The 226,046-nt window shown below is 56.6% G+C and carries 209 protein-coding genes, 2 tRNA genes, 1 other RNA gene and 1 riboswitch (2 of these 213 only partly in view); of the genes, 139 read left to right on the forward strand and 73 right to left on the reverse strand.

Translation table 11 applies throughout. From position 1 onward, the window contains the following. The 3 genes from AC2Q8J_RS12265 to AC2Q8J_RS12275 form a co-directional block, all read left to right on the forward strand. On the forward strand, positions 1-1,630 hold the 3' portion of the coding sequence (locus tag AC2Q8J_RS12265) for a long-chain fatty acid--CoA ligase (RefSeq protein WP_486451418.1). The gene continues 2 nt to the left of window position 1, outside the view; only the last 1,630 of its 1,632 coding nucleotides appear in the window; its start codon straddles the left edge of the window (only 1 of its three bases is visible, at position 1); its stop codon occupies positions 1,628-1,630. A gap of 147 nt (positions 1,631-1,777) precedes the next feature. Further along, a complete protein-coding gene (locus AC2Q8J_RS12270; RefSeq protein ID WP_288362974.1) occupies positions 1,778-2,968 on the forward strand; it encodes an MFS transporter in 1,191 nt (396 codons plus the stop codon). Between the two features lie 59 nt (positions 2,969-3,027). After that, positions 3,028-4,086, forward strand: a complete 1,059-nt coding sequence (locus tag AC2Q8J_RS12275) for a permease (RefSeq protein ID WP_486451419.1) — start codon at positions 3,028-3,030, stop codon at positions 4,084-4,086. Here AC2Q8J_RS12275 and AC2Q8J_RS12280 read toward each other — a convergent pair. Further along, entirely contained in the window at positions 4,083-6,347 is a 2,265-nt protein-coding gene (locus tag AC2Q8J_RS12280) for a mechanosensitive ion channel domain-containing protein (RefSeq protein ID WP_486452619.1), read from the reverse strand. The genes AC2Q8J_RS12275 and AC2Q8J_RS12280 overlap by 4 nt on opposite strands. 511 nt (positions 6,348-6,858) lie before the next feature. Between AC2Q8J_RS12280 and nhaD the strand changes: the two genes are divergently transcribed. Then, on the forward strand, positions 6,859-8,256 hold the full coding sequence (nhaD, locus tag AC2Q8J_RS12285; RefSeq protein ID WP_486451420.1) for a sodium:proton antiporter NhaD: 1,398 nt from the start codon (positions 6,859-6,861) through the stop codon (positions 8,254-8,256). Positions 8,257-8,310: 54 nt separating this feature from the next. Here the strand turns inward: nhaD and ssrA are convergent. Together ssrA and ppx are read right to left on the reverse strand one after the other, a co-directional pair. Continuing rightward, positions 8,311-8,668, reverse strand: a transfer-messenger RNA (tmRNA) gene (ssrA, locus tag AC2Q8J_RS12290). 53 nt (positions 8,669-8,721) lie between these two features. Beyond that, positions 8,722-10,230, reverse strand: coding sequence for an exopolyphosphatase (gene ppx / locus AC2Q8J_RS12295; RefSeq protein WP_486451421.1), 1,509 nt, complete (start codon positions 10,228-10,230; stop codon positions 8,722-8,724). Positions 10,231-10,371: 141 nt separating this feature from the next. Between ppx and ppk1 the strand changes: the two genes are divergently transcribed. Then, entirely contained in the window at positions 10,372-12,498 is a 2,127-nt protein-coding gene (gene ppk1, locus AC2Q8J_RS12300; RefSeq protein ID WP_486451422.1) for a polyphosphate kinase 1, read from the forward strand. Positions 12,499-12,501: 3 nt separating this feature from the next. Here the strand turns inward: ppk1 and AC2Q8J_RS12305 are convergent, their stop codons facing one another. From AC2Q8J_RS12305 to smpB, 3 genes are read right to left on the reverse strand one after another with little or no spacing between them, the layout of a single operon-like run. Next, positions 12,502-13,125, reverse strand: coding sequence for a class I SAM-dependent methyltransferase (locus AC2Q8J_RS12305; protein WP_036256392.1), 624 nt, complete (start codon positions 13,123-13,125; stop codon positions 12,502-12,504). A gap of 27 nt (positions 13,126-13,152) precedes the next feature. Then, positions 13,153-13,650, reverse strand: a complete 498-nt coding sequence (locus tag AC2Q8J_RS12310) for a SixA phosphatase family protein (RefSeq protein ID WP_027874174.1) — start codon at positions 13,648-13,650, stop codon at positions 13,153-13,155. Positions 13,651-13,669: 19 nt separating this feature from the next. Next, positions 13,670-14,149 (reverse strand): SsrA-binding protein SmpB, encoded by a 480-nt coding sequence (smpB, locus tag AC2Q8J_RS12315; protein ID WP_204996135.1) that lies wholly within the window; start codon positions 14,147-14,149, stop codon positions 13,670-13,672. An 86-nt stretch (positions 14,150-14,235) separates the two neighbouring features. On the opposite strand from smpB, the gene AC2Q8J_RS12320 reads away from it, so the two are divergent. The 3 genes from AC2Q8J_RS12320 to AC2Q8J_RS12330 are packed head-to-tail and all read left to right on the forward strand — an operon-like array spanning position 14,236 to position 16,364. Continuing rightward, entirely contained in the window at positions 14,236-15,606 is a 1,371-nt protein-coding gene (locus AC2Q8J_RS12320) for an SLC5/6 family protein (protein ID WP_204996136.1), read from the forward strand. A gap of 22 nt (positions 15,607-15,628) precedes the next feature. After that, the gene (locus AC2Q8J_RS12325; protein WP_027874171.1) at positions 15,629-16,060 is read left to right on the forward strand and encodes a type II toxin-antitoxin system RatA family toxin; all 432 of its coding nucleotides are present in this window, start codon (positions 15,629-15,631) and stop codon (positions 16,058-16,060) included. Further along, positions 16,053-16,364 (forward strand): RnfH family protein, encoded by a 312-nt coding sequence (locus AC2Q8J_RS12330; RefSeq protein WP_204996137.1) that lies wholly within the window; start codon positions 16,053-16,055, stop codon positions 16,362-16,364. Before AC2Q8J_RS12325 ends, AC2Q8J_RS12330 begins: the two co-directional genes overlap by 8 nt. Positions 16,365-16,369: 5 nt before the next feature. Here the strand turns inward: AC2Q8J_RS12330 and AC2Q8J_RS12335 are convergent, their stop codons facing one another. Continuing rightward, the gene (locus AC2Q8J_RS12335; RefSeq protein ID WP_239547741.1) at positions 16,370-16,753 is read right to left on the reverse strand and encodes an outer membrane protein assembly factor BamE; all 384 of its coding nucleotides are present in this window, start codon (positions 16,751-16,753) and stop codon (positions 16,370-16,372) included. 74 nt (positions 16,754-16,827) lie between these two features. On the opposite strand from AC2Q8J_RS12335, the gene fur reads away from it, so the two are divergent. Next, a complete protein-coding gene (gene fur, locus AC2Q8J_RS12340) occupies positions 16,828-17,241 on the forward strand; it encodes a ferric iron uptake transcriptional regulator (protein ID WP_027874169.1) in 414 nt (137 codons plus the stop codon). A 33-nt stretch (positions 17,242-17,274) separates the two neighbouring features. Here fur and recN read toward each other — a convergent pair whose 3' ends face one another. Continuing rightward, complete coding sequence (gene recN, locus AC2Q8J_RS12345; protein WP_204996138.1) at positions 17,275-18,942, reverse strand: DNA repair protein RecN; 1,668 nt, start codon at positions 18,940-18,942, stop codon at positions 17,275-17,277. 204 nt (positions 18,943-19,146) lie between these two features. On the opposite strand from recN, the gene grpE reads away from it, so the two are divergent. The 9 genes from grpE (at position 19,147) to greA (ending at position 30,947) form a co-directional block, all read left to right on the forward strand. Next, entirely contained in the window at positions 19,147-19,716 is a 570-nt protein-coding gene (gene grpE / locus AC2Q8J_RS12350; protein WP_286836828.1) for a nucleotide exchange factor GrpE, read from the forward strand. A gap of 134 nt (positions 19,717-19,850) precedes the next feature. Then, entirely contained in the window at positions 19,851-21,776 is a 1,926-nt protein-coding gene (gene dnaK, locus AC2Q8J_RS12355; protein ID WP_204996140.1) for a molecular chaperone DnaK, read from the forward strand. A gap of 173 nt (positions 21,777-21,949) precedes the next feature. After that, complete coding sequence (gene dnaJ, locus AC2Q8J_RS12360) at positions 21,950-23,080, forward strand: molecular chaperone DnaJ (RefSeq protein WP_027874165.1); 1,131 nt, start codon at positions 21,950-21,952, stop codon at positions 23,078-23,080. A gap of 87 nt (positions 23,081-23,167) precedes the next feature. Further along, a complete protein-coding gene (locus AC2Q8J_RS12365) occupies positions 23,168-24,547 on the forward strand; it encodes a YhjD/YihY/BrkB family envelope integrity protein (RefSeq protein ID WP_204996141.1) in 1,380 nt (459 codons plus the stop codon). After that, positions 24,544-25,356, forward strand: a complete 813-nt coding sequence (dapB, locus tag AC2Q8J_RS12370) for a 4-hydroxy-tetrahydrodipicolinate reductase (protein ID WP_286836831.1) — start codon at positions 24,544-24,546, stop codon at positions 25,354-25,356. Before AC2Q8J_RS12365 ends, dapB begins: the two co-directional genes overlap by 4 nt. Before the next feature lie 4 nt (positions 25,357-25,360). After that, positions 25,361-25,789, forward strand: coding sequence for an acyl-CoA thioesterase (locus AC2Q8J_RS12375; protein ID WP_486451423.1), 429 nt, complete (start codon positions 25,361-25,363; stop codon positions 25,787-25,789). A 233-nt stretch (positions 25,790-26,022) separates the two neighbouring features. Further along, on the forward strand, positions 26,023-27,171 hold the full coding sequence (gene carA / locus AC2Q8J_RS12380) for a glutamine-hydrolyzing carbamoyl-phosphate synthase small subunit (protein WP_204996145.1): 1,149 nt from the start codon (positions 26,023-26,025) through the stop codon (positions 27,169-27,171). A 72-nt stretch (positions 27,172-27,243) separates the two neighbouring features. Beyond that, positions 27,244-30,465 (forward strand): carbamoyl-phosphate synthase large subunit, encoded by a 3,222-nt coding sequence (gene carB / locus AC2Q8J_RS12385; RefSeq protein WP_486451424.1) that lies wholly within the window; start codon positions 27,244-27,246, stop codon positions 30,463-30,465. Continuing rightward, positions 30,462-30,947 (forward strand): transcription elongation factor GreA, encoded by a 486-nt coding sequence (gene greA, locus AC2Q8J_RS12390; RefSeq protein ID WP_204996147.1) that lies wholly within the window; start codon positions 30,462-30,464, stop codon positions 30,945-30,947. The genes carB and greA overlap by 4 nt, the downstream gene beginning before the upstream one ends. A 19-nt stretch (positions 30,948-30,966) precedes the next feature. Here the strand turns inward: greA and yhbY are convergent, their stop codons facing one another. After that, a complete protein-coding gene (gene yhbY, locus AC2Q8J_RS12395; RefSeq protein WP_027874158.1) occupies positions 30,967-31,275 on the reverse strand; it encodes a ribosome assembly RNA-binding protein YhbY in 309 nt (102 codons plus the stop codon). A gap of 112 nt (positions 31,276-31,387) precedes the next feature. Here yhbY and rlmE point away from each other — a divergent pair, with 112 nt between their 5' ends. The 17 genes from rlmE to AC2Q8J_RS12480 all read left to right on the forward strand — a co-directional run bounded on the left by rlmE (position 31,388) and on the right by AC2Q8J_RS12480 (position 50,070). Further along, positions 31,388-32,011 (forward strand): 23S rRNA (uridine(2552)-2'-O)-methyltransferase RlmE, encoded by a 624-nt coding sequence (gene rlmE / locus AC2Q8J_RS12400; RefSeq protein ID WP_204996149.1) that lies wholly within the window; start codon positions 31,388-31,390, stop codon positions 32,009-32,011. 123 nt (positions 32,012-32,134) lie between these two features. Next, complete coding sequence (gene ftsH, locus AC2Q8J_RS12405) at positions 32,135-34,087, forward strand: ATP-dependent zinc metalloprotease FtsH (RefSeq protein ID WP_486451425.1); 1,953 nt, start codon at positions 32,135-32,137, stop codon at positions 34,085-34,087. A gap of 5 nt (positions 34,088-34,092) precedes the next feature. Beyond that, positions 34,093-34,962 (forward strand): dihydropteroate synthase, encoded by an 870-nt coding sequence (gene folP / locus AC2Q8J_RS12410; RefSeq protein ID WP_486451426.1) that lies wholly within the window; start codon positions 34,093-34,095, stop codon positions 34,960-34,962. Between the two features lie 2 nt (positions 34,963-34,964). Continuing rightward, positions 34,965-36,299: a phosphoglucosamine mutase gene (gene glmM, locus AC2Q8J_RS12415; protein ID WP_486451427.1), complete on the forward strand. Its 1,335-nt coding sequence runs from the start codon at positions 34,965-34,967 to the stop codon at positions 36,297-36,299. A gap of 61 nt (positions 36,300-36,360) precedes the next feature. Continuing rightward, positions 36,361-37,116 (forward strand): triose-phosphate isomerase, encoded by a 756-nt coding sequence (gene tpiA / locus AC2Q8J_RS12420; protein WP_486451428.1) that lies wholly within the window; start codon positions 36,361-36,363, stop codon positions 37,114-37,116. Beyond that, positions 37,117-37,491, forward strand: coding sequence for a preprotein translocase subunit SecG (gene secG / locus AC2Q8J_RS12425; protein ID WP_204996153.1), 375 nt, complete (start codon positions 37,117-37,119; stop codon positions 37,489-37,491). A gap of 11 nt (positions 37,492-37,502) precedes the next feature. Next, a tRNA-Leu gene (locus AC2Q8J_RS12430) sits at positions 37,503-37,588 on the forward strand. A 329-nt stretch (positions 37,589-37,917) separates the two neighbouring features. Beyond that, positions 37,918-38,373: a ribosome maturation factor RimP gene (gene rimP / locus AC2Q8J_RS12435; RefSeq protein WP_486451429.1), complete on the forward strand. Its 456-nt coding sequence runs from the start codon at positions 37,918-37,920 to the stop codon at positions 38,371-38,373. 44 nt (positions 38,374-38,417) lie between these two features. Continuing rightward, positions 38,418-39,920: a transcription termination factor NusA gene (gene nusA, locus AC2Q8J_RS12440; protein ID WP_486451430.1), complete on the forward strand. Its 1,503-nt coding sequence runs from the start codon at positions 38,418-38,420 to the stop codon at positions 39,918-39,920. 29 nt (positions 39,921-39,949) lie between these two features. Next, positions 39,950-42,733, forward strand: coding sequence for a translation initiation factor IF-2 (gene infB, locus AC2Q8J_RS12445; RefSeq protein WP_486451431.1), 2,784 nt, complete (start codon positions 39,950-39,952; stop codon positions 42,731-42,733). A 27-nt stretch (positions 42,734-42,760) separates the two neighbouring features. Beyond that, positions 42,761-43,150: a 30S ribosome-binding factor RbfA gene (rbfA, locus tag AC2Q8J_RS12450; protein ID WP_036256379.1), complete on the forward strand. Its 390-nt coding sequence runs from the start codon at positions 42,761-42,763 to the stop codon at positions 43,148-43,150. A gap of 2 nt (positions 43,151-43,152) precedes the next feature. Then, entirely contained in the window at positions 43,153-44,088 is a 936-nt protein-coding gene (gene truB, locus AC2Q8J_RS12455) for a tRNA pseudouridine(55) synthase TruB (protein ID WP_486451432.1), read from the forward strand. A 139-nt stretch (positions 44,089-44,227) separates the two neighbouring features. Continuing rightward, positions 44,228-44,497 (forward strand): 30S ribosomal protein S15, encoded by a 270-nt coding sequence (gene rpsO, locus AC2Q8J_RS12460; RefSeq protein WP_027874146.1) that lies wholly within the window; start codon positions 44,228-44,230, stop codon positions 44,495-44,497. A 72-nt stretch (positions 44,498-44,569) separates the two neighbouring features. Continuing rightward, positions 44,570-46,684, forward strand: a complete 2,115-nt coding sequence (pnp, locus tag AC2Q8J_RS12465; protein WP_486451433.1) for a polyribonucleotide nucleotidyltransferase — start codon at positions 44,570-44,572, stop codon at positions 46,682-46,684. A 170-nt stretch (positions 46,685-46,854) separates the two neighbouring features. Beyond that, positions 46,855-47,337, forward strand: coding sequence for a DUF3015 domain-containing protein (locus tag AC2Q8J_RS12470; protein ID WP_027874144.1), 483 nt, complete (start codon positions 46,855-46,857; stop codon positions 47,335-47,337). A gap of 67 nt (positions 47,338-47,404) precedes the next feature. Next, a complete protein-coding gene (locus tag AC2Q8J_RS12475) occupies positions 47,405-49,252 on the forward strand; it encodes an Lnb N-terminal periplasmic domain-containing protein (RefSeq protein WP_486451434.1) in 1,848 nt (615 codons plus the stop codon). Continuing rightward, entirely contained in the window at positions 49,234-50,070 is an 837-nt protein-coding gene (locus AC2Q8J_RS12480; protein ID WP_486451435.1) for an alpha/beta hydrolase, read from the forward strand. The genes AC2Q8J_RS12475 and AC2Q8J_RS12480 overlap by 19 nt, the downstream gene beginning before the upstream one ends. 19 nt (positions 50,071-50,089) lie before the next feature. On the opposite strand, the gene AC2Q8J_RS12485 is transcribed toward AC2Q8J_RS12480, so the two are convergent. Beyond that, a complete protein-coding gene (locus AC2Q8J_RS12485; RefSeq protein ID WP_286836704.1) occupies positions 50,090-50,572 on the reverse strand; it encodes an FKBP-type peptidyl-prolyl cis-trans isomerase in 483 nt (160 codons plus the stop codon). A gap of 106 nt (positions 50,573-50,678) precedes the next feature. Between AC2Q8J_RS12485 and AC2Q8J_RS12490 the strand changes: the two genes are divergently transcribed. Further along, positions 50,679-50,855 (forward strand): hypothetical protein, encoded by a 177-nt coding sequence (locus AC2Q8J_RS12490; protein ID WP_027874142.1) that lies wholly within the window; start codon positions 50,679-50,681, stop codon positions 50,853-50,855. An 11-nt stretch (positions 50,856-50,866) separates the two neighbouring features. On the opposite strand, the gene AC2Q8J_RS12495 is transcribed toward AC2Q8J_RS12490, so the two are convergent. Further along, positions 50,867-51,121, reverse strand: a complete 255-nt coding sequence (locus AC2Q8J_RS12495; protein WP_027874141.1) for a hypothetical protein — start codon at positions 51,119-51,121, stop codon at positions 50,867-50,869. 120 nt (positions 51,122-51,241) lie between these two features. Here AC2Q8J_RS12495 and parC point away from each other — a divergent pair, with 120 nt between their 5' ends. After that, positions 51,242-53,503, forward strand: coding sequence for a DNA topoisomerase IV subunit A (parC, locus tag AC2Q8J_RS12500; RefSeq protein WP_204996164.1), 2,262 nt, complete (start codon positions 51,242-51,244; stop codon positions 53,501-53,503). Here the strand turns inward: parC and AC2Q8J_RS12505 are convergent. Continuing rightward, a complete protein-coding gene (locus AC2Q8J_RS12505; protein ID WP_288363590.1) occupies positions 53,487-54,695 on the reverse strand; it encodes a hypothetical protein in 1,209 nt (402 codons plus the stop codon). The genes parC and AC2Q8J_RS12505 overlap by 17 nt on opposite strands. A 179-nt stretch (positions 54,696-54,874) precedes the next feature. Between AC2Q8J_RS12505 and serB the strand changes: the two genes are divergently transcribed. After that, on the forward strand, positions 54,875-56,116 hold the full coding sequence (serB, locus tag AC2Q8J_RS12510; protein WP_486451436.1) for a phosphoserine phosphatase SerB: 1,242 nt from the start codon (positions 54,875-54,877) through the stop codon (positions 56,114-56,116). Here the strand turns inward: serB and AC2Q8J_RS12515 are convergent. The 3 genes from AC2Q8J_RS12515 to epmB form a co-directional block, all read right to left on the reverse strand. After that, positions 56,092-58,098, reverse strand: coding sequence for a sensor domain-containing phosphodiesterase (locus AC2Q8J_RS12515; protein WP_286693944.1), 2,007 nt, complete (start codon positions 58,096-58,098; stop codon positions 56,092-56,094). The genes serB and AC2Q8J_RS12515 overlap by 25 nt on opposite strands. 34 nt (positions 58,099-58,132) lie before the next feature. Then, entirely contained in the window at positions 58,133-59,932 is a 1,800-nt protein-coding gene (locus AC2Q8J_RS12520) for a hypothetical protein (protein ID WP_486451437.1), read from the reverse strand. Between the two features lie 70 nt (positions 59,933-60,002). Beyond that, positions 60,003-61,016, reverse strand: a complete 1,014-nt coding sequence (gene epmB / locus AC2Q8J_RS12525) for an EF-P beta-lysylation protein EpmB (RefSeq protein WP_486451438.1) — start codon at positions 61,014-61,016, stop codon at positions 60,003-60,005. Positions 61,017-61,062: 46 nt separating this feature from the next. On the opposite strand from epmB, the gene efp reads away from it, so the two are divergent. Both efp and epmA read left to right on the forward strand, forming a co-directional pair. Further along, the gene (gene efp / locus AC2Q8J_RS12530; protein WP_027874134.1) at positions 61,063-61,632 is read left to right on the forward strand and encodes an elongation factor P; all 570 of its coding nucleotides are present in this window, start codon (positions 61,063-61,065) and stop codon (positions 61,630-61,632) included. After that, the gene (gene epmA / locus AC2Q8J_RS12535; protein WP_486451439.1) at positions 61,633-62,592 is read left to right on the forward strand and encodes an EF-P lysine aminoacylase EpmA; all 960 of its coding nucleotides are present in this window, start codon (positions 61,633-61,635) and stop codon (positions 62,590-62,592) included. It begins immediately after the preceding gene. Positions 62,593-62,648: 56 nt separating this feature from the next. Here epmA and asd read toward each other — a convergent pair whose 3' ends face one another. The 3 genes from asd to rsgA all read right to left on the reverse strand — a co-directional run bounded on the left by asd (position 62,649) and on the right by rsgA (position 65,465). After that, a complete protein-coding gene (gene asd, locus AC2Q8J_RS12540; protein WP_286836693.1) occupies positions 62,649-63,500 on the reverse strand; it encodes an archaetidylserine decarboxylase in 852 nt (283 codons plus the stop codon). A gap of 38 nt (positions 63,501-63,538) precedes the next feature. Further along, positions 63,539-64,363 (reverse strand): sulfurtransferase, encoded by an 825-nt coding sequence (locus AC2Q8J_RS12545; protein ID WP_286836691.1) that lies wholly within the window; start codon positions 64,361-64,363, stop codon positions 63,539-63,541. 91 nt (positions 64,364-64,454) lie between these two features. Then, a complete protein-coding gene (gene rsgA, locus AC2Q8J_RS12550) occupies positions 64,455-65,465 on the reverse strand; it encodes a small ribosomal subunit biogenesis GTPase RsgA (protein WP_204996171.1) in 1,011 nt (336 codons plus the stop codon). Positions 65,466-65,566: 101 nt separating this feature from the next. On the opposite strand from rsgA, the gene orn reads away from it, so the two are divergent. Together orn and AC2Q8J_RS12560 are read left to right on the forward strand one after the other, a co-directional pair. Continuing rightward, complete coding sequence (orn, locus tag AC2Q8J_RS12555) at positions 65,567-66,112, forward strand: oligoribonuclease (RefSeq protein WP_204996172.1); 546 nt, start codon at positions 65,567-65,569, stop codon at positions 66,110-66,112. Between the two features lie 204 nt (positions 66,113-66,316). Next, the gene (locus AC2Q8J_RS12560) at positions 66,317-68,161 is read left to right on the forward strand and encodes an autotransporter domain-containing protein (protein WP_286693950.1); all 1,845 of its coding nucleotides are present in this window, start codon (positions 66,317-66,319) and stop codon (positions 68,159-68,161) included. Between the two features lie 2 nt (positions 68,162-68,163). On the opposite strand, the gene queG is transcribed toward AC2Q8J_RS12560, so the two are convergent. Beyond that, the gene (gene queG, locus AC2Q8J_RS12565) at positions 68,164-69,243 is read right to left on the reverse strand and encodes a tRNA epoxyqueuosine(34) reductase QueG (protein WP_486451440.1); all 1,080 of its coding nucleotides are present in this window, start codon (positions 69,241-69,243) and stop codon (positions 68,164-68,166) included. A 64-nt stretch (positions 69,244-69,307) separates the two neighbouring features. On the opposite strand from queG, the gene AC2Q8J_RS12570 reads away from it, so the two are divergent. The 12 genes from AC2Q8J_RS12570 to AC2Q8J_RS12625 all read left to right on the forward strand — a co-directional run bounded on the left by AC2Q8J_RS12570 (position 69,308) and on the right by AC2Q8J_RS12625 (position 82,057). After that, positions 69,308-70,822, forward strand: a complete 1,515-nt coding sequence (locus AC2Q8J_RS12570) for an NAD(P)H-hydrate dehydratase (protein ID WP_486451441.1) — start codon at positions 69,308-69,310, stop codon at positions 70,820-70,822. Beyond that, the gene (tsaE, locus tag AC2Q8J_RS12575) at positions 70,812-71,273 is read left to right on the forward strand and encodes a tRNA (adenosine(37)-N6)-threonylcarbamoyltransferase complex ATPase subunit type 1 TsaE (RefSeq protein ID WP_486451442.1); all 462 of its coding nucleotides are present in this window, start codon (positions 70,812-70,814) and stop codon (positions 71,271-71,273) included. Before AC2Q8J_RS12570 ends, tsaE begins: the two co-directional genes overlap by 11 nt. Further along, positions 71,270-72,595 (forward strand): N-acetylmuramoyl-L-alanine amidase, encoded by a 1,326-nt coding sequence (locus tag AC2Q8J_RS12580; protein WP_486451443.1) that lies wholly within the window; start codon positions 71,270-71,272, stop codon positions 72,593-72,595. Before tsaE ends, AC2Q8J_RS12580 begins: the two co-directional genes overlap by 4 nt. Further along, the gene (mutL, locus tag AC2Q8J_RS12585) at positions 72,592-74,427 is read left to right on the forward strand and encodes a DNA mismatch repair endonuclease MutL (RefSeq protein ID WP_204996178.1); all 1,836 of its coding nucleotides are present in this window, start codon (positions 72,592-72,594) and stop codon (positions 74,425-74,427) included. Before AC2Q8J_RS12580 ends, mutL begins: the two co-directional genes overlap by 4 nt. 25 nt (positions 74,428-74,452) lie before the next feature. After that, positions 74,453-75,367 (forward strand): tRNA (adenosine(37)-N6)-dimethylallyltransferase MiaA, encoded by a 915-nt coding sequence (gene miaA, locus AC2Q8J_RS12590; RefSeq protein ID WP_239547763.1) that lies wholly within the window; start codon positions 74,453-74,455, stop codon positions 75,365-75,367. A gap of 119 nt (positions 75,368-75,486) precedes the next feature. Further along, positions 75,487-75,741, forward strand: a complete 255-nt coding sequence (gene hfq / locus AC2Q8J_RS12595) for an RNA chaperone Hfq (RefSeq protein WP_027874122.1) — start codon at positions 75,487-75,489, stop codon at positions 75,739-75,741. Positions 75,742-75,768: 27 nt separating this feature from the next. Further along, complete coding sequence (gene hflX, locus AC2Q8J_RS12600) at positions 75,769-77,088, forward strand: ribosome rescue GTPase HflX (RefSeq protein ID WP_486451444.1); 1,320 nt, start codon at positions 75,769-75,771, stop codon at positions 77,086-77,088. A gap of 110 nt (positions 77,089-77,198) precedes the next feature. Continuing rightward, positions 77,199-78,338 carry an FtsH protease activity modulator HflK gene (gene hflK, locus AC2Q8J_RS12605; RefSeq protein ID WP_486451445.1) on the forward strand — a complete coding sequence of 380 codons (1,140 nt, stop codon included), beginning with the start codon at positions 77,199-77,201 and terminating at the stop codon, positions 78,336-78,338. 2 nt (positions 78,339-78,340) lie between these two features. Continuing rightward, positions 78,341-79,213, forward strand: coding sequence for a protease modulator HflC (hflC, locus tag AC2Q8J_RS12610; RefSeq protein ID WP_204996182.1), 873 nt, complete (start codon positions 78,341-78,343; stop codon positions 79,211-79,213). 164 nt (positions 79,214-79,377) lie between these two features. Beyond that, entirely contained in the window at positions 79,378-79,545 is a 168-nt protein-coding gene (locus AC2Q8J_RS12615; RefSeq protein ID WP_338061844.1) for a DUF2065 domain-containing protein, read from the forward strand. Between the two features lie 20 nt (positions 79,546-79,565). Continuing rightward, complete coding sequence (locus AC2Q8J_RS12620; protein ID WP_486451446.1) at positions 79,566-80,735, forward strand: ATP phosphoribosyltransferase regulatory subunit; 1,170 nt, start codon at positions 79,566-79,568, stop codon at positions 80,733-80,735. Positions 80,736-80,764: 29 nt separating this feature from the next. Continuing rightward, positions 80,765-82,057: an adenylosuccinate synthase gene (locus AC2Q8J_RS12625; RefSeq protein WP_486451447.1), complete on the forward strand. Its 1,293-nt coding sequence runs from the start codon at positions 80,765-80,767 to the stop codon at positions 82,055-82,057. Positions 82,058-82,154: 97 nt separating this feature from the next. Here AC2Q8J_RS12625 and AC2Q8J_RS12630 read toward each other — a convergent pair whose 3' ends face one another. Continuing rightward, the gene (locus AC2Q8J_RS12630; protein ID WP_286693960.1) at positions 82,155-83,501 is read right to left on the reverse strand and encodes an OprO/OprP family phosphate-selective porin; all 1,347 of its coding nucleotides are present in this window, start codon (positions 83,499-83,501) and stop codon (positions 82,155-82,157) included. 335 nt (positions 83,502-83,836) lie between these two features. Here AC2Q8J_RS12630 and AC2Q8J_RS12635 point away from each other — a divergent pair, with 335 nt between their 5' ends. Further along, positions 83,837-85,513: a serine/threonine protein kinase gene (locus AC2Q8J_RS12635; RefSeq protein WP_486451448.1), complete on the forward strand. Its 1,677-nt coding sequence runs from the start codon at positions 83,837-83,839 to the stop codon at positions 85,511-85,513. Between the two features lie 96 nt (positions 85,514-85,609). Beyond that, positions 85,610-88,318 (forward strand): TonB-dependent receptor domain-containing protein, encoded by a 2,709-nt coding sequence (locus AC2Q8J_RS12640; RefSeq protein ID WP_204996188.1) that lies wholly within the window; start codon positions 85,610-85,612, stop codon positions 88,316-88,318. 95 nt (positions 88,319-88,413) lie between these two features. Here AC2Q8J_RS12640 and AC2Q8J_RS12645 read toward each other — a convergent pair whose 3' ends face one another. Both AC2Q8J_RS12645 and AC2Q8J_RS12650 read right to left on the reverse strand, forming a co-directional pair. Beyond that, entirely contained in the window at positions 88,414-89,541 is a 1,128-nt protein-coding gene (locus AC2Q8J_RS12645) for a tetratricopeptide repeat protein (RefSeq protein ID WP_486451449.1), read from the reverse strand. Between the two features lie 86 nt (positions 89,542-89,627). Then, entirely contained in the window at positions 89,628-89,948 is a 321-nt protein-coding gene (locus AC2Q8J_RS12650; RefSeq protein ID WP_486451450.1) for a 2Fe-2S iron-sulfur cluster-binding protein, read from the reverse strand. 88 nt (positions 89,949-90,036) lie between these two features. Between AC2Q8J_RS12650 and AC2Q8J_RS12655 the strand changes: the two genes are divergently transcribed. The 3 genes from AC2Q8J_RS12655 (at position 90,037) to AC2Q8J_RS12665 (ending at position 92,815) form a co-directional block, all read left to right on the forward strand. Then, entirely contained in the window at positions 90,037-90,564 is a 528-nt protein-coding gene (locus AC2Q8J_RS12655; RefSeq protein WP_486451451.1) for a nuclear transport factor 2 family protein, read from the forward strand. Between the two features lies 1 nt (position 90,565). Continuing rightward, positions 90,566-91,438, forward strand: a complete 873-nt coding sequence (locus AC2Q8J_RS12660) for an SDR family NAD(P)-dependent oxidoreductase (RefSeq protein ID WP_486451452.1) — start codon at positions 90,566-90,568, stop codon at positions 91,436-91,438. Between the two features lie 264 nt (positions 91,439-91,702). Beyond that, the gene (locus AC2Q8J_RS12665) at positions 91,703-92,815 is read left to right on the forward strand and encodes a helix-turn-helix transcriptional regulator (RefSeq protein ID WP_486451453.1); all 1,113 of its coding nucleotides are present in this window, start codon (positions 91,703-91,705) and stop codon (positions 92,813-92,815) included. A 52-nt stretch (positions 92,816-92,867) separates the two neighbouring features. On the opposite strand, the gene AC2Q8J_RS12670 is transcribed toward AC2Q8J_RS12665, so the two are convergent. From AC2Q8J_RS12670 to AC2Q8J_RS12680, 3 genes are all read right to left on the reverse strand, one after another. Beyond that, positions 92,868-94,517, reverse strand: a complete 1,650-nt coding sequence (locus AC2Q8J_RS12670) for a hypothetical protein (protein ID WP_486451454.1) — start codon at positions 94,515-94,517, stop codon at positions 92,868-92,870. Positions 94,518-94,715: 198 nt separating this feature from the next. Beyond that, positions 94,716-95,921 carry an ISL3 family transposase gene (locus AC2Q8J_RS12675; protein ID WP_486451191.1) on the reverse strand — a complete coding sequence of 402 codons (1,206 nt, stop codon included), beginning with the start codon at positions 95,919-95,921 and terminating at the stop codon, positions 94,716-94,718. 139 nt (positions 95,922-96,060) lie between these two features. Continuing rightward, positions 96,061-96,147 (reverse strand) — tRNA-Leu (locus AC2Q8J_RS12680). A gap of 122 nt (positions 96,148-96,269) precedes the next feature. On the opposite strand from AC2Q8J_RS12680, the gene rnr reads away from it, so the two are divergent. From rnr to dnaB, 7 genes are all read left to right on the forward strand, one after another. Further along, a complete protein-coding gene (rnr, locus tag AC2Q8J_RS12685; protein ID WP_486451455.1) occupies positions 96,270-98,681 on the forward strand; it encodes a ribonuclease R in 2,412 nt (803 codons plus the stop codon). Positions 98,682-98,736: 55 nt separating this feature from the next. Beyond that, positions 98,737-99,468, forward strand: a complete 732-nt coding sequence (rlmB, locus tag AC2Q8J_RS12690) for a 23S rRNA (guanosine(2251)-2'-O)-methyltransferase RlmB (protein WP_486451456.1) — start codon at positions 98,737-98,739, stop codon at positions 99,466-99,468. A 157-nt stretch (positions 99,469-99,625) separates the two neighbouring features. After that, the gene (gene rpsF, locus AC2Q8J_RS12695; RefSeq protein WP_204996199.1) at positions 99,626-100,069 is read left to right on the forward strand and encodes a 30S ribosomal protein S6; all 444 of its coding nucleotides are present in this window, start codon (positions 99,626-99,628) and stop codon (positions 100,067-100,069) included. Positions 100,070-100,095: 26 nt separating this feature from the next. Then, the gene (rpsR, locus tag AC2Q8J_RS12700; protein WP_027874105.1) at positions 100,096-100,323 is read left to right on the forward strand and encodes a 30S ribosomal protein S18; all 228 of its coding nucleotides are present in this window, start codon (positions 100,096-100,098) and stop codon (positions 100,321-100,323) included. A gap of 39 nt (positions 100,324-100,362) precedes the next feature. Beyond that, complete coding sequence (locus AC2Q8J_RS12705; protein ID WP_486451457.1) at positions 100,363-101,181, forward strand: hypothetical protein; 819 nt, start codon at positions 100,363-100,365, stop codon at positions 101,179-101,181. 35 nt (positions 101,182-101,216) lie between these two features. After that, entirely contained in the window at positions 101,217-101,663 is a 447-nt protein-coding gene (rplI, locus tag AC2Q8J_RS12710; RefSeq protein WP_204996201.1) for a 50S ribosomal protein L9, read from the forward strand. Between the two features lie 150 nt (positions 101,664-101,813). Beyond that, entirely contained in the window at positions 101,814-103,232 is a 1,419-nt protein-coding gene (gene dnaB, locus AC2Q8J_RS12715; protein ID WP_286693973.1) for a replicative DNA helicase, read from the forward strand. Between the two features lie 42 nt (positions 103,233-103,274). On the opposite strand, the gene tatC is transcribed toward dnaB, so the two are convergent. From tatC to AC2Q8J_RS12765, 10 genes are all read right to left on the reverse strand, one after another. Beyond that, positions 103,275-104,042, reverse strand: a complete 768-nt coding sequence (gene tatC, locus AC2Q8J_RS12720) for a twin-arginine translocase subunit TatC (protein ID WP_486451458.1) — start codon at positions 104,040-104,042, stop codon at positions 103,275-103,277. Further along, positions 104,039-104,491: a Sec-independent protein translocase protein TatB gene (gene tatB, locus AC2Q8J_RS12725; protein ID WP_486451459.1), complete on the reverse strand. Its 453-nt coding sequence runs from the start codon at positions 104,489-104,491 to the stop codon at positions 104,039-104,041. The genes tatC and tatB overlap by 4 nt, the downstream gene beginning before the upstream one ends. Positions 104,492-104,494: 3 nt before the next feature. After that, positions 104,495-104,734 (reverse strand): Sec-independent protein translocase subunit TatA, encoded by a 240-nt coding sequence (gene tatA / locus AC2Q8J_RS12730; protein WP_204996204.1) that lies wholly within the window; start codon positions 104,732-104,734, stop codon positions 104,495-104,497. A gap of 15 nt (positions 104,735-104,749) precedes the next feature. Then, positions 104,750-105,112: a phosphoribosyl-ATP diphosphatase gene (locus AC2Q8J_RS12735; protein WP_486451460.1), complete on the reverse strand. Its 363-nt coding sequence runs from the start codon at positions 105,110-105,112 to the stop codon at positions 104,750-104,752. After that, positions 105,102-105,509 carry a phosphoribosyl-AMP cyclohydrolase gene (hisI, locus tag AC2Q8J_RS12740; protein WP_483373721.1) on the reverse strand — a complete coding sequence of 136 codons (408 nt, stop codon included), beginning with the start codon at positions 105,507-105,509 and terminating at the stop codon, positions 105,102-105,104. The genes AC2Q8J_RS12735 and hisI overlap by 11 nt, the downstream gene beginning before the upstream one ends. A 34-nt stretch (positions 105,510-105,543) precedes the next feature. Continuing rightward, a complete protein-coding gene (gene ubiB, locus AC2Q8J_RS12745) occupies positions 105,544-107,175 on the reverse strand; it encodes a ubiquinone biosynthesis regulatory protein kinase UbiB (protein WP_286693977.1) in 1,632 nt (543 codons plus the stop codon). Positions 107,176-107,189: 14 nt separating this feature from the next. Then, a complete protein-coding gene (locus AC2Q8J_RS12750; protein WP_036256368.1) occupies positions 107,190-107,804 on the reverse strand; it encodes a ubiquinone biosynthesis accessory factor UbiJ in 615 nt (204 codons plus the stop codon). Between the two features lie 8 nt (positions 107,805-107,812). Continuing rightward, positions 107,813-108,562 (reverse strand): bifunctional demethylmenaquinone methyltransferase/2-methoxy-6-polyprenyl-1,4-benzoquinol methylase UbiE, encoded by a 750-nt coding sequence (gene ubiE / locus AC2Q8J_RS12755; RefSeq protein WP_204996208.1) that lies wholly within the window; start codon positions 108,560-108,562, stop codon positions 107,813-107,815. 86 nt (positions 108,563-108,648) lie between these two features. Then, a complete protein-coding gene (locus tag AC2Q8J_RS12760; protein WP_286693978.1) occupies positions 108,649-109,317 on the reverse strand; it encodes a replication protein P in 669 nt (222 codons plus the stop codon). Continuing rightward, complete coding sequence (locus AC2Q8J_RS12765) at positions 109,226-110,368, reverse strand: DnaT-like ssDNA-binding domain-containing protein (RefSeq protein WP_424142617.1); 1,143 nt, start codon at positions 110,366-110,368, stop codon at positions 109,226-109,228. The genes AC2Q8J_RS12760 and AC2Q8J_RS12765 overlap by 92 nt, the downstream gene beginning before the upstream one ends. Positions 110,369-110,445: 77 nt before the next feature. Here AC2Q8J_RS12765 and radA point away from each other — a divergent pair, with 77 nt between their 5' ends. Next, positions 110,446-111,807 carry a DNA repair protein RadA gene (radA, locus tag AC2Q8J_RS12770; protein WP_286693980.1) on the forward strand — a complete coding sequence of 454 codons (1,362 nt, stop codon included), beginning with the start codon at positions 110,446-110,448 and terminating at the stop codon, positions 111,805-111,807. 21 nt (positions 111,808-111,828) lie between these two features. Here the strand turns inward: radA and AC2Q8J_RS12775 are convergent, their stop codons facing one another. Then, positions 111,829-114,294, reverse strand: a complete 2,466-nt coding sequence (locus AC2Q8J_RS12775) for a penicillin-binding protein 1A (protein ID WP_486451461.1) — start codon at positions 114,292-114,294, stop codon at positions 111,829-111,831. A gap of 170 nt (positions 114,295-114,464) precedes the next feature. Between AC2Q8J_RS12775 and AC2Q8J_RS12780 the strand changes: the two genes are divergently transcribed. The 10 genes from AC2Q8J_RS12780 to hemE all read left to right on the forward strand — a co-directional run bounded on the left by AC2Q8J_RS12780 (position 114,465) and on the right by hemE (position 128,337). Then, complete coding sequence (locus tag AC2Q8J_RS12780) at positions 114,465-115,532, forward strand: pilus assembly protein PilM (RefSeq protein WP_286693982.1); 1,068 nt, start codon at positions 114,465-114,467, stop codon at positions 115,530-115,532. Further along, positions 115,532-116,092, forward strand: a complete 561-nt coding sequence (locus tag AC2Q8J_RS12785) for a PilN domain-containing protein (RefSeq protein WP_204996212.1) — start codon at positions 115,532-115,534, stop codon at positions 116,090-116,092. The genes AC2Q8J_RS12780 and AC2Q8J_RS12785 overlap by 1 nt, the downstream gene beginning before the upstream one ends. A 3-nt stretch (positions 116,093-116,095) precedes the next feature. Then, a complete protein-coding gene (locus AC2Q8J_RS12790; protein ID WP_204996213.1) occupies positions 116,096-116,719 on the forward strand; it encodes a type IV pilus inner membrane component PilO in 624 nt (207 codons plus the stop codon). Next, complete coding sequence (locus AC2Q8J_RS12795; protein WP_286693984.1) at positions 116,719-117,246, forward strand: pilus assembly protein PilP; 528 nt, start codon at positions 116,719-116,721, stop codon at positions 117,244-117,246. Before AC2Q8J_RS12790 ends, AC2Q8J_RS12795 begins: the two co-directional genes overlap by 1 nt. Positions 117,247-117,269: 23 nt before the next feature. Further along, positions 117,270-119,450, forward strand: coding sequence for a type IV pilus secretin PilQ (locus AC2Q8J_RS12800; protein ID WP_286693985.1), 2,181 nt, complete (start codon positions 117,270-117,272; stop codon positions 119,448-119,450). Positions 119,451-119,457: 7 nt separating this feature from the next. Next, positions 119,458-119,988, forward strand: coding sequence for a shikimate kinase AroK (gene aroK, locus AC2Q8J_RS12805; protein ID WP_204996216.1), 531 nt, complete (start codon positions 119,458-119,460; stop codon positions 119,986-119,988). A 53-nt stretch (positions 119,989-120,041) separates the two neighbouring features. Continuing rightward, positions 120,042-121,130 (forward strand): 3-dehydroquinate synthase, encoded by a 1,089-nt coding sequence (gene aroB / locus AC2Q8J_RS12810; RefSeq protein WP_204996217.1) that lies wholly within the window; start codon positions 120,042-120,044, stop codon positions 121,128-121,130. A gap of 158 nt (positions 121,131-121,288) precedes the next feature. Beyond that, entirely contained in the window at positions 121,289-125,737 is a 4,449-nt protein-coding gene (gene gltB, locus AC2Q8J_RS12815; protein ID WP_486451462.1) for a glutamate synthase large subunit, read from the forward strand. 28 nt (positions 125,738-125,765) lie between these two features. Then, positions 125,766-127,184 carry an FAD-dependent oxidoreductase gene (locus AC2Q8J_RS12820; RefSeq protein ID WP_204996219.1) on the forward strand — a complete coding sequence of 473 codons (1,419 nt, stop codon included), beginning with the start codon at positions 125,766-125,768 and terminating at the stop codon, positions 127,182-127,184. A gap of 88 nt (positions 127,185-127,272) precedes the next feature. Then, positions 127,273-128,337, forward strand: a complete 1,065-nt coding sequence (gene hemE / locus AC2Q8J_RS12825; RefSeq protein WP_486451463.1) for a uroporphyrinogen decarboxylase — start codon at positions 127,273-127,275, stop codon at positions 128,335-128,337. Positions 128,338-128,394: 57 nt separating this feature from the next. Here hemE and AC2Q8J_RS12830 read toward each other — a convergent pair whose 3' ends face one another. Next, positions 128,395-128,949, reverse strand: coding sequence for an NAD/FAD-utilizing enzyme (locus AC2Q8J_RS12830; protein ID WP_204996221.1), 555 nt, complete (start codon positions 128,947-128,949; stop codon positions 128,395-128,397). A gap of 224 nt (positions 128,950-129,173) precedes the next feature. On the opposite strand from AC2Q8J_RS12830, the gene AC2Q8J_RS12835 reads away from it, so the two are divergent. Beyond that, positions 129,174-129,737 carry a DUF1415 domain-containing protein gene (locus tag AC2Q8J_RS12835; RefSeq protein ID WP_204996222.1) on the forward strand — a complete coding sequence of 188 codons (564 nt, stop codon included), beginning with the start codon at positions 129,174-129,176 and terminating at the stop codon, positions 129,735-129,737. 10 nt (positions 129,738-129,747) lie between these two features. On the opposite strand, the gene AC2Q8J_RS12840 is transcribed toward AC2Q8J_RS12835, so the two are convergent. Both AC2Q8J_RS12840 and AC2Q8J_RS12845 read right to left on the reverse strand, forming a co-directional pair. Then, positions 129,748-130,293 (reverse strand): DUF4136 domain-containing protein, encoded by a 546-nt coding sequence (locus tag AC2Q8J_RS12840; RefSeq protein WP_486451464.1) that lies wholly within the window; start codon positions 130,291-130,293, stop codon positions 129,748-129,750. 88 nt (positions 130,294-130,381) lie between these two features. Continuing rightward, positions 130,382-130,954: a DNA-3-methyladenine glycosylase I gene (locus tag AC2Q8J_RS12845; protein WP_424144692.1), complete on the reverse strand. Its 573-nt coding sequence runs from the start codon at positions 130,952-130,954 to the stop codon at positions 130,382-130,384. A 103-nt stretch (positions 130,955-131,057) separates the two neighbouring features. Here AC2Q8J_RS12845 and AC2Q8J_RS12850 point away from each other — a divergent pair, with 103 nt between their 5' ends. Continuing rightward, a complete protein-coding gene (locus AC2Q8J_RS12850) occupies positions 131,058-131,849 on the forward strand; it encodes a M48 family metallopeptidase (RefSeq protein WP_486451465.1) in 792 nt (263 codons plus the stop codon). Positions 131,850-131,933: 84 nt separating this feature from the next. On the opposite strand, the gene cysE (AC2Q8J_RS12855) is transcribed toward AC2Q8J_RS12850, so the two are convergent. Beyond that, a complete protein-coding gene (cysE, locus tag AC2Q8J_RS12855) occupies positions 131,934-132,752 on the reverse strand; it encodes a serine O-acetyltransferase (RefSeq protein ID WP_486451466.1) in 819 nt (272 codons plus the stop codon). Positions 132,753-132,800: 48 nt separating this feature from the next. Then, positions 132,801-133,475: a tRNA (guanine(46)-N(7))-methyltransferase TrmB gene (gene trmB, locus AC2Q8J_RS12860; RefSeq protein ID WP_486451467.1), complete on the reverse strand. Its 675-nt coding sequence runs from the start codon at positions 133,473-133,475 to the stop codon at positions 132,801-132,803. 80 nt (positions 133,476-133,555) lie between these two features. Here trmB and AC2Q8J_RS12865 point away from each other — a divergent pair, with 80 nt between their 5' ends. After that, positions 133,556-134,278 (forward strand): acyltransferase, encoded by a 723-nt coding sequence (locus AC2Q8J_RS12865; protein ID WP_486451468.1) that lies wholly within the window; start codon positions 133,556-133,558, stop codon positions 134,276-134,278. Positions 134,279-134,327: 49 nt separating this feature from the next. Beyond that, on the forward strand, positions 134,328-134,711 hold the full coding sequence (locus AC2Q8J_RS12870; protein WP_486451469.1) for an MAPEG family protein: 384 nt from the start codon (positions 134,328-134,330) through the stop codon (positions 134,709-134,711). 47 nt (positions 134,712-134,758) lie between these two features. Here AC2Q8J_RS12870 and AC2Q8J_RS12875 read toward each other — a convergent pair whose 3' ends face one another. From AC2Q8J_RS12875 to AC2Q8J_RS12890, 4 genes are read right to left on the reverse strand one after another with little or no spacing between them, the layout of a single operon-like run. Continuing rightward, complete coding sequence (locus tag AC2Q8J_RS12875) at positions 134,759-135,148, reverse strand: nuclear transport factor 2 family protein (RefSeq protein WP_486451470.1); 390 nt, start codon at positions 135,146-135,148, stop codon at positions 134,759-134,761. Positions 135,149-135,185: 37 nt separating this feature from the next. Then, the gene (locus tag AC2Q8J_RS12880; protein WP_486451471.1) at positions 135,186-136,088 is read right to left on the reverse strand and encodes a hypothetical protein; all 903 of its coding nucleotides are present in this window, start codon (positions 136,086-136,088) and stop codon (positions 135,186-135,188) included. A gap of 33 nt (positions 136,089-136,121) precedes the next feature. Beyond that, positions 136,122-137,213 (reverse strand): MBL fold metallo-hydrolase, encoded by a 1,092-nt coding sequence (locus AC2Q8J_RS12885; RefSeq protein WP_486451472.1) that lies wholly within the window; start codon positions 137,211-137,213, stop codon positions 136,122-136,124. A gap of 52 nt (positions 137,214-137,265) precedes the next feature. Further along, positions 137,266-139,281 (reverse strand): oxidoreductase, encoded by a 2,016-nt coding sequence (locus AC2Q8J_RS12890; protein ID WP_486451473.1) that lies wholly within the window; start codon positions 139,279-139,281, stop codon positions 137,266-137,268. A 75-nt stretch (positions 139,282-139,356) separates the two neighbouring features. Between AC2Q8J_RS12890 and AC2Q8J_RS12895 the strand changes: the two genes are divergently transcribed. From AC2Q8J_RS12895 to AC2Q8J_RS12905, 3 genes are all read left to right on the forward strand, one after another. Beyond that, positions 139,357-140,034, forward strand: a complete 678-nt coding sequence (locus tag AC2Q8J_RS12895; RefSeq protein WP_239547748.1) for a TetR/AcrR family transcriptional regulator — start codon at positions 139,357-139,359, stop codon at positions 140,032-140,034. 208 nt (positions 140,035-140,242) lie between these two features. Further along, positions 140,243-141,199 carry an ABC transporter ATP-binding protein gene (locus AC2Q8J_RS12900; protein ID WP_204996232.1) on the forward strand — a complete coding sequence of 319 codons (957 nt, stop codon included), beginning with the start codon at positions 140,243-140,245 and terminating at the stop codon, positions 141,197-141,199. Beyond that, positions 141,196-141,957 carry an ABC transporter permease gene (locus AC2Q8J_RS12905; RefSeq protein ID WP_286837829.1) on the forward strand — a complete coding sequence of 254 codons (762 nt, stop codon included), beginning with the start codon at positions 141,196-141,198 and terminating at the stop codon, positions 141,955-141,957. The genes AC2Q8J_RS12900 and AC2Q8J_RS12905 overlap by 4 nt, the downstream gene beginning before the upstream one ends. 50 nt (positions 141,958-142,007) lie before the next feature. On the opposite strand, the gene AC2Q8J_RS12910 is transcribed toward AC2Q8J_RS12905, so the two are convergent. From AC2Q8J_RS12910 to AC2Q8J_RS12930, 5 genes are all read right to left on the reverse strand, one after another. Further along, positions 142,008-142,544: a hypothetical protein gene (locus tag AC2Q8J_RS12910; protein ID WP_204996233.1), complete on the reverse strand. Its 537-nt coding sequence runs from the start codon at positions 142,542-142,544 to the stop codon at positions 142,008-142,010. 13 nt (positions 142,545-142,557) lie between these two features. Continuing rightward, positions 142,558-144,786, reverse strand: coding sequence for a xanthine dehydrogenase family protein molybdopterin-binding subunit (locus AC2Q8J_RS12915; protein ID WP_204996234.1), 2,229 nt, complete (start codon positions 144,784-144,786; stop codon positions 142,558-142,560). A gap of 10 nt (positions 144,787-144,796) precedes the next feature. After that, entirely contained in the window at positions 144,797-145,255 is a 459-nt protein-coding gene (locus AC2Q8J_RS12920; RefSeq protein WP_204996235.1) for a (2Fe-2S)-binding protein, read from the reverse strand. 168 nt (positions 145,256-145,423) lie between these two features. Then, complete coding sequence (locus AC2Q8J_RS12925; RefSeq protein WP_486451474.1) at positions 145,424-146,425, reverse strand: serine/threonine protein kinase; 1,002 nt, start codon at positions 146,423-146,425, stop codon at positions 145,424-145,426. Between the two features lie 18 nt (positions 146,426-146,443). Next, a complete protein-coding gene (locus AC2Q8J_RS12930; RefSeq protein ID WP_486451475.1) occupies positions 146,444-147,163 on the reverse strand; it encodes a ComF family protein in 720 nt (239 codons plus the stop codon). A gap of 79 nt (positions 147,164-147,242) precedes the next feature. Between AC2Q8J_RS12930 and bioB the strand changes: the two genes are divergently transcribed. The 4 genes from bioB to bioD are packed head-to-tail and all read left to right on the forward strand — an operon-like array spanning position 147,243 to position 151,782. Beyond that, positions 147,243-148,301 (forward strand): biotin synthase BioB, encoded by a 1,059-nt coding sequence (gene bioB / locus AC2Q8J_RS12935; protein WP_286837833.1) that lies wholly within the window; start codon positions 147,243-147,245, stop codon positions 148,299-148,301. 20 nt (positions 148,302-148,321) lie between these two features. Next, positions 148,322-149,512, forward strand: coding sequence for an 8-amino-7-oxononanoate synthase (gene bioF, locus AC2Q8J_RS12940; protein WP_286837842.1), 1,191 nt, complete (start codon positions 148,322-148,324; stop codon positions 149,510-149,512). Next, entirely contained in the window at positions 149,509-151,074 is a 1,566-nt protein-coding gene (bioC, locus tag AC2Q8J_RS12945) for a malonyl-ACP O-methyltransferase BioC (RefSeq protein WP_486451476.1), read from the forward strand. The genes bioF and bioC overlap by 4 nt, the downstream gene beginning before the upstream one ends. Positions 151,075-151,086: 12 nt before the next feature. Beyond that, positions 151,087-151,782: a dethiobiotin synthase gene (gene bioD / locus AC2Q8J_RS12950; protein ID WP_288363073.1), complete on the forward strand. Its 696-nt coding sequence runs from the start codon at positions 151,087-151,089 to the stop codon at positions 151,780-151,782. On the opposite strand, the gene AC2Q8J_RS12955 is transcribed toward bioD, so the two are convergent. Further along, positions 151,759-152,178, reverse strand: a complete 420-nt coding sequence (locus AC2Q8J_RS12955) for a hypothetical protein (protein WP_486451477.1) — start codon at positions 152,176-152,178, stop codon at positions 151,759-151,761. The two genes, bioD and AC2Q8J_RS12955, sit on opposite strands and share 24 nt — an antisense overlap. Positions 152,179-152,437: 259 nt before the next feature. Between AC2Q8J_RS12955 and AC2Q8J_RS12960 the strand changes: the two genes are divergently transcribed. From AC2Q8J_RS12960 to AC2Q8J_RS12970, 3 genes are all read left to right on the forward strand, one after another. Continuing rightward, a complete protein-coding gene (locus tag AC2Q8J_RS12960) occupies positions 152,438-154,225 on the forward strand; it encodes an acyl-CoA dehydrogenase C-terminal domain-containing protein (protein WP_204996242.1) in 1,788 nt (595 codons plus the stop codon). Between the two features lie 103 nt (positions 154,226-154,328). Then, positions 154,329-156,116 (forward strand): acyl-CoA dehydrogenase C-terminal domain-containing protein, encoded by a 1,788-nt coding sequence (locus tag AC2Q8J_RS12965; protein WP_372879004.1) that lies wholly within the window; start codon positions 154,329-154,331, stop codon positions 156,114-156,116. A 121-nt stretch (positions 156,117-156,237) separates the two neighbouring features. Then, positions 156,238-156,426: a DUF3094 family protein gene (locus AC2Q8J_RS12970; protein ID WP_204996244.1), complete on the forward strand. Its 189-nt coding sequence runs from the start codon at positions 156,238-156,240 to the stop codon at positions 156,424-156,426. A gap of 47 nt (positions 156,427-156,473) precedes the next feature. Here the strand turns inward: AC2Q8J_RS12970 and AC2Q8J_RS12975 are convergent, their stop codons facing one another. Beyond that, a complete protein-coding gene (locus AC2Q8J_RS12975; protein ID WP_486451478.1) occupies positions 156,474-158,240 on the reverse strand; it encodes an alpha/beta hydrolase in 1,767 nt (588 codons plus the stop codon). Positions 158,241-158,373: 133 nt separating this feature from the next. On the opposite strand from AC2Q8J_RS12975, the gene AC2Q8J_RS12980 reads away from it, so the two are divergent. From AC2Q8J_RS12980 to AC2Q8J_RS12990, 3 genes are read left to right on the forward strand one after another with little or no spacing between them, the layout of a single operon-like run. Further along, positions 158,374-158,877 carry a GNAT family N-acetyltransferase gene (locus AC2Q8J_RS12980; protein ID WP_486451479.1) on the forward strand — a complete coding sequence of 168 codons (504 nt, stop codon included), beginning with the start codon at positions 158,374-158,376 and terminating at the stop codon, positions 158,875-158,877. Further along, positions 158,870-159,595 (forward strand): Sir2 family NAD+-dependent deacetylase, encoded by a 726-nt coding sequence (cobB, locus tag AC2Q8J_RS12985; protein WP_486451480.1) that lies wholly within the window; start codon positions 158,870-158,872, stop codon positions 159,593-159,595. The genes AC2Q8J_RS12980 and cobB overlap by 8 nt, the downstream gene beginning before the upstream one ends. A gap of 22 nt (positions 159,596-159,617) precedes the next feature. Then, the gene (locus tag AC2Q8J_RS12990; RefSeq protein WP_486451481.1) at positions 159,618-160,400 is read left to right on the forward strand and encodes a PhzF family phenazine biosynthesis protein; all 783 of its coding nucleotides are present in this window, start codon (positions 159,618-159,620) and stop codon (positions 160,398-160,400) included. Here AC2Q8J_RS12990 and AC2Q8J_RS12995 read toward each other — a convergent pair. Next, positions 160,397-161,287: a helix-turn-helix domain-containing protein gene (locus AC2Q8J_RS12995; protein ID WP_486451482.1), complete on the reverse strand. Its 891-nt coding sequence runs from the start codon at positions 161,285-161,287 to the stop codon at positions 160,397-160,399. The two genes, AC2Q8J_RS12990 and AC2Q8J_RS12995, sit on opposite strands and share 4 nt — an antisense overlap. A gap of 163 nt (positions 161,288-161,450) precedes the next feature. Here AC2Q8J_RS12995 and AC2Q8J_RS13000 point away from each other — a divergent pair, with 163 nt between their 5' ends. From AC2Q8J_RS13000 to AC2Q8J_RS13040, 9 genes are all read left to right on the forward strand, one after another. Further along, positions 161,451-162,890 carry an aldehyde dehydrogenase family protein gene (locus tag AC2Q8J_RS13000; RefSeq protein WP_486451483.1) on the forward strand — a complete coding sequence of 480 codons (1,440 nt, stop codon included), beginning with the start codon at positions 161,451-161,453 and terminating at the stop codon, positions 162,888-162,890. 27 nt (positions 162,891-162,917) lie between these two features. Further along, entirely contained in the window at positions 162,918-164,078 is a 1,161-nt protein-coding gene (locus AC2Q8J_RS13005) for an acyl-CoA dehydrogenase family protein (RefSeq protein ID WP_486451484.1), read from the forward strand. Next, on the forward strand, positions 164,075-164,863 hold the full coding sequence (locus AC2Q8J_RS13010) for an enoyl-CoA hydratase (protein ID WP_286694677.1): 789 nt from the start codon (positions 164,075-164,077) through the stop codon (positions 164,861-164,863). Before AC2Q8J_RS13005 ends, AC2Q8J_RS13010 begins: the two co-directional genes overlap by 4 nt. Then, positions 164,863-165,978 carry an enoyl-CoA hydratase/isomerase family protein gene (locus tag AC2Q8J_RS13015; RefSeq protein WP_486451485.1) on the forward strand — a complete coding sequence of 372 codons (1,116 nt, stop codon included), beginning with the start codon at positions 164,863-164,865 and terminating at the stop codon, positions 165,976-165,978. The genes AC2Q8J_RS13010 and AC2Q8J_RS13015 overlap by 1 nt, the downstream gene beginning before the upstream one ends. 43 nt (positions 165,979-166,021) lie before the next feature. After that, positions 166,022-166,909, forward strand: coding sequence for a 3-hydroxyisobutyrate dehydrogenase (gene mmsB / locus AC2Q8J_RS13020; RefSeq protein WP_486451486.1), 888 nt, complete (start codon positions 166,022-166,024; stop codon positions 166,907-166,909). A 451-nt stretch (positions 166,910-167,360) separates the two neighbouring features. Next, positions 167,361-167,780: a J517_1871 family lipoprotein gene (locus AC2Q8J_RS13025; RefSeq protein ID WP_486451487.1), complete on the forward strand. Its 420-nt coding sequence runs from the start codon at positions 167,361-167,363 to the stop codon at positions 167,778-167,780. A 313-nt stretch (positions 167,781-168,093) separates the two neighbouring features. Then, positions 168,094-168,351 carry a type II toxin-antitoxin system Phd/YefM family antitoxin gene (locus AC2Q8J_RS13030; protein WP_204996256.1) on the forward strand — a complete coding sequence of 86 codons (258 nt, stop codon included), beginning with the start codon at positions 168,094-168,096 and terminating at the stop codon, positions 168,349-168,351. After that, the gene (locus AC2Q8J_RS13035) at positions 168,339-168,656 is read left to right on the forward strand and encodes a type II toxin-antitoxin system RelE/ParE family toxin (protein WP_486451488.1); all 318 of its coding nucleotides are present in this window, start codon (positions 168,339-168,341) and stop codon (positions 168,654-168,656) included. The genes AC2Q8J_RS13030 and AC2Q8J_RS13035 overlap by 13 nt, the downstream gene beginning before the upstream one ends. 157 nt (positions 168,657-168,813) lie before the next feature. Beyond that, positions 168,814-169,320 (forward strand): GNAT family N-acetyltransferase, encoded by a 507-nt coding sequence (locus AC2Q8J_RS13040; RefSeq protein ID WP_486451489.1) that lies wholly within the window; start codon positions 168,814-168,816, stop codon positions 169,318-169,320. 274 nt (positions 169,321-169,594) lie between these two features. Here the strand turns inward: AC2Q8J_RS13040 and AC2Q8J_RS13045 are convergent, their stop codons facing one another. From AC2Q8J_RS13045 to AC2Q8J_RS13055, 3 genes are all read right to left on the reverse strand, one after another. Beyond that, entirely contained in the window at positions 169,595-169,780 is a 186-nt protein-coding gene (locus AC2Q8J_RS13045; protein WP_486451490.1) for a DUF6435 family protein, read from the reverse strand. A 158-nt stretch (positions 169,781-169,938) separates the two neighbouring features. Then, on the reverse strand, positions 169,939-170,841 hold the full coding sequence (locus tag AC2Q8J_RS13050; protein WP_486451491.1) for an NAD-dependent epimerase/dehydratase family protein: 903 nt from the start codon (positions 170,839-170,841) through the stop codon (positions 169,939-169,941). Positions 170,842-170,876: 35 nt separating this feature from the next. Beyond that, on the reverse strand, positions 170,877-171,287 hold the full coding sequence (locus tag AC2Q8J_RS13055) for a nuclear transport factor 2 family protein (RefSeq protein ID WP_486451492.1): 411 nt from the start codon (positions 171,285-171,287) through the stop codon (positions 170,877-170,879). Between the two features lie 100 nt (positions 171,288-171,387). Between AC2Q8J_RS13055 and AC2Q8J_RS13060 the strand changes: the two genes are divergently transcribed. Both AC2Q8J_RS13060 and AC2Q8J_RS13065 read left to right on the forward strand, forming a co-directional pair. Further along, entirely contained in the window at positions 171,388-172,245 is an 858-nt protein-coding gene (locus AC2Q8J_RS13060) for a LysR family transcriptional regulator (RefSeq protein WP_486451493.1), read from the forward strand. 148 nt (positions 172,246-172,393) lie between these two features. Next, positions 172,394-172,858 carry a DUF4442 domain-containing protein gene (locus AC2Q8J_RS13065; RefSeq protein ID WP_486451494.1) on the forward strand — a complete coding sequence of 155 codons (465 nt, stop codon included), beginning with the start codon at positions 172,394-172,396 and terminating at the stop codon, positions 172,856-172,858. A 30-nt stretch (positions 172,859-172,888) separates the two neighbouring features. Here AC2Q8J_RS13065 and AC2Q8J_RS13070 read toward each other — a convergent pair whose 3' ends face one another. From AC2Q8J_RS13070 to AC2Q8J_RS13085, 4 genes are all read right to left on the reverse strand, one after another. After that, positions 172,889-173,191, reverse strand: coding sequence for a hypothetical protein (locus AC2Q8J_RS13070; RefSeq protein ID WP_486451495.1), 303 nt, complete (start codon positions 173,189-173,191; stop codon positions 172,889-172,891). A gap of 180 nt (positions 173,192-173,371) precedes the next feature. Continuing rightward, positions 173,372-173,671, reverse strand: coding sequence for a ComEA family DNA-binding protein (locus AC2Q8J_RS13075; RefSeq protein WP_486451496.1), 300 nt, complete (start codon positions 173,669-173,671; stop codon positions 173,372-173,374). A 110-nt stretch (positions 173,672-173,781) separates the two neighbouring features. Then, entirely contained in the window at positions 173,782-175,677 is a 1,896-nt protein-coding gene (locus AC2Q8J_RS13080) for an N-acyl-D-amino-acid deacylase family protein (RefSeq protein ID WP_486451497.1), read from the reverse strand. A gap of 21 nt (positions 175,678-175,698) precedes the next feature. After that, entirely contained in the window at positions 175,699-176,289 is a 591-nt protein-coding gene (locus tag AC2Q8J_RS13085) for a TetR/AcrR family transcriptional regulator (RefSeq protein ID WP_374972592.1), read from the reverse strand. A 120-nt stretch (positions 176,290-176,409) separates the two neighbouring features. Here AC2Q8J_RS13085 and AC2Q8J_RS13090 point away from each other — a divergent pair, with 120 nt between their 5' ends. The 3 genes from AC2Q8J_RS13090 to AC2Q8J_RS13100 all read left to right on the forward strand — a co-directional run bounded on the left by AC2Q8J_RS13090 (position 176,410) and on the right by AC2Q8J_RS13100 (position 181,800). Beyond that, complete coding sequence (locus AC2Q8J_RS13090) at positions 176,410-177,327, forward strand: alpha/beta fold hydrolase (RefSeq protein WP_486451498.1); 918 nt, start codon at positions 176,410-176,412, stop codon at positions 177,325-177,327. Between the two features lie 186 nt (positions 177,328-177,513). Then, complete coding sequence (locus AC2Q8J_RS13095) at positions 177,514-178,734, forward strand: argininosuccinate synthase (protein WP_204996275.1); 1,221 nt, start codon at positions 177,514-177,516, stop codon at positions 178,732-178,734. Between the two features lie 123 nt (positions 178,735-178,857). Beyond that, positions 178,858-181,800 (forward strand): choice-of-anchor I family protein, encoded by a 2,943-nt coding sequence (locus AC2Q8J_RS13100; protein WP_486451499.1) that lies wholly within the window; start codon positions 178,858-178,860, stop codon positions 181,798-181,800. Between the two features lie 71 nt (positions 181,801-181,871). Here the strand turns inward: AC2Q8J_RS13100 and AC2Q8J_RS13105 are convergent, their stop codons facing one another. Both AC2Q8J_RS13105 and AC2Q8J_RS13110 read right to left on the reverse strand, forming a co-directional pair. Continuing rightward, positions 181,872-182,411: a response regulator transcription factor gene (locus AC2Q8J_RS13105; protein WP_204996277.1), complete on the reverse strand. Its 540-nt coding sequence runs from the start codon at positions 182,409-182,411 to the stop codon at positions 181,872-181,874. An 11-nt stretch (positions 182,412-182,422) separates the two neighbouring features. Then, positions 182,423-183,682, reverse strand: a complete 1,260-nt coding sequence (locus AC2Q8J_RS13110) for an ATP-binding protein (protein ID WP_286694647.1) — start codon at positions 183,680-183,682, stop codon at positions 182,423-182,425. 142 nt (positions 183,683-183,824) lie between these two features. Between AC2Q8J_RS13110 and AC2Q8J_RS13115 the strand changes: the two genes are divergently transcribed. The 4 genes from AC2Q8J_RS13115 to AC2Q8J_RS13130 all read left to right on the forward strand — a co-directional run bounded on the left by AC2Q8J_RS13115 (position 183,825) and on the right by AC2Q8J_RS13130 (position 189,359). Further along, positions 183,825-184,868, forward strand: coding sequence for a transporter (locus tag AC2Q8J_RS13115; protein WP_424144820.1), 1,044 nt, complete (start codon positions 183,825-183,827; stop codon positions 184,866-184,868). A gap of 86 nt (positions 184,869-184,954) precedes the next feature. After that, positions 184,955-185,494 (forward strand): hypothetical protein, encoded by a 540-nt coding sequence (locus AC2Q8J_RS13120; protein WP_424144821.1) that lies wholly within the window; start codon positions 184,955-184,957, stop codon positions 185,492-185,494. Between the two features lie 30 nt (positions 185,495-185,524). Beyond that, positions 185,525-185,680: riboswitch (cobalamin riboswitch) on the forward strand. 110 nt (positions 185,681-185,790) lie between these two features. After that, the gene (locus AC2Q8J_RS13125; protein ID WP_424144822.1) at positions 185,791-187,878 is read left to right on the forward strand and encodes a TonB-dependent receptor; all 2,088 of its coding nucleotides are present in this window, start codon (positions 185,791-185,793) and stop codon (positions 187,876-187,878) included. Positions 187,879-187,889: 11 nt separating this feature from the next. Beyond that, positions 187,890-189,359 (forward strand): PepSY domain-containing protein, encoded by a 1,470-nt coding sequence (locus tag AC2Q8J_RS13130; RefSeq protein ID WP_424144823.1) that lies wholly within the window; start codon positions 187,890-187,892, stop codon positions 189,357-189,359. Positions 189,360-189,364: 5 nt separating this feature from the next. Here AC2Q8J_RS13130 and AC2Q8J_RS13135 read toward each other — a convergent pair whose 3' ends face one another. Then, positions 189,365-189,643, reverse strand: coding sequence for a peptidylprolyl isomerase (locus tag AC2Q8J_RS13135; protein WP_286694642.1), 279 nt, complete (start codon positions 189,641-189,643; stop codon positions 189,365-189,367). Positions 189,644-189,724: 81 nt separating this feature from the next. On the opposite strand from AC2Q8J_RS13135, the gene AC2Q8J_RS13140 reads away from it, so the two are divergent. From AC2Q8J_RS13140 to AC2Q8J_RS13220, 17 genes are all read left to right on the forward strand, one after another. Then, on the forward strand, positions 189,725-190,477 hold the full coding sequence (locus AC2Q8J_RS13140) for a hypothetical protein (protein WP_486451500.1): 753 nt from the start codon (positions 189,725-189,727) through the stop codon (positions 190,475-190,477). 27 nt (positions 190,478-190,504) lie between these two features. Then, positions 190,505-191,188, forward strand: coding sequence for an NAD(P)-dependent oxidoreductase (locus AC2Q8J_RS13145; RefSeq protein WP_286694640.1), 684 nt, complete (start codon positions 190,505-190,507; stop codon positions 191,186-191,188). Between the two features lie 220 nt (positions 191,189-191,408). Further along, complete coding sequence (locus AC2Q8J_RS13150) at positions 191,409-191,615, forward strand: cold-shock protein (protein WP_168448358.1); 207 nt, start codon at positions 191,409-191,411, stop codon at positions 191,613-191,615. A gap of 161 nt (positions 191,616-191,776) precedes the next feature. Next, on the forward strand, positions 191,777-193,162 hold the full coding sequence (dbpA, locus tag AC2Q8J_RS13155) for an ATP-dependent RNA helicase DbpA (protein ID WP_424144825.1): 1,386 nt from the start codon (positions 191,777-191,779) through the stop codon (positions 193,160-193,162). After that, a complete protein-coding gene (locus tag AC2Q8J_RS13160) occupies positions 193,162-193,461 on the forward strand; it encodes a hypothetical protein (RefSeq protein ID WP_424144826.1) in 300 nt (99 codons plus the stop codon). The genes dbpA and AC2Q8J_RS13160 overlap by 1 nt, the downstream gene beginning before the upstream one ends. A gap of 66 nt (positions 193,462-193,527) precedes the next feature. Next, positions 193,528-194,217: a YoaK family protein gene (locus AC2Q8J_RS13165; RefSeq protein WP_424144827.1), complete on the forward strand. Its 690-nt coding sequence runs from the start codon at positions 193,528-193,530 to the stop codon at positions 194,215-194,217. Then, on the forward strand, positions 194,210-194,587 hold the full coding sequence (locus AC2Q8J_RS13170) for a nuclear transport factor 2 family protein (protein WP_286694637.1): 378 nt from the start codon (positions 194,210-194,212) through the stop codon (positions 194,585-194,587). The genes AC2Q8J_RS13165 and AC2Q8J_RS13170 overlap by 8 nt, the downstream gene beginning before the upstream one ends. Continuing rightward, positions 194,587-195,669, forward strand: a complete 1,083-nt coding sequence (locus tag AC2Q8J_RS13175; RefSeq protein WP_424144828.1) for an endonuclease/exonuclease/phosphatase family protein — start codon at positions 194,587-194,589, stop codon at positions 195,667-195,669. Before AC2Q8J_RS13170 ends, AC2Q8J_RS13175 begins: the two co-directional genes overlap by 1 nt. A 134-nt stretch (positions 195,670-195,803) precedes the next feature. Beyond that, entirely contained in the window at positions 195,804-196,433 is a 630-nt protein-coding gene (locus AC2Q8J_RS13180; protein ID WP_204996290.1) for a class I SAM-dependent DNA methyltransferase, read from the forward strand. A 30-nt stretch (positions 196,434-196,463) separates the two neighbouring features. Continuing rightward, positions 196,464-197,609 (forward strand): hypothetical protein, encoded by a 1,146-nt coding sequence (locus AC2Q8J_RS13185; RefSeq protein ID WP_424144829.1) that lies wholly within the window; start codon positions 196,464-196,466, stop codon positions 197,607-197,609. Between the two features lie 33 nt (positions 197,610-197,642). After that, positions 197,643-198,038, forward strand: a complete 396-nt coding sequence (locus AC2Q8J_RS13190) for a hypothetical protein (RefSeq protein WP_424144830.1) — start codon at positions 197,643-197,645, stop codon at positions 198,036-198,038. A gap of 90 nt (positions 198,039-198,128) precedes the next feature. Further along, the gene (locus AC2Q8J_RS13195) at positions 198,129-198,866 is read left to right on the forward strand and encodes a sulfite exporter TauE/SafE family protein (protein ID WP_424144831.1); all 738 of its coding nucleotides are present in this window, start codon (positions 198,129-198,131) and stop codon (positions 198,864-198,866) included. 75 nt (positions 198,867-198,941) lie between these two features. Next, on the forward strand, positions 198,942-200,123 hold the full coding sequence (locus tag AC2Q8J_RS13200) for an acetyl-CoA C-acyltransferase (protein WP_424144832.1): 1,182 nt from the start codon (positions 198,942-198,944) through the stop codon (positions 200,121-200,123). 48 nt (positions 200,124-200,171) lie between these two features. After that, on the forward strand, positions 200,172-200,603 hold the full coding sequence (locus AC2Q8J_RS13205; protein WP_204996295.1) for a group II truncated hemoglobin: 432 nt from the start codon (positions 200,172-200,174) through the stop codon (positions 200,601-200,603). Between the two features lie 54 nt (positions 200,604-200,657). Continuing rightward, on the forward strand, positions 200,658-201,704 hold the full coding sequence (locus AC2Q8J_RS13210; protein WP_424144833.1) for a hypothetical protein: 1,047 nt from the start codon (positions 200,658-200,660) through the stop codon (positions 201,702-201,704). A 69-nt stretch (positions 201,705-201,773) separates the two neighbouring features. After that, positions 201,774-203,858 (forward strand): TonB-dependent siderophore receptor, encoded by a 2,085-nt coding sequence (locus tag AC2Q8J_RS13215; RefSeq protein ID WP_424144834.1) that lies wholly within the window; start codon positions 201,774-201,776, stop codon positions 203,856-203,858. Position 203,859: 1 nt separating this feature from the next. Continuing rightward, the gene (locus tag AC2Q8J_RS13220) at positions 203,860-205,005 is read left to right on the forward strand and encodes a PepSY-associated TM helix domain-containing protein (RefSeq protein ID WP_424144835.1); all 1,146 of its coding nucleotides are present in this window, start codon (positions 203,860-203,862) and stop codon (positions 205,003-205,005) included. On the opposite strand, the gene AC2Q8J_RS13225 is transcribed toward AC2Q8J_RS13220, so the two are convergent. Further along, complete coding sequence (locus tag AC2Q8J_RS13225) at positions 205,002-206,312, reverse strand: DEAD/DEAH box helicase (RefSeq protein WP_424144836.1); 1,311 nt, start codon at positions 206,310-206,312, stop codon at positions 205,002-205,004. The two genes, AC2Q8J_RS13220 and AC2Q8J_RS13225, sit on opposite strands and share 4 nt — an antisense overlap. Before the next feature lie 248 nt (positions 206,313-206,560). Here AC2Q8J_RS13225 and AC2Q8J_RS13230 point away from each other — a divergent pair, with 248 nt between their 5' ends. Next, entirely contained in the window at positions 206,561-208,147 is a 1,587-nt protein-coding gene (locus AC2Q8J_RS13230; protein ID WP_424144837.1) for a peptide chain release factor 3, read from the forward strand. On the opposite strand, the gene AC2Q8J_RS13235 is transcribed toward AC2Q8J_RS13230, so the two are convergent. Continuing rightward, positions 208,144-208,458, reverse strand: coding sequence for a hypothetical protein (locus AC2Q8J_RS13235; RefSeq protein WP_286694623.1), 315 nt, complete (start codon positions 208,456-208,458; stop codon positions 208,144-208,146). The two genes, AC2Q8J_RS13230 and AC2Q8J_RS13235, sit on opposite strands and share 4 nt — an antisense overlap. Positions 208,459-208,834: 376 nt before the next feature. Between AC2Q8J_RS13235 and AC2Q8J_RS13240 the strand changes: the two genes are divergently transcribed. The 3 genes from AC2Q8J_RS13240 to AC2Q8J_RS13250 all read left to right on the forward strand — a co-directional run bounded on the left by AC2Q8J_RS13240 (position 208,835) and on the right by AC2Q8J_RS13250 (position 211,154). Then, positions 208,835-209,293, forward strand: a complete 459-nt coding sequence (locus AC2Q8J_RS13240; RefSeq protein ID WP_424144838.1) for a hypothetical protein — start codon at positions 208,835-208,837, stop codon at positions 209,291-209,293. A 102-nt stretch (positions 209,294-209,395) separates the two neighbouring features. Further along, entirely contained in the window at positions 209,396-210,118 is a 723-nt protein-coding gene (gene rsuA / locus AC2Q8J_RS13245; protein WP_374973859.1) for a 16S rRNA pseudouridine(516) synthase RsuA, read from the forward strand. After that, positions 210,111-211,154 carry a class I SAM-dependent methyltransferase gene (locus AC2Q8J_RS13250; protein ID WP_424144840.1) on the forward strand — a complete coding sequence of 348 codons (1,044 nt, stop codon included), beginning with the start codon at positions 210,111-210,113 and terminating at the stop codon, positions 211,152-211,154. The genes rsuA and AC2Q8J_RS13250 overlap by 8 nt, the downstream gene beginning before the upstream one ends. A 22-nt stretch (positions 211,155-211,176) precedes the next feature. Here the strand turns inward: AC2Q8J_RS13250 and AC2Q8J_RS13255 are convergent, their stop codons facing one another. Then, positions 211,177-213,834: an AsmA family protein gene (locus AC2Q8J_RS13255; protein ID WP_424144841.1), complete on the reverse strand. Its 2,658-nt coding sequence runs from the start codon at positions 213,832-213,834 to the stop codon at positions 211,177-211,179. A gap of 114 nt (positions 213,835-213,948) precedes the next feature. Between AC2Q8J_RS13255 and sfsA the strand changes: the two genes are divergently transcribed. Continuing rightward, positions 213,949-214,647 (forward strand): DNA/RNA nuclease SfsA, encoded by a 699-nt coding sequence (gene sfsA, locus AC2Q8J_RS13260; RefSeq protein WP_424143117.1) that lies wholly within the window; start codon positions 213,949-213,951, stop codon positions 214,645-214,647. Here the strand turns inward: sfsA and AC2Q8J_RS13265 are convergent. Both AC2Q8J_RS13265 and AC2Q8J_RS13270 read right to left on the reverse strand, forming a co-directional pair. Beyond that, on the reverse strand, positions 214,644-214,982 hold the full coding sequence (locus AC2Q8J_RS13265) for a Rieske (2Fe-2S) protein (protein ID WP_286839220.1): 339 nt from the start codon (positions 214,980-214,982) through the stop codon (positions 214,644-214,646). The genes sfsA and AC2Q8J_RS13265 overlap by 4 nt on opposite strands. Continuing rightward, on the reverse strand, positions 214,979-216,049 hold the full coding sequence (locus AC2Q8J_RS13270) for a patatin-like phospholipase family protein (RefSeq protein WP_286839218.1): 1,071 nt from the start codon (positions 216,047-216,049) through the stop codon (positions 214,979-214,981). Before AC2Q8J_RS13270 ends, AC2Q8J_RS13265 begins: the two co-directional genes overlap by 4 nt. A 64-nt stretch (positions 216,050-216,113) precedes the next feature. On the opposite strand from AC2Q8J_RS13270, the gene AC2Q8J_RS13275 reads away from it, so the two are divergent. The 3 genes from AC2Q8J_RS13275 (at position 216,114) to AC2Q8J_RS13285 (ending at position 218,336) form a co-directional block, all read left to right on the forward strand. After that, entirely contained in the window at positions 216,114-216,878 is a 765-nt protein-coding gene (locus tag AC2Q8J_RS13275; protein WP_286694615.1) for a M15 family metallopeptidase, read from the forward strand. 29 nt (positions 216,879-216,907) lie between these two features. Further along, positions 216,908-217,666 (forward strand): serine O-acetyltransferase, encoded by a 759-nt coding sequence (cysE, locus tag AC2Q8J_RS13280; protein ID WP_204996345.1) that lies wholly within the window; start codon positions 216,908-216,910, stop codon positions 217,664-217,666. Between the two features lie 190 nt (positions 217,667-217,856). Continuing rightward, positions 217,857-218,336 (forward strand): hypothetical protein, encoded by a 480-nt coding sequence (locus tag AC2Q8J_RS13285; RefSeq protein ID WP_027873981.1) that lies wholly within the window; start codon positions 217,857-217,859, stop codon positions 218,334-218,336. Here AC2Q8J_RS13285 and AC2Q8J_RS13290 read toward each other — a convergent pair. The 5 genes from AC2Q8J_RS13290 to nirB form a co-directional block, all read right to left on the reverse strand. Beyond that, positions 218,333-219,349: an SO_0444 family Cu/Zn efflux transporter gene (locus AC2Q8J_RS13290; RefSeq protein WP_486451501.1), complete on the reverse strand. Its 1,017-nt coding sequence runs from the start codon at positions 219,347-219,349 to the stop codon at positions 218,333-218,335. The genes AC2Q8J_RS13285 and AC2Q8J_RS13290 overlap by 4 nt on opposite strands. After that, entirely contained in the window at positions 219,346-219,780 is a 435-nt protein-coding gene (gene zntR, locus AC2Q8J_RS13295; RefSeq protein WP_286694613.1) for a Zn(2+)-responsive transcriptional regulator, read from the reverse strand. Before zntR ends, AC2Q8J_RS13290 begins: the two co-directional genes overlap by 4 nt. Before the next feature lie 159 nt (positions 219,781-219,939). Further along, entirely contained in the window at positions 219,940-220,467 is a 528-nt protein-coding gene (gene ppa, locus AC2Q8J_RS13300; RefSeq protein WP_027873978.1) for an inorganic diphosphatase, read from the reverse strand. Between the two features lie 255 nt (positions 220,468-220,722). Then, positions 220,723-221,040, reverse strand: a complete 318-nt coding sequence (nirD, locus tag AC2Q8J_RS13305; protein WP_204996310.1) for a nitrite reductase small subunit NirD — start codon at positions 221,038-221,040, stop codon at positions 220,723-220,725. A 68-nt stretch (positions 221,041-221,108) separates the two neighbouring features. After that, positions 221,109-223,658 carry a nitrite reductase large subunit NirB gene (gene nirB, locus AC2Q8J_RS13310; RefSeq protein ID WP_486451502.1) on the reverse strand — a complete coding sequence of 850 codons (2,550 nt, stop codon included), beginning with the start codon at positions 223,656-223,658 and terminating at the stop codon, positions 221,109-221,111. Positions 223,659-224,070: 412 nt separating this feature from the next. Between nirB and AC2Q8J_RS13315 the strand changes: the two genes are divergently transcribed. Further along, on the forward strand, positions 224,071-225,543 hold the full coding sequence (locus AC2Q8J_RS13315) for a NarK family nitrate/nitrite MFS transporter (protein ID WP_286839209.1): 1,473 nt from the start codon (positions 224,071-224,073) through the stop codon (positions 225,541-225,543). Positions 225,544-225,599: 56 nt separating this feature from the next. Then, a protein-coding gene (locus AC2Q8J_RS13320) for a bifunctional protein-serine/threonine kinase/phosphatase (RefSeq protein ID WP_486451503.1) crosses the window boundary here: on the forward strand, positions 225,600-226,046 show its beginning. 1,248 nt of this gene lie beyond the right edge of the window; the window shows 447 of its 1,695 coding nt (coding positions 1-447); its start codon is at positions 225,600-225,602; its stop codon lies off the right edge, out of view.

Below are 226,046 nucleotides of genomic sequence, written 5' to 3' on the forward strand. Positions count from 1 at the left end.
GACCCCAATGATGATGAGCGAACTCACCATTACGTCAATTATGAAGCACGCCGAGCGTGTGAATGGCGCGACCGAGATTGTTTCGGTCACCGCCGATAATCCACGTCACCGCTATACTTACAAAGATGCATTCAAGCGTGTTCGCCAGCTTGCCAATGCCCTGCAAACGTTAGGAGCGCAGCCCGGCGATACCCTCGCCACGCTGGCATGGAACGACTACCGCCACCTGGAAATATACTACGCGCTATCTTGCAGTGGCATGATCTGCCACACCATCAATCCGCGACTTTTCCCTGAGCAAATCGATTACATCGTTAACCACGCCAAGGATAAGTGGGTGTTTGTTGACGCCACGTTGGTGAAAGTTCTGGAACCCTTGCAAGACAAACTGCCTGCAGTAAAGGGATATATCGTGCTGAGCGATGAAGGACATATGCCCGACACCAGCCTGAACAATGTGCATTGTTATGAACAATTAATCGCTGCTGAGAAGGACGAGTTCGACTGGCCGGAGCTGGAAGAAACCACGCCATCAGCCTTGTGTTATACCTCCGGTACCACGGGTAATCCAAAGGGTGTGATGTACACTCACCGCTCTACGGTTTTGCATAGCCTGGCCAGCATTGCACCGGATGTATTCAGTTTGTCGGTGCGCGATATCGTGATGCCCATTGTGCCGATGTTCCATGTAAATGGCTGGGGCTTGGTATACAGCTGCCCGATGGTTGGTGCGAAGCTGGTGATGCCGGGCCCTAAAATGGGCGACGGTGAAACACTGTGTGCATTGATCAATGAAGAGCAAGTTACGTGCTCGGCGGGTGTGCCCACCGTGTGGCTGGCCCTGCTGGATTATCTGGCCAAAGCCAATAAATCGGTCGATAGCCTGAATCGCGTCACCGTTGGCGGTGCCGCTTGCCCTGAAATGATTATGGAGCAATTCCAAAACCAGTACGGGGTGGATGTTCAGCAAGCCTGGGGCATGACGGAAATGAACCCGCTGGGAACCTTCAACGGTGGTATTCCTCCGCTGCTTGACGGTATCAGTGATGAACAGCGTAAGAAGCTTCGCCTAAAACAGGGACGGCCCTCTTTTGGTGTGGATATCAAAGTTGTGGACGCAGACAACAATGAGCTGCCGTGGGATGGCGAGAGTTCAGGTGCCGTCAAGGTGCGGGGCCCGTGGATCGTCAACGACTATTACGGCTACGACGGTAAAACCCTCGACGACGATGGCTGGTTTGAAACCGGCGATGTCGCCTGCTTCGACGAATACGGCTACATGCAAATCACCGATCGCCTGAAGGACGTTATCAAGTCCGGTGGTGAATGGATCAGCTCAATAGAGCTGGAGAATTGCGCCGTTAACCACCCCAAAGTTGCCGAGGCCGCCGTGGTGGGTATTCCTCACCCGAAATGGACAGAGCGTCCACTGCTGTTAGTGATATTGAAAGACGGCGAGCAAATGGAGAAGGCAGAAATGCTCGCTTGGTTCGAAGACAAAGTCGCCAAGTGGTGGATTCCGGGAGACTGCGTATTCGTTGACTCTCTGCCGCACACGGCAACCGGCAAGCTGAGTAAGAAGGACATTCGCGAGGACTACAAAGACTTCCGCTGGCAGGATGAGAGCTAGCGATCCCTCCAGGAGATAAAGGCTGCTGGCGCGGTCTTTATCTCATTTTCCCTCTCGGAGTGAGAAAGGCGTCCTGCCCTTTCGTTGATAATCCGATACCATCTCCCCGCCTGTTCTTACCGTTTCTAATTTACCAAGGGCTCCGTTATGGAAAACCCCGCGTCCGCTGTGTCACCTGTCAGGGCCTTCAGCCTTGCGCCGTTGATGTTTCAAAACTTTAGCTGCACCTTGGCGATCATGGCTTTTGTTGCCCTGGTGGGCCCCGTGGCGCGTATTTTGTCGCTTGAGCCCTGGCATATTGGCGCCGCCATGACGATGGGGGGATTCACTTGGATCCTGTGCGCGCGCTGGTGGGGCGGCCTGAGTGACCGCCATGGCCGCAGGCCGATTATGTTGATCGGGCTAACAGGCTTTACGGTGAGTTATTTTGGCCTGTGCTTGTTTATCGACCTGTCACTGCGCCACCAATTATTGCCGATGCTGGCCTTTCTCGGTCTGGTTGTCGGGCGGGTGGTGGTGGGCCTGTTCTACGCCGCGGTGCCGGCCACAGCGGCCGCTACGGTTGCAGACAATGTCGAGCCGGATAAGCGCGCCGGAGCTATGGCCCTGCTCGGCGCAGCCAGTGGCGCGGGCATGGTGATCGGGCCGGGCTTCGTCGGCCTATTGGCGCCCTACGGGCTGGGTTTTCCCATGTACGTGACCGCCGTTCTTCCCGTCTTGGCGCTGGTGTTGGTGTGGTGGCGTATTCCTCGGCAACCGCCTCAGGCTGCTCCGGTAACGCGCGCCCCCAAGCTGCAGGATAGTCGCCTGCGACGCCCCATTGTGGTGGCCTTCTCTGCGGCATTTTCTGTCTCTATTGCTCAGGTCACGGTGGGCTTTTTTGCCCTGGATCAGCTCGGGCTTCCCGCGCCCGAGGCCGCTCAGGTAGCTGGTATTGCGCTAACGGTGGTGGGCGTGGCGTTAATTATTTCGCAGAGTATTTTGCGCAAATTATCCCAGCCGCCGGCGCGGCTAATTCGCATCGGGGCACTGGTGTCGGCCTGTGGTTTTATGGTCAGCGTGTGGGTTGAATCCGTGTGGGGCTTGTGGGCGTGTTTTGGTTTGGCGGCTGCCGGGATGGGCTGGGTATATCCCTCGGTGTCGGCGCTGGCGGCAAACTCGGTTTCTTCAGAGGAGCAGGGCGCTGCTGCCGGTACGGTCACCGCGGCGCAGGGCGTCGGCGTGGTCGTCGGGCCTATGTTAGGCACGTTTATTTATGCTTTTCATGCCACCGCGCCGTATGTGATGGTCGCGGTATTACTGCTGGCGATCAGCCTCTGGGTTGAACAAAACGACTAGCATTGCAGAGCCTTCGGGGTTTTGATTCACTGTGAGCGAGCAGTGAATTGGAGCGCCGAATGTCTACTTGTGATACCTCCCACCACAATAATTCACCCTCTTGCCACAGCAAGCAGTCCTTTGATGTGTTGCTGTGGGGCTCTATGGCAATTGTCGCCGTACTGTACGCGCTGGCGCTGGTGGCCAGCGACGCCCTGCCCACTTGGCTGCACACCGCAGCGGAGGCCACCGAAAACCTGGTGAATACCATGTGGTGGGGCATGGCTCTGGGGGTAGTGATGCTCTCGTTGTTAACGCGCATACCGCGGGAGTTTGTAATAAGCGTATTGGGCGCCGGTGGCGGCTTCACAGGCATTGTTCGGGCCACCGCGGCAGGCGTGCTGCTCGACCTGTGTAATCACGGCATATTAATGGTGGGTGCCAAACTCTACGAGCGCGGCGCCAGCCTTGGGCAAGTGATGGCCTTTCTTATCGCCAGCCCCTGGAATTCCTTTTCCCTCACCTTGATATTGGTCGCCCTGATCGGGCTGAAGTGGACGGTGGTGTTCATTCTTGCATCGGTGCTAATTGCCGTGATTAGCGGCTGCTTGTTTGATGCATTGGTGCGGCGCGGCGTATTGCCCGCTAACCCCAACACGCTTGCGCTGCCAGAAAATTTCGACTTTTGGTCGCAGGCAAATGCTGGCTTGCGAGACATGCGTTTTGATAAACGCTTTGTATTCAGCATGTTTGTCGATGGCATAAAAGAGTCACGCATGGTGATGCGCTGGGTGTTGTTTGGCATTGTGCTTGCCGTTGCCCTAAAGAGCTTTGTGCCGGCGGATATCTTTTCCAGTTATTTCGGGCCGAGCTTATTGGGCCTGGGGGCAACGATTGTGGCGGCCACGATTATCGAAGTGTGTTCCGAAGGCTCCACGCCGATTGCGGCAGACCTGTTAACCAGAGCGAATGCCCCCGGAAACAGTTTTGCGTTTTTAATGACGGGCGCAAGCACCGACTACACCGAAATTTTGGTGATGAAGGAGCGCACCGCCAGCTGGAAGGCGGCGTTATTTTTGCCGTTGCTGACGGTGCCACAAATTGTGCTGGTCGCCTTGGTGATGAATGCCGGCGGCTAGCGCGCCGAATCCTGGCTGGCCACAACATCACCATCGCTACTGGCTAAGCGCACATTCGCGGCTGGTGCGTCGCCGTTCTTGTCCTCGCCAAAATACAAGGTGGTATGCGGGAAGGGGATTTCAATACCGGCGTCGTCAAAGTGCATCTTCACCAAGCGATTGTAGGCGCGGCCAACGGCCCACTGCATACCGGGCGCGGTTTTGATCAACACGCGAATGTTTACCGAGCTGTCGGCCAGTGCCGACACGCCCGCCACTTGCATTGGTTCGAGAATGTCTTGCTTGTGCTCACCGCTTGCCAACTCCTCAAAGGCCGCCTGCAAGTGCTCAATGGCTTTGTCGATATTCTCGCGATAGGCGATGCCGTATTCGCCAAGGTGGTAAGCAAAGTCGCGCGTATAGTTCGACACCGCATCCACCGACGAGAAGGGCACAATATGGTAGGTGCCGAACAGGTCGCGCAAGGCAACCGAGCGAATGCCCACGCGTTCAACTGTGCCTTCATGGCCGCCAGCGTGCACGTAGTCGCCGGTGTTCATGGCATTTTCCAGTTGTATAAATATGCCGTTGATCACGTCCTGCACAAGTTTTTGCGCGCCAAAGCCAACCGCAAGACCGAGCACCCCGGCGCCCGCGATCAGTGGGCCGATGTCCACGCCAATTTCCGACAGCACGATCATGGTTGTCATCACAATAATGACCGCAGCAAGGGAGGTGTGGAACAGGCCAAGTAGCGTCTCTGCGCGGGCAGCGCGTGCGGCATTGGCCATGCCCGTGGGGGAAAGGCGGTGTTCGATAAAGCTGGCCAGTGCAATCCACAAGCCTGCGGCCAGGGCGAGAATGAGCAGAATATCAACCAGCGACGACACCGTGCTGCGGCCGACTTCCGTGGCATACCACTGGCCCAGGTCAAACACCGACCAGGCGTCGAGTGACCACACAACAATTGCGGCGGTCACCAGCCCTCGCAGTATTCGTAAACCGGTGGGGATGTAGGTATTCAGGCGTTTTTGAAGGTGGGGCAGTTGCTCATTGATCGACTCAGAAAGCCGCAGCTCCCTGCCGATCAACTGGCGAAGAACAACGAGCAGCAATGCACCCAGGCCGGCATAAGTGGCAGCCTGCAAGGTAGCGAGCGCCACAAAGGGCAGGGCGCTTTCGGGCCGCAGCAAACTGGTAAAGACCACCACCAGTGCGTAGGCCAGCGCCAGTAAATGCCAGCTGCGTGCCAGCAGACGCAGGGCAATGCGGCGGCTGCCCTGGTAGTTGGCAGCCCTGCCGAATAGCTGGTCTCGCAAGCGTTTTCGGTTTAGTAAAACGGTGGCGGTGTAGTACAGCGCAGCGAGCAGCACAATGCTGGTGCTCAGCGCGCTGCCGAGCGCCTCCGAGGCATTGGCGTTCACAATCGGCACCAGCACCATAATGCCGTAGCCGGTAAAGCCTGTGATGTGGGCGAAAAACCGATTGCAGTACTTTGCTTGCCGTTGGTTAAGCGGTAACAACCGCAGAGCCGGAAAACGACTGGCAAACAGCGCCCGCAGCACCAGTTTTATTCCCTCAACGATCAAAAACGCATTGAGAAACAGCGCGAGGCGAGTGCTATCGGCGTCGGCCTCGGCAGACAACTGCGAGGCAATCACGTGACCCGACGCATAGGCCAGCAACACCGTCGCTAAATCCACCAGCCCGGCGGCGCTTACCGCGGCCACGGTTCTCAGCATGGCGAATTTGCGGGACCCGCTCACCGCCCAATCATTAATGCCAGCAAACAGCGACTTGGCGGCGCGATACAGAATAAAAAACAGCGCAAATGTTGCGAATGCCAGCAGGGCCAGGTGGCTTGCGGCGCGAACAATAGCGGCCAAATCGACGCGGTGTTTGTCGTCGCTGTCAGCCAGCGCCTCGACGCTTGTTGCCAGCGTAGCCAGCTGCTGTTTGAAATTCTCGCCAGCGGCAGCGGTTAGTGTTGCAAGCTGGCGGGCGAGTGAGTCTTTACTATCGCTAGCCTCGCTGTTTGAGGGCGATTTATCATCCTCTGACGATGCTTGCTCTTTGTCGGGGGCGTCGCTGGTATTTACTGCCTTGGACGGGTTGCGCAACTGCTCAATCAACGCGTTGCGGGCGCCCTCGTTCTCAAGTAACTCTGCGAGGACCGACGAGCTATCACTGGTCGTCGGCGGTGCTGCGTGAAGGGTATGCCCGGAAAAGAGGAGTGGAATGAATAGAAGGGCGATCAAGCGCGTTGCTGGTCGCAGTGACATCACGATTATTCTCCTTATCGCTGGCGATTTTTTGTGGATACCTGCCTCCCAAGTAACGAACAATATGTTGGTGCTATTGGGGCTGTGTCAGCGGGGCGCTGAGAAAGTTCCATTGAGCAGCGCATCCGCATCTGCGCATTGTGGTTACTGTATTGAGTCGGATTTCGCGCCGGATCTTGCGCTAGATCAATGCGTAGCCCGCTAAAGCTGCTACCTTCCGCGCCAAGTTTTTCAGCCGTAACAGTGCAGTTTGTCGCAGCAGTCCTTCGCCTTGTACAAAAGTCGAATAGTGCGTCCGCCACAGTAGGCGTATAGTCCCGGCGATTGTCGCCGGTTCAACCTGAGTTGTGTCCTTTCGTGCCCCTATTCGACTCGCACACGCCGTGTCGCTGAGTCACGTCCACCTTGTTACCGGCGAGCGAACGCCCCGTCATCTCGACATACCCGATCGCGCATTTTCGGTCGACGGCCCGTTCCAAGCAGAATTTTTACACCATATGGGAGAACCTTAATGAAACGAGGAATAGTGTTTGCTATTGCCTGGCTAACGGCTATTGCGGCGCAGGCGTCAGAGGCGCATACCACCGCAATGGATCTTACCCAGCACTGGGTGGGCTTTGTTGCCATTGCAGTATTTGTCGCCGCGTATGTGCTGGTGATCCTGGAAGAGCAAATACATCTGCGCAAATCCAAACCCGTGCTGCTCGCCGCAGGTATTATTTGGATGCTCATTGCCGTGGTTTACAACGGCAACGGGCGGCCCCACGAAGTGGAGGTGGCAATTCGCCACAACTTCCTGGAATACGCCGAGCTATTCTTCTTTCTGCTGGTAGCAATGACCTACATAAACGCCATGCTGGAGCGCGGCGTATTTGAGGCGCTGCGCAACTGGCTGGTGGCGCGGGGCTTTAGTTACCGCGCGCTGTTTTGGCTAACGGGTATTCTGGCCTTCTTTATTTCGCCCATTGCCGACAACCTCACCACGGCATTAATTATGTGTGCGGTGGTGTTGGCGGTAGGCGTTGGCCAGCCCAAGTTCGTGGCCATTGCCTGTATTAACATTGTGGTGGGCGCCAATGCGGGCGGCGCGTTCAGCCCCTTTGGCGACATCACCACACTGATGGTGTGGCAAAAAGACGTTATTGAATTTAAAGAATTCTTTGTGCTGTTTGTCCCCAGTGCAGTGAACTTCCTGTTGCCTGCCGTCATCATGCAATTTGCCCTGCCCAGCGGCACGCCCCCGGCATCGGGCGGCAGCCAGGTGCAAATGAAATATGGCGGTTTGGTGATTGTTGGTCTGTTCCTGCTGACTATCGTTACTGCTATCAGTTTCCACAACTTCCTGCACATCCCCCCGGTATTCGGCATGATGACCGGCCTGGCCTACCTCAAGTTTTACGGCTATTACCTTCGCCAAAAATCGAAAAACTGGAATCAGGGAACAGAGAACCCGCCGGGCTCGTCCGACGACCCCTACAACTTCGACGTGTTTGCCAAAATCGCTCACGCCGAATGGGACACCTTGTTCTTCTTCTACGGCGTTATTCTGGCCGTGGGCGGCTTGGGTTTTATCGGCTACCTCAGCGTCGCGTCCGACCTGGTATACGGCGGCTTGGGCAATACCGGCGCTAATATTATGGTGGGTATCATGTCGGCCATCGTCGACAACATCCCGGTTATGTTCGCCGTACTCACCATGAGCCCCGATATGCCGCACTCACAGTGGCTGCTGGTTACCCTGACTGCCGGGGTGGGTGGTAGCTTGCTCTCTATCGGCTCAGCCGCTGGTGTTGCCCTAATGGGCCAGGCAAGAGGCCAATACACCTTCTTCAGCCACCTGAAATGGACGCCAGTCATCGCGCTGGGCTATGGCGCCAGTATTTGGGTTCACTTGCTGATGAATGGTTAAGTTGAACGGACGGTAAAACAAAAAGGCCAACCCAGATGGGTTGGCCTTTTTAGTTGGTGGAGCCGGGGGGATTTGAACCCCCGTCCGCCAGTCCGCCGCTCGGGGCTCTACATGCTTAGCTTCCGTTTATTGATTTAGCCGCTTACAGCCCAACGGTCAGGACGTAGTTGGCGATTCTGATTAAAGGTTTCGCTGATCGGTCTCAGACAAACGTCACAGCTAGCTTGTTCTATCTGACGGTTGCGTCCCGTTTACAAGCATCCGGTAGCAACCGCTAACGGGGTTTAGGCCGCTAGAGCGTAGTTGTCGTCGTTGGCAACTATAAGTTAACAGCTTTGGATTTACGTGATTCGCTGTCCTCACGGCATGCACCACAGAGTTTTGTAACCGGCGTCGAATCCAAATCGGCCCCGAAATCTGCAATAGCGTATCGTACCACTTCGACTACAGCGGCACTAGCAAAGTTCATTGCTTGGGGTTTTGGGGCTGAATTTTTAGCTGGATGTTCACGCTTTTGGCAAGCAGCTCGGCTTCGTCGCAGAGGTCGGCGGCGGTGAGTGGGTTGGCGTCCAGCCAGCTTTGGGGCACGTTTAGCTCGATAAGGTCGGGCTCGGGGCTCTGCAGGGTGATGTCGTGGGTGAGTTCGAAGGCCTGGCGGCGTCGGTAAAACAGGCAGGCCAGGCGCAGCAGGCTGATCATTACCCAGTCGGGCGTGACGCCGTATTCGGCAATACCCAGGCTTTTGGGTTTGCGGCGGTGGTTGAGTACCAGCATGCTGAGCCGCGCTTGCTCTTGTCTGGAAAAGCCCGACAAGTCGGCATTCTTCAGTATGTAGGCGCCGTGTTTGTGGTAGCCGCCGTGGGCAATGGCCAAGCCGAGTTCATGCAATTGTGCGGCCCAGACCAGCAGTTTTTCCGCCTCCTGGTAGTCGCTGTTCATGCGTGGCTCCAGCGCGGGTAGCCAGCGTTTGCACAGTTGGGCGACGCGGTCACCCTGGAGGGGGTCGATGTGGTACTGCTCGATGAGTTGGCGAATGGTTTCGTCGCGGCGGTCTTTGTGGTGCAGCCGGCCGGCCAGGTCGTAAATAATGCCTTCGCGCACGGCGTAGCTGGAGATATGCAGCTCGGGTATGTCCATTTCTTTGAATAGGGCATAGAGCACGGCAAAGCCGCCGGGGATAACGTCGCGGCGGTCGTCGCTGAGTCCGGGCAGTTGCAGTTCGCTGGTGTGGCTGGCTTTTAGCAGTTGTTGTTTGATGGCTTGCATGGCGTCGCGGGTAATTTGTCCGGTGTCGCACAGCGCCATTTCGGCGGCAATTTTACTGATGGCGCGTATGGTGCCGGAGGAGCCGACCACTTCCTGCCATTGGTTTTTGTACTGTTCTACATAGGGGGAAATGAGCTGGCGGGCGGCGTTGACGGCGCGCTTAAAGGCCTTCTCGCTAATGTCGCCGTTGTTGAAAAAGCGCATGCTGTAGCTCACGCAGCCCATCGGCAGGCTTTCCAGCAGCTTGGGGTTTTGCTTGCCGGCAACAAGTTCGGTGGAGCCGCCGCCAATATCGATAACCAGGCGTTTTTGTTTTTCTACCGCGAGGTCATTGGCCACGCCAAGGTACACCAGCCGGGCCTCTTCTGTACCCGAGATAATGTTGATGGGCAGGCCGAGTATGGCTTCGGCGCGCTGCATAAAGTCGCCGGCGTTGCTGGCGGCGCGCAGGGTATTGGTGCCGACTATTCTCACTTGGCTGCGCGGCACGCCGCGAAGGCGGTTGGCGACTTTGGCCAGGCTGTCGAGGGCGCGCTGTTGGGCGTCTTCGCTCAGTACACCGTCGTCGTTTAGGCCCGCGGCAAGGCGCACCATATCTTTGTGGCGGTCGATAATGCGAAGTTTGTCGTCTTGAAAACTGGCAATCAGAAGGTGAAAGCTGTTTGAGCCGAGGTCCAGCGCAGCGTAAGAATCGGAGTTTTGTGCCATGTATTAATTCCCAATGCGAAGGCTGAGTGTAAGGCCTGTGCAAGGTAATTGCGACCGTCGTACACTGTAATACTGCTGACATGTATAACAACTAAGCTCGCGCGCGACGTTGTGTTTTATTGAAGGGTAAGGGTTGCTGATATGGCGGAGTCGAACACCGATAAAGCGTGGATAGCCAAGGAGCTGAGCTGGCTGTCGTTTAATGATCGCGTGTTGCAGGAAGCGGCCGATCCGTCGGTGCCAATTATTCAGCGCATTCGCTACCTCGGTATTTTTTCCAACAACCTGGATGAGTTCTTTCGTGTTCGTGTTGCCGATGTGCGTCGTCTGGCCGCGTTCTCCACGCCCTCTAAGCAAGAAGAATACAAGCAGTTGTTGGAAGAGATTCGCCAGAAGGTGCTGAAGCTGCAACATCGCTTTGAGTCGACTTATAACGCCAATCTTAAAGAACTGCGCCGCCGCAAGATTTACGTTATCAACGAAAAGCAGCTCGACGATTCCCAGATTGAGTATGTGCGCAATTATTTCCATGCCCACATTCAGCAAGAGCTGGTGCCGATCGTTTTGGACGAAGCCAACCCAATGCCGGAGTTGAATGACGCGTCGATCTATTTGGCGATTAAGCTGAGCTATCAGGGGCAGACGCGCTTTGCCTTGCTTGAAGTGCCCACCACGCGGATCGAACGATTCGTGCGCATTCCCGGGCGCAACGGTAAAAAAGGTAAGGTGCTAATTGCCCTGGAGAATATGATTCGCGTGTGCCTGCCGCAGGTTTTTCGTGGCGTGTTCCCGCTGGACTCGGCAGAGGCCTATACCATTAAGCTAACGCGCGATGCAGAGCTGGAGCTTGGCGAGGAAGTGACGCAAACCTTTGTGGAGAAAATGACACAAAGTTTGAAGCGTCGTCGCAAAGGCGATCCGGTACGTTTTGTTTACGATGCGCAAATGCCCAATGACATGTTGGAGTACCTTGTGCGCCGCCTGGGGCTGGGCCGTTTGGACTCCATGATTCCCGGCGGGCGGTACCACAACTCCAAAGACTTTATGCGCTTTCCCAACCTGGGGCCGGCCTACCTCGATAGCAAGTCGCTGCCGAAAATCCGCGTACCGGAGATTGATGCGGCGGACAATATTCTCAGCTGCATGCGCGAGCGCGACCTTCTGCTGTTCTATCCGTATCACAGCTTTGACTACCTGACCGATTTGCTGAAGACCGCCGCCATCGACCCGGCGGTTAAGTCTATTCGCATCAGTTTGTACCGGGTTGCCTCCAACTCGCACGTTGTGGATGCGCTGCTCAATGCGGTGGCCAACCACAAGGAAGTTACGGTGGTGGTTGAATTGCAGGCGCGCTTTGATGAGGAAGCGAATATCGCGCTGTCGCAGCGCCTGACCGACGGTGGTGTTAACGTTATTTTGGGTGTGCCGGGCTTGAAGGTGCACAGCAAGTTGATCTCTATAAGCCGCCAGGAAGGCAGCGTTCAGAAATATTACAGCCACGTGGGAACCGGTAACTTTAACGAGAAGACCGCCGAGGTATATACCGACTTCAGCCTGCTTACCTACGACCAAGCCATTGGTGATGAGGTGGCGAAGGTCTTTGACTTTATTGCCTACACCTACAAGCGCCACAACTTCCAGCACCTTGCAGTTTCGCCGCTGAATAGCCGCGATAGAGTGATTGAAAATGTTCAGGCAGAGATCGATGCGGCCAAGCGCGGCGACGAGTGCGGCATAACGCTTAAGTGCAATAATCTGGTTGATCGGGAGCTGGTCGACAAGCTGTATGAGGCGAGCCAGGCCGGTGTGCCGATACGCCTGATTGTGCGGGGTATGTGCTCCTTGGTGCCGGGCGTGAAGGGCTTGAGTGAAAATATAGAAGCCATCAGTATTGTCGACGGCTTTTTGGAGCACCCTCGGGTGTATATATTCCGCAATAGCGGCAAGCCTCGTTACTTTATTTCATCGGCTGACTTAATGACGCGCAATATCGACTTCCGCGTTGAGGTCACTTGCCCGATATACAGCCCCGAGCTTCAGCAGCGCATTCAGAGCATTATCGATATTCAGTGGGCGGATAATGTAAAGGCGAGGCTGGTTGATCCCAGCCAGACTAACGCCTTTCGCCCGCGCAAGAAGAGTGCGCCGAAGGTGCGCTCTCAGTTGCAGATTCATAGCTATCTGGAATCGGGCAAGTTACCGCGTCTGGCCAAGCTGGACTATAAGGCGCGCAATAAGAGCAAAAAAACCAAGAAGAAGCGCGGCTAAGCCTCAGGCTTTAATAATAAGCAATTCGCCACTCTGCTTTTTGGGGTGGCTCACTTCCCAGTCGATCAGTTCGGCGCCAAACGCCTTTTCGCATTTGCGTGCGAGCTTGTGGAAAGGCGGCCTGCCGGGGTCGGCGATAATAATGGTTTTCACGCCGGCAGCGAGAGCCGTTTCAATGGCATTGAAAAGCGGCTGTACCAGCTTTGGCCAAAAGCAAATATCGCCGCCCAGCACCATTTTTTGGCCCTTCATATCGTTGGCGGTGAGTTCTTCATAGCGGGCCACGCGCTGGGTGATGCTGACATCATTGAGCAGGGCGTGGGCGTCCAGGTAGGGGAAGACGTGCTCGTCGGCGTCTATCGCGGTCACTTTAGACTTGAACTGCTGCGCGCAGAAAATACCCAGTATTCCCCAGCCGCAGCCGATTTCCATCACCTTACTGCCGCGGCGGGGAGGGTGTTGTAGCAGGTAGTCCATGATCAAAAACGATGAGCCCCACACCTGGTAGCCGTGAATCTCTGGCTGGGCCAGTGCGCGCTGCATACGGCGAATAAGCTTGTGGCTTTTCTTGAGGATGAGAACATCGTGAACGATGCGAATATTCTTGAGAACTTCTGGCTCGCTCATGCGGCAATGGCTTCCTGGTGCAGCGGCTTAGCGCAGCTGTTTGGGGCGTATTAGGTCTTGCAGCTTGGCGCTGTCGGGACGCAGTTGGTCCCAGTACTCAACGTTGATTTCCAGCTCGACAAAGGTGCAAGTGCCGAGCTGGTCCAGTTCGCCGTCGTAGAGGTAATTCACTAAGTCGAGCAGCGCTGGGTTGTGGCCGATAATCAGGGCGTTGTCGTACTGGTTGCCCAGCTCTTTGAGCCAGGTGAGCAGCTGCTGCATGTCGAAGGTGTAGAGGTCTTCGGTGGTATGTATCTCGGCGTGGTCGAAAACATCTGATTCGGTGCGGAAGCGCTGAAGGGTTTCCTGGCAGCGATTGGCGGAGCTGCAAAATACCTGCGGAAACTTTTTATGGTTGCGCTCTAATTGGTGGGCGACCAAGCCGCAGTCTCGTTTCCCGCGGCGGGTCAGCGGGCGTTCGGCATCGTTGAGCTGGTCGTCATCCCAGCTGGATTTGGCATGCCTTAACAAGTAGAGAGTTTTCATCGGCTCGGGCGTGTGTCACTCACGAATTGTGTTGGCGCAGTATGCGCTGTTTCTGGCGGTCCCAGTCGCGATTCTTTTCAGTTTCGCGCTTGTCGTGGTCTTTCTTACCCTTGGCCAGGGCGATCTCCGCCTTTATCAAATGCTTTTTCCAGTACAGGGCGGTACACACGCAGGTGTAGCCCTTTTGCTGCGTCGCTTCCTCCAGTCTGCGCAGTTCTCTGCTGTGAAGCAATAGCTTGCGCGTGCGACCGGGGTCGGTCACAAAATGGGTGGAGGCACTGAGCAGTGGGGTAATGTTGCCGCCGAGCAGAAACGCTTCACCGTCTTTTAGCAGCACATAGGTGTCGGTGATCTGCACCTTGCCCTGGCGCAGACTTTTCACTTCCCAGCCTTGCAGCGACAAGCCCGCCTCAAATTTTTCTGTGAGGTGGTAGTCGTGCTTCGCCTTCTTATTCAGGGCGATCGTGCTGCTGGTGTTCTTGGGTTTCTTTTTGCTCATGGCGGCGATTATAGAGTGACTCGCTGGCAAAACCTATGGCGCTCAGGTAAAAATAGCGCTGCTTTGATGACTTTCGCCGGCGGTTTATGGCCCTCAAGAAGAATAAAGTTCAGGGTATCTGGTCAAGTCGCTGGACATTTCTAGCGGCGGCGACCGGCCTTGTTGTGAGTTTGGGTAACTTTTGGAAGGCTCCCCAACAGCTCGCCGCTAATGGTGGCGCGGTATACCTAGTGGCTTACCTCGTCTTCTTGTTGCTGGTGGTGTTGCCGGTGGCTATCGCTGAAGTGCGTATCGCCGTGCGCGCCCGCGCCAACCCCATTCACGCGGTGGACCAAATCGCCCATTTCTCCGGCGCGTTTCGCCACTGGTCGCTGGTTACCCAGCTGGCGGCACTAACGGCGCTGTTGCTGGCGGCAAACCTGGGGGTTGTTGCCAGCTGGCTGCTGACCTACATAATGAAAATGTCGTCGGGGGTAATGGAGGCGGCGAGCCTCGATACCATTGCTGGCGAATTCCAGCGGCTGCTGACCAGCCCTGAGGAAACGCGCGGCGCGCACGGCTTTTTTGTGGTGCTGGCGGTATTGCTGTCGTCGATCAGCGTAAACCGTGGCATGGCCATGGTGTTGCGCATTCTGTTGCCGGTGCTGTTGCTGGTCATGCTCAGCTTGCTGTACTTCAGTTATGAGCTGGGTGATTACGGCGCAGCGTGGCGCGCGTTGTTTGATTTCCGCCCGGGAGACTTTTCCTGGCAGGCGCTGCTGTCTGCGCTGCAGCAGGCATTTTATGCCCTCGGTTTAGGCACGGCGGCACTCATGGCTTATGGGGCGTATTTCCCGTCCGGGCGCTCCATTACCCGCCAGTTGTTGGCCTTGGCTGTTATCGACACCTTGGCGATGCTGCTCGGCGGGTTGATCTTAATCGCCCTGGTCAGTGACCAGCATATTGTGGCGGGCCAGGGGCCGGCGCTGCTGTTTATTAGCCTGCCTTACAGCTTTGGCAACTTGGCCTTTGGTGATATTGCCGGTACCGGCTTGTATGTGTTGTTGAGCATTTTGGTGCTGACGACGGTTGTCGCGCTATTTGAGCCCGTGGTGGCCTATTTGGTTGAGCGCTGGGCGTTGCCGCGCTGGGTGGCGGCGGTTGCGGTGGGTTTGTCGGTGTTCGCGGTGGGTGAGGTTTCCCTGGCATCGCTGCAGGTGGCGTCACCGCTGCAGTGGTTCTCGCGAACGGCAATGGAGTGGCTGGATATCGCGGTCGCGAATATTCTGCTGCCGATGTGCGCGCTGTGTTTTGTGCTATTTGCGGCGTGGCGGGTACCCAAGAATGTGTACGGTGGCCGGGATCACTGGCTGGAGCAGGGCTTTTTTTGGCTTTGGTTGCGTATGTTGCGGTATATTGCGCCGCCAGCGCTGCTTTGCCTGCTTTCAATAGGCTTGTATCAGCGCTTACAGCTATAACCCAGTACCGGAAGCCCTCCGCATGAACGATATTCGCCGCAGCGCGCTATTGCCATACTCAGCAGAATTGATATATCAGCTTATTAACGATGTTGAAGCTTATCCGCAGTATATGGATGGCTGCGTTGGCGCTGAGGTGCTGCTGGCGGATGAGTCGATGATGGAGGCGAGGCTGGATTTGTCGCGAGCGGGGATCAAAATGAGCTTTAGCACGCGAAATCAGCTTACGCCGCCGCGCCGCATTGTGCTGGAGCTGCTCGACGGCCCCTTTGAAAAGCTGCGCGGCGAATGGGAGCTATTGGCGCTGGGTGACAAAGCCTGCAAGGTGAGCCTGCATCTGCGATTTGCGTTGAGCAATGCGCTGGCGGGTGCGGCGACGCGTCAATTATTTAATTCTGTGGCCAATAATTTGGTCGATGCCCTGGTTAAACGTGCGAAAGAGCAATATGGATAACAATCAAACAGTACATGTTGAAGTCGCCTATGCACTCGCGGATAAGCAGCGCATTGTGGCGTTAGAGTTGCCCGCTGGGTCGACAGTTCGCGATGCGGTAATGCAGTCGGGGCTGGACAGCCAGTTTCCCGAGCTGGATTTGTCCAGTGCGGATGTGGGGATTTTTGGCAAGGTGGTGAGCAAGCCTGATGCGCAGGCGCTCAACGACGGCGAGCGCGTGGAGATCTACCGGCCGCTGATCGCCGACCCGAAAGAGGTTCGCAAACAGCGGGCGGCTAAAGCCAAGGCTCGCAAGCAGGCTTGACCTGCTTATTCGCTGGCGGCTTGGGCGTCGGCCTCGGCGCTGCTGCTGCTAATTTTCCCCTCGGCTGAGGGTTTAACGTCGGTAACAATGCGCACCAGTTTGTCGCCTTGGAAGTACGCGCTGAGCTGGTGGCGCTCGGCGGGCTTGCCTTCTTTATTCAACGTGTACACATAATCCCAGCGGTCGGGGCTGAAGCTGTCGCGAATCAGCGGCGTGCCCATAACGTATTCAACCTGGCTGCGGCTCATGCCGATTTCAAGCTGATCTACCATTTCCTGGGTGATGATGTTGCCCTGATCGATGGGCAGGCGGTAAACGCCGGGAAACTCCAGAGAGCTGCAGGCGCCAAGCAAAATTACCAGGCTGGCGGTAGCAATACGCAAAAACATAGTCAGGGTTCCAATCACTCGCAGAGGCAGGGATAATAGCGCAAACCTAAACACAACGCTAAGGTCAGTGGTTTATGTCAAGCGAAAATCAAGAGCTCCGCAAAGCTGGGCTTAAAGTCACCCTACCTCGGGTAAAAATTCTACAACTGCTTGAGCAGGCCGAAGCTGAAAATCAGCACTTCAGTGCGGAAGATGTCTACCGTTCGCTGATGGAGTCTGGTGAAGATGTGGGCCTGGCGACCGTTTACCGTGTTCTCACTCAGTTTGAGGCCGCCGGCTTGGTGGTGCGCCACAACTTTGAGGCCGGGCATTCCGTTTTCGAATTGGCCAAGGGCGAGCACCACGACCATATCGTGTGTATGGAGAGTGGTGAGGTAATTGAGTTTTACGATGACGTGATCGAGGAGCGCCAACATAAACTGGTGGAAGAGCGCGGCTTTGAACTCGTCGATCACAGCTTGGTGTTATACGTTCGTCCCAAGAAGTAACGCTTATCTTGCGGGCGGCGCTGCCGCCCGCGTTCAGTGGCGTATGCCGAGCATTTCTCTGGCGTGTGCCAAGGTGTTCTCGGTTATCGCTATCCCGCCCAGCATTCGGGCAATTTCCTCGATTTTTTGATCTTCTGCCAGCGGCTCCAGCTCGGTTCGCAAGGCCGTCTTGTTGCCGGTTTTCTTAACGCGAATATGGTGGTCGCCCTGGCTGGCCACCTGTGCCTGGTGGGTGACGCACAGCACTTGGCTGCGTTTGCCCAGGTCGTTGAGTAGCTGGCCGACAATTTCTGCGGTCGCCCCGCCAATGCCCACGTCCACCTCGTCGAAGACGATTGTCGGGACGGCGGCAACCTGAGCGGTGACGACTTGTATGGCCAGGCTGATACGCGACAATTCGCCGCCCGAGGCAATTTTATGCAGCGGGCCCATCGCGGCGTTGGGGTTGCTGCGAATGCGAATTTCGATGTCTTCGGCGCCGTGGCTGTGCGGCTCATCGTCAGCAAGAGGAATAATGGCAAACTCCACTTCGCAGTGTTTCATTGCCAGTTCGCCCAGTTTGCCCTCAATGCGTTTTTTCATTTTTAACGCGGCGGCGCTGCGCAGCTTGCTCAGCTTCTTGGCTTTGCTCTGGTAGTTGCTGAGCGCCTGCTGTTGCTCCTGGCGCATGGCATCGAGCTTTTCATCGGTTGCGTCGAGCTGCTCGAGCTGGTGTTGCAGCGATTGTTGCAGCTCGGGAAGTTCTTCGGGTTGAATCTTGTGTTTGCGCGCGGTTTGGTAGATGGCGTCAAGCCGTTGTTCAACGTCTTGCAGGCGCTGGGGGTCCAGTTCCGTTTCGTCGGTGACGCGCTGCAGTTCGCTGGCGGCCTCTTCGATCTGAATGCGCGCGCTCTCAATCAGACTGATGGCGGCTTCTTGCGCTGGGTGGCCGTGCTGGCAGCCGCTCAGTGACGAGAGCGCTTGATGCAAAATACCCATCGCGTTGACTTCGCCTTCGCGGCACAGTGCCAGGCTGTGGTGGTTGGCGGCCAGAATTTGCTCGGCATTGGCGAGCTGCTTTTGTTGGATCTCCAGTTCTTCAATTTCGCCGGGCTGAATATCGAGGCGCTCTAGTTCGTCGAGTTGGTAGCGCAGCAGTTGTTCCTGGGCGTTTTGCTCATCGAGGTGGCTTTCGAGTTCGTTGAGGCGCTTGCTAATGCGCTGATAGCGCAGGCAGTCTTCCCCGAGTGAACTGCACAGTTCGCTGGCGCCGGCAAAGGCGTCGAGCAGCTGTCGTTGATAGGGCTTTTTAAGCAGGGACTGATGGGCGTGCTGGCTGTGAATATCAATAAGCAGGCCGCCGAGCTCTTTGGTGTCGTTTACGGTGGCGGGCTGGCCGTTGATATAGGCGCGCGACCGACCCTCTTTGGTGATTACTCGTCGCAGTCGGCATTCGTTGCCCGCTAGCAGTTCTCGCTCCTGCAGCCATTGGCGGGCCAGGGGAATATCGCTGATATCGAATTCGGCGTGGATGTCGGCGCGCTCGGCGCCCGCCCGCACGACGCCGCTGTCTGCGCGGTCGCCCAGTGTCAGGCCGAGTGCGTCGAGCATAATCGATTTGCCGGCGCCGGTCTCGCCTGTTAATACCGTCATTCCCGGCTGTAGCTCGATTTCCAGGGCTTGGGTGATGGCGAAATTGCTGACGCTTAAATGAACCAGCATGGTGGCGGCTCCAAAATGAAGATGTATGGTTATTTATACAGTAGTTGGCTGTGCCCGCTCAAGCCCTGGTTGCGTTCCGGGAATTAAAAATACCGGCGGCCTTGAAAAAACAGGCAGAGCCCCCATACACGGGGAAGCTCACCCTCGGGGTGCGGAAGTTATTGGGCGGCTGGGCCGTCCGGCGAAATGAAGGAGGCTGCTAAGGTGGCAGAGGAACAAGATAAAACAGCCGCGGCTGAAGAGCTGGCAGCGGAGCAGGCAGAATCGGTTGAGCAGGTTGCTGAAGAGCAGGGCGCCGATGCGGGAGATGATCTTCAGGCGCAGCTGGACGCCGCGCGTGAAGAGGCGGCCAATGCCAAAGAGCAGGCGTTGCGCGCTGTAGCAGAGGCGCAGAACGTGCGTCGCCGCGCCGAGAAAGACGCCGAGAACGCGCGCAAGTTTGCGCTGGAGAAGTTCGCCGGGGATATGTTGAGCGTGGCGGACAATCTGGATCGCGCGCTTGCGGCTGCCGATACCGAAGACGAGGCGCTGAAGCCGATTCTTGAAGGTGTGGAGTTGACGCGCAAATCATTGCTGGATGCGCTGGCGCGCCACAATGTTGAACAGATCGATCCAACCGGTCAGCCATTTGACCCGGAATTCCACGAGGCGATGGCGATGGTGCCTAACCCGAGTGCGGAGCCGAACTCGGTGATTGATGTGATGCAAAAGGGCTACACCCTGAACGGGCGCCTGCTGCGTGCGGCGATGGTTGTGGTCGCGAAGGCGGAGTAACTGCCAAATATTCACACCTGAGATGTTGATGGCCGGCTTGAAATTGAGAAAAACGGACCAATATCTACAGCAAGAACAGAGTTTAACGGGGCCTGGGTGCCTCGCGCAGTAAACAGCGAATGCGGAGAAAAGTTATGGGTAAAATTATTGGTATCGACCTTGGCACCACCAACTCCTGTGTGGCGGTAATGGATGGCGACAAGGTAAAGGTTATTGAGAATGCCGAGGGTGGTCGCACCACGCCTTCTATTGTTGCTTACACTGACGACAATGAAATTCTGGTTGGTCAGAGCGCCAAACGTCAGGCGGTGACGAACCCGGACAACACCCTGTATGCGGTTAAGCGCCTGATCGGTCGCCGCTTTGAGGACGATGTTGTTCAAAAAGACATCAAGATGGTGCCTTACACCATCAGCAAAGCCGACAACGGCGATGCCTGGGTTGAAGTAAAGGGTGAAAAGCTGGCACCCCCGCAGATCTCTGCGGAAGTACTGAAGAAAATGAAGAAAACCGCTGAAGACTACCTGGGTGAAAAAATCACCGAGGCGGTTATCACGGTTCCTGCTTACTTCAACGACTCTCAGCGTCAGGCGACTAAAGATGCCGGCCGTATCGCTGGTCTGGAAGTGAAGCGGATTATCAACGAGCCGACGGCGGCTGCACTGGCCTACGGTATGGACAAGGCCAAGGGCGATCGCACCGTAGCCGTGTACGACCTGGGTGGTGGTACCTTCGATATCTCGATCATCGAAATTGCCGAGGTGGATGGCGAGCATCAATTCGAAGTGCTGGCGACCAACGGTGACACCTTCCTGGGTGGTGAGGATTTTGACCTGCGCCTGATTGATTACCTGGCGGAAGAGTTCAAGAAAGAAAACGGTATTGACCTGAAAGGTGACTCGCTGGCAGTTCAGCGCCTGAAAGAAGCGGCTGAAAAAGCGAAGATCGAATTGTCATCCAGTCAGCAAACCGAGGTTAATCTGCCTTACATCACGGCAGATGCCACCGGTCCTAAGCACTTGGTTGTTAAATTGAGCCGTGCCAAGTTGGAGTCGCTGGTTGAGGATTTGGTGAAGCGTTCGCTGGAGCCAATGAAAACGGCGCTGCAAGATGCCGGTTTGTCTGCCTCTGAGGTTGACGAAGTGATTCTGGTTGGTGGTCAGACGCGTATGCCGCTGGTGCAGTCTAAAGTGACTGAATTCTTCGGCAAAGAGCCGCGTCGTGACGTGAACCCGGATGAGGCCGTTGCGATGGGTGCTGCCCTGCAAGGTGCGGTACTGTCGGGTGATGTAAAAGATGTACTGCTGCTCGACGTCACCCCGCTGAGCCTGGGTATTGAAACCATGGGTGGTGTGGCAACACCGCTGATCGAGAAGAACACGACTATCCCAACGAAGAAGTCGCAGGTGTTCTCGACCGCGGAAGACAACCAGACTGCTGTAACCATTCACGTGGTTCAGGGTGAGCGTAAGCAGGCGTCGGCGAACAAGTCACTCGGCCGTTTCGACCTTGCAGACATTCCGCCGGCACCGCGCGGCCTGCCGCAGATCGAAGTGACCTTCGACATCGATGCCAACGGTATTTTGCATGTATCGGCCAAAGACAAGGCAACTGGCAAGGAGCAGTCTATTCGCATCACTGCTTCCAGCGGCCTGAACGAGGACGAGATCGAGCAAATGGTGCGCGATGCCGAGGCGAATGCCGAAGCTGATAAGAAATTTGAGGCGCTGGTCACTGCGCGCAACAACGCCGAAGGTCTGGCTAACGCGACTCGCAAAACGCTGGAAGAAGCGGGCGATAAGGCGAGTGACGAAGAGAAGTCAGCCATTGAAGCAGCGCTGGTGAAGGTTGACGAGGCCGTTAAAGGCGACGACGTCGAGGCTATCGAAGCGGCTGCCAAAGAGCTTAGCGAAGCCTCTGCTGGCCTGGCGCAAAAGATGTACGCCGAGCAAGCGGCAGAAGCGGAAGCGGCAGGCGGTGAGCAGCCTGAAGCCTCAGCGGCCGGCGACGACGTTGTCGATGCGGAGTTTGAAGAAGTCAAAGACGACGACAAGAAGTAAGCGGCGGGCGGGGCTCTGCCCCGCGTTGCTGGCGTGAACGGGAGAAGGGAGGCGCTAAAACCTTAGGGTTTTGCAGGGCGTTTGGCCCGCTCCCGTTTCGCGTGTGATGAGAGATTGAATTTTTACTGGGCTTGCGGGGTTTGTCTGCGCCCAACACAGCGTGAAGCGAGACGATGTCAAAACGCGATTACTACGAAATACTGGGCGTGTCCCGAGATTCGGACGAGAAGGAAATTAAAAAAGCCTATCGCCGTATCGCCATGAAGAATCACCCGGACCGCAACCCGGATGACCCCAAGGCGGAAGATATTTTCAAAGAGGCGACAGAGGCCTACGAGGTGCTGTCGGATTCTGAGAAACGCTCAGCGTATGACCGCTTTGGTCACGACGCGGTAGGTGGCGGTGCCGGAGGTTTCGGTGGCGGCGCAGGTGGCGCTGGCTTCAGCGACATCTTTGGCGATGTTTTTGGCGATATCTTTGGCGGCGGTGGCGGGGGGCGTCAGCGTGGCCCGCAGCGCGGCGCGGATCTGCGCTACACGCTTGAGATCGATCTTGAGCAAGCGGTGCGCGGAACAACGGCGAAAATCCGTATTCCGACTCTGGTGTCGTGTAAAACCTGTGACGGTAGCGGTGCCAAGAAAGGCTCGACGCCGCTTACCTGCGGAACCTGTAATGGCGTGGGTCAGGTGCGCATGCAGCAGGGCTTCTTTGCTGTGCAGCAAACCTGCCCCAATTGCCGGGGTAGCGGGACGATTATTTCCGACCCGTGTAATGACTGCCATGGCCAGGGTCGGGTAGAGGAAACCAAGACGCTGTCGGTGAAAGTGCCGCCCGGCGTTGATACTGGCGACCGCATTCGCCTGAGTGGCGAGGGCGAGGCTAGCCCCGACGGCGGCCCCGCTGGCGATTTGTATGTGCAAATGTCGGTGCGCCCGCACCCCATTTTCAAGCGCGATGGCAAGCACCTTCACTGCGAAGTGCCCATTGGTTTTGCCGACGCGGCGCTCGGTGGCGAGCTGGACGTGCCCACCCTTGATGGCCGAGTAAAACTGAAGATTCCCGCCGAGACGCAAACGGGTAAGTCTTTCCGCCTGCGCGGCAAGGGGATTACGCCGGTTCGTGGTGGCAGCACTGGTGACTTGATCTGTAAGGTGGTTGTTGAAACGCCGGTATCGCTGAGCAAGCGCCAAAAGGAGCTGCTGCAAGAGTTTCAGTCAACGCTGGATGGCGATGACAAGCAGTCGCCGCGCAAGAAAAGCTGGTTTGACGGCGTTAAAGACTTCTTTGACGACATGAAGCTGTAAATAGTTGAGGGGAGGGTTGCCTCCCCTCGACTTGCCTCACATTTTTCTCCATCCTGAGACCCTGGTATCCGGGTTGGACGACACACTATGGAAAAAACCCTTAATCGCTTTGTTGCTGAGTCGCTTTGGTCGCCGGAGGTTGCCAATTACAGCCCTTGGCGGCGCCGGTGCGTGCATATCTTGCGCTACGTGTATGTGGTGCTGGATGACCTGGCCAAAGGCGAGCTCACGCTGCGGGCGATGAGTTTGGTGTATACCACGCTGCTTTCTCTGGTGCCGATGCTGGCGGTGAGCTTTTCTGTGTTGAAGGCCTTTGGCATGCACAACAAGCAGCTTGAGCCGATCATGCTGCAGTTCCTGGCGCCGATGGGTGAGCAGGGTGTGGAGATCACTCAAAAGATCATTGGTTTTATCGACAATGTGAAGATCGGCGTGCTGGGAACCTTCGGTATCGCGCTGCTGTTTTACACCGCGATCTCGCTGATTCAAAAGATTGAGGGAACGTTTAACTATATCTGGCGCCTGGAGCAGCACCGCAGTATTGGTCGACGCTTTGCTGACTATGGCAGTGTCATGCTGATTGGCCCTTTGTTGGTATTTTCGGCGATCGGTCTGTCTGCCAGTGTATTGAGTGGCCGCGCGGTGCAGGAGGCGAGTGAATACCTGCCCTTTGTGACCCACGTGGTATCACTGCTCACCACGGCGGCGCCGTATATCATGATTATCGCCGCGTTTACCTTCTTTTATATGTTTATTCCCAACACGCGAGTGACATTCCGCGCGGGCGCGATGGCGGGGTTGGTGTCGGGGGTGTTGTTCCAGAGTCTGGGGTGGGGCTTTGGTAGCGTGGTGGTGTCGGCGAGCGACAGCGGTACCTATGCGATCTACTCCGGCTTTGCGATATTGATCCTGTTTATGATGTGGATGTACATCAGTTGGCTGATCCTGCTGGTGGGCAGCAGTGTTGCTTTTTATGTGCAACATCCTGAATATGTCGTCCCTTCCAAGCGTAGCGGCGATATGAGTATTCGCCAGCAGGAAGATTTGGCGTTAAATATTATGGCGGTGCTGGCGCAGCGCTATTATGAAGGGCGTCGGCCGATGTCGGCCTCGGACTATGTGCTGCGGTTGCGGGTGCAGATTCAGGGCGTAACGCGGGTGCTTCGCGCATTGACCCGGGCTGGCCTTATCACTGAAAACAGCGATGATCCGCCGCGCTACCTGCCCAATGCGCCCCTGGAAAAAGTGCGCCTGCAAGAAGTGCTGGAGGCGGTGCGCAATGAGGGGGGCGAGGGTTTCGTCTCCGCTGCGCGACCGCGCAGAGCGGTTACCGGGGTAGAGGCAGTGCGCAAAAATATTGATGATGCGGTGTCGTCGGTACTGGCCGAGACAAGTGTAAAAGATATGGCTTTGGCAGAGGCGTCGCCAGAGTTAGAAGAATCAAGTAATCAACTGGGTAAATCATGACTGTAAAAATTGCTGTGACGGGCGCTGCGGGGCGCATGGGCAAAACCTTGATAGAGGCGATAAGCGTGGCCGAGGGCTGCGAGCTGAGTGCCGCATTGGAGCGCCCGGAAAGCAGCTTGATTGGTGCCGACGCCGGTGAGCTGGCGGGCTTGGGTAAGTGCGGCGTGCTGGTGGGCGCCGATATTGCTGCAGTTGTTGACGATTTTGATGTGCTGATCGACTTCACCGCGCCACTGGCTACCCTGGCTAATGCCGAGGTGTGTGCAAAGGCAGGCAAGGGCATGGTGATTGGCACAACCGGCTTTGATGCCGGGCAAAAAGCCGAGTTAGAGCGCCTTATTGCGCCGATAGCGGTGTGCCAGGCTTCCAACTTCAGTACCGGGGTGAACCTCTGTTTCAAGCTATTGGATATGGCGGCCCGCGTGCTGGGTGACGATGTTGATATCGAGGTTTACGAGGCTCATCACCGCCACAAAGTTGATGCGCCCTCCGGTACCGCGCTGAGCATGGGGCAGGTGGTTGCCGATGCCCTGGGTCGCGACCTTGATAAGGTCGCTGTATATGGCCGGGAGGGGCAAACCGGGGCTCGCGAGCGCGAGACCATTGGCTTTGCCACGGTGCGTGCCGGCGATATTGTTGGCGATCACACGGTGATGTTTTGCGCCGAAGGCGAGCGCGTTGAAATTACGCACAAGGCCAGCTCCAGAATGTCATTCGCGCGCGGTGCCGTGCGGGCGGCGGCGTGGCTGAAGGCGCAGGCCGCCGGCCGCTACGATATGCAGGATGTGCTCGGCCTGAAAGCGGATTAAATCGATGGCAAAGCTAGAGTTTGCGGTGCCCGAGACCTTCCCGTTCAGCACCGATATTGCTTTGTTGCGCAGCCATATTAACGCTGGCAATCACCTGGGTAACGATGCCTTGGTGAGTTTGCTCAACGAGGCGCGCGGGCGCTTCCTGGCAAGCCGCGGCGTTCGCGAGGGTGGTCGTGACGATGGCCTGGGTATGGTGAATGCAGATATGGCGGTGCGCTACATAAGCGAGGCGCATTACGGTGAGGTATTGCGCTTTGATGTTGCCGCCAGCGACTTTCATCGCTGCGGTTTTGATATCGCCTACCGAGTCAGCGATGTGAGCTCTGGCCGCGCGGTGGCGGTGGCGAAAACGGCCCATCTGATGGTTTCTCCCGAGCTGGGGCGTGCTGTCGATGCGCCCGCGGAGATGGTCGCGGCTCTCAAAGGGTAATAGTTACACCGTGAGCGTGTCGGTCGCGGTGGATTCTGCTGCCAACTTCGCGTAAAATTTCTTTTCAGATTTGGGCGCCGGGTTTAATCACCCGAGACCCCGTAAAAAAGCGAGATGGGGATTCACCGCATCTCGCTTTTTTGCACGCGTATTTTCCTCTGTGGTTCCCTGGTTATCGTTCCGACGGCTGTCGGCGGTGACTCTCGGCCGCAAGTCTGATCCAGGAGGTTATCTTGACGGTTACAGCCATACTCGCCCTAGAAGACGGCAGTATTTTTCGGGGTGTTGCAATCGGTGCGCACGGGCACTCGGTTGGGGAGGTGGTGTTCAATACCGCCATGACGGGTTATCAGGAGATTCTCACCGATCCCTCCTACGCGCGTCAGATCGTGACGCTGACCTATCCCCATATCGGCAATACCGGCGTTAACTCAGAAGACGAAGAAGCTGCAGAAATTTGGTCTGCGGGCCTGGTTATTCGCGATTTGCCCATGTTGGCGAGCAGTTTCCGCAGCGAGCAAAGCCTGTCTGACTATCTGCGCGCGCGCAATATAGTCGGCATCGCCGAGATAGATACCCGCCGCCTGACGCGTATTCTGCGCGACAAGGGTGCTCAGGGTGGCTGTCTGCTGGCCGGTGATGACCTCGGCGCGGAAGATGAAGCCAAAGCACTGGAATTGGCAAAGGGCTTTGCAGGCCTGAAAGGCATGGATCTGGCGAAAGAAGTGACTACTGCCGAGCGCTATGAGTGGCGCGAAAGCACATGGCAGCTGGGCGAGGGTCATAAAGTCCTGGGCGATGACGACTTGCCTCACCATGTTGTTGCCTATGACTTCGGCGTAAAGCGCAACATTTTGCGTATGCTGGCCGACCGCGGCTGTCGCCTCACCGTGGTGCCTGCAACCACGCCAGCAGCTGATGTACTGGCGATGAATCCCGATGGGGTCTTCCTGTCCAATGGCCCGGGCGATCCAGAGCCCTGTGACTACGCCATCGCTGCGATCAAAGACATTCTCGACGCCGACTTGCCGGTCTTCGGAATTTGCCTGGGGCACCAGCTGCTATCGTTGGCATCAGGTGCAAAGACCATGAAGATGAAGTTCGGCCACCACGGCGCCAACCATCCGGTTCAGGACTTAAAAACCAAGGTGGTACACATCACCAGTCAGAACCACGGCTTTGCCGTTGATGAAGACAGCTTGCCGGCGACCATGACGGTGACCCACAAGTCGCTGTTTGATGGCTCCTTGCAGGGGGTTGAGCGCAATGACAAACCTGCGTTTGGCTTCCAGGGACACCCAGAAGCTAGCCCGGGGCCGCATGATATTGCGCCCTTGTTTGACCACTTTATTGAGTTAATCCAGGCCAAGAAGGCCGGTTGAGACTATCGGATTGCGTCCTGCGCAACCGGGGGCGGCAGTAGCCGCTCTCGCTGAGCGTAAAGCGGAGACAACATGCCCAAAAGAACCGACATAGAATCCATTTTGATCCTGGGTGCCGGCCCGATTGTCATCGGCCAGGCCTGTGAGTTTGACTACTCCGGTGCGCAAGCCTGTAAGGCGCTGCGCGAAGAGGGTTACCGCGTTATTCTGGTGAACTCCAACCCGGCTACCATCATGACCGACCCGGCAATGGCTGATGCCACCTACATTGAGCCGATTGCCTGGCAGACTGTTGAAAAAATCATCGAGAAAGAGCGCCCCGATGTACTGCTGCCAACAATGGGTGGGCAGACAGCGTTGAACTGTGCGCTGGACCTGGATCGCGAAGGCGTACTGGAGAAATACGGCGTAGAGATGATCGGCGCCAAGAAAGACGCCATCGACATGGCCGAAGATCGCCAGTTGTTCGATCAAGCGATGAAGCGTATCGGCCTGGAAACGCCGCGCTCTGCGATTGCACACAGCATGGAAGAGGCGCTGCAAGTTCTCGACTCCATCGGTTTCCCGGCGATTATTCGTCCGTCGTTCACAATGGGCGGCAGCGGCGGTGGTATTGCCTATAACAAAGAAGAGTACGTGGAGATTTGTACCCGCGGATTGGATTTGTCGCCCACCAACGAGCTGTTGATCGATGAAAGCCTGATCGGCTGGAAAGAGTTTGAAATGGAGGTGGTGCGTGATCGCAATGACAACTGCATCATCATTTGTGCCATCGAAAACTTCGACCCGATGGGTGTGCACACCGGTGACTCGATTACCGTCGCTCCCGCGCAAACTCTGACTGATAAAGAATATCAAATCATGCGGAATGCCTCTTGCGCGGTGCTGCGTGAGATCGGTGTTGAAACGGGCGGTTCGAATGTCCAGTTTGGTATGAACCCGAAAGACGGTCGCCTGGTGGTGATTGAGATGAACCCGCGGGTGTCCCGTTCATCGGCATTGGCCTCGAAGGCCACTGGCTTCCCAATTGCTAAAGTCGCTGCCAAGTTGGCGGTGGGTTACACCCTCGATGAGCTGCAAAACGACATTACCGGCGGCGCAACGCCAGCGTCATTTGAGCCGAGCATCGACTATGTCGTGACCAAGATTCCGCGCTTTACCTTTGAAAAGTTCGGCGAAGCACAGACCAAGCTGCATACGCAGATGAAGTCGGTCGGAGAGGTGATGGCGATTGGCCGCACCTTCCAGGAGTCCGTGCAAAAGGCACTGCGTGGTCTGGAAGTAGGCTCTGCCGGCTTTGAACACAAGATTGATGTCGATCGCGACGATGCTCGCGATGTGTTGATTGCCGAGCTGACCAACCCCGGCCCTGAGCGCATTTGGTATGTGGCTGATGCTTTCCGTGCTGGCATGTCGGTGGAAGAGGTGTACGAGCACTCGTGGATCGACCCCTGGTTCCTGGTGCAGATTGAAGACATTGTTAAGTCTGAAAACGCCCTGAAGAAGGTGGCGCTGTCGGATATTGACGAAGCGCTTATGCGTCGCCTCAAGCGCAAAGGTTTCAGCGATCAGCGCTTGTCCGTGCTGCTGGCAGTGAGCGAGCGGCAGTTGCGCGCCCGCCGTCACGCACTGGGCGTATTGCCGGTGTACAAACGGGTGGATACCTGTGCGGCAGAGTTCGCTACGTCCACGGCGTATATGTACTCAACCTACGAGGAAGAGTGCGAAGCCCAGCCAAGCGAGCGCGAAAAAATTCTGGTTATCGGTGGCGGTCCAAACCGCATCGGTCAGGGCATCGAATTTGACTATTGCTGCGTGCACGCGGCATTGGCCATGCGCGAAGACGGTTACGAAACCATTATGGTGAACTGTAACCCCGAGACGGTTTCTACCGACTACGATATTTCCGACCGCCTGTATTTCGAGCCAGTAACGCTTGAAGATGTGCTGGAGATTGTGGCGAAAGAAAAGCCCAAGGGCGTGATCGTGCAATTTGGTGGGCAGACTCCACTCAAGCTGGCCCGCGACCTCGAGGCTGCCGGCGTGCCGATTATTGGTACCAGCCCTGAGGCGATTGACCGCGCTGAAGACCGTGAACGCTTCCAGCAAATGATTGAGCGCCTGAACCTCAAACAGCCGCCCAACACCACAGTGCGCTCTGAAGAGGCGGCATTGGCCGCTGCGCAGAAAATTGGCTATCCATTGGTTGTTCGCCCATCGTATGTATTGGGTGGTCGCGCCATGGAGATTGTCTACAAAGAGGAAGAACTGGAGCGCTACATGCGCGAAGCAGTGAAGGTGTCCAACGAGTCGCCGGTACTGCTGGATCACTTCCTTAATGCGGCAGTAGAGGTCGACCTCGATGCCGTGTCAGACGGCAAGCAGGTGGTGATTGGCGCCATTATGCAGCACATCGAGCAGGCGGGTGTTCACTCGGGTGACTCGGCGTGTTCGCTGCCGCCGTATTCGCTCGATGCCGAAACGCAGGACAAAATGCGCGAAATGGTCAAGCGCATGGCCCTGGAGCTTGGCGTTGTCGGCCTGATGAACGTGCAGCTGGCAGTGCAGGATGGCGAGATCTACGTGATTGAGGTCAACCCGCGCGCTTCGCGTACCGTGCCCTTCGTCTCTAAGTGTATTGGCCTGTCCTTGGCCAAGGTGGCCGCGCGCTGTATGGCGGGTACCAGCCTTGCCGAGCAAAACTTTACCGCCGAGCGTGTGCCCGATTACTACTCGGTGAAAGAGGCGGTTTTCCCCTTCAATAAATTCCCCGGTGTCGACCCGATTCTCGGGCCCGAAATGAAGTCGACGGGCGAGGTTATGGGCTTGGGCGAAAGCTTCGCAGAGGCCTTCTCCAAGGCGGCTCGCGGTGCTGGCGAGGTTTTCCCAACCGAAGGTCGTGCCTTTATCTCGGTGCGTGACCCAGATAAAGCGGGTGTGGTGTCTGTGGCGAAGCAGTTGCTGGAGTTGGGATTTGAGCTGTGCGCGACTCGCGGAACCCACAAAGTCCTGGCTGATGCGGGCCTGGCTTGCCAGCGCGTGAACAAGGTAATGGAAGGGCGTCCGCATATTGTCGATATGGTCAAAAATGGCGATATTGATCTGATTATCAATACCACTGAAGGTAAGCAGGCGATTGCCGATTCATCGCTGATTCGCCGCTCTGCTCTGCAGAATAAGGTGAGCTACACCACAACGCTGGCGGGGGCGGAAGCCATTTGCCAGGCGCTGGTATTCGGCGCTGAGCGCACGGTGCGTCGCCTGCAAGATGTGCATGAGGAGTTGGTAAAATGAGTCAGCAAACCCCGATGACGGTAGCCGGTGAGCAGGCGTTGCGCGATGAGCTCAAGCGCCTGAAAACGGTTGATCGCCCTCGCATTACTCAGGCAATTGCCGAGGCCCGTGAGCACGGCGACTTGAAAGAAAATGCCGAATACCATGCTGCGCGTGAGCAGCAGGGTTTCTGCGAGGGTCGTATTCAGGAAATTGAAGGCAAGCTATCCAATGTGCGGGTGATTGATATCACCACAATTCCCTGTACCGGTAAGGTGATTTTTGGCACCACCGTGTCGTTGATCAATTGCGATACCGACGAAGAGGTAACCTACCGCATTGTTGGTGAAGATGAGGCCGACGTGAAGGCGGGTAAGATCTCTGTCACGTCGCCGATTGCGCGTGCCTTGATCGGTAAGGAAGAGGGTGATGTGGCGGTAGTTGCTGCTCCCGGTGGCGACATCGAATACGAAATCGACCAGGTGCAACACCTCGCAGAATAGCGCCGTACAGCGCGCCGATTTAGGCGCGCAGCAAGTTTGACAGGCGCGGGTTGGGCTTTTTCGCGGCGCGGTAGACCAGCGCTATTTTACCGATAGCCTGTACCAGCTGTGCGCGGCTCCCCTTGCACAGTTGGTCGATCAATTCGCGCCGCTCGCCTGGGTCGGCAACATTGACTTTGACCTTGATCAGTTCGTGGTCCTCCAGGGCCCGCTCCAGTTCCTGCTCCACACCTTCACTCAAGCCTCGGTCGCCAATCATCACAACAGGGTTGAGTTTGTGGCCAATGCTGCGCAGATGTTTTTTGTCGCTGGCGGTGAGTGATTCCATAGGTATCTAGCTGTGTTGGTTTACGGGAGCGTTATTGTACGGGAAAGGTATACTGTTAGCGATACGCCCGTTTTGGGGCTTGGCCCGTTTACTTACAAAAAAGGGAAATGCGGTGGCAAAACGATCTTCTTCTAGTGGTGCGTGGCTTAAAGAGCACTTTGATGACCACTACGTGAAGCGCTCCCAGAAGGAGGGCTATCGCTCGCGCGCCTGTTATAAGTTACTGGAAATTCAAGAAAAAGACCGCCTAATAAAGCCTGGGATGTGTGTTGTTGATCTGGGTTGCGCGCCGGGTGGCTGGTCCCAGGTTGCGGCAGAGCTGGTGGGCGACCGAGGGCGCGTGTTGGCCTCAGACATTCTGCCGATGGATACACTGGCTGGCGTTGAGTTTATTCAGGGTGATTTTACCGAAGAGTCGGTGTTCAACGAGCTGCTTGCCGCGCTGGGCGATCAGCGGGCCGACCTTGTAATTTCCGATATGGCCCCCAATATGAGTGGAGTGAAGGACGTGGATCAGCCTCGCTCTATGTATTTATGTGAGCTGGCCCTTGATATGGCGGCCCATGTGCTCCGCCCTGGAGGCGATTTCGTAACAAAGATATTCCAGGGCGAAGGCTTCGAGGCGTATTTTCGAGACATGCGCAGCCGTTTTGATAAGGTGATAACGCGCAAGCCTGCGGCATCGCGGCCGCGCTCGCGTGAAGTTTATTTGCTGGGGCGTGGCCTCAAGGCCTAATGGTGCTGCGGCCATTTGTTCGTAGAGAGCGTGGAATTTCTGTAGTAGAGTGGGGTCTAGGTCTGTGCGCCTGGCCAACTGGCTTAGCGCAGCGTGCGATATGAGGATCGGTTTTTGAACGACATGGCTAAAAATTTATTATTGTGGCTGGTTATCGCCGCAGTGTTGCTGACAGTATTTAATAACTTCAGCGTGCAATCGCCTACTGAGCAGCTCAATTACTCCCAGTTTATTACTGAAGTGCAAAATGAGCGTGTGCAAAAGGTGGTGATCGACGGCTTGGTCATTAGCGGCCAGCGTAACGACAATAGCCGGTTTGAAACCGTTCGCCCCTTGCTTGATGATCCCAAGCTGATTGACGACCTGCTGGAGCACAATGTTGTTGTAGAAGGGCGCAAGCCTGAACAGCAAAGCCTGTGGACGCAGTTGCTGGTTGCCAGCTTCCCAATTTTAATTATTCTCGCGATCTTTATGTTCTTCATGCGCCAGATGCAAGGTGGCGCAGGTGGCGGCAAAGGCGGCCCGATGGCATTTGGGAAAAGTAAGGCCAGACTGCTGAGTGAAGACCAGATTAAAACCACTTTTGCTGACGTTGCCGGTGTTGATGAGGCGAAGGAAGACGTACAGGAGTTGGTTGAGTTCCTGCGCGACCCCGGAAAATTCCAGCGCTTGGGCGGCCGTATCCCTCGCGGCGTATTGATGGTTGGCCCCCCGGGAACGGGTAAAACCCTGCTTGCCAAGGCGATTGCCGGTGAGGCGAAAGTCCCTTTCTTCTCGATTTCCGGTTCAGACTTTGTCGAGATGTTTGTTGGTGTGGGTGCTTCGCGAGTGCGGGACATGTTTGAGCAGGCCAAAAAACAAGCACCCTGCATTATCTTTATCGATGAGATCGACGCCGTCGGCCGCCACCGAGGCGCCGGTATGGGCGGTGGTCACGATGAGCGTGAGCAAACCCTGAACCAGCTGCTGGTCGAGATGGACGGTTTTGAAGTTAATGACGGCGTTATTGTTATTGCCGCGACGAACCGCCCCGATGTGCTTGATCCAGCGCTGTTGCGCCCCGGGCGTTTTGACCGCCAGGTCGTGGTTGGCTTGCCCGATATTCGCGGGCGTGAACAAATTCTGAAAGTACATATGCGCAAATTACCGGTCGGTGACGACGTGGATGCCGCCGTTATTGCTCGCGGTACGCCGGGTTTCTCGGGTGCTGATCTGGCGAACCTGGCAAACGAGGCGGCGCTGTTTGCCGCGCGGGCCAACTCGCGCTTGGTAAGTATGGAGCAGTTTGATCTGGCCAAAGACAAGATCATGATGGGCGCCGAGCGCAAATCGATGGTGATGTCGGAGAAGGAAAAGCTCAATACCGCTTACCACGAAGCCGGGCATGCCATTGTTGGCCGCGTTGTGCCTGAGCACGATCCCGTTTACAAGGTGAGTATTATTCCGCGTGGGCGTGCCCTGGGTGTGACCATGTTCTTGCCAGAGGAAGATCGTTACAGCCTGAGCCGTCGCCACATTATCAGCCAGATATGCTCGCTGTTTGGCGGTCGTATCGCTGAGGAGATGACGCTGGGTGCCGACGGCGTTACTACCGGGGCGTCGAACGATATTCAGCGCGCCACCGACATCGCGCGCAAAATGGTAACGAAGTGGGGCCTGTCAGAAAAAATGGGCCCACTGATGTACGACGATGCTGACGAAGAAGTCTTTTTGGGTCGCTCTGCCGCTCAGCCTGGCAAGGGTGTCTCCGGCGAGACAGCCAGACAGATCGATGAGGAAGTACGACGCATCATCGATGAGTGCTATGCCAAGGCGCAGAGCATTTTGGAAGAAAATCGCAGTAAGCTGGATATGATGGCTGAAGCATTGATGATGTACGAAACCATCGATGCCAAGCAGATCGACGACATTATGGCGGGGCGCAAGCCACGCAGCCCAGCGGGCTGGGACGACGACCAGAATCGTCGCGGCGGCCAACAGCGCCCGGTGGTGGATGACGAAGCGGAAGAAGACGCCGAGCAGCCACGCAAGCGCGGCCCCGAAGACCCCTTTGTTGATTCGGTAAGCGATCACTGATCCCGATGGCTTTATCGAAGATTCCCGAATCGCCACAGCTGAGCTGTGGCGATCGCGTTTTAGACCTCTCGAAACCGCAGTTAATGGCGGTAATCAATGTCACTCCCGACTCGTTCTCCGATGGCGGGCGCTATTTCCGTGATGGCGGTTTGCACCTCGATACCCTGCTGAACCAGGTTGATGCGGCGCTGCGCGCCGGTGCCAGCATGATTGATATTGGTGGTGAATCAACGCGCCCTGGCGCGGCGCCGATCTCAGAGGCTGAGGAGATGGCGCGGGTGCTGCCTGCGGTAGAAGCGGTTGCGCGGCGGTTTGATGTGGTGATTTCGGTGGATACCAGCACGGCTTCTGTGATCGCCGAATCCGCTTCGGCGGGGGCTGGGTTGATCAATGATGTGCGGGCTTTGCGTCGCGAGGGGGCGCTGGCGGCTGCTGCCGACTCCGGCCTGCCGGTTTGTTTGATGCATATGCGCGGCGAACCGGGGGATATGCAGCGTCAACCGCAGTACGAGGATGTCGTCACTGAGGTAGAGGCCTTCTTGCGTGAACGCGTAGCCGCCTGCGCCGAAGCGGGAATACCAGCGGAGCGCTTACTGCTGGATCCCGGTTTTGGCTTTGGTAAGACGCTAGCCCACAACCTGGCCTTGTTCCGCCGCCTGCCGGAATTGTGCGCCTGGGGTTATCCGGTGTTGGTGGGAGTGTCGCGCAAGTCTATGGTGGGCGATATTACCGGACGAGCAGTTGCTGATCGCATGCCCGGTAGTATCACCCTGGCTGCTCTCGCTGCCGAGCGCGGCGCGGCCATCATTCGTGCCCACGATATCGCTGAAACGGCCGATGCCTTAGCCGTCGCCGCAGCGCTAAAAGGATTCTGATAATGACAAGAAAGTATTTCGGCACTGATGGTGTGCGCGGTCGAGTGGGGGAGTTTCCCATCACTCCCGAGTTTGTTCTGAAGCTCGGCTGGGCGGTTGGCCAGGTGTTTGCAAAAGAAGGCCGCAGCCGAGTGTTAATTGGTAAGGACACGCGGATTTCGGGGTATATGTTTGAGTCTGCGCTGGAAGCGGGCTTGGTGGCGGCAGGTGTAGATGTGCGTTTGTTGGGGCCAATGCCAACGCCGGCGATTGCCTATCTGACCCGTACCTTTAAGGGGCGCGCAGGGATTGTTATTAGTGCCAGCCACAATCCGTATTACGACAACGGTATCAAGTTCTTTTCGGCTGAAGGCAGTAAGTTGCCCGATGCGCTTGAAAGTGCAATCGAAGCGGCGATGGACCTGCCGATGACCACCGTCGACTCGTCGGCGCTGGGCAAGGTCAAGCGCATAGATGATGCAGCGGGCCGCTATATTGAATACTGCAAATCGACGGTCGGCTCCGACCTTTCCCTGAGCGGCCTTAAACTGGTTTTGGATTGCGCCCACGGCGCGACCTATCATGTGGCGCCAGCGGTGTTTGCCGAGCTGGGGGCCGAACTCGTAGTTATTGGTGCGGCGCCGGATGGCTTAAATATTAACGCCGGATATGGCTCGACCGACCCCAAAGCGCTGTGCGAGCGCGTGGTGGCAGAGAAGGCCGACTTGGGTATTGCCTTTGATGGCGATGGCGATCGCGTATTGTTTGTCGACAGCAAAGGCGAGCTAGTCGATGGCGATGAATTGCTGTACATCATTGCCGCGGATCAACACCGTCGCACGGGTCGCTGTGATGGTGTGGCGGGAACACTTATGTCCAACCTGGGCTTGGAGCTCGCGCTTGGCGAGCTTGGTATTCCCTTTGAGCGCGCCAACGTCGGCGATCGTTACGTGAAGGCATTAATGAATGAGCGAGGCTTCTCGCTGGGTGGTGAAAATTCGGGGCATATTATTTGCTCGGATGTGAGTACCACCGGCGATGGCGTAGTGGCTGCGCTGCAAGTACTGAAAGCCATGCAGACACAATCCGCTTCGCTCTCCACCTTGCGCGCGCCACTGCAGATGTTGCCGCAAGTGATGATAAACGTTCGTACAGCGGGTGCCTTCGACCTGAGTGACGCCGCGTTGCAGGCGGCAGTTGCTGATGTGGAGGCAGAGCTGGGTGATCGAGGGCGGGTATTGCTGCGTGCCTCGGGCACCGAGCCGTTGATTCGCGTCATGGTTGAAGGACATGACGAGCAGCAGGTACAGCGGCTCTGCAAGCAGTTGGCGCAGCGCGTCGAAAGCTTGGCAAGCTGATGTTGTATGTGTGTATAAGTTTATGTAAGATTGGCGCCCATTTTGCGCTAAGGGAAGTGCTATGCGGAGCAAACTGGTAGCAGGTAATTGGAAAATGCACGGAGATCGTGCGGCTATCGGTGAGTTGCTGACTGCCCTAAAAGCTGAATTACCCTCTGAGCCAAGAGTTGATATCGCCGTTTTCCCCAGCGCGGTTTATATCAACGACGCGATTAAGGTGCTCAAGGGAAGTCCGGTTGCCGTTGGTGCCCAAAATGTCTGTGAATACGCCGGTGAAGGTGCATACACGGGTGAGGTGTCGGCAGCCATGTTGGCCGATGTCGGTTGTCGCTATGTGATTGCCGGGCACTCTGAGCGCAGGGCGCTTTATGGTGAAAGTGACGCGCTTGTCGTCACAAAGGTTAAGCGCGCTCTCGATGTAGGCTTAACGCCAGTGCTGTGTGTGGGGGAGTCGGAGTCTGAGCGCGAAGCCGGGCAAACCCTAGAAGTGGTTGCGCGCCAGCTTAATGCGCTGTGGGATCAGCTGTCAGTGGCAGACTTGGGTTCCTTAATAGTGGCTTACGAGCCGGTGTGGGCAATTGGTACAGGTAAGACCGCCACCCCGGAGCAGGCGCAACAAGTGCACGCGTTTATTCGCAGCGTGTTTGCCGAAAAAGATGCCAATCTCTCAAGTGAGATGAGAATTCTTTATGGCGGCAGTGTAAAAGCGGCGAATGCTGCTGAGTTATTTAGCCAGGCTGATATCGATGGTGGCTTGGTCGGTGGCGCATCGTTGAATGCGCAGGAATTTTCCGCAATATGTCGGGCGGCGGAGTAAATGGAACAAATTATATTAGTTGTACATGTTTTGGCTGCGCTGGCCATTATCGGTTTGATCCTTGTTCAGCAGGGTAAGGGTGCCGATATGGGGGCGTCTTTTGGTGCGGGTGCATCGCAGACGTTGTTTGGCAGCGATGGTAGTGGTAATGTGCTGACCCGCGCGACCGCGATCCTGGCAACACTGTTCTTTGTAACCAGTTTGTCGTTGGCTTATGTGGCCAAGCAGCGCAGTGTCGTTGGTGAAGATATCATCGATGTACCTGTTCTGGAGGAGAGTCGCGAAGTGGCTCCAGTGCCTGAGGGTGACCTCCCTGAGGCGGCTGCGTCGGACATGCCGGCGATGAGCGACAGCGACATGCCCCAGGGGCAGTAAGTAGTAATAAAGCCGAAGTGGTGGAATTGGTAGACACGCTATCTTGAGGGGGTAGTGAGCATAGCTCGTGCGGGTTCAAGTCCCGCCTTCGGCACCAAATACCGAAAAGGGAGTTGCAAGGCAGCTCCCTTTTTTTATGCCCCGTTGTCGCCATGACTGTGCGTCTGTATGTGGGTATTTGCCTGTGTTTATCTTGACCTGGTTCGGGTGACTGTCTATAATTTCGCCTCCTTGGAGCAGGTCAGTTCTGGTGGTGGTGAGAGTTTCCGTCATCGGGTGCGTAGGGCGACTCATCTGCTTTTATAGAAGTTTTTAAAAGCCCCTTACGTAGGGGCTTTTTCGTATCGTCGCGGTGTAGTTTGCGATGGTCGACAGGAAATTTCGATGGTGGGCCTAGGGCCCATTTTTTATTGGTGGGTAATTAATTTGTCAGCACAGCGCGACAAGCTAGAAGAATTGCTAAGGCCGGGTATTGAAGCCTTGGGCTTTGAGTTGTGGGGAGTCGAATACCAGTCCCACGCAAAGCGCAGCATGCTTCGCATTTATATTGATACAGAGGCCGGTATTTCTGTTGATGATTGCGCCAAAGTCAGTCATCAGGTGAGCGGTGTTTTGGATGTCGAGGATCCGATTACTGGTGAGTACACGCTTGAAGTGTCTTCGCCGGGTATGGATCGCCCCTTGTATCGCTTGGAGCAGTACGCTGAGTATATTGGCAGTGATATTAATATTCGCTTGCGCATCGCCTTTGAAGGGCGGCGCAAATTCCAAGGTCGCTTAGTCGCGATTGAGGGTGATGAAGTTGTTATTCAGCTCGATGGTCACGAGTACTTGTTGCCATTCGAGCAAATTGACAGAGCACAGATTGTCCCGAGTTTCTGACGGGCAATTAACTATAACAGCCGGCTACGGAATAGAGGCGGACGATGAGTAAAGAAATATTGCTGGTAGTTGAAGCAGTATCCAACGAGAAGGGGGTGTCTAAGGACATCATCTTCGAGGCGATGGAACAGGCTTTGGCCACTGCGACGAAGAAGCGCTATGAAGAAGACTCGGATATCCGTGTTGTAATCGATCGGGTGACCGGTGATTACGAGACCTTCCGTCGCTGGGAAGTCATGCCTGATGATGAAATGGCATTGCTCGGCACGCAGTTCACGCTCGAAGAGGCTCACGAGTGTGACCCGAGCCTTAAGGCTGGCGATGTATATGAAGAGCAAATTGAAAACGTCGGCTTTGGCCGAATTGCTGCGCAGACAGCCAAGCAGGTTATCGTGCAAAAAGTACGCGAGGCCGAGCGCGCGCAAGTTGTTGAAGAGTATGCAGGTCGTGTTGGCGAGCTGATTAACGGAACCGTTAAAAAAGTCACCCGTGACAGCATCATTGTTGATCTGGGTAACAACGCCGAGGCCCTTCTGCCACGAGAAGAGTTGGTGGGTCGGGAAGTTTTCCGCATCAATGACCGTGTTCGCGCCATTCTGCAAGATGTTCGCCCGGAAGCGCGAGGCCCGCAGCTGTTCCTGAGCCGTGCATGCCCCGCAATGCTGATCGAGCTCTTCAAAATTGAAGTGCCCGAAGTTTCTGAGGATGTGATCGAAATCCGCTCTGCTGCGCGTGACCCCGGTTCTCGTGCGAAGATTGCCGTTAAGACTAACGACGGCCGCATCGACCCGGTTGGTGCATGTGTGGGTATGCGCGGTTCGCGTGTACAAGCCGTGTCGGGTGAGCTCGGCAATGAGCGTGTTGACATTATCCTGTGGGACGACAACCCAGCGCAGCTGGTCATCAACGCGATGGCACCGGCTGAAGTTGAGTCGATCGTCGTCGACGAAGATACCAATACCATGGATGTGGGTGTTGCCGAGGATAACCTGGCGCAGGCCATCGGTCGTGCCGGACAGAATGTTCGACTGGCTAGTGAGCTGACGGGTTGGACGATCAACGTAATGAGCGTTGATGAGATGGCTGAGAAGCACGAGCAGGAATCCGGCCAGGTTATCGAATCTTTCATGGAGAGCTTGGACGTTGGCGAAGATGTTGCCGAGGTTCTTGTGGAAGAAGGCTTTACCACCCTTGAAGAGGTGGCCTACGTTCCGCTTGAAGAGATGATGGCGATCGAAGGTTTTGACGAAGAAATTGCTCAGGAATTGCGCGCGCGAGCCAAAGACGCGCTGCTGACTCAGGCAATTGCAAGTGAAGAACAACTCGATGCTGCTGAGCCGGCTGAAGACCTGTTGACGATGGATGGCATGGAGAAACACCTGGCCTTCATCCTCGCCAGCCGTGGCATTGTGACGATGGAAGATCTGGCTGAACAAGCTGTTGAAGATCTTCTCGATATTGAAGATATGACTGAAGAGCGGGCTGCTGAGCTGATTATGACTGCCCGTGCCCCCTGGTTTGCCGACGAAGACGAATCAGCAAGCTAAGCGAGTCGTACAGTTTAGGGAGATAATGAATGGCTGAAGTTACCGTGAGCCAGCTTGCCGAAGTTGTTGGCGCACCAGTAGAGCGTCTACTTAGGCAGATGAAAGAGGCCGGTTTGTCGCACAGCTCGGCGGAACAAAAGGTGTCCGACGAAGACAAGCAAACTCTGCTGACCTTTCTAAAGCGCAGCCACGGTGAGTCCACCGAGGGGCCGCGTAAAATTACCTTGAAGCGTAAGACCATCAGTACGCTAAAAACAGGTTCGGGTGCGGGCAAGAAAACTGTCAACATCGAAGTGCGCAAAAAACGGACGTATGTAAAACGCGACCCTGCTGAGCTGGCCGCAGAGGCCGAGGAAGCGGCGCGTCTGGCTGCTGAAGCTGAGCAAGCGGAAGCTGCAGCCACTGAAGCGCCTGTTGAGGTTGCTGCTGAGCCGGAAGTCAAAGAAGAAGCGCCTGCAGCTGAGGTGCCCGAAACCGCAGCACCTCAAGAAACTGAGGTTGTCGAGGCGGCAGAGCCTGCACCCGTGGCGGAACCCGAGCCTGAGCCCGAACCGGAAGCTGAGCCCGAGCCAGAGCCAGTGACAGAAGAGCCCGCGGCGGAAGCGGAGCCCGAGCCGGAAGCGGAGCCTGAGGTGGCAGCCGCCCCTGTTCAGGACGAATACGTCGAAGAGGTTGTTGAAGAAGACCCTCGTGATATCGACCCGGAAATCCTGCGTCAGCGTGCAATCCTGCGCCGTAAAGAAGAGGAAGAACGCGAGAAAGAGCGTCGTGCTGCTGTCTTAGCGGAGAAAAAGCGCGAAGAAGAAGAGCGTGAGCGCAAGCGCAAAGAACGCGTTGAAACTGAGCAGAAGAAATCAGCCGGTCCCCGTCATTTGCGGGCCGCGCCAAGCAGCGATAATGACGATCGCGGCAAGGGCAAAAAAGGCAAAAAAGGCAAAGGTCGTCGCGACGACTTTGATAATGATCGCGGAGCCGGTCGCCGCAAGAAGAAAACGCTCAAACTGCCAGAAGATCAGCAGCGCCACGCCTTCCAGGCGCCCACTGAGAAGATCACCTACGAGGTGTCTATCGGTGAAACCAGCACCGCCAGTGAGCTGGCGGGGCAAATGAAGGTGAAAGCGGCTGAAGTAATTAAAGAGCTGATGAAAATGGGCATGATGGTGACCATTAATCAGCCTCTGGATCAGGAAACGGCGCAACTCGTTGTCGAAGAAATGGGCCACAAGGCCAAGATCGTTTCTGAAGATGCCGTGGAAGAGGCGTTGGAAGAAACGCTGGTTGCTCAGACGGGTGAGGGCACCCTGAAGACGCGCGCTCCGGTAGTGACCGTAATGGGTCACGTTGATCACGGTAAAACGTCTCTGCTGGACTATATTCGCAAGGCAAAAGTGGCCAGCGGCGAGGCGGGTGGTATTACCCAGCACATTGGTGCCTACCATGTGGAAACTGGTCACGGCATGATCACTTTCCTGGATACTCCAGGACACGCGGCCTTTACGGCAATGCGTGCCCGCGGTGCGAAAAGTACCGACATTGTTATCTTGGTAGTTGCGGCTGACGATGGTGTTATGCCGCAAACCGAAGAGGCAATTGCCCACGCTCGTGCAGCCGAAGTGCCGCTGGTAGTTGCGGTTAACAAAATGGATAAAGAGGGCGCCGACCCCGAGCGGGTGAAAACCGAACTCTCTCAGAAAGAGGTTATCTCTGAAGAGTGGGGCGGTGATACACAGTTCTGCTATGTATCTGCACACAGCGGTGAGGGCATAGATGCCCTGCTGGATGCCGTGCTGCTGCAGGCTGAACTGCTAGAGCTTAAAGCCGCTGACGATATTCCTGCTCAGGGTATGGTGATTGAGTCGCGCCTTGATAAAGGTCGCGGTGCCGTGGCTTCTGTGCTGGTGCAGCAAGGCCAGCTCAAGCAAGGCGATATTGTTCTGGCCGGTCAGTGCTATGGCCGTGTTCGGGCGATGCTGGACGAGAACGGTAAGCCAGTTAAGCAAGCCGGGCCATCGATCCCCGTCGAGATTCTCGGCTTGGATGGTACGCCTGAAGCGGGTGACGGTTTCGTGGTGGTTGAAAACGATCGCCGGGCGCGTGAAGTGGCTGACTTCCGTCAGGTGCGCGAGCGCGAGCAGCGTATCAAGCGTCAACAAGCTGCCAAACTGGATCGCATGTTTGAAAGCATGGAAGCCGGTGATCGCAAGACCCTGAATGTCGTGCTAAAAGCTGATGTGCGCGGTTCGCTCGAGGCCATCCAAGCGTCATTGCTGGATCTTGGCAATGACGAAGTAAACGTCAACATTGTGACCGGCGGTGTAGGCGGTATCACTGAGTCTGACGTGAATCTGGCGATGACCTCCGAGTCGGTGATGTTTGGCTTTAACGTACGTGCTGACGGCAGTGCGCGGAAGTTGGCGGAAAGCGAAGGTATCGACCTGCGCTACTACAGCGTTATCTATGATTTGATCGACGATGTGAAGTCGGCATTGAGCGGTATGCTCAGCCCAGAAATGCGCGAAGAAATTGTGGGTATTGCCGAAGTGCGTGACGTATTCCGTTCGCCGAAGTTTGGTGACATCGCCGGCTGTATGGTCGTCGAGGGTACGGTTTATCGCAGCAAGCCGATCCGCGTTCTGCGCGACGATGTGGTGATATACGAGGGTGAACTTGAATCCCTGCGTCGCTTTAAGGACGATGCGAACGAAGTGAAGAACGGTCTTGAGTGCGGTATCGGCGTTAAGAACTACAAAGATGTTCGTCCCGGCGACAAGATCGAAGTGTTCGAGGTGAAAGAAATTGCCCGGTCACTGTAAGGCATTGCAAGAGCGGGAGGCACGCTAATGAAAGAATTTAGTCGTACCGCCCGCATCGCCGACTTTTTGAAGCGAGAGCTGGGCAGTTTGATCCAGCTTGAACTTCGCGATCCACGCATTGGTATGGTGAGTGTCACGGACGCTGAAGTGAGCCGTGATTTGAGTCATGCGAAAATTTTCGTGACGGTCATGGGTAAAGACAATGCCGAGGAAGCCGCTGAGTCATTGGCGGCGCTCAACAAGGCTGCAGGTTTTTTGCGCAGCCATGTTGCCAAGGTAAATAATGCTCGTACAACGCCGCAGTTGCGGTTCTTCTACGACTCTTCTATTGATCGAGGCCAGCGTCTGAGTTCGCTCATTCAGCAGGCCGTCGATTCCGATCGCAGCCGCCAGGCCGATAACGACGACGAGGCCTGAGCTTGGGGCGTCGTCGAAAAGGCCGCGCAGTTAGCGGCATCCTTGTGTTGGATAAGCCGCTGGAGCGCAGCTCTAACTCTGCCATGATTGTGGCTCGAGCGATCTACAAAGCAGCAAAAGCCGGCCATACCGGGGCGCTCGATCCGCTAGCCAGCGGCGTTTTACCGATTTGCTTTGGTGAGGCGACGAAGTTTTCCCAGTACCTCCTCGATGCTGACAAGGTTTATCGCACTACGGTTGTGCTCGGCGAGCAGCGCAGCACTGGCGATGCCGAGGGTGAGGTCGTGGCTGTTACCGATGCTAGCTTTCTTTCTGAGGCCGACGTCGAGGCAGCGCTGCCGGAATTTCGTGGAGAGATTCTGCAGGTGCCGCCAATGCACTCCGCCCTCAAAAAAGACGGCAAACCGCTCTATGAGCTGGCGCGTAAGGGTGTTGAAGTTGAGCGTGAGGCGCGCCCTGTTACCATCAGCCGCCTCGAGCTTGAGAGGTTTCGGCCCGGCGCGCGTGCTGAAGTCGACCTGTTGGTTCACTGTAGCAAGGGCACCTATATTCGCTCACTTGCCGAAGACATTGGCGCGGCGCTGACGGTAGGCGGCTATGTTTCCGCCCTCCGGCGTGTGCAGGCAGGGCCCTTCGACGAGTCTCAGGCCTTGGATTTCGAAGCGCTGCAGCCACTGCGTGACCGGGAGGCATTTGACGAGCTTGACGCCTTGTTGCTGCCCTTGGACACCGCCTTGACTCATATCCCGGTGGCGCGGCTTGGTGAGGTCGCCGCTGGCTTTTTGCGCAACGGTCAGGCGGTATTTGTGCCGCAGTTGCCTGCCGGGGAGTTGTTTCGCTTATACGAAACCGCGCCATCTGGCCCGGTTTTTATGGGCTTGGGTGAATTGTTGGCCGACGGGCGCATTACGCCTCGTCGTTTGCTGGCAAATATGTGATAATACGTCGCTGGTTTTCGCGATGTATTGCGTGAGGCCAGTTGTAAAGTTTGACGAGGCCCGAAGGGTTTCCAAACCTGTCTGTAGATATGCACGGTCAGGCTTGCTTATTCACGCATATCAGTAAGAGGAAATTATTATGGCACTATCTGCCGCAGAAAAAGCTGAAGTTGTAAAACAGTACCAAACTGCCGAAGGCGACACTGGTTCGCCAGAAGTGCAAGTTGCACTGTTGACGGTAAACATCAACAAGTTGCAGGGTCACTTTGAAGGCCACAAAAAGGATCACCACTCTCGCCGTGGTTTGATCCGCATGGTAAACCAGCGTCGTAAATTGCTGGACTACCTGAAACGCAAAGACCAAGAGCGTTACAGCAAACTGATTAAAAGTTTGGGTCTGCGTCGCTAAAAGAAGAATAAGTGAGGGGGCCGCAGGCCCCCTCATACTTTTTGTAACCCCTGTTTAGGGAGGAAATAATTCGTGAATCCCGTTTCTAAAACGTTCCAGTGGGGCGGTCAAACCGTTACATTGGAAACCGGCCGCGTTGCCCGTCAGGCAAGTGGCGCGGTGCTCGTCACCATCGAGCAAACTCAAGTTCTGTGTACCGTGGTTGCAGCAAAGACTGCCAAGCCCGGTCAGGACTTTTTCCCCTTGTCTGTGCATTACCAAGAGCGTGCTTACTCCGTCGGTAAAATCCCCGGTGGTTTCTTCAAGCGCGAAGGTCGTCCCTCTGAGAAAGAAACGCTGACGTCGCGTTTGATCGACCGTCCGATTCGTCCGTTATTCCCCAATGGGTTTAAAAATGAGGTGCAGGTTGTTTGTACTGTCATGTCGTCTGAGAAAGACGTTGACCCGGATATCGCGGCACTGATCGGTACGTCGGCCGCGCTGGCGGTATCGGGTGTTCCTTTTGCTGGCCCTATCGGTGCCGCTCGCGTGGGCTTCACCGCAGAAGATGGCTATATCCTCAACCCGAGCTACAGCCAGCTGAGCACAAGCCTGCTGGACATGGTTGTTGCGGGCACTGAAGACGCCGTTCTGATGGTTGAATCAGAAGCGCAAGAGCTGAGCGAAGATCAAATGCTGGGTGCGGTATTGTACGCCCACCAGGAAATGCAGGCCGCCGTTAAAGTGATTAAAGAGCTGGCCGCTGAAGCGGGCAAGCCCACTTGGGACTGGCAGCCTGAGCCCGAGAACACCGCGCTGATGGCCGCTGTTGCCGATGGCTTTAAAGGTGGTTTGGGTGAGGCCTACCGCATTACCGACAAAATGGAGCGCTACGCCAAAGTGGGCGAGCTGCGCGACCAAGCCGTTGAGCAACTGGCTTCTGGTGATGACGCCGAGTTTGATGCTGAAGACGTGAAAGCGGTATTCGGCAAGCTGGAAAAGCAAATTGTTCGTCAGCGCATCCTCAATGGCGAGCCACGCATCGACGGTCGCGATGGCCGCACTGTGCGACCCATTAGCGTAGAAGTGGGCATGCTGAACAAGGCCCACGGTTCTGCCCTTTTCACTCGTGGTGAAACTCAGGCCATTGGTGTTGCGACTCTGGGTACCACTCGTGACGCACAGCTCATCGATGCCCTGGAAGGCGAGCGTAAAGACAACTTCATGCTGCACTACAACTTCCCTCCTTACTCGGTGGGCGAGTGTGGTCGCATGGGTGGCACAGGCCGCCGCGAAATCGGTCACGGCCGCTTGGCTCGTCGTGGTTTGGCTGCGGTATTGCCCACGGCTGAAGAATTCCCTTACACCATTCGCGTGGTGTCTGAAATTACTGAATCCAATGGTTCTAGCTCCATGGCGTCAGTGTGCGTTGGCAGCCTGTCGCTGATGGATGCCGGTGTGCCGCTGAAAGCGCCCGTTGCTGGTATTGCTATGGGTCTGGTTAAAGAAGGTGAGCGCTTCGCGGTACTGACCGATATCCTGGGTGATGAGGATCACCTCGGTGATATGGACTTCAAAGTTGCCGGTACAGCCGACGGTGTTACTGCATTGCAGATGGACATCAAGATCGAAGGCATCACGCAAAAGATCATGGAAGTCGCGCTGGAGCAAGCGCAACAAGCGCGCTTGCACATCTTGGGTCAGATGAATCAGGTGCTGTCGGTATCTCGCGACGGCGTGTCGGACAATGCCCCCAGCATGCACGTGATGAAGGTCGACTCTGACAAGATTCGCGACATTATCGGTAAAGGCGGCGCGACTATTCGCGGTATTTGCGAAGAGACTGAAGCGCAAATCGATATTGAAGATGATGGCACCGTGCGTGTTTACGGTTCTGATGCTGCATCTCGCGATGCTGCAGTGGAGCGCATTCTCGCTATTACTGCAGAGGCTGAAGTCGGTGAAACGTACGTTGGCACTGTAGCGCGTATCGTCGACTTCGGGGCCTTTGTTAATATCCTGCCCGGCAAGGATGGTCTGGTACATATCTCGCAAATCTCGGAAGAGCGTGTTGAGAATGTCAGCGACTACTTGAAAGAAGGTCAGGAAGTTAAAGTTAAAGTCCTGGATGTCGATCAGCGTGGTCGCATTAAACTTTCTATGAAAGAAGTTGAAGCAGAAGAGGTCGCCGCTCCCGAAGCGGAATAAGTGCTCTCGCTGTGAACGAAACCCCGCCTCGGTGGGGTTTTTTTATGCGTGAGATAAAGTCATTTTTATATAGTGTGACATAGCAGAGATTGCCGCTAGACAAGCTTGAAGGCTGTGATAACCTCGACGTGCAGTTTGATGGAATGCAAACAACAACAAGAGGAAATCCTATGAAAAAAGTAATGATGGCAACGGCTTTTTTGGCGGCATCTAGTGCAAGTTTCGCTGTTGCGCCGGGTGGCCCAAATTGCGGTTGGGGGAATATGCTATTCTCAGGCCAGTCTGGACTGGCATCTCACTTCCTGGCTTCATGGACTAATGGTACCTCCGGTAATGCGACTTTCGGTATGACCTCTGGCACCAACGGTTGTTCAGCCGACGGCACGCTGACATATGGCGGTAAGTCGATGGTGAACGTCGGTCAGATCATGGACGAGTTTTCTGAAGACGTCGCTCGCGGCGAAGGTGAGGCCCTGACGGCTGTTGCTGTGTCTTTTGGCATTGCCGAGGAAGATCGCGCAGTATTTAAAACCACACTGCATAATAATTTCGACAGCCTGTTCCCCTCGGCTGACGTGAATGCGGAATCTGTGATGAATTCTATTGTGGAATTGATGAAGCAGGATAAGCAGCTGGCGAAGTACGTTTCCTAATTGCTTGGCATTAGCGTTACCTTAACGGCCCCGAGGGGCCGTTTTGTGTTTATGGAAGAAATAAAATATGAGAGCGAAGCTAAAACAAGCTCTGACTATATTGCTGGGTATGTGCGCCAGCTCAGCGTTGGTTGCGGCCACGACGGAGTCGCTGCAGGCGTATGCCGCGGAGCCACAGTGGCGCGCGTTGCTGCACTTCCCAAAGTCATCGACAGGCCCCAGCTATGTCGACGACCCGCGGTTTTTTCTGGCTGAGACTGGCCGGAGTAGTCCACTTGCAGAACTAACAGAAACGCTTGCGGCGTTTTCAGCGGAGCCGTCGTTGCGATGCCGCTATCCAGCGCGAGAGCAGTGGCTGGTTGAAAAAAAACTGTTGGCACCGGCCGCTCAGCACTGCGACGAATATCGGCAATGGCGTGACAAGCTTAATGTGGACGCGGTTGTTTTAGTGCTCGCCTCAAGTTATTTGAACAGCCCCTCATCGATGTATGGACATACCTTTTTGCGATTGGACCCTGCGGGTGAGCGCGGCGACAGCGATTTCCTCTCGTATGCGTTAAATTTCGGCGCGAATATCCCGCCCGGTGAGAACGATTTGCTCTACGCCTACCGGGGCTTATTTGGTGGCTACCCAGGGCTGTTCAGCATGCAGCCCTACTATCAAAAGATTCAGGAATATACCCGCCTGGAAAATCGCGATATGTGGGAGTATCGGCTGACATTAGCGGATGAAGAAATAGAGCGTTTACTCAGTCATGTGTGGGAGTTGCGCAATGTTAACTTCGACTATTTTTTCTTTGACGAAAACTGTTCCTATCGCTTGTTGGAGCTATTGGAAGTTGCGCGTCCCGGCCTGGATCTAACGAGCCCCTTCGAATATGCCGCAATGCCAGTGGACACGGTGCGCGAAGTGGTTGACGCTGGATTGGTCGGTCAGATTGATTACCGGCCGTCAAAGCGGCTGGAGTTAGATACCTTAACGGCGGCTCTCAGTGCCGAGCAAAGAGTCTGGGTTCGGCAACTGGCCGACGGCGAAAGGGAAGACTTAGCGGATACCGGCCTGGATGCCGACGCTCAGCGAGCAACCTACCTGGCCGCTTATAGATACTTGCGTTATCGACTGAACACGGCTCCGCGAACCACTGAAATGGCGGCGCGGAGTCTTCGCTTACTCCGTGGTGCACGTAAGCCTGGAGGCTTTAGCGCGCCGGTAGTCAGCACGCCGCCGCGACCGGAGCGTGGGCACAGAACGTCAATGTTCGGCTTGGGCGTGGGTTATCGAGAATTTTCCGAGCAGGGGCCTGCGGGAAACGAGGCGTTGGAGTATGTCGATCTGAATTGGCGGATTAGTTATCACGATGCCCTGGATGCTATGGCGGGCTATCCTGAGGGAGCCAGTTTGGTAATGGGTAACTTGGCGTTGCGGTGGCAGGATCAGGAAGGCGTGCGCTTGCAACGCTTCGACCTCGTCGATATCCGTTCCTTATCTCCTCGGGGAGAGTTCTTTTCACCGATCAGCTGGCAGGTTCAGCTGGGGTTGGAGCGCTTGGATGATGCCCCCAGTCAGCCGCTTGTTGCGCAGATTAATGCCAGCGGCGGCGGGACCTGGCCAGTGATGAAAGGCGTAGCCTACCTGATGCCGGCATTGCGTTTTGAATATAACGCGGATTTTCGCGAGGACTGGCGGTTGGCGCCTGGCATCAATATTGGCCAGCTTTGGCAAGGAACCAAGTATTCTGCCGAGATAGCAGGCCAGTGGCAGGACTTCTTCGGCGCCGGAGAAAGGAAGGTCCTTAAACTCAGCGGGAATTATGCATGGTCTGCCGATAGCAGTTTGCGCTTGAGTATCGACTATCGAGACCAGCCTTGGGGGCATTCTCACGGAGTAGCGCTATCATGGCGTCAGCATTTTTAGGCCGTGCGGCGGCGTTGTGTTTCGCCGTTGTTTTATTAAGTGGCTGCGAGGCGCTGTTATTTTTTCCTCAGCAGCAGTTGCTGCGCACGCCGGAAGATGTCGGCCTTGCGTATCAGGATGTGCGAATCCCTGTCGGAAATACAGCGCTCCACGGCTGGTGGCTACCAGCTGAGCAGCCCCGCGCAACGCTGTTATTCAGCCACGGTAATGCCGAGAATATCAGCACCCACTTGGCGAGTGTGTATTGGTTGCCGAAAGAGGGCGTCAATGTTCTGTTAATTGACTATCGCGGCTTCGGTAAATCCGAGGGGGTGCCCAGTGTGGCGGCGGCGGTAGAAGATGTACGCGCAAGCTGGCAGTGGTTGTTGGCTGAGCAGGGGGATTGGCCCTTGTTTGGACTGGGGCAGAGCTTAGGGGCAAGCCTGATGGCTGCCGCGACTGCGCGAGAGGCCGAGGCGCTTACGGGGCATATTGCCGGGCTGGTGCTCGATGCCGGCTTTACTCGCTATTCTGCTGTGGCGAGAGAGCAGGCTGCTAAGAGCCCCCTTACCTGGTTGTTGCAGTGGCCGGTTGGCTGGGCCATGCCATCGGGTTTTGATCCCATCGATGCCCTGTTATCGCTACCGTCAGCGCCGGTGCTGATTATTCACGGCCGACGCGACCCAGTGATTGCTCTGCATCATGCGCAGCAGTTACATGAACAAGCCAAACCGCCAAAGTCACTTTACGTATACGACGGCGGTCACATTGAAAGTTTTCATCGCGCTGCCACGCGGCAGCGCCTACTGGATTTTATTGAGGAGAGCGTAGGGCGCTAAGCTGCGTGAACCGACGCCGTCAGTGTTGGTGTCCGCCCTCGCCATGAGCGTGACCGTGCTCACGCTCCTCCGCGGTGGCGGCGCGCACTGAGTCGATATGAATGGTAAAGGTAAGGGTTTTACCCGCCAGTGGGTGGTTGGTGTCCACGTCGACAGAGAATTTGCCCACCTTTACTACGGTAGCGCTACGGCTGCCCTGGTCAGTATTGAAACGCACGATTTGGCCCACACGTAATTTACCCTCGTGCTTCAAATACTTGGCAGGAATGCGTTGCTGTTTACCTTCTTGCACTACGCCGTAGGCTTGCTCGGGCGGAAGCGTGACTTCAAAGTCATCGCCGGCTTGGCGTTTGCTGAAGGCTTTTTCCAGGCCGGGAATAATATTGTTCGCACCGTGTAAATAGAGGGTGGGCGTCTCGCCAAAATTACTTTCCAATACACTGCCGCTGCTGTCGCGCAGCTCATAGTGGAAGGCCACCACACAATTAGTATCGATTTCCATACATCCCCCTGCAATCATCACTGCCACGGCTCGCTAGAGCATTTGCCGCGTATAATAAGTGCTGATGAGGGCTTAGGGTAGAAAAACAAGAAAGGAGTTCGAGAATATGGGAGAGGTCGTTAAATTTGCGCCACGCAAGCCGCGCAAACAAAGCAGCCTGTGCCGGGAAGGCCACCATAAGTGGAAGGTGGAAAAGCGTACGCAGTTTGATGTAAAGCAGGGACGGTTGGTGAGTGTTTATAAGTGTGAGCGCTGTGGGTTGACGAAAACCCGCGCCGACTAAGCGGCGTGAGTTTAGTGTGCGAGTTCTTCGTCTAGCTCGGCGCTGATCAGTGCCAACCAGTTTTGGGCCTCGTCATGGCCTTCCACCGCTTTCACCACGCATGCGATCCCTAGCAGGTGCTCCATGAGGAGTTTTCGCATTGGAACGTTGTTCTCTGAGGCTTGTTCCTGTAGAAACAAGAACGCCTGTGCGCTAATGTCGTCGATCTGCATCTGCTGAGTGTTTTCTCGATACTCTGACAGCGTGACTACTTTTGACATTGCCATTTCGCAATCCTCTTGTGACATGGCAAAAGTATATGACGGCACCGCGGTGTAAGCGCTTCGTAATTACACGTATGGGGCATTCTGCGGGAATGCTGAACATTTGAGGAACTGGCTAAATCTATGTCTGACAATATCGTGATCGGCGCCGATGGCGTTGAGCAGATCCCATTAAAATCTTATACCGAGAAGGCGTATTTGGATTACTCCATGTACGTTATTCTTGATCGCGCGCTGCCGAATATTGCCGATGGCTTAAAGCCTGTTCAGCGCCGAATTGTCTATGCGATGAGTGAGCTGGGATTAAAGGCCAGCGCAAAATACAAGAAGTCGGCGCGCACCGTTGGCGATGTTATCGGTAAATTCCACCCCCACGGCGATAGCGCGGTCTATGAGGCCATGGTGCTCATGTCTCAGGACTTCTCTTACCGTTATCCGCTGATTGACGGACAGGGGAACTGGGGTTCTCCCGATGACCCCAAATCGTTTGCGGCGATGCGCTATACCGAATCCAAGTTAACGCGCTACGCCGAAGTCATGCTGAGCGAGTTGGGGCAGGGAACGGTAGATTGGGTGCCGAATTTTGACGGTGCGCTTGATGAGCCTGCCATGCTGCCCGCGCGGGTGCCCAATATTTTGCTGAACGGTACCACCGGTATCGCGGTGGGAATGGCCACCGACATCCCGCCTCACAATCTTCGGGAAGTGGTGAGTGCCTGCATTCATCTACTCGATGCGCCCAAGGCCACCGTTGCCGAACTCTGTGAGCACGTGAAGGGCCCGGATTTTCCTACCGATGCCGAGCTGATTACGCCCGCTGACGAAATTCGAAAAATCTATGAGACCGGGCGCGGCTCCTTGAGAATGCGGGCGGTGTGGCAGGAGGAACACGACGACATCGTTATTACGGCGTTGCCTCACCAGACCTCAGGCTCCAAGGTATTGGAGCAAATTGCCCAGCAAATGCAGGCCAAGAAATTGCCAATGGTGGTCGACTTGCGCGATGAGTCCGACCACGAAAATCCGACTCGGCTGGTGATCGTGCCGCGCTCTAACCGAGTGAATACCGAAGCGCTAATGAACCATCTTTTCGCCACCACGGACCTCGAGCGCAGTTATCGGGTCAACATGAATATGATCGGCATTGATGGCCGGCCGCAGGTAAAGAGCCTGGATCGTATTCTCGGAGAGTGGCTGGAGTTTCGTACCAACACCACTCGCCGGCGTTTGGAATTCCGTCTCGATAAAGTTCTCAAGCGTTTGCATATTCTCGATGGTTTATTGGTCGCGTTCCTCAATATCGATGAGGTCATTGCCATTATCCGTGAAGAGGATAAACCGAAGCCTGTGCTTATGGAGCGCTTCGGTTTAAGCGACACGCAAGCCGAAGCCATCCTAGAGCTGAAACTGCGTCATTTGGCCAAGCTCGAGGAGATGAAAATTCGCGGCGAGCAGGAAGAGCTGTCGGCCGAGCGGGACCAGCTCGAGCAGACGCTTGGCTCCACCCGTCGAATGAAAACGCTGGTGCGCAAAGAGCTATTGGCCGCGGCAGAAGAATATGGCGACGAGCGCCGTTCACCGCTGGTGGCGCGTAATGAGGCGAAGGCCTTTGCGGAAGAGGATATCGTCTCCGCTGATCCAGTAACCATTGTTTTGTCGGAGATGGGTTGGATTCGCGCGGCCAAAGGCCACGATATTGACCCTGTTGCTCTTAGCTATAAGTCGGGCGACCGTTTCAATTTGGCGGCGAGGGGGCGCAGTAACCAGTCCGTATTGATCTTGGACAGCACCGGGCGCAGTTACAGCGTCGCCGCTCACACACTGCCATCGGCTCGAGGACAGGGGGAGCCCCTAACTGGGCGCATTAACCCGCCGTCGGGCGTGAGCTTTTGCGGAATGATGATGGGGGGCGACGACAGTTATTACCTGCTGGCCTCCGATGCGGGTTATGGCTTCGTTGCCAAGCTAGGTGATTTACACAGTAAAAACAAAGCCGGTAAAGCGACCCTGACCCTGCCTAAGGGTGGTCAGGTAATGTCGCCGGTTGCGGTTGCCGGGCTTGAAGAGCATTTTGTCGTGGTGATCAGTAGCGAGGGCCGTATGTTGGTTTTCCCCGTCACTGATTTGCCGATTATGGCGCGTGGCAAAGGCAACAAGCTGATTGGTATTCCCGGCGCACGCGTCGCCAGCCGAGAAGAGTATGTGGTGGCAACGGTGGTAATGGGCAGTCGCGACAGCATTAAGGTGCTCTCTGGCAAGCGCCACCTGTCTTTAAAACTCTCGGAACTTGAGCACTATTTGGGTGAGCGCGGTCGCCGTGGCCACAAATTGCCGCGTGGCTTCCAGAAAGTTGATGGCGTTGAGCTGATTAGTGCTGAGCAGTAGCGTCGCCATTGGGGCGACGCTGCAGTTGCTCCAGGTCGAGCGACTTCAGCTGGCTGTGCTGGCGCTCCAGTAACTCATTGTAGGGCGACTTGAGGCTTCCCACGCGGTTGCCTCGACAGCTTGCCCAGGCATCGAGGCGCTCGTGGTTGCAGCAGTTGTTGTCCAGCCAGATTCCTTCGCCTTCGGCGGTGGTGATATGCAGCCGGTCAATAGCCGCACATTCGTCAGCCTGGCAGTGCCAGTCACTGCCCTCGCTGCAGACGCGGGCGATACCCGGGCGAATTTTTAAACTGCGGTCCAGCTTGTGGAGTAGCTCTGCGGCGCACAATGCGCGAAACAGTGGGGCGTCGCAGCCGTCCAATTGGAAGAAGCGCAGCGTGACGGCGTTGTGCCGAGTCAGTATGAGTTCGCCGTGGTAGAGGCGAGCAATGGCCTCGCTGCGGGCAAACGCCGTCTGCAGCTGCTGCTCAAAGCGTTCCGCGGTCATTTTTTCTTTCAGGTCGTCATAGGCCTGCCAATGGCAGTGCAGTATGTAGTAGTCGCGGTAGCGTTTTTCACCGGCCTGCATCAGCCGAATCTGGGGATTATGTATTTCATTTAGCAGCTCGCCGAGTGCATCTTGGCCGGGGTAGAGGCTCTCATCGTCTTTAATCGGTTGGGCAAGGCGCGCGCGGGCTCTATCCAAATGGCGCTCGATGCCGAGCATGGGTACGGCGATCAGCGCATAACTCAAGCAGCAGAGGATGGCGGTGAGCAATAACAGCGTTTTACCGAGATCGCGTATTTCATTGCCAATTAGCTCGCTGCTCAACGACAGTTTGACTTGCCCGAGACGCCCGTCTGCAGCGACGGCTGACTGGTAGTTCAGGTGGTCGTCCCGCCAGGTTCCGGCTTCCGCGACGGCTTCGCCACGCGCATTTTGAATGCTGCCGTACACGATGAGCGGGCTTTCGATATAGTCCTGCAATATGGCCTGCAGGCTGACGCGGTCATTGCGCAACAGCGCTTGCTGGCTCTGGGAGGCAAGCTGGTTGGTCCACTGCTGGCCGATCAAGCGGGTGGTTTCTAGCAGGATCTGCTTGCTGGCGGTCATGCTGGTAATTAGCAGGGTAAGGCCGGCAATACCGCATATCAGCGCGGCGATAAGGCCGCATTTCGACGCTAGGGGTAGGCGCAGAAGCTGTTTTAGCATGTTTGTTTATCCGCTGAGAGAGTGGTTGCCTGGCAGGAGTATAACAAGGCTGTTAGCGGGTAAAGTGCATTTTCCTCAGATCTTGTGCAAAAGCGCTGGCAGAAAGTCGCCTCCGCTGTCAGCAGTGCTTGGGCAGGCGCGGCACTCCCGCTACAATAGCGCCAAACCAAGGGGGCAGTGTGAACGAAATTATCATGATCAATATTGCTGGTGACGACCGTCCCGGCGTAACCAGTTCCATTACCGGTATTCTGGCTGACCACGATGTGGCGGTGTTGGATATTGGTCAGGCAGTGATCCACGACACGCTGTCACTGGGCCTGCTGGTGTCCCTGCCCTCGGGAACGGAAGCGGCGAGTATTCTCAAGGATGTATTATTCCGCTGCCATGAAATGGGGCTGCAAGTGCGATTCTTGCCGGTGAGTGCCGACAGTTACCAGCAGTGGGTAGCCGGGCAGGGCAAGCAGCGCCACATTGTGACCTTGCTGGCGCGTAAAATCAGCGCCCAGCATATCGCCCACGTCACTGAGATCGTTTCACGCTATGGTTTGAATATCGACCGCATTGACCGCTTGTCTGGACGGGTGCCGCTGGAGGGGGTGGACGAGCAGTCGAAGGCGTCGGTGGAGCTTTCTGTGCGAGGCAATTTGGCCGATGCATCCGATTTTCGCGGCGAGCTACTTACGCTCGCCAGCGAGATGGATATTGATATCGCCTACCAGGAAGACAGCATGTTCCGCCGCACGCGTCGCCTGGTCGCCTTTGATATGGATTCAACGCTGATCGAAGCCGAGGTGATTGATGAGCTGGCCAGCGCAGCCGGCGTTGGAAAAAAAGTCGCGGAGATCACCGAGCGCGCGATGCGCGGAGAGATCGACTTTAAAGAAAGCTTTGCTGCCCGGGTCGCGCTTTTGAAAGGCTTGGATGAATCGGTGTTGGAGGGTATTGCCGAGAGTTTACCAATCACCGAGGGCGCCGAACGTCTGGTATCCACCTTGAAGAAACTGGGCTATAAAACCGCCATTTTATCCGGTGGTTTTACCTACTTTGGTCACTACCTGCAAAAGCGTCTTGGCATTGACTATGTCTATGCCAATGAGCTGGCAATTGAAGAGGGGCGTGTCACCGGCGAGGTCAGCGGGGTAGTGGTTGATGGCCAACGCAAGGCCGAACTGCTGCGCGAAATTGCCCAGCGAGAAGGTATCGACATGGAGCAGGTGATCGCGGTGGGGGACGGTGCCAATGACCTGCCCATGCTGAGCATTGCGGGCCTGGGGATCGCATTCCGCGCCAAGCCGATTGTGCGCGAGAACGCTAAGCAGTCGATTTCTACCCTCGGCTTAGACAGCATATTGTACCTGCTGGGAATCAGTGACCGCCTAAGCAGCCCTTCCGCTCAACCGAAGGCAGCAAATTCGTAAGACATCTCCGTGGATGGGTCTTGCACATAACTGCCCTGAATAAAGTCAGGGCCGAGTTGCCACAGCACGGCCAGGCTGGCGGCGCTGCTGACGTTGGGAATCAGTACGCGGCTATTCAGTTGGCGACCACCCTGGATGATCTCTCTGATTTCATCGGCGCTCAGGCTGTCGGTTTTACGCACGCCCGGTTTAATCAGCGCGGGCTTAATGTGTTCCAGGAATTTATTGCCGTCTTGGCTGCGGCCGAAGTTGCGCACGGCTAGCCCAATTCCCAGCGACTCCAACTGGCGACAACAATCCAGAGCGGGCTTCAGCGAGCTGGCAATGCTCTCTTCGCTAAACTGCAGAATCAGCGCACTACCGGGGAGGCCGGCGGCTTTCATGGCGACGCTCAGCCATGAGCAAAACTCGCTATCGTGAAAGACATTGCCGCTGAGGTTGATGGTTAATTTTGTATCCTCGCCAGCGGCGCGCTTTTTCGCCAAGACCTTGGTTGTTTCAACCACAATCCATCGATCGAGCTTATTGTTGTTCGGCTCCTTCTCTACAACGCGCAGCATTTCCCCTGCGGTCACTTCGCCTTCTTGCCAATCTCTAATATCCAGCGAGGCTTCGTAGTAATCCCCCTCGGCATCGCTGAGATTAATAATGGGTTGAAACAGAATTTGCAGGCGCTGGTCGGCGAAAGCCTCTTCAATAAGTGTGCTTATCTCATCACTGCGCTGCAGCTGCTGGCGGTCGCGGTGATAAATTTCGGCAGCGTTACCACCGTTGGCCGCGATGCTTTGCACCGTCTCAAAACACTGGTCAAGCAACGTCGCAGCGTGGGGCGTGGTGAGGTGATTAATGGGCATAATCGCTGCGCTAAAGTGACATTGCAGCGACTGTTTTTTTACCTCAATAATCTCAGACTCGATGGCCTTTAGTGCTTCTTGGCTGGTTTCTAAGGCCCGTTGACTGGGAACATGGTGGGCGATCACTGCGAACAGATCGTCGGCGATGCGGCCGTAGTACTGCGCCGGGATTAATGCTTGAAGACGCTCGCTCAAGGCCTGAATTAGTGTTTCGGTATTGTGCAGATTTAAGTCGCGCCGGAACTTGTCGAAGTTATCGAGTTGCAGCACGATGAGTGAGCTATTGCTGTTTCGCTGCGCGTCGACGAAGTCTTGCAGTAGTTGTGCAAAGTGCTTGCGATTTGCCAGCCCGGTTGTCGCGTCGAGGTGGCCGGTGGCGGCGCCGCTGCCAGCTTCGTGCAGGGTTAGCTGTACACAGGCCTCACCGTCGTAGCTGGCGTTATTGCAGGTGACCGAGCTTTTTAGCTCTTGCTCGTCGCTACTTAAAAAACTAATTTCCAGCGTGCTGCCGTCACTGTTGCCTGGCTGCTTTTTTAGGGCGTTTTTAAAGCGATCTTGATCTTTGTTGCAAATCAAATCGACGATAGGAAAACCGTCCAGGTCGTCGTGGCCGACTTGCTGACAGAACAGCGCATTGGCATAAATAATCATGCCGTCAGTGATATAGCAAACCGCATCTTGGTGCGAATCCAGTAGCAGTGCATTGCGTTGCTGCTCTTCAAGCAACGCCGCTTTGGTGGCATCGAGCTCTCTGCGGCTTGCCAGTGCTTCAAGTTCTCGCTGCGCAAAAAACAGCAGGCGCGCGCGGTTTTGGTTGCTCAACACCAAACTGACTGAAGTGTCGGGCAGTGGGATGTTTTCGTCGTCACTGAGGTAGATAAATGGCAGATCGACGTTGGCGTGTCTGAGTATCTGGCCGCACTGCGCAATCGATAATTTGGAGTGCACGGCATCGAAGAATGCTAAGTCCCAGTGGCTATCACTGAGTTGCTCCTGCAGCTCTTTGCCGTCGTTAATCAGCTTGCTATGGGCGACCTTGCCGGCGCGGCGAAATGTGCTGATGATGTCTTCAGCATTGTCGTCATTGAAGCCGATAAGCAGCAATTTTATCGCGGAGGTGCGGGCCATAATTCCTCAACATTGACGTCGCCGGGTACGGCGCTTACAAAATATCCCAGAGCTTGTTGAAGTCGCCTTCATTGTCATCGTCGTCACTGCGTTTTGCCACAATACGGTCGACACTGCTGGTTTGTTGCCGGTTGGTGTCTGTGTACGCGAACAGCTTGTATGCCGTTGAGCTGTCGACGATCTCATCGAGTTTTATACGCATAACGTGGCCGGGGCGAATCAGTTCTACCGTCTGCCCCGTTGCGAAGCCAGTGATGTTGGTTAGCATCACCAGGGGGCCGCTGTCCCGACCGGGAATGAGCAGGGCTCGCTGGAAATCTCCTGAAGCCAGGCCAGATTGCATCGCTCTGGCACTGTAGGCCGTTGCCGCGCTCGCAATCACTTCAACGCCCATTTGATGGCTTTCGTCGCTTCTGAGCCAGCGAACAACGGCTATTCGCCAGTTTTCATAGTCGTCAGTTTTTACACCGATAACTTCTCCAGTACGAATCCGGGTCTCAATAGTGTCCGGCCACTCAATACGGTATCCGGAGGTGCTGCTGTCCATTAGGCGAGCGCGCTGGTAGTGATAGTGGCTCTCGCTCTTGCCGGGGCCATTTTGGGTCTGGGGCAAGGTATAGGAAATGTCTTCGACCGCGGCCCGCTCGCTGCGCCCCTCCTGCCAGTGGTCATTGATATCGTAGTCGCGCGTGTCGCGGCCGCCGCTGCCTGCCCACGGGTCGGAGTTTTGGGGTTTGTTGTTATACGGGTCTGCTCTCGAACTGGCGTCACTGCCCTCAAGTTCGAACAGCTCAAAATCTGACTGATTTGCCGCGAAGTAGTGGGTTGGGTTCATTCCCACGGTAATGAGCGCCGTCTCATCGCAGGGAATACGCTCTGCGGCTCGCAGGGTCGCGGCGCTCCAGGCCATGCTCAACTGGCTGAGCACGTGCTCAGGTAGCTTAAATTCAACGCTGAGTTTGCTGCCAGGGATTTTGCTGAGCAACTTGGCGCTGCCGCCTTGCAGGGCGGAGGTGTCGATGCCCAGCCAACCGGGGCTGGGCGCTTTGTCGGCCAGCTCGCGATAGACCGGGGGAGCGTCTTGCTCGGGGTCGAGTAAGAAAACGCAGCTTTCAAGGCGTTTACTGCGCAGTTCAATCTCGCTGCTCCAGTATCGCAAACCGAAAAACACTTGTTCGATATAGCGCTGGGAAAGCTGCGAGCAGCGGCTGCAGGCCAAAATGAGTGGTCGTAAATAGGCCTGCTCGACGGTGCCGCCGCCTTGGCTGCGATCATCAATGCGCTGCTTGGTGAGCTTTTGCAGTTGTGCGCTGTGGTAGATGTGGTGGAGGTTTTGCCAAAACCGCCGTGGTGGTGTGCGGTATAGCTGGTAGCTGCGAACCAGCACGCAGCTGTACTCGGTTAACGCGCGATGCAGGCAGGTTGCCAGCGTCTCTTTAGGTTTGAGCAGTCTGGATTCAAGTTCCAAATTTACAAAGGCTTGGCAGTAGCCGAGTGCCAGCAAGGTGTTTAGGGTGTCTGCCAACTGAACGATTTTTTCAGACTTCTCGGGCAAAACAATGGGCTTGTTTAAATAGTGTTGCGAGAGGCCGCGGGTAATGTAATGCACATGGGGGCGAATTTTTTCGAGCACTTCAAAGCGGTCACGACCCTTGCAGCGAACATGGCTGAGCTCACTCAGCGCTTGATACAAACGGCGAGTGGTTTCGCCAAGGTTGGCGCGCGGCAGAGTTTCCAGCCACTTTCCGGCTGCCGATGCCGTCAGGCTGAAGAGGCTGTGTTGGTGCCGGTTAATTTCCGGCAGCGGTACCAGCAGGCTTGGTGTGCTGTTCATGGCATTCCGTTATCAATCGCGATACATCACTTCTGCGATGGTAAATAAGTATATGTTTTTACGCGTTTAATTAGCGTAGCGCAAGTGGCGTCTTGCTGCGCTGGCCGGGCTCCTCGCGAACCAGTCGCGGCACTAAGTAGCCGGGCAGCGAGGCCAGTAACTGCTGCATAATTTGTTGCGCTTTGGCATCGTCAACGTGAAAGTGTCCTGCGCCGTTAACCTTGTCCAACACATGCAGATAGTAGGGGAGAACCCCGCAGTCGAACAATTGTTTGCTCAGGCTAGTCAGTGTTTTTGCGCAGTCGTTCACTCCTTTAAGCAGCACGCTCTGGTTGAGAAGCGTGAATCCGGCCCGCTTTAATTCTAGCAGTGCGGTGACAGTGTCGCTGTCGATCTCATTGGGATGATTGGCGTGCACAACGATGACGGTGTGTAATTGCGGCCGCGTCAGGGCATCAATCAGCCCGTGGGTTATTCTCGCTGGTAAAACCAGTGGCAGGCGTGTGTGCAGCCGCAGGGTATTGATTTGTGGCAGGGCCGCCAGGCGGTCAACAAGCTGGTGAAGGTAGTCATCCGGCGCCGACAGGGGGTCGCCGCCGCTTAGAATAACTTCATTTATCTCAGGGTGAGCGCTGATATAGTCCAGCGCCGCGCGCCAGTCGTCCTGACTTGCGCGATTGTCGTTGTAGGGAAAGGCGCGGCGAAAGCAGTAGCGACAGTGAACGGCGCAGGCGGGGGTGGTCACCATCAGGACGCGGCCGCGGTATTTGTGGATAAGCCCGGGTACTGGATTGCTGGCCGCTTCCTGCAAGGGGTCATTGCTGTAGCCGGGCTGATCGTTCAGCTCTTGTGCTTGTGGCAATATTTGCAGCAGCAGAGGGTCGTTCCAGTCGCCTGGCTGCATTTTTGCGACAAAGGCCTCGGTGACGCGCAATGGAAAGTCGGCAAGCGCAGTCTGAATATCCGGGCGGTCACCGGGGTCGAGTGCTAACCGCTGCCAGAGCTGTTCCGGGCTGCGGATCATGTCGCGGTATTGCTGTTGCCAATCTGTAGTCTGCCAATGTGGCGCGTTAAGAGGTATCATGTCGCCCTTTTAAAAATACGCTAAAGCCCAGTCGCTGAGGATAATCATGGCCAGCTATTCTACCAATGAATTTCGCTCTGGATTGAAAGTGATGCTCGACGGTGAGCCCTGTTCAATTCTAGACAATGAATTTGTAAAACCCGGAAAGGGGCAGGCGTTCAACCGCGTGAAGCTGCGCAACCTTAACACCGGACGGGTGTGGGAGCGTACGTTTAAATCGGGTGAGTCCCTTGAGGGCGCCGACGTGATGGATCATGAAATGGAATACCTCTACAGCGATGGCGAGTTTTTCCACTTTATGGACCCCACCAATTTCGAGCAGGTACAAGCCGATGAGAAGGCTGTTGGCGATGCCGCTCAATGGTTGAAAGAGCAGGACGTTTGCACCGTGACCCTGTACAACGGTGCGCCCCTGTCGGTGACTCCGCCAAACTTCGTGGAGTTGGAAATTGTCGAAACCGATCCCGGCCTGAAAGGCGATACCGCGCAGGGTGGTACCAAGCCGGCCCACCTGAGCACCGGAGCCGTGGTAAAGGTTCCGCTGTTCATCAGCCAGGGTGAAGTGATTCGCGTTGACACCCGCAGCGGTGAATATGTTAGCCGGGTGAAAAGCTAATTGAGAGACTGGCGCCCCAGTGCGTCGATGGTGGCCCTGCGCAGCAGGGCCGCGCTATACGCCGCGCTGCGCACCCGCTTTGCCGAGCGCGGTGTGATGGAAGTTGAAACGCCACTGCTGGCCTCTTCGCCGGTAACCGACCCCCATATTGACGCCATTGCCACAGCAAATCCGCTGTCGGGCGACCATCCTTTCTACTTACAGACCTCCCCCGAATATGCCATGAAGCGTCTGCTCGCTGCTGGCAGCGGCGCGATTTTTCAAATCTGTAAGGCGTTTCGTGGCAGCGAGCACGGCGCTCGTCACAACCCTGAGTTCACCATGCTCGAGTGGTACGAGCCGGGCGTAGCGCTCGAATCACTGATGGATGAGGTCGCTGCGGTTATTCGCTTGGCCGTTGGCGATAAAGCCGTGGAGCACATGACTTACCGGTCGGCGTTCTTAACCGCGGTAGGCCTGGACCCGCATACCGCCAGCCTCGATGCGTTGCGAGACTGTGCCTCACAGCATATGGATATCAACTTCGACAGCGATGAGCGTGATACCTGGCTGCAGTTGATCATGTCGGCAGTTGTCGAGCCGAGCTTTGACGGCGAGGCTATTACCTTCGTGGTGGATTTTCCCGAGTCGCAAGCCGCCCTTGCCAATATTGCCATTGATGCTCAGGGGCAATCGGTCGCGCGGCGCTTTGAGGCGTTCTGTGGCGGTTTAGAGTTGGCGAATGGTTACGACGAGTTGCGCGACGCCGGTGAGTTGCTGCGGCGCATACGTCGCGATCACCAGCAGCGTAAGGCAAGCGGTCAAACATTGCCGCCGATTGACCGCAACCTGCTGTCGGCGATGCAGGCCGGTTTGCCCGAATGTTGTGGTGTTGCCGTGGGGCTGGACCGCTTATTAATGCTGGCGACAAGCAGCTCGCGCATCGACGAGGTTGTGGCTTTTCCGCTGGACCGGGTGTGATCCAGCGGGGCTTTACACGGGCGCGAAAGCCGACTCGTTGGTTGGGGGCGGGTTTTCTAGCGTCGACGCGCCAGGGCCTCGCCAAGTCGCGTGGGGGTTAGGGCTTCATACTGCTCCAGCCAATCCACTTGGTCTTTGCCGAATAGCAAAATCACCGTTGACCCCAGTTTAAAGCGCCCCATTTCTTCGCCTTTTTGCAGTACGGGTGCGGCTTCAGTTTCCTGGTACTGGCGGGTGGTAATTTCCCGTGGAGGGGGTGCAACCTGGCCCGCCCATACCGTCTCAATGCCCGCGACAATCATGGCGCCCACCAAAATCATTGCCATCGGGCCGGCCTCGGTATCAAAAATACACACCGCCCGCTCGTTACGAGCAAAAAGGCTGCGCACGCTTTCAGCGGTAGTGGTGTTTACTGAAAACAGCTTGCCGGGGATGTAAGTCATGCTGCGCAGGGTGCCGGTGATCGGCATGTGAACACGGTGGTAGTCGCGGGGAGACAGATAAATAGTTGCAAAGCTACCATCGCGAAAGGTTTCGCTGAGCGCCTCGTCGCCACCGAGCAGGGTATTCAGGCTGTAGTCCTGGCCCTTGGCCTGAAAAATACGGCCGTCGTGAATGCGACCTAACTGGCTGATGGCACCGTCAGCTGGGCAGCACAGGGTTTCCGCTTTGTCGTCGATTGGGCGCGCGCCATCGCGCAGCGCGCGGGTAAAAAAGTCATTGAAGTTGGCGTAGTCCTGCGGGCTGTCCGCTGCGGCTTCCTCCATGTTGACCTTGTACTGCCGGATGAATTGGCTGATCAAGATGTTTTTTAGCCAAGGGCTGCGACACTCCGCCAGCCGCCCGACAAGGCGCGACAATAAATGCTGGGGAAGCAGGTGTTGCAGAATAATAAAAACAGTGTTCACGATGTCGCCTCTACATTGGCAGTGTATAAAAGAATGTTCTAGGGAGCGTCGCCGGTGTTGATAGGCGTGTCGTCGCGATTACCCCACTCTCCCCACGAGCCGTCATAGGCCTTGATATGGGGGTAGCCAAGTATCTTCATCAATAGATAGCTCAGGCCCGAGCGGTGATGGGTTTGGCAGTGGGTGATAACGGTGCGGTCACGGGTAATGCCCAGTGCCTGCAACTGGGCTTCCAGTTCGCCAAGGTCTTTCAGGCGGAAGTCATTGTCTTTGTCCATCAGTGCCAGCCAGTCCAGGTTGACGGCACCGGGAATGTGGCCGCCCCGCGCAGCCAGCACTTTTTCACCGCGATACTCCTCGGCGCTGCGAGCATCCCATATGGCGAGCTGGCTATTGCCAAGAAGGTTGATAAAGCCTTCGATCTCAGCGATTGGCGTGCTGTCAATATGGATGCTGATGTCGCTGCTGGGCACGTCGTGTTCGCCGTTTTCGGTTGGGTGGCCACCGGCTAGCCAGGCGTGCAAACCGCCATTGAGGTAGGAGTAGTTGTGATGGCCAATAGCATCCAGGGTCCAGATCAGGCGTCCAGCCCAGCCGCCGCCTTCGTCGTCGTAGGCAACAACATGGTGTTCGGGGCGGAGCCCGATGCGCGAGAACAGCGCCTGTAGGTCCGCTTCGCGGGGAATTTTGCCGACGGCTGGCTTTTCGCCGCGCTGTAGTTCCGAGGGGGCAATATGCACGGCGCCGGGGATATGGTGGCGGAGGTAGTTGTCGCGGCTACTGGTATCAACAATCAGCAAATCTGGCTGGTCAAGCGCGGATACAAGCGCTTCGGTCTCAATAAGTAGTGGTAAGTCACTCATAGCGTTCCCTCCTGTTTCGGCGGATTGTAACAGCTAGCGCGGCGGTGCTGCGATGCCTCTGTCGCAGCAGTTCCTGAGCTCGCCGCTGCCGTTAATCGCCGCTTATGCTGGCAATAATTTGTTGGTAGCTGGCGAAGCGCTGCGCAGTGATGTCACCGCCCTCGACAGCCTCGCGAAGCGCGCAGCCCGGTTCCTGTTGGTGCTGGCAATCTCGAAAACGGCACAGGCCGATAAACGGCCGGAATTCTTTAAACCCTTGCAGAACCTGCTCTGGTTCAAGGTTCCACAGCGCAAACTCACGAATTCCCGGTGAGTCGATCAAGCTGCCGCCTCCGGGGAAGTGGTAAAGCCGCGCGGTGGTGGTGGTATGGCGACCCTTGGCTGTGGCCTCTGAGAGTGCGCCGACTCGGCTGTCAGTGCCGGGTAATAAGGCGTTGACGAGCGAGGATTTGCCGACACCAGATTGGCCGACAAAGGCACTGATATGGCCGTCCAGCAGGGCTTTTAAGTCGCTGAGGCCGCCTTCACTGGCGCAGGATGCGGTGAGCACGTCGTAGCCGATGTCGCGATAGCGCTGCACCATGTTGAGCAAGCTGGCGTTGCCCTCCGGGTCGATGAGATCTGACTTATTAAGCAGCAGTACCGGCGTAATATCACTGTGTTCCGCCGCGACAAGGTAGCGATCGATCAGATTGGCGTGGGCCAGCGGCTCGGGCGCAATCACGATAACAATACGGTCAATATTGGCGGCGACAGGCTTTAAACGATTGAAGTTATCGGGGCGGGACAGTAGTGACCGGCGAGGTTCGCGAGCAACCACCACGCCAGTGGGCTTGCCCGGCCGCCAGATGACCTGGTCACCAGTGACCAAACCGTCGATGTTGCTGCGGACATGACAGCGCTGCTGTTCGCCGGTTTGTCCTTCAACATCCAGCTGTTGGCCGAAGTGACTGACAACAATGCCGGTTTGTTCGTCACCCAGCTCGCCCTCGCTCAACGCTGCCTCAGTATCGGCGGCCCTGCGGCGTGCGCGTTCGCTGCGTTCAGATTGAATTTTTTCTATGCGCCATCTCTGCTGGCGGCTTATTCGGCGTTTACTCATGCCCGACCCTGCGTGAACAGCGCTCATATTAACGTATGAGCTGTTACAATCCAGCAGATACTGCCCGGTAAGGGAGATTTCTGTTCTGTGGAGGTGAGGCAATGTCCAAGGCGATGAATTTAATCTGGATTGATCTGGAAATGACCGGTCTGGATACTCAGAACGATCACATTATTGAAATTGCCACGATCGTGACCGACCCGGAGCTGAATACGCTGGCCGAAGGGCCGGTATTGGCGATCCATCAAAGCGATGAAGTGCTGGCGGGTATGGATGAGTGGAATACGACTCAGCACGGGCAGTCAGGGCTTATCAAGCGCGTGAAGGAAACCTGCATGACGGTGGCGGAGGCCGAGCGGCTGACGCTGGAGTTCCTCGATAAGCATGTCGATAAGGGCGCCTCGCCGATGTGTGGCAACAGCATCTGCCAGGACCGGCGCTTTCTGGCACGTGAAATGCCCAAGCTGGAGGCGTATTTCCACTACCGCAATCTCGATGTCAGTACGCTCAAAGAGTTGGCGCGGCGCTGGCGCCCCGAGCTGATGAGTGGCCTGAGCAAAAAAGCCAGCCACTTGGCGCTGGATGATATTCGCGACTCAATTGCCGAGCTGAAATATTACCGGGAGCACTTTCTTCGTCTTCAGTAATTGCTGGAATATCCCAGCTTCTCAATACTATTTCGAAGCTTTTCGAACCCGTTTAAGTAAAACCACGTATTAAATAATGTATGTCAGTCGCGTTGACTGGCAACAGAACCAAGCATCGTTGAAAAGCTCTGCTATGTTGCTATTAGTGCAGCGAATTGTCGGGCGCAACAGTGTTGGTGAAAACAATAATACGTGGGGACCACAATGAAAAAACTCCTTCCTTTAAGCATAGCGGCTGCGCTGGCGTTGCCGGTGCATGCTGACGTCAGCTACAGCAATTTATATATCTTTGGCGACAGCCTGTTAGATAGCGGCAACCTCGGGTTGCGATTTACCAACCGCGTGGGCGATGGCAATGGCGACTTCACCGTCGGAGACTATGCGCGTATTGCGCCGCAATATCTGGGCGAAGCCTTAACGCTGCTCAGTGCGCCGGCCGCTGCGGGTGGCACAAACTGGGCGGTCGGCGGCTATGAAACCGCAGATATACTCAACTCAATTAACGGCACGGGCCTGGCGCTACCGGCCGGCGGTGCGGTTGCACGTCAGGCTTTTCTCAATGAGACCCCGCGTATCGACCCCGATGCATTGGTGCTAATTGATGGCGGTGGTAACGACTTTTTAAACGGCACGGCCACTGATCAGGCGTCTATTATTAATTCAGCGCGCACACTGCTTGCGGCTGCACAAGCGCTGAGTGACGCCGGGGCGAACTATATTCTGTTCGCTAACTTGCCAGACCTCGGTCAGACGGCGGCATTGCAGGCTCAGGACCTCGGTGCGCCGGGCAGTGCGGCGGCCGCCTCGGCAGGTGCTGCCGGCTATAACAGTGCGCTGGAGGCATTTTCTGCTTTTGGCAGCGCAAACCTCGTTCCCGTCGATCTGGCGGGGTTGATCAGCTACGTTTCCGATAATGCCGAGGCCTTTGGCTTCGTCAGCGGCACCAACCCCGCGTTTGGGCCGCTGGCTGGCTTCGATCAGCGTTATATGTGCTTTGACGATTCAGGCAATGACTGTGTTGAGCACCCGATATTCGGCATTGATGGCAGCAACCCCAACCCGGATGTGCTGATCTTCAATGACGGTGTGCACCCCACGGCGCAGATGGGGGCAATTACGGGTGACTACCTCATTAGCGTAGTGAATGGCCCGCAAGACGTTGGCCTAATTCCGGAGCTCGGTTTGGACATTGTGCGCAGTCAGCGCGGTGCAACAACGGAATTGCGGCGCCAGCAGCAGGCCTCTCCGGGCGAATCGCGGTGGACGATCAGCGGTGTTGGCCTGGACGCAGAGCGCGTTGCTGAAAATGATAGCCGCAGCTTGAATATCGGTTTTAGCAGCCCCTTGAGTGAGCAGCTCGACTCTGCGGTGGTGCTCAGTTTTGGCGATCACGAGTCAGAATCCGCGCGCACGGATTTTTCGGCGACGAGTGTTGGGCTTAGCGGCCTGTTGAGCTATCGCGATGGCGGTTGGTTGTTGCAAGGTGCCGCGGGCTTGAGCGTGGTGGATTACGACAGCCTCGACCGGGACGTCAAGCTGGGGCCGCAGACCTTAACGGCCAAAGGTGGCACGAATGGTTTCGGCTGGCATCTCGATGGCCTGCTTAGCTACGAAGTTCTTGGCGACAGTAGTATCTCACTGCGGCCCGCTGTTGGCTGGCGTTGGATGAAAGCTGAAGTTGATAGCTATCGTGAATCGGGTGCGGCGGTGGCCAATACCGAGTGGGGTGAGCAGCGCCGCGACAGCCAGGTATTCCGAGCCGGGCTGTTGGCAGGGGTGGCACTGGGCGACGGTGTGCGCGGCTTTGCCGAAGTGTTTGCAGCGACGGAAATGGAAGATCATGACGAGACGGTAACCGGGCGCAATCGCAATCTCGGTTTCGGTGATTATCAAATGCCGTCGTATCGTGAGGATGGCGAAGATTACGTCGAGGCCAGTGTCGGCATCAGCGCGGCACTGGGTAGCTCCCGTATTGCGGCCAGTGTTGAGTACAGTGACGAGGCAGAAGGTCGGGAAGCACTGATCTTCAGTTTCTCGCGCCCGCTATAAACTTAGTGTGAGTGGGCCAGGGTGTCGGTGTGTTGTTGCCGCGCTAGGGCCCAGTCGATATGTTCAGCGGCCATGGGCTCTGCCTGTGGCCGCTGTTTTTTTAGGCCGGCAACAATGTCAGGGTTGAACGGTGCATTGCCAAGACCGACAGCGAGGTTGCGCAGCCAGCGTTGGTAGCCGATGCGCCGTATCGGCGAGCCCGCTGTGCGGCTCAGAAATTCCTCTTCGGTCCAAAGGAACAGGTCGAGCAGCTCGCGGTCATCTAATTGATGGCGAGGGGCGAAGTCCGGCTCGCTGGTTGGCTGGGAAAATTTATTCCACGGGCATACCAATTGGCAGTCGTCGCAGCCGAAGACGCGGTTGCCCATCGCGGGTCGCAAGTCCTCTGGAATGGCGCCCTTTAGCTCGATAGTTAAGTAGGAAATACAGCGTCTGGCATCGACTTGATAAGGGGCGACGATGGCCTGTGTTGGGCAGTCGTCCAAGCAAGCTTGGCAGCTGCCGCAGTGGCCGGTTTCCTGCGGCGGGTCGATGGGAAGGGCGAGATCTGTGTAGATTTCTCCCAGAAAGAACCACGAACCTGCCCGCGAATTAATAAGCATTGTGTTCTTGCCGATCCACCCCAGGCCGGCCTGCTCGGCGAAGCCGCGTTCCAATACTGGGGCGCTATCGACGAAGGCCCGCTGTTGCTGGCCTCCTAAGCGGTCAGCGAGCTGTGCCAGTCGTTTGCGAATCAGCTTGTGATAGTCGCGGCCCAGCGCGTAGCGAGAAATATAGGCCTTGTCAGCTCGCTTGAGTATTTGCAGTGCATCGCTGGCCTCCGGCCGGTAATCCATGCGTGCACTGATGACGCGCAGCGTGCCGGGGAGCAGGGATTCAGGGGCGCGGCGCAGGGACTCCCGTTCTGCCATGTAGTGCATCTCACCGTGAAAGCCCTTTGCAAGCCACTGCGTCAGCCGTTCAGCGTGGTGTGAAGGCTCCGCCGGGCCAATGCCGATGTGGGCAAACCCCAGCTCCTTCCCCCACTGTTTTAGCTGTGTGGCGAGGTCGGCCAGGGCCTCTGGGCTGAGTACTTTGCTCATGGGCTGCCTGCAAAATGGATGCGCGCTATCATGGAAGGATATTCTACACGCCTGGGAGCGGGAAATGGATCGATCAATGCGTGCGGCGGCTGGGTCTTTGGCTCTGTACACAGCGGAGCAGGTGCAGGAGTTTGATCGAAAAGCGATCGCTGCCGGTACGCCGGGCTTTGAATTGATGCACCGAGCCGGGGCGGCAGCATTCGCCTGTTTGCAGCAGCGCTGGCCTCAGCATAGTCCTATCGATATTTTTTGCGGTGGCGGTAATAACGGTGGCGATGGCTATATCGTGGCGGCGTTGGCGGCCCAGTCGGGGATGGCGGTGCGCTGCTGGGCCTTCAGCGAAACCTCGCGGGGAGACGCCAATATTGCGAGGGAGTTGGCCTGCGACGCCGGGGTGAATGTACAGCTGTGGGACGGGCAGTCGCCGACAGCCGGTGCGGTGGTTGTGGACGCCTTGCTCGGTACTGGATTTTCAGGGCCGCTGCGGGGGCAGTACCGGCTCGCAATCGAGGCGATTAATGCCGCTGGCTGCCCCGTGCTGGCAATCGACGCGCCCTCGGGCCTGAATTGCGATACCGGGATGCGCGAAGGTTTAGCGATCAAGGCGTCGCTAACGCTGAGTTTTATCGCCTGGAAGCAGGGCTTGTTTACCGGGCTGGCCAGTCAGCATTGCGGCGCGTTGCGTCTCGATGGACTCGGCATTGAGACGCGTATATTTGAGCACACTGAGCCGTCAGCCTGGCGCACAGATGTGGATGCCGAATTGCGCCAGTGGGGGGCGCGCCCCGTTGCCGCGCACAAGGGAATGTATGGCCACGTCTTGGTTGCGGGTGGCGACTACGGCACAGCCGGGGCAGTGGTGTTGGCCGCCTCGGCGGCGGCGCGCTGCGGCGCGGGGCTGGTCTCTTGTGTAACGCGACCAGAGCACGTGGCGCCGCTGTTGTCGCAGCGCCCAGAGGTCATGGCATACCCGGGGGCGGATGCACAGGCATGGGCGGAGGCATTGGGGCGAGCTTCGGTGCTCGCTGTTGGGCCCGGCCTTGGGCAGCAGGTGTGGGGCAAGACCTTGCTCAATGATTGCCTGCAAGCGCAGGCCCCCTTATTGCTTGATGCCGATGCACTCAATATTCTCGCTGCTGATGCTACCCGCTTCGACGAGCAATGCGCCCAGCAGCCAGATAGAATTCTCGTCATGACGCCTCACCCAGGAGAGGCGGCGCGCCTGTTGAAATGTTCTGTTGCTGAGGTGCAAGCAGACCGGTTTAGCAGTTGCAAAGCTTTGGCCAAGCGCTATCGGGCGGTGGTGTTGTTGAAGGGGGCGGGCACGGTTATTAGCGACGGCGTGACCTGTTGGGTGAATGAAGGGGGAAATCCCGGAATGGCCAGCGGTGGAATGGGGGATGTGTTGAGCGGTATGATCGCGGCCCTGCTCGCTCAGCACCTCGACGCCGTTACTGCTTGCCGGCTTGCGGCGGCGTTGCATTGCCGCGCGGCCGATAGAGCGGCACAACACGGTGAGCGAGGCTTGCTGGCGATGGACTTAGTGGCGCAATTGCGCGGAGTGATGAATGGACATTGAAATTCAGCTGGCAAACGAAGCTGAAACCGTTGCCGCGGGTGAGCGTTTGGGTCGCTGCCTGGAAATGGCAACGGTGGTTTATCTCGACGGCGATCTCGGTGCGGGTAAAACCACCTTTTGCCGGGGTGTCCTATATGCCTATGGACACACCGGGGCCGTGAAGAGCCCAACATATACACTGGTTGAGCCCTATGAGCTTGCCACTGTCACGGTTTATCACTTTGATTTATACCGTTTAGGCGACCCGGAAGAGCTCGAGTATATGGGGCTTCGAGACTATTTTTCCGACGACAGCATCGCGTTAATTGAGTGGCCGGAGCGCGGTGCGGGTGTTTTGCCAAGCCCGGATATACAGGTTAACATCGAACAACAGGGAGTCGGTCGCCGCCTTGTTGTGCAAGCTCTCAGTGAGCGTGGCCGTCGCATCGTTACGCAGATAAAAGCGCTATGAAACCCATCCATATTGTTGTTCTGTTCTGGACTATGCTGGTCGCCACGCTGAGCAGTGCAGCAGAGGTGCGCGACGTTCGCTTTTGGCGGGCGCCGGACCATAGTCGAGTGGTCTTCGATCTGTCTGCTCCCGTTAGTCATGAAGTCATTACCCTCGATAAGCCCGACCGACTGGTTGTTGACCTCTCTAAAGCGCGGTTCAATGTGGGCGGCGCCATTCCCGAATTTGAAAACAGCCCCATCGTGCGCTTGCGTCACGCAGAGAAGCCGGATGGCAAGCTGCGGGTGGTGTTCGATCTGAGTAAAAGTGTGCAGGTCCGCAGTTTTCTGCTGCCCGCCAGCGCCGGCCAAAGTGACCGCTTGGTCGTCGATTTTCTCGACCAGCAACGCGGCACTGAGCCCACGGTAGTCAAAAGTGTTGAGCAAAGCTCCCAGCGAGATGTGGTCATTGCCATTGATGCCGGGCACGGCGGCGAAGACCCGGGCGCCATTGGGCCAGGTAGGCTGCAGGAAAAAGATGTGGTTTTCCGCATCGCCAAGAAGCTTGAAGCCAAGTTTAAAAGCAAGCGCGGTTATCGCGTCGTGATGATTCGCGACGGCGACTACTATGTGGGCTTGGCGAAGCGGCGGCAGCTTGCGCGCAAGGCGCAGGCGGATTTCTTTGTATCGATTCACGCCGATGCGTTTACCCATTCCAGCGCCAATGGCAGTTCGGTGTATGCCCTGTCCAAGCGCGGGGCTACCAGCGCGTCGGCGCGAATTCTCGCCAAGCGCGAGAACCAGGCTGACTTGGTGGGTGGTGTCAGTTTGTCTGACAAAGATCATGTGCTGGCCGGTGTGCTGACCGACTTGTCGATGACTGCGACCCTTGATGCGAGCCTGAGTGTTGGCGCGCAACTATTGGGCGAAATGGGCAAAATTTCCCGGCTGCATAGCAAGCGCGTTGAACAGGCGGGTTTCGCGGTGTTGAAGTCCCCCGATATTCCGTCCTTGCTCGTTGAAACCGGGTTTATTTCAAACCCCGGTGAGGCCCGCAAGCTCAAGACCAGCCGCTACCAGAATCAAATGGCGCAAGCGATATTCGAAGGTATCGACCGCTATTTTCGCGAGAGCCCGCCGCCCGATACTTACTTTGCTGCGGTGAAGCGTGGCGATGCCGCCAAGCCTAACGGGGCGAGAGAATACGTGATTGCCAGCGGCGACACACTGTCGGCCATTGGCGCGCGTCACAACATCAGCGTTGCTGACCTCCAGCGTCACAACGGTTTATCCGGCAGCAGTATTCGCGTCGGTCAAAAAATCCAAATACCAGCGACAAAATGACCCATATCAGATTGCTCGACCCTCGCCTGGCAAACCAAATTGCCGCCGGCGAGGTGGTGGAACGCCCAGCCTCTGTTGTAAAAGAATTGGTGGAAAACAGCCTCGACGCTGGTGCGCGCCGTATCGACCTTGAGGTTGAAGATGGCGGCGTTAAGCTTATCCGCGTTCGCGATGACGGTAGCGGTATCGCGAAAGACGATCTGCCGTTGGCGCTCAGTCGCCACGCCACCAGTAAAATAGCGGAATTAAGCGACCTGGAATCTGTGGCGAGCTTGGGGTTTCGCGGCGAGGCCTTGGCGAGTATCAGTTCGGTGTCGCGGCTATGCCTTAGCAGTGCCACCGAAGATGCAGAGAGCGCGTGGGCGGCGCGATCGGAAGGGCGTGATATGAGCGCGGTGCTTGAGCCAGTGGCCCACCCGCGCGGTACCACCGTTGAAGTGCGCGACTTATTTTTCAACACGCCCGCACGGCGTAAATTCCTGCGCACCGAAAAGACGGAGTTCGGGCACCTGGATGAGGTGATGAAGCGGCAGGCGCTGGGGCGCTTTGACGTGGGCTTTTCGTTGCGCCATAACGGCAGGGCCGTGCACAGTTTAAAGCCAGCTGCCAGTCAGCTGGAACAAGAGCGCCGTTTGGCGGCAGTCTGTGGCCCGGCGTTTATGGAAAATGCGCTGTTCATCGACCGCTCTGCGATCGGTTTGCGCCTGTGGGGCTGGGTCGCCTTGCCGGGATTTTCGCGAAGTCAGGCGGACTTGCAACATTTCTATGTGAACGGTCGCTATATTCGCGATCGCCTTGTCGCCCATGCGGTGCGCCAGGCATACCGCGACGTGCTGTTTCACGGTCGTCACCCTGCTTTTGTGCTCTACCTGGAGCTCGATCCCGCATTGGTCGATGTCAACGTGCACCCCACCAAGCACGAAGTGCGCTTTCGCGACGGGCGCAGTGTTCACGACTTTATTTTCCGCACCTTACATAAAACCCTTGCCGATGTGCGCCCGGATACCGTGGCACAAAATGCCGCGCTGCCTGGCAATACCGCCGAACCCCTGCGGGATATGCCCCAACAGCAGTCGGCGATGCCCTTGCGCGAAGCGGAGGGTGGTGCGCCGTCAACCGCGCCGACCCCGCCAATGCACAGCGGCGGCTATCAAAGCCAAAATGCCTTCGCGCCGGGCAGGGTTGCCGATCAGGTACCGGCCTACCAGCGCTTGCAAGAGCCGATGGGGGGGAGCTCGGATGCGGAAATTCCGCCCCTGGGCTACGCCTTGGCTCAGTTAAAAGGGGTGTATATCCTGGCCGAAAACGCCGAGGGCATGGTGTTGGTGGACATGCATGCAGCGCATGAGCGCATTACCTACGAGCGCATGAAAGCAGCCCGAGAGGGCGAGGGTCTGCGTAGTCAGCCACTGTTGGTGCCGCAGAGCCTGGCGGTCAGTGAGCGCGAGGCCGACTGCGCAGAACAGCACGCGGCGGTTTTCTCCGAGCTTGGTTTGTCGGTGGAACGGGCGTCGACAGAGTCCCTGGTGGTCAGGGAGTTGCCGGTTATGCTGGCAAACAGTCAGGTGGAACAGCTGGTGAGAGATGTGATTGCGGACCTGTTGGAATATGGCAGCTCTGACCGCATTGCCGCCCATATCAATGAGATCCTCTCCACGATGGCCTGTCACGGCTCGGTGCGCGCAAATCGCCGCCTGACTATCCCGGAAATGAACGCTCTGCTTCGCGACATGGAAGCCACCGAGCGCAGTGGCCAGTGTAACCATGGGCGTCCCACTTGGGTGCAAGTGGGATTGGCTGAACTCGATAAGTGGTTTCTGCGTGGCCGTTGATCATTTACCGCCGGCCCTGTGTTTGATGGGGCCGACCGCCTCCGGCAAAACCGATCTTGCAATGGCGCTGTGCGACGAGTTGCCCTGTGAGTTGATCAGTGTGGACTCGGCATTGGTTTATCGCGGCTTGGACATTGGCAGCGCTAAGCCTAGTGCCGATGAGTTGGCCAGATACCCCCATGCCCTTATTGATATCTGCGAGCCCAGTCACGCCTATTCGGCGGCGGAGTTTCGTCGCGATGCGTTGCGCGAAATGCAGCGAATACAGGATAGCGGGCGCATCCCCCTGCTGGTTGGGGGAACCATGTTGTACTTCAAGGCCTTGCTCGAAGGGCTCGCCGATATGCCCGCCGCTGACGCTGCAGTGCGCGCCGAGATAGCGCTGATGGCCGAAGAGGGAGGCTGGCCGGCTGTGCACGCCGAATTGGCGAGAATCGACCCGGAAAGCGCGGCCCTTATTCACCCCAATCACAGTCAGCGCCTAAGTCGAGCTCTGGAGGTTTATCGCGTCAGCGGGGTCACGATGACTGAGTGGCGCGCGCGCCAGCAGGCGGTCGCCCTGCCTTGGCATTGTCATCAGTTTGCCATCGCACCGTCCGATCGGCTCGAGCTGCACCGCCGTATAGAGCTGAGGTTGCAGCACATGTTCGAGCACGGTTTTGTCGATGAGGTGCGGGCCTTAATGGCGCGCGGTGACCTGACAGATGACTTGCCAGCCATGCGCGCGGTGGGTTATCGGCAGGTTTGGCAGTACCTGCGCGGTGATTTCGACCTTGATACGGCCTTTGAAAAAGCGTTGATCGCGACCCGGCAGTTGGCAAAACGTCAAATGACCTGGTTGCGCGCGTGGCCGGAGCTGTGTTGGCTCGACACAAATGCGAGCAGAGACCAGCAATTAAAAACGGTTATAAGGGCGCTCGGCAATGCTATAAGCGATTGACTTGCGGTATACTGCCAACTAATTACTTTGATGCGCGAACTTGTTCTATCCTAAGTAGTCAACAACTTGCATCTTTTCTCGATTTTTTTGGCCCACGTTGGGCGACAAGGAGGCTTACCATGTCAAAAGGGCATAGCTTACAAGACCCTTATCTGAATATTCTTCGCAAGGAACGGATTCCGGTATCCATTTACCTGGTAAATGGTATTAAGCTGCAGGGACAGATTGAGTCCTTCGATCAGTTTGTTGTCTTGCTGAAGAATACGGTAAGCCAGATGGTCTACAAGCACGCGATTTCCACCGTTGTGCCCTCTCGTGTTGTTCGCCTGCCGATGGCTCATCCGCCAGAAGACGACGAGCAAGAAAGCGAATAATTCGCGCGGTATTATTGAGGTTCATTCTTGCTTTTTGAACGACCCAACTCAGGTGAGCGGGCAATACTTGTTCATCTGAACCTTAATAGTGAGGATGAGCGTGAAGACGCCGACGAATTTGTTCAGCTCGTTACCTCGGCGGGCGGTGATCCCGTTGCGTTCATTACGGGGCAGCGTCAGCATCCCGACCCCCGATCTTTCGTTGGGTCGGGAAAGCTCGCGGAAATTCGTCAAGCTCTGCAAGACCACGACGGCGAGCTGGTACTGTTTAACCATGCGCTGTCGCCAAGCCAAGAGCGAAATATTGAGCGCGAACTTCAGTGTCGCGTTCTCGACCGCACCGGTCTGATTCTGGATATTTTCGCCCAGCGAGCCCGTACCCACGAAGGTAAACTCCAAGTCGAACTCGCTCAGCTCGAGCACATGTCTACTCGCCTGATTCGTGGCTGGACTCACCTTGAGCGGCAGAAGGGCGGTATCGGTCTGCGTGGACCGGGCGAAACCCAGCTCGAAACCGACCGTCGCCTACTGCGTGCACGTATCAAAAGCATTCAATCGCGCTTATCGAAGGTTCGGCGTCAGCGAGACCAAGCGCGCCGTGCGCGGCAGCGCGCCGATATCCCCGCGGTATCCCTGGTCGGCTACACCAATGCGGGCAAGTCCACTTTGTTCAATGTGCTCACTGAGTCAACGGTCTACGCCGCTGATCAATTGTTCGCCACCCTGGATCCTACGCTGCGTCGCATTCAAGTCGACGATGTGGGGCCGGTCGTGCTGGCAGATACGGTGGGTTTTATCCGCCACTTGCCGCATAAGCTGGTGGAGGCATTTCGTGCAACGCTGGAAGAGGCGACGCTCGCGGATCTGTTGGTTCACGTGGTCGACTGTGCCGACCCGGAGCGCAGTGACAATGTCCGGCAAGTAAAGAATGTATTGGAAGAGATTGGTGCCGATAGCATTCCTGTGCTGGAGGTGTATAACAAAACCGATCTATTGGGTACAACGCCGCGTATCGAAAGAAACGAGCACGGTGATGTGACACGGGTGTGGCTGTCGGCGCAGCGCCAGCAAGGACTGGAGCTGTTGGGTGACGCGCTGGCAGAAATTCTCAGTGGCGATATCGTGGAGCCAGAGCTTGTGCTCAATGCCAGTGACGGCCGCTTGCGTGCCAGGCTCTATCAACTCAATGCGATTCAGTCTGAGCAGCTCGATGAAGCGGGGCGCTTTCACCTGAAATTGCGCTTACCGTCGGTCGATTGGCAACGTTTTTTAGCCGCTGAGTCGCTGAGCGAAGCGTCGCTCAACATCCAGCAAAGCAGTGACGAAATGTCGCCTACACGGCGTTAGCAGGGCAGGGTAAATCTGCTAGACTGCCCCTCTAATCAACAGCTTGGCGTCTTAATCTGCCATTGGCTTTCTTCGGAAAGCGGGCAATGACATACGGACAGGAGAAAACTATGGCCTGGAATGAACCGGGTGGTGGTCGCGATAACGACCCTTGGGGTGGCAAAAATCAAGGGCCGCCGGACTTAGACGAGGCGCTGAAAAAGTTGCAAGAGCGGCTCAATAGCCTCTTCGGTGGTGGCAGTAGCGGCCAGGGTGGAAATGGCGGCGGCGTAAAACTGGGAATGGGCAGCATTGGTGCCCTCGCGGTGTTGGCTGTTGCAGTGTGGGCGCTATTTGGTTTTTATCAGGTAGACCAGCAAGAGCGCGCGGTGGTGTTGCGCCTGGGTGTCTACCAACAAACGGTGATGCCGGGTTTGCGTTGGGCGCCGCCGATTATCGACGATGTGAATATTATTAACGTCACCAAGGTTCGTGCGGCCGCGAGTCGCGGGCAAATGCTGACTGAGGACGAAAATATTGTCGATATTTCAGTCTCTGTGCAGTACACCGTTTCGGATCCCGCTAACTTTTTGCTGAAAGTGAAGCGTCCTGAATTGAGCTTGGAACACGCGCTGGAAAGTGCGCTCCGCCATGTGGTGGGCAGCTCGAAAATGGATCAGGTGATCACTGAAGGGCGTGAGCAGGTCGCTATTGAAACGCAGGCTCGTATGCAGAACTACCTCACTGCCTACCAGAGCGGCATCCAGGTGGCGAAAGTGAATATCGAAGACGCTCAGCCGCCGTCGCAAGTGCAGGACGCGTTTGACGATGTAACGCGGGCGAAGGAAGACCGTGAGCGACTCAAGAACGAGGCCGAGGCCTATGCCAACGGCATCATCCCTGAGGCGCGTGGTGCAGCACAACGTCAACTCGAAGAAGCTCAGGCATATAAAGAGCAAGTCATTGCCAAGGCTGAGGGTGAGGCTCAGCGCTTTAGCGAGTTGGTGGCAGAGTACAAGAAGTCACCAAAGGTAACTCGTGAGCGCTTGTACATCGATGCTTTACAGGCGCTTTACGCAGATTCAAGCAAGGTGATGGTCGACGTAGAGGGTGGCAACAATATGATGTATCTGCCCTTAGACAAGCTGGCCAACCAGCGTGCGGCCTCTCGCCCTATGCGAGACCAAGAGGTGGATATTCGCCAGCTGACCGACAAGGTTGTAGAGCAGTTGCGCCGGGACAGTCAGTTTAGCCGCCGGGAGGGACGTTGATCATGGCAAATCGTCAATTTACGGTATTACTGTTAGCGCTGGCGGTATTGGTCGTTGGCTATAACTCCCTGTTTATTGTCAAGGAAACCGAGCGAGCGGTAATGCTCAAGTTCGGTGAGATTGTCGACCCCGATGTGGCGGTCGGTTTAGGTGTTAAAACCCCGTTTGTGCACGTGGTGCGCAAATTTGAGCGTCGGATCTTAACCCTGGACGCGCCAACTCAGCGTTTTCTCACGAATGAGAAGAAGCCCTTGGACGTAGACTTCTATGCCAAGTGGCGTGTTGCCGACACGGAAACGTTTTACACCGCCACCAACGGCGAGGAAATTCGCGCCGAGGGCCTGCTGGCTCAGCGTATTAACACCGGCCTGCGGAATAAATTCGGTGAGCGCACCTTCCACGAGGTGGTGTCCGGTGAGCGCGACATGCTGATGACGGATCTGACCTCTGAGCTGAACAAGATCACGATGGCGGAATTCGGGATCGAGTTGGTCGATGTCAGGGTGAAGCGTATCGACTTGCCCTCGCAGGTAAGTCAGTCGGTATTTGACCGGATGAAGTCAGAGCGCGAGCGCGAGGCACGCGAGCAGCGCTCAACAGGGCGCGAGCTGGCCGAGAAAATTCGCGCCACAGCGGACCGCGAGCGCACCATCATTGCAGCCAACGCCTACCGCGATGCGGAAGTCATTCGCGGTGAGGGTGACGCTCAGGCGGCACAAATTTACTCGTCTGCCTACAATGCCGACCCCGAGTTTTATGCCTTCGTCCGCAGCCTTACTGCGTACAAAGCGTCATTCTCTGGTGATGGCGACCTGCTGGTACTGGACAGTGACAGCGAATTCTTCCGCTATCTGAGAAAGGGCAGCGTAAAGTAATGTGACTAGTTGGCAGCGGCGCGTCGAAAGCGCCCTGCCAATGCCGCCATTGGCGGCGATTGTGGTATCATCCGCGAATCCGGGCAGGGGACATGCAAGCAGCACGTTTCCTGGCGCGGATTTTTTGTTTTTAGCGGGTGGGATCAATGTGGCAGGAATTGGCAGTGGCCCTCAGCTTAGTGCTGATCATTGAAGGCATTTTGCCCTTTCTGAGTCCTGACCGCTGGCGCATGCTGGCCTATCGCATGGCTGATTTAGACAGCCGTTCTGTTAGGTGGGTGGGCCTGCTGAGTATGGTGACCGGCCTGCTAATGCTGAGCGTCTTGCGCTGACTTCAAGAGATTGTGGATTTATGACCCTGGTTGATCGTTGGCTGCTCCCAGATGGAGTGGAAGAACTGCTGCCTGAACAGGCTCAGCAGGTAGAGAGCCTGCGCCGCAAACTGCTAGACCTATACCAGCGTTGGGGCTACGAGTTGATCGTTCCACCCATGTTGGAATACACCGAGTCACTGCTGGTTGGCTTGGGCAGCGACATTGACCTGATGACCTTCCGGGTCACCGATCAGCTGACCGGTCGGCTGATGGGGCTGCGCGCAGACATTACCCCCCAGGCGGCGCGTATTGATGCTCACAGCTTAAAACGTGAAGGCCCGGTGCGTCTCTGTTATGCGGGCAGTGTGCTGCACACCCGGCCGAAGAAGCCATTGGCTTCGCGCTCGCCGATCCAGCTCGGTGCAGAGTTATACGGCGACAACAGTCAGGCCAGTGACCTGGAAATTATTTGTCTGATGCTGGAAACGCTGCGCGTTGCCGGCCTCAGCGAGTTGACCTTAGATATCGGTCACGTGGCGGTCTATCAGGCGGTGGTCGATGCCGCTGGTCTCAGTGACGAGCAAGAGCAGCGCTATTTCGACATATTACAGCGCAAGGCCGTTGCCGAATTAGGGACCTTTATTGATGAGCTGGCGGTTGATGGCGAAACGGCTAAACAGCTCAGTGGCCTGAATGCCCTGCACGGCGGCGATGATGTATTGCAGCGCGGCCTTGAACTGTTCGCCAATATTCCGGCTGCGGTTGATGCCATCCACACTCTACAGTCGTTGCAGCAGCGCCTCACGACGCGCATGCCGTCCCTCAGTTTCTACTTCGACTTGGCCGAACTCCGAGGTTTCCACTATCACACCGGTTTGGTGTTTTCGGCGCTAGTGAGTGAGCACGGACAGGCGCTGGCCTCCGGTGGTCGCTATGACGATATTGGCAAGGTATTTGGTCGCGCGCGCTCGGCTATCGGTTTTAGTCTTGATCTAAAAGCCCTGCTGTCATTGGTTGCGGCACCGGCTGAAGTGAAGGGAATTTTTGCGGCGCACAGCGACTCGGCTGAGCAGTGGCAAGCAATACAGCAGCTGCGAGACGCGGGCGAAAAGGTCGTCGCGGGTTTGCCGGGGCAGCAGCCTAGCGAAGCGTGTGATCGCCAATTAATTGAACAGAACGGCCAGTGGCAAGTACAGCCACTGGGTTAAGTCACAACCTGTTATCCAGAGATGCGGATATGAGTAAGAATGTAGTGGTATTGGGCACCCAGTGGGGTGATGAAGGCAAAGGCAAGATCGTCGATCTGCTGACGGATCAGGCCAACGCGGTCGCCCGGTTTCAGGGTGGCCATAACGCCGGCCATACTCTGGTTATTGACGGTGAGAAAACCGTTCTTCACTTGATTCCATCAGGTATCTTGCGCGAAGGCGTCACCTGCCTGATTGGCAACGGTGTGGTGCTGTCGCCAGAAGCCCTGCTCAAAGAAATGGCCGAGCTCGAAGAGCGTGGTGTACCAGTTCGCGAGCGCCTGCGCTTAAGCCCCGCTTGCCCGCTGATTCTCCCTTATCACATCGCTTTGGATAATGCCCGCGAGATAGCACGTGGCGCTGCCAAGATTGGCACGACCGGCCGCGGTATCGGCCCGGCTTACGAAGATAAAGTGGCGCGCCGAGGCTTGCGTCTGGGTGATGTATTTAATGCCGAGCGCTTTGCCGAAAAGCTGAAAGAAGTGATGGAGTATCACAACTTTACTCTGACGCAGTACTACAAGGCAGAGGCGGTTGATTACCAAAAAACCCTGGGTGAAGCCCTGCAAATGGCTGAGCAGCTTCGCCCGATGGTTGTCGATGTTACCAGTGCCTTGCACGCCTACCGCGAAGAGGGCGCCAACATCTTGTTTGAAGGTGCTCAGGGATCATTGCTGGATATTGACCACGGCACCTACCCCTTTGTCACCTCGTCCAATACCACCGCGGGTGGCACGGCGACCGGTAGTGGTTTTGGTCCGCTGTACTTGGATTACGTGCTGGGTATCACCAAGGCCTATACCACGCGTGTGGGCAGTGGTCCGTTCCCGACGGAGTTGTCTGACAATGTGGGCGAGCACCTGGCCAAGCAGGGGCATGAATTTGGTGCAACCACCGGTCGTGCCCGCCGCTGTGGTTGGTTTGATGCGGTCGCCCTGCGTCAATCAGTGCGTATCAATAGTGTAACCGGCTTGTGCCTGACGAAGCTGGATGTGCTCGACGGCCTGGATACTGTGAAGGTATGTGTGGACTATCGCAACGCTGCGGGCGAGTCGATTTCTGCGCCATTTGATTGTGAAGACTACGATCAAATCACGCCAGTGTATGAAGAACTGCCAGGTTGGTCTGAGTCGACAGTGGGTGCCAAGTCGCTGGATGAGCTGCCCGACAATGCCCGCGCCTATATCAAGCGCATTGAGGCGTTGTTGAATGTGCCCATCGATATCGTGTCCACCGGCCCAGACCGCGTTGAAACTATCGTACTGCGCCACCCCTTCGCCTAAGTAAGCGGCGGCGATCTCAGGCTTTGCTGCCAAGATCGAGTGATAAAAAAAGGCCATGCATTGCTGCATGGCCTTTTTTGTTTCCGGGGTCGTTAGCTTAGAACGCCCACTGTGTGCGGATAGCAAAGCTGTCGATGTTGTCAGCAACCTCGCCTTTATCGTTCTGGATCGCGCCGCCGTCCAGGTCGTAGCTGCGGCTGTAATCAAACAGCACGCGCATGTTGCGGCTCAGATACCAGTTCAAACCCAGGGTAAAGCGCTTGGCTTCGCCGCCACTGATATTGTCATCTTCCAGATCAATTTGATCAAAGCGTGCAGCGACTTCCAATGCGCCCCAATCGCCGGTGCTGGCATTGAATGGCGTGTTCACATTGAAGTACTTAAATTCGCCTTCAGACGCTTTGTAGCGGCGTTGACCACCAAAGATACTGTAGCCGAGTTGCACGTAGTGCGCGGAAAAGCTCAGGTCGTCGCCACTGTCACGGCTAACATTGTTCGCTGCAATCTCACTTTGTACCGACCACGCACCGTGCATGGCGGCAAATTCGAAAACGCCTATCTCGACCTTGTCCATGTCGGCAACGCTGGCGTTAACGGGCTTAAGGTCAGAGAAGTTAGTGGTTTTATATGAGAACGAGGGGCTCTTGCCATTCGCCAAACCGTCGTCGCTGGTTTTGCGCAGGCCATAAGATGCACCCACGTGGACAACGGTATTGTCATTCAGAACCGGGGCGAAGCTGGCGCGCGCGCCGAAACCGTGGCCTTCATCGGCATCATTATTAGAAATGCCGTCGCCGAACAAACCGGCTTTAGCGTGCCAGTTGCTGCCACCGCTGGCTGCTGTGATGCCAATGGCGCGGTCAAAGTAGGGCGTGGTGAGTGCAGCAACCAGTGAGCGCTCGGTGAACATTATGTCGTTAGAGCTTTCTTCTACTTCCATGCTGACCGCATGCTTTTGGTTACCGACAGTCAATGTGATCGGGGCAGAGGTCAGTTTGTAACTCAGGTTGGCGTCTTTAACGCTGACCTTGTTGCCCGCGAAGTCACTTTCCAATACGTACTTCCAGCGACCGTTCAGTTTGCCTTTAGCGTAGAGACGAGCGCGGCGGATTTGTGTGCCGTCAATTGCATCTTCCTGGTTGGCGAACGCTTCGTGGTCGTGTGTGGCGTAGTCGGCGTGCAGGCGACCGCCAATTTGTATGCTGGCTTGCTTGTCCGCACTTTCAATCTTCAGGCCTTTGCTGCCCATGCTGACGGTCGCTTGCTGTTGTGCGCGTCGCGCTTGTTCGGCCTGCAGTGATTGCGCTTCCTCGGCACTGATAATGCCTTTTTCTTGTAGAAGCTTCAGCAGGGCGGAGTCCTGCTGGTTATCGGCGAAGGCGTGGCTGGTTGCAAGGCAGGCTGCAATTGATGCGCTGCATGCTAAAGAAGAGATCGTTTTCATTGTTTAGGCACCCAAAATGAAAGAAGTGGCACTTATGTTACAAACCGGCGACAAGTGTATTTCTGTTTTATGACATTTTTATGACTTGCAGGTGGCATTACTCCCTGTTTTTTACCAGGCAGGGGCTCGCTGAGCCCCTGCGTTGTTCTCTAAGGCCTTGTTATTCAAATACAAATTAGCTTCTTATGGCGGCTTTGTCTAAAAAATAAGCAAAAAACACCGGCTGAAACATTTTCGTCATAGTTTATTCACTGAGTTGTCACTTTGCCTGCCTAACATACGCCTCAACGACAACAAGCTATGCCCTATTTAAAAGGTTCCGGAGATAAGTTCCCATGAAAAAGCTTTTCGCAATGACAGCAATGGCCTCAGCGATGGCGCTGGTAGGCTGTGGTGGCGGCGGTGATATTAATATCAACGCCCAAAACAACTCTGTAGACAACAGCACCGGGAATGGTGGTGGTACGCCTTCCAATGCCTGTGCGTCTTATAGCGATAACGGCGTAACCCAGCAAGGCAGCCTGGACGGTGTGAACTGCATCTACGGTCCTGACTTTGTGAGCCTGACCAACCCGATCGAAACGCCTGCCGGCAACCCGGTTGTATTTGCCAAGCTGAGCAACGGCGGTGTGCACATCTTCCGCGATAGCCTGGTAGTGGGTAAAAACTACGATAACGATGCAGACTTGAATGCAGCAGGCATCACCAAGGGTGGTGACGGTGCAAGCATTCAGATCGAAGCTGGCACTACGTTGGCCTTCCAGTCTAGCGACGATTACATGGTGATTAACCGCGGTTCACAAATCATTGCAGAAGGCGAGATGAACGCGCCCATCACTATCACGTCAGTGTCAGATGCTGTGGAAGATTCCGTTGGCGCTGAGGACGTGCAACAGTGGGGCGGTTTGATCATTAACGGCTTCGGTGTCACCAATAAGTGTTCTTACACCGGCTCTTTTGCGAACAACAACTTGGCGACCAGTGACTGTCACGTTGCTGCAGAAGGTAAAGCGGGTGCTGGCCAAACGCATTACGGCGGTGACAACAACGAAGATAGCTCGGGTACGCTGGAATACTTCATTGTTAAGCACACCGGTTTCGAAGTTGAGGAAGACAACGAGCTGAACGGTATTTCTTTCAACGCTGTTGGATCGGGCACCACGGTTGATTACCTGCAAGCCTACTCAACTTACGACGACGGCATCGAGTTCTTCGGTGGTGCGGTAAACGTGGGTCACTACATCGGCATGTACGTGCGTGACGACTCTATCGATATCGATGAAGGCTACCGCGGCACGATCGACTACGCACTGGTTATTCAGTCTGAGAACGATGGCAACCGCTGTGTCGAGTCTGACGGTATTGGCAGCTACTCAAGCAAAGACCAGGCAACCATTGATGACTTCATCGCGCGCGGCTTGAACTCACAGGCAACCATCAAGAACCTGACTTGTATCGTATCCGCGACAGAGGTGAGTGGTCAGCCAAACGGTACTGGTACTCATGATCCCGGTCAGGGCATGCGTATTCGTGAAGCGCATTTCCCAACTATCCAAAATGCCTTGATCACCACCGCTTACAAAGGTGATGTGAAGCTGGCGGATGACGACTACAACTACTGTGTGCGCATTGACAACGAAGGCCTGCAAGCGGCTCAAGATGGCGATCTGAAAATTGAGAGCAGCATAATTGCTTGTCAGGACCTGACGGATGGCGGCGATCTGCCCAATGGCACCACGCAGCTGCAGTTCTTGCAGGCCAGCAACGACACTTACCAGTCGCTGGAAGCGGGTGAAGATCCCACTGCAGATGCGAATGCCAATCTGGAAATCCTGAAAGGCTTCTACTCGCTGCCACTGGCCGACATGAAAGTGAACGGTGCTGCCCCAACAGTAACACCCGCTGATGGTCGTGCCTTCATCGGCGCAGTCACCGAAGACGATGACTGGACTGCGGGTTGGGCCTACGGCTTGGACCCCGCTAACCGCGGCCAAGGCCTGTGGTTCGAATAAGCGAACGCAGAGTCTAACGCCAGAGCCGTAAAACAGAGGGCGCCTTACGGCGCCCTTTCTGTTGAAGACAGGTCAAATACGAGTAGGTCTTTACTGATGAAAAAGCAGATGATTAAAAAAGGGTTGCTGCCGGCATTTAGCCTGAGCGCTCTTAGCCTCGCCGTCTCGGCGGTGGCGCAAGAGGCCGACAGCGACCTCAGTTTTAACAAGCCATTGGAAGAAGTGGTTGTTGTTGGTCGCCTGAAGAGCACCGCCGAAAACCTGGTGATTGAGCGGCTGGAGCAAGAAGTCGCGGTGGATTTTCTCGGGGCTGAGGCGATTGGTCGTATCGGTGATTCAACCGTTGCTGCCGCGCTGCGCCGCGTGCCCGGTGTTACCTTAATTGATGACAAGTTTGTTTTTGTCCGCGGTTTGGGTGAGCGTTACTCAAGCACCTTGTTAAACGGTGCAGTGGTTCCCTCTCCAGACCTGACGCGCAGTGTTATCCCGCTGGATATTTTCCCAACGTCCATCGTGGAGAGTCTGGCGGTTCAGAAGGTGCATTCTTCTGATATGCCGGCCGCTTTTGGTGGTGGTAATGTGGACATCCGCACCAAAGGCATTCCCAGTGATCTGGTGTTTAGCCTTGAGATTGGAACGGACTACAACAGCGCCTCTGACGGCCGGCTGCTGACCTACAAAGGCGGCAGTGACGATATTTATGGCAACGACGATGGCACGCGGGCGCTTTCTTACAAGCTCAAGCAAGCGCTGCGTCAATACGGCGGTAGCCTTGATCGCAACGATATTCTCGCCGATATGCGCCAGTCAAACCCCAATGCAACACTGGCCGATGCTGAACAGCTCAACCGTGAGTTGGCGTTGAACCTGTATCGCAATATCGATATTTACGAAACTGATGACGACGATAACTTCTCTGCTGAAGTTAACGCCGGTAACCGTTTCTATCTTGGCGATGCCGAAGAGATTGAGTTTGGTGTGTTGGCTGGGCTGTCCTATGACCGCAGCTGGCGCAATAAGTCGTCGGAAGTGCGTTCGGTATCCGACGAGGACGAAGCCGAGTTCAAAAACGAGACAACGCAGAACACATCGATTGCTGCCAACCTGAATTTTGGTTTGCGCTTGAACGAAGATCACTCGCTGGAAACAACCAGCCTTTATCTTCGTAACACCGACGACAAAACCTCAGTCACCGATAGTTATGACAACGATCAGCCTGTGGGCGGGGACATCTCGGACCGTCAGTTCAGAATTCGTTTTGAACAGCGCGAGCTGGTGGTGAATCAAATTCGCGGTGAACATACTTTCGGTGAGTTGAGCCGCGAGCAGTTGGGCTGGGATCAGTTGGCCTTTGCCGAAGGCTTGAGCTTTAACTGGTTCTACTCCGACAGTGAATCGACAACTGAGATCCCCAACGAAGTTGCGGTGCAGACACGTCATGTAGAAGGCCCGAATGGCAGCACCACCGTTGCCGCAAACGCGACGGCTGCCGACTACCGTTTTACCGATCTCCAGGATGAAGTTGAGAGTTACGGTTGGGAAGTGAAAATGCCGTTCTCCAGCATGGATTGGAAAGTTGAGCTGAGCGGTGGTAACGAGTATTGGGAAAAGGCGCGTACCTATCGCCAGACCCAGTTCGGCCTGGGCTCAGTGGACGCATCGGATGCAGTGCGCAGCGGCCCACTGGATCGCGTCTACAGTGACGCGAATATTCTCGACCCCAACAATGGCTATCAAATCCAGGTGGCTGGCAGTAACTCCGAAAGTTACATTGCCGCCAACCGCGTTGATGCCTACTACGGTAAGCTCGACGTTACCTGGCAGGATACCTGGCGCGTTGTTGCTGGTTTGCGCTACGAAGACTATCAGCAAGTGGGTTTGACCTGGGATCCGCTCGACTTTGATGGTATTCCTGTCGTGAGCAATGAGTCCGGTGGTCAGCAGGCGATCATCGACGAGCTCGAAAATGCCGTCTTCACCGACGACGATACCTTCGCTTCGCTCGCGGCAACGTACATGCTGCCCGGCTTCTGGGCCGAGGACTTTCAGCTGCGCTTTGGCTACAGTGAAACGACGGTTCGCCCGGACCTGCGTGAGATTGCTGACTCCAGCTACGTGGACCCAGTGACTGGCGCGCTGGTGTTCGGTAACCCCGATGTTCGCCCGGCGCAGTTTAAAAACTACGACCTGCGTGCAGAGTGGTTCTTCAGCAACAGCGACAGCTTCACCGCATCGTTGTTCTACAAGGACATTAGTGACCCGATTGAGCTGTTCCAGGCTGCGGCGGGTGACACCAACACCGCTGTTGAAATCGTCAATGCCGAAAGCGCGACGATTATGGGTGCAGAAGTGGAGTTTATGAAGAGCCTCGGTGACTTTTCCGATGCGCTTATCCCCTTCTTCCTTCAGGGTAACTTGACTCTGCTGGATACCGAGCTGGTTGCTGGCAGCAATGCCGATGCGCCCACCAACGCTAAGCGCGACCTGGTTGGTGCCTCAGACTATGCGGCGAACTTGATTCTCGGGTTTGACTCGGCAGACGAAATGCACGCGGCAACACTGTCTTACAATGTGTTCGGCGAGCGCCTTTACTTTGCCGGCCGCAATGGTGAGCCCGACGCTTTTGAGCAGCCTTTCCACTCATTGGATGCCACCTATTCTTTCTACCCGAACCAGTCCGTTATTGTGAAGGTGAAGGTGAAAAATATTCTGGATGAAGAGCTGGAAATCGAGCGCGACGGTAAGACCACGTTCCGCGAGGAAGTGGGTACGACCTTTAGCGCTAGCATTGAATATGAATTCTAAATAAAGTCAGTAACCTTACTAAGGCGCCCCTGAGGCGCCTTTTTTATGCCCGGAATTGCTATACGGTATTAATACGCGACATCGCCGATGCCCGACTATTTGCCCTGCTTGAGTTTGGCGTGAGCAGCCTTTAGGCCGTATTCGTGGTACTTGTCGGTATTGCCCTGGCTGCGAAAAATAACGGCCGCAAACTGATAAAAACGATACTCGTTTTTGTCCAGTCGAATGGCGCGTTTGATGGAATTCAAGGCTTGGGGATAGTCGCCTCTTTCAAAGGCTGCGCGGGAGCGGCTGTAGTGCCAGAAAGGGTTGTCGCGCTGTCGAGATTCAATGACTTGCTCAAGTTGCTTAGCGCGATCTTTGCGGCCACTGCTGCGGTACAGCCGGGCCAAGTTGGAGAGTGATGCGGACTCCTCTGGGTCCAGACTCAGCGCCTTTAGAAAGGCAAGCTCGGCTTCGTCGTTATGCCCTTCTCGGCGGAATAGAACGCCTAAGTTACCCCAAATATAGGCTTCGTCAGGGCCGAGGTACAGCGCCCGGCGCAGGTAGAGATAGGCGTCGCCGTAATTTTTTCTGTTCAGTGCGCCAACGCCCAGGTTGCTGTAATACTGCGCGGCGGCGATATCGTCGCTGACTCGTTTTTGCGGATAGCGATAGTCGTAAATATCTACGCTGAAGTCGATGACTTCGCGTTGGCCATTGCCGAGGTCGACAACGGCATTGATGTGTTTATAAATCGCTGAACTGCTGTTGCTCAGCATTTCCCAGCTAGGCGGCACGCTGACTTCATTAAAATAGACATCTAGCTTTGCTTCTCGCGCCAGCGCTATAAACAATAAACTCAGCGACAAGCAGTCGCCTTGTGGGTCTTCAAAGGTGTCCGCGGCACTTTGGGTAATACCCGGTTGGTAGCGAATGCCCAATTGCCGGGGCCGCACCATGGCATCGACTAAATAGCGCAGTCTGGCGCGCGGGGTGAGTACCGGCGGTACATGCTCGTTGACGAAGTAACGCATCTCTGCGGTCACCGCGAGAATGTGTTGGTCCGGGATGTTGAGGGGCGCGGGTTGCCGGTTGAACAGCGCCTCCTGGTGCAGCAGTTGTGCAACCGCATCGCTATCCGGGGCAGCGATAAATTGCTCGAGTTGCGTGGGCTGTGTGCTGCAGGCGCTGCTCAAGAGCAATGTGGCGCTCAGTATTATTGTTTTTGCCGGGTGCTTCATTCCAGGGACTTGCCTATACCACTAAAGGCCGCGTCGGCGGCTGTTACGTTTCACAGTAACGCCGATCGCGGCAGTCAGCAAGACGCTTAGTATTGCGAGGCGGGGAGGCGTACTTCCATTCCTTCTAGGTCGTCGCGCACTTCAATTTGGCAGCTTAAGCGGCTGCCGTCTTCGGGCTCGAGTACGCCGTCGAGAATGCCTTGTTCCATATCATCGGCTGCGGGCAGTTTGCTGCGCCAGGGTTCGTCAATGTAACAGTGGCAGGTTGCGCAGCTGCACGAGCCGCCGCACTCGGCCAGAATGTCATCGATACCGCCGTCGAGTGCGGCTTGCATCAGGCTGTGACCGCTCTCGGCCTCGACTTCGCGGGCCTCGCCGTTGTGAGAGATAAAAGTGATTAGCGGCATAAAATGCTCCAGTGGGTTATTTGTGTCGTCTGCTGCTGGGTGCAGGTGGCGCAATTTTACCCTCTAGAAGGGGTGATGCCAGTCTTGAATGGAAATGTTGTCAATTGTGATGCTATTGGGCGATGTGTGTCGCTTGCAGCATGGCTATATTGCCTGTTGCATAAGCTGGGAGTGGGGAAATACGGTGACTACAGGCAAACATGAGCTAAGCCTGGCTGACCGACTGGCGCTACATGAGCTGCCAGGTCGGTACGGCGACGCAGTGGACGACCGGGATTGGGCGCAAATGGATTCCATCTTCACCGAAGACGCGGTTTTTGAAGTGCGCGGCCTGGTGACCCTGCGAGGGGTTGCAGAGATAAAGCGTTATATGGCGGAGGAGGGGCAGCATCCGCTCGCCCATTTGATGTGCAACATCCATGCCCGGGAAGATGGTGATGGCGCGCGGCTATTTTTTCGCATTATTGCTCCGGTGCCGCGCGAGGATAAAAGTCGCAATGGCTACTGTATGCACTTCGGCTCTTATTACGACTGGCTGGTGAAAACCGCACAGGGTTGGCGGGTAAGGCACCGAATTTTCTCGGCGAAACGACTAACAGAGTATGAGGAGGCCTGAAGTGAGTGAGATAAAAGTAGCGCTGGTCACAGGGGCGAGTCGCGGCGCTGGCGCGGGCATCGCTCGTGCGCTGGGTGCTCACGGTATGACGGTTTATGTTACCGGTCGCACCGTTGAGCCCGGCGATGCCAAAGCCTGGGATGGCTCGGTATTGCCCGGCACCGTTGCGGAAACTGCTGCTGCGGTAACGGCTGCGGGTGGCAAGGGTATTGCCGTGTTATGCGATCACAGTGACGACGAGCGCGTGGCCGCGGTGTTTGAACAAATTCGCCGTGAGCAAGGGCAGCTTGACCTACTGGTCAATAACGCGACCTATATGCACCCGCAGCTCATTGAGCAGAAACCCTTTTGGCAAAAAGACATCTCGGCCTGCGAGATACTCAACGTAGGATTGCGCTCGGCCTATATTGCCAGCTGGCATGCAGCGCAGATGATGGTGGAGCAGGGGCGCGGGCTTATCGCTTTTGGCTCATCATTTGGTGCCTCCTGTTATATGCACGGCCCCGCCTATGGCGCGCAGAAAGCCGGGCTGGATAAGTTTGCCCACGATATGGCCGTAGACTTGCGGGGTTCGGGAGTGAATACCCTGTCGGTGTGGATGGGGCCGCTCAAAACTGAGCGCGCCGCTGTTGCCAGCAAGGTTAACCCAGCGCAATACGAAGCCTTCAGCAAAACTGCCGAGAGCCCGGAGTTTACCGGTCACATTCTCTATGCCTTGGCCACCAGCAACCAAGCAGAGACCTTGAGTGGCCACACCGTGATCGGGGCAGAGTTGGCGCGGGAACTTGGCGTAACCGACGAGGGCAACGTCCGCCCCTCCTACCGGGAGGCTTTAGGGGAGCCGCCGAAACCCAATCCGGCGGTGGTGTATTAAAGCAAAGCTCAAGTTGCCGCTTAATGGCGAGCACTCTGGTAAGTGGGGCTTTTCGCGGTGAAAAATCCCACTTTCATACGGTTGGCTCGCTAAGCCAGCGACAAGCATAGTGGCACATGCCTATAATCCGGCGGCATGTTGCCGTTGCCCACGGTGGATGAGTGGGGGCAGCAACTGTTCAATATGGTATCGACCCAAGCGTCATGGATGAGCTGGCAGGTCTGATGACGGGACGCTATAGCAGGCATTACGTAAGTACTTGGGATGCAATCACTACCATTAAGCAACGAGCCAGCGTTGATTCAGCACCTTTACGGTGCCCTGATTGATCCGGCGGGTTTTCATCACTTTCTCGAGACGTTGACGCTGTCTATTGGTGGTGAAGCCGCTGAGCTATTGGTGATCCGCCGCACCCCTCTGCGGGTGGAGAATGTTTGGTACTACGGTCTTTCTGAGGAGTTGTTGCAGTGGTACATAGGCAGCGACATGATTGCCGTGGATATCGTCATCAATACGGCAATTCGTCAGGCGCCAGGCGCTTTTCAGACCGCGCTTACCTATGTCGAAGAGACCAACCCCGATGAGGGCTCTGTGCGCTGGGAAGAAGAGCAGGGCATGCTCGATGCCGCTTGGCTGGTTGTTGAAAGCTCGGCGGATGAATGTGTGCTGCTGACAATTCAAAGAACTGTGGAACAGGGTGCATTTCAGCCGCATGAAATTGGCGCTCTGAACCGACTTGCTCCTTATATTCGTCAGGCTGTGGGCCTCAATCGGCAGTTAGCATCGCGTAGCGACGCGTCGTCATCCCTGGCTGCGATCATCGATGTATTGCCCGATGCGACGTTAGTGCTGGACAGCTATTCCACGGTGTTGCACTCCAATAAGGCCGCGCGAGCATTGCTTGGTCGCGAGCGCAGTCTGGCGATACGCGATGAGCGCCTGAGTTTTTCAGAGACGGCGCTGCAGTCCGCGTTTTTTCTCGCCTCGACACAGGTTGTGCGCGCCAGTATTGGTCGCGAGGGGCATTACACCGAGACCTTATTCTTAAAACGTGCCGGCCGCCAACCGCTGATATTTGTTTTGCGGCCGATAGAGAGCAGCGAGTTGTTGGCGGGCGGAGCGCTGCTTACCATTTATGAGCCCGGTCACCGGCAGTTACCAAATGCCGAACAAATTGCCGGCTATTTTGAACTTACGGTGGCGGAGTCCCAGGTGTGCGAGCACTTGGTAGCGGGCATGGATTTGCAGGCTATTGCCGACCACTTGGGGCGCAAGATAAGCACTGTGCGTTACCAGTTAAAGCAGGTTTTTCAGAAGACGGCCTGCACCCGGCAGGGAGAGTTGGTGAGCAGTATTTTAGCGGCGCTATTGCGATAGTGCCTGTTGCAATGGGTGTCTGCGGGCAGTTTATGCCCGCAGGAGGTTGAGCTTATTTTGCGACGACCTCTCCGACCAGCTCGCTGATAAAAAAGGCACTTTCATGGGACGTGGTGCCGTCCTTATGCGAAAAGCTAATCAGCGCCATGTCACGTCCGCGGCTGTCTTTGATGGGTGCAAAGAGCCAATAGCCTGTTGAGTCGTCGTCCATGGTTTCATAGTAATCGAGGCTGCCCGCCGCATTGACCTTCCAGCTGTGTTCGATCGTGCTTGACTCATCGGGGCCAAAATCCACTCTGCCTGAGCCGTTTTCGTAGAGCCTGACCGAAATTTTATCGGCTTCATCGGGGAAGGCGTATGTAAAGGCTTTGCTCTGGTTCTCGACAAACAGGCGCTCTGCGCTGCGTTCAACGGTAGCGGTTTTTCTATAGATGGCGCTGCCGTTGTCATCTTCTACTCGCAATTTTACCGTGAAGCGGCCCACGCGCATGAAGCTGAATGCATCCTCGGCGTCGCTTTCGCAGTTGAAATCTCCCCATTTGGTGGTGGTGCATACATCGTCACCGTCGGATAAGCCGCCGTCTCCGTCGGTTTCTGAAACGATGTCAGTCACGCTGAACTGTTTGCCATCAATGCTGTAATTTCCCCATTCTGAGGTAGGTGCGTCAGCGGGGAGGGAGGCGTCACCCTCGTCGCGATAGCTGTGGGCTACGTTGTAGCTGCCATCCTCAAGTACCGTAAGAACGTGGAATTCGTCAGCCTGATCTTCAATCAGCCAGCTACCTACAAAAGCATTGCTGCTGCTTTTGACGCTTTTAAATGCTGCGGCGGCATCGGCCTCGCTACCAAAATGTAGCTCATCGTTAACTAAGCGAACCGTTTCCTGGCCGCAGCCTTCGCCCAGCGTTTCACAGAAACCGCCATCGGTGTTGGACTGTGCCTGGGCGCTGAACATGATTACGCCATCGGCAGGGTTCCACTCGTAGTAGCCCCACTCTGCGGTGGCGGTACCCTGATCATCGTTACCGTATTTGTGGCTGACAATGTAGCGATTTCCGCTCAGGAAAGTCAGTACGCTGACTTCTTCGCCATTTGGCCCTTTACCGTTACTGCTCTCGCCCGCCGGCTCGACAAATAACCAGCTGCCGCGCAGGTCGGCCTGTTGTGAGCGGCCAAAATGGGCTTCGGCCTTGTCCGCGCTGACTAAGCTTTTGCCGGTGGGGGTCGCAATTTCGGTGTCGAATTGCGTTTCAAACTCTGGTTGCGGCAAGCCGAGATTGAGCTGTGCATCGGCAAGAAGGCCGTGAATCTCGCCGTCAATGGTAATGCCATTGTCCGCATTGCCGTCATCGTCCAGCGACTGCAGCAAGCGTAGAATATTGGTGACCTGGTTGGGCGTGCCGCCGTCCATGTCGGCTGGAGTGACTCGGCCGCTGGCGGGAACCTCAGGCAGTGTGATTCCACCAATACTGAAGGTGACGCTATCGCCCTCGACAAATTCGTACTCACCCAGCTCAGTCGTGCTGCCTGATTGGCCGCTGGGCGCGGTTTGATAGCGGATGCCGGCAACGGCGCTATCGGTAAAAATGCCTCGCTGAACCTCCGGCTCGGAACTATTGCTTCCGCCAGACGAGGAGCCACCGCCACCACAGGCGGTGAGTGTAAAGGCTAGGGCGAGCGGCCCCCAATGAGCTGATTTCATGGTATCTCCGATTTTTGTACCGAATGTCTAAAGTCGCTAGAGGACCATAGAGCCAGGTACAGCTCATCTCCCAAATTGGGTATGCGTTACTGGGTAGCGGCGGAAATCGGCAATATTTCTATAATTACCGGGAGCGCGCCTTACTGTTTGCCTGTTTGGGGGGAGGGCGTAAGTGAAATGGTGGGGCATAAAAAAGGTTCATCGTAAATCAGGGTGGAACGCCGCCCTGATCTTCATGAAGAAATAGTCGTTATCCCGATACCCGTATGCCATTCGCTTGATCACCTTTATCTTGTTGTTCATTCCCTCCAGCTTGCTGGTACTGAGTGGGTGGATGGCTGAGGCAAGAATACCGGGAAGGTAAGGCTTTAGCTTTCTCGCAAAGTCTTGCAAGGGCTTGATAGCGCTATCTTGTACCTGCTTCCACCAGAGCTTCCATTGCCGCAGAGCCACTAATTGAGACCGGCAGTACCAGACCTCTTTGAGCTGCTCCTTGAGGAGGTATACGGTCATGAGGGATTGGTTGGCGGCCAATAGCTCCTCGAGATAACTCTGCTGGTCACCCGTCATGTTCTCTCGATTTTTCAGTAATACCCAGCGGCTGCGCTTGATCCATTTTCGGGCTGTCATGTTCCCCTTGAGTTGATTGGCCTGATCTACCCTGACTCGATCAATCACCTCTCGGCCATATTTGGCGATGACATGAAACAGGTCATAAACAACCCTGGCTTGGGGGCAATGCTGCTGAACCTCGAGGTCGAAGGCGGTATTCATATCCATGGCGACTGCCTGGATATGCTGGCAATGACGGCCCATTTGTTTAAAGAATGGGCGAATGGACTCTCGGCTACGGCCTTCACCGACCCAGAGTACTTCCTGTGTATCCGCATCTGCGACCACAGTGGCGTAGCGGTGCCCCTTAAAGAGGGCAAACTCATCCATCATCAAGCGCGTTACAGATGACCAGTCGGGATCACCGAGCTCTCGCTCTAATCGCTGCTTGTCGATGGCTTTAACAGTGTGCCAATTCAGCGCCAGCAACGAGGCAACATGCTTGATAGGCAAAAGACGGCACAGCCCCTCTACATGGCTCTGTAGTCGGCGTGTCAGACGCTTACAAGGAGAAAGCCAGGCAATCCGCTGAACACGAACACCGCAGGTATCACAGCGAACGCGCCCGATCTCAATGTGCAGCATGACTTGATAACCAAAGAAGTCCCGGTCGCGAACACGCCGGTGGCGGTGGTCATGAACCTGTCGGCAGGCTCTGCCACAGTTTGAGCAACGAGGATGAACCCCGCGATCGCGGGACAGGTGAAGGTGTAGCCAGCCCCCCTCTATCTTGTGTGTGTCGGCTTGAAAACCTTCAAATAAATGCTGAGATAGCGCAGAATCAGTAAACACAGGCGGGAAGTCGGTTGCTGGTGGTTTTGGTCGATTACTATCAACCGATAACCCGCCTGTTTTTGCAACCTACCCACCTGAATTTACGAAGAACCATAAAAAAGGCCTTCGCTGAATCAACGAAGGCCTTTTCAAAATATGGTGCCCAGGAGAGGACTTGAACCTCCACGGCCGTGAGGCCACTAGCACCTGAAGCTAGCGTGTCTACCAATTTCACCACCTGGGCAGGGGGTAAAACGAGGCAATTGCTGCCGAGGCGCGCAATTTACTGATATCGCGCTTTTTTGTCAACGCTTTGCGTTACACTAGGCGCAAATTTTCTAGCTATTCAAGAGGAACTGCCACTGCATGCCAAAAGGCCGCAAGCAACATAACGACCCCCATGCCGCTCGTGAAGCCGAGCGCTATGAAAATCCTGTACCTAGCCGCGAGTACATCCTCGACCAGTTGAGGTCTTCAGAGCAGGGTATGACGGCAGCGGCGCTGCGCAAGCGTCTTGATATTGCCGGGGAGGAGCTGGAGGAGGGCTTGCGCCGCCGCATCAAGGCGATGTTGCGTGACGGCCAGTTGATTGAGGGGCGCCGCGGTAAGCTGATGGCCCCTGTTGTTGGTGATGCGATTAAAGGACGCGTGCAAGGGCATCGCGACGGCTACGGTTTTGTGCTGGTCGAGGATGAAGAGGATGTATACCTGCACAGCCGGCAGATGCAGCAGGTCTTTGACGGCGACACGGTTGCAGTAGAGGTTACGGGTAGCGATCACCGTGGGCGGCGGGAAGGCATTATTGTCGATGTGCTTGAGCGCAATACCCAGCAATTAGTGGGTAAGCTGGTTGACCACCGCGGCCGCTGGGTTGTGGTGCCGGATAATAGTCGAATCCAAAATTGGGTCGCACTTGAGGATGATGACACGGCGGGTGCCAGCGAAAATGACTTTGTGATGGTGTCGATCACGCGTCAGCCCGGGCTGCGCCAGCAGGCGCGGGGCAAAATAGTAGACGTGCTGGGTGACCGGGCGACCGTGGGCGTTGCCACGGAGCTGGCACTGCGCAGCCATGAAATCCCCTTCGAGTGGCCCGAGGCGGTAGAGGAGCAGGCTCGGCAGTTTGGTACTGCGCCCGCGGAGGTGGATAAGAAGCGTCGTGTCGACTTGCGTAAGCTGCCGCTAGTGACGATTGATGGCGAAGACGCGCGGGATTTCGACGATGCCGTCTACTGTGAGAAAAAGCGTTTCGGTGGTTGGCGGCTGTGGGTGGCCATTGCCGATGTCTCGCACTATGTGACGCTGGGCTCCGCGCTGGATGAAGAGGCCCAGCGCCGCGGAACCTCAGTGTATTTTCCCGATCGAGTGGTGCCGATGCTGCCGGAGGCGCTGTCCAATGGCCTGTGCTCGCTAAACCCGGATGTCGACCGCCTGTGCATGGTGTGTGAGATGACCATCAGTGCGCGGGGGCGGCTGAGTGGTTACCAGTTTTATGAGGCGGTAATGCGTTCACATGCCCGCCTTACATACAACGAAGTGGGCGCCATGCTCGGCGTGGAAGGCGCTGACCCCGCTAAAGACACCGGCAAACACCGCGACCTGCTTCCTCAGTTAAGCGAGCTTCACAATTTGTACACAGCGCTGCGTGAGGCGCGCTCTAAGCGTGGTGCCATCGACTTTGAAACGGTTGAGACACGCATCGTCTTTGACGACGAGAAACGTATCGATGCGATCGTGCCCGTACACCGCCACGATGCTCACCGAATGATTGAGGAGTGCATGCTGATCGCCAATGTGGCGACGGCAAAAACGCTGGAAAAGTCAGGGCTTGAAGCGCTGTTCCGCGTGCACAATGGCCCATCCGAGCAAAAGCTGAGTAACTTGCGAGAGTTTTTGGCGGAGATCGGGCTGGGGTTAAAAGGTGGCGACGACCCCTCGCCCACCGATTACCAAAAATTATTGGCGAGTTTGAAAGACCGGCCCGACGGCCAGATGATTCAAACGATGATGTTGCGCTCGCTGAGCCAAGCCGTGTATCAGCCGGACAACGATGGCCACTTTGGCTTGAACTACACCGGCTACACCCACTTTACCTCGCCGATACGGCGCTACCCGGATTTGATGGTTCATCGGGCGCTGCGGTATTTGTTGCGCAACGGTGGCGGGAAAGCCCCCAAATGCTTTCGGCCTGTGAAAGGCGCACCTGATCTGCCGCGCGAAAAGATCTATCCCTATGATATGGCGGCGCTGCTGGGTCTGGGTGAGCACTGCTCGATGGCCGAGCGTCGCGCCGATGATGCCAGCCGCGATGTAATGGCGTTTTTGAAATGCGAATTCCTGCAGGAGCATGTGGGCAGTGAATTCGACGGCATGATCGCTGCGGTGACGGGCTTTGGTTTGTTTGTTGAGCTGCAGGACCTCTACATAGAAGGGCTGGTGCATATTTCAGCGCTGCCACAGGACTACTATCAGTTTGACCCGGCCCATCAGCGCTTGGTGGGTGAGCGCAGTCGCCGGGTATACCAGTTGGGTGATTCGCTAAAAGTGCAGGTGCTCAGTGTCGACCTAGACGAGCGCAAGGTCGATCTCGGCTTGGTGCAAGGCGAGACCAAGCGCCGCCGTAAACGGTCGCTGCGCGAAGCGCTTGCCAAGGGACAGGTGCCAAAGTCCAAGCCCGGTAAAGCCCCTAAGGCAAAGCGCGGTGCTGCTGGCAAGAAGTCGGGCGCAAAGAACAGCTCTGCCAAAAAGGGAGTGGCCAGTAAGAAGCGCCGCCGCTAACGCAGTGATGAACCCCGCCCGTGAGGAATACGGGATGCTTACAAAAGGTTAAAGAGTGAAAGAGCAGATTTTTGGCTTGCACGCCGTTACCACTGCGCTGCAACGCCGCCCGGAAAGTATTAGTGAAATGTGGGTGCTGGAGGGGCGTCGAGACAAGCGGCTACATACCGTGCTTGAGCTGGCGCAGCGACATGGCATTACTCTGCATGAATGTTCTCGAAAGGTGCTGGATGAGCTCGTCGACGGACGGCATCAGGGGGTGGTTGCCAGTGCCAAGGCGCCGACGCAAACCCACGAAAAGCGCTTGCCCGAGCTGGTTGCCGAAGCGGGCAAGCGCGCTTTGGTATTGGTCCTCGACGGTGTGACTGACCCCCATAATCTCGGCGCTTGCTTGCGCAGCGCCGATGCCGCGGGGGCCACGGTAGTGATCGCGCCCAAGGATAATTCTGCGAGCTTAAACGCGACCGTACGCAAGGTGGCCTGCGGGGCTGCCGAAGCAGTGCCATTTGTGCAGGTAACCAACCTGGTGCGCAGCCTGCGCCAACTCCAAGAGGCGGGGGTGTGGATTATTGGCTTGGCGGGAGAGGCGTCGCAGTCGCTGTATGAATGTGACCTGGCGGGGCCTGTTGCGCTGGTGATGGGCGCCGAAGGGGCAGGTATGCGGCGCCTAACCCGAGAGCAGTGTGATTACTTAGCGCACCTGCCAATGGCCGGGGAGGTCAGCAGTCTCAATGTATCGGTTGCCACCGGGGTGTGCTTGTTTGAAGCGGTGCGCCAGCGTCTTTAATACCCGAATTTGATTAAAAAATGCACGAATTGCTTGCATCTGTCAGGGTGCTTGCCTAGAATTCGCGCTCTTGTTTTAACGGTAAGCTCGCCCATAGCGGCTGGTTTGCCCTCCTTGCCACACCATAAAGGGTGGCTTAACCCGTAAGGAGCATACAATGCGTCACTACGAAATCGTGTTCCTGGTCCACCCGGATCAGAGCGAGCAGGTACCTGGTATGGTCGAGCGTTATACCCAGGCTATCGAAAAAGACGGCGGTAAAGTTCACCGCTTGGAAGACTGGGGCCGCCGTCAACTGGCTTACCCCATCAACAAAATCCACAAGGCTCACTACGTGCTGATCAATGCTGAAGCAAGCGCTGATGCGATCGACGAGCTGACCACAAACTTCCGCTACAACGACGCTGTTCTGCGTAACCTCATCATCCGTCAGGATGAAGCGGTTACTGAAGAATCTCCGATCATGAAGGCGGAAAAAGAAAGCCGTGAGCGTCGCAGCCGCAGTGAACAGCGCAGCGAGCGCCGTGACAGCGAGCAGCCTACCGAGAAGCGTGAAGAAGCATCAGAAGCCGCTCCGGCTGCTGAGCAGAACGCTGAATAATTGCGGACAGAGTGAGGATTTAAAAGATGGCACGTTTTTTCCGTCGTCGTAAGTTTTGCCGCTTCACCGCGGAAGGTGTTAAGCAGATCGACTACAAAGATCTGGACACTTTGAAAGCCTATGTTTCAGAAACTGGCAAGATTGTTCCCAGCCGTATTACTGGAACCAACGCCAAGTACCAGCGCCAGCTGTCTACCGCGATTAAACGCGCGCGTTTTCTGGCTCTGCTGCCTTACACCGACAGCCATAAATAAGCTGAGCGGATAGTCATGCGCCCCCTTGCAGAATTTATTATGAAAGGGCGCCTCCAGGCGGTGGCAGTAGCCGGTCTGGGGATAGGCAGTTTGATGTTTGCCTGGGTAGGGGCCTCAGCCGCTGCCTTGGTTACCCTGAGAAAGGGAATGACCGAGGGCGCCTTTGTTGTATTTTGGGCGCTTTTACCGGCCATCGCCGTTGCGTTATACGGCCAGGATGTCGGCCCGCTTTGCATGCTGTTAACCACAGCCGCAGCAGCCGAAGTACTGCGTAGCAGTCGATCCTGGCCTTTAGCACTTGCCAGTGCTGTGCTGGGTGGAATGCTCAGCGCCTTTGCCCTGTATCACGGGGCACAGGAATACCTGGCGGGAATTTTGGCTACCGTGCAGCCGATGTTGGATCAGCTTCAAGCGCAGTCCAGCAATGCGTTGCCCCAGATACTGACCGGCGATATTGCGGCAGTGATTGGCGGCAGCACAGTGTTGTGGAGCGTGTTAGCGCTTATGCTGGCGCGCTGGTGGCAAGCACTGTTGTACAACCCGGGTGGGTTTCGCGAAGAGATGTGGTCTTTGCGCCTGCCAGCGGTACTGACCGTTGTGTTCGTGGCAGTGATGCTACTGGTGAGCCAACTGGGCGAAGTGTACCGCTTCTGGGGCGTTATGTGTTTGCTGCCACTGATTGCTGCGGGGCTGTCACTGGTGCACGGGGTGGTGGGTCGTCTTGCCTTAGGGCGTGTATGGCTAGTGGTGTTTTATATCGCGCTGCTGTTGTTAGGGCCGCTGTGGGCGGTGCTGATTTTGGCAGCGATTGTAGATAGTTGGATTGATATCAGACGGCGTTTGCTGACGGCCCAATAGGCCTCGAGACAGACGCGCAGAAGAGGGTTAGAACCATGCAAGTGATTCTGCTTGAGAAAATTGGCAAGTTGGGTGACCTGGGCGACCAGGTAAATGTGAAATCCGGTTACGGCCGTAATTTCCTGATTCCCTTCGGTAAAGCAGTTCCTGCCACCGAAGACAATGTAGCGACATTCGAAGCGCGCCGCGCCGAGCTGGAAGCCGCTGCTGCTGAAAAGCGTGCAGAAGCTGAAGCACGCGCAGCGAAACTGGCTGAAGTGGCTGTTAACATCGAAGCGAATGCGGGCGAGGGCGGCAAACTGTTCGGCTCTATCGGTACTCGCGATTTGGCTGAGGCGATCACTGCTGCTGGCGTTGAAGTAAGCAAAAGTGAAGTGCGTATGCCTGAAGGTCCCATCCGTGAGATTGGTAGCTACGAAATCGCTATCCAGGTTCACAGTGATGTGATTCAAAACGTTGCCGTAACGGTTGTTGCTGAGTAATAACTCGCCAATCAATGGTAGCAGCGGGCGGTGAGCACTGCCCGCAATGCTGTGTCCTGTTAATGGGGTGCGGTGAAAAAAGCGCGCGTGGCCTTGCTGGTCGGCGCGTTTTTTTTTTGCCACAATGGCCAACCAACCTGAGCAGTGAGTGTGGCTGTGCAAGCTGACGCCTATCCAGAATCTGAATCGCCGCCGGAATTTGAAGACGGTGACTTCGCGAAATTGAAATTGCCTCCGCACTCTCTGGAAGCGGAGCAGTCGGTGCTGGGCGGCTTAATGATTGCCGGTGAAGCTTGGGACTCGGTTGCCGATATGGTTGGCGAGGGCGATTTCTTTCGCCCCGAGCACCGTCTGATTTACGCCTGTATGAGTCAGCTGGTCGAGCAAGAGCAGCCGATTGATGTTGTCACCTTGGCGGAAACCCTGGCGCGCAACGGGCAACTCAAAGAGGTGGGTGGCACCGCCTACCTTGCCGAAATTGCCACCGGGACGCCGTCGGTCGCGAATATTCGCGCCTATGCGCAAGCCGTGCGCGAGCGCTCGATCTTTCGTTCGCTGATCTCTGCGGCCAACTCCATTGCCGATACGAGCTTTAACCCCGAGGGGCGAAGCAGCGACGAGGTGCTGGACGAAGCCGAACGTCGCATTATGCAGATCGCTGAGGAGCGCCCGAAAGCGGGCGGCCTGGAGCCGATCAATCCGCTGTTGAAGGAAGCCGTTGATAAAATTGACGAGCTGTTCAACAACGACGATGCAATTACCGGTTTAAGCACGGGCTTTGAAAAACTCGATGAGATGACCTCTGGCTTGCAGAAGTCGGACCTGGTCATCGTCGCTGCGCGACCATCGATGGGTAAGACGACGTTCGCCATGAACCTGGTGGAAAACGTCCTGTTGCGATACGAGCAACCGGTACTGGTGTTCAGTATGGAAATGCCAGCCAGCCAGCTGATGATGAGGATGTTGTCGTCAGTGGGTAAGATCGACCAGGGTCGGGTGCGTAGCGGCAAACTGGAAGAGGAAGATTGGCCGAAGCTGAGCGCGGCGGTAAGTAAGTTGAAAGATCGGCCACTGTTTATCGACGATACCGCGGCATTGACCCCCACCGAGGTACGCTCACGGGCGCGTAAAGTGCTACGCGAGCATGGCAGTATCGGCATGATCATGCTCGATTACCTGCAGCTGATGCAGGTGGCTGGCAAGGGAAGCGAGGGGCGAACTGCGGAAATCTCCGAAATATCACGCTCGCTCAAGGGGATAGCAAAAGAATTCGACTGCCCGGTCATCGCGCTGTCACAGCTTAACCGGGCACTGGAGCAGCGGCCCAATAAGCGCCCGGTGAATTCCGACTTGCGGGAATCCGGTGCGATCGAGCAGGATGCCGACGTCATCATGTTTATCTATCGTGATGAGGTCTACAACGAAGAAACGCAAGATAAAGGCGTTGCGGAAATTATTATCGGCAAGCAGCGTAACGGCCCCATCGGAACCGCGAGATTGAGCTTTATTGGTAAATTTACGCGCTTCGAAAATCTCGCCTTTGGCGATTACGACGACCCTGGTTACTAAGCTCAGCCTATCAGGTGACACTGGGCCAAGCCCCGTCTCCGTTCATAGAGACGGGCGCTGGTCTTCCTCGTTCGTCGCAGGCCGCGACTGAATAAAGCGGCCAAAGAATATTCCCACTTCAAACAGTAGCCACATTGGCAGCGCCAGTAGCATCTGCGAGATAACGTCTGGCGGTGTTAGCAGCATACCCACGACAAAACAGGCCACCACCACGTACGCACGCTTGGCTGCGAGCTTTTCAGCGCTGGTTACGCCGGCGCTAATCAGTAATACCGTGGCGATGGGGATTTCAAAGGCAATGCCGAAGGCCATAAAGAGCTTCAGTGCGGTGTCGAGAAAGCGCGAAATATCGGGTGTATAGGACACGCCCTCCGGTGTGATACTGCTGAAAAAGCCAAACACCAGTGGGAATACCACAACATAGGCAAAGGCCAGCCCGAGATAGAAGAGCAGCACGCTGGAAAACAACAGCGGCGCGGCAATACGCTTTTCGTGGCGATACATGCCGGGGGAGATAAAGGCCCATATCTGGTGAAGAATCACCGGGATGGCCAGGCAGACCGCCGACACAAGTACCAGTTTAAACGGGGCGAGGAAGGTGGAGGCAACCTCGGTGGCGATCATGCCGCTGCCTTCTGGCAGGTACTGTTGCAATGGCTGCGAGACGAAGGCATAGATCTCGGAGGAAAAGGGCATAAGCCCCAGTGCGCAAATCAGCACTGCCAATACGATTCGCAATAAGCGGTCGCGCAGTTCAGTGAGGTGGGCAATCAGGGGTTGGCCTTGATCTTGGTCAGCGTCGATACTCATGGCGCGGGGTCGCTGCCTTTTTCTTTAGTGGGGGTGTTATTGCTGGCGTCGTGGGCTGTTTCCGGGTCGGTTCCAGATGCTTCCGGGGCAATGGAATGCTCGTCCAGCGCGGGCTCGGGCGTGTCGTCCTCGTCGCCCTGCTTCGCATTGGCGCGGCTTAGCGAGCGCTCAACAGAGCGGATGTCGTCGGCGGCACTTTCAAGGCCGTCTCGCAGGGATTGCTTGCTGTCTTCCAGCGAAGCCATTATCGACTCATTGTGGAGCTGTCGGCGGATTTCATCGGCGCCGACCTCTCGTTCGATTTCCTGGCGAATGCTGGTAAAGCTTCTGCGCAGCCGTCCTAGCCATAAGCTGATTGTTCTCACTGCGGTTGGCAGGCGCTCGGGCCCTAATACCAGCAGACCGAGTACAGCGATCAGCAGCAGTTCGGCAAAGCCGATGTCAAACATGGTTTATTTTGACTCGCTTTTTTGTTCGCTTTGCTCGGCTTGAGCACTGTTGGCTTCGCCGTCGGCCTCTTTTTGCTCAATGTTTTTGGCCTTGTCGTCTTCGCCATCAAGGCTGTCTTTAAAGCCTTTTACGGCGCCGCCGAGGTCGCTGCCGATATTTTTAAGCTTCTTGGTACCAAACAACAGCACCACAATTGCCAGAATGATCAACAGTTGCCAGATACTAATACCACCAAGTCCCATTGCTACTTACCTCACTTATTGTTTGTTGTTGCCGCGCTGTGCTTTTTCATCATGGCCGGAAAGCCCAAAGCGCCGCGCAAGTTCATGTAAAACATCGCTGTGGTCGATGCCCAAGTGTTGAAGCATAACCATCGTGTGGAACCACAGGTCTGCGGTCTCATAGATTACGTCTTGATGGTTGCCACTGTGCTCGGCATCCTTGGCGGCGATGATCGCTTCCACGGATTCTTCGCCGACCTTTTCCAGAATTTTGTTGAGCCCCTTGTGGTACAGGCTGGCTACATATGAGCTGTCGGCGTCAGCGCTTTTACGCTCGGCGAGCACCGCATCTAACTCACTGAGTATCGATGTATCCGCGGCATCAGAATTATTTGTCATAGATCTCTTCCGGGTTCTTTAGTACCGCTTCCTGGGTTTGCCACTGCGCCTCTTTCAGGCTGCGATAGAAGCAGCTCTGGCGCCCTGTATGGCAAGCGATGCCGCCTATTTGTTCAACCTGCATAAGAATTGCGTCGCCGTCGCAGTCTAGCGCGATGTCATGAAGCGTTTGTGTATGGCCGGAACTCTCACCCTTGCGCCACAAAGCGTTGCGCGAGCGCGACCAATAAACGGCGCGTTGCTCGCTCACGGTCAGTTCAAGCGCTTCGCGATTCATCCATGCCATCATCAGCACGCGACCGCTGTGCACGTCTTGTGCAATGGCAGCGACCAAGCCAGCGTCATTCCATTTGACCTGGTCTAACCACTGTTTACTGTCTTGCCGCTGCATAAACATACTGCCTTCGTTTTCTGCGTGCGCCTACTTTACATTAGCGCGAGCGAATTAAGAAATATAAACCGGCGCCTAGCAAGGCGAGGCTCGCGGTGGGTAGTGACTGCAAGCCAAGGCTGATTTCCGGATCGGCGATCAATGCGGCGGCCAGCAGGGCGACGATACCCAGTCGCTGGTTTCGCGCGCGCCTGTCGCGTTGCTCAGCCTGTTTTTCCGCCTGTTGTAATTGCAGGCGCAGTGCGTCGTTCTGTGCTTGCTGCGGCGGTTGGCCGCGCTCAAGCAGCGTCTCGGGTAATTGCGGAAGTTGCTCCAGCCAGCCGGGCAGTCGGTGGCCGACGCGCTTCAGCATACTCTGGGGCGAATAGCGGTCGCGGATCCAGCGCTCCAAAAAAGGCATGGCGGTTGCCCATAGGTCGAGCTGCGGATACAGCTGGCGCCCCAGGCCCTCTACATTCAGCAAGGTCTTTTGCAACAGCACCAGCGAGGGTTGTACTTCCATATCGAAGCGGCGAGCAGTTTGAAACAGGTATACCAGCAACTGGCCGAAGGAAATTTCTGACAACGGTTTTTCAAAAATCGGTTCGCTGACGCTGCGGATGGCGGCTTCAAATTCGTGAACTTTGGTGTGCGGAGGCACCCAGCCGCACTCAACATGGAGTTCTGCGACTTCACGGTAGTTGCGCTGGAAGATCGCCAGTAGGTTGCGCGCTAAATAGTACTGATCGAAGTCGCTGAGGCTGCCGATAATTGCGCAATCAATAGCGATGTACTGCGGCGACTGAGGGCGGCCTTCGGCAACGAAAATATTGCCGGGGTGCATGTCGGCGTGGAAAAAGCTGTCGCGAAAAACCTGGGTGAAGAAAATTTCCACGCCGCGCTCGGCGAGCTTCTTCATATCCGTGCCCTGTGCGTTCAGGGTCTCCACATCGGTAACGGGGATGCCGTGAATGCGCTCAATGACCAGCACGTTGCGGCGGGTATAGTCCCAGTAGACCTCGGGCACATAAAGAATATCTGAGGCGGCGAAATTGCGGCGCAGCTGCGAGGTATTGGCGCCTTCGCGTTGTAGGTCCAGCTCGTCGTAGATGGTGTGACGATAGTCTTCAACGACCTCTTCGGGGCGAAGGCGGCGGCCATCGGGGAGGTGGCGGCGGACAATGCGAGCAATGCTCTGCATTAACTGGATGTCTTTGCCAATCGTGGTTTCGATGCCGGGGCGAACGACTTTAACGACGACCTGCTCGCCCGTCTTCAGCGTTGCGCAGTGCACCTGGGCAATGGAGGCCGAGGCCAGCGCGTTGCGATCGAAAGAGGCAAACACGTCATCGACGCTTTGGCCCAGCGCTTTTTCAATTACGGCGACCGCCTGGTCGCTGGGAAAAGGCGGTACGCGGTCTTGCAGTAATGCGAGTTCTTCGGCGATGTCGTCGGGCAGCAGGTCCCGCCGGGTAGAGAGCAGTTGGCCGAATTTGATAAAAATCGGCCCCAGCGACTCAAGGGCTAAGCGCAGTCGCTGCCCTCGGCTCAACGCCGGTGCCGGGCACAGGCGCCAGGGGCCGCAGCGCAGAAGTAGGCGCAATCGCAGTGGCAGTTTGTCCTGGGGAAGCAGCAAGTCGATGCGATAGCGACAGACGATAATGAGTATGGCAAGCAACCGGCGCAGGCCCATTCGGTATTCCTTTGTTACTGAGTTTTCAGGCGCTGCTGTAGGCGACGAAGTTTCGCTTCGAGACGCTCACTGCGGGCGTTCAGGTCGTCGATATCTTTGAACATCGCTTCTGCCTGCAGGGGGTGGGGCAAGAGTCGACTCTCTTCTAGTAAAAAGTCTTCAAGCTGGCGGCGCAGGTTTTTCCCGGTCCCGCTCAGCCAGCGATGCCCGGCGCGCAAGCCCCGGCCAATTTGGTGTGCGGCAACGTCGCCAAAGGCCTCGGCCAGTGGGTGTTCCCAGTCTAGTTGCAATTCGGCCAGTAGCTTGCGCAATGCCAGCAGGGGGGCGGTGTCGCCGCTGACTTGAATATTGCCGTTAATCAACGCTGCTGCCGGATCGTCAGCGGAGGCGACGGCGGCGAAGTCTCGCCAGTGCCCTCTTAGTGCGGTGCTCGGTGATTGTGGTGCGTGCAGCCCCAGTTTTAATCGCTTGCCGTTAATGCTGAGCCCGATATTCAAGTCGGGCTCGCGCAGTTCTAGGGCAAAGCTTTCGCCATCGAGCTCGGCGAGTTTGGCGGCGCTACTCGGGTCGAGCTGCAGTGCTCGGTTGACCGCGTCCTCCAGCCCTGAGAGGGCTGCAGTGCTGATCATGGGGGGAATCACGGCTTGACGCCCCGGTGAACGGCAACCACGCCGGCCGTCATATTGTGGTAGCGGACCTCGGCAAAACCGGCTTCGGCCATCATTTCCTTAAGGGTTTCCTGGTCCGGGTGCATGCGAATGCTCTCGGCGAGATAGCGGTAGCTGTCTTCGTCATTGGTGATGAGCTTGCCCATGCGAGGCAGAATGTCGAAGGAGTAGCGGTCGTAGACCTTGCTCATTAATTCATTGGTCGGCTTGGAGAATTCCAACACCAGCAAGCGCCCGCCTGGCTTCAGTACGCGCAGCATAGAGCGCAGCGCGGCGTCTTTGTCGGTGACATTGCGCAGGCCAAAGGCGATGGTAATGCAGTCGAAGCTATTGTCCGGGAAGGGCAGGCACTCGGCGTTGGCCTGCACATACTCAATATTACCGACAATGCCGCGATTGGTTAGTTTTTCGCGGCCCACCTGGAGCATTGAGTCATTGATATCGGCAAGCACAACCTTGCCTTCACTGCCAACTAAGCGGCTGAATTTGGCCGCCAGGTCGCCGGTGCCGCCCGCGATGTCGAGCACGCTATTGCCGCGTCGGACGCCGGAAAGCTCAATGGTGAAACGCTTCCAAAGTCGGTGAATGCCCCCGGACATGAGGTCGTTCATTAAGTCGTATTTGCCGGCTACCGAGTGAAATACGCCGGCTACCATGTTTACTTTTTCACCGCGGTTGACGGTTTTAAAACCGAAGTGGGTTGTTTTGTCGTCTGCCATAGTCTTTGTCCCGAGGGGCGTGGGGCGCTGATCGCGCGCGTGCGGCGATATTGTATCCGCTGCGACGGCGGCCTGCACGGCCGTTGTTAGATATTCAATTTACTGCGCATTTCCCGCATGCGACGGCGCTGTTCTTCCGGTTCCAGAGGCTTTGCCTCCGGTGCGGGGAGCGCCTCTGGGTGCGGGGGTTCTAGTGTGTGACCGCTGCGCACCTGCTCGCACAGCGCCTGGTAGTGGCGCTTGTAGACCGGGAAGGCCTGCTGCTCGGTATTGTTTGCCAGAAAATACCAATCGCTTTTGCGTCCGGCGTGGTAAACCGCAGGGTGGGACCAGCGGTATTCATTTTTGGGTGAGGGCGCTCTGCAAGCCTCTACATAGGCGCTGTGGGGGTCTGGCAGGCCCAGTGCTTGGTCGTCGGGTTCGCAGTATTTCAAAATGCCTTTGATCGTCGGCAGGAATTCAGACTCGCGAATAGCGCGATGACAGGCTGCGGTAATTTGCTCTGGTGGAATATGGCAAAGGTTGCTGAACCAAAGCTTCTTGGCATAAGAGAGCTTCTCGGCGTTTGCGAAGGCTTTGTTGTATTGGTTGTGATAGACGAGCTCAAACTCCGCAAACATGCGGTTGATGGCGTCGATAACAGCGCTCTTATCCGGCAGTGGCTTAGAGGCCGTCGGCCCAGCTTCGGTCGGTGTGTTTGTCGATGAAGCCAGTTGCCGCTTGGCTTGATCCAGAAGCTTTTTGCTGTCGTGCATCGTATTTGTCCAGTTGGTGACTGTGTGCCCAGCGATATTTTACATGCTGTAGAAACTTTGTATTCCAGGAGCGTTGGGTCTGGCCGCTGTCACGCCAGAACAGTATAAACTCAGGAATCTGCTCGCGGGCAAAGTCGGCATCGATCCTCGCCATGCGCAAAATTTCAAAGACTTCCGGGCTGGGCTGCCAGTCGTTGCGAATCGGCACATGGGCTTGTTCGTGGCTGACGGCATTCGTGTATCGCGCCCACTGCAATCGAATATGTTGTAGGAATCGAGAGTTCCAGTTGCTATCTTGCGTGCCGCGCTCGCGCCAGTAAAGAATGAACTCGGGAATGGCGTCTTCAATGAAGTGCTCACTGATGCCGTCGCGCAGCAGGATGTCGAGAGCGTCTCGGCTGGGGCGCCAGTGATTGTCGATGACTTGGTGCCGGGCTTGCTCTATTTCAGCGTATTGCTGTTTTTTCCAGCGGCGGCTGACGTACTGGCTAAATGTGCTGCTCCAGGAGCTTCTTGCTTCGCCGCTTTCGCGGTAGTGGGCGATGAACTCGGGTATACACGCTTCGATAAAGTGGTTGCTCACCCGGTTGAAGCGGGTGAGGTATTCCACGGCGGCGGGGTCGGGGCGCCAATCGGCACTAATAAGCTGGCGTCCGGGAACGGCTTGGGTGGGGGCGCTGCTGCGCACTGCCGGTTCGGGCCGTGTCGATGCCGGCCGAGCTGGGGCGTTTTGGGGCGCGCCTGTTTGCTGAGCGGGCATGGCAAAGCGAATGTTGCGGGCATTGCTGATCAGCGCGCCGCCGATAATAATGAGTCCCTGGTCGTGGAGTTGTTGAAGCAGGCGGTCAATATCGGCGCTTTGCCAGAACGGCAGTTGTTCTTCGAGCCGCTGGCGGTCAATAAGCAACCAGTCTTGACCCTGGCGTGGGCGGACTTCCAGCAGGGGCTGCCAGTCGGCGAGCAACTGGTATAGCAGGGCGCACTCCAGGCCAATGGTTGCTGCCAGAGTGGGCGATACCAGTAGGGGTCTTTCCAGTAGTGGCGCCGACATGAATCATTATCCTCGCTTGGCAGAGTATTGTACGGGCTAGTCGCCTGTTCTGTCAGCACAGCAGCGGAGCACAAAGTATGGCGAAGGCCAAAACAGCCTATGTTTGTAGTGATTGCGGTTCCGACCATCGCAAGTGGCAAGGGCAGTGTCAGGACTGTGGCGCCTGGAATACGCTTACCGAGGTGCGCTTGGCTGCGGCAGGTGCCGCCTCGGCGCCTGCTGGGCGCCAAGGCTATGCCGGCGCTGTTGGCGAACTGCAAAGTCTGTCGAGTGTTCAAATAGAGGATTTACCGCGAATTGCCAGCGGCTTTGAAGAGCTGGACCGGGTGCTCGGCGGTGGTTTTGTACCGGGTTCGGCGGTGCTGCTTGGCGGTCACCCTGGGGCGGGGAAGAGCACCTTGTTGTTACAGGTGCTGTGCCGCTTGGCGACGCGCAGCCGCTGTTTGTACGTCACCGGGGAGGAGTCACTGCAGCAAGTGGCCTTACGTGCACGCCGCCTTGGTTTGTCGGCAGAGGAGTTGCAGCTGTACTCCGAAACCAGTCTGGAGGCGGTATTGGCGCAGGCGAATCAGCACCGGCCGTCGGTGTTGGTGGTCGACTCGATTCAGGTATTACATAGCGAGCAGGTGAGTTCGGCGCCCGGCAGTGTTTCCCAGGTTCGAGAGTGCGCCGCGGCGTTAACGCGCTTTGCCAAGCAGACCAATACGGTGTTGATTATGGTCGGCCATGTGACCAAAGACGGTGCGCTGGCTGGCCCGAAGGTGTTGGAGCACATCATTGATTGCTCGATTATGTTTGAGGGCGGCAGTGACAGCCGTTATCGCACCCTGCGCGGCCATAAAAACCGCTTTGGCGCGGTGAATGAGCTGGGCGTGTTTGCCATGACCGAGCAGGGCCTGAAAGAGGTTAAGAACCCGTCGGCGATTTTCCTGAATCGCGGTGATGTGCAGGCGGCGGGCAGCGTGGTGATGGTGGTGTGGGAGGGCACTCGTCCTCTGTTGGTAGAGATCCAGGCGCTGGTTGATGAAAGTAATTACGGCAATCCCCGTCGTGTTGCGGTGGGGTTAGAGCAGAACCGCTTGGCGATGTTGCTGGCGGTGCTCCACCGCCATGGAGGATTGCAGCTCGGCGATCAGGACGTATTCGTCAATGTGGTTGGTGGCGTCAAGGTGCTGGAAACCGGGGCTGACTTGGCGCTGTTGTTCGCCATCGTATCGAGTTTTCGCGACCGCGCCTTGCCCGAAGACTTGGTCGTTTTTGGCGAGGTGGGCTTGTCGGGGGAAATTCGCCCTGTGCCCAGTGGGCAAGAGCGCCTTCAAGAAGCGAAAAAGCACGGCTTTAGCCGCGCTATCGTGCCTAAGGCGAATGCTCCCCGCGGCGATATCGCAATGGATGTCGTCGCGGTCAGCACGCTTGCCGAGGCTATCGAGGCAATGTAACGCTGCCTCGCTGTGGCGCCTTTAGAACAGCTCTATCGGCTCGCTGCTGTCTTCTCCATAAGGGCTGCTGCCACCGCTGCTTGTGTTCACGGTAGTGGGCGCATTCTCTGCCCGGAAGTATTCAAAGATTGCATTGCTCTGCCCCGGCGCGGCCAGGGTGCCGGTTTCCGGGTCAATACGCACCGACACGATACCCTCGGGTTGTTTTAGGTAGCGCTCCTGGCGGCCCTGCAGTGCGACTTTCATATAGTCGATCCAGATTGGCAGGGCAACAGAGCCACCGTACTCGCGGCGGCCCAGCTTCTGGTTTTGGTCGAAGCCGACCCATGTGGAGGTGACCACGCCGCTGCTGTAGCCAGAGAACCAGGCGTCGGTTGGCCCGTTTGTGGTTCCCGTCTTGCCGGCAGCATCGCCGCGTTTTAGGACTCGGGCTTTGCGCCCGGTGCCGCGTGATATAACGTCCTTGAGAATGCTGTCGATAAGGAAGACAACTTCCTCGTCGATCACTCTCTCTGCCAAGTCCTGCTGGCCGGCAGCGGTGTCGGCATGGAGGTCATCCAAAGAATCTGCTTCCACCATGCTATCGATGTCGTCGAGCCTGTCCAGGCCGGCTTCGCAGTTGCGGCAGGCGACTTTCGGTTCAGCGCGGTAAAGGGTGTTGCCATCGCGGTCGATGATTTGTTCTATCAGCCACGGCGACACCTTATAGCCGCCGTTGGCAAACGTGGCGTAGCCGGTAACCACGTCGAGAGGCGTCAGTGAGTGGCTGCCCAGCGCAAGAGAAAGGTCTCTTGGGAGGGTGCGGCCGTCGAAGCCAAAGCGGGAGACGTAGTCGATGGCGGTATTGATTCCCAGCTCTCGTAAAAGTCGAATCGATACCAGGTTCCTAGACAGGTACAAGGCTTTGCGCAGTCGCATTGGGCCGTTAAATTTGCCGTTGGAGTTGCTCGGGCGCCACGTTCCCCCCAGTGAGGCGTCGTCGAATACGATGGGGGCATCATTGATGATACTTGCTGGTGTAAAGCCATTGGCCAGTGCAGCGGTGTAAATAAAGGGTTTAAACGCTGAGCCTGGTTGCCGGGCAGCCTGGGTGACGCGGTTGAATGAGCTTCGCTGATAGCTATAGCCGCCGACCAAACTGAGAATGGCGCCGGTGTCTGCGTCCAGTGAAACCAACGCTCCCTGAATGGCGGGTAGCTGTGAAAAAATCCAGCGCTTGGGGAGTGATGAGCTCATGCGCAGTCTGACAACGTCGCCAGAGGCGATAAGTTCATCTACGGATTCCACTTCGTAGCTATTTCGGTCTTCATTAATATACCGAACGCTGCCGGCAAAACCCTGCTCCCAGTCGAGGGTGGTTTGCTCGCCGGTGGCGAGTAAGAATGTTGCGCTCTGACTCTCTATGTGGAGAACAAGGGCTGGGTGCCAGGGGCCGATGGCGCCAATGTCGCGAAGCTTGTCGCTAAAGTGCTCGCGCTGTTGCTCGTTGAAATCGGCGGGGAGCGGCCATTGTTGTTCAGGGCCCCGATAACCGTGGCGACGATCGTATTCGATAACGCCGTTTATTACGGCCTGGTTTGCGGCAGTTTGTAGGGTGCTGTCGACGCTGGTGATAACGCTGTAGCCGTTTTCATAGGCATCGCGGCCATAGCGCTTCAGCATTTCGACGCGGACCATTTCGGCGGCGTAGGCGGCACTGACGTCGAGTTGTGTACCGTGTCGGCGAGCGGTGATGTCTTGCTGTTTAGCCGCTTGGTAATCGGCTTGGTTGATATAGCCCAGCGCAAACATTCGGCCGAGTATCCAGTTTCGGCGAATCCGGGCTCGCTCTGGGTTGGCAACAGGGTTGTAGGCCGATGGGGCTTTGGGTAGTCCGGCGATCATTGCCATTTGGGCAAGGCTGAGTTCCTTAATGGACTTGCCGTAATAAGTTTGCGCGGCGGCCTCGATGCCATAGGAGTGGTTGCCGAGAAAGATTTTGTTGAGGTAGAGCTCGAGGATGTCGCCTTTGCTGAGTTTGCGCTCTATTTCGATGGCGAGAAAAATTTCGGTGAATTTACGCGTGAAGGTGCGCTCTTGGCTCAAAAAGTAGTTCTTTGCGACTTGCATGGTAATGGTCGAGCCGCCGGTTTGAATGCTGCCGCTGGTGATCAACTGCGATGCCGCGCGCAGCAAACTGGTGAGGTCGACGCCGCGGTGTTGGTAGAAGCGGTCGTCCTCGGCGGCCAGAAACGCCTTGATGAATGTGTCGGGGACTTCTTGAATGCTGACCGGTGAGCGGCGTTTTTCGCCGAATTCACCGATAATCTGGCCGTCTCTGCTATATATACGCAGAGGTGTTTGCAGCTCGACATCGCGTAATTTTTCCGCCTCGGGGAGCCGTGGCGCTATGTACAGGAAGGCGGCGCAGAACACCATGACAGCGCCACAGGCACCAAGGAGTGCCAGAAGGCTAAAAGAACGTAACAGCGAAGTAGTGCGAGCCATATTTTTCCAGTTATGCCAATGGGCTTTTAAAACGCGGACAATAGGATACCCAAATCTGTGACACTATCCGGGTATTTTTTTCATAACTATTTGCGCAATGGTATACACTGGTATTTAATCTTGCATATAAGAATTCGCCCTAAGTCCACGATGTAAATAGGAAAATAACAGTGCTAGATGGCTTGTTAGGCGGTCAAAAATCTCGCAATTTGCTCGGTGTAGATATCAGTTCCAGTGCGGTAAAAGTGCTGGAGTTGAGTCGTAGCGGGGAAAAACTTCGCGTTGAAAGCTACGCCGTAATGTCGCTGCCGCCTCAGTCCGTGGTTGAAAAAAATGTGGTTGAGGTCGAAGCCGTCGGTGAAATCATTAAGGCCGTATACAACCGCTCTCGGAGCAAGGTGACCAAGGCCGCGGCCGCTGTGCCCGGGTCTGCGGTGATTACCAAAATGCTGCGAATGCCCGCTGATATGAATGATAACGCCATGGAGGCGCAGATCTCCCTGGAAGCTGATCAATACATCCCCTATCCGCTTGATGAGGTGGCGCTGGACTTCGAGGTTGTCGATGTTGCCGAGGACGAGCCGGATCAAGTTGAAGTCATGCTGGTGGCCTGCCGCCGGGACAACGTCGATAGTCGCGTTGAAGCGCTGGAGATCGGTGGTCTGGAGCCGAAGGTGATGGACGTTGAGGCCTACGCGGTGGAGCGCAGCTTTGAGCTGATGGCGCCGCAGATTGGCGTGGATGAAAATACCGTTGTCGCGATCGTCGACATCGGCGCGAGCATGACCTCGCTAAGTGTGATCGTCGATGGTGAGACGGTATACACGCGCGACCAAGTGTTCGGCGGTCGCCAGCTCACCGAGGAAATTCAGCGTCGCTACGGCTTGAGTGCCGAAGAGGCGGGATTGGCGAAGAAACAGGGCGGCCTGTCGGATGACTACGACAGTGAGGTGCTGGCGCCCTTTAAAGAAGCCGCCATTCAGCAGGTTTCGAGGTCTTTGCAATTTTTCTTTTCGGCGAGTCAATACAGTGCTGTTGATACTATTTTACTCGCCGGCGGCGTTGCCGCGATGCAGGGTTTGGCTGAAATGGTCGAAGAGCGCCTGGGCGTAAATACGGTGGTTGCGAATCCCTTTGCCAATATGGCGATTGCCTCAGGAGTCGATGCCATGCGCTTGAGCAATGATGCTCCTGCCATGCTGGTGGCTTGCGGTTTGGCGCTGAGGAGTTTCGACTGATGGCGAATATTAACCTTTTGCCCTGGCGTGAAGAGCGCCGCCAGCTAATCAAGAAGCAGTTTCTTATTATTCTGGGTGCCTCGGTGGCGGTTGCCGCACTGCTGATCATGCTGACGATGAGTATTTTTAACAGCGCCATTAGCGGCCAGGAAGGCCGTAATCAGTATTTGCAAAGCCACATAAAACGCATAAACAAAGAGGTGGCTGAAATTCGTGATCTGGAGCTGCGCAGACAACAGCTGCTCGACAGAATGAATATTATCCAAAACCTTCAGGGCACACGCCCGTTAATTGTGCGGGTTTTTGATGAGATGGTTCGCACGCTACCTGACGGCCTGTTCTTTACCTCTGTGGTTCGCTCCGGCAATCGCATCGATGTTGAAGGCATTGCAGAGTCGAATAACCGGGTGTCGAGCCTGATGCGTAAATTAGATGCTTCCAGCTGGTTTTCCGAGCCAAACCTTACGGCGGTGAAGGCAGCAGAGGAATACGGTGATCAGGCGAGCAACTTCAAGCTTTCCTTCCGTATCAGCGCCCCTTCCCCTGAGAAGGAGAAATAAGAGATGGCCGTGCAGTGGCAGGAGTGGGTTGACGAGGTCAAACAGTTTGATATCAACGATATCAACGAGGGCAATATTGGTGCGTGGCCGGTACTGGTTCGCGCTGCGCTTTGGGTGCTGGCTTTTGTGCTGGTATTGGTGGGCGGCTATTTTTACGTGATTGCCGACTTGCGGGTGGAGCTGGACAACGCCGTTGCCAAGGAAGCGAAGCTAAAAACAGAGTTTGAGAAAAAAGCATTTAAAGCGGCGAAGCTCGAACCGCTTAAAAAACAAATGGCGGAAATGGAAGAGTCATTTGGTATTTTGCTGGGTCAGCTGCCGGCCGATACCGAAGTGCCAGGCCTGCTTGAGGATATGACCGAAAAAGCCGTGGATAACGGCTTGGAAATTGACAGCATTAAGCTGCAGCCGGAGCGTACGCAAGAATTTTATATTGAGCTGCCCATCGCCATCGAAGTGGAGGGCACCTACCACGATTTGGCGGCCTTTGTGAGCGGTATTGCGAGCTTGCCGAGAATCGTGACGCTCCACGATTACAAAATCAAAACGAACAAGCAGCTTGGCACCCAAAGCATGTCGATCACCGCGAAAACGTATCGCTACAAAGAAATTGACGGGGGATCGTAATGAGATATTTACGGCTCGCCATACCTGTGCTGTCCACGACGCTACTGGCATGCAGCAACAGTGGGCAATACGCCGATATTGATGCCTTTGTCGCCGAAAAGCGTGCAGCGCCCAGTGGTGTTATTGAGCCGATTCCCGCCCTGCAGGCTTATCGTGCCTTTACCTACACCGCATCTGGCTTGCGTGGCCCCTTCACGCAGCCCGTGGACGTAAAAGAAATTGCGCGACTGGAAGCATCCTCCAATGTAAAGCCCAATCTTGAGCGTGAGCGCGAATATTTAGAAAGCTTCTCTATCGATGCGTTGAAAATGGTTGGCACGGTGCGCTTGAACAAGGTGTTGTGGGCGCTGATGAAAACCCCCGATGGCGGTGTGCACCGAGTCAAAGAGAATAATTATTTGGGCCGCAACCACGGCAAGATTATGAAAGTTGGCGACAACTTTATTTCGGTTGTTGAAATTGTTTCCACCGGCGGAGAAGGCTGGGTGGAACGGCCGCGCTCTTTAGAGCTGAGTAGCGGTAAGTGAGAATTCGAGAGGCGGAGAGATTCATGAAAACCCGAACGCAGAAGCACCTCGCCGTGCAGTACATGGCGCGAGGCCATCGCGCACTTATGGGCCAGTGTTTACTGCTGATATCCCTGCTCGCGTCGGCCGCTGTGTCGGCATCGAATCTGACTGATGTGGAATTCAATGCCCTGGAGGGCGGCCGCTTTGAGGCGCGCTTCCAGTTTGATGGCGCTGCGCCCGAAGTGAAGGGCTACACCATTGAAAAGCCAGCGCGCATTGCATTGGACTTGATTGGTGCAAAGAATCAGCTCGACCAGAAAAAATTTCCGCTGGCGTATGACAATGCCAGCAGTGCCATTGTGCTGGAGGGGCGGGATCGCACCCGTGTGGTACTGAACTTAGTCAGCCTGGCGCCCTACGAAACGCGAGTGGAAGGGAACGAGTTGGTCGTCGCGGTAGGTGGCGGCGGCAGCAAGGCCTACCTCAAAGAAAAGTATAACAACCCTGTCTTGTCGATGGCTGAAGCCGCTCCTGAAGCGAGTGGCAATCGCATCACTGACCTGGATTTTCGCCGCGGCGATGCCGGTGAAGGCCGTCTGGTCATTAAGTTGGCTGACGACAAGGCGGACATTAATGTCTTTGTCGAAGGGCCGCGAATCAAAATTGATTTTAGTGGTGTTGCACTCCCAGAGAGCCTTCAGCGACGTTTCGACGTAGCTGATTTCGCCACGCCGGTTAAATTGATAGACGCGCGCATGGGGGAGAAGGGCGCGAAGTTATCGCTGGATGCGCGTGGAGAGTATGACTATCTCGCCTACCAAACCGACAATGAGTATGTGGTTAGCGTCAAGCCGCTGACAAAGGCGGAGGTGGAAGAGCGTCGCAAAGAATTTGCCTTTGTCGGCGAAAAGCTGTCGCTCAACTTCCAGGACATTGAGGTGCGCTCGGTTCTGCAGTTGATTGCCGACTTCACTGAACTCAACCTGGTGGCCAGTGATACCGTAAAGGGGAATATCACCCTGCGCTTGCAGAATGTGCCTTGGGACCAAGCGCTGGAGTTAGTGCTGAAAACAAAGGGCTTAGACAAGCGCCAAGTTGGCAACGTGCTGATGGTGGCGCCTGCTGCGGAGATCGCCGAGCGTGAGCGTCAGGAGATTGAGGCGCAGAAACAGGTCGAGGAGCTGGCCCCGCTACAGAGTGAATTTATTCGTATTCGCTATGCGGATGCCTCAGAACTCTTCAAGCTATTTAAAAACGAAGGTGATGGCGACGGTGGTAGCGGCGAGGGTTCTGCCAAGAGCATTTTGTCGCCGCGCGGGAATGTTATTGTCGATGAACGCACCAATTCTCTGTTGATTACGGAGACCGCGGATCGACTTGAAGAGTTTCGCCGTTTGGTGGCGCTGATTGATGTGCCGGTGCGCCAAGTACAAATTGAGGCGCGTATTGTTCGCGCTTCATCCGACTTCGATCGCGCTCTGGGTGTGCGTTGGGGCGGCGCCTACGTGAAGCAGAAAGGCAATGAAATTTATTCTGCAAATGGTGATTTGGAGAGTGATCAGGCCACACGAAATAATTTTGTCGACGCCTTGGTGAGCGGCTCAAACAGCTTTGACGCCGTCCCCGGTCTGGTGACAGATCTGGGTGTTGCCGGTGCAGCGGGCTCCTTTGCCCTGGGTTATATCGGCTCTGACGTGTTGCTGAACTTGGAGCTTTCTGCACTGGAGTCGAAGGGCCGCGGTGAAGTTGTCTCCCAGCCGCGCATCGTCACCGGCGATAAGGAGCCCGCCATTATCAAAGCGGGTACCGAAATTCCCTACCCAGAGAGTTCGGCCAGCGGTGAAACAACGATTGCCTTCAAAGAAGCGGTGCTGAAGCTGGATGTCACGCCAATTATTACGCCTGACGACCGAATTATTATGGATTTGATCATTAATCAGGATACGGTAGGGGATCTGGTGATCGCGACCGGTCTTGGTGGTCAGGTGCCGACCATTGACACTACCGAATTGCAGACGCGCGTTTTGGTCAGCAATGGTGAAACCGTTGTTTTGGGCGGCGTCTACGATCAGCTGGATGTTGAAACCGTAACGAAGGTACCCTTCCTGGGCGATATCCCCTTCCTGGGGCGTCTGTTTAAATCTACCAGTGTGACTCGCGAGAAGCAGGAAACACTTATTTTTATTACTCCACGGATACTCGCGGACAGTTTGATAGATTGATGGAGCAATGCGGAAAACGGAAGTTATATATTTAGTCGGGCCAATGGGGGCAGGGAAGAGCACCATTGGTAAGCTGCTGGCTGACAGCCTGAACATGGAATTCTACGACGTCGATCGAGAGATTGAAGAGCGAGCCGGGGTAGACATACCCTGGATATTCGACATGGAAGGCGAGGAAGGCTTTCGCGAGCGTGAGGCGCAGATGCTTAGCGACCTCAGTGACAGTCCTGGAGCGGTAGTTTCTACCGGTGGTGGTGCGGTGCTGCGCGATGATAATCGCGCATTGATGATGACGCGGGGTACGGTTGTTTATCTTCGCACCTCGGTTGACGAACAAATTCGGCGCACAGCGAAAGACCGCAAGCGGCCCTTGCTTCAGCAGGGTAATCCTGAGGAGACGCTTAGGCGCTTAATGGCCGAACGAGAGCCCCTCTATTTACAGTTGGCTGACTACAGTATTACCACTGATCAGCGAAGCCCACGCACAGTCGTGCAAGAGTTGGTTGAAAAAATTCGCAGCGGCGACCTGTCGTCGTGATGCTGATATAATTTCCCGCCTACCTCTTTCCACTAACAATATCGGGCAATTCCATGAAGCAGCTTCAGGTGTCGCTGGGTGAGCGCAGCTACCCTATTTTCATTGGTCGCGATTTACTGGCCGGCGAAGGCCTGGACTGGCAGCGTTACATAGGCGGCAAGCAGGCCTGTGTTGTTAGCAATGATCGCGTGGCTCCCCTCTACCTCGATGCAGTTGCTAGGCAGCTTGAAGGCAAGCAACTCTCCACGGTGGTTCTGCCCGACGGCGAAGCGAATAAGACGCTGGATGTTATGGCCACCGTTTTTGATCGCCTGCTCACCGATAACCACAACCGCAGCACTACGCTGATCGCCCTGGGTGGCGGTGTCGTAGGAGATATGTGCGGTTTCGCAGCAGCGAGTTACCAGCGAGGCGTCGCTTTTATTCAGCTGCCAACTACGCTGTTAGCGATGGTTGACTCCTCTGTTGGAGGGAAGACGGGCGTTAACCATCCGCTCGGTAAAAACATGATTGGTGCCTTTCACCAGCCTGAGTGTGTGGTGGCCGATCTGAGTTTATTGGACAGCTTGCCAGAGCGCGAATACGCGGCGGGTATCGCTGAGGTGATCAAGTACGGGCTCATTTGCGACGCGCCTTTCTTTGAGTGGTTAGAGCAAAATATCGATGCACTGATGGCTCGCGATGGCGAGGCCCTGGCTGAGGCGGTGTTTCGCAGCTGTGAAAACAAAGCCAAAGTGGTCGCTGAAGACGAGAGAGAAGGCGGGCGTCGCGCTATTCTGAATCTCGGGCATACTTTTGGCCACGCAATAGAAACCGCCGAAGGCTACGGAAGCTGGCTGCACGGCGAGGCGGTTGCCGCGGGAATGTCGCTGGCAATGGCCTTGTCAGTATCGCTGGGGTGGTTGGATGCAGAGGTATTGCGCCGTGGCAATGCGCTAATGGTGAAAGCCGGTCTGCCGATATCGCCCCCGCCAGCGATGAATGTGGCGCAGTTCCTGCAACTCATGGGCCGCGACAAGAAAGTGATAGATGGGCGCTTGCGCCTGGTGCTTTTACAGGGCCTGGGTGAGGCGGTAGTTACCGAGGCGGCGAGCCCGGAGCAAATCGCGCAGATATTGGTCGATGCAGGTGTCCAGCCATAAGATTTTTGGCTGAAATTTGAGCAATTTTTGGCCGGCGTTTGTCCGGCTTGCTGCATACGTGTAGAATGTCCCTCCTTTTTTCGGGTACGCAAGCGTGCGCCGAGCTGTCATTTCGACTATCTGCTTGTTTTTCTTATATATTTTGTGAGAGTCGTTTTATGAGTACAGGCCTGTACAGACCTGAAGATGTGCGCGACAACTGTGGTTTTGGGCTAATTGCCCACATGCAGGGCACTGCTAGCCACGAATTGTTGAAGACTGCCATCGAATCACTGACCTGCATGACTCACCGCGGTGGTATCGCGGCAGATGGCAAAACCGGTGATGGCTGTGGTTTGCTGTTGAAGAAGCCGGACAGCTTTCTGCGCCAAGCGGCCCGCGACGCCTTTGGCGGCGAGCTGACCGAGTTATATGGTATCGGCCAGATCTTTTTAAGCCAGGACGAAGGCAAGGCGGCGGCTGCGCGCGCGACTCTTGAAAAGATTCTTGGTGAAAACGGCCTGCAGCAAGCGGGCTGGCGCCCTGTGCCGGTCGATGCATCGGTGTGTGGTGATATCGCCTTGGCAAGCCTGCCACGCATTGAGCAGCTGTTTATCAACGTTGAAGGCCTGACTGCCCAAGAGCTGACCACGCGCCTGTTTATTGTGCGTCGTCAAGTCGAAATGGCGCTCGCTGATGACAGTGAGTTTTACATTTGTAGCCTGTCCGCCGATGTCGTGTCATACAAAGGCTTGGTCATGCCGGTGGATTTGCCCCATTTCTACCTCGACCTTGCCAACCCCGAGTTGGAAACGGCGATTTGTGTTTTCCACCAACGCTTCTCTACCAACACCATGCCGCGCTGGCCTTTGGCTCAGCCATTCCGCATGCTGGCTCACAATGGTGAAATCAATACCGTTGAGGGCAACCGCAACTGGGCGGACGCGCGCACCAAGAATTTCAGCAGCCCCCGCATTCCCGATGTAGAGGCTCTGGCGCCGCTGGTGAATCGCACGGGCTCTGACTCGTCAAGCCTGGATAATATGCTTGAGCTGTTGGTGGCCGGTGGTATGGATCTGTTCCGTGCCGTTCGCATGCTGGTGCCACCTGCTTGGCAAAATATCGAACACATGGATGCCGACTTGAAGGCATTCTACGAATATAACTCCATGCACATGGAACCCTGGGATGGCCCTGCGGGTTTGGTAATGACCGACGGCCGCTACGCGGTATGTATGTTGGACCGCAACGGTTTGCGTCCGTCACGCTGGGTCATCACCAAAAATGGTTTCATCACCGTTGCCTCGGAAATCGGCACCTACGGCTACCAGCCGGATGACGTTGTTGCCAAGGGGCGCGTTGGGCCAGGGCAGATTCTGGTTGTTGATACCGAGACCGGCGAAGTCCTGCACACGAAAGATGTCGATGAGCGGCTGAAAAGCGCCCACCCCTACAAACAGTGGTTGCGTGATAACGCGAATCGCCTGCAGGATCAGCTCGGCCAGGGCAATCGCCCGGCGTTGCCCGAAGCGGATCACTTGGAAAGCCTGCAAAAATATTTCCAGGTAAGCTTTGAAGAGCGCGAGCAAGTGCTGTCGCCTCTGGCCGATAGCGGTAACGAAGCCGTTGGTTCGATGGGTGATGACACGCCAATGGCTGTGCTTTCGCGCAGCGAGCGGTCGCTGTACGACTACTTCCGACAAAAATTCGCTCAAGTTACCAATCCGCCCATTGACCCACTTCGTGAGTCCATCGTGATGAGCCTGGAGACGTTGCTGGGCGCCGAGCAAAATGTCTTCGAGCAAACGGCCGATCACGCTGATCGCTTGATTCTAAGCAGTCCGGTTTTGTCGCCAGACAAGTTTGACCGATTGATGGCGGTAGACTCGCCACGTTATCCGCGGGTAACCATCGACCTTTGCTACGACCCTGCAGAGAAGAACCTGCAGCAAGCCGTTCGCGATGTGGCGGCGGCGGCAGAAGACGCCGTGCGCGGTGGCGATGTGATTCTTGTGTTGAGCGACCGTGCTGTGGAGCCCGGCCTGTTGACCGTGCACAGCTTGCTGGCCACCGGTGCGGTTCACCACCACTTGATCAAGCAAGGTCTTCGCTGTGATGCCAACCTGGTAATTGAAAGTGGTAGCGCTCGCGACTCTCACCAAATGGCCTGTCTGTTCGGTTTTGGCGCCACCGCCGTCTACCCTTATATGTCTTTTGCTGTACTGAGCGACATGCTGAGCAGCGGAGAAATTCTCGGTGACGAGCAAACAACCTACGAAAATTACGTTAAAGGCATTAACAAAGGCCTGCTGAAGATCATGTCGAAAATGGGGATTTCATCGATCTCCTCATACCGTGGTGCCCAGCTCTTTGAAGCCGTTGGCCTCGACGATGATGTGATCAATAGCTGCTTTAAAGGTGTGGCTAGCCGCATCGCCGGCGTTAACTTTGCTCAGCTTCAGCAAGACCAGGAAGCCCTGGCGACCATCGCCTGGCTGCCGCGCAAGCCAATCGATCAGGGTGGCTTGCTCAAGTACGTTCACGGCAAGGAATACCATGCCTTTAACCCGGACGTTGTGATGCGTCTGCAAGAAGCGGTTAAGAGTGGTAACTACGCTGACTGGAAAAAGTACGCAGAGCTGGTGAACACACGTCCGGTTGCTACCCTGCGCGACCTGTTGGATTTCAGCAGTGACGTCACCCCCATCCCGCTGGAGGAAGTTGAGCCCGCAGAGAAAATTCTCAGCCGCTTTGACTCCGCCGGTATGTCGCTGGGTGCATTGAGCCCCGAGGCTCATGAAGCATTAGCGGCGGCGATGAATCGCCTGGGTGCGCGTTCAAACTCCGGTGAAGGTGGTGAAGACCCCGCCCGTTTCGGTACCGAGCGCGTTTCAAAAATTAAGCAGATCGCATCGGGCCGCTTTGGTGTTACGCCTCACTACCTGGTGAATGCCGAAGTACTGCAAATTAAAGTCGCTCAGGGCGCCAAGCCCGGTGAAGGTGGCCAGCTGCCGGGTGGCAAGGTCAATGCCTTGATCGCGCGCCTGCGCCATTCAGTACCGGGTGTAACGCTGATTTCACCGCCGCCTCACCACGATATTTACTCTATCGAGGATTTGGCTCAGCTGATTTTCGACCTCAAGCAGGTGAACCCGCAGGCGCTGGTGTCGGTGAAGCTGGTATCTGAGCCCGGTGTGGGCACCATCGCCGCTGGTGTGGCGAAGGCCTATGCGGACTTGATCACTATTTCCGGTTACGACGGTGGTACGGCGGCGAGCCCGATCACGTCCATCCGTTATGCTGGCTCACCTTGGGAGCTCGGTCTGGCAGAAGCCCAGCAAACGCTGCGTGGCAATGGCCTGCGCGGTAAAGTGCGGGTGCAAACCGACGGTGGCCTGAAGACCGGCCTGGATGTCGTGAAAGCGGCTATCCTCGGCGCAGAGAGTTTCGGCTTTGGTACCACGCCGATGGTAGCTCTGGGCTGTAAATACCTGCGTATCTGTCACTTGAATAACTGTGCTACCGGGGTTGCGACTCAGGACGAACGCCTGCGTGACGACCACTTTATTGGCACGGTTGAAATGGTGATGAACTTCTTCAAGTTCGTCGCAGAAGAAACGCGTGAGTGGATGGCGCAGATTGGCGTACGCAGCATGGATGAGCTGATCGGCCGCACCGACTTGCTGGTTCAAAAAGCAGGCGAGACGGAAAAGCAGGGACTGTTGGACCTGTCGCCCATTCTTCACAAAGATGCCGATGCTGAAGGTCAGCCGGAGTTTTGCCAGGTTGCCCTCAACGAGCCCTTCGATAAAGGCGAAAAAGCCGAAGCAATGGTGGCGGCTGTATTGTCGGCCATCGAAGCAAAATCGGGCGGCGAGTATAGCTTCCACGTCAATAACTGTGACCGTTCGATTGGTGCGCGGATATCCGGTGAAATTGCCAAGCGTCACGGCAATCTGGATATGGAAGATGCACCGATTGTGTTGCGCTTGGAAGGTACTGCCGGCCAGAGCTTTGGTGTGTGGAACGCGGGCGGCCTGCATATGTACCTCGAAGGCGATGCCAACGACTACGTGGGTAAAGGTATGGCGGGCGGTAAGCTGGTGATATATCCCCCGCGTGGCAGTGCCTTTGCCAGTCAGGAAACCTCTATTGTCGGCAACACCTGCCTTTACGGCGCGACCGGCGGTAAGTTGTTTGCGGCAGGTACGGCGGGTGAGCGTTTCGCAGTGCGCAACTCCGGGTCTCATGCCGTGATTGAGGGGGCCGGTGACCACTGCTGTGAATACATGACCGGTGGCAATGTCACCGTGTTGGGCAACACCGGGGTGAACTTTGGTGCGGGTATGACGGGCGGTTTCGCCTACGTACTCGACGAAGAGAACACCTTCGTAGATCGCTATAACAGTGAACTGGTGGAGATCTGCCGGATCACCTCTGAGTCACTGGAAGCTTACCGCGCTCATTTGCGCGGCAATATCGAAGAGTTTGTTGAGGAAACAGGCAGTGCCTGGGGGCAGCATATTCTCGATAATTTCGACGACTACATCGGCAAGTTCTGGATGATCAAGCCAAAAGCAGCAAGCCTCAGCCGCCTGCTGGAAACCACCAGACGGCGTCCGGAATAAGTAGCCGCGTAGCGAAGAGGTAGAAGATATGGCTGAACGTTTGCAGAATACATTTCAGTTTCTTGATGTGGGTCGCCAAGACCCCAGCAAGAAAGATATGGTGCAGCGCCGCGAGGCTTTTGTAGAAATTTACGAGCCTTACAAAGAAGAGGAAGTTCAGCATCAGGCGCACCGCTGCCTGGGCTGCGGCAACCCCTACTGTGAGTGGAAGTGCCCGGTACATAACTTTATTCCCAACTGGTTAAAGTTGGTAAGTGAGGGCAATTTGTTTGAGGCGGCGGAATTAAGCCATCAGACAAACAGCTTGCCGGAAGTATGTGGACGCGTGTGCCCGCAAGACCGCCTGTGCGAGGGTGCCTGTACCCTGAACGACGGCTTCGGCGCGGTAACCATCGGCTCAACGGAAAAATACATTACCGACACCGCGTTGGAGCTGGGCTGGCGCCCAGACATGTCCAAGCGTGTATGGACCGACAAAAAAGTTGCCGTCATTGGTGCGGGGCCCGCGGGCATTGGTTGCGCCGACGTTCTGGTGCGTGCCGGCGTTAAGCCTGTAGTGTTTGATCGCTACCCTGAGATCGGCGGCTTGCTGACCTTTGGTATTCCCGAGTTCAAGCTCGAAAAGTCCGTGGTACAGCGTCGTCGTCGCGTGCTGGAAGAAATGGGCGTGGAGTTCCGCCTGAATACGGACATCGGCACCGACATCACGATGGAGCAACTGCTGGCCGATTACGATGCCGTGTTCATGGGAATGGGTACCTATAAGTACATGAAGGGCGGTTTCCCGGGCGAAGACCTCGACGGCGTGTACGACGCACTGCCGTTCCTGGTGTCTAACGTCAATCGCAACATGGGTTGGGAAAAGGATGCCGGCGACTTCATTAGCGTCAATGGTAAGCGCGTGGTTGTGCTTGGTGGCGGTGATACCGCAATGGACTGTAACCGCACGTCGATCCGCCAAGGTGCGCAAAGTGTAACCTGTGCCTACCGCCGCGACGAAGAAAACATGCCTGGCTCGCGTCGCGAGGTGCAAAATGCGCGTGAAGAGGGCGTGGAGTTCTTGTTCAATCGCCAACCTGTTGCCATTGTTGGCAACGGCAAAGTTGAAGGCGTAAAAGTGGTAACCACTCAGCTGGGTGAGCCCGATGAGAATGGCCGCCGCCGCCCGGAAGCGATTCCCGGTAGTGAAGAAATTATCCCTGCCGATGTGGTCTTGGTTGCCTTTGGTTTCCAGCCGAACCCGCCAGAGTGGTTAAAGGATCAGCAGGTTGAGCTGGAGTCCTGGGGCGGCGTTAAGGCGCCCGAGCAACAATTGTTTAAATTCCAGACCACAAACCCCAAAGTGTTTGCTGGGGGTGATATGGTACGCGGTTCCGATTTGGTGGTAACTGCAGTCTGGGAAGGTCGTCAAGCTGCAGAAGGTATTCTCGACTACCTGAAAGTATAGCCAACGACGGACGCCGAGCCCGGTTGTAGCAGCATTGCTGTGCCGACCGTGCTCGGCGTCGTCGTGTTTGAAGCAAGGTGATGGTGCCATGAGTGAATTGAAAAACGATACGTTTTTACGGGCGTTAATGCGCCAGCCGGTGGATTACACGCCGGTATGGATGATGCGTCAGGCTGGCAGGTATTTGCCTGAGTATCGGGCGACACGCGGTAAAGCGGGCGATTTTCTGTCGCTTTGCAAAAACACAGAGCTGGCTTGTGAAGTGACCCTACAGCCGCTGGAGCGCTACCCGCTCGATGCCGCTATCCTGTTCTCGGATATATTGACGATTCCCGACGCCATGGGCCTGGGGCTGTATTTTGAAACCGGAGAGGGGCCGCGCTTTCGCAAAACGGTGCGCAGCATGGCTGACGTAGAGGCGCTGCCGGTTGTCGATGGTGAAAACGACCTGACCTATGTCTGTGACGCCGTGCGAGCGATTCGCAGCGCTCTCAATGGTCGCGTGCCGCTTATCGGCTTTTCTGGCAGCCCGTGGACACTGGCCACCTATATGGTAGAAGGCGGCGGCTCTAAAGATCACGGGCGCTGCAAGGCGCTGGCGTTCGATGAGCCGGAAACCATGCACGCCCTTCTGGACAAGCTGGCGCAGAGCGTTACCGCTTATTTGAATGACCAGATTCGCGCCGGTGCGCAAGCGGTGCAGATATTTGATACCTGGGGCGGTGCGTTGGGGCACCGCGCCTACCAAGAGTTTAGCCTGCGCTATATGAAGCAGATCGTCGATGGCTTGATCAAAGAGCACGACGGCCGTGCCGTACCCGCAATTCTGTTCACGAAAAATGGTGGCCAGTGGCTGGAGAGTATGGCCGATACCGGCGCCAATGCACTGGGCCTGGACTGGACGACGGATATTGGTGCGGCGCGCAAACGGGTTGGCGACAAAGTGGCGCTGCAGGGCAATATGGACCCCGCTATGCTGCGCGCCTCACCCAAGCGGATTCGTGAAGAAGTGGCGACCATTCTTGCCGAGTATGGTAGCGGTGTGGGTCATGTTTTCAACCTGGGCCACGGTATTACGCCAGAGGTGGATCCCGAACATGCGGGGGCCTATATCAACGCGGTGAGAGAGCTGTCGCCGGAATACCACCGCTAAACAACGCATAAAAAAACCACGCTAAGCGTGGTTTTTTTATGGCTGTCTTGTGCCGGCTCAGGGCATAACCTCAACAAAGTGCCGCCAGCGGTTCTGCAAGCCGATTACCCATGCCGGAGCGCCTTCCCCGGTGCCGGAGAATTCCAGCTCTGGGTAGTGTGCGGTCACGCGGTTCAGGGCGCTTTGCTCACGACTGCCCGCATCGATCATTAGCAGGTGTCGCCCGCTACTCAGTGCTTGTTCAAAGCGCTTGAAGTCGTGGTGAGGCTCCTGAATACCGAATAAGCCGCCTTCCCAGGTGAAAAAGCCCAGAACCACGATTGCCAGAAAAACAAAGGGTGTCCAGCCGGCAATCTGCGTTACCCCAGAATAGTGAGCGCTCGCTAACACTAGGGCGAAGCCACCTAGGCCGATGAGTGCTCCGCGCTGCATGGCAAACACAACATCTTTGCGCAGTACCGCCTCCACCTCGTTGAGTTTACGCTGGGCGACACCACTATCATCGTGGCTGAGTACATGAATTTGAGGACGGGACAGGCCGTTCTCTTCCAGGTCGTGTTCAATGGCGGCTAACTTGTCGAGATTGTCCGCCAGAAAGAAATATCTTTTCATTGACTGCTCCCAATCTTATTCGCGGCGAGAATGCCGAATGTGTTAAACCGCTGACACCTCGGTTGTGCTCAATGTAAGTGTAGCAGTACCTACATTACGCGCTTGGCGCGCAGCTGGCTCTGCTTATGGCGAATCCGTCTAGCGCGGGTTGGCCAAATTTCGATCAGTTATATTGCGACGGGCCGGGAGGTATACTGGCGGCCTGAACACTAGGAGAAAAGAACATGTCGGACGTCGCGGCGGGTAAGGCGCAAATAGTGGCTGAAGTGAGTGATTGGCTGGACTCAGTAGTGATTGCTCAGCAGTTGTGCCCCTTTGCGGCGAGGCCCAGGCAGCAGGGAAGCATTCGCATTGCTGTTGCCGATGAGCAAGATCCGCAGGCGCTGCTCGAACGGTGTTATGCAGAGCTGATGAAATTGGCCGACACCGACCCCGGCACACTGGAAACCAGCCTGCTGGTGGTGCCAGCACTGCAAGAGAGTTTTGACGATTACTGGGAGTTTGTTGGCATTGTTGAGGACCTGCTGGAGAGCAGCCCTTGGCGCGGGCAGTTTCAAGTGGCCAGTTTTCACCCCGAGTACTGTTTCGAGGGTTGTGAGGCAAGCGATCCGGCAAATTACAGCAACCGGGCGCCGTGGCCAATTCTCCACCTCTTGCGCGAGGACAGCGTAGCCGCGGCGGTGGCCAGTCACCCTGACATCCACGGCATCCCGGAGCGCAATATGGCCCTGCTGCGGGAAATGTCAGCAGAGGCGCTGGCAGGCCTGTTTCCCTGGCGCAATCGCTAGCGCCGCAGCGTTAGCGCGGCGGAAATTGCGACCAAATTTCGCCAACGGCACTGTCTATTCGAGCTTGGTTAACCTTGGGGTCCTGGTCGTCCAGTTCAATGACCAGTGAACCGCGCCAGCTCAATGCTTTGCTGGACCCGTCCAGTAAGTCGATAAGAATTTGCACATTGCGATTGACCTTGTCCTTGCCGAGCGGCACGCCGACAGAGGTGCTAAGCCCGAAATTTCCGGAGAAACTGCCCAGTCCAATCCCCAGCCGCGGGCTGCGGTCAATGGTGTTGGCCGCCTGGGCAGTGTAGTAGCGCACCAGGAAATCGGCGCCGTCAGGACGCAGCTTATACAGGCCGGCATCCAATCGGGTTTTCAGCGCGCTTTTGACTTGTTCGGCGATAAACGGTGAGACACTTTTGTCGGCGCCGCTGTCTTCAGACCAGCTGTACTGCTGATAGCTAGCGAAGTTCGCGCGAGGATTGTAGTCGGTGCGTACATCCGTGCTGCTGCAGGCACTGACTAGCAAGGCAGTGAGCAGGCTGAGTGCAATTCGTGTGGTTGTCATGTGGAAGCCCCTTGTCGCGCTGTGCCGCGCCTAAATAGAGTATACGGTAATTAGTCCACGCTGGAGGCCATTAGTGCCCGAGCCAGCATCAGGCCAGGGCGGCACATTGTTGGTGAGCCGGGCAGGTGACCATATGGTCATTAACCAAGCCCATCGCCTGTAAATAGGCGTAACAGATCGTGCTGCCAAAAAAGCGGAAGCCGCGCTTCTTCATATCTTTGCTAATGCTATCTGAAAGCGACGTAGTGGCTGGGACATCGGCCAGGCTTTGCCATTGATTTTGAATCGGTCTGTGCTCAACAAAGCCCCACAGGTAGTGGGCGAAACTGCCATATTCCTGCTGTACTTCAAGAAAGCGCTGGGCGTTATTGATCGCGCTTTCTATCTTCATGCGGTTTCTAACAATCGCGGGGTCGGCCATTAAGCGCTCAGTATCGGCTGGCGTAAATGCCGCTACACGTTGCGCGGAGAAATTGGCGAACAGCCTGCGATAGCCTTCGCGCTTGCGCAGTATCGTTAGCCAATTCAGTCCGGCTTGAGCGGACTCGAGAATCAAAAACTCGAATAATTTGTCGTCGTCTCTGCAGGGCCTTCCCCACTCGTCGTCGTGGTAGCGTCGATATTGCTCGTCACTGCCACACCAGTCACACACTTCGCTCACGGGGCGTCCTCAGTTAAGGTGATTGCCAGCCAGGCTGGAGGCTGTGCCATAATGCATAACGTATCAAACGTATTCATAGATTGCCGCTTTTTGGAGAGAAGGAATGAAAACAATACGGATTGTCGCCCTTGCTGCTGCCGTACTTACCCTGCTTGCCTGTGTTGAGTCTCCGACTGGGCGGCGACAAATGATGTTGTTTTCTAACGGGGAAATGTCGCAAATGGGTGTTGTGGCCTTCGATGAAATGAAGCAGAAGATGACGGTCAATCGCGATGGCAAGGTCAACGGCTACGTCACCTGTGTTGCCGATGCAATCACGGCGCGTTTACCTGCACAGTGGCGCGGCAGTTGGGAAGTGGTGGTGTTTGAAGAAAAGTCCGCCAATGCCTTTGCGTTGCCCGGTAAAAAGATTGGCGTGCATACCGGCATCTTTAGTGTCGCGAAAAATGCCGATCAGCTGGCGACTGTGCTCGGCCACGAAGTCGCCCACGTGTTAGCGCAACACAGCGCGGAAAGAATGTCATTGCAAAGCGTCACCGGCACCGGTGCGCAGTTATTGGCGGTATTGCTGGGCGATAGCCCACAAAAAGCCACGGTGATGGGGATGTTGGGTCTCGGTGCACAATATGGCTTGGTGTTGCCCTACGGCCGTGCCCAGGAGTCTGAAGCCGATGTATTGGGAGTAGACCTGATGGCACGAGCGGGCTTTAACCCGGCAGCCAGTATCGATTTATGGAAAAACATGAGCGCCGCCGGCAATGGCCAGCCGCCCGAGTTTATGTCGACCCACCCCTCTCACCAGACCCGGATTAACGACTTACAACGCCAGCAGAAAAAAGCGGCGCCACTGTATCAGCAGGCGCGTGCTCAGGGCATTCGCCCTAATTGTGGTTAAGCTGCACTTGCCGCAACAGACTATCTGTTTTCGCGTGTAGGTACTTAATCGTCGCAGCAGGCTATTTGTTGTCGCGTACAGGCCTTAATCGTCGCAGCAGGCGCTGTGATTCATGGATAGGGCCGGCGCCTCGGTATCGGGTTTGCCAATCACCTTAGCGGGAACGCCGGCGACGAGGCTGTGCGGCGGTACCGCTTTTAGTACCACGCTGCCGGCCGCTACATGGGAGCCTTCGCCAATGCGAATGTTGCCGAGGATTTTCGCTCCCGCGCTGATCAATACGCCATCTGCTACTTTGGGGTGGCGGTCGCCATGTTCCTTGCCCGTTCCTCCCAGCGTCACCGACTGCATCAGCGAAACATTGTTGCCGACGACGGCGGTCTCGCCGATCACGATGCCGGTGGCGTGATCCATCAATACCCCGTGTCCGACCTTCGCGGCAGGGTGAATGTCGACACCGAACTCACAGCTTATGCGGTTCTGAAAAAACAGCGCCAATGAGCTGCGCCCCTGGCGCCACAGCCAATGGGCAACGCGGTAGGACTGCAGAGCGTGATAACCCTTAAAATATAGGAAGGGCACTGACAACAAGCTGCAGGCTGAATCGCGCTCCAGCACGGCGCACAGGTCGGCGCGCAATGCCTTGCGAATGCAGGGCTCGGCGGCAAATGCCTGGTCGATCACTTCTCGGACCAATAGGCTCGACGCGGCGGGGCTGTCCAGCATATGCGCCAAGTGATAGCTTAGGGCATCTTCAAGACGGTCGTGATTGAGTATGGTGGCGTGCAGGAAGCTGGCGAGCACAGGCTCGCGTTCAACTTCTGCGGCGGTTTCCTCTCGGATACTTTGCCAAACCTTATCGTCGGGGGCGGAGGTACTCATGGTGTTGTCATCTGTATTCATCGCTCGCCGAGTATAACGCCTACGTCTGCATTCAGCATCGTTTTGCGCTTAATTGGAGCTGGTGCATCGCCACAGTGTTTGACCAGCGAGTTGGTACTTTCTTTCAAAAGGCGTGAGCGGGTGTTCGGCCGCAAACGTACCGAGTTCTGCGGTTCTACCCGCTATTTTCAAGGCGTGAGCAAACTCTTGTACGTATACCGGCCAGTTGCTGCGCAGCTCGATTTGTCCACCCAGGGTTAGCAGGCTGGGAAATAAGGGCGAGCCATGCACGCGGTAACTAAGCTGTCCGGGTTTGGGCCAGGGATTGGGATATAACAAATAGTGGGCGTCGGCCTGCCAACCGGCATCACAGGCCAGTCGCCAGAAGTCATCCACATCCGCGCGCACTAACAGGTAGTTGTCTCGGGCGCGACGGCAGTGCGAGCTATGCTTTTCGAGGCGGGCTGCGGATTTATCGATACCGATAACGGCGCAATCCGGATGGCGCTCAGCCAGTCGCCAGGTACTTTCACCAACGCCGCAGAATGAATCGATAATAAGAGGGCTGCGCTGTTGTCGCAGCCACGTATTGGCTTCGTCAAACGCCTGCTGATTGTGCTTGGCATAAGGCTTTAAAAAAGCGTGGTGAAGGTGTTTGCGCACCACCTCTTCCAAGCGCTCGTGAATGGCGGTCTGGCTGCTTTCGATGCGCCGTGACTGCCGGCCATCGCTGGTTTTTTTCATGAATTGGTAACCTTGTTGGAATTGCTACCCTCATCAAGCCCTGCGACACTGTGCGGCAATAACAACAGTGCGAGTTCGCTATGCGTCAGGATCGGCGCCCCTACTGGGTGAAGAAAAATTATCTGCGTTTCAGGCATTGGTACACCCTGCATTTTCTGCGGCCCGCCTGCGACGCGTTGGGTGATTATCCCACGTTTATGAAACCCTGGTATATCTCCATATCAGGGCCCAATGTCTCGATTGGCCGCTGCGCCACTGTGATTGCAGAGCCAGAGGCGCGGGTGAAGATCGGCGTGTGGGGGCGCGAGCCCGACCAGGGGCGCATCAGTATTGGCGACTATGTATTAATCAGCCCCGGCGGGCGGATCTCTGCCAGCGATGAAATCGTGATCGGCGACAGCGTGATGATGGCTAATGGCGTCTACATTACCGACAGCGATTGGCACGACATCTACGATCGCACTGCGCGCAGTGAGGAAGTCAAACCGGTTCATATTGGCAACAATGTGTGGCTGGGTGATCACAGCACCGTTCTAAAGGGCGTGACGATTGGTGATAACAGCGTGGTTGCCGCCGGGGCGGTGGTTACTCGCGACGTGCCCGCCAATGTTGTGGTGGCGGGGAATCCTGCCAAAGTGGTCAAGCAGCTCGATCCCGAGCGCCCGATGAAAACCCGCGCCGATTACTTTGCCGATCCGCAGGGGCTGCAAAAATTCTTTGATGGTGTAGACAAAATGGTGCTCGGTAAAAATGGCACCTTGAATTGGCTGCGCTGTTTACTGAAACCGGGGCCCGATGATTAGGGCACCTCAATAACGATAAATCACTTAATCAATCGCTAAGGGGAAAACAATGACAATAGCACTATGGTGTGTATTGATTGCGGGGATGATGTCACCGCTGACCGGCCTGCTGGCCAAAGGGGGTAAGGTTGGTGGCAAGGCCTACGACAACAATCACCCGCGCCAGTGGTTAGCGCAACTGGAAGGGCGCCCAGCGCGCGCCGTTGCGGCAATGAACAACAGCTTTGAGAGTTTTCCGTTGTTTGCGGCGGCTGTGATCATTGCGCATTTTTCCAATGCGCCAGCGGATTCCCTGAATATACTGGCCATGGCCTATGTGGCGATTCGCGTGCTTTACACCGCTTGTTACTTACTTAACTGGGGTGCGCTGCGCAGCTTGGTATGGTTTGCCGGTGCTGGCGTCGTCATCACCATGTTCTGCATTATCCCGTAATGGGCCTGGGCGCTGGGGCCTTGCTGCCAGCGCCTGTTAATCGCAGTTTACGAAGCTAGCGCGTCCAGCATCTCTGCCATTTTTTGGTGTATCAAATTGATCGCTTTGAGTGGTCGCAGCATCACTTTAAAGTCGGTGATTTTCCCCTCTGCATTCCAGCGAATCATATCCACGCCGTTGACCTGAACGCCATCGATAACGACCGCGAATTCCAGCACTGCGTCATTAGCGCCCTCGACCTCGCGTACGTAGTGAAAACTGTCATTAACTAAAACTTGAAACGCCGCAGATAAATACAGTGCCGTGACGTCCTTGCCGCGCTGCGGGGTGTGGACGATGGGCGAGTGAAATACTGCGTCATCGGCGAGTAAATTTTCCAAACCGGTTGTATCGCGGCGGCTTAGAAGTTGGTGCCAACTTTTTATTGTGGGGTGCATAGGCAGACGTCCTTTTACTGTGCGAGCCCCGCTGGGCTCAATGCGATGTAGGCTGAAAGCTTAGCAGCTTTGTCGGAAGGCCTTCGCTACCCAGTAATATTGTGTTGCCATCGCGGCTGATGGCGATCGATTCCGCTTGCCGCAATGGCGGTGCCCCCAGTGCTTGGGGAGACGTGTTCAACACACTTAGCCAGCTTTGCTGGCCCTGCCGCACAAAATAGTAACTCTCTCCGAGGGTACTGATTACCGCCGCGCTACCATCTGCGGCGAAATCCAAGCCGGTGGGGGAGTGCTGGGTAATGCCGCCCTTTCTTTGCGGGGTGTGTGACTCAGTGGTGGGTAGGCTTTTGATCTCGCCCAGTGCGCTGAGTAACACGGGTTCGTCGGGCAGGCTGTCCAGCGAAAAACGGTACAGTTTCGGGTGGCGCTCTCTCTTGCTCAGCAGGTAGACCATACGTTGCTCAGGGTCCACGGCAAGCCCTTCCACATCGCGGGGGCCGCCATCGAAAACCAGGGTATAGCGCCGCAGCAGGGTTAGTGATGGTGCCTGTGGGGCCCCGCCCTCTCTCAGCAGGTAAATGTCGATCATCGGTCGAATCGCCAGGTTATCTCCGATGTCTCCAACGAGAAGATAGTGGGCGTCGCCCTCACTAAAGCTCGCCATGTCTTCCCAGTCGGCGGCGCTGGCGCCGCGCACGCTCACCGACTTCAGCTTGTCCTCGCCGGGCTTAATCAGATACAAGGTGGGGCGGTCGCCGCTGTCGTTGTGGGCCCAATAGTAACCGGGGTGGGCGCCGCTCGCCGCGAGCCCGCTCAACTCTGACAACGGGCGCTGATTCAGCGTGTATTCTTGGGTTTGCCAGTGGCGTTCGGTTGCACTGCTGGAAAGTGTTGCCAGCAAGAGTGGCAGGGTCAGTAAAACCGGCAGGAAACGAGACATAGAATGACCTGGGTAAAAGTGTCAGTGTGCCGATTATGGATGAATAATTTGTGACGGCATAAGCTGTCGAGTTTCGCCAATTTGCATGGTGTCGAAGCTGCTGGGTGACAAACCAGCGTCTTCAACCGCCCTGCGCAAATCGTGCTGCGGCGCATCGATATCTTCTGCCGACAGCTGAAACGTCGCCCAATGTATACCGATACTCTGTGCTGCACCAATATCTCGATGTATCTGCACTGCCTCAGCGGGGTCGACATGTTGTTCTTTCAGGAAACTTCTCGGCTTGTAGGCGCCGATGGGAATCAGGGCCAAGTCGATATCGGGGAAGCGCTCGCCAATGCTTTTGAATTGCTCGGTGTTGTACCCGGTGTCACCGCCAAACCACAGCTGCATATCGTCTATGCGCAGATGCCAGGAGGCCCACAGCGACTTGAAACGGTCGGTGATGCCCCTGCCAGACCAGTGTTGCGACGGTGTGGCGGTGGCGGTGAGGGAGTCAAGTTGGAAGGCTTGCCACCAGTCGCGCTCGACGATTCTTGTCGCGGCGATGCCAAAGTCTTGCAGGGTGTCACCGAGTTTCAGCGGCACCAGATACACCGGCTGATTGCCCAGTGCGCGAATGCTGCGCTCATCTAAATGGTCGTAGTGATCGTGGGAGATAATTACCACATCAATCGGTGGCAACTGGGGTGGGCCAATGGGCTGGGCAACCAAACGCTCCGGGCCGAGCCATTGTACCGGCGACGCGCGCCGAGAAAAAATGGGGTCGGTTAGAATGGCTAATCCCCGGTATTGCAGCAGAAAGCTGGAGTGCCCCAGCCACGTTACTTGCAGGGGGGCTGATGGGGAAATATGAAGATCGGCGACCTCACTGACAACGCGAATGCGCTGGCGTTGAGAGGCTTGGTCGGCAATGGTTAAGTCAGAGAAAAAGCGCAGTCGGAGTAATTCCCAGAGGCTCTTGTTGAACGTTGGCCAATGAGGGTTGCGGAACTCGCTCTCGCCATGATGAGCCGGCTTTGCCGTCTCGGCATGCAGGGGGGGTGCGATTGCCAGTGTCAGGCTGAAAAGTAGCAAAACAGCGCAGCGCTGATGGCGCCCCGCTGTGTGGTTTTGTATGAGCATCGTGCTTCCCCCTTCCTGCGCAGTATACGCAGGAAGGGGGGCGAGGCGATGATTACAGGCTGGCGGCGAGGCGAGTGCCCTGGTCGATGGCGCGTTTTGCATCCAGCTCGGCGGCGACATCGGCGCCCCCGATCAGGTGAACGGGCTTATTCAAGCCGTCGCAGAGTTCGCGGCGAGGCTCCTGGCCGGCGCAGACAATCACGTTGTCGACGGATAAGGTTTTCTCCTCGTCACCGACGCGAATACGCAGGCCCTGGTCATCAATACCGAGGTACTCACAGCCGGCGACCATATTCACACCTTTATGCTGCAAGCCAGCGCGGTGAATCCAGCCGGTCGTTTTGCCCAGGCCGTTGCCCACTTTGCTGGTTTTACGCTGCAGCAGGTGAACCTGGCGCGGTGAGGGCGAAGGTTGAGCGGCTACACCCTCAATGCCGCCGCGCGCTTGCAGCGTCATATCAACACCCCATTCTTTCATGAAGGTTTCAATGTTCTGGCTGGCATCGCTGCTGTGTGTTAGCGCTTCGGCAACATCAAAACCGATGCCGCCCGCGCCGATAATGGCGACGTTCTTGCCAACGGGTTTGTCGTCGCGCAGGACGTCCAGGTAGCTCATTACCATCGGGTGGTCGATGCCGGGAATGGCGGGGGTACGCGGCACAATGCCTGTTGCCAGTATGACTTCATCGAAATCGCCGTCATTCAGCATATTGGCGTCCACGCGTTGGCCGAGTTGCAGCGTTACGCCAGCCAGTTCCAGACGGCGGCCGAAGTAGCGCAGGGTCTCCGCAAACTCCTCTTTACCCGGCACTTTGCGGGCAATATTGAACTGCCCACCGATAACCGGGTCGGCATCGAACAGCGTCACATTATGGCCGCGCTCCGCGGCGGTGCAGGCAAAGGCCAGGCCCGCAGGGCCGGCGCCGACCACTGCCAGACGCTTGGGTGAGTTTGTTGCGGCGATGTTCAGTTCGGTTTCGTGACAGGCTCGTGGGTTAACCAAGCAGCTGGTCATGCGGCCGGTGAACACGTGATCGAGACAAGCCTGGTTGCAGCCGATGCAAGTGTTGATTTCGTCACTGCGGCCTTCGGCGGCCTTGACGATAAATTCGGGGTCGGCGAGGAAGGGGCGGGCCATCGACACCATGTCGGCGTCGCCTTCGGCGAGGACGCGCTCAGCAACGTCAGGGGTGTTAATGCGGTTAGAAGTAATTACCGGAATGCTGAGTGCTTCGCGGAAACGCTTGGTTACCCAGGTGAAGGCAGCGCGAGGCACCTTGGTGGCGATCGTTGGGATGCGCGCTTCGTGCCAGCCGATGCCGGTATTGATCAGCGTAGCGCCGGCTTTCTCAATGGCTTTACCAAGTTGTACAGCCTCGTCATAACTGCTGCCGCCCTCTACCAGGTCCAGCATCGACAGGCGGTAAATGATGATGAATTCTTCGCCCACCGCTTCTCGTACGCGGCGTACCACTTCAACGGCCAGGCGCATACGATTCTCGTAGCTGCCACCCCACTGGTCGTCGCGCTGGTTGGTGCGAGCGGCCAGGAATTGGTTAATGAAGTAGCCCTCGGAGCCCATAATCTCAACGCCGTCGTAGCCGGCCTTTTGGGCCAATGTGGCGCTGCGAATAAAGTCTTGGATTTCCTGTTCGATATCGTCTTCAGTCGCCGCCTTGGGAGTGAAAACATTGATGGGGGCACGGATCGCTGACGGCGCGATGGGGTTTTCGTTAAACGCGTAGCGGCCAGTGTGCAGGATCTGCATGCAGATCTTACCGCCCTCGGCGTGGACGGCGTCGGTCACAATACGGTGGCCTTCGCAGTCTGCTTCGGTTTCCAGCATTTTGGTGTGTTCGTGGGTCGAGGCGCGCTTGTTGGGGCCAAAGCCGCCGGTCACGATCAGCGCGACACCGCCGCGAGCGCGCTCAGCAAAGAACGCCGCCATGCGTTCGAAGCCGTTTTCAGCTTCTTCCAGGCCGGTGTGCATGGAGCCCATCAGGACTCGGTTTTTCAGCTGAGTGAAGCCCAAGTCCAGGGGCTGCATTAATGTGGGGTAGGCGCTCATGGTGGTGTCCTCTCATTGACGTAACTTGACGCTGTCCAGATGCCAAGGCTAGAGACAAATGTTGACGCTGTCAAGATGGACGCTATCGCCGGTGGCTGCTATATTGCCGCCATGTCCCAAGCCCCTGCCAACAAGCCATCCGGCGCCTACCATCACGGTGATCTGCGTGCGCAGCTTCTGGATGTTGCCGCGCGTCTGCTGCGTGAGGAAGGTGAGGAAGGACTGTCGATGCGGCGTCTGGCGCAGGAGTTGGGGGTTTCTCGCACCGCCCCCTATCATCACTTCAGCGATAAGCACAGTTTGCTCTGCGGGATTGCCGAAGAGGGCTTTCGTCGTTTTCGGCAAGTCAATGCGGACGCCGAACTTTGGAATGTTGACACCTTCAGCGAGGCGAGTTTGCAGGCCTTTGTTCGTCGCTACGTCAATTTCGCGGTAAGCAATGCCGAGTATTACGACCTAATGTTTGGCGGCAAACTGTGGAAGTCGGCGGCGCTCACGGCGAGCCTCAAAGCGGAGGCCTACACGGCGTTTCGCGAGTATGTTGACCACTTTCGCCAACTGCAGGCGGGCGGTATTTTCGCCGCGAATTTCGACCCACTGCGTTACGCGCAGTTAAGCTGGTCGACCCTGCACGGTATGAGTCGCTTGCTGATCGATGGTATCTATCTGGACAGCTCAACCGTAGAAGAAATGTGTAACACGGCTGCCGCTATGTTTTGGCGACAGTGTCGGCCGTTGAACACTAGCGGTTGAACGTGCCGCTCAGCTGGGCGACACTCTCGCTCAGTGTGTGAAAACCTCAATGATAACCCCGAACCATTCCGGCTTTGCCTCTGCGCCTGCCATCCGCTCCCACTGCTATATGCTGGGCGCGAGGTGCGCATCGAGTGTGCTGTGAAAGGAGGGCTTTGACCTCGCGTCGAGCACGGTTCGTCGCATTGCGGGTAAATTAGGAGCATTTGTGTCCTCTGTTATTAGTGTGAAAGACGTTAGCAAAGTCTATGACTCAGGCTTTCAAGCGCTGCGCGGCGTCAATTTGGATATTCGGCGCGGCGAGATCTTCGCGTTACTCGGCCCTAACGGGGCCGGTAAAACAACCTTGATCAGCATAATCTGCGGCATTGTGAATGCCACGGCCGGGCAGATTCACGCCGGCGCCTTCAACATCGTTTCCGATTATCGGCGTGCCAGGCAGCTTATTGGCCTTGTTCCTCAAGAACTGTCGACCGACGGTTTTGAAAGTGTATGGGCCACGGTGACCTTTAGCCGGGGCTTGTTCGGCAAGCCGAAAAATGATGCTTATCTGGAGCAAATACTTCGCCAGCTATCGCTGTGGGATAAAAAAGACGAGCGGATTATGGCGTTATCTGGCGGCATGAAGCGGCGCGTAATGATTGCTAAGGCCCTGTCTCATGAGCCTGAAATTTTGTTTCTCGACGAGCCCACGGCGGGGGTGGATGTCGAACTGCGGCGCGATATGTGGCAGATGGTTCACGGCCTGCGCGAGCGAGGTGTGACGATCATTTTAACCACGCATTACATTGAAGAGGCCGAGGAAATGGCCGATCGCATCGGTGTTATTCGCCGCGGCGAAATTGTGCTGGTTGAAGAAAAGAACCGATTGATGGAAAAGCTGGGGCAAAAGCAGCTGCGCCTGCAATTGCAGCAACCGCTTAGCGAATTGCCCGCCGATCTTGGGGGCTATCCGCTGAGCCTGACTGACGATGGCCACGAGCTGGTATACCACTACGACAGCCAAAGCGAACACACCGGCATTGCCGAATTGTTTCGTCACTTGGAAATGCACGGCATCGATTACAAAGACCTGCATTCAACCCAGCGCTCGCTGGAGGAAATTTTTGTCAGCCTGGTTGCCGACAGCGATCAGTCGTCAGCAGCGGTGGAGGTGGAGCAGTGAATTTGCATGCAGTGCGCGCAATCTATTTGTTTGAAATGAACCGAGCCTGGCGGACGCTGCTGCAAAGTATCGCGTCGCCGGTGATTTCGACCTCGCTATATTTTGTGGTATTCGGCTCGGCAATCGGTTCGAAAATGGTCGCTATCGACGGCATCAGCTACGGCGCGTTTATTATTCCCGGGTTGGTGATGTTGGCGCTGCTGACTGAGAGTATCTCCAATGCCGCGTTTGGTATTTTCTTCCCTAAATACAACGGCACCATCTACGAGCTGCTGTCAGCACCCGTTGCCCTGCCAGAGATTCTACTGGGCTATGTCGGGGCGGCGGCGAGCAAGTCGATTATCATCGGGTTGATTATGCTGGCGACCGCTCGGCTTTTTGTCGACTACAGCATCGCGCATCCCTTTTGGATGCTCGGCTTCTTGGTGTTAACGGCGGTGACCTTCAGTTTATTCGGTTTCATTATCGGCGTCTGGGCCGACGGCTTTGAGAAATTGCAGATAGTGCCGATGCTGATCGTGACGCCGCTGGCGTTTTTGGGCGGCAGCTTTTACTCAATCAGCATGTTGCCACCGCTGTGGCAGACCATTACCTTGGCGAATCCGGTGGTCTACCTGATTAGTGGTTTTCGCTGGAGTTTTTACGACGTTGCCGACGTGAACGTCGGTGTCAGTCTGGGGATGACCGTATTCTTTTTGCTGTTGTGCCTGGCCTTGATTACCTGGATGTTTCGCAGCGGTTATCGGCTTAAGCAATGACGGTGTGACTGCCGCGACAAATACCGTAGTCACACCATCAGGTGAGTGGCTTAACAGGGGCCGCCTGCGTTCACCCATTGCTCCAATAGTTCAACAAAGCGGGTGTGGTCCACGGGCGGGAGTGTTCGGCCCTCGCCGGGATCAAAGCCCCACAGCACCAGCGGGTCCTCCTCCATGTGTTTGAGCAGGGCTTGCAGGTCTTTGCCGCCATTTTTGCTTTGGTCTTTCAGCACCGTGCAGAGTTCTCTCGGCCCCATACCTTCCCAGCCCATGCTCAGTGGTGCCAGGCCCCAGTGCGGCGCACCTGGTACTTTGTCTTCCGCCACGTTTTGTTCCTGGTGACAGGCTGAACACTGCAGGGTCGGCGCGCCGTGATTATCTTCACCGCGCATAACCAGCTGGTCGTGGCGGCGGCGTTCATCGCCCTGACGCGGGAAGTCGGTCAGGGTGTGGCAGTTCAAACACCTCGGGTGGGTAAGCACCTCGTAGATCGGTGTAAATAGCGGCGACTGTGCCAGAGCGCCGCCGCTGACCAATAGGGCCAGCGCCGCGCTCAAGCCGAGCCAATAGTTGCGTAGTAATAGCATGCTCCGGCTCCTGTTATGCGGGATGTTGTTCGGCTAGGGTGTAGCCGAGGTTTTTAAGCGGTAATTCGCGAATTTTCTCGCCGGTTGCCGCAAAAATAGCATTTGCTAGGGCTGGGCCCAGCGCCGGTACGCCCAGTTCGCCGACACCGCCTGGCGACTCATTGCTCGGCAATACAACGGTATCAATTTGCGGCACTTGGAACATGCGCAGCATTTTGTAGTCATCGAAATTGCTCTGCTGAACCACGCCGTCCTGCAATTCGATCTCGCCGTAAAAGACGCTGGTCAGCGCAAAAATTACCGCGGACTCAACCTGGGCCACCACCAAGTCAGGGTTGATGGCCGTGCCGACATCAATCGCGCTGACAATTCGGTGAAGGGTAATGACTTTATCATCGGATACGCTGAGCTCCACAACTTGAGCGACGTAGCTCATCCAGTGGTTCAGCACGGCGATCCCCTGACTGCGACCGCCACCCGTGCTGCCCCAGTTCGATGCTTGCGCGGCGGCGTCCAATACTGCTAACAGGCGGGGCTTGCCGGCGAGCATGCCGCGTCGATATTGATAGGGGTCGCGGCTGTAGCTGACGGCGATATCGTCGATAAAGGTTTCCTGGGCAAATACATCGGTGAATTTGTTGACCGAGCGCATCCACAGTGAGGGCATCTGCGGCTTGAGTGTCAGGTGGGCGTCCATCAACACATTGTCGATGTCGTAGGGCATGCCGGTCTCTAGGTCTGTTAATTCCTTAAGGGGCGGCAACTGGCCCTCGGCCAGGGTGTCGAGTAGCTCTTCGGCGTACAGCGCCGCCGTGACATCCTGGGTGACCGCGCGGTGCGTCCAGGCAGTGATATTGCCCTGATTGTCCATGGAGGCGCCGACGCGCACGGCCGCGGCGGGCCGGTAGTAGCCCCCCTTCATGTCGTCTTCGCGGGTCCACATGACCTTCACGGGTTTTTGGGTTGCCTTCGCCACGTGGCAGGCGTCGCGCACGTAGTCAGCCAGCGGGTTGCCGCGGCGGCCAAAACCGCCGCCAGAGGACATGGTGTGGAAGGTGATCTGGTTGGGCAGTAAGCCGAGAATCAGCGACGCGAAGGTTTTGTCAAGCGTTGGTGATTGGCTGCCCGTCCAGATGTCGGCTTTGCTGCCGGTGTAGTCCACGGTAACGTTTAGTGGCTCCATTGCCGCGTGGGCTTGGAAGGGGAAGAAGTAATCGGCGCTGCGATTTTCCGCTGCGGCGAGTTGAGCCACCGGAACCAAACCGTCAACACGAATCGGCAGGCCGGGTAAGTTGAGCTTGAAACTATACTCGCCGCGCGTGTCATTGGAATCTGTGCGTCCGGCCAACAGTTCATTCCAGCTGACTTCAAGGGCTTGGCGCCCTTTCTCTGCCGACCAATAATCATCGGCAACCACGGCGACGCCAGAGGGAATGGTGTGTACTTCGCGCACACCGGGCACCGCCATAGCGGCATTGCTGTCGACGCTCAGTGCCTGACCAAAAAAGCGCGGCGGGCGGGCAATTACGGCCGTGAGCATGTCGGGAATATCGACGTCGATACCATAAATATGCGAGCCGTTGACCTTCTCCGCAGCGTCTTTGCGCTGTTTGGACTGGCCAATAATGCGGTAGCTTGCCGGGTCTTTTAGCGGCGGATTACTCGGTACCGGCTGGTTGGCCGCCGACTCGGCGAGTTCGCCGTAGCTGGCGCTGCGGCCATTGAGGTCGTCGTAGACCACACCGCGCTCTGTGCGCAGGCTGTCTGCGGGCACCTCCCAGCGCTCGGCAGCGGCGTTGACCAGCATTTGCCTAACCGCGGCGCCGACTTGGCGCTGATTGTCGAAATAGCCCCGAGTGGTGGCACTGGCCACCGTGAATTGCAGCAGGCCGCCAAAGTAGGGGTTGTTAAAGCGCGCGGCAACGGGTGAGTGTTCGGCGGTAACAAGGTCCCAGTCGGCGTCGAGTTCTTCGGCGACGATCATCGGCATCGATGTCAGTGCGCCCTGGCCAATTTCTGAGGCGCCCACCAAAATGTGTATGCGGCCGTCGCTGCCAATGCGCATAAACTCACTAACGGTGAACTGCTCTGCATCACTGGGGCCGCCATTGCCAGGGGGCTGGGGGTTATTCGGGTTGGAGCCGCCACCGCCACCACCGCCTCCACAGGCAACGAGTAAGCCGCCACCTGCGAGAGCGCTGACGCGTAAAAACTGTCTGCGGGTATATCCTGAAGTGCTCATGCGCGCCCCCTTACAGTTGTTCGTCTGCGATCTTGTGAATGGCCTTGCGGATGCGGGCATAGGTGCCGCAGCGGCAGATATTGCCAGACATGGCTTCATCAATATCGCGGTCGCTGGGCGAGCGGTTTTCCGTCAGTAAGGCCGTGGCCGCCATCACCTGCCCGGACTGGCAGTACCCGCACTGGGGAACGTTTAGCTCTTGCCAGGCCTGCTGAACCAGCCGGCCGATCTGCTGTTGGTCAATCGCTTCCACGGTGGTGATGTTGTGGCCCTCAGCGGCGCTAATTGGCATTACGCAGGAGCGGGTGGGCTGGTCGTCAACATGCACCGTACAGGCGCCACACAGGGCTTGTCCGCAGCCGTATTTGCTGCCCGTGAGCTTTAAATCTTCGCGCAAAACCCACAGCAGGGGTTTATCTTCGGGTACGTCAACGGTGTGGTCTTCACCATTTACTCGGATTGTAAACATGACTTCTCCTGCACTCTTATTATGTGTGGAACGGTGGAGTGCTTTGGCAATTGTAGAGTGTTTGATCGCGCTGCGCTTGCACCTAGCGCACAGTCCAGCAACGTTGCCGCGATAGTGTAAACCCTATCTTTACGAACGTTAATCTGCTTTGGATCACGCGGTGAAAATTTACACGCTCAGCTTGAGGGCGGGCTCCTGGACCAATGCCAGTTGCTCGCGCAGCATCAGTATGTGCTCGCCCCAATAGCGCTCGGTGTTAAACCAGGGGAAGGCGCGGGGAAAGGCGGGGTCGCTCCAGCGCTGCGCTAGCCACGCCGCGTGGTGCATGATGCGCAGCCCGCGCAGGGCCTCCACCAGCATCAATTCGCGGCTGTCGAAGCTGCGAAACTCCTCGTAGCCCTCGACCAGCTCCATCAGTGCTTTTTGGCGAGCATCAGAATCGCCGGAGAGAAACATCCACAGGTCTTGGATAGCCGGCGCCATGCGGCTGTCGTCAAAATCGACCAGCTGGGTGTCGCCGTCGCGCCACAATATATTGCCAACGTGGCCGTCGCCGTGGCAGCGAATATTACGCGCTTGGCAGTCGCTAAAACGTTGTTCAATTAACGCCAATAAGTCACGGGCCAGGCTCTCGTAGGCTTGGCGCAGGCTGTCCGGAATAAAGTCATTTTCCAGCAGATAGTGGCTGCTGTGCTCGCCAAAGGTTTGTGGGGTGAGGGTCGGGCGATGTTGGAAATCTTCCGTTTCGCCTACCAGGTGAAGGCGGCCAAACAGGCGCCCCAACTGAAACAGGTTTTCCATGTCATCCAGCGCCGGGGCGTGACCGCCGCGCCGGGGGTAAAGCGCGAAGCGATACCCTTCGTGTTCGAACAGGCTCTGCCCATCGTTGTTTTGCCAGGGCGGGATCACTGGGATGTCTGCATCATACAGCTGCTGTGTGAAGCGATGTTCCTCGCTGATTTGGGCGTTGCTCCAGCGCTGCGGGCGATAAAACTTAACCACGAGAGGCTCGGCGTCTTCGATGCCGAACTGATAAACCCGGTTCTCGTAACTGTTCAGCGGGAACACGCGCAGGTCGCTGACAAACCCCAGCGACTCGACAGCGTCAATAACGCGATCGGGGTCGAGGGCGGCAAAGTTTTGCTGGTCGGTATTGTCGGTGGCCTTCATGGTATTCCCATTGACGAGTCATTGACCGGGCGCGGGAGTCCGGGCCAGGCACCAGACGTCTACTCGCGTTGCGCCGGCGCGCAGCAGTATAGCGGCCGCCGCATTGGCTGTCGTGCCTGTGGTCAGCACATCGTCGACCAGTGCCAAGTGCTTGCCGCGAATGCGGTCGGGGTTTGCCAGGTGGAAGGCATTTTTCATATTGCGGCGGCGCTCTGCCGCCGTCAGCCCCTGTTGCGGCGGTGTCGCATGCTGGCGGCGAAGCAGATCCGCAACCGGGATCGCCAGGGCGCTCCCCCAAAATTGACTGACAAGCAGCGACTGGTTGTAGCCGCGTTGCCAGCGACGCCGCCAATGCAGGGGTACGGGCACGAGCGCATCGGGAAGCGGTTCGGCAGCCGCCGCCGAGCAGCGCTCTAACCAAAGTTGTGCCAATAGGCGGCCGCTGGGCGGCTTGGCGTGATGTTTAAAGTCGGCGAGCAGGCTGTCCACCGGGAAGCGGTAATTCAGCGCACACAGGCATTGATGAAAGCGCGGCGGCCGCTGTAGGCAGCGGCCGCATAGCTCGGCATTCGCCGTGGCTAGCGGCAGCGCGCAGCGTCGGCAATGGTGGCCCAGCCAGGGCAGCGTATCGCGACAGGCGGGGCAGATCTCCGTGGTGGCGCCGCTGTGATCCAGGCACAGCAGGCACTGGGGTGGGAAGAGGCGTTGCAATGAGGCGCGAATCGACTTGTAAACCATGGTGTCCTGCGTTGGTTGACAGCGAAGGGGCTGCCTGTATCATTATAGCCTTTCGATCAGCCCCTAGAGATTGTCAGATATGAGCAGTATGGAAGCGTCTTCAATTCGTCACGACTGGAGCCCTGAGGAAGTTCAAGCCCTGTTTGAACAACCCTTTAACGACCTGCTGTTTCAAGCGCAAAGCGTTCACCGCGCGAATTTCGATGCCAATAGCGTTCAGGTAAGCACGCTGCTGTCGATCAAAACGGGCGCTTGCCCGGAGGACTGCAAATACTGCCCGCAGAGCAACCGCTACGACACTGGCTTGGAAAAAGAAAAGCTAATGGAAGTGGAAAAAGTGCTGCAAGAGGCACGTGCTGCCAAGGCCCAGGGTTCGACCCGGTTCTGTATGGGGGCGGCGTGGCGCTCACCCAAGAAGAAGGATATGCCCTACGTGACCGCCATGGTGAAGGGCGTGAAAGAGATGGGGCTGGAAACCTGCATGACCCTCGGGATGCTCAGCGGTGAGCAGGCTGCGGAGCTGGCTGAGGCGGGGCTGGATTACTACAACCACAACCTCGATACCTCGCCGGAGTACTACGGTGAAATTATCACTACACGCACCTACGGCGACCGCCTGAACACGCTGGCGAATGTGCGCGATGCGGGCATTAAAGTGTGCAGCGGAGGAATCGTTGGCATGGGCGAGTCCGTGAAAGACCGCGCCGGCCTGCTTATCCAGTTGGCCAACCTGCCGGAGCATCCCGAGAGTGTGCCCATCAATATGTTGGTGCGCGTGGAAGGGACGCCCCTGGCTGAAGAAGTTGACCTCGACCCCTTCGACTTTATTCGCACCATCGCGGTGGCGCGTATCCTGATGCCCAAATCCCACGTGCGCCTGTCGGCGGGGCGTGAGGAGATGAACGAGCAAATGCATGCCCTGGCGTATTTTGCCGGTGCCAACTCGATCTTCTACGGCGAAAAGCTGCTTACCACGCCAAACCCTGAAGCCAACAAGGACCTGCAGTTGTTCGAACGCCTCGGTATCAAACCCGAGCAGCGCTGCGCTGAGGCCGATGATGAGGCGACGGAAGCGGCTCTGCTGGGTGAGGTGGAAAAAGCGCGCAACGACAAATTTTTCTACGACGCAACAGCATAAACGCCGTGACAACGCCAACCATGGAGCTGCACCTACAGCAGCGGCTGGCGGAGCGTCGCGAGCAGTCTTTATATCGACACCGCCGAGAGCTGGGGAGTGCACAAGGTGCGCGCATCCAGCTCAACGGCCACACCGTGCTGCAGTTCTGCAGTAATGACTATCTCGGACACGCCGGCCATCCCAAACTCATTGAAGCCATGCAGGCTGCCGCCAAAGACTTTGGTGTGGGCGGTGGCGCATCGCACTTGATCTGCGGCCATTCCAGTCTGCATCACGAGCTGGAGCAGCGCCTCGCCGAATTTACCGGCAGGGAGCGCGCGCTGCTTTTTTCCACCGGCTACATGGCGAATTTGGGGCTTATTGCTGGCTTGATGCAGCGCGGCGACCACCTGCTAGAAGATCGCTTGAACCACGCCTCGCTGCTGGATGGCGGCTTGCTAAGCGGCGCAAAAATGCAGCGCTTTCAACACAGCGACACGGCGGATCTCGAGCGCCGACTAAAAAAACTCCCCCACACTGGCCAGCGATTGATTGCGGTAGACGCGGTTTACAGCATGGACGGCGATCTGGCCCCTTTGGCTGAAATGGCCGACCTGGCTCGCGGGCACAATGCCTGGCTGATGGCCGACGACGCTCACGGCTTTGGTGTACTGGGCGAGCGCGGTGCAGGAACGGCTGAAATGCTCGGCCTGGATACCCGGCAATTGCCAGTACTTATGGCCACACTCGGCAAGGCGCTGGGCAGCTTTGGCGCCTTCATCGCCGGAAGCGCGACGCTGATCGAAAGCCTGATCCAGTTTGCGCGCCCCTATATTTACACCACCGCCATGCCTCCTGCAGTCGCAGCGGCAACGCTGGCATCGCTGGACCTCCTGCACAGTGAGGGCTGGCGTCGGCAGCGTTTGGCAGAGCACATCGGCTTTTTTCGGGCGGAAGCGAAGCGCCTGGGGCTGCCGCTAATGGCATCGCAAACCGCGATTCAGCCGCTGATGGTGAATGACGATGCCCTGGCATTGGCGCTGAGTCGTGAGTTGGAAGCTCGCGGCGTATTGGTTTCCGCTATCCGCCCCCCCACCGTGCCGCTCGGTACCGCGCGGCTGCGCATCACCTTGAGTGCCGCGCATAGCCGGGAAGATATTGAACAGCTGTTAACGACGCTCGAATCAGCATGTTGGGATGTGGCGCCGCAATTGCTGGAATTTCATTCGTGAGTGCACTCTACCGAGAGCGCCTGCCGTCAAGCTCAGATGCCTCTGCTGAGCTGGTGCTGCTGCACGGCTGGGGTAGCTGCAGTGAAATTTGGTGGCCGCTGTTGCCAGCACTGCGAGCGAATTTCTCGGTGACGATTATCGACCTGCCAGGCTGCGGTCGCAGCCCGCTACTGGCCGATATGTCGGTTGAATCTGTTGTGCAGGCGCTGCTGGCGCAGCTGCCGGCCCGCGCTTTATATGCGGGCTGGTCGCTGGGAGGGTTGCTGGCAGGCGAGCTGGCGCTCGCTGCACCGGAGCGAGTGAGCGGCTTGGTTCGCCTTGCCAGCAATTTGCGTTTTGTTGCCAATGAGCAGTGGCCGCTGGCCATGCCCGGAGAAGATTTTGCCGCATTCTACACTGGCTTGCTGGAGCAGCCAGAAAAAACACGGAAGCGTTTCAATACCCTGCAATTGCAGGGCGATGTCAGCGCACGAGCGCTGCGTCGACTGTTGCCGTTGTGCCACGCGGAGCCGGAGGCGCTGCGCTGGGGGTTGGATTGTCTGCGCGAGCTGGATCAGCGCGAGACCTACGCGGGCTTGTCGTGCCCGGTGATGAATATCTACGGTAGTGACGATGCGCTGGTGCCCGCTGCCCTGGCAGAAACGGTGCCCGCTGCCCGCAGCTTGTGTTACGCCGGAGCGGGGCATATCCCTTTTTTGTCGCAGCCAGAGCAGTTTGTTAGCGACATCATCGCCTTTGAAAAAGACTGTATTGCCGAGGCGATGCCACCCGGCATTGAGCGCCATTTTGAAAAGCGCGATGTCGCGCGATCCTTCTCCCGGGCGGCAAACAGTTACGACCGTGCCGCGACCTTGCAGCGCCGGGTCGCGGACGAACTATTTAGTTTGCTTGCCCACCAGCGTGTGCCACATACGCTGGTCGACCTGGGCTGCGGCACCGGCTACAGCTTGCCGGCGTTGCGTCGGCGCTTTAACGATGCCCAGCTTGTTGGTGTCGACCTGGCTGAGGGGATGCTTGCCTATGCCAGCGAGCATCACTCTGAGGACTGCCAGCAATGGGTCTGCGGCGATGCTGAAGACCTGCCGCTGGCCGATGCCCGTGTCGATCTGCTGTTTTCCAGCCTGTCTTTGCAGTGGTGCGAAAATGTATCGGCGCTGTTTTCAGAGATTGACCGGGTATTGGCCCCGGGCGGCAAAGCCTTCATCGCAACCCTTGGCCCCGAGACCTTGTTCGAGCTTCGCGAGGCGTGGCAAAACGTTGATGGCTATGCCCATGTGAACCGCTTTATCCCCCGGCAGGCGCTGGACACGGCCATTGCCGCGTCGGGGCTGCGGGTGCAGTGGCGGCAGGCTACCGAAGTGTTGTATTACCCGACGGTTACCGCCCTAACCCGAGAGCTCAAACAGCTGGGCGTGAGCAATGTGAATCGCGACCGCCCTCAGGGGCTGGCTAGTCGCAAACGCTTGCAAGCACTGCAGCAGGCCTACGAAGCATTTCGCCAACCGGCCGGGCTGCCCGCCAGTTATCAGGTGTGGTACCTGGAACTGGATAAACAACCTTAGAGGAGCACCCTGATGACGCGCCGCCAAAAGCTGTTTATCGCTGGTACCGATACCGATGCGGGCAAAACCCTGATCGCCTGCGGCGTGCTCGAAGCCGCCAGGCAGCAGGGCTTGCGCACCCTGGCGCTGAAACCGGTAGCGGCGGGGGCAGAGCCGGTCGATGGCGAGTTGCGCAACGACGATGCGCTGGCGTTGATGTCGGCGATGTCTGAGCCGATGAGTTACGAGCAGGTAAATCCGGTGGTTTTTGCAGAGCCGATTGCGCCGCATATCGCGGCCGAGCGGGCTGGGCGGCGTTTGAGCGCTGCCCAATTGGCGGGCTATTGCCGCGGCGCGATGATGCGCCCCGCTGACCTGTTATTGGTAGAGGGTGCCGGTGGTTGGCGAGTACCATTAAACCAGCGCGAGACCCTGGCAGACTTGGTCATCGAGCTAAATTTGCCGGTGGTTCTGGTGGTGGGAATGAAGCTCGGTTGCATTAACCATGCGCTGTTAAGCGCGGAGGCAATTCGCGGCGACGGCTTGCCGCTGGCGGGCTGGGTGGCAAATAGGGTCGACCCGGAAATGGCTCGGTTTGACGAGAATCTTGAAACCTTAAAAGCGATGCTTCCTGCGCCTTGCCTCGGCGTGGTGCCGCACCTGGGCAAGGGGGCAAGTGGTGTGGATGTGGCACCGTTTATCAACCTAGCGGCGCTGCAAATCCCCTGATGCCTTGGCGGCGCGCGCCAGTGCGCGTCGACATTTCTCTACGGCTTCTTCCATCGTGGTGGCTTCGTCGCGAGCTTGGCTAATATCCTCAAACATGGCTTTCACCGTATCTCGCTGCAGGGCATTGGAATAGATGTAGCAGTGAAAGGCGCAGCCGTTGTCTGCCGCCCACGCGGCAAACTGCTTACCCATTTCTATGACCTCGGGGGTGTGTAGCTCATAACTGCGCAGGTCGATAATCCGCGCCCAGGGGCGGCCATTTAAACGGTGAATGTGCGCGCGTAAATCGCGGCCATAGTGCTCGGCGGCTTCGGCGTTCCAGGTACCTAATAGCTCAGCGGTGATAATGTCATCGTCGCAGTGGAGTCTGTGCTCACCGTGGGGGCGGTAATTCATAGGTTTTCGTCTATGGTTCTTAGTATCTGGGGCCAAGATTAGCGTCATCCATCTTTTTGGCTAAATCCGTAGAATTCCCTAGCAAAGCGTCATAATTATGTAAGTTTATGTTTTTGCTGGGTTTAGTGCTTATTTTATTGGCCGAGATGACAAAATCCTTGATCTTTTCGGCCTTGCGCAACGTAGATAAATCGATATAGTTGTCACCGTCAACATTGCAGCGATTCATCGCTCGCAGTAACTAACGTGAGGTTTCATCATGCCGCAATATAAAGCGCCACTACGCGATATCAATTTCGTACTCAAAAATGTGCTCAACGCAAACGAGCATTTTGCGAGCCTGGCCGGCCGTGAAGAAGTGAGCGAGGATCTGCTGGACGCCATCCTTTCTGAAGGCGCCAAGTTTTCTGAAAACGTACTGTCACCGCTGAACCAAGTGGGTGACCAAGAAGGCTGTGTATGGTCGGAAGACGGCGTAAAAACGCCAACCGGCTTTAAAGAAGCCTACCAACAATTTGCTGAAGGTGGTTGGCCATCAATGACCGCCGACGCTCGTTTTGGCGGCCAGGGCCTGCCCAACTCACTCGGCCTGGTTGTGACCGAAATGGTTAGCTCAGCGTGTTGGGCGTGGGGTATGTACACCGGCTTGTCTCAGTCGGCTGCGCGCCTGCTGGAAAACTACGCCAGTGAAGAGCTGCAAAACGAATACCTGCCTAAAATGACCGACGGCACCTGGGGCGGCACAATGTGTCTGACCGAGCCACATTGCGGTTCAGATCTGGGCATTCTGCGCACCAAGGCCGAGGCCAATGCCGATGGTAGCTACAACGTGACCGGCACCAAGATCTTCATCTCGGGTGGCGAGCACGACATGATGGAAAACATCATTCACCTGGTACTGGCTCGCATTGAAGGTGCGCCAGCGGGAACCAAAGGCATCTCCCTGTTCCTGGTACCTAAATTCCTGCCCGATGCAGACAACAACGTCGGTGAGCGCAATGGCGTGAGCTGTGGCAGCATCGAGCACAAAATGGGCATCAAAGCCTCTGCGACCTGTGTGATGAACTTCGACGGCGCCAAGGGCTTCCTGGTTGGCGAAGAGAACCGCGGCCTGCAGGCGATGTTCCACATGATGAACTCTGCCCGTCTGGGTACTGCTCTGCAGGGCTTGTCTGCGGGTGAAGCTTCATTCCAAGGAGCATTGGAGTACGCTCGCGAGCGTCTGCAAATGCGTTCACTGAGCGGCCCGAAAAACCCGGAAGGCCCCGCTGATCCGCTGATCGTACACCCTGATGTGCGCCGTATGCTGCTGACTCAAAAAGCACTGGCTGAAGGTAGCCGTGCGTTTATCTACTGGGTGGCGCAACTGGTCGACACCTTCTACTTCAGTGGCGACGAGCAAGAGCGTAAAGATGCAGAAGAACTGTCTGAACTGCTGACACCGATCGCCAAGGCCTTCGTTACTGAAACGGGCTTGGAGTCTGCCAACTACGGTATGCAGGTATACGGTGGTCACGGCTACATTTCAGAGTGGGGCATGGAGCAGATCGTTCGCGACCTGCGCATCGCCACCCTGTACGAAGGCACCACCGGCATTCAAGCCCTCGACCTGTTGGGTCGCAAGGTAATGGGTACTGGCGGCAAGCAGTTGATGGTCTTCACCAAGATCATTCACAAGTTCTGTGAAGAGCAAGCGTCTCGCCCAGAGCTGGAGCCGTTCATCAGCAAGCTGGCTGAACTGAACAAAGAGTGGGGCGAAGTCACCATGAAGCTGGGTGAGAAAGCCATGCAGAACCCTGACGAAGTCGGTGCTGCATCGGTGGACTACCTGATGTATTCTGGCTACATCTCGCTGGCTTACATGTGGGCACGCATGGCCGCTGCCGCCGTAGACGGTGCTGCCGACGACGAGTTCCTGAAAGCCAAGCTGCAGACTGCGAAGTTCTATTACGATCGCCTGCTGCCGCGTACTGAATCGCACAAACTGTCCATGCTCAACGGCGCTGACAGTTTGATGGAGATGCCCGAAGAGGCATTTGCGTTCTAAATTAGCAAGGTCCCAAACGAGCAACGCCCACCCTTCGGTGGGCGTTTGTGCATTGCGTTATGGATAGCGACTGATCGTCGCGAAAGAATGTGGAGAATCAGATATGCCCGAATATAAAGCGCCGCTGCGTGATATGCAGTTTGTCCTGCACGAGGTATTTAAGGCCGAGCAGCTTTGGCAAAACATGCCGGGAACCGAGGAAGTTAACCGCGAGTTGGCGGATGCGATCCTTGAAGAAAGTGCCAAGATCAATGAAAACCTGATCGCCCCTTTGAGCCAGTCTGGCCATGAAGAGGGTGTGAAGTGGGACGACGGTGTCGTCACCACACCCAAAGGCTATCCAGAAGCGTTTAAGCAACTGGCCGAGGGCGGCTGGGGTGGTCTGGCGGGTGAGCCGAATTACGGCGGCCAGAACATGCCCAAGATGCTGGTTCTGTTGTTCGAGGAAATGCTGTACTCCTCCAACATCGCGATGGGCCTCTACCTGACCCTGACGTCAGGCGCGGCACTGGCCATCGACAACCACGCCTCCGATGAGCTGAAGGAAAAATATCTGCCTAACATGTACTCCGGTCAGTGGGCCGGTGCCATGTGTTTGACAGAGAGCCACGCGGGTACTGACCTGGGTATGATCCGTACCAAGGCCGAGCCACAAGCTGATGGCACTTACAAAATCACCGGTACCAAGATCTTCATCACTGGTGGTGACCACGATCTGACCGAAAACGTTATCCACCTGGTGCTGGCAAAACTGCCCGATGCTCCAGCGGGTTCTAAAGGTATTTCACTGTTCTTGGTACCCAAGGTAAAAGTGAATGACGACGGCAGCCTCGGCGAGCGCAACGGCGTGAACTGCGGCAGCATCGAACACAAAATGGGTATCAATGCCTCGGCAACCTGTGTGATGAACTTCGACGGTGCCGAAGGCTACCTCGTTGGTGAAATCAACCGCGGTCTGCAAGGCATGTTCACCATGATGAACTACGAGCGTTTGTCAGTCGGTATTCAGGGGCTGAGCGCTGCGCAAACCGCTTACCAGTGGTCTTGTGAATACGCGCGTGAGCGTCTGCAAAGCCGTGCACCGACTGGCCCTGTTAACCAAGCCGGCCCTGCCGACCCAATCGTTGTACACCCCGATGTTCGCCGCATGCTGCTCACCCAGAAAGCACTGGTTGAAGCGGGTCGCGCATTTGCCGTGTATGTGGGCAAGCAGTTGGACGTGTCTAAATTTGGCGACGGCGATGCCAAGGCGCTGGCCTCGGGCATGGTTGAATTGCTGACGCCTGTTGCGAAAGCCTTCCTGACCGATAAGGGCTTCGAGGGTACCGTACTGGGTCAACAGTGTTACGGCGGCCACGGCTATGTGCGTGAGTGGGGCATGGAGCAGCTGGTGCGTGACGTGCGCATTGCGCAGATCTACGAAGGCACCAACGGCATCCAGGCGATGGATTTGATGGGGCGTAAGGTTGCCGCCAATGGTGCGAAAAACCTTCAGGCACTGATCGCTGAAATGCGCGCCTTCAGCGCCGACTCTGCATCGGTTGCGGGCATGGATGAATTCCTGAATCCGCTGAACGACGCGGTCGACAACCTCGAGTCGCTGACCAAGTTTGTACTTGAGCAAGCGGGCAGCGATGCCAACGCGATTGGCGCAGCCGCGAACGAATACCTGCACGTAATGGGCTTCACACTGTTCAGCTACATGTGGGCAATGATGTGTCGCACTGTGCTCAGCGGTGAAAGCCAGCAGGGTGAAGAGTTCGACAAAGCCAAGCTGCAAACCGCTCGCTTCTTCGTTCAGCGCCTGTTGCCACAAGCCAGCGCACTGAGCGCATCAATCCGCAACGGCAGCAGCACGTTGATGGATATCGCGGAAGAAGCATTCGCGTAAACGCGTATATCCCACAGCCTGCCGTGCCCTGCACGGCGACGGCTGGAGTTGAAGGCGGCATCCTGTGATAATGGGGCCGCCTTTTTTTTATGGCGATGTATTTATATTGGGGCGGTAATTGATGGAAAACGAACACAATAAGCTGTATCCCGAAGATCAGCTCAAAGTCGATGAATTTCTAAAGAAGGGTTATAACGACGTCGAGCGAAAGCCCTTTAAGCCGTTTAAATTGCTGCTGATTCTGGCTGCCTCGGTCACCTCGATGACCGTGCTGAGCCTTTGGCTGGCAACCTTTGTGGGTATTGGCTAAACGCTGCTGAACAACAAGCCGGAGGCGCAATGCCCCCGGCTGAATCCTTACTGAGTGTGAATGGGGAGCTGTACCGTGCCATTCACGCTAACCGGCAGAGGCGGTTGCACCAGGCCCGCAGGGTACAAGTAGTAGGGATGAATGCCATAGACCATCAGTCCCAGCTCATCGCCCACCTGTAAGTCCTCGTTCACACCCACCAGCTCCAATTGCTTGGCGCCGATACCGCGCACCGGCCGCACCTGGTCGTTAACCAGCGCCGCGTCGCCGCCCCGGCGTTTACCCAGGCCAACATACAGCAGGTTGCCGTCACCGTTGCCGCCTTCCAATAGCAGGCTGGCGGTGGGAATGCCGGCCAGCAAGCCGTCGCTGTCTACCGTGATCAACGGAATAAACTGACCCGCCGCGAGGGTTTTATTGATCACTTCAGCGGGAATCAAATTCAGGATGTCATCCAGAGAATCGGCGATGGAAGCCGGGTCCTGCAAGCCGCCCAATACGGCCTGCAATACGCCAGCGGTTTCGCCGGGTAGGCCCGCTAACACCTCTAGCAAGGTGCCCAGTGGCAAGGCCTGTAAGAGGTTGATGACGTAGGCGGCACCGCCGGGAATCACCTGGCTGGCCGGCAATAGCGTTGTGGTACCACCGCGAACCACGCTGCTGAAACTGCGGCCCTGCTGAGACGCCGCGTGGCTGAAGCACACGTCGGGCAGGTCTTGTTGCGGCTCGCCCATCAATTTATTGGCGAGGAAACCCAGCGCGATGGTGGTGGTGTCGAACTGCTTGTCGTCGCAGTACAGGGTCTCGTCGGTGCCAAACAGGATCATTTCACCGGCATCTTGCAGCAGCGGCAAAATATGTCCCTCGCGCTGCACAAACAAGTGGGTGTCGCGGCCTTGGCCGGTCCAGCATTCGTAATTCTCAACAGCCTCGTTGGCATTGAATAAGATATCGTTCGCGCCCTGAATAAACAGTGCGTCTGCTTCGGATAAGGTGCCGCCGTCGCTGCGCTCACCCAGGCAGTAGGACAGCGGGCCGTGCCCTGCGAGTTTATCGATGACTGACTGGTCGATATTGCCGGTGGAGTTGGCCTGCAGAAACGCCGGCCACAGGTAGTCTTCCAGGTTGCCCATTGAGGCAATGCCCAATACATCCAGCCAGCTGGTTTTAGGACTGCTGTCGGCGTAAAGGCTATAGGGCAGGTGGCTCCAGGTGGCCAGCGGTACGATGGCGTCAAAGCGTTTATCGACGCTTGAACACACAGTCTGGAAGCCGCCACCATAAGACAGGCCGACCGAGCCGATCAGCGGGTCGCCATTGTCGCGCTTCAAATTCGGCAGATTGATTTCCGCCCAGTCGATGATGGAGGAAATGCTTTTGCAATCCACATCGGGGTCCATCACACTAATTTTCCCGGTGCTGTCACCGAAACCGCGCTGGTCGAAGCTGATCACATAGTAGCCCTTGTCCAGCCACGCTTGACGAGCCACGTCACCGGAAACATCTTTAGTTGTGAAGGCTTCCAGAGGGTTGGGGTTTTCCAGGTTTTTTGCGCGGGAAAGACCAAAACCGTGACCGTGCAGAATCAGCGGTACGGCTTTGCCGTTCGGGTTCTCCGGTGTGTAAGCGGTGAAGGCGATGGTTTCGCCGTCGTCGGCGGTAATGGCCTGGTCGCTGAAGGTTTTTGCCTCAGCAACACCGCCGTTACCACTTGGCGAGCCGTTATTGGTCGTTGATGAGGATGAACTGCTACCGCAGCCGCTAAGCATTAGCGCGGCGCTGATGCCGAGTACAGGCAAGAGTTTCTGGGACATAACGGTTCTCTTTATTGGTGTTTATGACACAGAGTATACGTAACGCGCGCGGCCGCTAGAAGTGTGAATATGACGCGCCAGGTAAGTGGTGCGCCGCGGGCCGTAAGCGCGTTTGACAAGTTGGGAGAAACAAATGAAAGACTGGCAGTGCCGCCTGGCGGACTATGCCTGTGAGAGTGATTGTGAGGCGATCGTGTCGCTAATGGAGTGCTACGCCAAAGACCCAATGGGTGGTGCAGAAGCGCTGGCTCCAGAAGTGGTATTGGGTTTGTGTGATGCGCTGGCCGAGCAGCCGGGGGCGATCAGTGTCATCGCCTGGGACGGCGGGCAAGCCATTGGCCTGATCAACGCCTTTGTGGGATTTTCCACCTTCAAGGCCAAGCCGCTGTTGAATATCCACGACATTATCGTGCGACCCGCCTGGCGCCAACGCGGCGTGTGTTCGGCCATGCTGGAGCATATTCAAACACTGGCGCAGAGGCGCGGTTACTGCAAGCTGACGTTGGAGGTATTAGAGGGCAATACCGCTGCCCGGCACAGCTATCAACGCTTTGGCTTCGTCGACTACCAACTGCGGCCGGAGTACGGCAGCGCTCGCTTTATGGAGAAGCCTTTGGAGGGCGTCGTAGATGAGTAGCCAAACCCTGTCACGCATTGTTGTGTTAACGGGCGCGGGTATTTCCGCCGAGTCGGGCATACAGACCTTTCGCGCGGCCGATGGCCTTTGGGAAGAGCACCGCATTGAAGAGGTGGCGACCCCGGAGGGGTTCGCGCGTAACCCCGAGCGAGTTCATGACTTTTACAACCGTCGCCGCCAGCAGCTGTTGTCAGCGGATATTGCGCCCAATCCCGCGCATATTGCGCTGGCGGAGTTGGAGAAACACTTTTCCGGTGACCTGCTGTTAGTCACCCAAAATATCGACAACCTTCACGAGCGGGCCGGTTCGAATAAGCTGCTGCACATGCACGGCGAGTTGCTGAAGATGCGCTGCGCCACTAGCGGCCAGTGTTTTGAAATCCGGCAGGATCTGCTGCCATCACAGCATTGTGAATGCTGTAATTTGCCGCAGACACTGCGTCCCCACGTGGTATGGTTTGGCGAGATGCCGCTGTATATGGACGACATTCAGCGGGCGCTGTCTCAGTGTCAGTTATTTATTGCCATCGGTACCTCCGGGCAGGTGTATCCCGCCGCCGGCTTCGTTCATGAGGCGCGCCGTGCCGGTGCGCACAGTATTGAGGTCAATATCGAGCCGGCGAGCCCCGCCAGCGAATTTGCTGAGCATCGCCAGGGCCCTGCCAGTGTAGTGTTGCCTCAACTTTGTGAAGACATACTCAAGGGCGCTTACGGCTAATGCGTTACAAGGAAAACAACACATGAAAAGTTTTATTGTCGATGCCTTCAGTGACCAGCCGTTCTCCGGTAACCCGGCCGCGGTCGTTTTACAAAACCGTCAACTCGATGACGAAAGTCTGCAAAAGATCGCTGCGGAATTTAACCTCTCTGAAACCGCATTTCTTCAGCCGCTGGACAGCCAAGGGGAATGCTGGAGCCTGCGCTGGTTTACCCCGAAGGCGGAGGTGTCCCTCTGCGGTCATGCAACGCTGGCTTGTGCGCACGCCCTGTGGGAGCAGTGTCAGATCGGCGCCGAAACCTTGCGCTTTGACACCCTGAGCGGCGAGTTGCGCGTGCAGCGTCGTGGCGATGGTATGTCGATGGACTTTCCCCTGTGTGTGACGCAAAGCTGTAGCTATAACAGCTGGCCAGCCAGCCTAACCAGTGGCGCCGTAGCGGCGGCAACGGCAGGGGAAGACCTGTTGCTAGAGCTGACGGATCAGCGTGCGGTGGAGAATTTTACGGCTGACAGCGCAGCTATCTCCGCCCTGAATGTAAGGGGCTTAATCGTTACCGCTCGTGGCGAGCAGCATGACTTTGTATCGCGCTTCTTCGCACCGGCTGTCGGTATTGAAGAGGATCCAGTAACAGGTTCGGCGCACTGCGCGTTGGCGCACTACTGGCAGCAAAAGCTCGGTCGCGATAGTTTTAATGCGCGGCAAATTTCCGCGCGCGGTGGCAACGTTGGTATTGCCATACACAGCGAGCGGGTCGTGTTATCGGGTAGTGCCCGCACCGTATTGGCCGGGGAGCTGCTGGTCTAAGGGCGTGGCGTAATAGCGCCTCGATGGCGCCGGTAGTCGCTGGGCGCAATGCCCAGCACTTTTTTAAAAAGCCGTGAAAAATAATACATATCGTCATAGCCCAGCGTGGCTGCCACTTCCTTTACCGACATTGCTGTGCTGTCCAGCAGGTAGCAGGCGCGCTGTATTTTCATGTGAATAAAGTACTGAATCGGCGACTGCCCGCTCCAGGCCTTAAACTTTTTAATAAAGTGATACTTCGACATATTGGCGCTGGCTGCGAGTGTCTCTAAGTTCAGCTGGCCGTGAATATGCTCCTGCATTACTGCACGAATATGTTCCCAGTCCAGGCGCTTGCCGCCACGTGAGGGTTGCTGGCGAACCAGCAGGGCGATGTAGCTCAACAGGGCCTGCAACTGATGACAGCCCTGAATAAACTCGGCGAGTTGATAGGCGCTGCGTCGCAACTCTGACAGGCCGTCAAATATGCGTACCACGCGGGGTTGAACGCCAATATGGATATGCGGGGTGTGTAGCTGACTGTGGTGATAAAAGTCGTTGGCCAATCGGCCGTCAAAGTGTAGCCAGTAAATGGTCCACGGTGTGTCGTCGTCCGCAGCGTACTGATGCGCCATGCCCTTGGGCAACAAAATTAAATCCCCGCTGGCAATGCAGAACTGGCGCTCGCCACTGCGCAGAACACCACTGCCATCAATGCAGTAGATCAGCAGAAAACTGTCGTGCTGATCCCGCTCCATACGGTGGCCGTGGGCATAAGGGTAGTAGCCCATGGCCAGTGGATACAGGGCCTCGCTCAGCGGGTGGGCGGCCAGTTGTTGGGCGACGCGCTGCGGCGTAAGGAAGCGCACACCATCGGGAGGAAGGGGCCAGTCAGAGGTGATGCTCATAATTATTGCCTAGCCGGAGTGATTCTTTGTCGTAGCAATATAGTCCATCAATAGCCCAATATAGTCAATCCAGAAGCCAGCTTGGCTGTGGTTTTATAGCGATCTGTTAACAATTTCGTCCTACGCACGGTTGCTGGGGCACAGAGATCAGCAGGTAAATACCATGGAAAATACCCAACAGGCAGAGGCCAACGCCGCTGACTATATTGCAGGTTTGATGGCGCGGTCGCGCGCTGCTCAGCAGCAAATTGCGCACTACAGCCAGCAGCAGGTTGATGAATTGATCACCGCCATGGTGTGGGCGGTTGCCAAACCCGGCGTTGCCGAAGACGTGGCGCGCTTTACCGTAGAGGAAACCCAGCTGGGTAACTACGAGGGCAAGTATTTAAAAATCGCCAAGAAAACGCGGGCAACCCTGTTCGATATTTTGCACGACAAGTCCGTGGGTGTGATCGAAGAGGACCGCGAGCGCAATATTGTTAAAATCGCCAAGCCCGTCGGCGTGATCGGCGCCTTGGCACCCTGCACTAACCCCGAAGCGACGCCGGTGATTAAGTCTATTTTTGCCGTAAAAGGGCGCAATGCCATCATTATTGCGCCGCACCCGCGCTCCAAGCTCACCAATAAAATGATCTGCGATCGCATGCGCGCCGCCATTGCTGCGATGGGCGCCCCCGAGGACTTGGTCATCGCGATTGAGCAGCCCTCATTGGAAAGCACCAACGAATTAATGAAGCAGTGCGACCGCATTCTGGCCACCGGTGGCGCGGCAATGGTGAAATCGGCCTATGCCAGCGGCACGCCTGCACTGGGCGTTGGCGCGGGCAATGCGGTGATTGTGGTTGATGACACCGCCGACCTGGAGATGGCGGCGGAGAAAATTCGTATTTCAAAAACCCTGGATCTGGCAGCGTCGTGTTCCTCCGATAACTCGGTGGTGGCGTTTGAGACTATTGCCGACAGCCTGCTCGACAAGCTTCGGGCCGAGGGCGGCTATATTTGCAACAGCGAAGAAAAGCAGCGCTTGCAGGCGTTGATCTGGGAAGATGGCCACATCAATAGCAAAATTGTTGCCCAGCCGGCATCGGTATTGGCAGCAATGGCGGGTATCGATCTGCCTGAGGGCAAACAGTTTTTCATCGTGCCGGAAACCGGCGCGGGCGCCGAGCATCCTTTCTCAGGGGAAAAAATGTCGGTGGTAATGGCCTTCTATCGGGTGGCCGACCTGGGCGAGGCCATTGCCACCACCAATGCCATTCAGGCGTATCAGGGGCAGGGGCATAGCTGCGGCATCTACTCGCGCAGCGATGACAATATCCAGCGCTATGCCGAGCAAACGTTTACCTCGCGGGTGATGGTAAATCAGCCGCAAGCGCCGTCGAATAGTGGTAATGTTTGGAATGGTATGCGCCAGACCTTTTCGCTCGGTTGTGGCAGTTGGGGCGGCAATGGCACTAACAATAATATTAGCTGGCAAGACTTGGTAAACATTACCTGGGTGTCGCGGCCGTTGGCTCAAACCAAACAGCTTCCCGCCGACGAGCAGCTATTTGCCTCCGCGATCGCTGCCGAGCATACCGCGGGTTTGGCGCCTGGTGCATAAGTGAGTTGTGGTTAAGGTAACGCAGTTATGGATTTTGAATTAAACGACGACCAGCAGGCCTATGCCCTGAGTGCGCGCCAGTTTGCCGAGGGCGTGTTCATGCCCAACGCCGCAAAGTGGGACGCCGAACACATCTTCCCTAAAGACGCACTGCGTCAAGCCGGAGAGCTGGGGTTCATGGGCATGTATACCCCGGAATCTGCCGGGGGCTTGGGCATGAGTCGTTTGGATACCAGCCTGATCGTTGAAGAGCTGGCCCGCGGCTGCACCTCCACGGCGGCGTTTTTAACCATCCATAATATGGCCACCAGCATGATCGGTCATTACGGCCAGCCTGAGTTGGTTGAAGCACTGTGCCCGGCTTTGGTGACTGGCGAGGCGCTGGCTTCCTACTGCCTTACCGAGCCCGGTGCCGGCTCCGATGCGGGCAACCTGCGCAGCACTGCTCGCCGCGAGGGTGACCACTACATTGTGAATGGCAGCAAAATGTTCATCTCTGGCGCCGGTGCCACCGACGTACTGGTTGCCATGCTGCGCACCGGCGAGCCTGGCCCCAAAGGTATTAGCGCCTTTGCCATTCCCGCCGATAGTGCGGGCATCAGCTACGGTAAGCCGGAAGAAAAAATGGGCTGGAACAGCCAGCCCACCGCCACGGTTACCTTCGACAATGTGCGGGTGCCCGCCGGCAACCGCCTCGGCGAGGAGGGGCAGGGCTTTCGCATTGCAATGCAAGGCCTGGACGGCGGCCGCATTAATATTGCCACCTGCTCTATTGGCACCGCGCAAGCCGCGCTGGAAACGGCAACCGCCTACGTGAAAGAGCGTGAGCAATTTGGCCAAGCCATTGCCGATTTTCAAAACACCCAATTTACCCTGGCCGATATGGCCACCCAGCTTGTTGCCGCGCGGCAAATGGTCAGGCTGGCGGCGTTTAAACTCGACACCGGCCACCCCGAGGCCAGCAGCTACTGCGCCATGGCCAAGCGCTTTGCCACCGACGTGGGCTTTGACGTGTGCAATGCCGCGCTGCAGCTGCACGGCGGTTACGGCTACATACGCGAGTACCCCTTGGAGCGGCACCTGCGCGACAGTCGCGTGCATCAAATTCTGGAGGGTACCAACGAAATTATGCGGGTGATTATCGCCCGCCGAATCTTAATGGAAGGCGCACTGGAGGTGATTAAATGAGCATGAGCCCAACTGAAAAATTACAGCTTGACGTGCAGGGCCACACAGCCGTGGTAACCATCAATAACCCCGCCGCCAACACCTGGGATGCTGAATCCTTGAGTGGTCTGAAAACGCTGATTGCTGCGCTCAACGCCGACAAAAATATCTACGCCTTGGTGATCACCGGCAGCGGCGAAAAATTCTTCTCGGCCGGGGCCGACCTGAAAATGTTTGCCAGCGGCGACAAAGCCGTGGCGCAAGATATCGGCCTGAAGTTTGGTCAGGCGTTTGAAGCCTTAGCCGATTTTCGCGGCGTGAGCATTGCTGCCATTAACGGCTTTGCGATGGGCGGTGGTTTGGAATGTGCGCTGGCCTGCGACATTCGTATCGCCGAAGAGCAGGCGCAAATGGCACTGCCCGAGGCCAAGGTTGGCCTGCTGCCCTGCGCGGGTGGCACTCAGCGTCTTACCGCGCTGGTGGGTGCGGGCTGGGCCAAACGCATGATTCTGTGTGGCGAGCGAGTGAATGCCGAAACGGCGCATCGCATCGGCTTGGTTGAAGAGCTAGTGCCCCGTGGCGAGTCCCTGCAGGCGGCGCTGGATATGGCAAGCGCTGTTGCCCAGCAAAGCCCAGTGGCCGTCAGCTTCTGCAAAGCGTTAATCCACGAAGCGCGCGATGCCGTCATGCCAAAAGGGCTGATTCTGGAGCGCGAGCGTTTTGTGCAACTGTTTGATACCGTCGACCAAAAAGAGGGCGTGAATGCCTTCTTGGAAAAACGGCAACCGGAGTGGAAAAACGCCTAATGAGCACAAGCCAGGACGTACTATTTGAAGAGCGCGACACCGCCAGCGGCCAGAAGCTGGGCATTGTCACCCTCAATGTAGAAAAAACGCTGAACTCCCTTAACCTCGGCATGGTCGAGGCCATGCTAACGCAGCTGGCCGAGTGGCGAGACCGTCGCGATATCGCCTGCCTGTTTATTACCGCTGCCGGTGAAAAAGCCTTCTGTGCAGGTGGCGACGTGCAGGCCTTGTATCGCTCCGCAACCGAAACACCGGGCGGCCCCTGCGAATACGCCGAGCGGTTTTTCGAGCAGGAATATCGCCTCGACTACGCGCTGCACCAGTTCGCCAAACCCGTTGTGGTGTGGGGGCACGGCATTGTTATGGGCGGTGGCTTGGGTATCTTTGCGGCGGGCAGTTACCGCGTTGTCACCGAAAAATCCCGTCTGGCCATGCCGGAAATTACCATCGGCCTCTATCCCGACGTGGGTGGCAGTTATTTCCTTAATCGCATGCCCGGCCATTGCGGCCGCTTCCTGGCGCTAACCGGCGCGTCTTTCAATGGCCGCGACGCCCTGTACCTCGGCTTGGCCGAGGGCTTTATTGAAAACAGCCGCCGCGACGACGTGTTGGCAGCGATGGCCAACGAGCTGTGGTCGGACGATGTCAGCGACAATCACGAGCGCCTGTACAGCCTGATGGCCAGCCATATAGAAGCCTCGCAAGCGGCGCTTCCCGAGGCCAACGTCGAGCCTGCGGCGCCAATAATTAATCAGCTCTGCGAGGGAGATGATATTGCCGCCATCAAGGCCATCACCGAGCTATCCAGCGACAACCCCTGGCTGCAAAAAGCGGCTGCAACCTTGTCTGCGGGTTCGCCGTTGAGCGCACGCCTAATCCTGGAGCAATTGCGCCGCGCCGACGGCCTGAGCCTGCGCGAGGTATTTCGCGCTGAGCTAGTGCTGTCCACTAATGTAGTGCGTAACAGCGACTTCGCCGAGGGTGTGCGCGCCTTGTTAATCGACAAAGATAAAAATCCCCAGTGGCGCCACAGCAGCTACGAAGCGATAGACAGCGCCGAAGTAGGCGCTTACTTCGAAGCCCCTTGGTCAGAACATCCACTGCACGATTTATAACCATACCGCCGAGCCTTCCAAGGGCCGCAATAAGGAGAACACCATGAGCAGCATTGCATTTATCGGCTTGGGAAATATGGGTGGCCCAATGGCGGCCAATCTACTCAAGGCAGGTCACAGCCTCACGGTTTTTGATCTGTCTCAGTCCGCTATGCAAGCGCTAGCCGAGCAGGGCGCGCAGTGTGCCAGCACTGCTGAAGCGGCCATCGACGGCGCCGAAGTGATTCTTAGTATGCTCCCCGCTGGCAAACACGTGGCTGGTTTGTACCTTGGCGAGGCAGGCCTGATTGCCAAGGCGCAAAAAGGCACGCTCATCCTCGACTGCAGCACCATCGACGCCGAAACTGCCCGCGAAGTTGGCGCGGCGGCCGAGGCCGCAGGGCTGGATATGTTAGACGCGCCGGTATCCGGTGGCGTAAAAGCCGCGCAGGCGGGCACACTCGCCTTTATGTGCGGCGGCAGCGAGGCGGGCTTTGCCCGCGCAGAAAAAATCCTGGCGGGGATGGGTAAAAAAATCTTCCACGCGGGTGACCACGGCGCTGGCCAAATCGCCAAAATGTGCAACAACATGCTGCTGGCCGTGCATATGGTCGGCACCGCCGAAGCACTGCAGCTGGGCTTAAACAACGGCCTGGATGCAAGCGTATTGTCAGAGATTATGAAGAACAGCTCTGGCGACAACTGGTCACTGCAAAACTACAACCCGGTACCCGGCGTTATGCCGGCCACCCCAGCCAGCAACGACTACCAGCCCGGCTTTATGGCCCAGCTGATGCTCAAAGACCTTGGGCTGGCAATGGAAAACAGCCTGAAAACCCAAAGCGCCGTGCCCATGGGTGCATTGGCGCGCAGCCTCTACGCCAGCTTTGCCGGCAAAGACGGCAATGCCCAGCGAGACTTCTCCGCCATTATTGAAATGATGCAGGGCTAGCACACGCGCTTACCCGCTTGGCGCTGTTTCGCGCCAAGCATCCTCCCCGCCTTAAAGCCCAGGCGCCGCTATTTTCCCTTCGATATCTTATATAGACCCGCGAATACAGCCTTCTGCAAGCGCCGCATATAATAATTGATGTGCTGCCTTGGCTAGTGTTTTGGGTGTTCAGGTTTTATGCTAAGTATCCCTGCAAGGAATGTGCGTAGTCATAAACATTAGCTACGGTCGAAGCAAAACAGCCACATAAGGAAATACGGGCAATCTATGAAGCCCCACCTACAAGATTAAGCGCATGCGCGTTTATCCCGATAAGCGATTCCCCCGTTAACGCCCATTTGTATTTAAAATCATAGCGTTACGAGGTTTTTACGCTAGCTGACGTTGGGAAAAGCTGAGCGTGCGCGGTATACCAATGTTATGTGTTCTGAACCTGAGAAAAGGGAGTTCCATGAAAGTTTTTAAGCAGGGCTTAGTTGCTGGTTTTGTAATCATTCTCGCGGGTTGCCAGTCGCCCATGAGTGACATGATGAATAATAACTTCGTGGCGGTCACACCTGAGCCAGTGCCTGAAGGTCTTGCTGGTTCATGGATGGGAAATATGGGGCCTTACCTTGTCACTATGAAATGGCAGTCCGACGGATATGGTTTGTTCTGCTATTCCTACGGCATCGCTGACGTTCTGCAGAAAGTAAAATTTTCAGGGGGCAAGATCCAGATTCAGGACGGCACCAAACTGATATTGAAAGAGCAGCACCCTAAATCGATAACGGTTCATTCGCCCTATGCTGCTGGCAAAGATACAGTCCTCTACGCCGATCCGGATTATAAAAATGCCTCGGGCTACTGTGCCAAGGCGCTAAACACATAACCAGTCGCAGCAGTACGTGGCGGAACCTCCCGCTAGTTAGTAGACGCCTATTTCAACCTGGAGGTAGGCAAGTATGGCGAAATCTCTGAGTTTGTAGCTTCTTGGCTCTGGAGAGAGCTTCCGTAATGGGCTTTTGTGTCGTGCGTGCGTGAAAATCCATGTAGTGAACCGCCCAAAGCGCGCCTGACAAGTGGCGACCTATCGCTACGCTAAACTGCGCGGCTTATCCGCCTCTTTACTATGGGCAAGCCGCTCTTGTGCCGAGCATAAATGCCCTTGTAAAGCATGAAGTGATAGAGTAGTGTCACTTTTTATGAAGACTGAATTAGTGACTACATTGAAGCGCCAGGCAACCAAAATATTGTCTGAACTTCATAAATCCAAAGAGCCTGTGCTAATCACAGAGCATGGCAAGCCATCTGCCTATCTTGTTGATGTCGAAGACTTTGAAGCCCTTCAGCGTAGAATGATAATTTTGGAAGGTATCGCTCGAGGAGAGTCCGCTGTTCAAGAAGGCAGGGCGCTGACTCATAATGAAGCCAAAGCCAAAATGAAAAAATGGCTGAGTTAATCTGGACTGAGCCGGCCCTATCTGACCTGAACGAAATCGCGGAATACATAGCGATAGAAAATCTTACAGCAGCGCGTGAACTGGTACAGCGGGTGTTCTCTGCTGTAGAGCGCCTCAAAGAACACCCAAGCTCTGGCAAGGTTCCCGAGGAACTGACAGATAGCCGCTATCGTGAAGTTGTATGCAATCCCTGTCGAATTTTTTATCGCCACGCCGAGAAGAAGATTTTCATCTTATATGTTCTGCGCAGCGAACGTGAGCTGCGAAATTTCTTACTCGAAGATCGCGATGATTGGGGCGATTAACGAGTTAAGACTGGCGGGCTGTCGTTCCCCCAATTTGATGTGCGCTTTCTGGTAGCTAACGCAGAATAATCATGCCGAGCCTGACTCGACAGTGTGAGAGAAACCGGAATGCGTTACATGTTTCAAGCAGTCGTTCGCACTGAGAGCAACTAGTTAGATGAGACTTGCATTATTCAATGATTCCGATGTGAACCCCGTTGTCGCGCTGTTTCAGCGGGGTTTCTCAGATGCTGAAGGAGAGGCAGAAGGGCAGATTATTGCGGATTTCGTTAAGGAGCTGATTTCAACAACACCCCCGTCTGAGGTTATTGGCTTTACTGCATGGGAAGGCGATGCTGTTGTTGGCGGTATTTTCTTTAGTCAGCTTATTGTGCCGAGCGGGCAGCGTGCCTTTATTTTGTCGCCAGTTGCGGTGTCGACGGATGTGCAGGGCAAAGGGGTTGGCCAGGCGCTTATTCGATACGGTTTGGATCATCTGAAGTCGCTTGGAGTTGAGTTGGTGTTTACCTATGGCGACCCTGGCTATTATTCCAAAGTGGGCTTTGAGCAGATTACCGAAGCGATAGTAAAAGCCCCATGTCCCTTGAGTCAGCCGATTGGCTGGTTGGCGCTCGCTCTATGGCGGTGCGGTTCAGGCGATGAGTGGCCCCACACAGTGTGTTGAGGCGCTCAATGACCCTGGGCTTTGGTAGCGTTTCAGTCGCTACAGCTTTCGGTTTTATTTAGCCGTTTCTCCCCCTTGGTAATGTTGGCTTAATTACCGTTACGTAATTGCTGTGTTGCCACCTGAAAGGGCCGCAGTTTCCTATCGTTCTCGACCATCACAATGTTAAGCGCATTCGGTAAGTTGGTGTAGAGGCATCGCTGGTTGTAACGTTGGTCAGCCAAGTACTGATCCTAGGTCTATAGTTACCGACAGCAATTTTTCCTTCCTTTGATCAACTATCGCTTTGTTCGGCGTCTTTGAGCTGTTGCATCTCAGCGGCTATCTGCTCGGCTTCGGTGGTGATCATCGAATACGCTTTAATATCGCCATTGCGCTGCGCGTGCATCGCTTTTTCCAGTTTGGCCAGATACGCCTTGTTGAGCTTAGCAACGGGGTCTTTCTTGAAGAGCGAAAACATGGTGTGGTCCTTGTAAACATGTCCTCTTTCTACGGTGGCCGGTCGGTTCTGGTTGTGATGCATTGCGCGGAAGGCGCCGCCAGCTTACCAAACGCTATTGGTGACACAGTGAGCAGGCCGCCAGCCACGCTCGCTGACGGCCTATTGCGTAATAGCGATCACTTCCCGCCGTAGGCGTTTATCAGAGTGTTGATTGTCGCTTTGATCTGATGGCGGTCGTAGCCCAGTTCGTCAACGGCTTCAGGCTCATAGCTAACCGTTGCACCGGCGCCGGCAAACATAATCACATTTGGCAGAAGCGGGTGGTCGTCCTCCCGGATCTCGAGCGTTTGCGGGTTGCCCGCTGCTTCGAACCAGAGTTCGAGGTATTCCTTCCAGCTGTAATTCTCATCGCCCAGCAAATAGGCCCGGCCTGATTCGCCGTGATCCAATGCTGCCAACGTCGCCTGGGCCACCGAGTGAGAGCTAATGTGGTTTGTGCCGCCCTTGGGGGCAAACACCGGCAGCTCTAAGGCGCCGCTGGCGTAGGCCACCAGCGCGCCAATATGGGGGATATCCAGTCCCGGTATGTGCCCCATAACAAAGGGTAAATTCAGGCTGCATACGGTGAAGTTGTCGCTGCTCATTGCGCGCACCGCCTCATCGGTATTGCTGCGCGACGTCACATAGGGGCACTCGCCAATACGATGCGCTGCCACTTGCGGGTAGAAGGTGCCAATGTATACGGCGCGGCGCACACCGGCCTCGCGAGCGGCGGCAAAAAAACGTGGTACCGCGTTATCGTTCACTTCCCGGTAGAAGTCGTCCGGCGTGACGCTGCCATCCATCGGCAGTTGTCGGATATCAGCTGCGGCCGCGAAGACTATGGCATCAAAGCCTTTTAGACGGCCGTCGCCCATATCGTCGTTGACATAGTCTCCCTGCAAAAAAGGCAGGGCAGCCAGAGTCGGTGCTGTTGGCTTGTTACGCGCCATAATAGTCACGTTATGAGCGTGTGATTTCAGATAGAGGGCCGCGTCGCCGCCAATCAAGCCGGAGCCACCGACAACAAGTACGTTCATAGTTATGCTCTCGTTATTGTGCGTGTAAATGGAATTTAGCTATCGAGCGGGTGATCGCTGGTCCACACCACGGTCACGTCCCGGCGGGCGTAGCGGTAAGCCCCTTCGGCGTAGACCACCTGTTCCTGGTAGCGAATCCCCATGTCCAGTTTTCGTCCCTGACCGGCCTTTTCGTAGATATGGGAGGCAATGCAGTAGGTTTCGCCTTCGTAGCGGTCGCCTTGCCACTCGCCCAGCTGATTGCCAACCAAATGAAAGGTCGCACTATAGTTATCGGCGAGTAGATTCAGCATGCCGACAAAGGCATCGGCACTCTCACAAAGCCACTCTGGGCCGCGCTGGATAAAGTCGTCGACGAGTAGCTCGCGCATGGCGTCGAACCTTCGGTCGTCGACAATCTGCGCATAGCGAAGCGCCAGGGCCTGAGCATCTTGCACACTGTGCATACATCAACCTCCAGAATTAATGGAATCGCTACAGTCTACGAAAGACTGCGCTGTTATAGTTAGTTCAATGAAATAACAATTATTGTGAGAAAATGTACAAATGGACTGGGATGATATTCGCTACTTCACGGTGCTCGCGCGCAGCGGCTCGCTCAGTAGTGCGGCGCGCAAACTGGGTGTGACCCATGTCACCGTGGCTCGCCGTATCGACCGCTTGGAAACGCGGCGCAAGGTAAAGCTCTTTGACCGCCTCCAGAGTGGCTACCGCCTGACTATTGCCGGCGAACGCCTGATGAGCGACGCCGAAGCGGTGGAAGAACGCTGTATTAATTTCGAGCGGAAAATGCGCGGCCAGTCCGATGTGCTGGCCGGTCCCTTAACGCTGTCGATTCCCGAGGCCACATTGATCGACCTGTCGGCGCCGTTAGCTGATTTTATGCGGCGATACCCGGATATCGAGCTCACCGTGTATGCCACCTCGGCGCAACATAACCTGAACCAGTCTCAGGCAGATATTCTTATCCGCATCACCGACCAGCCTCCGGAGTTATTGGTAGGGCGAAAACTGACGGATATTTCCCTGTTTGCCTATGGCACACGGGAGTATCTGGAGAGCATCGACGGTGAGTTGAATAAGGCCTCTTGGGGCATTTGGCAGGCGGCCTTTGACAGCAATCACGGCGATCGCTACTTCCGCAATATGGTCGACGATCCGCAAATCACCTTGCGTACCAATAGCAACAGCCAGTTGGTGGCGATGGTTCGGCAGGGTGTTGTGCTCGGCTTAATGACGGCGCCCATCGCCGCGCGCTACCCTGAGCTTCTGCCCGCTTGCGATGAGCCATTGGTGACCACCGAGCTGTGGTTGCTAACTCATACTGACCTGCGCGACTCTCGCCGGGTACGCTGTTTTATGGACTTTATGTCGGAAACTGCCCTGCGCCCCTGGATACGATGAATGCCTTTTCCCCGCCCTGACGCTAAATGCGCAAACGGCCGGCGGCGCTATCACGCCTTTGATAAATCGGTTAGTGTGCGTTGCTTGGTGCGCGGCTGGCGGGTAATACACGCCTCTGCCGTTTTTTACAGACAGTAAGGTAGACGATATGAAGTTGTCCCCGCGGCTATTTAAATTGATGCTTAATTGTTATCCGCCATACATCGGCGCGGGTGTAAAGGTGGACTACGTCAGTCAGGATTGGCAGCAGTTGCAGGTCTCTATGCCTTTGCGCTGGTATAACCGCAACGCGGTGGGCACGCATTTTGGCGGCAGCCTGTATTCGATGGTTGACCCCCACATTATGCTGCTGCTCATGCAGATTTTCGGCAAAGACTATTTGATATGGGATAAATCTGCAGATATCGAATTTATCAAACCGGGGCAGTCCAAAGTCACGGCGGTGATGACCATTTCAGATGAAGATATCCAGAATATTCGCGATAACACTGCAAACGGCGACAAGTACTTTGCCCATTTCACCGTCGATATTGTCGATGCCTCCGAGCAACTTGTATCGCGGGTGCGCAAGGTGATTTACATCAGAAAAAAGCCGCAGGCTCGCGGTAAGTAAAGCCTATATACGGCCGCTGCGCTCCCTGTGTCAGGGGGTTTCCGTATCCAACGCTAACTCCACCCAGCCCTTGATGGCCTCGATGTACACAAAACTCGCATTCAATGCGCTGACCTCGCGCACATCGCCGTGGCGGGGTGGGTCGTAGCTTTCCAGACCTTCCAGAGCGAGGCTGCTGGCCATGCTGGGTTTGCTGGTAAGGGCAGCGGGGGTGGTGTCGAGGTGAAGTTCCTGCGCGCTCCATATTTCGCCCTGCCGCTCAATGGGCTTGTTGGCATGTTGGTCGGCGAGAACGAATACGGCGGCCGTGCCAGCCATTTTTTTGTAGTGCATGGTGCTACCCATTGAAGTCAATCAAAAACTAACACTACGGGGCCGCAGCCGAGGCTGAGCTGACTTGGATCAAGCGCTTTTCACAAACTGGCTCTGATCAGTTTGTGAGGGGGGATGGCTTTGCAGAGGGGGGCGTTGCAAGGAAGCAGGGCACTGGCAGTGCTGCCAGTGCCAACGGCCTTACTTGCTTGCGGTGGTGTTTCGCGCCTCCAGTTCAATGATTGCGAGGTTATCCTTCAACACTTTTTTGCCAACACCGGGCACGTCGAGCAGGGCTTCGCGGTCTTGGAATGGGCCGTGTTGTTCCCGGTAACGCACAATGGCTTGCGCACGTTTTGGGCCCACGCCCTTTAGCTCCGTGAGCTCGGCAGCCGTGGCTGTGTTGACATTCAGTGCGCTGGCTGGGGCCGAGAAAGTCAGCGCCAGTACAAAGAACATACTGATAAGTGTAGCGAGTTGCGGCAGTGAATAGCTCATCATCCAAATCCTTTTTGTTGATGAAATAGAGGTGTGCGGTCCATGCACAATTTGAGTGTAGCACAGCATCTTAGGCGCGCTTGCCCGGTGCTAACATGCTGTGCCAGAAGGGCTTAATGCGCTCGGCGACGCAGTAGCCGGCCAAACTTTTGCTTGCCCAGCTGCGGCGAAAACTGCTGGTCGCGCCATGCACTTTGGCCGCCAATAAACACCTGTGTTACCACGCCGTCGGAGCGATTGACCAATTGCTCGTGCCGGAATTCCTCGCGGTAGCGCCGCTCTACATTGGCTTGGCCCTCGTAATTGGCAAGTTGCTTTGGGTCAACCAAAATCAGGTCTGCGGTATCGCCAACATCAATGCTGCCACCGTCGACGCCGAATACGTCGGCGGCATCGCAGGTCAGGCGTTTCACCATGTAGCTCACGTCCTTGTCGCCGCCTTCGGCCGCCAGCTTTAAACAGCGCAGGTTTACATCGTAAAAGGCCATGTTGGTGAGGTGGGCGCCGCTGTCGTTAAAACCGGGCAACAGAAGCGGGTTCATAATCAGCTCGCGGACCTTTTGCGGGTCTCTATTCGCGGTGATCGTGCTCCACGATAGCGCGGTGTCAAAGCTGCGCAGCAATTGCAACATAAAGTCGGCTTCGTCGTTGATTGCGGTGAAGTCGCGTTCGACGAGCTGCCGCTCTTCTTCGCCGAGGTCTTGCGGTGGCCGCTGCTGCAATATTGCCAGTACGCGCTCATACACGGTTTGCAGGTCTTTGCCCTGCCAGTTTTCAATGGGGCAGCGCTCGACGGTCATATCGGCAAGGGTGCGATTGAAGGCGTAGTCCTCAAGATTGAGTTTGCGCTTCAGGCGCGCCAGCCCCCAGCCCTGTTTACCGCTCATCCACATGCGCTTAAAGGCGCGAATATAGTCCGGGTCATTGAGGATGGCGAGGCGCGCAGCGCGGTCTTCTAAGTCGGTTTCATTGAGCGCGCGAAGTTCGGGAATTTCCTCTGATAGTGGCGTAATGACGCCGTCGGCCCAGGTTTTGAACGCTGCGCCAAGGGCCTGCATGTGGAAGTTGCCTTTCAGCCAGCGGCTGTTGAGCATTCGAGCCAAAAACAGGGCCAGGCGAACGATCTTCTTGTTGTTGGCGATATCCAGTGCGGCGACCACGGTGGTGGTGAGAGGGCGGCCGTGTAAGCGGCCGCTGGAGAGCAGAAACGTTTTCAGTGTGCCTAGAGCACTATCTTTAGGCGGTGTTGCCTGCCAGATGCCGCCGGCGTCACGCACCACTTGGGTGAGCGCTTTTAGCTCGCCATATTTGGCAAATTGTGTGGGGATGGTTTTGTGGCAGTTGGGTTGGTTCGCCAGATAGTGAAAGGGCAGGGCGTCGGTGGAAAGGCCGACGTAGCCGTCGGCGAGCGCGCCTTTCAGTGTACGTTGCATGGCACTGAGCTCGGCCTGGCTGGGGTCGCGGCTAATGCTGTCATTAAAGCCCATCGCATCAATGCGCAGCATGGAGTGGGGCAGCAGGGTGACCACATTCGGGCCGAGTGCGAGGCCATCGAGATGGTGTAGGTATTCGGCCGGGGTCTGCCAGGAGACTTTCTCGGCGCAGTCTCGCAGTACGCCCTTGGGAATATTCTCGACGCGGGCATAGCAGTCAACGATGGGGTCGGCGCCGTTTTCGCGTTGCGCGCCGAAAGCCAGCCCCAGGCTGCAGTTGGCGATCACCACTGTGGTAGTGCCGTGGCGGGTGGACTCGGGCAGTCCCGGTGCGACCTCCAGTTCCAGGTCATAGTGGGTGTGAATATCAAAGAGTCCGGGCATGGCCCACAGGCCCTTAGCGTCGATGACTTCGGTGTTTGGCCCGGGTACAAGCGCGGGGCCGCGGGCGAGAACGCGGCCGTTGCCGATGGCAATGTCTTCGATAACCGGGTCATGGCCACGGTTAAATACCTTGGCCTGTTTGATCAGGGTTTCTATTTCGGTCGAGGCGATGCTGCTGTGTTGGTTTGTCATTATTGTTATTCCCGTTTTGGTTTAGCTTGGGTGATGTAAGTAGCTGGCGAGCATTCGGGCTGCCTGCTGAATTACGGCATCTTTGTCCTGTTTTGTTTCGCTGTGAAATACATGGCGATGAACCACGCCTTCGGCCATCGCAAAGAGGTTGTAGGCCACGAGGTCGGCATTGGGCAGCTTGAGCGCGTGGACAAACTGCACCACGTGCTGCTGCAGTTTGGCTTCGCCGCGGTTGAGAATGTCGGCGAGCGTGCCGTCGACGTTGCGGCGGTGTTCGAAGATCTGGTGGAGCTCGGGCTTCTGTTCGTGGAAGTCGTAGATAAAGCGCAGGCTGTTTTCCAGGCGCGCCTCGATGTCTGTCGTGGGCGGGCTGCTCTGGTGATCATCGAGGGTGTGCTCGAGCTCGAAAAACCACTGCTCCGCCAGCGTGTGCAGCATGTCGTCTTTGTTGTCGAAATACTGATAGAAGGTTCCCGTCGCAACCTCGGCATGCTCAGCAACAATTTTTGCCGTACAACCCTCGTAACCCAGTTTGGCAAAGCAGTGCTCAGCGGCGCTAATCAGTGCATTGCGTTTGGCGAGTGCGCGCTGTTGTGTGGGCAGGGCTTTCATGAGTGGTTAGTGAGCCTTGTGTTGTTGTGGTGGCTAAAGGCAGTTCAGTATAAATTGAACTAGACGTCAAGTTCGGATTTGGCTACGGTGATTGCAACAACAATAAAAAGGGGTGAAATAATGGCTGCCGCTAACGATAAAACACTGTGGAATGAGGCCAACAAACAGCTTTGGCGAGAACAAGGGCGGATGCTGACCGTGCTGGGCCACCGTCTGTTCGTGCGCGATGACGGCGCGGCAGATCAACCGACAATACTTCTGATTCACGGCTTTCCCACATCCAGTTGGGACTGGCAGGGTTTATGGGAAGGGCTGCGCCCGGACTACCGCCTGATTACTTTGGATATGCTCGGGTTTGGCTTTTCTGATAAGCCCAAGCGCCGCGACTACAGCATCCATTTACAGGCTGATCTGGTGGAGGCCGTGCTCAGCGAGTTGGGTGTGCAGCGCTATCACGTGCTGGCCCACGATTACGGTGACACCGTCGCGCAGGAGCTACTAGCCCGTCAGCAGGAGGGCGGCGGCGTCGGGCAGTGGTTGTCAGGCTGTTTTTTAAACGGTGGCTTATTCCCGGAAACCCATCGCGCCTTGTTAACGCAGAAATTATTGCTGTCGCCGATCGGGCCGCTGCTGAATCGCCTGTCGGGCTTTGCCCAATTTCGCAAGAATTTCAGCCGGGTATTCGGCCCGGATACTCAGCCCAGCGACACGGAGTTGAACGCCTTTTGGTCGTTGATCAACGAAAATGATGGCAAGCATATCTTCCATAACCTGATCACCTATATGCGAGACCGAAAGCAGCACCGGCAGCGTTGGTTGGAGCCATTGCAGCGCGCGGAGCTGCCGCTGGCGCTGATTAATGGCTCGGTTGATCCGGTTTCCGGCGACCACATGGTGCAGCGCTACCAGCAGCTTGAGTGTCGTTTGGACTTTCTTGCGCGCCTGCCGCGCATCGGCCACTACCCGCAGGTGGAAGCCCCCAATGAGGTGCTGACGGAGTACAAAAACTTCCTGGCCACGGTGTCAGTGGAAGACTAGCGCCAATATAAGGGGGCGCGGCTTTCGCTAAATTTCGGTTCGCGGCGCTGAGGCGGGGGCATTTATTGCGATGATTCCTGCCCCAGCGGGCTTGCGGCATGGCACCAGCGGCCAAAGAGCGTTAAAATGGCGGCCTTTTTCCCACCCTGCGGCCCAGGTGCCTGCAGGCGTTTTTCGGAGTGTGTTATGTCGGATATCAACAAGGTGGTACTGGCCTATTCTGGCGGCCTGGACACCTCGGTCATTGTTAGATGGCTTCAGGAAACCTATGACTGCGAAGTGGTGACTTTTACTGCTGACATCGGTCAGGGCGAAGAGGTTGAGCCAGCCCGCGCCAAGGCTGAGGCACTGGGTGTGAAAGAAATCTACATCGATGATCTGCGCGAAGAATACGTGCGCGACTTTGTGTTTCCGATGTTCCGCGCCAATGCCATTTATGAAGGCGAGTACCTGCTGGGCACCTCCATTGCCCGCCCGCTGATCGCCAAGCGCCTGATCGAGATCGCTAATGAAACCGGCGCCGATGCCATTTCGCACGGTGCCACAGGTAAGGGGAATGACCAGGTACGCTTCGAGCTGGGCGCGTACTCACTGAAGCCGGGGATTCAGGTGATTGCTCCCTGGCGCGAGTGGGATCTGACCTCTCGCGAAACGCTGATGGCCTACTGCGAGACCCACAATATCCCGGTGGATTTCTCCAGCAAAAAGAAGAAGTCGCCCTATTCTATGGACGCCAACCTGCTGCATATCTCCTATGAAGGCGGCAAGCTGGAAGACCCTTACTGGGAGCCTGAAGAAGACATGTGGCGCTGGAGTGTTAGCCCAGAGGCGGCGCCCGACAAGCCAACCTATATCGAGATCGGCTACCAAAACGGTGACCCGGTTACGCTGAACGGCGAAGCCCTGAGCCCCGCGACCATGCTTGAGACCTTGAACAAGCTTGGCGGCGCCAACGGTATTGGCCGTTTGGACTTGGTTGAAAACCGCTATGTGGGTATGAAGTCGCGCGGCTGTTACGAAACACCGGGTGGCACCATCATGCTCAAGGCCCACCGCGCTATCGAATCAATCACGCTGGACCGCGAAGCGGCCCACCTGAAAGATGAGCTGATGCCGCGCTACGCCAAGCTGGTATACAACGGTTACTGGTTTAGCCCCGAGCGCCGGATGCTGCAAACTGCCATTGATGAGTCGCAGGGATTTGTGAATGGCACCGTGCGTCTGAAACTCTACAAAGGCAATGTGGTCGTAGTAGGTCGCAAGTCAGACAACTCCTTGTTCGACGAAGCGATTGCCACCTTTGAAGATGATGCCGGCGCCTATGATCAAAAAGACGCCGAAGGCTTTATCAAGCTCAATGCACTGCGCTTGCGCATCGCGGCGAACAAAGGCCGCTCGCAACTGTAAGGCAGGGCGAGGATGAGTAAGGGGGCTGCGCAGGCCCCCTTTTGCTGTGCGTGGCAGTGACTTAACAACAATAGTAATGAATAAATGGCGCTGCGGCGCCTTCCTCTGATTTAAGGCGTATTGATGATGGGATCCACCAAGGCTTTTGCAAAAACTCTATCGGTGCTTGCCGCTGCCGCACTCGGCCTGGCTGCCTGTAGTGGCGACAGTAGCTCCAGCAGCCGCAGCTTGTCCTATGAACTCAATTCGCGACAGTTTTTTGTTGAGGAGTCACTCGGCAGCGTGCAATTCCAAGGTGGCGCCAGCTTGGATCTCAGCCTGTCGATCGGCAGTAGCGCATTTCGCTCGACCGATGAAGGGAATAATTTTTTCTACACCTTAAGCGATCGCGGTCCGACTTTTGACTGCTCAGAGAGCCAGGCAATTATCGGTGTAGCGAATTTGTGTGGCGGAAATGCGGGTACGGTTTTCGCTCTGCCACAGTTTGCGCCGCAAATTCAAAAGTGGAAACTCAGCGGTGTGGGCACCAAGCTCAGCATTGAAAAGCTTGAGACCATTCGTATTTCCACGCAAAACGGTTCGGATGTAAACGGCCTGCCCAATGAGGGCTCAGGCGAAGTGGGTTACGACCCCAATGGCAATGAGCTGGGCACCAGCGCCAATGGCTTCGATCCCGAGGCGCTGGTGCGCCTGAATAATGGCCGCTTCTGGGTGGCCGATGAATACGGCCCCAGCCTGGTGTTGTTGGAAAGTGACGGCCGCATTGTGCGCCGCGAAGTTCCTCAGGGGCGTGGCGTCGACTACGTTGCTGCCGGGTACACCGTGAGTGAAGGCTTCCTGCCCGGTATTCTTGCTCGTCGCCAAGTCGACCGCGGGATTTCAGCCTTGGCCGTGACGCCAGACAACGAATTCTTATACTTTGTGATGGAAGCGCCGCTGGCTAACCCCAGCGTGGCAGCGGTAGCCGATTCGCGCGTGGTGCGTATCGTTAAACTGGCGTTGAATGACGACGGCAGCATTGCCAGTGTTGATGGTGAATACCTGTATCGCCTGGATACGCCCTCGCAGTTTGCGACCAAACACGATGGTAAAGGCGCGCTGGACAATGGTGAGTTTGTCAGCCAAAGCGAGGTGCGCGTAACCGAAGCGGCCGCCGTGGATGTTGACAGCCTGGTGGTGGTTGAGCAGGCTCGCGACGTGAGTAAGTACTACCGAATCAACCTCGCCAATGCGACCAGTATTCTGGGCAGTCAGTGGGACCAGGAGAGTACCTCGCCCAGCCTGGAAGAGCAGTTCCTGATTAGCGACGCGCCCTTTGTCGTGAAGCAACTGGGCTTTGACAGTTTGAGCATGCCGCTGCCGGCGGGTATTGATGCGCTCGGCGAAAATATTGAAGGTCTGGCACTACTCAGCTCGGCGTTTGTCGCCGTGGTGTCGGATAACCGCTATGGCGTGTATGACCAAAGCAGTGCCGGCGCGCGCAGCCGTATCAGCATTCTGCCGCTGGGTAGCTTCATTATCAGCAGCACGCCGCCCTATCGCCCAAGCCTGGATTATGCCGAGTCGGCCAGCTATCAACGTGCCGATGCCCAACCCGATACTGGCGCGGCAGAGATTGTTGCCGTGGATACCACCAATGACCAGCTGTTTGTGGTCAATGCCCAGCTTGGCATTGTCGAAGTGTTAGATATTGAAACGCCCCTGCAGCCTACGCTGTTGGGGCAACTCGATATTGCGGCGGCGGCCACCGATAGCGGTGTGACCCTCGGTGCAATCAACAGCGTGGCTGTGGGCACACAACACGTTGCCGTTGCTATTGAAAACAGCGACCGTCAGCAAAACGGTATTGCCGCGCTATACAACCTTGAAGACCTTACCCTGGCGGCCACGTTCGAGGTGGGTGCCGGGCCGGATATGCTGACCTTTGACCTGCTGGCGCAGCGCTTGCTGGTTGCCAATGAAGGCGAGCCCAATGATGACTACAGCATCGACCCCGAAGGCAGCGTAACCCTCATCGACCTGACTGACGGTGTTGATGCCGCGGAAGTCACACAGATCGGTTTCAGCGAATTTAATGCGGGCGGTGCGCGCGCCAGCGAATTGCCCGCCGGTGTGCGGGTGTTCGGGCCGGGTGCCAGCGTCGCCCAGGATTTGGAGCCGGAGTACATAGGCGTAGCGCTGAACAACAGCAAAGCCTTCGTCAGCTTGCAGGAAAACAACGCCGTAGCGGTGATCGATTTCGACAGCAAATCCGTCAGCGAGATTTTCGCGCTGGGCACCAAAGACTTTGGTGTGAAGGGCAATGAGCTGGATGTTAACGACGACGGCAGCATTAATTTTGGGCTGTGGCCGGGCGTGGTGGGTATGTACCAGCCGGATGCGATCGCGGCCTATCAGTTTGCAGGTAAGAATTTCTTTGTTACCGCCAACGAAGGTGATGCCCGCGATTACAGCGGTTTTTCCGAGGAGCTGCGCGCCAGTGACCTCGATGGTGTGAGTGGCCCGGATATCGACCCGGCAAACCCCAGTGCAAATGCAGCCGCTGACGACAACCAACTTGGCCGCTTGAAGGTGAGCAGCGAGGCGGGTAACACCGATGCTGACAACGACATTGAAGAAATCAGTGCCTTCGGTGCTCGGTCCTTTGCGATCTGGGATGAAGAGGGCAACTTAGTCTTCGACTCCGGCGCGGATTTGCTGCGCGTGACCCACGCTCTGCTGGGCAATAATGCCAACGACCGCGACACCCGCAGCGACGACAAAGGCGCCGAGCCTGAAGGCTTGACGCTGATCGCCAGCCTGGGGCGTGTCTATGCCTTTATTGGTTTGGAGCGCACCGGCGGCATTGCGGTGTACGACGTGACCTCGCCCTACGGCGTGCAGTTTGTGCAGTATGTGAACAATCGCAATTTTGCGGCTGACCTGCAAAACGAAACGGGCGATGTGGGTCCAGAAGGGCTGACCGGCTTCCTGAAAGAGGGCGTGGGTTACATTGTTGTCGGCAACGAGGTGAGCGGCAATGTACGCATCTTCGAACTCGATGCCGGAAACAGCGTTAGCGATTAATTTTGGGCCCTGCCGGGCCTTGCATCTCTGCCCCGGGTGTTGCCCGGGGTTGCTGACTTATATAGCCGCTTTTAAGACTTAACCGGCCGCTTCTGTAGTTTTCGCTGCAAGGTGCGCCGGTGCATTCCCAGCTGCCGCGCCGTGGCAGAAATATTGCCATCGTTATCCTTCAGAGCCTGTTGAATATGCTCCCAGGTCATGCGCTCCAGCGACGGTGCGTTACTGGGGGGAAGGGCTTGCCCCGGCTCAGGCTTTGAGCTCTCCTCCAGCGCGGCGAGAATCGCGGCGGTGCCAGCGGGCTTCTGCAAATAATTATCTGCACCCAGTTTTATGGCATCCACTGCGGTCGCGATGCTGGAATAGCCGGTCAGCATCAGCATGCGTATGTCGGGGAAGCGGTTGCGCAAATAGGGAATAATGTTCAGACCCGACTCCTGGTCAATTTTCAGGTCCACCACCGCATAATTCGGAACGTACTGCTGACAGCATTCGCGGGCCTCATCGAGATTATTCGCCAGCTTTACCTCATAGCCCTTGCGCGTTAGCGAACGTTGCAAGGCGGTGCAAAAGGCGTCGTCATCATCAATGACTAAAAAGCGTTTAGCGGTCATGGCGTATCCCCTCAATAGCTTCGCTGAGTAATCGCGGCCAGCGGCAGGCTTAGCTCCAGGCGACTGCCGCCTTCCGGGCGGCGCTGCCACTGTAGCTGGCCGCCGTAGCGTTCGGCCGTGGCGTGGCTGAGCAATAGGCCCAGCCCGAGGCCCTTTCCTTTGGTGCTGACATAGGCGCGGTGAATACGCCCCTCCGCGCCCGGCAGGCCTGGGCCGCGGTCACAAATCGTTATGTATAAATGAATGTCGTCGCGATGAACCGCCAGCGCAACATCGTCGGGGCTGGCGTCGGCGGCATTGTTTAACAGGTTGAGAATACTCTGCGAGACGGTGCCGTCCAAGTTGATGGACAGGCTCTTGCAGTCGTCGGCAATGGACACGGCGACAGCGCAGGCGGGGCGCATAAGCTGCCAGCGGTCGATAACGCCGTCGATATAGCTAACCACTGCTGTGGCTTCTGCTTGCTGGGTACTCAGGTCGCGAGCGGTGCTCACCAACTTATCGAGAATCTGTTTGCAGTGGTCGACTTGCTCGCTAAGTGCCTCCACATCGTCGGCATAGTTGTCGTCTATTTCGTCCAGCAAGTCTTCGCTAATTACCTTAATTGTGGCTAGCGGCGTGCCGAGTTCGTGCGCCGTACCGGCCGCGAGTGTGGCGACGGCGAGCAGTTGTTCGTCTTGTAGCTGGCGTTCACGCACCTGGGCGAGCTCGTTTTCTTTTTGGCGCAGGCTGGACGCCATGGCGGATACGAAGTAGCTGATAAGCAGGGCGCTGACCACGAAGTTCATCCACATGCCGACCATATGCATATTGATGGCCGGGGCGTTGTGCATATGCTGAGCGTGGGGCGAAAGGGGCGCCAGCGGGATGAAGTAAAACAGCAGTAGCCCATATGCCAGCAGCGATACGATCACCAGGCCCCAGGTGTAGCGCAGCGGCAGTGTTGTGGCTGATATGCACAGGGGCACTAACAGGTAAGAGATAAAGGGGTTGCTACTGCCACCGGAGAGGTACAGAACGGCGGTAAAGCCGGCGACATCAATGCACAGCTGAACGAAAAATTCTAAGTCGGTAACGGGCCAGCGCTGATAGCTGCGCCACCAGCAAAAGGCGGCAAAAATAGCGATGACGCCAAGCAGCAGCTCGAGTGTTACGTAGGGGAGGAGCCAGCCCAGCTGGTATTTGGCGAACTGCAAGGCACCGAATTGCCCGGCGATAACAACGCTACGAATCGCGCAGAGTCGGCGCATATTGGCGATGTCTGAATTCACAGGCCGCTCCAGATAAAGAGGCGAGTATAGCGCTTGTCGCCATGTAGGCGAATGACTGCGACATTTTGTCGCAGAGAGGGTGGCGGCGATTTTGCTACCATGTAGCCCACTTTAGGCTTAGTCATAACAACAGGCAATTTCTATGTCCCGCTCTACTCTTTGCACGGCGCTGCTGTCGGCTGCGGTTTTAAGCTCAACCCCTGTATTTGCGCACGACGACATTGTGCAGGTGGCGTCGATGGGCGCGGCCGCCCACGGCCCCATTGGGGTAATGGGCGACCACACTCACAAAGCGGGTGAGTGGATGTTCTCCTACCGCTATATGGCGATGGAGATGGAAGGCAATCTCGGCGGTGGTGACTCGCTCTCTGCCCGAGAGATTACCGGCACGATGATGAACCCCGGCCCCTATATGGTTGCGCCGCTAAGCATGGATATGGAAATGCATATGTTTGGTGCCATGTATGCACCCAGCGATGACGTTACGCTGATGTTTATGCTGCCCTACCTGAGTAACGAAATGGATCACCAAACGCGCATGGGTGGTAGCTTTACGACAGAGAGCAGTGGTTGGGGCGACGTGAAGGCCTCGGCGCTGGTCACACTGTATACCTCTGCCGATAATGCCCATCGAGTGCACGCCAACCTCGGGCTTAGCTTGCCAACTGGTAGCATTGACGAGCGCGATGACACGCCAGCAATGAAAAATGCCAAGCTGCCCTACCGCATGCAACTGGGTAGTGGCAGCGTCGACCTGCTGCCGGGTGTGACCTACAGTGGTCAGGAGGCGTCACTGAGCTGGGGCGCCCAGCTGGCGTTGACCATTCGCAGTGACTACAACGACAACGACTACCGTCTTGGCAATCGCGCCCAAGTAAGTGCGTGGTTGGCGCACAGCTTCTCTCCGGCGTTGAGCGCTTCGCTGCGCGTAACTCACAGCGCCTGGGGAAATATCGACGGTGCGCGAGACGATCTGAATCCGATGATGGTGCCAACGGCGGACCCCGATGCGCAGGGCGGCGAGCGCAGCGAGCTCTCATTGGGCCTCAATTACCTGTTCCTGAAAGGGGCTGCGAAGGGGCACCGGCTGGCGCTGGAATATGGCGAGCCGGTTTACCAGCACTTGGACGGTCCGCAAATGGAACTGGACTCGACGCTAACCGCGGGCTGGCAATACGCATTTTAATGCGCCTGTCATAGAGCTGCGTCAAACTCCGACATCAATGGCATGCTATTCTGGCATGCCATTTTTGGTTGTAAGGGAGTGCAGTAATGTCCAGAAAGCTAGTTATCAATATTCACCTGTATTTAGCCGCGTTCTTTGCGCCGATGGTGGTGATCATGGCGCTCTCAGGTGGGCTCTACCTGTTGGGTGTAAAGGGCAGTGTCGAAAAAGAGACCGTAGCTGTTGTGCCGGTAAAGATCGATACCCAAAGCCCCGACCTCGAGCAACAGGTGCGCGACTTACTCCAAGAGCAGGGCCTGAATAGTAACTTCCAGTATTTGAAGCACCGCGGCGAAAACCTGGATACTCGCCCGACCAACCGTCAGTTCTACCAGCTGATACAGCGCGACGATGGCCTGCATATTGTCGCTGCCAAGCCCGATTTGATTGCCGCTTTAATCGAGCTGCACAAGGGGCACGGCCCCACGTTGTATAAGCAGTTTGAAATTGCGTTCTCGATGGCGCTGGTCGTGATTATGCTCAGTGGTTTGTATTTGGGCTTTGCCTCAAAAGGGCTGAAAACACGCACCATACAGCTGAGCTTGTCCGGCACAGCGCTATTTCTGATTCTTGCCTTATTGGCCTGACAAACTTGTGCAGCGGGCGAGCTGTGGTATGCTCCCCCGCGTTCTGAAGGTGCCTGTCGACACGAGCAATCGGTCTGGCAGGTTAAACGGGAAGTTTGGTAAACCGCCAAGGTGAATCCAACGCTGCCCCCGCAACGGTGATCATTTCGATGAGAGCCCGATACCGGCCTTTAGACGTTAACAGCAATGAAGCGGAGGGCTTCATGCGTTGGACTTCTTCTGGCCCTTGCGGCTCGCTGTCGAATTCCCTCGTCCCCTCCCTCATGCGTTTTTTAACTTACGTTTGAGGTTTCACAATGAACAATACGCGATGTTTGCTGCTGTGCAGCGGGCTGGTGTGGTGCGCGCCAAATTTTGCGGAGCATCTTCAACTTGAAGAAATGGCGGTGACCGCCGAAGCCGACACGTCGGCGGGCTTATCGTTGTATGAGCAACACCGGGCCGGGTCTCGGCTGGGCTTAACCGTTATGGAAACTCCCGCCAGCGTGGCGGTCATCACCGGAGAAGACATTGCTGAAAAGGGCGACTTCTCGGGCTTGTCTGCGCTAACGCGGGCGGCGGGCTTCGCCGCCAATGCCTCGCCGGGAAATGGCGGCAGTGCCACGTCCGTTCGCGGGTTTGCCGGGCACAGTTCGGTGGTTAGCACCTATGATGGCAAGCGCTTGTATGTGGGCAGTGGCACGGTCAGCTTCCCTGCCGACACTTGGACAATGGCGCGCATTGAGGTGCTGCGTGGCCCTGGTTCGGTGATCAATGGTGTGGGCGCCATTGGCGCCACGGTGAATTACGTGCCGAAAAAGCCGTCCTTCGAGAAGGCGCCGAATGAGCTTGATATCAGTGCAGGCAGTTTTGGTTTGCGACGTTTTGCGCTGGGCCTGGGGGATGCGGTATCCGACCAGCTCGCCTACCGCATTGATGCGGTGGATCACCGCAGCGATGGTTACGTGGACCGCGCCGATGAGCATCGACAGGCGCTGGCGGTTGGTGTCTTGTTTCAGCAGACGGCGCAGTTGTCGTGGCAGCTTGCCGTCGATATTGCCGACACTGATGCCGCGCCGTACTGGGGAACGCCACTGGTCGATGGTCGGGTGCATCCGTCGACACGCCGCAATAATTACAATGTTAGCGATGCCTTCGTGTCTTATCAGGATTTGTGGCCGCGGCTCTCTGCCACTTGGCAGATCAGCGAGGCGGCGGTACTCCGCAGTGAACTCTACTACATGCGTGCCGATCGCCACTGGCGCAATGTTGAGAGTTACGCCTACAACTCGGCCTCTGGTGAGGTGGACCGGAGTTTCTATCTGGAAATACTGCACGACCAGGAGCAGTTGGGCTATCGCGCGGATGTCACCTTAGCGCAACCCCTACTGGGGCGTGACAACCGATTCAACATCGGTCTGGAAGTGAACGATATCGACTTCAGCCACCGCAACAACTCCCCTTACCAAGGCAGCAGTAGCGTCGACCTGGAGCAGCCTGCGCCGGGCCGTTGGCGCGACGGTGTGCAGAGTGCCACCAGCGATGACTTCAGCAGTGAGACACAGCAAGTCGCCTTGTTTCTCGACGATCATCTGCAAATCACGCCACAGTGGAGTGCCGTGTTGGGCTTGCGCTACGACCGACTTGAGATCGAGCGCAACGGCCAGAGCGCGTCGCGCAGTACCTCGTCGCCCAGTGGCGGCAGTTGGCGTGTTGGTGCGGTTTACCAGCCGTCAGAGGAAACCTCTGTCTATGCGCAATACAGCCGTGCACTCGACCCCATTGGATCGGTACTGACATCGGTGAACGATGACGTAGAGCTGGCCAGGGGTGAGCAAGTAGAGCTCGGCATAAAACAGCAGTACTGGCAGGGGCGTTTGCAAACCAGTTTAGCGGTATACGATATCGTCAAACGCGACCTGTTGAGCGCTGACCCCGGCGGTGTGCAGCGGCAAATTGGTGAGCAATCTTCCCGAGGTATCGAGTGGGAGGTGTATACACAGGTAAGCGAGTCGGTCAGCCTTGATTTTAATCTGGCATTGGCGCGGGCGCGTTACGAGGAGTTCGTGAAAGGCAGCGATGATCTTTCCGGGAACACCCCGCGCAATGTCGCCGAGAAAACCGCCAACCTGTGGCTGCGTTGGCAGTGGCATCCTCACTGGCAGCTGGGTGCGGGCCTGCGCTATGTGGGTGAGCGCTATGCTAATGACAGTAACACCTCGGTATTGCCGTCCTACCGCGTTGTCGACGCGGCCCTTCACTGGCAGGTCAGTGATGCCCTGCAAATAAGTTTGCGCGGTAAAAACCTGTCGGACACCCGCGACTATGTGTTGGCACCCTATGGTGATCAATGGATCCTGGCAGATGGGCGCGCTGCCGACCTCAGTTTGAATTATCGCTTCTGAGGCGCGGCGAGATGAAACTAAAGCGGTATTTATATCTGGGGCATCGCTGGCTGGGTGTGGCTATGTGCGTGCTGTTTGCCATGTGGTTTATCAGCGGCATTGTGCTGATGTATGTGCCCTATCCAGGCTTGAGCGAGGAGGAACGACTGGCGGGCTTGCCGCCGCTGCGGGCCTCTGCCGTTGCCGTTTCCCCGCGGCAGTTGTTGAGCGAGGCGGGCGTTACTCAGCTCAGCCTGCGCGCCATTGGCGATCGCGCTGCCTATGTTGTTGGTTTCAGCGATGGCCGAACAGAGCGGTATTACGCTGATACGGCCGAGCCCGTCGCCGCAATTTCTGCGGAGGAGGCCGTCGGGTTTGCGCAGGCCTTTGCCCGGCGCAGTGGTCGCCTGGCGGCCGGTGACGCTGGGGTGGTATCGGTGGCGAGTATCGACTACGACCAGTGGAGCTTATCGTCGAGCTTGCGCGAGCATCGCCCGCTCTTTCGGGTGGACCTTGGCACCGAGGATGGGCTTCAGCTTTATGTGTCGTCGCAAACGGGCCAGGTGCTGCGAGATACCACGCGCTTTGAACGCAGCTGGAATTGGCTGGGGGCCAACCTGCATTGGCTCTATCCGGCGGCGCTGCGTCGCCACTCAGAACTGTGGGCGCAGTTGGTAATTGCTTTATCGCTATTGGGGTTGCTGTCTATTGCCAGTGGGGCCGTTGTTGGCATTTGGCGTCTGCGTTTGCGCAAGCCCTACAAGGGGCGTCGTTATAGCCCCTATCGTGGGGTGATGAAATGGCACCACGTAATGGGGCTGATCTGCGTATTATTCTTCGCCACCTATATGTTTAGCGGTTTGATGTCGATGAGCCCGTGGGGAATTTTTTCGTCAGGTGAGCCCTACTCACGGCAGGCGCAGCGCTATTACGGCGGAGGGGAAATCGCGGACGAGGTGGCGTCACTGCCCACGCTTCAACAGGTTCTCCGTAGCGGGGAATACCGAGAATTACATTGGCGACGATTGGGCGGCGAATATTACCTGCTTGGCTCGCGCTCCCCTCGCCATACAGACTTATTGCGGCCGCTGTCCTGGCAGCGTGAGCCGGTGATGGCGGCGAAGATCGCCGATGCCGCAGCGCAGCTGCTGCCCGACCACGGCTACTGGGTTGAGGTGCTGGCCGGGCACGATGTGTACTACTACAGCCATCACCAGCGCTATCGTCCACTGCCGGTGATGCGGCTGCGTTTTGACGACCCACAGGCAACGTGGTTCCACATTGACCCGCTCACGGGTGAGCTGCGTGGCAGGCTTACTCAGCGCGAGCGATTGCGGCGCTGGCTATACAACGGCTTGCATAGCTGGGACTTTTTGCCGCTGTTGAACCGTCGTCCGCTCTGGGATGTGTTGGTGATTACAATGATGGTTTTGGGGGCTGGCTTTTCGATAACCGCGATAATCATCGCGGCGAAACGCCTTCAGGCGCGGCCCAGCAGGTGACGCTCTTAACCGCGAAAATACACCTGCACCAAGTGATAGCCGAACTTACTCTTGATCGGGCCGTGGGTCTGGCGCAGGGCGTTATTGAAAATCACCTTGTCGATGCTGGGTACCATTTGTCGGCGGCGAACTTCGCCGAGATCGCCGCCTTTCTTCGCTGAGGGGCACGTGGAATACTTGCGTGCCAGCACATCAAAGGCCTGCCCTTTCGAAAGGCGGCGTTTGATATCCAAGGCTTCGGCCTCCGTCGCGACAAGGATGTGGCGCGCCATTGCTGTGTTCATTGCGGGCATTCCCGGGCTGGTAATTAGGGGAGGCTGATTATAATGTGGCGGGCCTACGGTCGCGAATAGTTCCGAGTGTGTATGTCCCGCCCCGCCTTTAGCTTTGATGACATCGCTGCAGAATGCACGGTTACTACGGGATGCTATCGCCTGGATGGCCGTTTGTTAGGGCTTCGCATAGCGGTGCCTGAAGCGCTGCACGGCTGCCACCCTTTTAATGCCTCGGCCTACGACTTCTTGCAGCAGCTGCGCAAGGAAATTTTTGAATGGGGCATTATCGAATTCCCCGGTTTGCCGCTGAACCCCACCAATTACACCCTGGCGCAACGCGCGCCTCAGCAGCATGCATACAGCAGCAATCCCTATCTCACTGACTTTTGTCAGAGCCCCCACCAGGACACACCGCCGTATCCGACGGCCTTTTGGCTGGCTGCACCGCGCCGTTATTTCGCTACCTGGGTGATGGGCCATACGATGGCTGAGCGCTTTTACCAGTTGCAGGGCCAGCAGCCACAGCTTTCTGTTGATGCCTTACACGAGCAGTGGGTGGCTCGCAGTCTTGAAGAGGGCAGTAGTCTGCTGCTGAATCGTCAGCCGGGTTTATTGATACTCGATAATAGTCACCACAATCGCTTGTACCATGCGCGAACCAGCCTGCTGTCGGCGCAGCAGGCCGCCGATGTTTGCAGCGATACCCCGATGTACGCGTTTAACGAGGTGGGGCTACTGCATTATATTGACCAAATGGACAGTCGGCGCGGCGACGAACATCGCGATGCGCAAGCGCGACAACGGGTTGCAGAATTTATGGCCCGCGAGGGCTTGCAGGGCTGAGCTCAGGCTGACAGGCGAGGGATAAAAATGCGAATTTGTGTGGTGGGCGCTTCGGGCAAGTTGGGGCAATACATGGTTCGGCAGTTATTGGAGGCGGGTGATGAGGTCGCCGCTGTGTGTCGCCCCGAGAGCGTGAAAAAGCTGGACGAATTTGCCGGCCGCATTGAGATATTTCCCGGTAAAACCAATGACCGGGCAGTGCTGCGTCGCGCCCTTCAAGGCTGCGATGGTGCCGTAGTTGTGCTGGTGCCCTGGGGTGTCCAGCAGTATGCCTCTGGTACGGCGCAGGCGGTGCTGGATTATGCTGAGCCCGCCGCGCGCTTGGTATTTTCCTGTGGCTGGCACATCACCATGGATGGTCGCGACCGCTACCCCTGGCACTTCACGCTGTTGCTGAAACTGGTGGGTGCGATCGCAAAAATGCTGCGCCTGGTTGAGCTGGACGACCAGGTGGAAGCCTGTCGTCGGGTTTTTGCCAGCGACCGGCGCTGGACGGTAGTGCGTGGTTCCGACTTAGAGGAGGGCCCCAGCGAGGGGTTGCCAGTGTGGAGCGAGCACGTCGGCGACCCGATTTTGGCCAGCAATAAAACGCGGCGGGTGGATTTTGCTGGCTTTATGGTCGCGGCGCTTCGCGACGACAGTTTGCTGCACAAGGCGCCGGCAATCGTCAGTTGCCGCGCGCAATCTGTTATTGCTCAGCGTGGTGAATAGTCGGGTTTGGCTGCGGTTTTTACGGCCTAAAAAAAGCTATACCTCTATTCACTTTACCTATATAGTGGGCACCAGCTAGAAAGTAGCTCCTAATATTTATGCACGCCATTTCGATGTTCTACCTTTAGTTCTCGTCCTGATCTCATAAGTAATAGAAACACTTCCAGCACAACCGCCTCGTGTGAGGCAAAACTTATTTTTGAAAACTCAGGATAGAAATATGTCTACAGTTACTGGCACAGTAAAATGGTTCAACGAAACTAAAGGCTTCGGCTTCATCGAGCAAGAAAATGGCCCAGACGTGTTCGCACACTTCAGCGCTATCTCTGGCAGCGGCTTCAAAACTCTGGTTGAAGGCCAGCGTGTAGAATTCTCTGTAAGCCAAGGTCAAAAAGGCCCACAGGCTGACAACATCGTTGTACTGTAATGATGTGATCCGTTAGTCGGATCAGCATTACTCGGCTACGGCCGAATAACGAGAAGGGGCAGAACCGCGAGGTTCTGCCCTTTTGCTTTTGGGCTTTTAAAACACGGCTGAACTGGCATCATAGCCCTATACCCGCCAGCTCAATATACATAGGTACCACCTTGAATCACTACGATTTCGCCAGCCTGTCGCTCAAAAGTGGGCTGCGCAATAACCTTTCCTCTTTGGGCTATCAGCAAATGACTGCGGTACAGGCTGGCGCCCTGCCGCGCATTCTCGACGGCGTGGACCTGATCGCTCAGGCCAAAACCGGCTCAGGCAAAACGGTGGCCTTTGGTTTGGGGGTGTTGCAGAAGCTGGAGGTCAAACGCTTTGCGGTGCAGTCATTGGTGCTGTGCCCAACCCGTGAGTTGGCCGACCAGGTGGCGAGAGAGCTGCGCAAGTTGGCGCGGGGCGTGCACAATGTGAAGGTGCTGACCCTGTGTGGTGGCATGCCCTTTGGGCCGCAGGTCGGCTCGCTGGAGCACGGCGCGCATATTATTGTGGGGACGCCGGGAAGGGTAGAGGAGCACCTGCGCAAGGGCAATCTTAAGCTCGACGCGCTCTCCATGCTGGTTCTGGACGAGGCCGATCGCATGCTGGAAATGGGCTTTCAGGCGACGCTGGACGCCGTCGTGGAAAAAATGCCTAAGCAGCGTCAGACCCTGTTGTTCAGTGCAACATACCCGGATGAGATCCGCGCAATTTCCACGCGGGTGATGAACCAGCCTGAATTGCTGCAAATTAAAGAGCAGCACAGCGCAACGACAATCGCGCAGAGTTTTTATTACGTCAATGACAATGCCGAGCGAGTAGAGGCAGTGCTTCGCTTACTGCTTGAACACCGCCCCGACTCCGCGGTGGTGTTTTGCAACACGCGGCGCGATACCGAAGAGGTGGCGGCGCGACTGCGCGAGGCCAATCTGAAGGTCATTGCACTGCACGGCGAGTTGGACCAACGCGCCCGTGACCAGGCCTTGGTGTGTTTTGCCAATAAGAGTGTGTCGGTGTTGGTGGCCACCGACGTGGCCGCGCGAGGCCTGGATATTGAAGAGCTGGATATGGTGATCAATTACCACATCGCCCGCGATCCCGAGGTTCACACTCACCGGATTGGTCGAACAGGTCGGGCCGGTGCAAAGGGGCGCGCCTGTAGCTTGTTTGGCGATCGCGAGCGCCAGAAAATTGAGCGGCTCGAAGCGCAGAGTCAGGCGGCGATCCGCCCCGAGCCCCTGCCCAGTGCCGCCGTATTGAGTGCCCCGGGCTATAAACCGGCGATGGTTTGCCTACAATTGGACTCCGGCAAAAAGCAGAAAATTCGCCCGGGTGACATCCTTGGAGCACTCACTCGTGAAGACGGTGTTGCCGGCAAAGAAGTGGGTAAAATTCATATCTTTGATAACTGTGCCTACGTTGCCGTGCGCAGACATGTCGCCGACCAAGCATTGCGCACGCTGACGGCCGGTAAGCTGAAAGGCCGCAGTGTACGGGTGCGCAAGATTCGCTGATGGCCGCTGGGTGGCACTGCTTGAATTTAGGCGATGCGCTGCTGGCGGAGCCGCAGCACACCGCTCTGGTAACTGACTTTCAGCGCCGCTACTCGGCGTCTGCCACGCCGCGGGTTTTGATAACCAGGCACGAGTCAGAGGGGCGCTTGCACTGTGAGGTACTGGTGTATTTTTCGCCCGGTTGCGAGGCACTGGTCGCGGCTTGGCAAGCGAGGCCCTGCCGAGCGCCCGGTGGCAGTGAGCTGAGTTATAGCACGGGTGCCGGTAGCGAATGGCAACGTGCGTTTCCACTGGCGTAGCGTCAATTTCGCAAACCGTCCTGCAACGGTTCCACGGGTTTGTCCGACAGACAAAGGGAGCTAGCGTTGATTCATTCACTGCCGCGTTGGTTGGAGCTGGGCGCCTTTACCTTGGCGCTGCTGGCCGGCATCGTTAATGCGGTGGGCCTGCTAGGTTTTGCCCACCAGTCGGTTTCTCACCTGTCCGGCACCGCTACGCTGCTGGGCGCTGGCCTATTGAGCGATACCGGGGCCTGGCATTTATTGGCAATTCTGCTGAGCTTTCTATTGGGCGCCGCAATTTCCGGGTATTTGAACCGCAGCGAAACCCTGAGCCTGGGACGCCATTACGACACGTTGCTCGTGATAGAGGGGGCACTGTTGTTGATAGCGATCGCGTTTCTTCAGCGTGAGCAGGGCGCCGGGCACTACTTTGCGTCGGCGGCCTGTGGCCTACAAAATGCCATGGCGACCCGGTACAGCGGGGCTGTGGTTCGCACCACCCATGTGACCGGCTTGTTCACTGACCTCGGGATAATGATCGGCGCCGCGCTGCGGGGCGAGCACTTTGACCGCCGCAAAGCCAGCCTGTTTATGCTGATCATTTTGGGTTTTACCGGCGGCGGCAGTGCCGGGGCCTGGCTCTATGCCGGGCTTGGCTTCTTCGCTTTGACGATACCCGCTGTGCTATGTTTTTTGCTGGCGCTGGCCTACCGTATAACACTGTTGCGTGCGGCGAGTACCCCTATAGGCACAGAGGCGACGCGGGATGAGTAAAGCGATTATTGAAGACTATTTTCGCACTTATAATTCAGAATCCCCCGATGCACTGAGGGATTTTTATCACCCTGATATTGTGTTGCATACCGCCGATGGGGCACTGCGTGGGCCTGACGCGATTCTAGCGGTGTACAAACACATTATCGCCCAGTTCTACGACCACATGACGCCTGAACATATTGCCTGCCAGGGCGACGAATACGTCGTTGATATTCGCGACCGCTTCACTGCCAAGGTGGCGGTGGCAGACTTTATGGGTCACTCATTTGCCGAGGGCGAGAGCCTGGAGTTGTTGTTGCACGCGCGCTATCGCCTGCGAGAGGGCCGCATTGTCAGTGCCGATATTCGCATGGCCGAGGAATCGTAATGGGCGCGGTAATTGTAGTATTGAGCTTGGTTTGCGTGGTGGCCTCGCTATTGCCGGCCCTGCCCAAGCAGCAGTGGTGGGTACGCGCGTTTGATTTCCCGCGCATGCAAATTGCTCTGCTGGCCAGCGCCTTGGTGGCAGCGCAATATCTGCTATTAGATAGCAATCAGGAGTGGGTGCAGGCGATGGTGGGGGTGACCGCAGCCTGCGCCGTCTATCAGTGGTGGTGGATCATTCCCTACACGCCGTTTTATCCCAAGGAGGTGCCAGATGCACCGGCTGAAACACGGCTACCCACGCTGCGCCTGTTAACGGCGAATGTGCTTACCCCCAATCGCAACGCTGAGGCATTTTTGTCGCTGGTGCGGGAGACGCGCCCCGATGTGCTCGTGACCCTGGAAAGTGATGCGTGGTGGCAAAACGCCCTGGCGGAGCTGGATGTCGACTACCCCCACAGCGTTAAATGTCCTCAGGATAATTTATACGGTATGCACTTGTATTCGCGCTGGCCGCTGCTCGATAGCCACGTTGAATTTTTGGTCGAAGAGGATGTGCCGTCGATACATGTGTTGCTGCAAATGCCAGGCGGACCGCGGCTGCGCTTACACTGCCTGCACCCTGCACCACCGAGCCCGACAGAAAATGACGAATCGGCGGAGCGCGATGCCGAGCTGATGGTGGTTGCCAAGAAGCTGGATGCCTGCCGCGAGCCAGTGGTGGTATGCGGCGACCTGAATGATGTGGCCTGGTCGCGAACAACGCGCTTGTTCCGCAAGAAAAGCGGCCTGCTGGACCCCCGGGTTGGGCGCGGGATGTTCAATACCTTCCACGCGAAATATCCGGGCATGCGCTGGCCCTTGGATCACGTGTTTCACAGCAGCCACTTTGCTGTTGCCGGGATTGACCGACTGCCGGCCTTTGGCTCCGACCACTTCGCCTTGTACACCGAGCTGGTATTGGTGGCTGAGCAGCATCGCGCAGATGCCGGTTTGGACGCCGACGCCGATACCGACAGCGAGGTGGATGCCTTGATAGCCCAGCAAGATGTGGGTGTTGACGATGTACCCACACCGAGAGCGTAGGGCGCGTTCGCGGATTGAATGGGATTTTTGCAAAGTGGCGCAGATATTAAAGCGGAACTTTATTTTATGCTGGGCCTCTACGTTAAGGTGAGCTTCACTGCCTGTTGATACCGGCCCACAGCAAGGACGAATCCATGACGCCGCAGGAACTTGGCGCAACCTACGACTACATTGCCCCGCTTTATCAGCGCGATATGCTGCATTCTGACTACGGACTGAGTGCCCTGCGGCGCGCGATACGTTATTGCCCGATTGTGGGCGACGCACTGGATGTCGGTTGCGGCGTGGGAGGGCGGATGATTGACGCCCTTCAGCAAGCGGGCTTTACGCCTGAGGGCATCGATGTTTCGGCGGGGATGTTGAGTCTGGCGCAACAGGCGCATCCGGGGCTGGGATTCTGTCGCGCCGACATTTGCCAATGGCAGAGCCAGCGGCGCTTCGCACTGATTCTGGCCTGGGACAGCCTTTTTCACCTCCCGCTCAACGAGCACGAGCCAGTGCTGAGAAAGCTGTGTCGACTACTCGATGACAACGGCGTGCTGATATACAGCTTCGGCGACGCCGAGGGCAGCCACATCGACCAGTGGCACGGTCGCGATTTTCACTACAGCTCTATCGGTATTTCGGAAAATCTCCGCGTGCTAATGAGCGAGGGGCTGACCATCCTCCACTGCGAGCGCGATCAGCACCCGCAATCCCATGTCTATGTGATCGCTCACAAGCGCCAAAAAGACGAGGGCGCCAGCGCGCAGCGTCTGCTTTAATCACGCTTTTATCGACAAGAGACTGTGCGAATGAAAGCCCTTCTTCTCTGCCTTGGCGTGCTGGTGGCTGCTGAGTTTGCGGTGGCAGAGCCTGCGCCGCAGACCCATATTGGCCGCTACAATATCCTCGACGCCGATATTCACTACCGCAATCCGAATACCGGGGTGGCACTAGGCCAGAGCGAGACGCGGGAGCTGGTCATCCGCCTTTATAACACCCGGGCGGTGAATCACGCTGATATCGTTGAGCAGCTCGCCCTGCAGAGTGATGTGAATCGCGGCGAGGGCTTTGCCAGCGCCAATCCCTATTATCCTCGCGCGGAGGGGGTCTCGATAGCGTTGCCCAAACCGCGCAGTGTCGTTCGCGACGGCAAAACGGTTCACAACCCGGAGGGTTACGCTGATATTGCTGAAGGCTACGAGTTGGAAAATGGCCGTCCCAATTACTTCCAGCAACAGCGCGTCAGCCAGTGGTTCAGCGACGTGAGTCACGGCAAGGCTGTGGCGCAGGAGGTGTGTGCGGTAAAGTTTACCGATGCAGCCCAGCAGCGCTATGAGCTGAAAACCTTCGCCAATGGCGAGGCAGCTAAACAAGCGGGCTGGACCATTACGCATCAGTACCACTGCGGCACGTGCTCGACGCTACAAGATCTAGCGGCTTACATGGGCATTCCCGATCAAACGACACCGGTGCGCGCCTGTACCAAGAAGGGGCGAGGGCAGCTCAGCAAGCTGGACGACGTTAAGCAGTGCATTATCGAGGAAGTGGGCTTCACAGAAATGTGTGCGGAAAGCTGGGCGTACAACGGCATTCATACAGGCGCCGAATGTGCTCTGGACTGTATGCGCAGTTACGGGCGCGATGCCTGGTTGTCGCCGCTGTTGCGCGGCGTTTTCAATACCATGGTGAAAGGCGAATTTAGTGCCTGCCCCGCGGATGTGGAGAGCGACGACCCAGCCTTGCGGGCCATCCTTCAGGCCAATGGCTGCCCGCTGGAGAATGAAAAAACCGGTAAGCTCAATGCCTGCTTGTGGTGTGACGAAAAAACCTCCGGCCCCGGGTTTAAGTACACCGCTGCGCGGACGCGGCGTGGCTCGGGCTTGCCCTCGGCCATTCCCCGTCCCAATGATCGCTTATTTTACGAGGCTGATCACAGTGCGTATTTCAATGACTGAGCAGCCTGCGATTAGTGTTTGTGGAGAGAAAACATGATGCCCATTATGCTGGGGATCGCGCTTGCGGTGGTGATTGCGGCATCTGCACGCTGGATGCAGTTTGACCGGGATAGAAGCTTTTACCCCACCGTGTTAATTGTGATCGCCAGTTACTACCTTTTGTTTGCCTGTATGGCTGGGCAAGCTGTTTTTGAGGAGGCGCTTGTCGCGCTGGCGTTTACCGCAGCGGCCTTGCTTGCCGCGTTTTACTGGCCGCTGGGGGTGGGCGTTGGCATCGCGTTGCACGGCATATTCGATATCCTCCACGACGGCCTTATCGACAACCCCGGTGTACCGATCTGGTGGCCAGCCTTTTGCGCAGCGGTGGATCTTACCTTGGGCGCTTGGCTGGTGGTCTATTCGCTTAGGGCGCCGCAGAGTCGTCAATAACCGCCGGGGTATTACAGCCGCGATTACCGGGCGCCGATCGCTGGCTGATTTGCATCTTCAGATTTCACTGAGCGGTACGGGAGGTTTTGCGTGGAGCTACTGCTAATTGTCTCCGCTGGATTTGTCGGTGGGGCGATGAATGCACTGGCGGGCGGCGGCAGTTTTGTCACCTTACCGGCACTGGTGTTTGCCGGATTGCCGCCGGTAATGGCGAATGCCACGGGTACAGCGGCGTTGCTGCCCGGCTATATCATGAGCGCCTGGCGCTTTCGTCGCGATATTCATGCGCCTGCAGGCCTGTCTTGGTCACGTCTGTTAGGGATTAGCCTACTGGGTGGCAGCCTTGGCGCGGCGCTGTTAACGGTCGGCGACCCGCAGTGGTTCGCGCGCCTGGCGCCCTGGTTGATACTGCTGGCAACCATGCTGTTCGCACTGGCCCCTTCATTACTGGCTTCCGTCCGCGAGGTTAGGCGACCTCTGGCCCTTAGCAGTGTGTTTGTGGTGTGTCTCTATGGCGGCTATTTCAATGGTGGTTTGGGCATTATTTTGTTGGCGGCCCTGGGCTTACTCGGGCAGCGCAATCTGCACAGCATGAACGGGGTGAAAAATGTGTTGTCCGCGGTGCTAACTGCTATTGCGGTGTTGGTGTATGCGGCGGGTGACATGGTGGCGTGGGCGTCTTTCCTGCCGATGGCGCTGGCCGCTATTGTTGGCGGGTATACGGGTGCCGCGTTGGCCTATCGTATTCCAGCGTCGTGGTTACGCGGCGGTATTGTGGTGGTGGGGCTGGTGATGGCAGCGGTCTTCTTTCTTCGTTTGCCTGCGTAAGATTTATTACTTGCATTGTGATACCTTTTTCCTGCCCGCCCGTGAGCGGTGAACCGAGAGGAATAAGGAGCAGAAATGGACGCGTACCTATACGACTGTTTGCGCAGCCCGCGAGCCAAGGCCAAAGCCGAGCAGGGGAGTTTGGCGACGATGCCGCCACACGAGATGGTTAGGCAGTTGTTGTCGGCCATGGAAGGGCGTCACCCGGGCGTGCGAGAGTCGGCTCAGCAGCTGCTGCTGGGCTGTGTCGGTCAAGTGTCCAGTCAGGGGGGTAATATTGCCCTGGTCAGCAAAATGGCCGCAGGGCTTAGCGACAGTGCAGCCGCTTACACGCTGAATAACTACTGCGTATCGGGTCTCACGGCCATTAGCCAGGCGGTGCTGGCAGTACAGGCTGGCATGAGTCATATGAGCCTGGCGGGCGGCGTCGAGAATCTAAGCCAGGTACCTTTTATGGCCGACCGCGCCAGCTATTACAGTGACGCTAGTCTGCCGCGCAAGGGACGATTCATTCCTGTTCCGGTGGCCGCTGACCTGTTGGCCAGTCAGTTTGATGTGACGGTTGAACAACTCAATGCACAGGCATTGCGCTCCCACCAGCGAGCGGCGGCTGCGCAGCAACAGGCGGCGTTCAATGCGTCGCTGGTGGCGATGACGTCGGCCGACGGCAGTGTGCTGGCAGATCGCGACGAAGCGATTCAGGCGCAGCTTTCTGCTGAAAGCCTGGCGGCGATGCCACCGGCCTTTGCCGACTTTGCCAAGCCCTATGCTGAGACGCTGCATGGCCGCGCATTGGACGCGCGACACAGTTTTGCGCATATGCCGCCCATGGTGGATGGTGCTGCGGTGGCGTTGATCGGCCCTGCGAGTTTGCCGTTGCAAAGCGCGCCGCGGGCCCGCTTCATTGCACTGTCAGAGTACTGCGGCAGTCCTGAGGAGTCCCTGACGGGCGGCTTTGCGGCGATGGAGCAGGTGCTGAGTCGTGCGGGTTTATCGCTGGACGATATCGATGTTATCGAGATGATGGAGGCCTTTGCCGTTGTGCCGGCGCTGTTTGAGCAACGTTATCGCGTTGACCCCAGTAAAGTGAATATTGCTGGCGGCCACCTGGCAAAAGGGCACCCAATGGGCGCCACCGGTGCGGTACTATTGTCGTGTTTGGTGGATGCGTTGGAACAGCGCGATGGCCGCCTGGGGATGGTCGTTGCAACCGGCGCCTCGGGTATTGGCGCCGCTGTCATCATAGAGCGACTGTGACGATAACGGTGACTGAGCGCGCGGCGGCGATGATATTGAGGGGCGAGTGTGAGTCTTAAATTGGCATTTGGCGAGGGCGATGCGTCCTACAAAGCGGCGGGGGAGCTGGCGGGCATTACTGCGCTGGTCGATGATTTTTACGCCGTTATGGACACCGAACCCCATGCGGCGGTAATCCGTGCCATGCACCCTGACGACCTGTCCTCTTCGCGCCAGCGCTTGAGTTATTTTCTGTCGGGCTGGTTGGGCGGGCCGCGCCTGTATCGTGAGCACTTCGGTGCGATCAGTATTCCCGATATCCACAAGCATTTGCGAATCGGGTCAGAAGAGCGAGACCAATGGCTGTGGTGCATGCAGCGCGCACTGGATCGGCAGGACTACCCGCCGGAGTTCAAAGAATATTTGCTCGCCCAGCTCAGTATTCCTGCTGAGCGGGTTCGCCAGCGCAGCCAACTAGAGCACGCCGCCAAATCGGGTTGAATCCTAGCGGCCTTGGTCGGTCACAGTATTGATCTCGCCAAAAAGGATGCCGCGATGAGTGAGCCAGAAGAATCCGCGAAGAGCCGTCACAGCCGCCAACAGAGTAGCCGCCTGGAAGAGCAGTTACTGCTGTTGTGGGATCTGTTGGTGATATTGTTAGTGTCGGCCAACCTGCTGCTGATTGTCTTCGATAGCCTGTTTATTTTCGCACCGTTGAACCAGTTTTTAGCTGACGTGTTGCCTGCTTTTCATCAGCGCTATACCGATCAGGTGCATGCAAATTTCCAAATTATCGACTTACTTTTTGTGGCGGTGTTTGTCTTCGACGTCGTTTTGGGCTGGGGCTTGGCAGCGTGGGAGCGCCGCTATGAGCGCTGGTGGTTTTATCCCTTCGTTCACTGGTACGACGTGCTGGGTTGCATACCCCTGGCGGGCTTTCGCTGGCTGAGAATTTTGCGGGTGTTTTCGATATTGTTCCGCCTGCAGCGTCTGGGCCTGATCCATGTTCAGCAGTGGCCCGCCTACGGCATTGTGATGCGTTACTACCGCATTTTGATTGAAGAGCTCTCGGACCGTATTGTCGACAATGTGCTCTCCGGCGTTCAGTCTGAACTGCGCAGTGGTGCGTCGGAGCTACCTGACCAAATTTTGCAGAAGGTCATTGCGCCGCGTCGGGAGCCGTTGTCATCGGCGCTGGCCGAGCGCATCGGTACAACGGCAAATACCGTTTACGGGCAGCGCCGCCAGGATATTCATCGTTACGTTACCGAACTTGTGCGGCGCACTCTTGCGCACAATGCGGCGGCGCAGCGCCTGGATCGGTTGCCGGGCGTCGGCGATGCCATTATCGAGGCACTGGAGAGTATTCTGGTCAGCGCCAGTTGCGACACCATTGATGAGTTATTTGGCTACGGCGACAACAACGCGGCACTGGGTGGAGAACTACTGGAGAGCTTGGTGCGCAGTGTTATCGATGACCTCGTTGATGAGCGCCGCGCCAGACCGCGAGATTTCGGCCCCGCGCTTGATGAGGTGGTCAGTCTGTTGCGCGCCCAGGTGCGACGCAAACGTTGGTTGGAGGACGATGGTCGCAATCAATAATAGAGTTGATAATCAATATCATTTGCAATAGCATGCTGCGCTCTTTCGTTAGATCATGGAGCGTGCAGTATGTCGTCTTGGCGGATTTACACCGGGCCACTGGCCCTGAGCCTTATTTTTAGCCCCCCTATTTTTGCCAATGACCACTTGGAAACCGTCGAGGTATACGGCCAGCGCGATGCCGCGCAGTACGGCCTTAGTGATGGCGAAACGGCTACCCGCCTGGGGTTGTCGGTATTGGAAACCCCCCAATCGCTAAGTGCGATCAGCCGTTCGCAACTCGATGATTTCGCTCTGCACAACCTCAATGATGCGCTGGCCAATCAGGCGACGGTTCAGGTACAAAGTATTGAGACCGATCGTACCTACTACACGGCTCGCGGCTTCGATATCACCAATTTTCAGCGCGACGGCATTGGCTTGCCGCTCAGCTCGGGTAGTGTGTATGGCAGTGTCGACTCGGCGCTCTTCGAACGTATCGACGTGCTGCGCGGTGCCAATGGCTTGATGTCGGGGGCCGGTAATCCCTCGGCCACGATCAACTTAATTCGCAAGCGCCCCAGTGATGACCTCGCGCTCTCGGTGGCCGCGACGCTGGGTTCATGGAACACACGGCGTTTAGAATTGGATGCCGGTGGGGCACTGGCGGGCAATACCCGAGGCCGTTTAGTGGCGGCCATTGAAAAAGGCGAGTCGCATTTAGATCGCTACGAAACCTACAATCGCGTTATCTACGGGGTGATTGAACAGGACTTCGCCAGTGCCGGTCGCTTAACCGCGGGCCTCACCATTGAAGACCGCCAGGCAGACAGTCCGCTTTGGGGGGCGCTGCCGATGAACTACAGCGATGGCAGCCAGACAGACTACGACGTGTCGACAAGTACCTCGGCAGATTGGGCATACTGGGATAATCGCAACCGCAGTGCCTTTGTCGAATGGTCGGTGCCGGTTGCCGAAGACTGGCAGTTTAAATCGGTGTATCAATACGACGACACCGATAGCGATAGCCACCTGTTTTATATGTATAACTTGCCGGACCGGGCGTCTGAGTCTGGCATGATCGGGTATGCCAGCGAATACACGCTGGATGATCGCCGCCAACAGCTTGATGCCTACTTGCAAGGGCGTTACACGCTGTGGGGGCGTGAACACGACGCTGTTTTCGGCGTTAACTATGCGCAGAGCAATATTGAAGATGTTTCCCTATATGACTACACCAATGGCTTCCCCGCGATAGGCGATTTTTCGCAGTGGCGGGGACGCGCGCCGACGCCGAATTTTGTCGATGGCCGCACCGGCAGCGACTGGCAGGATGTTCAGCAGGCGGCTTACGCGGCGAGCCGTATTCGACTGAGCGAGCAGTTAAGCTTTATTGGTGGCGCCCGGGTGTTGGACTGGCGCAGCAAGGGCGACAGTTACGGGAAGTCGAAGGCGACGCGGGCCAGCGGCAAGATACTGCCCTACAGCGGTGTGGTGTATGAATATGCCGATAATCACAGTGCCTACCTGAGCTATACCGAAACGTTCATGCCCCAGCGCGACCTGGATCGCAATGATGACCGTTTAGACCCCGCCGAAGGGAGCAATACGGAACTGGGCTTAAAGTCGGCCTTCTTTGACCAGCGCCTAACCGTTGCTGTGGCGCTATTCCAAGCCAAGCACCAGCACGTTGCCGAGTCGGATGGTTTTGACACAACGCTGGGGCGGAACGTCTATGTTGGTCGCGACTATCAAAGCGAAGGTCTGGAACTGGATGTCTACGGCCAGATCACTGAGGGCCTGTCGGCGAATGTCAGCCTTACCCAACTGCGTATAGAGGATGAAGAGGGCGATACGGCCCGGCGCTTTGTGCCTAAGCGTATTCTTGCTGCGGCGCTGAGCTATCAATTGCCCTGGGCGTCGAAATGGAAGGTGGGTAGTTCCGTGCGATGGCAGGATGATACCCGCCGGGATACCAAAGATGGAATGCGTGTGGAGCAGGAGGCGTATTCCGTTGTGAATGCCTTTGTCAGCTATCAGTATGATGAAACGCTGAGCATCGCCATCAATGGCAATAACCTCGGTGATGAAAAATACCTGAACAGCCTCTATTGGGACCAGGCGTTCTATGCCGCGCCTCGCAACGCGTCGCTGACGGTGCGTTGGAACTACTGACATGAATAAGTGGCTGTTCAAATGGCACAGCTGGTTGGCGCTGGCCGCTTGCCTACCCTTGGTCATTATCTGTGCGACCGGCAGTGTCCTCGTGTTCAAGCACGAAATTGACCGCCTGCTGATGCCCGAAAAGGTGCGGGTTGAGGTGGCTGGGCCGCGGCAGTCTCTGGGTGCATTGCAAACGGTGCTGCACCAAGGTTTGCCGAATCATGAAATCGTCGGTTGGACGCTGTTTGATGACCCCCAGCGTGCCGATCAGGTGTATGTGATTGCGCACGGCAGCCGAGACTGGCTGTATACCTTGGTAGATCCCTATCGCGGTGAAATATTGGCGCCAGCGGTGGCCACCGATCACTACCTCAGTGACTGGTTGCTGGAGTTGCACTACACCCTGTTGTTGGACGATGCCGGCATTATTGTGAGTGCGGTGGTGGCGGTCGTGCTGTGCCTGCTTGGTATTAGCGGCCTGATTCTGCATCGCAGGTTTTGGAAAAATCTGTTCACCTTGCGCCGCCACGGTCGGCGCATCGTCTACTACAGCGACCTGCACAAGTTGAGTGGTGCGCTGGCATCGCCGGTGTTGTTGGTGCTCGGTATTACCGGAGGCTATTGGAATATCGCGCACAGTATCGAGGAATACCAAGAGCATGCCGATGGCCACGAGCATCCGATAGTTGAAGGGCCGATGTACAGTCGCGCCCTGTCGCTGGATGCCTTGCTTGCCAAGAGTCAGTCGCAGTTGCCCGGCTTTACGGCCCGCTATTTATCCCTGCCCTGGGAGCCCGGTCGGGCGATCCGTTTCTGGGGTGACGTTGGCTCGGCCAATCCTCTGCTGAGTGAATACGCGAGCAGCGTCGGTTTCAATGCCGACACGGGTGAAGTTTTAGCGGCGAGCGATATTCGCACTGCTGGGATGGGGGCAAAGGTATTGGACAGCTTTCGGCGCCTGCACTTTGGGAACTTCGCCGGGCTGACCAGTCGCGTGATATGGAGTGTGCTGGGGTTGGCGCCGCTACTGTTGGCCTTCACTGGCGGCTATCTGTGGTTGACGCGACGCGCCAAACGCCGCCGCGCCAGGCATAAGCGCCGCAGTAAGCAGCGCGCGGCGTCAGGCGTCTCTACCTGCGCCGCGCTCGGTCGGGATTAGCGGTTTCCATTTGCTGGTCGCGCACTGCGGTTGCCGTCAGCGGCGGGGCGGCGGCGACGCCGTCTCGCTTGCGGTGGGCGCTGTCCGTCCCGGTGCTCCGAGTGAGGTTTGCGGTTTTGCTGTGGCTTACGGCTGCGTCCAGGGCGCGCGTTCAGGCGCGATTCCGGCAATACGTGGCTTGGCTCGAAGCCTTCAATTTCTTCGCGGCGCAGCAGTTGTTTGATCAAGCGTTCAATGTCGCTGAGTTGGTCAAATTCGTCGGCGCTCACCAGTGAAACGGCCTGCCCGGCAGCTCCGGCGCGCCCCGTGCGACCGATGCGGTGCACGTAATCTTCCGGCACATTTGGCAGGTCGACATTCACAACGTAGGGCAAGTGACTAATGTCCAAACCGCGCGCAGCGATATCGGTGGCCACCAGCGCTTGAATCTTACCGCTTTTAAACTCCGCCAGCGCTTTGGTACGGGCATTCTGGCTCTTGTTGCCGTGGATCGGTGCCGAGGGAATGCCGCGTTCGTCGAGAAAACGGCTGAGTTTATTGGCGCCGTGTTTAGTGCGGGAAAACACCAGTACCTGATGCCAGCCATTCTCTTCAATTAATTTTGCCAGCAGTGCCGGTTTGCGTTTTTTATCGACCGGGCATATCCATTGTTCGACGCGTTCGGCGGTGCTGTTTGGTGGCGTTACCGACACTTCGACGGGGTTGTTAACAATGCCCTTGGCAAGCTTGCGAATATCATCAGAGAAGGTCGCGGAAAACATCAGGTTCTGACGTTTAGCGGGCAGTAGCGCCAGAATTTTTCGGATGTCGTGAATAAAGCCCATGTCCAGCATACGGTCGGCTTCATCCAGCACCAGCACTTCCAGTTCGTCAAAACGCACGGCATTTTGTTGGTACAAGTCGAGCAGGCGGCCAGGGGTCGCCACCAAAATATCAACGCCTTTGCGCAGCTTCATCATCTGCGGGTTGATTTTTACGCCGCCGAAAACCACCGTTGAACGCAGCGGCAGGTTCTTACCGTACTTGTGTACATTGTCGCCGATCTGGGCGGCGAGTTCGCGAGTCGGCGTTAAGATTAATGCGCGGGCCTGGTTGGATGAGGCGCGCTTGCCGGTGGAGAGCATCTCCAAAATCGGCAGGGTAAAGCCGGCGGTTTTGCCTGTGCCGGTTTGCGCGGCAGCCATCACATCACGGCCTTCTAATACGGCGGGAATGGCTTTCGCTTGGATTGGTGAGGGAGTGGTATAACCGCTATCGGTAACGGCTTCAAGAATCGGGGCCGACAGGCCCAGGGAAGTAAACTGCATAGATCGTCTCAATGGGGGAGCGGCGTTGGCGAGTGGCCGGTGCCAGTCGAGCGGGGCTCCCTGTGTTCAAAGCCGCCTGTTTTGGCGGCGGGCTAGCTTACGCGATAACGCGGGGTAGCACCAGATAAATGCCTAATATTTGAACAGTTTGGCGGCGCAATTGCTGAAAATGGTGCGGCGATGGCGTAGAATCGCCGATCTTTTTCCGGTGAGCGTGCCGGTTCTTTTCACACAGCAGAAGATAGCCCATGTCAGAGCAGTCGCTAGATCAGCAAATCGCCAAGCGTCGCACCTTTGCGATTATTTCCCACCCCGACGCCGGTAAAACCACCATCACTGAAAAGTTGATTCTGCTCGGCCAACTGATCCAGGTTGCCGGTACGGTTAAAGGTAAAAAGAACGACAAATCGGCCACCTCTGACTGGATGAGTTTGGAAAAGGAGCGCGGCATTTCCGTAACTTCATCAGTGATGCAGTTCCCTTATCGGGGCCGCATCGTCAATCTGCTGGACACCCCAGGGCACGAGGATTTCTCAGAGGATACCTACCGCACGCTGACCGCGGTGGATTCCGCGCTGATGGTGATCGATGGTGCCAAGGGTGTTGAGGACCGCACCATTAAGTTGATGAACGTGTGCCGCCTGCGAGATACGCCCATCCTCAGCTTTGTTAACAAGATGGACCGCGATATTCGCGACCCAATAGAGCTGCTCGATGAAATCGAAAGCGTGCTGGGGATCGAGGCCGCGCCAATCAACTGGCCCATCGGCATGGGAAGTGAGTTCAAGGGGGTATACAACCTCTACACCGATACCATCCATGTTTTTCAGCCTGGCAAGGGCAGTGTTATTGCTGAAGATATTCGTATCGACGGGCTCGAGAGCGACGCCGCGCGAGAACTGTTGGGCGATGAGTATGAGGATTACCTCGACGAAATCGAGCTGGTGCGCGGCGCCAGCCACGAGTTTGACCACGACGCCTATCTGGCGGGTAAGTTGACGCCGGTGTATTTCGGTACCGCGCTGTCGAATTTTGGTGTGCGGGAAATGCTGGATGGCTTTGTGGAGTGGGCGCCTGAGCCATTGAATCGCAAGACCGACCAGCGCGAAGTCGACGCCGGTGAAAAGGACTTTAGTGGCTTTGTTTTTAAAATTCAGGCCAATATGGACCCGAAACACCGCGACCGCATTGCCTTTATGCGCATCTGCTCAGGCACTTACAGCAAGGGTATGAAGATGCGCCATGTGCGCCTGGGTAAAGATGTAAAAATCGCCGATGCGGTGAGCTTTCTTGCCGGCGACCGCTCCCTGGTGCAGGAGGCGGTGTCTGGCGATATCATCGGCCTGCACAACCACGGCACTATTCAGATCGGCGATACGTTTACCGGCGGTGAAGAGCTGAAATTTACCGGCATTCCCCACTTTGCGCCTGAGCTGTTTCGCCGCATCCGGCTGCGTGATCCGATGAAGTCCAAGCAGCTGCAAAAGGGCCTTCAACAATTGTCTGAGGAAGGCTCTACCCAGGTGTTTATGCCTCAGCGCAACAGTGACATGATCGTCGGGGCAGTTGGGGTGCTGCAGTTTGATGTGGTCGCCTACCGACTCAAGGACGAATATAAAGTTGAGGCGATCTACGAGCCGATCAACGTGTATACCGCTCGCTGGGTAGATTGCGACGATCCCAAAGCCTTTGACGAGTTCAAACGCAAATGCGCCGAGAACCTCGCTATCGATGGTGGTGGCCACCTCACCTACCTTGCCCCGACAAGGGTAAACCTGTCATTGACCGAAGAGCGCCACCCGAAAGTCCGCTTCCGCGCGACCAGGGAACACTAGCGACAGGCGTCGGCGGCCTTTTGATAGGCCGCCATCAGCGACTGGCGGCCGCTCAAGCCGTTCTCGGTGCTGCGCATGGCGTTGATTTCTCCCAGGCCAATCTCTCCGCTCTCTGTCATCGCTGAAACAATGCAATTGGCTTGGCGGCGAGTCATACCGGGGGAGGCTGAAATAAATTTGCTGGCGGCAGAGTCGAAGAATCGCTTGCCGGTAAGTGGCTCGTCATTAGTATCGGCAGAATTACTGCCCGAGCAGGCCAAGAGTGAAAGGTTAACGCCGAGCGCTAATAGGTAAGGTCTGGCTAGTTGCATTGAGAACTCCTTCCTTGGTGTTCTTGTCTTCTTTTGCAATCACCCTAGTAAGATAGGGGTATTCCCAAAATTTGGCAATTGCACTTGCCGCGCAATACTCGCTTCGCCCGGTTTGTTTTCTGTGAGTCAGTGTTCATATTCCATTCAGCTAGGTGGTGTAAGCTGCGTTTGCGGTGGCGTTTTGCGCTGCCGGACAATACAGCTTGGATTTAGTTGCGGTGAATATTGCTGCTCAGGGCGCTTGAGTTCTTTGCCGCCAAATCTAGACTGTGAAAGTGGTAGATCACCCATCGACTTGGGTGAGCGCTGAAAACGACCCTAGGGTCGTGGTGCGTAACAATACGAAAAATCAAATACCAATATCTGGGGATACATTATGTCGATTAAACACTGTGTTATTGCTGCCACCGTGATGTTTAGCAGCACTGTGGCTTTGGCTGACGACGATCGCGGTTTCTTTGGGCGCTTGTTTGGCGGCTCTAGCGAAGCGAGTGTTGAGGCAAATGCCGAAGTAAATGCCAGCGCTTCAGCAGAAGAAGCGAACCAGTACGGCAAAGACAAAAGCGCTGAAATGAAGGCGAAAGCTGACGAGAAGCGTGCGGAAATGGAAGCCAAGCGCGAGGCAAAGCGCGCAGAAATGGAAGCAAAGAAAGCTGAGATGGAAGCCAAGCGCGCCGAGCGTGATGCCAAAGCTGAGCAAGAAGCCCAGGCACGTGCTGAAGCCCGAGCTGAAGCAAAAGCCGATGCAAAGGCGAAAGCGGATGATGCCAAGAAAGCGATTAAGGGCTTAGGTAATATTCGTTTGAACGCCAATGTAGAGGCGGGCGCCGAGTAAGTAGCGGCGGGTGTCTAAACTAGACGCTGCATATCGCGTTTAAGCATGTAAAATACGAAAGGGGCGCAAGCCCCTTTTTTGTGCCTGAACAGGATATATTGGGTGTCTTCCAGTAAAACCATCCGCCTAGATCGCTTTTTGGCAACGGTGACTGACTATTCTCGCAGTGATGCCAAGCGCCTAATTAAAGCCGGTGAGGTCAGTCTCGACGGCTCGCTATTGACCGATCCGCGAGCAGCGGTCGCCGAGGATGCCGATATCCGTCTGCGCGGGCAGCCACTGCGCAGTGCTCAGCCACGTTATTTTATGCTCAATAAACCGCAGGACTATGTTTGCGCAGCCCGCGATCGCAGGCATTTAACGGTGCTGGATTTGCTCGATGAAGATAATCCCGAGAAGCTGCACGTTGCCGGTCGCTTGGATATAGATACCACTGGTCTGGTGTTGCTGACTGACGATGGCAATTGGTCTCACGCCGTTACCTCGCCCAAGCAGCAGTGTTGGAAGCGATACTGGCTGCGCACGGCCGAGCCCATAGCCGAGGCGGCGATAGCAAAGTTCGCGAAAGGTATTTTCCTGAAAGACGACAAGCAGCGTACCTTACCTGCCGAGCTGGAAATTCTCGCCAGCTGCGAAGCGCGCCTGCGTATTTGCGAGGGGCGTTACCACCAGGTTAAACGCATGTTTGGCGCGCTGGGAAATGCCGTTATCGAGCTGCATCGCGAGGCGATTGGGGGTATTGAACTCGATGAAACCCTGGAAGAGGGCGAGTACCGCCCGCTAACCGCTGAGGAGCGCGCAAGCGTGATGACACCAAATGAATGATGGGCCGCTGCAACAGCTCTATGACCGCCTGCCCGAACTCGCGGGCCCGGTTTGGTGGTTTGCCGACGAACAGGTCTCGGGAGAGCTGCCGGCCGCGCGGAGTGACTGCCACGTATTTAGTAATCGCTGCGATACCGCTCAGGCGCTCTCTGCCGAGGGATTTTCCGTGTCGTTGGGCGACTTTGACGTGCCCGCAACGCTTGAGGCACCGCCGCAGACTATTGTGTACCGCGTGTCGAAAGAAAGGCCGCTGGTCAACATGTTAATCAACGTCGCGATGTCAGCGCTCCCGGTTGGGGGGCGCCTGCTGCTTAGCGGCTACAAGAATGATGGTGTGAAAGGCTACGCTGACAAAGCTGCCAAGGTATTCGATGCCTCGCGCCACATCGAAAAGTGCGACGCCGGTGCCTATGTTGCCACCCTGACCAAACAGGGTGACAGCGATGCGAGGTTGCCAGATAAAGACTACCGGCAACTGCGGCTGATCCACGAGTCGCCGGCTATGTACAGCAAGCCGGGTATCTACGGCTGGCAGAAAATCGATCGCGGCAGCGCTCTGCTAATTGAGCAACTATCCGACGTGTTGGCGTCAACGGCGCGTGCCCCCAAACGGCTGGCTGACCTTGGTTGCGGCTATGGCTATCTCAGTATTATGGCCGCCCAACAACTTCCTGACTGCCAATGGTTGATGACCGACAACAATGCCACAGCGCTACTCGCCTGCGAGAAAAATGCGAAAGTGCACGGTCTGACTGCAGACATCCAACTGGCCGATTGTGCCGATGGCCTCCGTGGGCCGGTGGATTTAGTGCTGTGTAACCCGCCGTTTCATCAGGGCTTTGCTATTGAAGGCGGTCTGATTGAGCGATTCCTAAAGGCCGCCGCGCGCTTGCTCAAGCGTAATGGCGAAGCGCTGTTTGTGGTCAACCAGTTTATTCCCCTGCCGCGCTATGCCGCAGCGCTGTTCACTGAGCATGAGCTGCTCTGCGAACAGGATGGCTTTCGGGTGTACCGCTTAAAGAAAATGGCTGACTAACCCGCCCAGGGCTCGGGCTCTCTTAGGTCTTGGGCTGAGTCACTTGTTCTGTGCTGGCCGGTGCGGCGGGGTTGTCAGCAGGTTGCAGTAACTCCGGAGGTAGTTCGTCAGCGCTGGGAATTTCTTCCAAGGCGCCATCACAGGCACTTCCCGAATACAGCGCGCGCTTCATTAAACCCTGCGCGACCAGCGACAGACCGCCTGTATAAATGGCTGCACCAGTAGAGAGACCCGAGGTAAACATACCACCGGGGTCGGCCTCCACGCGCGGTTTGCTGAAGCTGCCTCCCAGTCGCACCAAGCCGGCGGCGGCGCCAACATTAATGCCAACGCCCTTGCGAGCGATGGGCGAAATACCGAACCGCAACTCTTCGTTGGCAAAATCGATATGGCCTGTACCGATAATCTTACTGGCCTCGGTTTCCAGAGCGATGCCGTCGTTGCTAATGAATTTGCCGTCATTGCCTTTAAAGTGCACGGCCAGACACTCGATCTGTGTGGTGCTGCGTTTTTCCCGAAAGGGATTGAGCTTGTTAAACGTTTCAGTGAGCACGTCGCTACCGATCAGGTTCAGCGCATTGCCCTTGGCCTCCAGGTCGGTAATTTTGATATCGACCTGGCCGTTGAGGGAGGCGGCCAGGTCAGCAGGGCTGTTTCCGCTGGCGCGCAGATTAAGGCGTATATCGCCAGTACCACCGCGGATGCCCGCCGCTTTTTCCAAACCGAGCTTGCCGTAGTCGCTACCGTCAACACGGATTTCACTGCGCAGTTGCGGGCGCTCGCCGTTGGCGTCCAACCGCGCGGAAAGCTGAGCTTCACCGCCGTTGGTGAGAATGCGACTGTCGCTGAGAGTCAGCACACCTTTCTTCACGCTGGGCGCGAGAGCGGCTCGCTTAATGTAGGTATAGCCGGTATCGACATCTTGAAGATCAATGTTTAGCTGGCCTTCGAATTTATGCAGAGCATCAAAGGCGATGGGGTCTTTACTCAGCAATTTTTTGCCGCGCGGACGCGGCGTGCTGGTTTGCGTAGAAGCGCTTTCATTAGCGGGCGAAGTGAAGGCCATCGAGAGGTTTTTAAGGGTTAATTGGCCGTCTAGGTGGCCGTACTCCAAGGCCTCAGGCGTGTTGTATTCCAGCGTTACATCGGCCTGTTGCTCACCCAGTGAGGCGGAACTGTTTACCGTGTAGCGCTGCGCCTCACTGGCGAACTCCCCGGTTAGTTCCAGCGCGCCGGCTTCTTGCCAGGGCAGCTGTGCCAGTGCCCAAAGGTGTGCGCTTTGTGGCGCTTGCGCGCGGACCTTTAGCGCGTTGCCAGCCTTGCCGTTGAGGTTAACGTCACCTTCTATATCGATGTTTACGCCGCGCTCGCTTAATGCCAGTTCTAATCGGGCATCAGCGCCTTCGCTCTGCGGTGCCAATGGCGTCAGGCGCAATTCCCCCGTTACGTCGTTTAGCTGGCGTTGGCTGGCCGCCTCACTTACCGTGGCAATACTAAAGTCCGCGGACAGCTGCTCGCCCGTTGTGGCGGTGACCTTCAGTGCATCCAGTTGCCAGCCGCTGGCGAGCAGTCGCTCAATCGCGAGTGTTGCTTTCACTTCTGGTTTGCTCAACCACTGCCAGTCCATCGCGGTCTCAGCTGGTTCTGCTGTCGTATCGGTCTGTGTTGACTCCTGCGGGGCGGGCGCGAAAATTTCCTGCAGTGCATCGACATTCAATGCGGGGCTGCTCAGCGTGGCGTCGACCTGCGAAAAATCAGTGGCGATGGTCAGGGTGCCAGACAGGGTGTTATCGCCAAGGGCCAGGGTGGTGTCGCTGAGCTGGTAGCCATTGTCGATGACTAAGGTTGTGGCCAGGCGGCTTTCGGGTAGCGCTGGTGCATGCTCCAAGCCTGCCATGGTTGCCAGTGCCTCCAGGCGCTGCAAGGCGAGGGATAGATCTATGCGGCTGCCGGATAGGTCCGGGCTTAGCGATAGACGGCCCTCGCTTTTCAGTTGTGCATCTTCATGTTCGATGGCGAGTTGATAGTCCAGCACACCGGCACTGGGATCAAACAACACGATATCCCCGCTCACCAAAAAATGGTGCTGGGCATAGGCCAGCTCCAATGAGAGGTGACCGTTCGCTGTTTCACTGCGCTCACCTCTCACCTCGGGCAGGTCGATGTGATAGCGCTCGCCGTCGGCGCGCAGAATATGAATATGGCTGTCTAGTAGGACAATTTCCTGAAAATTAAAATCGCCCGGTAATTGCACGGGGGCAGGGGAAGAAGGCTCAGTATCTGGCGGAGGGGTTTCGCCGTTGCCACGTAGTTTGCTGGTCAGCCAGTTGAGTTCGCCCTCGCGGTTGTGCTCCAGGTTAACGGTGAGTCCTTGGCTGTGCAGCGACCAGAAGGCGCCGTCGTCAAAGGGGGAGGCGATAAGCTTCAGCGACAAGGTGTCTAGGCGTAACAGTGTCGGTTCGGGCCAGTCGGGATTGCGAAGCTCCAGCCCCTTCAGCTCCAGCCGCAGTGGGCTGCGGTGGGAACTGAGCGACTCGAAGGTGATGTCGAGACCGGCAAAACGCTGGCCGCCCGTCGAGATTGCGCCTTGCAGAAGCTGTGGCTGAATAACAATGACGGTGATGCCAATGATGATGAGTAGCAGTAAAACACTGACGCTAAGCAACAATTTTTTTAACATTGTGCGCTGGGCTGCCCCTGATTAACAATCTTAGTGGGTAGTGTGAGAGCTTCAGGATAGATGTGCAACGTCGATCACGTCGCTGAGAAAACAAAATGAAAAGGGTGCCCGTTTATGCAATGGCCGTCTCCTCTGACTCCCGCTGTACTGCTTCGTCGCTATAAGCGATTTCTCGCCGATGTGCGCCTGGAGTGCGGCACCGAGTTGACCGTACACTGCCCCAACACCGGTGCCATGACCGGTTGCGATACGCCCGGTAGTCGCGTGTGGTTGAGTTACAGCGACAACCCCAAGCGTAAGTATGCCTACACCTGGCAGTTGGTAGAGGTAGACGGTAACAAGGTGTGTATCCACTCGGCCTTGGCCAATAAGCTGGTGGCCGAGGCCTTGGATGAACAAGTGATCACAGAGCTTGCTGGGTGTTCAGGCTATCAAACTGAGCAGCGTTTGCCCGACGGCAGTCGCATCGACTTCGTCCTGGAGACAGCAAGTGGCCCCTGTAATGTGGAGGTTAAATCGGTAACCCTGTTAAGCGAGGACGGGGGCGGTCGTTTTCCCGATGCAGTGAGCACGCGGGCGCGTCGCCACATTCGCGGCTTGCGTGAACACGTTGCCGCGGGCGGGCAAGCGGTGCTGCTTTTTGCGGTGTTGCACGAGGGGATTAACGCGGTGGCAGCTGCGGCGGATATCGACCCCGCCTATGCGCGCGAATTGGCTGAAGCTCAGCGCGATGGCGTGCAACTGCTGGCATATCGCGCGCAGATTGATGAGCAGGGGATGCGCCTGCAATCATCGCTGCCAGTGACGGCTTAGGGCGCCTGCTCGGCGAGTAATTCGTCGAGTAATAGCTCGCCATTTTCTACCCGGCAGCGCAGTGCCTGCAAAGATTGACCCAAGCAGGGACCGGAGACGCATTCACCAGACTCGATAATAAACAGCGCGCCGTGGGTCGCGCATTGGATCAGCGTTTCTTCCACGTCGAGGAATTGGTCTTCCTGCCAGTGCAGCTCAATGCCGAGGTGGGGGCAGCGATTGCGATACAGGTAAACCCCGCCATTACTGCGGACCGCAAACAGTGAGTGACCTTGATAGCTAAGGCCTTTAGAGCCGGGCTCGGGGATCTCGTCAAGGCGGCAAAGTACAGTCACAGTTCCTGGTCTCCGGCGGGGGCGGTCTGGACAAGTCGGTCATCACCTTCGCTATTAAAGGCGTGGCGTATCGCGGGCAGCATGCGATCCACGGCGTCGCGGCCCTCGGCAATGGCCTCGGCGGCATCGCCAAAGTCCAGCAAGCCGATGTGTCCCAGGCGCGGCCACAGCATAATATCCGCCGGTTCGCCGGCCAGGCGAGAGCGGGTAATGCGGTCCTGCATAATATTGATCGAGCTCATCATCACGCTGAGGGTGCCGGGCGCTTCTGGCTTTTTCTCGCTGGGGCTGCGCCAGTTGCTGGCCGCTTCTTTTACGCTGCTGGCAAAGCGGCTGAACGCGGCGGCGAGTTGCGATTCTTCGTCGCCCTCTCCGTCAGTATCCGGGCCGATAGCGGGGTGATCCTCCTCGGCCTCCTCCTCTTCGGCGATCTCCTCTTTGCGCTGCTGCTCGTTGTCGGGCGCGCGAGCGTCTCGCTCAATTTTGCGGCGGCCAACCAAGTCGCTGTTCAGGTCAACGCCAATGGTGATGTCGGCACCGAGGGCGCGGCACACCGACACCGGAACGGGGTTTACCAAGCCGCCGTCCACAAGCCAGGAGTCGCGGTGAGCCACCGGCGTTAATACACCGGGCACCGCCATTGATGCACGTACGGCCTCCCACAGCGGGCCGCGCTGCAGCCACACTTCTCGGCCGCGCTGGAGGTCTGTTGCGACGGCGGCAAAGGGCAGCGATAAGTCTTCGATATTGGGGTTGCCGTATTCACTGATGAAGTAGTCGATCAGTCGTGTCGCGTGAGCCACACCGCCTGCGGCTGTCAGGCTAACACTCATGTAGTGGAAAACCTGGGCGCTGCTCAGTGTTTGAATCCAGGCTGAAAAATCGTCCAGGTGTTCAGTGAGATAGCAGGCGGCAATCACCGAGCCGATGGAAGTGCCGACAATAATATCGGGCTTGATGCCCAGTTCTCCCAGGCGTTGAATAACGCCAATATGTGCCATGCCTCGGGCAGAGCCACTGCCCAGTGCTAACGCGATTTTTTTGTGGTCGGCGGTGTGAGCTTCCACAGTATTTTTGCTCCTGGTTTCGCCACTGAGTTGATGGCGTTACTATGATGCCATGACTTGAAAGGTGGACACTATCAGAACCCGCGACGACATGGACGATTACCGACTGACAGAAGCGCTCCTGTGTGGGCAAGACGAATCGCTGATGGTGGATGTGCTGGGCTGTCCCGTTCATCCCGCGATTGTTGCGCCCTTCGAAGCGCTGCGATCAGATGCCGCGCGCGCTGGCTTTGAGTTGAAAATTGTCAGCGGGTTCCGCGGCTTTGACCGACAGTTGGCGATCTGGAATGCGAAGGCCAGTGGTCGCCGCCCGCTGCTCGATAGCGACGGCCAGGCCCTGTGTTTTAACGAATTAAGCTGTGAGCAGTTGCTCGATGCTATCTTGCGTTGGTCAGCCCTGCCCGGCGCCTCCCGCCACCATTGGGGCAGCGACATCGACGTGTATGACGCCGCGGCGGTGGCCAGTGATTATTCGGTACAGCTCAGCCCGCAGGAGGTGAACGACGGCGGCCCCTTTGCTCCGTTGCACGACTGGCTAGACCACCAACTTGCCAACGGTGCCAGTTATGGTTTCTTTCGACCCTATGCTGAAGACCGCGGGGGTATCGCTCCGGAGCGTTGGCATTTAAGCTATGCGCCGCTGTCGGCACGCTGTGAGTCCGCACTCACGCCAGGGCGATTGCGCCAGGTACTCGCCGAGGCGGATATCGAACTTAAAGAGCCGATACTGACGCACTTAGACGAGTTGTATCGTCGCTATGTTGCTGTGCCTAAAGAGGCATACCCTTCAGCGTATGCACCGCTGTTGGCAGTAGGAGAAGAATATTGAATTTAAGCGTCGCGCAGCTGTGGGCCGCTATGCAGGAGGAGGCCAAGGCCTTTGGTCGCAATGAACCCGTACTGGCCAGCTTTTATCACGCCAGTATTCTCAATCACGGTAGCTTTTCTGCCGCATTGAGTTTTCATATTGCCTCGCGCCTGGGCTGCGATTCGGTGCCCGCGATGCTGATACGCGATGTCGCAAGCGAGGCGTATGCCGCTGACCCGGAGGTGCTCGCCGCAGCCGTGGCTGATATTTGCGCCCACTACGATCGCGACCCCGCCTGTGACCACTACGGTATGCCCTTTCTGTACTTTAAAGGCTTTCAGGCGATTCAGGCCCACCGTATCGCCCATTGGCTGTGGCAGCAGGGGCGCGAGTCCTTATCGCTGTTTTTGCAAAATCGCATCGCCACCGTATTCGATGTTGATATTCACCCGGCCGCGCGCATTGGCCGCGGTATTATGGTCGATCACGCCACCGGCGTCGTGATTGGTGAAACCGCGGTGGTGGGCAATAATGTTTCCATGCTGCACTCCGTGACCCTCGGCGGCTGCGGCAGTGGTCGCGGCCCACGGCACCCACACATTGAAGACGGTGTGTTGATCGCCGCCGGTGCCAAGGTGCTGGGCAATATCACCGTTGGTGAAGGCGCAAAGATCGCCGCGGGTAGTGTGGTGCTCAACCCTGTTGCCGCCCATACCACCGTGGCGGGCGTACCCGCGAAGCCGGTCGGGCGCCTGTCGCGAGAAATCCCCGCCCTGAATATGGATCAGAACATTAACGGCGACAGCTAGCGCCCATGCTCCTTTGAGCCTGAGCCTCGGGCGCGATTTTTGTGCGTCTGTGTCACGGTTTTTGTCGCAGCAGCTTGATAATTTCGTCAGAATGTTTAGATTACAATGTCTGCCAATAGTGACATTGCTGCTGCGGCGGTAGTGACAATGACATAAGAAAACAAAAAAGAAGCATAGATAAGGGGTGCGTGTGAGCGTTAAGTTGCTGGATAACAAAGCTTTTTATGGCTACCGGGTCCGCCGGACAGTGGCGGGTGAGCTCTATCAGGAGTATTTCTCCCTGAAGAAAGACGGTAAGCGCCTAGAGGGACGGGCGCAAAAGGCCATAGAGAAGCAAGCGATGGAACGCGATCAAGAATTAGAAGCGCAGCAAAAGCGCTTTCTGGAGGAAACCAAGGAAGAGCGCTGCTTCAAGCCAGATGGCAGCGTGCGCGGTATCAGCTATCTGTTGAAGACCGAGAAGAGTGGCAATTTGACGCCGATCTTTCAGGTGGGTGTGGCGTCAAAGGTCGAGAAGAAGACCGTGTGCACGAGTTTTTCACTCAATGCTCACGGCAGTGATGAGGCTTGGCATCGCGCGGTGGAAGCCTATGCGAAACATAAAACGATTCACAAAAACTCTAAACTCTATCAGCGCCTGTTAAGCGCCAAGCCCAAGGTGGCGTCTTAAGCGTTAAGTAAGCGGCCGAAGGTCTGTTGGCGCAGCGGTTTAATGGCCGCTACTGCCAGCACGACCAGCGCGGCCACTGCCAACCACTCGGGCAGCATGCTGTGCTGGTGTGCCTGCCCGCCGCTAATCTCCCAGTTAAACAGACTCACCAATTGGTCTAGCAACAGACCCGCAGCGATACTAATGGTGCTTACCGTACCCAGATAGGCAACGAGCGCGCGGCGTCCCAGTTCCTTGTGCACCATTCCCACCGCCGCGATATTGCTGGCCGGGCCCGCGAGCATAAAGACCAGCACCGCGCCAGGTGATACGCCCGCCATTAGCAGTCCTGCGGCGATGGGCGTGGACGCGCTGGCACAGATATACATGGGAATACCTACCAACACCATTACGACCATGGCAAGGGGGCCGCGGCCCCATTCGGCCAGCCAGGCCGCTGGCACAAAGGTCTGCACCGCCGCCGCAAACAGCATGCCCACCAACAGCCAGGGCAGCATGTCCTCAAGCAGTCGCCCGAAGGTGTAGTGAAGGCCCTCTCTCCAGGTGGTTTTCGTCGGTGCGGCAGAGCGCTTTGAGCAACAGGACGTTGTTGCCTCTTCTTGTATTGCGGGTTTGCTATCGTTCCAGCCCGTTAACAAGCCCGCGGCAATGGCATTGACGATGGCCACAATGGGCCGCGCGATGGTCATCACCGGCCCCAGTAGGCCGTAGCTCAGGGCAATGGAGTCGACACCGGTCTCGGGTGTGGAAATCAAAAACGATACTGTTGCGCCCTTCGACGCGCCGGCGCGTCGCAGTCCCATCGCCACCGGCAGAACGCCGCACGAGCACAGGGGCATGGGGGCGCCAAATAGCGCCGCTTTGATCACCGAGCCAATACCGGGTTTGCCCAGCTGCCGTTCCAGCAGGGCATTGGGAATCCAGGCTTTCATCAAGCCGGCAAGTACCAAACCCATAACGAGTAGGGGGGCGGCGTCCAAACTGAGTAGGTAGAGGTTGTTGAGGAAATTCATGCGTGCTGCTCCTGCTGGGCACTGAGTTCGTCATCGAGCGCTTGCAGGATACTGCAGTGATTGGCGGGAACATCGCCACCGCAGCAGGCCTCGACAACCCGGCTCAGGGCGTCGCGGATGCTTTTCAGCTCACTCAGTTTTCGTTCAACCTGCGCGAGCTTCTCTTGGGCAATGCCCTTCACTTCGCCACAGGACTTGGCTTCCGGGTCGACGCGAATGGCCAGTAATTCGCGAATATCGTCGAGGCTGAAGCCCATGCTCTTGGCGCGCAGGATAAACTCTAGCTGCTTAATAGAGGCAGTGTTGTAAAAGCGATAGCCATTGGCGCTGCGCCCGGTGGCGGCCAGTAAGCCCTCGCGCTCGTAAAAGCGCAATGTTTCCACTGTGCAGTCGAGCTTTTTAGCGAGTTCTCCAATCCTTAGTTGAGCCATGGTGATTCCCCTGATTCCGTTGCTACTGAGATCAGAATAGAGCTTGTAGGTTACTACAGGGTCAAGGCTTGGCAGTAGGTTTGTTAAGAATGGCGATAAGCCGGGCACAAAAAAGCCCGGGCTCTTTTCAGAGACCGGGCTTTTTTTAGGCGGCGCTACTTAGCCTTTGTAAGCAGCAGCGGCTTTTTCAACTTCGGCCAGGGCTTCTTTGCTGCCTGCCCAACCGTCAACCTTCACCCACTTGCCTTTTTCGAGGTCTTTGTAGTTCTCGAAGAAGTGCTCGATCTGCTGGATAAGCAGCTCGGGCAGGTCAGAGGGCTCTTTTACGTCTTTGTAGAGCACGCTCAGTTTGTCGTGGGGAACGGCCAGCAATTTGGCGTCTTTGCCCGCTTCGTCGCTCATGTTCAGAATGCCGATGGGACGGGCACGAATCACTGAGCCGGGAACAACGGGGTAGGGTGTCACAACCAGTACGTCCAGCGGGTCACCGTCTTCAGACAGGGTGTTGGGGATGTAGCCGTAGTTGGCTGGGTAGAACATTGGGGTGGCCATGAAACGGTCAACCATCAGCGCATCGTACTCTTTTTCAATCTCGTACTTGATAGGGCTGCTGTTTGCAGGGATTTCGATGGCGACGAAAATATCGTGCGGCAGTTCTTTGCCGGCTGGGATCGAGTTATAGCTCATGAGTCGTTTCCGTTATCAGCTGTGTGCAAGGTGAAAAAATCGCGCTGATTATACCCGCTAGGGCGGGTTAACACTAATTTGATTCACAGCCGTGCCGGCCGGCTTTTCGCCGGCTTCGGCCTGACTTTGAGGCCAGGGGCTAACGGTTGCCAGGGCGCTTAAGCAAATTGCGGCGGGGAAAGGGAGTGGTGAAAGGGCCGGCTGCACGGGGAGTTGCCGCCGGCAAGGGGGAGACTAATCCTTGGAAGGTGCGTTTTATAGTTGGACCTGCACCAGGCCGTTCTCGTTGCGCGCGGGGAAGCGACGCACAGAGATACTGTCGTCTTCAAGGCAGTGTCCCGCCTCCAGACTGAAATGCTGTTTGTACAGTGGTGAGGCAACCACTAGCGTGTCGCCGACGCTGCCAACAATTCCCCGCGCCAGCACATTGGCGCGACTGAAGGGGCAGTGGTTGTCCAGTGCGAAGATGCGGTCATCGACGCGAAAGACAGCAAGCTGCGTGTCGCCGACTAAGGCGGCGGCGCCAGCATTGGGTAAAATGTCGTCGAGTGTGCAGACGGTGGTCCAGCTCATAGCTAATCTCCATACTTGTGCGAGGTTTCTCGCTACGTTGCTCTGTGTGGCTCCTGTCAGTGAGACCTTCAGGCAACAGCAATTAAGTTGTTGTTGAGTTGTTTTTCTTCTTCGTTGGCGGGCCTGATTTGACCGCGCTCTTCCACGAAAACAATGTCTTTGTCGCCGTCATCGGCATTCACGAAGGATCGGAATTGTTTGAGTTTTTGCTCGTCTTCGATGGTGGTCTTCCACTCGCATTGGTAGCTGTCGACCACGCTTTGCATATCGCGCTCCAGTTCGTCGCAGATACCCAGTGAGTCGTCGATGATGACCTGACGCAGATAGTCCAGACCGCCCTCAAGGTTTTCCATCCACACCGAGGTGCGTTGCAGGCGGTCGGCGGTGCGCACGTAGAGCATCAACAAGCGGTCGACGTATTTCACCAGGGTTTCGGTATCGATGTCGGAGGCAAAGAGGTCGGCGTGGCGGGGCTTCATGCCACCGTTGCCGCACACGTAGAGGTTCCAGCCTTTTTCCGTGGCGATCACGCCAACGTCCTTACTCTGCGCTTCGGCGCACTCGCGGGTACAGCCAGACACCGCCATTTTTATCTTGTGGGGTGAACGCAGGCCTTTGTAGCGGTTCTCCAGGTTGATGGCCTGACCAACGCTGTCTTGCACGCCGTAGCGACACCAGCTGGAGCCCACGCAGGACTTCACCGTGCGCAGCGACTTGCCGTAGGCGTGGCCACTTTCAAAACCGGCATCGATCAGTTCCTTCCATATCGCCGGAAGTTGGTCGAGGGTAGCGCCGAACAAATCCACCCGCTGGCCGCCGGTGATTTTGGTGTACAGCTTGTATTTTTTGGCGATGCTACCCACGGTGATCAAGCCGTCCGGAGTGACCTCACCGCCTGCCATGCGCGGCACAACAGAGAAGGTGCCGTTGTTCTGCATATTCGCGAGGAAGCGGTCATTGGTGTCTTGCAGGCCGGCGTGCTGATTTTCCAGAATGTACTCGTTCCAGCAGGAGGCGAAGATGGATGCTGCCGTCGGTTTACAGATGGCGCAGCCTTTACCGGAACCGTGCTTCTCCAATAACTCGTCAAAGGATTTAATACCGCCTACGCGGATTAAGTGGAACAGCTCCTGGCGAGTGTAGGGGAAATGTTCACAGAGGTCGGTATTCACTTCAACACCAAGTTTGGTGAGCTCAGCGTTGACCACCTGGCCCACCAGGGCGGTACAGCCGCCGCAGGTGCTGGCGGCCTTGGTGCAGCTTTTTACATCGCCAACGGTCAGTGCGCCGCCCTGCACCGCCGCGCAGATATCGCCCTTGCTGACGTTGTTGCAGCTGCAGATTTGCGCGCTGTCGGGGAGGGCATCCACCCCGAGGCCAACGCTCGCACTGCCGTCAATATTGGGGAGAATCATCGCTTCCGGGTGTTCGGGAAGCTCGATGCCATTGAGCGCAAATTGCAGCAAATTGCCGTAGTCGTCGGCATCGCCCACCAATACCGCGCCGAGCAAGTGCTTGCCGCTTTCGCTAACCACTATCTTTTTATAAATCTCGGCTTGTTCGTCGATAAAGGTATAGGACTTGGCACCGGGGGTGTTGCCGTGGGCGTCTCCAATCGAGGCAACGTCGACGCCCATTAGCTTGAGCTTGGTGCTCATGTCTGCGCCGGTGAACTGCTTGTCGTCACCGTTGCCAAGGATATGCGCAGCGGCGACGCGGGCCATTTCATTGCCCGGCGCAATCAGGCCAAAGATGCGTTGGTTCCACAGCGCGCATTCGCCAATGGCATAGATGGCGGGGTCAGAGGTCTGGCAGTAATTGTTTATGGCGATGCCGCCGCGTTCGCCGATCTCCAGTTCGCACTGGCGAGCCAGCGCATCTTGCGGGCGAATACCTGCAGAGAAAACCAGAATGTCGGTTTCCAGTTCTGCGCCGTCAGCGAAGGACAGCTTGTGCACACAGTGCTCGCCGTCGCCGATGTTTTGCGTGTTTTTCTGGGTGTGCACTTCAACGCCAAGGTCTTCGATCTTACGTCGCAGCAGTGCGCCGCCGCCGTCGTCGACCTGTACCGCCATCAGGCGTGGCGCGAATTCAATGACATGGGTTTTCAGGCCCAGGTCTTTAATGGCTTTAGCGGCCTCCAGGCCGAGTAGGCCGCCGCCCACCACGGCGCCCACAGAGGCATTTTTTGCGGCCGCGGTGATCGCTTCAAGGTCTTCGATGGTGCGGTAAACAAAGCAGTTTTCGCGCTCGTGGCCGGGAACAGGGGGAACAAAGGGGTAGGAGCCGGTTGCCAGCACCAGCTGGTCATAGTCGTAGTGGCGCCCTGAATCCGTTGTTGCGGTTTTTGCATTGCGATCAATGGCGACAACTTTTTCACCGCATCTAACGTCGATATTGTTTGTCGCGTAGAAGCCATCGGCAACCATGTTTAGCGCGTCGGCTTGTCGCGTTTCAAACCAGGCCGTCAGGTGTACGCGGTCGTAGGCGGGGCGGGGCTCTTCGCCGATTACGGTGATCTGGTAATCCGTCGCGCAGCCACTTTCGACGATTGACTCTAGGAATTGATGTCCAACGGGGCCGTTGCCCACAACAAGCAAGCGCTGTTTATGGCTCATAGTGACGTCCTTTGCTTCTTTCTACCATTGGCAGCACCGGGGAGTGCTGCATTATTAATGTGCCCTGGGGCGTGTAACAGGCATTAAGCAAAAGACGTGCCAGTGAATTTTGTGTTTATTATGTGTTTGATTTATATGGTTTTTGTATTTTTGTGCTCGAACTTGGGGCGCATTTTGGTGCTTTGTGGTGTGGCGCGGCTGATTGTTTCTGGGGCGCGCTGCTTCATCGGGGGGCGAAAATTCAGGTCGCAGGCGGTTGGCGGTGGTGGCTGGCACTTGCCTGGTCGCGTTAAGTCGTCGCTAAGTCATATTTATTGTTAACAATATCAATTGCTTAGTGGGTTGGTGTTGATGTTTGGCACGGCGTTTGCTCAGCAGCAAGCAAATTCCTCGTTGGCTGAATGGAGCTACTATGTCGTCCTCTACATTAAATTTGCTCGATCTCAAGCAGGATAAAATCCGCTTGCTGCATCTGAGCTGGTTTGCCTTCTTCCTGACTTTTGTCGTGTGGTTTAGCCACGCACCGATGCTGGCCTCTATTAAAGAGGCCTTCGATCTTACCGGGCAGCAAGTGAAAGCCCTGATGATTCTCAATGTGGCGCTGACGATTCCCGCCCGCGTGGTGGTTGGTATGCTGGTGGATCGCTACGGTCCGCGCATTATCTACTCGGCACTCCTCGTTAGTGGCGGCGCCATGTGTATCGCGTTTGCGTTTGCCGACAGCTATGAAACCATCGCGCTGCTGCGTTTTTTAATGGGTTTTATTGGCGCGGGCTTTGTGATTGGTATTCGCCTTGTTGGTGAGTGGTTTCCCGCGCGCCAGGTCGGCTTGGCCGAGGGCGTTTACGGTGGCTGGGGTAACTTTGGTTCGGCGGCAGCCGCGATGACCCTGCCAACCCTGGCGCTGATGTTCGGTGGCGACGATGGCTGGCGCTACGCCATTGCCAGCACGGGTGTGATGGCAATGATCTACGGCGTGTTCTTTTACTCACGTGCGCGCAACACGCCCAAGGGGTCTACCTACTTCAAGCCAAAGAAAAGTGGCGGCTTGGTGGTAACCAGCAAGCGCGACTTGGTGTTTTACATTGCCATGTGCATCCCCATGTACCTGGCGCTGGCAGTACTGACCTGGAAGCTGTCGCCGTCGAATCTGGGTATGTTAAATGGCGTTGCCGCAATGTCGCTTTACGGTGTGCTGGTGGTGTTGTTCATCGTGCAAGTGAGCCAGATTCTGCGCGTTAACCACGATGTATTGAATAATGTAGAAATCCCCGCCATGCAGAAATACCCCTTCAAGCAAGTGGCTATTCTGAATGTTGCCTACCTGGTTACCTTTGGCTCTGAGCTCGCGGTGGTATCGATGTTGCCGCTGTTCTTTATGGAGACCTTTGAGCTGACCGCCGTAAAAGCGGGCATGTTGGCCTCCGGCTTTGCATTCATGAACCTGCTTGCTCGTCCCAGTGGCGGCTACCTGTCTGACCGGTTTGGCCGTCGTCGCTCGCTGAGCATTTTGATCTGCGGTTTGGCGGTGGGCTATATGCTGCTCAGTCAGATCACGTCAACGTGGCCGCTGCTGCTGGCGGTATTGGCGACCATGTGTTGCTCCTTCTTCGTACAGGCTGGCGAAGGTGCGGTGTTTGCCATCGTGCCGTTGGTCAAGCGCAGTATGACCGGGCAGATTGCGGGTATGACCGGCGCTTACGGTAATGTGGGTGCAGTTATCTTCCTGACCGTCCTCAGCTTTGTCGATGCTTCCAGCTTCTTTATGGTGATCGCCGCTTGCGCTGCCTTTGTGTTTGTTGCGGTGCAATTTATGGAAGAGCCACAGGGACACATTGCCGAATACAACGACGATGGCAGTGTGGCGCTGATTGAAGTGAGCTAGTCTGCAACCTCAACTCGAAAAGGAGTGGTGTTTTGCACCTGGATGGTGGACTGAAATTGAGCATAGCCCAGCGCAGTAGCGCTGGGCTTAAGCCGTTTAATGAGGACAGTCTCGGCGCGCGAGTGCCCGAGGGTTCACTGCTGACGACCAAGGGCGCCGTCGCGGCTATTGCCGATGGTGTGTCGGCGGCCGAGGCGGGCAAAGAGGCGGCGGAAAGCTGCATTACCGGCTTTCTGAATGACTACTTTTCAACGCCTGAGTCATGGTCGGTGAAGCGCTCCGCGCAACAGGTATTAAATGCATTGAATCGCTGGCTGTTTGCCCAGGGTCAGGGCTATGCGCAGGCGGAAAAGGGCTATGTGTCTACCCTGAGTGTGGCGGTATTTAAGTCCCAGCTCGCCCACTTGTTCCATGTGGGGGATAGCCGCATATACCGGCTACGCGACGGCGCGCTGGAACAGCTGACGCGCGACCACGCTCGGCGCATCTCTCCGGAGCACGCG

It is taken from the genome of Spongiibacter sp. C9W, assembly GCF_057370015.1.

What these genes read in the sequence shown, in the direction of transcription:
- AC2Q8J_RS12925 (WP_486451474.1), bottom strand. Translation starts at nt 146,425, where the DNA reads ATGAAGGCCACCGACAATACCGACCAGCAAAACTTTGCCGCCCTCGAC.
- AC2Q8J_RS13215 (WP_424144834.1), top strand. Translation starts at nt 201,774, where the DNA reads ATGTCGTCTTGGCGGATTTACACCGGGCCACTGGCCCTGAGCCTTATT.
- cobB (WP_486451480.1), top strand. Translation starts at nt 158,870, where the DNA reads ATGAGTAGCCAAACCCTGTCACGCATTGTTGTGTTAACGGGCGCGGGT.
- AC2Q8J_RS13025 (WP_486451487.1), top strand. Translation starts at nt 167,361, where the DNA reads ATGAAAGTTTTTAAGCAGGGCTTAGTTGCTGGTTTTGTAATCATTCTC.
- AC2Q8J_RS13085 (WP_374972592.1), bottom strand. Translation starts at nt 176,289, where the DNA reads ATGAAAGCCCTGCCCACACAACAGCGCGCACTCGCCAAACGCAATGCA.
- AC2Q8J_RS12330 (WP_204996137.1), top strand. Translation starts at nt 16,053, where the DNA reads ATGGATAACAATCAAACAGTACATGTTGAAGTCGCCTATGCACTCGCG.
- AC2Q8J_RS13010 (WP_286694677.1), top strand. Translation starts at nt 164,075, where the DNA reads ATGAGCATGAGCCCAACTGAAAAATTACAGCTTGACGTGCAGGGCCAC.
- AC2Q8J_RS12275 (WP_486451419.1), top strand. Translation starts at nt 3,028, where the DNA reads ATGTCTACTTGTGATACCTCCCACCACAATAATTCACCCTCTTGCCAC.
- gltB (WP_486451462.1), top strand. Translation starts at nt 121,289, where the DNA reads ATGAGTACAGGCCTGTACAGACCTGAAGATGTGCGCGACAACTGTGGT.
- AC2Q8J_RS12280 (WP_486452619.1), bottom strand. Translation starts at nt 6,347, where the DNA reads ATGTCACTGCGACCAGCAACGCGCTTGATCGCCCTTCTATTCATTCCA.
- miaA (WP_239547763.1), top strand. Translation starts at nt 74,453, where the DNA reads ATGGGGCCGACCGCCTCCGGCAAAACCGATCTTGCAATGGCGCTGTGC.
- AC2Q8J_RS12645 (WP_486451449.1), bottom strand. Translation starts at nt 89,541, where the DNA reads ATGAAGCACCCGGCAAAAACAATAATACTGAGCGCCACATTGCTCTTG.
- AC2Q8J_RS13175 (WP_424144828.1), top strand. Translation starts at nt 194,587, where the DNA reads ATGGGCGCGGTAATTGTAGTATTGAGCTTGGTTTGCGTGGTGGCCTCG.
- AC2Q8J_RS13040 (WP_486451489.1), top strand. Translation starts at nt 168,814, where the DNA reads ATGAGACTTGCATTATTCAATGATTCCGATGTGAACCCCGTTGTCGCG.
- cysE (WP_486451466.1), bottom strand. Translation starts at nt 132,752, where the DNA reads ATGAATACAGATGACAACACCATGAGTACCTCCGCCCCCGACGATAAG.
- AC2Q8J_RS12975 (WP_486451478.1), bottom strand. Translation starts at nt 158,240, where the DNA reads ATGTCCCAGAAACTCTTGCCTGTACTCGGCATCAGCGCCGCGCTAATG.
- AC2Q8J_RS13225 (WP_424144836.1), bottom strand. Translation starts at nt 206,312, where the DNA reads ATGCAGTTTACTTCCCTGGGCCTGTCGGCCCCGATTCTTGAAGCCGTT.
- AC2Q8J_RS13140 (WP_486451500.1), top strand. Translation starts at nt 189,725, where the DNA reads ATGTCCCGCCCCGCCTTTAGCTTTGATGACATCGCTGCAGAATGCACG.
- AC2Q8J_RS12375 (WP_486451423.1), top strand. Translation starts at nt 25,361, where the DNA reads ATGGCAAAGCTAGAGTTTGCGGTGCCCGAGACCTTCCCGTTCAGCACC.
- ftsH (WP_486451425.1), top strand. Translation starts at nt 32,135, where the DNA reads ATGGCTAAAAATTTATTATTGTGGCTGGTTATCGCCGCAGTGTTGCTG.
- AC2Q8J_RS12850 (WP_486451465.1), top strand. Translation starts at nt 131,058, where the DNA reads ATGAAAACAATACGGATTGTCGCCCTTGCTGCTGCCGTACTTACCCTG.
- AC2Q8J_RS12960 (WP_204996242.1), top strand. Translation starts at nt 152,438, where the DNA reads ATGCCGCAATATAAAGCGCCACTACGCGATATCAATTTCGTACTCAAA.
- AC2Q8J_RS12760 (WP_286693978.1), bottom strand. Translation starts at nt 109,317, where the DNA reads ATGCACGACAGCAAAAAGCTTCTGGATCAAGCCAAGCGGCAACTGGCT.
- radA (WP_286693980.1), top strand. Translation starts at nt 110,446, where the DNA reads ATGGCGAAGGCCAAAACAGCCTATGTTTGTAGTGATTGCGGTTCCGAC.
- trmB (WP_486451467.1), bottom strand. Translation starts at nt 133,475, where the DNA reads ATGAAAAAAACCAGCGATGGCCGGCAGTCACGGCGCATCGAAAGCAGC.
- AC2Q8J_RS13045 (WP_486451490.1), bottom strand. Translation starts at nt 169,780, where the DNA reads ATGTTTTCGCTCTTCAAGAAAGACCCCGTTGCTAAGCTCAACAAGGCG.
- AC2Q8J_RS12305 (WP_036256392.1), bottom strand. Translation starts at nt 13,125, where the DNA reads ATGAGCGAGCCAGAAGTTCTCAAGAATATTCGCATCGTTCACGATGTT.
- rpsF (WP_204996199.1), top strand. Translation starts at nt 99,626, where the DNA reads ATGCGTCACTACGAAATCGTGTTCCTGGTCCACCCGGATCAGAGCGAG.
- AC2Q8J_RS13235 (WP_286694623.1), bottom strand. Translation starts at nt 208,458, where the DNA reads ATGCAACTAGCCAGACCTTACCTATTAGCGCTCGGCGTTAACCTTTCA.
- AC2Q8J_RS12970 (WP_204996244.1), top strand. Translation starts at nt 156,238, where the DNA reads ATGGAAAACGAACACAATAAGCTGTATCCCGAAGATCAGCTCAAAGTC.
- AC2Q8J_RS12335 (WP_239547741.1), bottom strand. Translation starts at nt 16,753, where the DNA reads ATGTTTTTGCGTATTGCTACCGCCAGCCTGGTAATTTTGCTTGGCGCC.
- AC2Q8J_RS12910 (WP_204996233.1), bottom strand. Translation starts at nt 142,544, where the DNA reads ATGCTATTACTACGCAACTATTGGCTCGGCTTGAGCGCGGCGCTGGCC.
- rpsR (WP_027874105.1), top strand. Translation starts at nt 100,096, where the DNA reads ATGGCACGTTTTTTCCGTCGTCGTAAGTTTTGCCGCTTCACCGCGGAA.
- AC2Q8J_RS12790 (WP_204996213.1), top strand. Translation starts at nt 116,096, where the DNA reads ATGGCCGTGCAGTGGCAGGAGTGGGTTGACGAGGTCAAACAGTTTGAT.
- dnaK (WP_204996140.1), top strand. Translation starts at nt 19,851, where the DNA reads ATGGGTAAAATTATTGGTATCGACCTTGGCACCACCAACTCCTGTGTG.
- AC2Q8J_RS12655 (WP_486451451.1), top strand. Translation starts at nt 90,037, where the DNA reads ATGGAAATGTTGTCAATTGTGATGCTATTGGGCGATGTGTGTCGCTTG.
- AC2Q8J_RS13075 (WP_486451496.1), bottom strand. Translation starts at nt 173,671, where the DNA reads ATGATGAGCTATTCACTGCCGCAACTCGCTACACTTATCAGTATGTTC.
- AC2Q8J_RS13180 (WP_204996290.1), top strand. Translation starts at nt 195,804, where the DNA reads ATGACGCCGCAGGAACTTGGCGCAACCTACGACTACATTGCCCCGCTT.
- rsgA (WP_204996171.1), bottom strand. Translation starts at nt 65,465, where the DNA reads ATGAGTAAACGCCGAATAAGCCGCCAGCAGAGATGGCGCATAGAAAAA.
- tpiA (WP_486451428.1), top strand. Translation starts at nt 36,361, where the DNA reads ATGCGGAGCAAACTGGTAGCAGGTAATTGGAAAATGCACGGAGATCGT.
- tatA (WP_204996204.1), bottom strand. Translation starts at nt 104,734, where the DNA reads ATGGGACTTGGTGGTATTAGTATCTGGCAACTGTTGATCATTCTGGCA.
- AC2Q8J_RS12670 (WP_486451454.1), bottom strand. Translation starts at nt 94,517, where the DNA reads ATGAAATCAGCTCATTGGGGGCCGCTCGCCCTAGCCTTTACACTCACC.
- AC2Q8J_RS13105 (WP_204996277.1), bottom strand. Translation starts at nt 182,411, where the DNA reads ATGACCGCTAAACGCTTTTTAGTCATTGATGATGACGACGCCTTTTGC.
- efp (WP_027874134.1), top strand. Translation starts at nt 61,063, where the DNA reads ATGGCCAGCTATTCTACCAATGAATTTCGCTCTGGATTGAAAGTGATG.
- bioD (WP_288363073.1), top strand. Translation starts at nt 151,087, where the DNA reads ATGACGCGCCGCCAAAAGCTGTTTATCGCTGGTACCGATACCGATGCG.
- bioB (WP_286837833.1), top strand. Translation starts at nt 147,243, where the DNA reads ATGAGCAGTATGGAAGCGTCTTCAATTCGTCACGACTGGAGCCCTGAG.
- ubiB (WP_286693977.1), bottom strand. Translation starts at nt 107,175, where the DNA reads ATGGGCCTGCGCCGGTTGCTTGCCATACTCATTATCGTCTGTCGCTAT.
- nhaD (WP_486451420.1), top strand. Translation starts at nt 6,859, where the DNA reads ATGAAACGAGGAATAGTGTTTGCTATTGCCTGGCTAACGGCTATTGCG.
- AC2Q8J_RS13220 (WP_424144835.1), top strand. Translation starts at nt 203,860, where the DNA reads ATGAATAAGTGGCTGTTCAAATGGCACAGCTGGTTGGCGCTGGCCGCT.
- AC2Q8J_RS13290 (WP_486451501.1), bottom strand. Translation starts at nt 219,349, where the DNA reads ATGAATTTCCTCAACAACCTCTACCTACTCAGTTTGGACGCCGCCCCC.
- hfq (WP_027874122.1), top strand. Translation starts at nt 75,487, where the DNA reads ATGTCAAAAGGGCATAGCTTACAAGACCCTTATCTGAATATTCTTCGC.
- AC2Q8J_RS12885 (WP_486451472.1), bottom strand. Translation starts at nt 137,213, where the DNA reads ATGCTCATACAAAACCACACAGCGGGGCGCCATCAGCGCTGCGCTGTT.
- AC2Q8J_RS13115 (WP_424144820.1), top strand. Translation starts at nt 183,825, where the DNA reads ATGTCCCGCTCTACTCTTTGCACGGCGCTGCTGTCGGCTGCGGTTTTA.
- zntR (WP_286694613.1), bottom strand. Translation starts at nt 219,780, where the DNA reads ATGGCTCAACTAAGGATTGGAGAACTCGCTAAAAAGCTCGACTGCACA.
- AC2Q8J_RS12665 (WP_486451453.1), top strand. Translation starts at nt 91,703, where the DNA reads ATGCAATCACTACCATTAAGCAACGAGCCAGCGTTGATTCAGCACCTT.
- recN (WP_204996138.1), bottom strand. Translation starts at nt 18,942, where the DNA reads ATGCTGGTTCATTTAAGCGTCAGCAATTTCGCCATCACCCAAGCCCTG.
- AC2Q8J_RS12915 (WP_204996234.1), bottom strand. Translation starts at nt 144,786, where the DNA reads ATGAGCACTTCAGGATATACCCGCAGACAGTTTTTACGCGTCAGCGCT.
- AC2Q8J_RS12630 (WP_286693960.1), bottom strand. Translation starts at nt 83,501, where the DNA reads ATGAAAACGATCTCTTCTTTAGCATGCAGCGCATCAATTGCAGCCTGC.
- AC2Q8J_RS13240 (WP_424144838.1), top strand. Translation starts at nt 208,835, where the DNA reads ATGTCGATTAAACACTGTGTTATTGCTGCCACCGTGATGTTTAGCAGC.
- secG (WP_204996153.1), top strand. Translation starts at nt 37,117, where the DNA reads ATGGAACAAATTATATTAGTTGTACATGTTTTGGCTGCGCTGGCCATT.
- AC2Q8J_RS13080 (WP_486451497.1), bottom strand. Translation starts at nt 175,677, where the DNA reads ATGACAAACCAACACAGCAGCATCGCCTCGACCGAAATAGAAACCCTG.
- parC (WP_204996164.1), top strand. Translation starts at nt 51,242, where the DNA reads ATGTCTGACAATATCGTGATCGGCGCCGATGGCGTTGAGCAGATCCCA.
- fur (WP_027874169.1), top strand. Translation starts at nt 16,828, where the DNA reads ATGTCAAGCGAAAATCAAGAGCTCCGCAAAGCTGGGCTTAAAGTCACC.
- AC2Q8J_RS12475 (WP_486451434.1), top strand. Translation starts at nt 47,405, where the DNA reads ATGAGAGCGAAGCTAAAACAAGCTCTGACTATATTGCTGGGTATGTGC.
- rbfA (WP_036256379.1), top strand. Translation starts at nt 42,761, where the DNA reads ATGAAAGAATTTAGTCGTACCGCCCGCATCGCCGACTTTTTGAAGCGA.
- AC2Q8J_RS13315 (WP_286839209.1), top strand. Translation starts at nt 224,071, where the DNA reads ATGTCGTCCTCTACATTAAATTTGCTCGATCTCAAGCAGGATAAAATC.
- AC2Q8J_RS12635 (WP_486451448.1), top strand. Translation starts at nt 83,837, where the DNA reads ATGAAAAAGCTTTTCGCAATGACAGCAATGGCCTCAGCGATGGCGCTG.
- aroK (WP_204996216.1), top strand. Translation starts at nt 119,458, where the DNA reads ATGCGGAAAACGGAAGTTATATATTTAGTCGGGCCAATGGGGGCAGGG.
- AC2Q8J_RS12875 (WP_486451470.1), bottom strand. Translation starts at nt 135,148, where the DNA reads ATGCACCCCACAATAAAAAGTTGGCACCAACTTCTAAGCCGCCGCGAT.
- AC2Q8J_RS13000 (WP_486451483.1), top strand. Translation starts at nt 161,451, where the DNA reads ATGGAAAATACCCAACAGGCAGAGGCCAACGCCGCTGACTATATTGCA.
- smpB (WP_204996135.1), bottom strand. Translation starts at nt 14,149, where the DNA reads ATGAGCAAAAAGAAACCCAAGAACACCAGCAGCACGATCGCCCTGAAT.
- bioF (WP_286837842.1), top strand. Translation starts at nt 148,322, where the DNA reads ATGGAGCTGCACCTACAGCAGCGGCTGGCGGAGCGTCGCGAGCAGTCT.
- AC2Q8J_RS13190 (WP_424144830.1), top strand. Translation starts at nt 197,643, where the DNA reads ATGATGCCCATTATGCTGGGGATCGCGCTTGCGGTGGTGATTGCGGCA.
- AC2Q8J_RS13120 (WP_424144821.1), top strand. Translation starts at nt 184,955, where the DNA reads ATGTCCAGAAAGCTAGTTATCAATATTCACCTGTATTTAGCCGCGTTC.
- AC2Q8J_RS13100 (WP_486451499.1), top strand. Translation starts at nt 178,858, where the DNA reads ATGATGGGATCCACCAAGGCTTTTGCAAAAACTCTATCGGTGCTTGCC.
- AC2Q8J_RS12880 (WP_486451471.1), bottom strand. Translation starts at nt 136,088, where the DNA reads ATGTCTCGTTTCCTGCCGGTTTTACTGACCCTGCCACTCTTGCTGGCA.
- tatC (WP_486451458.1), bottom strand. Translation starts at nt 104,042, where the DNA reads ATGAGTATCGACGCTGACCAAGATCAAGGCCAACCCCTGATTGCCCAC.
- nirD (WP_204996310.1), bottom strand. Translation starts at nt 221,040, where the DNA reads ATGAGCTGGACCACCGTCTGCACACTCGACGACATTTTACCCAATGCT.
- ppk1 (WP_486451422.1), top strand. Translation starts at nt 10,372, where the DNA reads ATGGCGGAGTCGAACACCGATAAAGCGTGGATAGCCAAGGAGCTGAGC.
- rpsO (WP_027874146.1), top strand. Translation starts at nt 44,228, where the DNA reads ATGGCACTATCTGCCGCAGAAAAAGCTGAAGTTGTAAAACAGTACCAA.
- dapB (WP_286836831.1), top strand. Translation starts at nt 24,544, where the DNA reads ATGACTGTAAAAATTGCTGTGACGGGCGCTGCGGGGCGCATGGGCAAA.
- AC2Q8J_RS13055 (WP_486451492.1), bottom strand. Translation starts at nt 171,287, where the DNA reads ATGCACAGTGTGCAAGATGCTCAGGCCCTGGCGCTTCGCTATGCGCAG.
- AC2Q8J_RS13005 (WP_486451484.1), top strand. Translation starts at nt 162,918, where the DNA reads ATGGATTTTGAATTAAACGACGACCAGCAGGCCTATGCCCTGAGTGCG.
- AC2Q8J_RS13130 (WP_424144823.1), top strand. Translation starts at nt 187,890, where the DNA reads ATGAAACTAAAGCGGTATTTATATCTGGGGCATCGCTGGCTGGGTGTG.
- greA (WP_204996147.1), top strand. Translation starts at nt 30,462, where the DNA reads ATGAGTCAGCAAACCCCGATGACGGTAGCCGGTGAGCAGGCGTTGCGC.
- hisI (WP_483373721.1), bottom strand. Translation starts at nt 105,509, where the DNA reads ATGTTTATGCAGCGGCAAGACAGTAAACAGTGGTTAGACCAGGTCAAA.
- AC2Q8J_RS13015 (WP_486451485.1), top strand. Translation starts at nt 164,863, where the DNA reads ATGAGCACAAGCCAGGACGTACTATTTGAAGAGCGCGACACCGCCAGC.
- AC2Q8J_RS12365 (WP_204996141.1), top strand. Translation starts at nt 23,168, where the DNA reads ATGGAAAAAACCCTTAATCGCTTTGTTGCTGAGTCGCTTTGGTCGCCG.
- AC2Q8J_RS12795 (WP_286693984.1), top strand. Translation starts at nt 116,719, where the DNA reads ATGAGATATTTACGGCTCGCCATACCTGTGCTGTCCACGACGCTACTG.
- AC2Q8J_RS12650 (WP_486451450.1), bottom strand. Translation starts at nt 89,948, where the DNA reads ATGCCGCTAATCACTTTTATCTCTCACAACGGCGAGGCCCGCGAAGTC.
- AC2Q8J_RS12320 (WP_204996136.1), top strand. Translation starts at nt 14,236, where the DNA reads ATGGCCCTCAAGAAGAATAAAGTTCAGGGTATCTGGTCAAGTCGCTGG.
- AC2Q8J_RS12560 (WP_286693950.1), top strand. Translation starts at nt 66,317, where the DNA reads ATGAAAAAACTCCTTCCTTTAAGCATAGCGGCTGCGCTGGCGTTGCCG.
- AC2Q8J_RS12955 (WP_486451477.1), bottom strand. Translation starts at nt 152,178, where the DNA reads ATGAATTACCGCCCCCACGGTGAGCACAGACTCCACTGCGACGATGAC.
- AC2Q8J_RS13230 (WP_424144837.1), top strand. Translation starts at nt 206,561, where the DNA reads ATGTCAGAGCAGTCGCTAGATCAGCAAATCGCCAAGCGTCGCACCTTT.
- AC2Q8J_RS13160 (WP_424144826.1), top strand. Translation starts at nt 193,162, where the DNA reads ATGGCCGCTGGGTGGCACTGCTTGAATTTAGGCGATGCGCTGCTGGCG.
- cysE (WP_204996345.1), top strand. Translation starts at nt 216,908, where the DNA reads ATGCAGGAGGAGGCCAAGGCCTTTGGTCGCAATGAACCCGTACTGGCC.
- AC2Q8J_RS12515 (WP_286693944.1), bottom strand. Translation starts at nt 58,098, where the DNA reads ATGGCCCGCACCTCCGCGATAAAATTGCTGCTTATCGGCTTCAATGAC.
- AC2Q8J_RS12310 (WP_027874174.1), bottom strand. Translation starts at nt 13,650, where the DNA reads ATGAAAACTCTCTACTTGTTAAGGCATGCCAAATCCAGCTGGGATGAC.
- AC2Q8J_RS12990 (WP_486451481.1), top strand. Translation starts at nt 159,618, where the DNA reads ATGAAAAGTTTTATTGTCGATGCCTTCAGTGACCAGCCGTTCTCCGGT.
- epmB (WP_486451438.1), bottom strand. Translation starts at nt 61,016, where the DNA reads ATGATACCTCTTAACGCGCCACATTGGCAGACTACAGATTGGCAACAG.
- AC2Q8J_RS12865 (WP_486451468.1), top strand. Translation starts at nt 133,556, where the DNA reads ATGCGTCAGGATCGGCGCCCCTACTGGGTGAAGAAAAATTATCTGCGT.
- AC2Q8J_RS12480 (WP_486451435.1), top strand. Translation starts at nt 49,234, where the DNA reads ATGGCGTCAGCATTTTTAGGCCGTGCGGCGGCGTTGTGTTTCGCCGTT.
- AC2Q8J_RS12830 (WP_204996221.1), bottom strand. Translation starts at nt 128,949, where the DNA reads ATGAAAAGATATTTCTTTCTGGCGGACAATCTCGACAAGTTAGCCGCC.
- AC2Q8J_RS13095 (WP_204996275.1), top strand. Translation starts at nt 177,514, where the DNA reads ATGTCGGATATCAACAAGGTGGTACTGGCCTATTCTGGCGGCCTGGAC.
- glmM (WP_486451427.1), top strand. Translation starts at nt 34,965, where the DNA reads ATGACAAGAAAGTATTTCGGCACTGATGGTGTGCGCGGTCGAGTGGGG.
- AC2Q8J_RS13150 (WP_168448358.1), top strand. Translation starts at nt 191,409, where the DNA reads ATGTCTACAGTTACTGGCACAGTAAAATGGTTCAACGAAACTAAAGGC.
- AC2Q8J_RS12895 (WP_239547748.1), top strand. Translation starts at nt 139,357, where the DNA reads ATGGACGCTATCGCCGGTGGCTGCTATATTGCCGCCATGTCCCAAGCC.
- dnaJ (WP_027874165.1), top strand. Translation starts at nt 21,950, where the DNA reads ATGTCAAAACGCGATTACTACGAAATACTGGGCGTGTCCCGAGATTCG.
- AC2Q8J_RS13070 (WP_486451495.1), bottom strand. Translation starts at nt 173,191, where the DNA reads ATGCACTACAAAAAAATGGCTGGCACGGCCGCCGTATTCGTTCTCGCC.
- rplI (WP_204996201.1), top strand. Translation starts at nt 101,217, where the DNA reads ATGCAAGTGATTCTGCTTGAGAAAATTGGCAAGTTGGGTGACCTGGGC.
- AC2Q8J_RS13255 (WP_424144841.1), bottom strand. Translation starts at nt 213,834, where the DNA reads ATGTTAAAAAAATTGTTGCTTAGCGTCAGTGTTTTACTGCTACTCATC.
- AC2Q8J_RS12490 (WP_027874142.1), top strand. Translation starts at nt 50,679, where the DNA reads ATGGGAGAGGTCGTTAAATTTGCGCCACGCAAGCCGCGCAAACAAAGC.
- mutL (WP_204996178.1), top strand. Translation starts at nt 72,592, where the DNA reads ATGACCCATATCAGATTGCTCGACCCTCGCCTGGCAAACCAAATTGCC.
- AC2Q8J_RS12270 (WP_288362974.1), top strand. Translation starts at nt 1,778, where the DNA reads ATGGAAAACCCCGCGTCCGCTGTGTCACCTGTCAGGGCCTTCAGCCTT.
- AC2Q8J_RS12980 (WP_486451479.1), top strand. Translation starts at nt 158,374, where the DNA reads ATGAAAGACTGGCAGTGCCGCCTGGCGGACTATGCCTGTGAGAGTGAT.
- AC2Q8J_RS13170 (WP_286694637.1), top strand. Translation starts at nt 194,210, where the DNA reads ATGAGTAAAGCGATTATTGAAGACTATTTTCGCACTTATAATTCAGAA.
- mmsB (WP_486451486.1), top strand. Translation starts at nt 166,022, where the DNA reads ATGAGCAGCATTGCATTTATCGGCTTGGGAAATATGGGTGGCCCAATG.
- AC2Q8J_RS12750 (WP_036256368.1), bottom strand. Translation starts at nt 107,804, where the DNA reads ATGATCAGCACTGCAGCCCTCTCAGGGCTGGAGGACGCGGTCAACCGA.
- AC2Q8J_RS12495 (WP_027874141.1), bottom strand. Translation starts at nt 51,121, where the DNA reads ATGGCAATGTCAAAAGTAGTCACGCTGTCAGAGTATCGAGAAAACACT.
- AC2Q8J_RS12835 (WP_204996222.1), top strand. Translation starts at nt 129,174, where the DNA reads ATGTCGGACGTCGCGGCGGGTAAGGCGCAAATAGTGGCTGAAGTGAGT.
- hflC (WP_204996182.1), top strand. Translation starts at nt 78,341, where the DNA reads ATGGCAAATCGTCAATTTACGGTATTACTGTTAGCGCTGGCGGTATTG.
- AC2Q8J_RS12470 (WP_027874144.1), top strand. Translation starts at nt 46,855, where the DNA reads ATGAAAAAAGTAATGATGGCAACGGCTTTTTTGGCGGCATCTAGTGCA.
- AC2Q8J_RS13135 (WP_286694642.1), bottom strand. Translation starts at nt 189,643, where the DNA reads ATGAACACAGCAATGGCGCGCCACATCCTTGTCGCGACGGAGGCCGAA.
- nusA (WP_486451430.1), top strand. Translation starts at nt 38,418, where the DNA reads ATGAGTAAAGAAATATTGCTGGTAGTTGAAGCAGTATCCAACGAGAAG.
- orn (WP_204996172.1), top strand. Translation starts at nt 65,567, where the DNA reads ATGTCCAAGGCGATGAATTTAATCTGGATTGATCTGGAAATGACCGGT.
- AC2Q8J_RS13185 (WP_424144829.1), top strand. Translation starts at nt 196,464, where the DNA reads ATGAAAGCCCTTCTTCTCTGCCTTGGCGTGCTGGTGGCTGCTGAGTTT.
- AC2Q8J_RS13145 (WP_286694640.1), top strand. Translation starts at nt 190,505, where the DNA reads ATGCGAATTTGTGTGGTGGGCGCTTCGGGCAAGTTGGGGCAATACATG.
- AC2Q8J_RS12930 (WP_486451475.1), bottom strand. Translation starts at nt 147,163, where the DNA reads ATGGTTTACAAGTCGATTCGCGCCTCATTGCAACGCCTCTTCCCACCC.
- carB (WP_486451424.1), top strand. Translation starts at nt 27,244, where the DNA reads ATGCCCAAAAGAACCGACATAGAATCCATTTTGATCCTGGGTGCCGGC.
- AC2Q8J_RS13125 (WP_424144822.1), top strand. Translation starts at nt 185,791, where the DNA reads ATGAACAATACGCGATGTTTGCTGCTGTGCAGCGGGCTGGTGTGGTGC.
- yhbY (WP_027874158.1), bottom strand. Translation starts at nt 31,275, where the DNA reads ATGGAATCACTCACCGCCAGCGACAAAAAACATCTGCGCAGCATTGGC.
- AC2Q8J_RS12625 (WP_486451447.1), top strand. Translation starts at nt 80,765, where the DNA reads ATGAGTAAGAATGTAGTGGTATTGGGCACCCAGTGGGGTGATGAAGGC.
- queG (WP_486451440.1), bottom strand. Translation starts at nt 69,243, where the DNA reads ATGAGCAAAGTACTCAGCCCAGAGGCCCTGGCCGACCTCGCCACACAG.
- AC2Q8J_RS12640 (WP_204996188.1), top strand. Translation starts at nt 85,610, where the DNA reads ATGAAAAAGCAGATGATTAAAAAAGGGTTGCTGCCGGCATTTAGCCTG.
- AC2Q8J_RS12485 (WP_286836704.1), bottom strand. Translation starts at nt 50,572, where the DNA reads ATGGAAATCGATACTAATTGTGTGGTGGCCTTCCACTATGAGCTGCGC.
- hemE (WP_486451463.1), top strand. Translation starts at nt 127,273, where the DNA reads ATGAGTGAATTGAAAAACGATACGTTTTTACGGGCGTTAATGCGCCAG.
- AC2Q8J_RS12920 (WP_204996235.1), bottom strand. Translation starts at nt 145,255, where the DNA reads ATGTTTACAATCCGAGTAAATGGTGAAGACCACACCGTTGACGTACCC.
- AC2Q8J_RS13065 (WP_486451494.1), top strand. Translation starts at nt 172,394, where the DNA reads ATGAAGTTGTCCCCGCGGCTATTTAAATTGATGCTTAATTGTTATCCG.
- AC2Q8J_RS12775 (WP_486451461.1), bottom strand. Translation starts at nt 114,294, where the DNA reads ATGGCTCGCACTACTTCGCTGTTACGTTCTTTTAGCCTTCTGGCACTC.
- AC2Q8J_RS12325 (WP_027874171.1), top strand. Translation starts at nt 15,629, where the DNA reads ATGAACGATATTCGCCGCAGCGCGCTATTGCCATACTCAGCAGAATTG.
- AC2Q8J_RS13250 (WP_424144840.1), top strand. Translation starts at nt 210,111, where the DNA reads ATGAATGATGGGCCGCTGCAACAGCTCTATGACCGCCTGCCCGAACTC.
- AC2Q8J_RS13200 (WP_424144832.1), top strand. Translation starts at nt 198,942, where the DNA reads ATGGACGCGTACCTATACGACTGTTTGCGCAGCCCGCGAGCCAAGGCC.
- ubiE (WP_204996208.1), bottom strand. Translation starts at nt 108,562, where the DNA reads ATGGCAGACGACAAAACAACCCACTTCGGTTTTAAAACCGTCAACCGC.
- sfsA (WP_424143117.1), top strand. Translation starts at nt 213,949, where the DNA reads ATGCAATGGCCGTCTCCTCTGACTCCCGCTGTACTGCTTCGTCGCTAT.
- aroB (WP_204996217.1), top strand. Translation starts at nt 120,042, where the DNA reads ATGAAGCAGCTTCAGGTGTCGCTGGGTGAGCGCAGCTACCCTATTTTC.
- hflK (WP_486451445.1), top strand. Translation starts at nt 77,199, where the DNA reads ATGGCCTGGAATGAACCGGGTGGTGGTCGCGATAACGACCCTTGGGGT.
- AC2Q8J_RS12995 (WP_486451482.1), bottom strand. Translation starts at nt 161,287, where the DNA reads ATGAGCATCACCTCTGACTGGCCCCTTCCTCCCGATGGTGTGCGCTTC.
- ppa (WP_027873978.1), bottom strand. Translation starts at nt 220,467, where the DNA reads ATGAGCTATAACTCGATCCCAGCCGGCAAAGAACTGCCGCACGATATT.
- AC2Q8J_RS12545 (WP_286836691.1), bottom strand. Translation starts at nt 64,363, where the DNA reads ATGAGTGACTTACCACTACTTATTGAGACCGAAGCGCTTGTATCCGCG.
- AC2Q8J_RS12840 (WP_486451464.1), bottom strand. Translation starts at nt 130,293, where the DNA reads ATGACAACCACACGAATTGCACTCAGCCTGCTCACTGCCTTGCTAGTC.
- AC2Q8J_RS13035 (WP_486451488.1), top strand. Translation starts at nt 168,339, where the DNA reads ATGGCTGAGTTAATCTGGACTGAGCCGGCCCTATCTGACCTGAACGAA.
- AC2Q8J_RS12620 (WP_486451446.1), top strand. Translation starts at nt 79,566, where the DNA reads ATGACCCTGGTTGATCGTTGGCTGCTCCCAGATGGAGTGGAAGAACTG.
- AC2Q8J_RS12820 (WP_204996219.1), top strand. Translation starts at nt 125,766, where the DNA reads ATGGCTGAACGTTTGCAGAATACATTTCAGTTTCTTGATGTGGGTCGC.
- nirB (WP_486451502.1), bottom strand. Translation starts at nt 223,658, where the DNA reads ATGAGCCATAAACAGCGCTTGCTTGTTGTGGGCAACGGCCCCGTTGGA.
- AC2Q8J_RS12870 (WP_486451469.1), top strand. Translation starts at nt 134,328, where the DNA reads ATGACAATAGCACTATGGTGTGTATTGATTGCGGGGATGATGTCACCG.
- infB (WP_486451431.1), top strand. Translation starts at nt 39,950, where the DNA reads ATGGCTGAAGTTACCGTGAGCCAGCTTGCCGAAGTTGTTGGCGCACCA.
- AC2Q8J_RS13060 (WP_486451493.1), top strand. Translation starts at nt 171,388, where the DNA reads ATGGACTGGGATGATATTCGCTACTTCACGGTGCTCGCGCGCAGCGGC.
- AC2Q8J_RS13090 (WP_486451498.1), top strand. Translation starts at nt 176,410, where the DNA reads ATGGCTGCCGCTAACGATAAAACACTGTGGAATGAGGCCAACAAACAG.
- AC2Q8J_RS13030 (WP_204996256.1), top strand. Translation starts at nt 168,094, where the DNA reads ATGAAGACTGAATTAGTGACTACATTGAAGCGCCAGGCAACCAAAATA.
- rnr (WP_486451455.1), top strand. Translation starts at nt 96,270, where the DNA reads ATGCCAAAAGGCCGCAAGCAACATAACGACCCCCATGCCGCTCGTGAA.
- AC2Q8J_RS13050 (WP_486451491.1), bottom strand. Translation starts at nt 170,841, where the DNA reads ATGAACGTACTTGTTGTCGGTGGCTCCGGCTTGATTGGCGGCGACGCG.
- AC2Q8J_RS12705 (WP_486451457.1), top strand. Translation starts at nt 100,363, where the DNA reads ATGAAAGGGCGCCTCCAGGCGGTGGCAGTAGCCGGTCTGGGGATAGGC.
- AC2Q8J_RS12505 (WP_288363590.1), bottom strand. Translation starts at nt 54,695, where the DNA reads ATGCTAAAACAGCTTCTGCGCCTACCCCTAGCGTCGAAATGCGGCCTT.
- AC2Q8J_RS12765 (WP_424142617.1), bottom strand. Translation starts at nt 110,368, where the DNA reads ATGTCGGCGCCACTACTGGAAAGACCCCTACTGGTATCGCCCACTCTG.
- AC2Q8J_RS12800 (WP_286693985.1), top strand. Translation starts at nt 117,270, where the DNA reads ATGAAAACCCGAACGCAGAAGCACCTCGCCGTGCAGTACATGGCGCGA.
- ppx (WP_486451421.1), bottom strand. Translation starts at nt 10,230, where the DNA reads ATGGCACAAAACTCCGATTCTTACGCTGCGCTGGACCTCGGCTCAAAC.
- AC2Q8J_RS12580 (WP_486451443.1), top strand. Translation starts at nt 71,270, where the DNA reads ATGAAACCCATCCATATTGTTGTTCTGTTCTGGACTATGCTGGTCGCC.
- AC2Q8J_RS13210 (WP_424144833.1), top strand. Translation starts at nt 200,658, where the DNA reads ATGAGTGAGCCAGAAGAATCCGCGAAGAGCCGTCACAGCCGCCAACAG.
- AC2Q8J_RS12570 (WP_486451441.1), top strand. Translation starts at nt 69,308, where the DNA reads ATGGATCGATCAATGCGTGCGGCGGCTGGGTCTTTGGCTCTGTACACA.
- tsaE (WP_486451442.1), top strand. Translation starts at nt 70,812, where the DNA reads ATGGACATTGAAATTCAGCTGGCAAACGAAGCTGAAACCGTTGCCGCG.
- AC2Q8J_RS12890 (WP_486451473.1), bottom strand. Translation starts at nt 139,281, where the DNA reads ATGAGCGCCTACCCCACATTAATGCAGCCCCTGGACTTGGGCTTCACT.
- AC2Q8J_RS12520 (WP_486451437.1), bottom strand. Translation starts at nt 59,932, where the DNA reads ATGAACAGCACACCAAGCCTGCTGGTACCGCTGCCGGAAATTAACCGG.
- tatB (WP_486451459.1), bottom strand. Translation starts at nt 104,491, where the DNA reads ATGTTTGACATCGGCTTTGCCGAACTGCTGCTGATCGCTGTACTCGGT.
- AC2Q8J_RS12965 (WP_372879004.1), top strand. Translation starts at nt 154,329, where the DNA reads ATGCCCGAATATAAAGCGCCGCTGCGTGATATGCAGTTTGTCCTGCAC.
- AC2Q8J_RS12785 (WP_204996212.1), top strand. Translation starts at nt 115,532, where the DNA reads ATGGCGAATATTAACCTTTTGCCCTGGCGTGAAGAGCGCCGCCAGCTA.
- AC2Q8J_RS12735 (WP_486451460.1), bottom strand. Translation starts at nt 105,112, where the DNA reads ATGACAAATAATTCTGATGCCGCGGATACATCGATACTCAGTGAGTTA.
- folP (WP_486451426.1), top strand. Translation starts at nt 34,093, where the DNA reads ATGGCTTTATCGAAGATTCCCGAATCGCCACAGCTGAGCTGTGGCGAT.